At 48.4% G+C, this 228,683-nt stretch carries 210 protein-coding genes, 4 tRNA genes, 1 pseudogene and 1 riboswitch (2 of these 216 cut by a window edge); of the genes and pseudogenes, 122 read left to right on the top strand and 93 right to left on the bottom strand.

Features of this window, described 5'->3' with window-relative positions; all coding sequences use genetic code 11:
- On the bottom strand, positions 1-690 hold the 5' portion of the coding sequence (locus EHO60_RS16085) for a hypothetical protein (RefSeq protein ID WP_135769223.1). Its footprint begins 99 nt before the window's first position; the window shows 690 of its 789 coding nt (coding positions 1-690); it begins with the start codon at positions 688-690; its stop codon lies beyond the left edge, outside the window.
- 46 nt (positions 691-736) lie between these two features.
- On the opposite strand from EHO60_RS16085, the gene EHO60_RS16080 reads away from it, so the two are divergent.
- Both EHO60_RS16080 and EHO60_RS16075 read left to right on the top strand, forming a co-directional pair.
- A complete protein-coding gene (locus EHO60_RS16080; protein WP_135769222.1) occupies positions 737-1,528 on the top strand; it encodes a sterol desaturase family protein in 792 nt (263 codons plus the stop codon).
- A 267-nt stretch (positions 1,529-1,795) separates the two neighbouring features.
- Positions 1,796-2,098 (top strand): RNA recognition motif domain-containing protein, encoded by a 303-nt coding sequence (locus EHO60_RS16075; protein ID WP_135769221.1) that lies wholly within the window; start codon positions 1,796-1,798, stop codon positions 2,096-2,098.
- 726 nt (positions 2,099-2,824) lie between these two features.
- Here the strand turns inward: EHO60_RS16075 and EHO60_RS16070 are convergent.
- Positions 2,825-4,342 (bottom strand): glycosyltransferase family 39 protein, encoded by a 1,518-nt coding sequence (locus tag EHO60_RS16070; protein ID WP_135769220.1) that lies wholly within the window; start codon positions 4,340-4,342, stop codon positions 2,825-2,827.
- 116 nt (positions 4,343-4,458) lie between these two features.
- Between EHO60_RS16070 and EHO60_RS16065 the strand changes: the two genes are divergently transcribed.
- Positions 4,459-4,866 carry a GFA family protein gene (locus tag EHO60_RS16065; RefSeq protein ID WP_135769219.1) on the top strand — a complete coding sequence of 136 codons (408 nt, stop codon included), beginning with the start codon at positions 4,459-4,461 and terminating at the stop codon, positions 4,864-4,866.
- 197 nt (positions 4,867-5,063) lie between these two features.
- Positions 5,064-6,365 (top strand): PP2C family protein-serine/threonine phosphatase, encoded by a 1,302-nt coding sequence (locus tag EHO60_RS16060; RefSeq protein WP_246028354.1) that lies wholly within the window; start codon positions 5,064-5,066, stop codon positions 6,363-6,365.
- Between the two features lie 29 nt (positions 6,366-6,394).
- On the opposite strand, the gene EHO60_RS16055 is transcribed toward EHO60_RS16060, so the two are convergent.
- Together EHO60_RS16055 and EHO60_RS16050 are read right to left on the bottom strand one after the other, a co-directional pair.
- Positions 6,395-6,853 (bottom strand): DMT family transporter, encoded by a 459-nt coding sequence (locus EHO60_RS16055; protein WP_135769217.1) that lies wholly within the window; start codon positions 6,851-6,853, stop codon positions 6,395-6,397.
- Between the two features lie 82 nt (positions 6,854-6,935).
- Positions 6,936-8,861: a sensor histidine kinase gene (locus EHO60_RS16050; protein ID WP_246028353.1), complete on the bottom strand. Its 1,926-nt coding sequence runs from the start codon at positions 8,859-8,861 to the stop codon at positions 6,936-6,938.
- A 350-nt stretch (positions 8,862-9,211) separates the two neighbouring features.
- Here EHO60_RS16050 and EHO60_RS16045 point away from each other — a divergent pair, with 350 nt between their 5' ends.
- From EHO60_RS16045 to EHO60_RS16030, 4 genes are read left to right on the top strand one after another with little or no spacing between them, the layout of a single operon-like run.
- Positions 9,212-9,562: a hypothetical protein gene (locus tag EHO60_RS16045; protein ID WP_135769215.1), complete on the top strand. Its 351-nt coding sequence runs from the start codon at positions 9,212-9,214 to the stop codon at positions 9,560-9,562.
- Between the two features lie 51 nt (positions 9,563-9,613).
- Positions 9,614-10,927, top strand: a complete 1,314-nt coding sequence (locus tag EHO60_RS16040) for a TolC family protein (protein WP_135769214.1) — start codon at positions 9,614-9,616, stop codon at positions 10,925-10,927.
- Positions 10,924-12,084: an efflux RND transporter periplasmic adaptor subunit gene (locus EHO60_RS16035; protein ID WP_135769213.1), complete on the top strand. Its 1,161-nt coding sequence runs from the start codon at positions 10,924-10,926 to the stop codon at positions 12,082-12,084. Before EHO60_RS16040 ends, EHO60_RS16035 begins: the two co-directional genes overlap by 4 nt.
- On the top strand, positions 12,084-15,227 hold the full coding sequence (locus tag EHO60_RS16030) for an efflux RND transporter permease subunit (RefSeq protein WP_135769212.1): 3,144 nt from the start codon (positions 12,084-12,086) through the stop codon (positions 15,225-15,227). The genes EHO60_RS16035 and EHO60_RS16030 overlap by 1 nt, the downstream gene beginning before the upstream one ends.
- Positions 15,228-15,312: 85 nt before the next feature.
- Here the strand turns inward: EHO60_RS16030 and EHO60_RS16025 are convergent, their stop codons facing one another.
- Complete coding sequence (locus EHO60_RS16025) at positions 15,313-15,777, bottom strand: LA_3150 family lipoprotein (RefSeq protein WP_246028352.1); 465 nt, start codon at positions 15,775-15,777, stop codon at positions 15,313-15,315.
- A 22-nt stretch (positions 15,778-15,799) separates the two neighbouring features.
- Positions 15,800-17,587 (bottom strand): hypothetical protein, encoded by a 1,788-nt coding sequence (locus tag EHO60_RS16020; RefSeq protein ID WP_135769211.1) that lies wholly within the window; start codon positions 17,585-17,587, stop codon positions 15,800-15,802.
- 1,058 nt (positions 17,588-18,645) lie between these two features.
- On the opposite strand from EHO60_RS16020, the gene EHO60_RS16015 reads away from it, so the two are divergent.
- Positions 18,646-20,091, top strand: a complete 1,446-nt coding sequence (locus EHO60_RS16015; RefSeq protein ID WP_246028351.1) for an AraC family transcriptional regulator — start codon at positions 18,646-18,648, stop codon at positions 20,089-20,091.
- A 22-nt stretch (positions 20,092-20,113) separates the two neighbouring features.
- Here the strand turns inward: EHO60_RS16015 and EHO60_RS16010 are convergent, their stop codons facing one another.
- Positions 20,114-20,575 (bottom strand): TfoX/Sxy family protein, encoded by a 462-nt coding sequence (locus EHO60_RS16010; protein WP_135769209.1) that lies wholly within the window; start codon positions 20,573-20,575, stop codon positions 20,114-20,116.
- An 89-nt stretch (positions 20,576-20,664) separates the two neighbouring features.
- Positions 20,665-22,941 (bottom strand): NAD(P)-binding domain-containing protein, encoded by a 2,277-nt coding sequence (locus EHO60_RS16005; RefSeq protein ID WP_135769208.1) that lies wholly within the window; start codon positions 22,939-22,941, stop codon positions 20,665-20,667.
- A 118-nt stretch (positions 22,942-23,059) separates the two neighbouring features.
- On the opposite strand from EHO60_RS16005, the gene EHO60_RS16000 reads away from it, so the two are divergent.
- A complete protein-coding gene (locus EHO60_RS16000) occupies positions 23,060-24,718 on the top strand; it encodes a hypothetical protein (protein WP_135769207.1) in 1,659 nt (552 codons plus the stop codon).
- A 42-nt stretch (positions 24,719-24,760) separates the two neighbouring features.
- On the opposite strand, the gene EHO60_RS15995 is transcribed toward EHO60_RS16000, so the two are convergent.
- Positions 24,761-26,023 (bottom strand): PQQ-dependent sugar dehydrogenase, encoded by a 1,263-nt coding sequence (locus tag EHO60_RS15995; protein WP_135769206.1) that lies wholly within the window; start codon positions 26,021-26,023, stop codon positions 24,761-24,763.
- Between EHO60_RS15995 and EHO60_RS15990 the strand changes: the two genes are divergently transcribed.
- A complete protein-coding gene (locus EHO60_RS15990; RefSeq protein WP_135769205.1) occupies positions 26,022-27,797 on the top strand; it encodes a hypothetical protein in 1,776 nt (591 codons plus the stop codon). The two genes, EHO60_RS15995 and EHO60_RS15990, sit on opposite strands and share 2 nt — an antisense overlap.
- A 24-nt stretch (positions 27,798-27,821) precedes the next feature.
- Here EHO60_RS15990 and EHO60_RS15985 read toward each other — a convergent pair.
- The 4 genes from EHO60_RS15985 to EHO60_RS15970 form a co-directional block, all read right to left on the bottom strand.
- Positions 27,822-27,894: transfer RNA gene (locus EHO60_RS15985), tRNA-Ala, on the bottom strand.
- A 136-nt stretch (positions 27,895-28,030) separates the two neighbouring features.
- Positions 28,031-28,104: transfer RNA gene (locus EHO60_RS15980), tRNA-Ile, on the bottom strand.
- A 66-nt stretch (positions 28,105-28,170) separates the two neighbouring features.
- Positions 28,171-29,373: an acyltransferase family protein gene (locus EHO60_RS15975; protein ID WP_135769204.1), complete on the bottom strand. Its 1,203-nt coding sequence runs from the start codon at positions 29,371-29,373 to the stop codon at positions 28,171-28,173.
- 3 nt (positions 29,374-29,376) lie between these two features.
- Complete coding sequence (locus EHO60_RS15970) at positions 29,377-30,009, bottom strand: Crp/Fnr family transcriptional regulator (RefSeq protein ID WP_135769249.1); 633 nt, start codon at positions 30,007-30,009, stop codon at positions 29,377-29,379.
- 161 nt (positions 30,010-30,170) lie between these two features.
- Between EHO60_RS15970 and EHO60_RS15965 the strand changes: the two genes are divergently transcribed.
- The 5 genes from EHO60_RS15965 to EHO60_RS15945 are packed head-to-tail and all read left to right on the top strand — an operon-like array spanning position 30,171 to position 34,655.
- Complete coding sequence (locus EHO60_RS15965; protein WP_246028350.1) at positions 30,171-31,256, top strand: SMP-30/gluconolactonase/LRE family protein; 1,086 nt, start codon at positions 30,171-30,173, stop codon at positions 31,254-31,256.
- 25 nt (positions 31,257-31,281) lie between these two features.
- Positions 31,282-32,457: an acyl-CoA dehydrogenase family protein gene (locus tag EHO60_RS15960; protein WP_135769202.1), complete on the top strand. Its 1,176-nt coding sequence runs from the start codon at positions 31,282-31,284 to the stop codon at positions 32,455-32,457.
- Positions 32,458-32,459: 2 nt separating this feature from the next.
- On the top strand, positions 32,460-33,503 hold the full coding sequence (locus EHO60_RS15955) for a phosphotransferase family protein (protein WP_135769201.1): 1,044 nt from the start codon (positions 32,460-32,462) through the stop codon (positions 33,501-33,503).
- Positions 33,504-33,512: 9 nt separating this feature from the next.
- Complete coding sequence (locus EHO60_RS15950) at positions 33,513-33,911, top strand: DUF6285 domain-containing protein (protein WP_135769200.1); 399 nt, start codon at positions 33,513-33,515, stop codon at positions 33,909-33,911.
- Between the two features lie 6 nt (positions 33,912-33,917).
- Positions 33,918-34,655, top strand: a complete 738-nt coding sequence (locus EHO60_RS15945; protein WP_135769199.1) for a histidine phosphatase family protein — start codon at positions 33,918-33,920, stop codon at positions 34,653-34,655.
- A 24-nt stretch (positions 34,656-34,679) separates the two neighbouring features.
- On the opposite strand, the gene EHO60_RS15940 is transcribed toward EHO60_RS15945, so the two are convergent.
- Positions 34,680-35,849 carry a PilZ domain-containing protein gene (locus EHO60_RS15940; protein WP_135769198.1) on the bottom strand — a complete coding sequence of 390 codons (1,170 nt, stop codon included), beginning with the start codon at positions 35,847-35,849 and terminating at the stop codon, positions 34,680-34,682.
- 185 nt (positions 35,850-36,034) lie between these two features.
- Positions 36,035-37,258 (bottom strand): alpha/beta hydrolase, encoded by a 1,224-nt coding sequence (locus tag EHO60_RS15935; RefSeq protein WP_246028349.1) that lies wholly within the window; start codon positions 37,256-37,258, stop codon positions 36,035-36,037.
- An 83-nt stretch (positions 37,259-37,341) separates the two neighbouring features.
- Here EHO60_RS15935 and EHO60_RS15930 point away from each other — a divergent pair, with 83 nt between their 5' ends.
- Both EHO60_RS15930 and EHO60_RS15925 read left to right on the top strand, forming a co-directional pair.
- Complete coding sequence (locus tag EHO60_RS15930) at positions 37,342-39,234, top strand: PAS domain-containing sensor histidine kinase (RefSeq protein ID WP_135769197.1); 1,893 nt, start codon at positions 37,342-37,344, stop codon at positions 39,232-39,234.
- 63 nt (positions 39,235-39,297) lie between these two features.
- Positions 39,298-39,684, top strand: a complete 387-nt coding sequence (locus EHO60_RS15925) for a hypothetical protein (RefSeq protein ID WP_135769196.1) — start codon at positions 39,298-39,300, stop codon at positions 39,682-39,684.
- Between the two features lie 52 nt (positions 39,685-39,736).
- Here EHO60_RS15925 and EHO60_RS15920 read toward each other — a convergent pair whose 3' ends face one another.
- Both EHO60_RS15920 and EHO60_RS15915 read right to left on the bottom strand, forming a co-directional pair.
- Positions 39,737-40,354, bottom strand: a complete 618-nt coding sequence (locus EHO60_RS15920) for a glutathione S-transferase family protein (protein ID WP_135769195.1) — start codon at positions 40,352-40,354, stop codon at positions 39,737-39,739.
- A 56-nt stretch (positions 40,355-40,410) separates the two neighbouring features.
- Entirely contained in the window at positions 40,411-40,995 is a 585-nt protein-coding gene (locus tag EHO60_RS15915; protein ID WP_135769194.1) for a PaaI family thioesterase, read from the bottom strand.
- A 267-nt stretch (positions 40,996-41,262) separates the two neighbouring features.
- Here EHO60_RS15915 and EHO60_RS15910 point away from each other — a divergent pair, with 267 nt between their 5' ends.
- The gene (locus tag EHO60_RS15910) at positions 41,263-42,294 is read left to right on the top strand and encodes a zinc-binding dehydrogenase (protein ID WP_135769193.1); all 1,032 of its coding nucleotides are present in this window, start codon (positions 41,263-41,265) and stop codon (positions 42,292-42,294) included.
- 168 nt (positions 42,295-42,462) lie between these two features.
- Positions 42,463-43,203, top strand: coding sequence for a hypothetical protein (locus EHO60_RS15905; protein WP_135769192.1), 741 nt, complete (start codon positions 42,463-42,465; stop codon positions 43,201-43,203).
- Positions 43,204-43,228: 25 nt separating this feature from the next.
- Here the strand turns inward: EHO60_RS15905 and EHO60_RS15900 are convergent, their stop codons facing one another.
- On the bottom strand, positions 43,229-44,944 hold the full coding sequence (locus tag EHO60_RS15900; protein ID WP_135769191.1) for a methyl-accepting chemotaxis protein: 1,716 nt from the start codon (positions 44,942-44,944) through the stop codon (positions 43,229-43,231).
- 439 nt (positions 44,945-45,383) lie between these two features.
- Between EHO60_RS15900 and EHO60_RS15895 the strand changes: the two genes are divergently transcribed.
- Positions 45,384-46,868 carry a hypothetical protein gene (locus EHO60_RS15895; protein WP_246028348.1) on the top strand — a complete coding sequence of 495 codons (1,485 nt, stop codon included), beginning with the start codon at positions 45,384-45,386 and terminating at the stop codon, positions 46,866-46,868.
- Between the two features lie 222 nt (positions 46,869-47,090).
- Here EHO60_RS15895 and EHO60_RS15890 read toward each other — a convergent pair whose 3' ends face one another.
- Together EHO60_RS15890 and EHO60_RS15885 are read right to left on the bottom strand one after the other, a co-directional pair.
- Entirely contained in the window at positions 47,091-47,612 is a 522-nt protein-coding gene (locus EHO60_RS15890; protein WP_135769190.1) for a hypothetical protein, read from the bottom strand.
- A gap of 3 nt (positions 47,613-47,615) precedes the next feature.
- Positions 47,616-48,074 carry a RidA family protein gene (locus EHO60_RS15885; RefSeq protein ID WP_135769189.1) on the bottom strand — a complete coding sequence of 153 codons (459 nt, stop codon included), beginning with the start codon at positions 48,072-48,074 and terminating at the stop codon, positions 47,616-47,618.
- 168 nt (positions 48,075-48,242) lie between these two features.
- Between EHO60_RS15885 and EHO60_RS15880 the strand changes: the two genes are divergently transcribed.
- From EHO60_RS15880 to EHO60_RS15860, 5 genes are all read left to right on the top strand, one after another.
- The gene (locus EHO60_RS15880) at positions 48,243-49,043 is read left to right on the top strand and encodes a class I SAM-dependent methyltransferase (RefSeq protein ID WP_135769188.1); all 801 of its coding nucleotides are present in this window, start codon (positions 48,243-48,245) and stop codon (positions 49,041-49,043) included.
- Positions 49,040-50,680: a DEAD/DEAH box helicase gene (locus tag EHO60_RS15875; protein WP_135769187.1), complete on the top strand. Its 1,641-nt coding sequence runs from the start codon at positions 49,040-49,042 to the stop codon at positions 50,678-50,680. Before EHO60_RS15880 ends, EHO60_RS15875 begins: the two co-directional genes overlap by 4 nt.
- The gene (locus EHO60_RS15870) at positions 50,647-51,741 is read left to right on the top strand and encodes an N-acetylmuramoyl-L-alanine amidase family protein (RefSeq protein WP_135769186.1); all 1,095 of its coding nucleotides are present in this window, start codon (positions 50,647-50,649) and stop codon (positions 51,739-51,741) included. The genes EHO60_RS15875 and EHO60_RS15870 overlap by 34 nt, the downstream gene beginning before the upstream one ends.
- Positions 51,722-52,486 carry an LIC_10740 family protein gene (locus tag EHO60_RS15865; protein WP_135769185.1) on the top strand — a complete coding sequence of 255 codons (765 nt, stop codon included), beginning with the start codon at positions 51,722-51,724 and terminating at the stop codon, positions 52,484-52,486. Before EHO60_RS15870 ends, EHO60_RS15865 begins: the two co-directional genes overlap by 20 nt.
- A gap of 74 nt (positions 52,487-52,560) precedes the next feature.
- Positions 52,561-53,877 (top strand): hypothetical protein, encoded by a 1,317-nt coding sequence (locus EHO60_RS15860; RefSeq protein WP_135769184.1) that lies wholly within the window; start codon positions 52,561-52,563, stop codon positions 53,875-53,877.
- Positions 53,878-53,903: 26 nt separating this feature from the next.
- Here the strand turns inward: EHO60_RS15860 and EHO60_RS15855 are convergent, their stop codons facing one another.
- Positions 53,904-54,752 (bottom strand): tetratricopeptide repeat protein, encoded by an 849-nt coding sequence (locus EHO60_RS15855; protein WP_135769183.1) that lies wholly within the window; start codon positions 54,750-54,752, stop codon positions 53,904-53,906.
- A 130-nt stretch (positions 54,753-54,882) separates the two neighbouring features.
- On the opposite strand from EHO60_RS15855, the gene EHO60_RS15850 reads away from it, so the two are divergent.
- Positions 54,883-55,062 carry a hypothetical protein gene (locus EHO60_RS15850; protein ID WP_135769182.1) on the top strand — a complete coding sequence of 60 codons (180 nt, stop codon included), beginning with the start codon at positions 54,883-54,885 and terminating at the stop codon, positions 55,060-55,062.
- A gap of 10 nt (positions 55,063-55,072) precedes the next feature.
- Here the strand turns inward: EHO60_RS15850 and EHO60_RS15845 are convergent, their stop codons facing one another.
- The 6 genes from EHO60_RS15845 to EHO60_RS15820 form a co-directional block, all read right to left on the bottom strand.
- Positions 55,073-55,897, bottom strand: a complete 825-nt coding sequence (locus EHO60_RS15845; RefSeq protein WP_135769181.1) for a crotonase/enoyl-CoA hydratase family protein — start codon at positions 55,895-55,897, stop codon at positions 55,073-55,075.
- 90 nt (positions 55,898-55,987) lie between these two features.
- Positions 55,988-57,355, bottom strand: a complete 1,368-nt coding sequence (locus tag EHO60_RS15840; protein ID WP_135769180.1) for a histidine kinase dimerization/phosphoacceptor domain -containing protein — start codon at positions 57,353-57,355, stop codon at positions 55,988-55,990.
- 294 nt (positions 57,356-57,649) lie between these two features.
- The gene (locus EHO60_RS15835; protein WP_135769179.1) at positions 57,650-58,771 is read right to left on the bottom strand and encodes a peptidoglycan DD-metalloendopeptidase family protein; all 1,122 of its coding nucleotides are present in this window, start codon (positions 58,769-58,771) and stop codon (positions 57,650-57,652) included.
- A gap of 90 nt (positions 58,772-58,861) precedes the next feature.
- On the bottom strand, positions 58,862-59,272 hold the full coding sequence (locus EHO60_RS15830; protein WP_135769178.1) for a bactofilin family protein: 411 nt from the start codon (positions 59,270-59,272) through the stop codon (positions 58,862-58,864).
- Positions 59,273-59,375: 103 nt separating this feature from the next.
- Positions 59,376-61,841, bottom strand: coding sequence for a penicillin-binding protein 1A (locus EHO60_RS15825; RefSeq protein WP_135769177.1), 2,466 nt, complete (start codon positions 61,839-61,841; stop codon positions 59,376-59,378).
- A 19-nt stretch (positions 61,842-61,860) separates the two neighbouring features.
- Positions 61,861-62,931: a zinc dependent phospholipase C family protein gene (locus EHO60_RS15820; protein WP_135769176.1), complete on the bottom strand. Its 1,071-nt coding sequence runs from the start codon at positions 62,929-62,931 to the stop codon at positions 61,861-61,863.
- 78 nt (positions 62,932-63,009) lie between these two features.
- On the opposite strand from EHO60_RS15820, the gene EHO60_RS15815 reads away from it, so the two are divergent.
- The 5 genes and pseudogenes from EHO60_RS15815 to EHO60_RS15800 form a co-directional block, all read left to right on the top strand.
- Complete coding sequence (locus tag EHO60_RS15815) at positions 63,010-64,278, top strand: diaminopimelate decarboxylase (RefSeq protein ID WP_135769175.1); 1,269 nt, start codon at positions 63,010-63,012, stop codon at positions 64,276-64,278.
- Positions 64,256-64,960: an IspD/TarI family cytidylyltransferase gene (locus tag EHO60_RS15810; RefSeq protein WP_135769174.1), complete on the top strand. Its 705-nt coding sequence runs from the start codon at positions 64,256-64,258 to the stop codon at positions 64,958-64,960. The genes EHO60_RS15815 and EHO60_RS15810 overlap by 23 nt, the downstream gene beginning before the upstream one ends.
- 70 nt (positions 64,961-65,030) lie before the next feature.
- Positions 65,031-65,112, top strand: a tRNA-Leu gene (locus tag EHO60_RS15805).
- 21 nt (positions 65,113-65,133) lie between these two features.
- A complete protein-coding gene (locus tag EHO60_RS17170) occupies positions 65,134-65,274 on the top strand; it encodes a hypothetical protein (RefSeq protein ID WP_167880244.1) in 141 nt (46 codons plus the stop codon).
- A gap of 50 nt (positions 65,275-65,324) precedes the next feature.
- Positions 65,325-65,414 (top strand): annotated as a pseudogene (locus EHO60_RS15800) (prevent-host-death protein); the annotation flags it as partial.
- A gap of 91 nt (positions 65,415-65,505) precedes the next feature.
- Here EHO60_RS15800 and EHO60_RS15795 read toward each other — a convergent pair.
- The 7 genes from EHO60_RS15795 to coaE form a co-directional block, all read right to left on the bottom strand.
- Positions 65,506-65,922, bottom strand: coding sequence for an SRPBCC family protein (locus EHO60_RS15795; RefSeq protein WP_135769173.1), 417 nt, complete (start codon positions 65,920-65,922; stop codon positions 65,506-65,508).
- Positions 65,923-65,974: 52 nt separating this feature from the next.
- Entirely contained in the window at positions 65,975-66,817 is an 843-nt protein-coding gene (locus tag EHO60_RS15790) for a CPBP family intramembrane glutamic endopeptidase (RefSeq protein ID WP_135769172.1), read from the bottom strand.
- Positions 66,818-66,852: 35 nt separating this feature from the next.
- Positions 66,853-67,281, bottom strand: coding sequence for a VOC family protein (locus EHO60_RS15785; protein ID WP_135769171.1), 429 nt, complete (start codon positions 67,279-67,281; stop codon positions 66,853-66,855).
- A 13-nt stretch (positions 67,282-67,294) separates the two neighbouring features.
- The gene (locus tag EHO60_RS15780) at positions 67,295-67,987 is read right to left on the bottom strand and encodes a hypothetical protein (protein WP_135769170.1); all 693 of its coding nucleotides are present in this window, start codon (positions 67,985-67,987) and stop codon (positions 67,295-67,297) included.
- Between the two features lie 124 nt (positions 67,988-68,111).
- Entirely contained in the window at positions 68,112-68,765 is a 654-nt protein-coding gene (locus tag EHO60_RS15775) for an FFLEELY motif protein (RefSeq protein WP_135769247.1), read from the bottom strand.
- An 81-nt stretch (positions 68,766-68,846) separates the two neighbouring features.
- Positions 68,847-69,515, bottom strand: a complete 669-nt coding sequence (locus EHO60_RS15770) for an SPOR domain-containing protein (RefSeq protein WP_135769169.1) — start codon at positions 69,513-69,515, stop codon at positions 68,847-68,849.
- Positions 69,512-70,138, bottom strand: a complete 627-nt coding sequence (gene coaE / locus EHO60_RS15765; protein WP_135769168.1) for a dephospho-CoA kinase — start codon at positions 70,136-70,138, stop codon at positions 69,512-69,514. The genes EHO60_RS15770 and coaE overlap by 4 nt, the downstream gene beginning before the upstream one ends.
- Positions 70,139-70,354: 216 nt before the next feature.
- On the opposite strand from coaE, the gene EHO60_RS15760 reads away from it, so the two are divergent.
- A complete protein-coding gene (locus EHO60_RS15760; protein WP_135769167.1) occupies positions 70,355-70,600 on the top strand; it encodes a hypothetical protein in 246 nt (81 codons plus the stop codon).
- A gap of 4 nt (positions 70,601-70,604) precedes the next feature.
- On the opposite strand, the gene EHO60_RS15755 is transcribed toward EHO60_RS15760, so the two are convergent.
- Positions 70,605-70,677 (bottom strand) — tRNA-Phe (locus EHO60_RS15755).
- 108 nt (positions 70,678-70,785) lie between these two features.
- On the opposite strand from EHO60_RS15755, the gene EHO60_RS15750 reads away from it, so the two are divergent.
- Entirely contained in the window at positions 70,786-71,430 is a 645-nt protein-coding gene (locus EHO60_RS15750; RefSeq protein WP_342776004.1) for a protein-L-isoaspartate O-methyltransferase family protein, read from the top strand.
- A gap of 47 nt (positions 71,431-71,477) precedes the next feature.
- On the opposite strand, the gene EHO60_RS15745 is transcribed toward EHO60_RS15750, so the two are convergent.
- Complete coding sequence (locus EHO60_RS15745) at positions 71,478-72,371, bottom strand: porin OmpL1 (RefSeq protein WP_135769165.1); 894 nt, start codon at positions 72,369-72,371, stop codon at positions 71,478-71,480.
- Between the two features lie 373 nt (positions 72,372-72,744).
- Positions 72,745-72,841: riboswitch (TPP riboswitch) on the top strand.
- 125 nt (positions 72,842-72,966) lie between these two features.
- Here EHO60_RS15745 and thiC point away from each other — a divergent pair.
- A complete protein-coding gene (gene thiC, locus EHO60_RS15740) occupies positions 72,967-74,547 on the top strand; it encodes a phosphomethylpyrimidine synthase ThiC (protein WP_135769246.1) in 1,581 nt (526 codons plus the stop codon).
- Between the two features lie 34 nt (positions 74,548-74,581).
- Here the strand turns inward: thiC and EHO60_RS15735 are convergent, their stop codons facing one another.
- Both EHO60_RS15735 and EHO60_RS15730 read right to left on the bottom strand, forming a co-directional pair.
- On the bottom strand, positions 74,582-75,436 hold the full coding sequence (locus EHO60_RS15735; protein WP_135769164.1) for an LA_0991 family prenyltransferase-like protein: 855 nt from the start codon (positions 75,434-75,436) through the stop codon (positions 74,582-74,584).
- 37 nt (positions 75,437-75,473) lie between these two features.
- A complete protein-coding gene (locus EHO60_RS15730; RefSeq protein WP_135769163.1) occupies positions 75,474-76,508 on the bottom strand; it encodes a mechanosensitive ion channel family protein in 1,035 nt (344 codons plus the stop codon).
- A 211-nt stretch (positions 76,509-76,719) separates the two neighbouring features.
- Between EHO60_RS15730 and EHO60_RS15725 the strand changes: the two genes are divergently transcribed.
- The 4 genes from EHO60_RS15725 to EHO60_RS15710 all read left to right on the top strand — a co-directional run bounded on the left by EHO60_RS15725 (position 76,720) and on the right by EHO60_RS15710 (position 82,048).
- Positions 76,720-79,041, top strand: coding sequence for an adenylate/guanylate cyclase domain-containing protein (locus EHO60_RS15725; protein ID WP_135769162.1), 2,322 nt, complete (start codon positions 76,720-76,722; stop codon positions 79,039-79,041).
- 4 nt (positions 79,042-79,045) lie between these two features.
- A complete protein-coding gene (locus tag EHO60_RS15720; RefSeq protein WP_246028347.1) occupies positions 79,046-80,560 on the top strand; it encodes a FecR family protein in 1,515 nt (504 codons plus the stop codon).
- Positions 80,561-80,704: 144 nt separating this feature from the next.
- Entirely contained in the window at positions 80,705-81,403 is a 699-nt protein-coding gene (locus tag EHO60_RS15715; protein ID WP_246028346.1) for a fibronectin type III domain-containing protein, read from the top strand.
- Positions 81,404-81,439: 36 nt separating this feature from the next.
- A complete protein-coding gene (locus EHO60_RS15710; protein WP_246028345.1) occupies positions 81,440-82,048 on the top strand; it encodes a DUF1554 domain-containing protein in 609 nt (202 codons plus the stop codon).
- On the opposite strand, the gene EHO60_RS15705 is transcribed toward EHO60_RS15710, so the two are convergent.
- The 4 genes from EHO60_RS15705 to EHO60_RS15690 form a co-directional block, all read right to left on the bottom strand.
- Complete coding sequence (locus EHO60_RS15705) at positions 82,045-82,719, bottom strand: response regulator (protein ID WP_135769159.1); 675 nt, start codon at positions 82,717-82,719, stop codon at positions 82,045-82,047. The genes EHO60_RS15710 and EHO60_RS15705 overlap by 4 nt on opposite strands.
- The gene (locus EHO60_RS15700; RefSeq protein WP_135769244.1) at positions 82,716-83,765 is read right to left on the bottom strand and encodes a sensor histidine kinase; all 1,050 of its coding nucleotides are present in this window, start codon (positions 83,763-83,765) and stop codon (positions 82,716-82,718) included. The genes EHO60_RS15705 and EHO60_RS15700 overlap by 4 nt, the downstream gene beginning before the upstream one ends.
- 111 nt (positions 83,766-83,876) lie before the next feature.
- Entirely contained in the window at positions 83,877-85,178 is a 1,302-nt protein-coding gene (locus EHO60_RS15695; RefSeq protein WP_135769158.1) for an LruC domain-containing protein, read from the bottom strand.
- 191 nt (positions 85,179-85,369) lie between these two features.
- Positions 85,370-86,893, bottom strand: a complete 1,524-nt coding sequence (locus tag EHO60_RS15690; RefSeq protein WP_135769157.1) for an HDOD domain-containing protein — start codon at positions 86,891-86,893, stop codon at positions 85,370-85,372.
- A gap of 387 nt (positions 86,894-87,280) precedes the next feature.
- On the opposite strand from EHO60_RS15690, the gene EHO60_RS15685 reads away from it, so the two are divergent.
- The gene (locus EHO60_RS15685; RefSeq protein WP_135769156.1) at positions 87,281-88,762 is read left to right on the top strand and encodes an aldehyde dehydrogenase family protein; all 1,482 of its coding nucleotides are present in this window, start codon (positions 87,281-87,283) and stop codon (positions 88,760-88,762) included.
- 86 nt (positions 88,763-88,848) lie between these two features.
- Here the strand turns inward: EHO60_RS15685 and tpx are convergent, their stop codons facing one another.
- Complete coding sequence (gene tpx, locus EHO60_RS15680) at positions 88,849-89,364, bottom strand: thiol peroxidase (protein ID WP_135769155.1); 516 nt, start codon at positions 89,362-89,364, stop codon at positions 88,849-88,851.
- Positions 89,365-89,714: 350 nt separating this feature from the next.
- Between tpx and ilvB the strand changes: the two genes are divergently transcribed.
- The 3 genes from ilvB to EHO60_RS15665 all read left to right on the top strand — a co-directional run bounded on the left by ilvB (position 89,715) and on the right by EHO60_RS15665 (position 93,635).
- Positions 89,715-91,448, top strand: a complete 1,734-nt coding sequence (gene ilvB, locus EHO60_RS15675) for a biosynthetic-type acetolactate synthase large subunit (protein ID WP_135769154.1) — start codon at positions 89,715-89,717, stop codon at positions 91,446-91,448.
- A 166-nt stretch (positions 91,449-91,614) separates the two neighbouring features.
- On the top strand, positions 91,615-93,042 hold the full coding sequence (locus tag EHO60_RS15670) for an anthranilate synthase component I family protein (protein WP_135769153.1): 1,428 nt from the start codon (positions 91,615-91,617) through the stop codon (positions 93,040-93,042).
- Positions 93,039-93,635 (top strand): anthranilate synthase component II, encoded by a 597-nt coding sequence (locus tag EHO60_RS15665; protein ID WP_135769152.1) that lies wholly within the window; start codon positions 93,039-93,041, stop codon positions 93,633-93,635. Before EHO60_RS15670 ends, EHO60_RS15665 begins: the two co-directional genes overlap by 4 nt.
- Positions 93,636-93,662: 27 nt before the next feature.
- Here EHO60_RS15665 and EHO60_RS15660 read toward each other — a convergent pair whose 3' ends face one another.
- Complete coding sequence (locus EHO60_RS15660) at positions 93,663-95,372, bottom strand: GAF domain-containing hybrid sensor histidine kinase/response regulator (protein ID WP_135769151.1); 1,710 nt, start codon at positions 95,370-95,372, stop codon at positions 93,663-93,665.
- Between the two features lie 137 nt (positions 95,373-95,509).
- Here EHO60_RS15660 and EHO60_RS15655 point away from each other — a divergent pair, with 137 nt between their 5' ends.
- Both EHO60_RS15655 and EHO60_RS15650 read left to right on the top strand, forming a co-directional pair.
- Positions 95,510-96,379 carry a pirin family protein gene (locus EHO60_RS15655; protein ID WP_135769150.1) on the top strand — a complete coding sequence of 290 codons (870 nt, stop codon included), beginning with the start codon at positions 95,510-95,512 and terminating at the stop codon, positions 96,377-96,379.
- Between the two features lie 44 nt (positions 96,380-96,423).
- Complete coding sequence (locus EHO60_RS15650) at positions 96,424-97,674, top strand: BaiN/RdsA family NAD(P)/FAD-dependent oxidoreductase (RefSeq protein ID WP_135769149.1); 1,251 nt, start codon at positions 96,424-96,426, stop codon at positions 97,672-97,674.
- Here EHO60_RS15650 and EHO60_RS15645 read toward each other — a convergent pair.
- The 5 genes from EHO60_RS15645 to EHO60_RS15625 form a co-directional block, all read right to left on the bottom strand.
- The gene (locus tag EHO60_RS15645; RefSeq protein ID WP_135769148.1) at positions 97,671-98,036 is read right to left on the bottom strand and encodes a VOC family protein; all 366 of its coding nucleotides are present in this window, start codon (positions 98,034-98,036) and stop codon (positions 97,671-97,673) included. The two genes, EHO60_RS15650 and EHO60_RS15645, sit on opposite strands and share 4 nt — an antisense overlap.
- Positions 98,033-98,317 carry a GNAT family N-acetyltransferase gene (locus EHO60_RS15640; protein WP_135769147.1) on the bottom strand — a complete coding sequence of 95 codons (285 nt, stop codon included), beginning with the start codon at positions 98,315-98,317 and terminating at the stop codon, positions 98,033-98,035. The genes EHO60_RS15645 and EHO60_RS15640 overlap by 4 nt, the downstream gene beginning before the upstream one ends.
- Positions 98,318-98,399: 82 nt before the next feature.
- Complete coding sequence (locus tag EHO60_RS15635) at positions 98,400-99,785, bottom strand: sensor histidine kinase (protein ID WP_246028343.1); 1,386 nt, start codon at positions 99,783-99,785, stop codon at positions 98,400-98,402.
- A 161-nt stretch (positions 99,786-99,946) separates the two neighbouring features.
- Positions 99,947-100,396 (bottom strand): MarR family winged helix-turn-helix transcriptional regulator, encoded by a 450-nt coding sequence (locus tag EHO60_RS15630; RefSeq protein ID WP_135769146.1) that lies wholly within the window; start codon positions 100,394-100,396, stop codon positions 99,947-99,949.
- Positions 100,397-100,486: 90 nt separating this feature from the next.
- Positions 100,487-101,308 carry an aldo/keto reductase gene (locus EHO60_RS15625; RefSeq protein WP_135769145.1) on the bottom strand — a complete coding sequence of 274 codons (822 nt, stop codon included), beginning with the start codon at positions 101,306-101,308 and terminating at the stop codon, positions 100,487-100,489.
- A 69-nt stretch (positions 101,309-101,377) separates the two neighbouring features.
- On the opposite strand from EHO60_RS15625, the gene EHO60_RS15620 reads away from it, so the two are divergent.
- A complete protein-coding gene (locus EHO60_RS15620; RefSeq protein ID WP_135769144.1) occupies positions 101,378-101,959 on the top strand; it encodes a DUF6962 family protein in 582 nt (193 codons plus the stop codon).
- 10 nt (positions 101,960-101,969) lie between these two features.
- On the opposite strand, the gene EHO60_RS15615 is transcribed toward EHO60_RS15620, so the two are convergent.
- Positions 101,970-102,857, bottom strand: a complete 888-nt coding sequence (locus tag EHO60_RS15615) for an LIC_13029 family protein (protein ID WP_135769143.1) — start codon at positions 102,855-102,857, stop codon at positions 101,970-101,972.
- A 133-nt stretch (positions 102,858-102,990) separates the two neighbouring features.
- Between EHO60_RS15615 and EHO60_RS15610 the strand changes: the two genes are divergently transcribed.
- Positions 102,991-104,013 carry a DUF2804 domain-containing protein gene (locus tag EHO60_RS15610; RefSeq protein WP_135769142.1) on the top strand — a complete coding sequence of 341 codons (1,023 nt, stop codon included), beginning with the start codon at positions 102,991-102,993 and terminating at the stop codon, positions 104,011-104,013.
- A gap of 40 nt (positions 104,014-104,053) precedes the next feature.
- On the top strand, positions 104,054-105,175 hold the full coding sequence (locus EHO60_RS15605; protein ID WP_167880243.1) for an acyltransferase family protein: 1,122 nt from the start codon (positions 104,054-104,056) through the stop codon (positions 105,173-105,175).
- On the opposite strand, the gene EHO60_RS15600 is transcribed toward EHO60_RS15605, so the two are convergent.
- The 6 genes from EHO60_RS15600 to EHO60_RS15575 all read right to left on the bottom strand — a co-directional run bounded on the left by EHO60_RS15600 (position 105,172) and on the right by EHO60_RS15575 (position 113,569).
- Complete coding sequence (locus EHO60_RS15600) at positions 105,172-108,336, bottom strand: efflux RND transporter permease subunit (protein ID WP_135769140.1); 3,165 nt, start codon at positions 108,334-108,336, stop codon at positions 105,172-105,174. The two genes, EHO60_RS15605 and EHO60_RS15600, sit on opposite strands and share 4 nt — an antisense overlap.
- Position 108,337: 1 nt before the next feature.
- On the bottom strand, positions 108,338-109,360 hold the full coding sequence (locus tag EHO60_RS15595) for an efflux RND transporter periplasmic adaptor subunit (RefSeq protein WP_135769139.1): 1,023 nt from the start codon (positions 109,358-109,360) through the stop codon (positions 108,338-108,340).
- Complete coding sequence (locus tag EHO60_RS15590; RefSeq protein WP_135769138.1) at positions 109,357-110,691, bottom strand: TolC family protein; 1,335 nt, start codon at positions 110,689-110,691, stop codon at positions 109,357-109,359. Before EHO60_RS15590 ends, EHO60_RS15595 begins: the two co-directional genes overlap by 4 nt.
- A gap of 88 nt (positions 110,692-110,779) precedes the next feature.
- Positions 110,780-111,151: a hypothetical protein gene (locus EHO60_RS15585; protein ID WP_135769137.1), complete on the bottom strand. Its 372-nt coding sequence runs from the start codon at positions 111,149-111,151 to the stop codon at positions 110,780-110,782.
- 82 nt (positions 111,152-111,233) lie between these two features.
- Complete coding sequence (locus tag EHO60_RS15580; protein WP_135769136.1) at positions 111,234-112,445, bottom strand: acetyl-CoA C-acetyltransferase; 1,212 nt, start codon at positions 112,443-112,445, stop codon at positions 111,234-111,236.
- A gap of 152 nt (positions 112,446-112,597) precedes the next feature.
- Positions 112,598-113,569, bottom strand: coding sequence for a YheT family hydrolase (locus EHO60_RS15575; protein WP_135769135.1), 972 nt, complete (start codon positions 113,567-113,569; stop codon positions 112,598-112,600).
- Between the two features lie 392 nt (positions 113,570-113,961).
- Between EHO60_RS15575 and EHO60_RS17165 the strand changes: the two genes are divergently transcribed.
- The 3 genes from EHO60_RS17165 to EHO60_RS15565 all read left to right on the top strand — a co-directional run bounded on the left by EHO60_RS17165 (position 113,962) and on the right by EHO60_RS15565 (position 118,097).
- Positions 113,962-114,135, top strand: a complete 174-nt coding sequence (locus EHO60_RS17165) for a hypothetical protein (protein WP_167880242.1) — start codon at positions 113,962-113,964, stop codon at positions 114,133-114,135.
- Positions 114,136-114,139: 4 nt separating this feature from the next.
- Positions 114,140-117,406 carry an efflux RND transporter permease subunit gene (locus EHO60_RS15570; protein WP_135769134.1) on the top strand — a complete coding sequence of 1,089 codons (3,267 nt, stop codon included), beginning with the start codon at positions 114,140-114,142 and terminating at the stop codon, positions 117,404-117,406.
- 76 nt (positions 117,407-117,482) lie between these two features.
- On the top strand, positions 117,483-118,097 hold the full coding sequence (locus EHO60_RS15565; RefSeq protein ID WP_135769133.1) for a TetR/AcrR family transcriptional regulator: 615 nt from the start codon (positions 117,483-117,485) through the stop codon (positions 118,095-118,097).
- 73 nt (positions 118,098-118,170) lie between these two features.
- Here the strand turns inward: EHO60_RS15565 and leuA2 are convergent, their stop codons facing one another.
- The 4 genes from leuA2 to EHO60_RS15545 form a co-directional block, all read right to left on the bottom strand.
- Complete coding sequence (leuA2, locus tag EHO60_RS15560) at positions 118,171-119,445, bottom strand: 2-isopropylmalate synthase LeuA2 (RefSeq protein WP_135769132.1); 1,275 nt, start codon at positions 119,443-119,445, stop codon at positions 118,171-118,173.
- Positions 119,446-119,662: 217 nt separating this feature from the next.
- Entirely contained in the window at positions 119,663-120,286 is a 624-nt protein-coding gene (locus tag EHO60_RS15555) for a tetratricopeptide repeat protein (protein WP_210409381.1), read from the bottom strand.
- Positions 120,287-120,333: 47 nt separating this feature from the next.
- Positions 120,334-120,993 (bottom strand): hypothetical protein, encoded by a 660-nt coding sequence (locus EHO60_RS15550; protein WP_246028342.1) that lies wholly within the window; start codon positions 120,991-120,993, stop codon positions 120,334-120,336.
- A gap of 227 nt (positions 120,994-121,220) precedes the next feature.
- On the bottom strand, positions 121,221-122,015 hold the full coding sequence (locus tag EHO60_RS15545) for a crotonase/enoyl-CoA hydratase family protein (RefSeq protein WP_135769131.1): 795 nt from the start codon (positions 122,013-122,015) through the stop codon (positions 121,221-121,223).
- 164 nt (positions 122,016-122,179) lie between these two features.
- On the opposite strand from EHO60_RS15545, the gene EHO60_RS15540 reads away from it, so the two are divergent.
- The 3 genes from EHO60_RS15540 to EHO60_RS15530 are packed head-to-tail and all read left to right on the top strand — an operon-like array spanning position 122,180 to position 123,370.
- Positions 122,180-122,779 (top strand): hypothetical protein, encoded by a 600-nt coding sequence (locus tag EHO60_RS15540; RefSeq protein ID WP_135769130.1) that lies wholly within the window; start codon positions 122,180-122,182, stop codon positions 122,777-122,779.
- A 7-nt stretch (positions 122,780-122,786) separates the two neighbouring features.
- The gene (locus tag EHO60_RS15535) at positions 122,787-122,975 is read left to right on the top strand and encodes a hypothetical protein (RefSeq protein WP_135769129.1); all 189 of its coding nucleotides are present in this window, start codon (positions 122,787-122,789) and stop codon (positions 122,973-122,975) included.
- A gap of 8 nt (positions 122,976-122,983) precedes the next feature.
- Positions 122,984-123,370 carry a phage holin family protein gene (locus tag EHO60_RS15530; protein WP_135769128.1) on the top strand — a complete coding sequence of 129 codons (387 nt, stop codon included), beginning with the start codon at positions 122,984-122,986 and terminating at the stop codon, positions 123,368-123,370.
- An 8-nt stretch (positions 123,371-123,378) separates the two neighbouring features.
- Here the strand turns inward: EHO60_RS15530 and EHO60_RS15525 are convergent, their stop codons facing one another.
- Positions 123,379-123,963, bottom strand: a complete 585-nt coding sequence (locus EHO60_RS15525) for a TetR/AcrR family transcriptional regulator (protein ID WP_135769127.1) — start codon at positions 123,961-123,963, stop codon at positions 123,379-123,381.
- Between the two features lie 87 nt (positions 123,964-124,050).
- Between EHO60_RS15525 and EHO60_RS15520 the strand changes: the two genes are divergently transcribed.
- From EHO60_RS15520 to EHO60_RS15510, 3 genes are all read left to right on the top strand, one after another.
- Positions 124,051-125,073, top strand: coding sequence for a zinc-dependent alcohol dehydrogenase (locus EHO60_RS15520; RefSeq protein WP_135769126.1), 1,023 nt, complete (start codon positions 124,051-124,053; stop codon positions 125,071-125,073).
- A 69-nt stretch (positions 125,074-125,142) separates the two neighbouring features.
- On the top strand, positions 125,143-125,517 hold the full coding sequence (locus EHO60_RS15515; RefSeq protein ID WP_135769125.1) for a hypothetical protein: 375 nt from the start codon (positions 125,143-125,145) through the stop codon (positions 125,515-125,517).
- Positions 125,518-126,402, top strand: coding sequence for a hypothetical protein (locus EHO60_RS15510; protein ID WP_135769124.1), 885 nt, complete (start codon positions 125,518-125,520; stop codon positions 126,400-126,402).
- Between the two features lie 13 nt (positions 126,403-126,415).
- Here EHO60_RS15510 and EHO60_RS15505 read toward each other — a convergent pair whose 3' ends face one another.
- Positions 126,416-127,078, bottom strand: a complete 663-nt coding sequence (locus EHO60_RS15505; RefSeq protein ID WP_135769123.1) for a DsbA family protein — start codon at positions 127,076-127,078, stop codon at positions 126,416-126,418.
- 139 nt (positions 127,079-127,217) lie between these two features.
- Positions 127,218-127,502 carry an LIC10816 family protein gene (locus tag EHO60_RS15500; RefSeq protein WP_010414189.1) on the bottom strand — a complete coding sequence of 95 codons (285 nt, stop codon included), beginning with the start codon at positions 127,500-127,502 and terminating at the stop codon, positions 127,218-127,220.
- 372 nt (positions 127,503-127,874) lie between these two features.
- On the opposite strand from EHO60_RS15500, the gene EHO60_RS15495 reads away from it, so the two are divergent.
- Positions 127,875-129,020: a M14 family metallopeptidase gene (locus EHO60_RS15495; RefSeq protein ID WP_135769122.1), complete on the top strand. Its 1,146-nt coding sequence runs from the start codon at positions 127,875-127,877 to the stop codon at positions 129,018-129,020.
- Here EHO60_RS15495 and EHO60_RS15490 read toward each other — a convergent pair.
- The gene (locus EHO60_RS15490) at positions 129,017-130,780 is read right to left on the bottom strand and encodes a GAF domain-containing SpoIIE family protein phosphatase (RefSeq protein WP_135769121.1); all 1,764 of its coding nucleotides are present in this window, start codon (positions 130,778-130,780) and stop codon (positions 129,017-129,019) included. The two genes, EHO60_RS15495 and EHO60_RS15490, sit on opposite strands and share 4 nt — an antisense overlap.
- Before the next feature lie 148 nt (positions 130,781-130,928).
- Between EHO60_RS15490 and EHO60_RS15485 the strand changes: the two genes are divergently transcribed.
- From EHO60_RS15485 to EHO60_RS15465, 5 genes are all read left to right on the top strand, one after another.
- Positions 130,929-132,143, top strand: a complete 1,215-nt coding sequence (locus tag EHO60_RS15485) for a metallophosphoesterase (protein ID WP_135769120.1) — start codon at positions 130,929-130,931, stop codon at positions 132,141-132,143.
- 64 nt (positions 132,144-132,207) lie between these two features.
- Positions 132,208-132,852 carry an MORN repeat-containing protein gene (locus EHO60_RS15480; RefSeq protein ID WP_135769119.1) on the top strand — a complete coding sequence of 215 codons (645 nt, stop codon included), beginning with the start codon at positions 132,208-132,210 and terminating at the stop codon, positions 132,850-132,852.
- Positions 132,853-132,976: 124 nt separating this feature from the next.
- Entirely contained in the window at positions 132,977-133,405 is a 429-nt protein-coding gene (locus EHO60_RS15475; protein ID WP_135769118.1) for a DoxX family protein, read from the top strand.
- A 166-nt stretch (positions 133,406-133,571) separates the two neighbouring features.
- Positions 133,572-133,997, top strand: a complete 426-nt coding sequence (locus EHO60_RS15470; protein WP_135769117.1) for a host attachment protein — start codon at positions 133,572-133,574, stop codon at positions 133,995-133,997.
- A 177-nt stretch (positions 133,998-134,174) separates the two neighbouring features.
- Positions 134,175-135,725: a glycerol kinase 5 gene (locus EHO60_RS15465; RefSeq protein ID WP_135769116.1), complete on the top strand. Its 1,551-nt coding sequence runs from the start codon at positions 134,175-134,177 to the stop codon at positions 135,723-135,725.
- On the opposite strand, the gene EHO60_RS15460 is transcribed toward EHO60_RS15465, so the two are convergent.
- Positions 135,726-136,157 (bottom strand): hypothetical protein, encoded by a 432-nt coding sequence (locus EHO60_RS15460; protein WP_135769115.1) that lies wholly within the window; start codon positions 136,155-136,157, stop codon positions 135,726-135,728.
- Positions 136,158-136,263: 106 nt separating this feature from the next.
- On the opposite strand from EHO60_RS15460, the gene EHO60_RS15455 reads away from it, so the two are divergent.
- From EHO60_RS15455 to EHO60_RS15440, 4 genes are all read left to right on the top strand, one after another.
- Complete coding sequence (locus EHO60_RS15455) at positions 136,264-137,499, top strand: alpha/beta fold hydrolase (protein ID WP_135769114.1); 1,236 nt, start codon at positions 136,264-136,266, stop codon at positions 137,497-137,499.
- A 216-nt stretch (positions 137,500-137,715) separates the two neighbouring features.
- Positions 137,716-139,563 (top strand): SpoIIE family protein phosphatase, encoded by a 1,848-nt coding sequence (locus EHO60_RS15450; RefSeq protein WP_135769113.1) that lies wholly within the window; start codon positions 137,716-137,718, stop codon positions 139,561-139,563.
- Positions 139,564-139,615: 52 nt separating this feature from the next.
- The gene (locus tag EHO60_RS15445; RefSeq protein WP_135769112.1) at positions 139,616-140,983 is read left to right on the top strand and encodes an ammonium transporter; all 1,368 of its coding nucleotides are present in this window, start codon (positions 139,616-139,618) and stop codon (positions 140,981-140,983) included.
- Positions 140,984-141,070: 87 nt separating this feature from the next.
- Positions 141,071-141,739, top strand: a complete 669-nt coding sequence (locus EHO60_RS15440; RefSeq protein WP_135769111.1) for an LIC11874 family lipoprotein — start codon at positions 141,071-141,073, stop codon at positions 141,737-141,739.
- Between the two features lie 2 nt (positions 141,740-141,741).
- Here EHO60_RS15440 and EHO60_RS15435 read toward each other — a convergent pair whose 3' ends face one another.
- From EHO60_RS15435 to EHO60_RS15415, 5 genes are read right to left on the bottom strand one after another with little or no spacing between them, the layout of a single operon-like run.
- Positions 141,742-142,149: a zinc ribbon domain-containing protein gene (locus tag EHO60_RS15435; protein ID WP_135769110.1), complete on the bottom strand. Its 408-nt coding sequence runs from the start codon at positions 142,147-142,149 to the stop codon at positions 141,742-141,744.
- The gene (locus EHO60_RS15430; protein WP_135769109.1) at positions 142,150-142,701 is read right to left on the bottom strand and encodes a cytochrome c-type biogenesis protein CcmH; all 552 of its coding nucleotides are present in this window, start codon (positions 142,699-142,701) and stop codon (positions 142,150-142,152) included.
- Positions 142,698-144,881: a heme lyase CcmF/NrfE family subunit gene (locus EHO60_RS15425; RefSeq protein WP_135769108.1), complete on the bottom strand. Its 2,184-nt coding sequence runs from the start codon at positions 144,879-144,881 to the stop codon at positions 142,698-142,700. Before EHO60_RS15425 ends, EHO60_RS15430 begins: the two co-directional genes overlap by 4 nt.
- Entirely contained in the window at positions 144,878-145,306 is a 429-nt protein-coding gene (locus EHO60_RS15420; protein ID WP_135769107.1) for a cytochrome c maturation protein CcmE domain-containing protein, read from the bottom strand. The genes EHO60_RS15425 and EHO60_RS15420 overlap by 4 nt, the downstream gene beginning before the upstream one ends.
- Before the next feature lie 12 nt (positions 145,307-145,318).
- The gene (locus EHO60_RS15415) at positions 145,319-146,137 is read right to left on the bottom strand and encodes a YdcF family protein (RefSeq protein WP_135769106.1); all 819 of its coding nucleotides are present in this window, start codon (positions 146,135-146,137) and stop codon (positions 145,319-145,321) included.
- 127 nt (positions 146,138-146,264) lie between these two features.
- On the opposite strand from EHO60_RS15415, the gene EHO60_RS15410 reads away from it, so the two are divergent.
- The gene (locus tag EHO60_RS15410; RefSeq protein ID WP_135769105.1) at positions 146,265-146,801 is read left to right on the top strand and encodes an Mpo1 family 2-hydroxy fatty acid dioxygenase; all 537 of its coding nucleotides are present in this window, start codon (positions 146,265-146,267) and stop codon (positions 146,799-146,801) included.
- Between the two features lie 37 nt (positions 146,802-146,838).
- Here the strand turns inward: EHO60_RS15410 and EHO60_RS15405 are convergent, their stop codons facing one another.
- The gene (locus EHO60_RS15405) at positions 146,839-147,621 is read right to left on the bottom strand and encodes a helix-turn-helix domain-containing protein (protein WP_135769104.1); all 783 of its coding nucleotides are present in this window, start codon (positions 147,619-147,621) and stop codon (positions 146,839-146,841) included.
- On the bottom strand, positions 147,618-148,457 hold the full coding sequence (locus EHO60_RS15400) for an alpha/beta fold hydrolase (RefSeq protein WP_135769103.1): 840 nt from the start codon (positions 148,455-148,457) through the stop codon (positions 147,618-147,620). Before EHO60_RS15400 ends, EHO60_RS15405 begins: the two co-directional genes overlap by 4 nt.
- A gap of 147 nt (positions 148,458-148,604) precedes the next feature.
- Between EHO60_RS15400 and EHO60_RS15395 the strand changes: the two genes are divergently transcribed.
- From EHO60_RS15395 to pssA, 26 genes are all read left to right on the top strand, one after another.
- Positions 148,605-148,982, top strand: coding sequence for a DMT family transporter (locus EHO60_RS15395; protein ID WP_135769102.1), 378 nt, complete (start codon positions 148,605-148,607; stop codon positions 148,980-148,982).
- 27 nt (positions 148,983-149,009) lie between these two features.
- On the top strand, positions 149,010-149,888 hold the full coding sequence (locus EHO60_RS15390) for a polysaccharide deacetylase family protein (protein WP_135769101.1): 879 nt from the start codon (positions 149,010-149,012) through the stop codon (positions 149,886-149,888).
- A gap of 78 nt (positions 149,889-149,966) precedes the next feature.
- Complete coding sequence (locus EHO60_RS15385) at positions 149,967-151,139, top strand: CaiB/BaiF CoA transferase family protein (protein ID WP_135769100.1); 1,173 nt, start codon at positions 149,967-149,969, stop codon at positions 151,137-151,139.
- Between the two features lie 717 nt (positions 151,140-151,856).
- Positions 151,857-152,414, top strand: coding sequence for an AfsA-related hotdog domain-containing protein (locus tag EHO60_RS15380; RefSeq protein ID WP_135769099.1), 558 nt, complete (start codon positions 151,857-151,859; stop codon positions 152,412-152,414).
- A 31-nt stretch (positions 152,415-152,445) separates the two neighbouring features.
- Complete coding sequence (locus EHO60_RS15375) at positions 152,446-153,243, top strand: fatty acid desaturase family protein (RefSeq protein ID WP_135769098.1); 798 nt, start codon at positions 152,446-152,448, stop codon at positions 153,241-153,243.
- A 5-nt stretch (positions 153,244-153,248) separates the two neighbouring features.
- Positions 153,249-154,601 (top strand): protoporphyrinogen/coproporphyrinogen oxidase, encoded by a 1,353-nt coding sequence (locus tag EHO60_RS15370; protein ID WP_135769097.1) that lies wholly within the window; start codon positions 153,249-153,251, stop codon positions 154,599-154,601.
- Positions 154,602-154,608: 7 nt separating this feature from the next.
- Positions 154,609-155,523 (top strand): alpha/beta fold hydrolase, encoded by a 915-nt coding sequence (locus EHO60_RS15365; RefSeq protein WP_135769096.1) that lies wholly within the window; start codon positions 154,609-154,611, stop codon positions 155,521-155,523.
- Positions 155,507-156,961 carry a 4-hydroxyphenylacetate 3-hydroxylase family protein gene (locus tag EHO60_RS15360; protein ID WP_135769095.1) on the top strand — a complete coding sequence of 485 codons (1,455 nt, stop codon included), beginning with the start codon at positions 155,507-155,509 and terminating at the stop codon, positions 156,959-156,961. Before EHO60_RS15365 ends, EHO60_RS15360 begins: the two co-directional genes overlap by 17 nt.
- A 28-nt stretch (positions 156,962-156,989) precedes the next feature.
- Complete coding sequence (speB, locus tag EHO60_RS15355) at positions 156,990-158,009, top strand: agmatinase (protein ID WP_135769094.1); 1,020 nt, start codon at positions 156,990-156,992, stop codon at positions 158,007-158,009.
- Positions 158,010-158,013: 4 nt separating this feature from the next.
- On the top strand, positions 158,014-159,348 hold the full coding sequence (locus EHO60_RS15350; protein ID WP_135769093.1) for a type III PLP-dependent enzyme domain-containing protein: 1,335 nt from the start codon (positions 158,014-158,016) through the stop codon (positions 159,346-159,348).
- Complete coding sequence (locus EHO60_RS15345; RefSeq protein WP_135769092.1) at positions 159,348-160,844, top strand: class I adenylate-forming enzyme family protein; 1,497 nt, start codon at positions 159,348-159,350, stop codon at positions 160,842-160,844. Before EHO60_RS15350 ends, EHO60_RS15345 begins: the two co-directional genes overlap by 1 nt.
- Positions 160,841-161,149 (top strand): phosphopantetheine-binding protein, encoded by a 309-nt coding sequence (locus EHO60_RS15340; protein ID WP_135769091.1) that lies wholly within the window; start codon positions 160,841-160,843, stop codon positions 161,147-161,149. The genes EHO60_RS15345 and EHO60_RS15340 overlap by 4 nt, the downstream gene beginning before the upstream one ends.
- A 78-nt stretch (positions 161,150-161,227) precedes the next feature.
- Positions 161,228-163,345: a guanitoxin biosynthesis L-enduracididine beta-hydroxylase GntD gene (gntD, locus tag EHO60_RS15335; protein ID WP_135769090.1), complete on the top strand. Its 2,118-nt coding sequence runs from the start codon at positions 161,228-161,230 to the stop codon at positions 163,343-163,345.
- Positions 163,342-164,820, top strand: a complete 1,479-nt coding sequence (locus EHO60_RS15330) for an acyl-CoA reductase (RefSeq protein WP_135769089.1) — start codon at positions 163,342-163,344, stop codon at positions 164,818-164,820. The genes gntD and EHO60_RS15330 overlap by 4 nt, the downstream gene beginning before the upstream one ends.
- 29 nt (positions 164,821-164,849) lie before the next feature.
- Positions 164,850-165,908: an LLM class flavin-dependent oxidoreductase gene (locus EHO60_RS15325; protein WP_135769088.1), complete on the top strand. Its 1,059-nt coding sequence runs from the start codon at positions 164,850-164,852 to the stop codon at positions 165,906-165,908.
- Positions 165,909-165,916: 8 nt separating this feature from the next.
- Complete coding sequence (locus EHO60_RS15320; RefSeq protein WP_135769087.1) at positions 165,917-167,113, top strand: LuxE/PaaK family acyltransferase; 1,197 nt, start codon at positions 165,917-165,919, stop codon at positions 167,111-167,113.
- 15 nt (positions 167,114-167,128) lie between these two features.
- Positions 167,129-168,052 carry an alpha/beta hydrolase family protein gene (locus tag EHO60_RS15315; protein WP_135769086.1) on the top strand — a complete coding sequence of 308 codons (924 nt, stop codon included), beginning with the start codon at positions 167,129-167,131 and terminating at the stop codon, positions 168,050-168,052.
- A complete protein-coding gene (locus tag EHO60_RS15310) occupies positions 168,052-169,008 on the top strand; it encodes a threonine ammonia-lyase (protein ID WP_135769085.1) in 957 nt (318 codons plus the stop codon). Before EHO60_RS15315 ends, EHO60_RS15310 begins: the two co-directional genes overlap by 1 nt.
- Before the next feature lie 28 nt (positions 169,009-169,036).
- The gene (locus EHO60_RS15305) at positions 169,037-170,170 is read left to right on the top strand and encodes an ATP-grasp domain-containing protein (RefSeq protein ID WP_135769084.1); all 1,134 of its coding nucleotides are present in this window, start codon (positions 169,037-169,039) and stop codon (positions 170,168-170,170) included.
- A complete protein-coding gene (locus EHO60_RS15300) occupies positions 170,160-171,590 on the top strand; it encodes a condensation domain-containing protein (RefSeq protein WP_167880241.1) in 1,431 nt (476 codons plus the stop codon). The genes EHO60_RS15305 and EHO60_RS15300 overlap by 11 nt, the downstream gene beginning before the upstream one ends.
- Positions 171,580-172,518, top strand: a complete 939-nt coding sequence (locus EHO60_RS15295; RefSeq protein ID WP_135769082.1) for an NAD(P)-dependent oxidoreductase — start codon at positions 171,580-171,582, stop codon at positions 172,516-172,518. Before EHO60_RS15300 ends, EHO60_RS15295 begins: the two co-directional genes overlap by 11 nt.
- 57 nt (positions 172,519-172,575) lie before the next feature.
- Entirely contained in the window at positions 172,576-173,184 is a 609-nt protein-coding gene (gene lexA, locus EHO60_RS15290) for a transcriptional repressor LexA (RefSeq protein ID WP_135769240.1), read from the top strand.
- A gap of 56 nt (positions 173,185-173,240) precedes the next feature.
- Entirely contained in the window at positions 173,241-173,534 is a 294-nt protein-coding gene (locus tag EHO60_RS15285; RefSeq protein WP_135769081.1) for an LA_1448 family UV-C exposure upregulated protein, read from the top strand.
- Positions 173,531-174,901 (top strand): S41 family peptidase, encoded by a 1,371-nt coding sequence (locus tag EHO60_RS15280; RefSeq protein WP_135769080.1) that lies wholly within the window; start codon positions 173,531-173,533, stop codon positions 174,899-174,901. Before EHO60_RS15285 ends, EHO60_RS15280 begins: the two co-directional genes overlap by 4 nt.
- 10 nt (positions 174,902-174,911) lie before the next feature.
- On the top strand, positions 174,912-175,928 hold the full coding sequence (tsaD, locus tag EHO60_RS15275) for a tRNA (adenosine(37)-N6)-threonylcarbamoyltransferase complex transferase subunit TsaD (RefSeq protein ID WP_135769079.1): 1,017 nt from the start codon (positions 174,912-174,914) through the stop codon (positions 175,926-175,928).
- Complete coding sequence (pssA, locus tag EHO60_RS15270; protein WP_135769078.1) at positions 175,925-176,680, top strand: CDP-diacylglycerol--serine O-phosphatidyltransferase; 756 nt, start codon at positions 175,925-175,927, stop codon at positions 176,678-176,680. Before tsaD ends, pssA begins: the two co-directional genes overlap by 4 nt.
- On the opposite strand, the gene EHO60_RS15265 is transcribed toward pssA, so the two are convergent.
- Together EHO60_RS15265 and EHO60_RS15260 are read right to left on the bottom strand one after the other, a co-directional pair.
- Positions 176,661-177,800, bottom strand: a complete 1,140-nt coding sequence (locus EHO60_RS15265; protein ID WP_246028341.1) for a hypothetical protein — start codon at positions 177,798-177,800, stop codon at positions 176,661-176,663. The two genes, pssA and EHO60_RS15265, sit on opposite strands and share 20 nt — an antisense overlap.
- A gap of 221 nt (positions 177,801-178,021) precedes the next feature.
- The gene (locus tag EHO60_RS15260) at positions 178,022-178,891 is read right to left on the bottom strand and encodes a hypothetical protein (RefSeq protein WP_135769077.1); all 870 of its coding nucleotides are present in this window, start codon (positions 178,889-178,891) and stop codon (positions 178,022-178,024) included.
- A gap of 276 nt (positions 178,892-179,167) precedes the next feature.
- On the opposite strand from EHO60_RS15260, the gene EHO60_RS15255 reads away from it, so the two are divergent.
- The 5 genes from EHO60_RS15255 to EHO60_RS15235 are packed head-to-tail and all read left to right on the top strand — an operon-like array spanning position 179,168 to position 183,418.
- Positions 179,168-179,392, top strand: coding sequence for an LIC12298 family protein (locus EHO60_RS15255; RefSeq protein ID WP_135769076.1), 225 nt, complete (start codon positions 179,168-179,170; stop codon positions 179,390-179,392).
- Positions 179,392-180,066, top strand: coding sequence for a JAB domain-containing protein (locus EHO60_RS15250; RefSeq protein WP_210409382.1), 675 nt, complete (start codon positions 179,392-179,394; stop codon positions 180,064-180,066). The genes EHO60_RS15255 and EHO60_RS15250 overlap by 1 nt, the downstream gene beginning before the upstream one ends.
- A 37-nt stretch (positions 180,067-180,103) precedes the next feature.
- Complete coding sequence (locus EHO60_RS15245) at positions 180,104-180,874, top strand: ABC transporter permease (protein ID WP_135769075.1); 771 nt, start codon at positions 180,104-180,106, stop codon at positions 180,872-180,874.
- The gene (locus EHO60_RS15240) at positions 180,871-182,070 is read left to right on the top strand and encodes an ABC transporter ATP-binding protein (protein WP_135769074.1); all 1,200 of its coding nucleotides are present in this window, start codon (positions 180,871-180,873) and stop codon (positions 182,068-182,070) included. The genes EHO60_RS15245 and EHO60_RS15240 overlap by 4 nt, the downstream gene beginning before the upstream one ends.
- A gap of 46 nt (positions 182,071-182,116) precedes the next feature.
- Positions 182,117-183,418: a UDP-glucose dehydrogenase family protein gene (locus EHO60_RS15235; RefSeq protein WP_135769073.1), complete on the top strand. Its 1,302-nt coding sequence runs from the start codon at positions 182,117-182,119 to the stop codon at positions 183,416-183,418.
- Positions 183,419-183,677: 259 nt separating this feature from the next.
- On the opposite strand, the gene EHO60_RS15230 is transcribed toward EHO60_RS15235, so the two are convergent.
- Positions 183,678-184,523, bottom strand: coding sequence for a thioredoxin family protein (locus tag EHO60_RS15230; protein WP_135769072.1), 846 nt, complete (start codon positions 184,521-184,523; stop codon positions 183,678-183,680).
- Positions 184,524-184,647: 124 nt separating this feature from the next.
- On the opposite strand from EHO60_RS15230, the gene hisE reads away from it, so the two are divergent.
- Positions 184,648-184,926: a phosphoribosyl-ATP diphosphatase gene (hisE, locus tag EHO60_RS15225; protein ID WP_135769071.1), complete on the top strand. Its 279-nt coding sequence runs from the start codon at positions 184,648-184,650 to the stop codon at positions 184,924-184,926.
- A 55-nt stretch (positions 184,927-184,981) separates the two neighbouring features.
- On the opposite strand, the gene EHO60_RS15220 is transcribed toward hisE, so the two are convergent.
- Positions 184,982-185,731, bottom strand: coding sequence for a menaquinone biosynthetic enzyme MqnA/MqnD family protein (locus tag EHO60_RS15220; RefSeq protein WP_135769070.1), 750 nt, complete (start codon positions 185,729-185,731; stop codon positions 184,982-184,984).
- A 152-nt stretch (positions 185,732-185,883) separates the two neighbouring features.
- Here EHO60_RS15220 and EHO60_RS15215 point away from each other — a divergent pair, with 152 nt between their 5' ends.
- Positions 185,884-186,171 (top strand): STAS domain-containing protein, encoded by a 288-nt coding sequence (locus EHO60_RS15215; RefSeq protein ID WP_135769069.1) that lies wholly within the window; start codon positions 185,884-185,886, stop codon positions 186,169-186,171.
- A gap of 3 nt (positions 186,172-186,174) precedes the next feature.
- A complete protein-coding gene (locus tag EHO60_RS15210; protein ID WP_135769068.1) occupies positions 186,175-187,050 on the top strand; it encodes a CheR family methyltransferase in 876 nt (291 codons plus the stop codon).
- A 49-nt stretch (positions 187,051-187,099) separates the two neighbouring features.
- On the opposite strand, the gene EHO60_RS15205 is transcribed toward EHO60_RS15210, so the two are convergent.
- Complete coding sequence (locus tag EHO60_RS15205; protein ID WP_135769067.1) at positions 187,100-189,094, bottom strand: methyl-accepting chemotaxis protein; 1,995 nt, start codon at positions 189,092-189,094, stop codon at positions 187,100-187,102.
- 111 nt (positions 189,095-189,205) lie between these two features.
- Positions 189,206-191,197: a methyl-accepting chemotaxis protein gene (locus EHO60_RS15200; RefSeq protein WP_135769066.1), complete on the bottom strand. Its 1,992-nt coding sequence runs from the start codon at positions 191,195-191,197 to the stop codon at positions 189,206-189,208.
- Between the two features lie 195 nt (positions 191,198-191,392).
- Between EHO60_RS15200 and rsmH the strand changes: the two genes are divergently transcribed.
- Genes rsmH through murC form a run of 7 tightly spaced genes read left to right on the top strand, consistent with a single transcriptional unit; the run spans position 191,393 to position 198,982 of the window.
- Positions 191,393-192,343: a 16S rRNA (cytosine(1402)-N(4))-methyltransferase RsmH gene (gene rsmH / locus EHO60_RS15195; RefSeq protein ID WP_425460309.1), complete on the top strand. Its 951-nt coding sequence runs from the start codon at positions 191,393-191,395 to the stop codon at positions 192,341-192,343.
- Positions 192,340-192,699 carry a hypothetical protein gene (locus EHO60_RS15190; protein ID WP_135769064.1) on the top strand — a complete coding sequence of 120 codons (360 nt, stop codon included), beginning with the start codon at positions 192,340-192,342 and terminating at the stop codon, positions 192,697-192,699. Before rsmH ends, EHO60_RS15190 begins: the two co-directional genes overlap by 4 nt.
- A complete protein-coding gene (locus EHO60_RS15185) occupies positions 192,677-194,182 on the top strand; it encodes a UDP-N-acetylmuramoyl-L-alanyl-D-glutamate--2,6-diaminopimelate ligase (protein ID WP_135769063.1) in 1,506 nt (501 codons plus the stop codon). The genes EHO60_RS15190 and EHO60_RS15185 overlap by 23 nt, the downstream gene beginning before the upstream one ends.
- A gap of 33 nt (positions 194,183-194,215) precedes the next feature.
- Positions 194,216-195,328: a phospho-N-acetylmuramoyl-pentapeptide-transferase gene (gene mraY, locus EHO60_RS15180; protein WP_135769062.1), complete on the top strand. Its 1,113-nt coding sequence runs from the start codon at positions 194,216-194,218 to the stop codon at positions 195,326-195,328.
- On the top strand, positions 195,325-196,476 hold the full coding sequence (locus EHO60_RS15175) for an FtsW/RodA/SpoVE family cell cycle protein (protein WP_135769061.1): 1,152 nt from the start codon (positions 195,325-195,327) through the stop codon (positions 196,474-196,476). The genes mraY and EHO60_RS15175 overlap by 4 nt, the downstream gene beginning before the upstream one ends.
- Entirely contained in the window at positions 196,473-197,546 is a 1,074-nt protein-coding gene (locus EHO60_RS15170) for a UDP-N-acetylglucosamine--N-acetylmuramyl-(pentapeptide) pyrophosphoryl-undecaprenol N-acetylglucosamine transferase (protein WP_135769060.1), read from the top strand. The genes EHO60_RS15175 and EHO60_RS15170 overlap by 4 nt, the downstream gene beginning before the upstream one ends.
- A complete protein-coding gene (gene murC / locus EHO60_RS15165) occupies positions 197,546-198,982 on the top strand; it encodes a UDP-N-acetylmuramate--L-alanine ligase (RefSeq protein WP_135769059.1) in 1,437 nt (478 codons plus the stop codon). Before EHO60_RS15170 ends, murC begins: the two co-directional genes overlap by 1 nt.
- On the opposite strand, the gene EHO60_RS15160 is transcribed toward murC, so the two are convergent.
- Genes EHO60_RS15160 through EHO60_RS15150 form a run of 3 tightly spaced genes read right to left on the bottom strand, consistent with a single transcriptional unit; the run spans position 198,946 to position 202,004 of the window.
- Positions 198,946-200,067, bottom strand: a complete 1,122-nt coding sequence (locus tag EHO60_RS15160; RefSeq protein WP_135769058.1) for a 5-(carboxyamino)imidazole ribonucleotide synthase — start codon at positions 200,065-200,067, stop codon at positions 198,946-198,948. The two genes, murC and EHO60_RS15160, sit on opposite strands and share 37 nt — an antisense overlap.
- Positions 200,064-200,552, bottom strand: a complete 489-nt coding sequence (gene purE, locus EHO60_RS15155) for a 5-(carboxyamino)imidazole ribonucleotide mutase (protein ID WP_135769057.1) — start codon at positions 200,550-200,552, stop codon at positions 200,064-200,066. Before purE ends, EHO60_RS15160 begins: the two co-directional genes overlap by 4 nt.
- Before the next feature lie 48 nt (positions 200,553-200,600).
- Entirely contained in the window at positions 200,601-202,004 is a 1,404-nt protein-coding gene (locus EHO60_RS15150; protein ID WP_135769056.1) for a UDP-N-acetylmuramoyl-tripeptide--D-alanyl-D-alanine ligase, read from the bottom strand.
- Between the two features lie 95 nt (positions 202,005-202,099).
- Between EHO60_RS15150 and EHO60_RS15145 the strand changes: the two genes are divergently transcribed.
- From EHO60_RS15145 to EHO60_RS15125, 5 genes are read left to right on the top strand one after another with little or no spacing between them, the layout of a single operon-like run.
- Positions 202,100-203,155: a Gfo/Idh/MocA family protein gene (locus EHO60_RS15145; protein ID WP_135769055.1), complete on the top strand. Its 1,056-nt coding sequence runs from the start codon at positions 202,100-202,102 to the stop codon at positions 203,153-203,155.
- 5 nt (positions 203,156-203,160) lie between these two features.
- On the top strand, positions 203,161-204,864 hold the full coding sequence (locus EHO60_RS15140; RefSeq protein WP_135769054.1) for an ABC1 kinase family protein: 1,704 nt from the start codon (positions 203,161-203,163) through the stop codon (positions 204,862-204,864).
- Entirely contained in the window at positions 204,861-205,418 is a 558-nt protein-coding gene (locus tag EHO60_RS15135) for a lipoprotein signal peptidase (RefSeq protein WP_135769053.1), read from the top strand. Before EHO60_RS15140 ends, EHO60_RS15135 begins: the two co-directional genes overlap by 4 nt.
- Positions 205,419-205,420: 2 nt before the next feature.
- A complete protein-coding gene (locus tag EHO60_RS15130; protein WP_135769052.1) occupies positions 205,421-205,948 on the top strand; it encodes a cyclic nucleotide-binding domain-containing protein in 528 nt (175 codons plus the stop codon).
- A complete protein-coding gene (locus EHO60_RS15125; protein ID WP_135769051.1) occupies positions 205,941-207,038 on the top strand; it encodes an AI-2E family transporter in 1,098 nt (365 codons plus the stop codon). Before EHO60_RS15130 ends, EHO60_RS15125 begins: the two co-directional genes overlap by 8 nt.
- 16 nt (positions 207,039-207,054) lie before the next feature.
- Here the strand turns inward: EHO60_RS15125 and EHO60_RS15120 are convergent, their stop codons facing one another.
- From EHO60_RS15120 to EHO60_RS15100, 5 genes are all read right to left on the bottom strand, one after another.
- On the bottom strand, positions 207,055-208,593 hold the full coding sequence (locus EHO60_RS15120) for a sodium:solute symporter family transporter (protein WP_135769237.1): 1,539 nt from the start codon (positions 208,591-208,593) through the stop codon (positions 207,055-207,057).
- Positions 208,593-208,907: a DUF485 domain-containing protein gene (locus EHO60_RS15115; protein WP_135769050.1), complete on the bottom strand. Its 315-nt coding sequence runs from the start codon at positions 208,905-208,907 to the stop codon at positions 208,593-208,595. The genes EHO60_RS15120 and EHO60_RS15115 overlap by 1 nt, the downstream gene beginning before the upstream one ends.
- Before the next feature lie 106 nt (positions 208,908-209,013).
- The gene (locus EHO60_RS15110; RefSeq protein WP_135769049.1) at positions 209,014-210,303 is read right to left on the bottom strand and encodes a hypothetical protein; all 1,290 of its coding nucleotides are present in this window, start codon (positions 210,301-210,303) and stop codon (positions 209,014-209,016) included.
- A gap of 68 nt (positions 210,304-210,371) precedes the next feature.
- Entirely contained in the window at positions 210,372-211,088 is a 717-nt protein-coding gene (locus EHO60_RS15105) for an amidohydrolase (RefSeq protein ID WP_135769048.1), read from the bottom strand.
- Between the two features lie 20 nt (positions 211,089-211,108).
- Positions 211,109-212,929, bottom strand: coding sequence for a hypothetical protein (locus tag EHO60_RS15100; RefSeq protein ID WP_135769047.1), 1,821 nt, complete (start codon positions 212,927-212,929; stop codon positions 211,109-211,111).
- A 114-nt stretch (positions 212,930-213,043) separates the two neighbouring features.
- On the opposite strand from EHO60_RS15100, the gene EHO60_RS15095 reads away from it, so the two are divergent.
- Complete coding sequence (locus EHO60_RS15095) at positions 213,044-213,406, top strand: STAS domain-containing protein (RefSeq protein ID WP_135769046.1); 363 nt, start codon at positions 213,044-213,046, stop codon at positions 213,404-213,406.
- A gap of 34 nt (positions 213,407-213,440) precedes the next feature.
- The gene (locus tag EHO60_RS15090; protein ID WP_135769045.1) at positions 213,441-214,196 is read left to right on the top strand and encodes an LA_1326/LA_4305 family lipoprotein; all 756 of its coding nucleotides are present in this window, start codon (positions 213,441-213,443) and stop codon (positions 214,194-214,196) included.
- Positions 214,197-214,258: 62 nt separating this feature from the next.
- On the opposite strand, the gene ileS is transcribed toward EHO60_RS15090, so the two are convergent.
- Genes ileS through purL form a run of 3 tightly spaced genes read right to left on the bottom strand, consistent with a single transcriptional unit; the run spans position 214,259 to position 219,885 of the window.
- Positions 214,259-217,003 (bottom strand): isoleucine--tRNA ligase, encoded by a 2,745-nt coding sequence (gene ileS / locus EHO60_RS15085; protein WP_135769044.1) that lies wholly within the window; start codon positions 217,001-217,003, stop codon positions 214,259-214,261.
- 6 nt (positions 217,004-217,009) lie between these two features.
- Positions 217,010-217,654: a leucine-rich repeat domain-containing protein gene (locus tag EHO60_RS15080; protein WP_135769043.1), complete on the bottom strand. Its 645-nt coding sequence runs from the start codon at positions 217,652-217,654 to the stop codon at positions 217,010-217,012.
- Positions 217,651-219,885: a phosphoribosylformylglycinamidine synthase subunit PurL gene (purL, locus tag EHO60_RS15075; RefSeq protein ID WP_135769042.1), complete on the bottom strand. Its 2,235-nt coding sequence runs from the start codon at positions 219,883-219,885 to the stop codon at positions 217,651-217,653. Before purL ends, EHO60_RS15080 begins: the two co-directional genes overlap by 4 nt.
- A gap of 289 nt (positions 219,886-220,174) precedes the next feature.
- Between purL and EHO60_RS15070 the strand changes: the two genes are divergently transcribed.
- Positions 220,175-220,957 carry an LIC_13076 family protein gene (locus tag EHO60_RS15070; protein WP_425460308.1) on the top strand — a complete coding sequence of 261 codons (783 nt, stop codon included), beginning with the start codon at positions 220,175-220,177 and terminating at the stop codon, positions 220,955-220,957.
- Positions 220,958-220,967: 10 nt separating this feature from the next.
- On the opposite strand, the gene EHO60_RS15065 is transcribed toward EHO60_RS15070, so the two are convergent.
- Together EHO60_RS15065 and EHO60_RS15060 are read right to left on the bottom strand one after the other, a co-directional pair.
- Positions 220,968-221,453, bottom strand: a complete 486-nt coding sequence (locus tag EHO60_RS15065; protein ID WP_135769040.1) for a flavin reductase family protein — start codon at positions 221,451-221,453, stop codon at positions 220,968-220,970.
- Between the two features lie 76 nt (positions 221,454-221,529).
- On the bottom strand, positions 221,530-223,020 hold the full coding sequence (locus tag EHO60_RS15060) for an amidase (protein ID WP_135769236.1): 1,491 nt from the start codon (positions 223,018-223,020) through the stop codon (positions 221,530-221,532).
- 195 nt (positions 223,021-223,215) lie between these two features.
- On the opposite strand from EHO60_RS15060, the gene EHO60_RS15055 reads away from it, so the two are divergent.
- Both EHO60_RS15055 and EHO60_RS15050 read left to right on the top strand, forming a co-directional pair.
- Positions 223,216-224,181 carry an ankyrin repeat domain-containing protein gene (locus EHO60_RS15055; protein ID WP_135769039.1) on the top strand — a complete coding sequence of 322 codons (966 nt, stop codon included), beginning with the start codon at positions 223,216-223,218 and terminating at the stop codon, positions 224,179-224,181.
- 158 nt (positions 224,182-224,339) lie between these two features.
- Positions 224,340-226,043, top strand: a complete 1,704-nt coding sequence (locus EHO60_RS15050) for an HsdM family class I SAM-dependent methyltransferase (protein ID WP_135769038.1) — start codon at positions 224,340-224,342, stop codon at positions 226,041-226,043.
- Positions 226,044-226,048: 5 nt separating this feature from the next.
- On the opposite strand, the gene EHO60_RS15045 is transcribed toward EHO60_RS15050, so the two are convergent.
- Together EHO60_RS15045 and EHO60_RS15040 are read right to left on the bottom strand one after the other, a co-directional pair.
- Positions 226,049-226,474: a MarR family winged helix-turn-helix transcriptional regulator gene (locus EHO60_RS15045; RefSeq protein ID WP_135769037.1), complete on the bottom strand. Its 426-nt coding sequence runs from the start codon at positions 226,472-226,474 to the stop codon at positions 226,049-226,051.
- A 26-nt stretch (positions 226,475-226,500) separates the two neighbouring features.
- A complete protein-coding gene (locus EHO60_RS15040) occupies positions 226,501-226,965 on the bottom strand; it encodes a MaoC family dehydratase (protein ID WP_135769036.1) in 465 nt (154 codons plus the stop codon).
- Positions 226,966-227,464: 499 nt separating this feature from the next.
- On the opposite strand from EHO60_RS15040, the gene EHO60_RS15035 reads away from it, so the two are divergent.
- The 3 genes in view from EHO60_RS15035 to EHO60_RS15025 are tightly spaced (each overlapping or abutting the next) and all read left to right on the top strand, a layout consistent with a single transcriptional unit that may run on beyond the window.
- Positions 227,465-227,842: an NADH-quinone oxidoreductase subunit A gene (locus EHO60_RS15035; RefSeq protein ID WP_135769035.1), complete on the top strand. Its 378-nt coding sequence runs from the start codon at positions 227,465-227,467 to the stop codon at positions 227,840-227,842.
- Entirely contained in the window at positions 227,833-228,393 is a 561-nt protein-coding gene (locus EHO60_RS15030) for an NADH-quinone oxidoreductase subunit B (RefSeq protein ID WP_135769034.1), read from the top strand. The genes EHO60_RS15035 and EHO60_RS15030 overlap by 10 nt, the downstream gene beginning before the upstream one ends.
- On the top strand, positions 228,390-228,683 hold the 5' portion of the coding sequence (locus EHO60_RS15025) for an NADH-quinone oxidoreductase subunit C (RefSeq protein WP_135769033.1). The gene runs 231 nt beyond the window's last position; 294 of the gene's 525 nt are visible here — the first part of the coding sequence; it begins with the start codon at positions 228,390-228,392; its stop codon lies beyond the right edge, outside the window. The genes EHO60_RS15030 and EHO60_RS15025 overlap by 4 nt, the downstream gene beginning before the upstream one ends.

Here is a 228,683-nt window from a genome sequence, read left to right as displayed (position 1 = left end):
AAGATCCTTAAAATTTCCGTTATCTTCGGCAATTCGATAGATTGTATCGAAATCCAGTTCGGACTTGGGATTTGATTGGAATAAGGTCTCGCTTTCTTCAGGTTTGGATGGATCTAACCCCAAGATCCCGATCCCAAAGGTTTTGCTAATCTTTGCTAATTCATTCATCAAGTCTGGGTCTTTCTGGAAATTTACCGCAGCTAAGTAACCTTCGTTTGCCCAAGAAAAATTGGATATGGCTTGAAAGAATACTTCTCTTAGATTTCCGAAATGTAAATTTATCTTTAATTCAAATGAAAAGAGATAACCAATCGGCGATTGCCGTGAGTTTCTGGAAAGTAACTGTTTCCTCCTTGTATTCTTTGAAATTTCATGATAAATCGTTTTTACATTGACTCTGAAATAAGGGGGAATGCATAAATTTAGAGAGGACGGGATGCACTTTCGTTCTTTTATTGGAGTATTTTCTTCTTCTTGTACATATGAATTGAATTCGGGAATGATCCTTTGGGCAGCTTCGCCCCACTGAGAAAGCATAAAACGGACAGGTCTTTTGCCGATTTGTCGAAAAAGTGTATGTGGGTTATTTTTTATACTCGCATAAATTTGATTAGCGAACGTCGCCCAGGGGCCTTTCTCCGGCTGAGTTCGTTTCCCGTCTACTTTCCAGAATAGACTCTTGTTTCGCATTTACCGTGAACGATGCAAGGTGGGGTTTCTTTAATTTTATCGGCTTATGAATGAATTTGGAAAGGAAGCAATTCTATTCCTACAGGAGGTTCCCTACTCTTGGGCTGCCTTACTCTTTTTGATGGAAAATCTTCTGATCTTTTCCGGTTCAGTATATATTGGCCATCTGCTAACGAAGTATTACCGGGATCGCCGCGTTGTTCCGAATCCTCCTCAAATCGAATCTAAAGAGATCTTGTTTGCGGTTTCCACTCTTCTGCTTAATACCTTGGTTACTCTTTCTGGACTTTGGCTTTGGCGGATCGGGCTGATTCGCTTCCGGACAGATTGGGGGCTTTACGCCTTCTTGGATGTCGTCTTTCTTTTTTTCGTAATGGATGCATTGATGTATGCTCTGCATAGGATCGCCCACATTTCTTGGGTTTATCCGCTTGTGCATAAAACCCATCATAACTATGAGAATCCTCGCCCTCTAACCTTATTCGTTCTGAATCCGTTCGAGGCTTTGGGGTTTGGTGCTCTTTGGCTTCTCGTACTTTGTCTATATGATTCTTCTTGGATCGGAATGAGTGTTTATTTGGTCTTGAACGTTGTATTTGGCACTTTAGGGCATCTCGGAGTAGAGCCCTTTCCGAAGTCTTGGCTTAAGATTCCGATTCTCCGTTTTTTTACCACGAGTTCCTTTCATGCGCAACACCATATTTGGGTATCGTACAATTTCGGGTTTTACACGCTGGTTTGGGACTGTATCTTTCGAACCTTATCCCCTGATTATGAGGAATCCTTCGGAAAGGTCCCGACCAGAGGAGAGGGAAAAGAAATACCTCCTAAGGAATAGTAGAAATAATAATTGTGAATCATCAATCGCGTTCTGATTGAATTGGGTCAATCTGAAGTATAGCGGAATGAGAGGTTAGGCCTGATCTCATCCATCCCCTATAACTTTTTACCTTCGCGAGAAAATGTTCTTGCAATGTAACCCTTTGAATTTTTTGGTATACTTAAGTTCTTTACTCGTTCTGTTTTAACCGCATGGCCCGTAATGATCTAAATTAAAATCCTACGGATGATCGATTCAAATCTGTGTGGAACGAGGATAAAATTCATGTCATCAAAATTATTTGTCGGCGGCCTCAGTTGGTCGACTACTGATCAAACCCTACGCCAAGTATTTGAAGTTCATGGCGCAGTCCAAGAAGCGAATGTGGTAATTGACCGCGAAACTGGTAGATCTAGAGGATTCGGTTTTGTTACCTTTTCCGATCTGGATTCTGCCCAAGCTGCGCTAGCGGAACTCAATGGAAAAGATGTCGATGGACGTAATATTGTTGTCTCGGTTGCGGAGGATCGATCCAAATCCGATCGCAACAGAGGGAATAATAAAAAATTCAACCGGAATCGCTGGTAGACACGCAGCAGTTTACAGCCCTTTTCAACCACCAGGACCCTATATGTTACTTGGGAACGGGTGGTTCCTGACAATACTCGCTAACAAGTTATCCATATCTTCTTTTATGAGGTTAAAAGCGATAGCTAGCTAGCTTCATTCGTTTTTCTTTAAATCACGCTGTATCAAAAGCGATAATCGAGTTTTTAGTAAATAGGAATTTTATATGGCGAAAAAGGGAGATTTGTCTTTTATGAAAAGGCAACGGGAAATAAAGAAAAAGGAAATTAGACAGGAAAAGATAGAGAGACGAAAAATACGGAACGAAGAAAAAAAGAACGTTAACCCGGAAGAAGAGTCTCCTTCTACGAAAGAGGAAGAATCCTTTTAATATTTATAAATGATTTCACCTGCGATTCTTCCAGTAAATTTAGAATCTCTACGAATATAACTCTTATTTATATAAGTCTCTTGTCGCATTCGTCCTTCGTATAACTGTCTGTTCCGACATGATAAGTTCCAACATAGAGCGTCGATTTTCCTTCCAGCCGCATTTCTCCATTTCTCGTTTTCTGGGAGGGTTCCCAGTACTGGTTTGAAGGCTGAGGTAATCACAATTCCGAAAGAACATTGAGTTTTACTTGAAAATAATGTAATTTTATGATATAGGTTCGCCGACCTTCTCCCACGGGCCCTCCACCACCACCCAAAGATTAGGGTGGGGGCCCCCAAACTCCGCAGGAACTCCTACACGAAAAACCGAATCTTCTTCCAAAAATCTTCGATTCCGATCTCGAACCCTTGGCACAGATAAATCGGAACGTCCTTCTCGTTGGTAAAGCGCCTCGAGTATTTTCCGACCTCTTTGACGTCCCTGAAAACGGTTTCGAGCTCCTCTCGCTGAAAACCGACAGCAAGGATCGCCTTGTCTTTTCCTTTTCCGTTTCCCCACAAATAGTAACTATTATGACCGCTAATTACCGGAATCGAACCTCGACCGAAATGCTCGATCGCACCGGCATGGCCATAGTATCTTCCTAGAACGACCGTCTCCTTACGCAGATCGGGAGGAAGCGCATCGTATGAATTCTGAACAGACTCGTATAGTTTTTCCCAATCGAAACGGTCTCCGAACCATTGGGGAAGAGCTGCCGCTTTCCCTTTTTCGATCTGAGGAATCACGCCGATGGCCGAGGCATAATCGGAAAGGATTCCGGGAGGAAGCACGGGAAGACCCGCGGGAAGAAATGCGATTCCCGTAACAACCACTGTAGTCAGAGCGGCAGGCATGATCCAGCGTCCTTTAAGTTTCTCAAGCAAACACGCCCCTCCTGCGAATAACACCGGATAGGCGGCGGCGATTCTGTCCGGCCTACTGGACTTCGCCAGGATCAGAAAGCCGAGTAAGATCACAAAGATCCAACCGAAGATTCGGAGCCCGGTTTCCTTCGGTTGTCTGAAAAAGAAAAAAATTCCCGCTAACCAGAGAAAAACCGATCCTGGATTTTCGGAAAGAATTTGATCGACGATCACTCGAACGGGAGACGCCGGTAAATTTTTCAGTACGGTTGCATTCCGATAAAATTCCAACGAAACCCAATCGTGACGGATCTCCCAGAATAAGTTCGGGGTTAGAATCGCAAAAGCGATCAAACCTCCGAGCCAAAGATAAGGACTCAGAAATTGACGGAATTGTAAGGTGAGAAGAATTGCGGCAAGGAGAACGATGACAAAAACCGCAAACGTGTGTTTGTTCTCCATTCCGATTCCGGCCAAAACGCCTACCAGGATCCATAGCTTCGGCTTTCTGTCCTGAAGGAGAATGATCACTGTAAGAACGATTCCATTCCAAAGCAGTACTTCCAAGCTGTTCATGGAATAAAACCCGAAGAGAACGAGAAGTACGGGCGATCCTATGACTGCAAAGATGGAGAGAAGGACCGCAAAGTTTCCTCCTCCGAATCTTCGCGCGATGGCGCCCGTAAGGAACACCGTTCCCGCTCCTGCAGCAGCAGGAAGGAGGCGGATCGCGGCGAGAGAATCTCCGAACAGTTCGATGATCAGTTTCAACAATAGGATCGAAAAAGGCGGATGATCTATGTATCCTGTATCCGGTCGAGAGGCACAGGAGAGATAATAAAGTTCGTCGACGAAATAGCCGTAACCGTGAAACGCATTCGCCCCATACTGGATAGCGAAGTAAAGAAAGGATAAAATTCCGGGAAGGAAAAGCTCGTGTTTTGAAAAGGAAAGCGATCGCACCATGACTTCTTTTACGAAGAATCGGAGCGCTCGGAAAGCGAAATTCGACTAAATATGACATTTCTTGTCATCTATTCTTCATTACAATGGATAAATATCCATTTGGAGGAAGGAAACTCATGTCTCTCAAAACTTATACGGGAAGTTGTCATTGCGGCGAGGTTCAATATGAGGCCGATATCGACTTAAGCAAAGGAACCGGCAGATGCAATTGTTCTTTTTGTAGAAAGACCCGGAACTGGTCTATTCTTCTGCAACCCGAGGCGCTTCGGTTGTTAAAAGGGGAGGAATCCTTGGGGGACTACGTTTTTAACACGAAGAGCAACCACCACCATTTCTGCAAGAACTGCGGCGTGAGGACGTTTACTAAGGGATTTGTTCCGGAGATCGGCGGCCATTATGTTGCCGTCTGGCTTTCCACTCTGGACAATATCGATCCTCTGGAGTTGGCGGAGGCGCCTCTTCACTATTCCGACGGTTTGCACAATAATTGGCGCAATCCTCCGGCCGAAATCCGCCATCTCTAAAAGAAAGAATGGAATTATTTTCAGCCTCGCGCAGGTAAATCGCCTTTTTGAATTGGTCCGGGATTTTTAGGTCTATTTTTTTCGATTGACCCGGTCGGTGATAGGGTAACAATTTAGACCCTTTTTTTCGCCGGTTTTCCTTTGTCTAGAATATGCCTACATTTTTAGACCAATTCAAAAAGACACTCCGGAGCGAGATGACCGTTTCCCTGTTTCAGGGCGCCTTCGGTGTTCTTTTTTTCTGGTCGATTCTCAGGTTCTTCGTGCCCTCCGCGGAAATCCCTCACCCTCTTCTTGTAGGATTCAATTTTCTTTATACGATTTCTGTCGCACTTTACTCCAACTATAAAATGGTGACTGGTCGCTGGACGGCCACCCTTTGGGCCAACCGTGCGCTTCTGCTTTCTCTTCCTCTTCCCATATTTTACGGTTATTTTACATTCCTTTCCCCCGATTATCTTCCGGTCCTGATCGTTTTCGTAGTAGGTGTGGAGTTGCCGGTATTAGGTCTGGCTAAAAGCAGGTATCTGACCCTTTGGTATGCGACCTATTTCTCCTCTTTTCTGTTGCCTTCGTACGTTTGGAGAAGGTGGTATTTGGAAGAACATTCCGTTTTTCTTACGGTCTTTCTCACAACCTGTTTCTTTCTTCATTTCTGGCTTATTCGTGCTTCCGATAGCGTGAAAAAGATGGGGGCTCAACTGACCAGAAGTCTCGTGCAAACCAAACAGAATAAAAGAGCATTAAAACGTCTGCACACCATTCAGGCCATCGATTCGACTTTAGCGCGCAGGCTGCAAAGAGACACCCTTCCGGATCTGAGAAAATTCGAATCCGGCAATCTCTCTCTTTCCGCAAGATACGTTTCCTTGGATACGGTCGGCGGGGATTTTTACGACGTGGTGGATTTGGGAGAAGGAAAAACCGGGCTCTTTATCGCGGATGTCTCCGGCCACGGGATTTCTGCAGCCCTAGTCACCATGATGACGAAGGCGGCTTTCCGGAACCATTACCGGGAACAATCCGATCCTTCTCAACTTCTGAAGATCGTCAATCGATCGTTATCCGGGATGCTGGAGAACCAAGGGATGTTCGTAACCGCATTTTATTGTATCATTCATCCGAAAGGGGAACTCCTGTTTTCCAGCGCAGGACATCCTCCCGCACTTTTTCTGAACAAAAGAGAGAATCGGATCCGGGAACTGTTTACGGAGAACACTTTTTTTCTAGGAATCGAGCCGACTTGGAGTTACAAAACGGATTCGATCGTCATGGACCGGGGAGATCGTCTCCTGATCTATACCGACGGTCTTGTAGAGGCCAAAAACAAGATCGGACAGCAGTATGGGGAAGGGAGATTGTCCGAACTTCTATTAAAAAAAGCGAATCTTTCCCCGGAGGAATTTTCGGAAATTCTAATGAAAGACTTAGGAGAATTCCAGGCCGGGCGTCTTTCGGAAGACGATATCGCGCTTGTTTGCTGCGATTTTCGCGGTTAGAGGAATCGTGCGGGGAACGCTCGAACGTTCTAACCTTCCTTTTTAACCAACCAAACTCCGAGAACCAAAAGACACAAGCCGACGATCTTCAGGAGTGAGATCGGTTTTTCCGGAAATCCCAGGATCCCGTATTTTTCCAGAATGAGAGCCGTGCTTACTTGGCCGACCAGAAAGAGCGCCAGCCATCCGGTCGCGCCTAGTTTGGGTGCGAATACGATAGCGGAGGTTACGATGAGCGCTCCCAAAAGTCCTCCGACCCAGATCCACCAAGGATTACTCATCGCCGTCTTGTATAGAAAACCGGCGGACCTTCCTTCCCCCAAAAACAATACGAAAAGAAATAAGGCAAGGGTACCTATGAGAAATGAAAGCGCGGACGCTAACCAAGAGCTTTCCAGGCTTTTCCCCAATAGGGAGTTGATTCCAGGCTGCATGGACATGGCGATTCCGGAAAGTAGGGCGAATACGATCGGCAAAAGTAAGTTCATAAGAACAGAATACGATTTCCTGATTTCCGATCGAGTCTTTCCTCGAAGATCCGATCATTTCTTTTCAGTTGGGCTCGATCTCTTAAACCGTAATTTCCTTTTTTTGCGGAATCGAAAACGTGAAGGTGGTTCCCTTTTGCAGATCGGATCGTACGGAAATCTTTCCGTGATAGGCCTGGATGATACTGTACACCAGCGGCAGTCCAAGCCCGGTCCCGACTTCGTTTTTGGTTCCGTATCTTGTGGATTTTACGTCCGTGGAAAACAAGTGAGGAATCATTTCCTCTGGGATCCCTACGCCTGAGTCCTTTACGGAAAATTCCGCGTTGTCCGACTTTCTGTCGAAGTCGATCTCCACTGTATCGCCTTCCCGACAGAATTTGATCGAGTTGGAGACTAGGTTCGTAAAGATCGCGGCAAGCAAGCTGCGATCCATCTCTATTGTCGCTTCTTTCGGGATCCTGTTCAGGATCGAAACGTTCTTGAATTTGGCCTGGCTCCAGAACCGACTCAACACGTCTTCGACTTCGAAATGCAGATGGAAGACCGTGTTATCCATGCGAAAGGATCCGGAACGCAGACGGTTCAGATCCAGAAGAGTGGAGATCATTTCCAAGGATTGCGTGGAAGTGCGTTCCAGTCTTTCGATCCATTCCAAAATGGAGGAATCGTCCAGACTGTCATAATCGCTTCGGATCAGCTGTAGAACTCCGATGATGTTCGCCAAAGGCGCTCTTAGATCGTGACTTACCAAAGAAATGAACGTATCCTTGAGCGCGTTGGCTTCTTCCGCTATCCGTTTGGCACTTTTCAATTCCTGGGTGCGCTCTGCGACCTTTGTTTCCAGCGATTTTTGCAGCTCCTCCAACCGGACGAATGCATTGGAAAAACGGATGGAAAGCATGGTGGTCTGAGAAAATAGGAAGGCGAGTAGGCCCCAATTGGCAAGATATCCCGTTTTGATCCATAAGGCTTGGTTCAGGATATCGTTCAATGTGGCCAAGAAGAGGACGCTTCCCCCTGCCAAAAAGAGAAGGGAACCTTCCCGTTTGCGGACCAAGGTAAGGACCATGACGAAAAGTAGGTACATCATGAATAGTCCCACGAAGCCTTGGAAAAATTGGATCCACCACATGTATTTCGAAGCGGGAAGAACGCATACGATCCCCGAAAAGAAAGCGGAAATTCCTAGGATGCCTCTTAACGCATAAACGTGAAACTCCTTGGGAAAGACGCTATTTAAGAATAAGGAAAACAAAGGAACGGAGATGACGAACGTCAGAATATCCGCTTTGTGGATATAAATCCAATATTCGTCGGGGAGGACCTCGTAGATCCAGACCGAACCTGTAAAGAAAGTCCGGACGCTTACATCCACACAAAACCATCCGAACCAAAGAGCCGATCGATCGATCCTTCGCATTACGTATAGGATCAGGTGGTACAAGCCCATTAAAAACGTAGCTCCGAAGACGAGCCACCCTAGGGAGGATTCGGTTTCCTTGGCTTCGAATATCGAAATCGCAGGACCGAATTGGATCGATTTTCTCAATCCTCCCGTTATATGATAGAAATTTGATATTTCTATTTCTAATTTCAGCTCCGATTTTGCTTCCGGCAATAATACGATCGGATGCTTGTAGGACGGAATCATCTTGTCCTTTTCGGAAGCCACCTTTCCGTTTTCCCGGAGCAATGTTCCACTCTCGTAGAGTCGAAACGCGGTGGAAACGTCGTTGATCCTGAGAGCGAAGTCTCCTCTGGGCCGGTCGAGTAGAATCTTTAAGCGGTACGTCCCGGTGCCTTCTCCCCCGTGTTCCGTCCCTGCGGAGGTCCGAAATCGGTTCCAAGCGCCAGGTACCTTAAGGTAGGCGGGTTCGGTCTGGAGAAGACCGGAAGAGGAAAGTCCGTCGAAAAATTCCCAATCTCCTTCCAAGGAAACGATCGGATTCTTGTCCGCATCCCAGCCTCTTAAGTCCAGGACCCCATATTCTACTTTGGGAGGCATGTCGACGCCGTAACATCCGTTGCACAGGAAAACTACCAGAAATATGAGAAAAACGGACCTCATCGGTTTTACGGCCAATATAAAACGAGACGGGATCTTTGGAAGAAAAACCCGGCGGAGAGCAGATTGTCAGGTTTACGGGTTGGAATCTAACCCCTGTTCTCCCGGATGAAGTTTCCGATGGATTTTCCGTTCTGCATAGAAAATTTTTCCCGGTCGAAGAACTTTTGAGATCGGATTTCAGCGGGAATCTCAATCAGATTCTCCTAAAGAAAGAAATCCATCCGGAATTTGGTTGAATTCTTGCTCCTCTACGATCTAAGAATCATAGTGACGAAAAGAAGCACCTCATGCTGGATCGTTGGTTCTTAAAGCTCTTCTTAAAGGCGTTTGTCATCCTGTTCATCGCCAATTTCGGCTATCAGAAGATCGTCGATAATGAAGCCGTATGCGGAGCTTTAGGGATAGCGGAGGAGCATTGTCCTTACGCGACTCATATTCCCGGTCATTCCGAGGATTCCGATCACGTCTGCATCGACTGCCCCTGTAATCTGACCCTTTTCGTTTCCTGGGATCTATACGTCGCCCGGGTCTATAGCAGGCTTTCCGTACTATTCTATACTTCGCCTATGCCGGTCGTTCTCGCATACGAATTGCCCATACGACTCTTTCGCCCCCCTCGAAACTCCTCCTTCGCTTAATACCCGCGAACCGAGGGAGATGGAAGAATCCTCCCTCTAGGAGGTCAACCTATGCGCATATTTTCAATATGGCTTCTTTACGTAGTCACGGGAGGGGTCGTCTATTCTCAATCCTTGGATGGATCACAGACTCCTTCCTGTTCGGGGCCTTTGGATTTAAAACGCATCACAGTATGCGTTTTGGAAGCAAGTCCGGAATACAGAACGGAACAGCTAAAACTAAAGGAGATTTCGGGGAAAAAACAGGTCGCTTCCTACCTCTTCCCTTCCAACCCGGTGGCGAGCGCCTACCTCGCGCATCGGAAAGGAACCGTCTCCGAAGGAGGGCCTTTGGGAACCGGTCCCGCCCCCGTGGCCATGAACCATCAGATCCTAGTCACCCAGGAAGTTTATGTGGGGGGCAAGAGGGAAAAGGCCAGAGAAGTGGCCGAAGAGGAATACAAAGTCCAAGCGGGAAGATTGGAAGCTGTGCGTCGGAATATGCTTTCCCGCACGATTTCCGGAGTCTTGAAATATGCAGGGTTCAAGAGAGAGTATGAAAGCACTCTGCAGCTGTATGAGCTCGCAAAGGAATTGAAGGAACTCTCCCACGCTCGGGCCCAGGAAGGAGTTGCGCCTGCAATGGACGTGGATGTGGCCAGGGCGGAAGAATTACGGCTTTGGAAAATTCTCAAGCAAGCGGAACGGAAACTGGAATCCGCAAAGGGGGAACTGCTCATCCAATTGAACCGGCAGCCCGATTCTTCCTTGGAACTGGAAGTTTCCGGAGTTTCGCTTAAGGAATTGCCCAAGGATGTGGTCACTCTCGTTAAGATCGCGCTCGCGAATCGTCCGGAAATTGGTATGACCGAAAACGAGATCGTGCTCGCAGCGCGAAAACTCGAGCAGATTAAATTGCAGAGGGTCCCGAACGTTACTCTGGGCGGGTTCGTTCAAAACGACGGATTCAATGAAAAAGTGGTAGGGGCTCAGGTAAGCCTTCCCTTGACTCTTTGGAGAACGTACGAAGGTGAGATTCGCAGCGCAGCGTCCGTAAGAGAGCAGGCTTTTGAGAACGCGAGATTGCAGGAAAGAAACATCCGATTGGAGATCGTAAACGCGGTTTCCGGTTACCTCGCCCTACATACGGAGATGGAACAGTACGACCCGACGTATTTGCGGGACTTGGACAAGGATTTGCTGCTACTAAAGGATGCATTGCGTACGGGACGAATTAAAGTCGTGGACGCGTTGAATTCCCAGAGGATTCTCACGGGAGCAAAATTGAATTTTATTCTTTCCCGGACCGAATACTCTCTCGCACAGGTGGAGTTGGTTCGCGCCATCGGATTGTCTTTCGAGGAATTTCTCGAGGAAGTAAAATGATGAAAAAAATCGTATTCTATACGTTGGTCTTTCTGACCGTCAGCCTTACGGCTCTTTTTGCATATAAGAGATTTATAAATCATAAAAGCGGAATGAAATTGTCCTCTTCCCAAGGATCCGAGGAATCGGATTCCGTTTCCCTAGATAAGGAACAATCCGAATTGTTTCATATTGCGGTGAAAAGGGTGGAAAAAAGCCGCTTTAGAAGGACGATTTCCCTAATCGGCGAGGTCGCCGCGGTGCCCGATCGGATTATCGAGGTCCCGGCGAGAGTGCCTGGCCGGATCACTACGGTAAAATTCGTGGAAGGCTCGCAGGTTTCCAAGGGGCAACTTCTGGCGATTTTGGATTCCCCGGATCTTGCGAAACTAAGATCCGCCTACAATTCCGCGAGAACGAGATATTCCGCTGCCTCCCAAAATACCGAGCGCGTCCGCAATTTGGTTTCGATGAAATTGGCCGCCAAGCAGGAGGAGATCGATTCGGAAGCGAATTTGAAAGTGATCGCCGCGGAATTAAAGGCGTCCGAGGAAAATCTAAGGGCCAATGGACTGGAGCCGAGCGATGAAACCAGCGGAAAATATCATATCTATTCTCCGATTTCCGGAATCGTACTGAATCGGAACGCCTTGCCGGGCGCGCTCGTTCCGGCTACGCAGAATCTCGCCACTGTGGGGAACATTTCCGAGCTATGGTTTATGGCCAAGATTTTCGAAGCGGATCTTGGAAAGGTCAGCGAAGGCGATAAGGCCGACATTATCCTGAATTCCTATCCGGATCTGGTTTTTGACGGGAATCTGGAACATATCGGCGAACAGGTGGATCTGGCATCCCGCACCGTCCACGCTCGTCTGGTATTCCGGAATAAGGGTCGTAAGGCCAAGATTGGTCTGTTCGGGACTGCCAAGGTCGTAACGGAAACGGGGATGGGGATACTCGTTCCGGAGTCTAGTATATTCAAAAAAAATGATGAGGATATGGTATTTGTCCGGACGGACATCAGGATGTTCTCCGCCAGACGAGTAAGGGTTGCCGGATCTGAGGACGGAAACGTCGAGATTTTGGAGGGGTTAGATGCGGGAGACGAGGTCGTTACTCAAGGCGTTTTCGAGCTCAAATCCTTGCTGCTCAAATCCTCGTTCGGGGAGGAGGGCTGATGGAATTTTTGACAGCCATCGTCCGTTGGAGTCTTCACAATCGATTGAGCGTCCTGGTTTTTTCTGCGCTCCTCATACTGGCGGGATTGGACTCCGCGAGAAAACTGAAGATAGACGCGGTACCGGACATCACGAATGTCCAAGTCCAAGTGATTACGTCGGCTCCTGCTTTGTCTACGTTGGAAATCGAGCAATATGTGACGTATCCGATCGAGAGGGCAGTTTCCGGAATACCGAAGTTGCAGGAAGTCCGTTCCGTTTCCAGATACGGATTCTCGATCATTACGATCGTATTCGAGGAAGGTGCCGACCTGTATTTGAGCCGACAATTGGTCAGCGAAAAATTGGTAGAGGTCTCCAACCAAATTCCTCGCAACTACGGTTCTCCTCAGATCGGTCCGATCTCCACAGGATTGGGAGAAGTGTACCAATTCGTACTCAAGAGTAAAACCCATTCTCTAACGGAACTCACTACCTATCTAAACTGGTTCGTGAATCCGGTCTTGAAGACAGTCCACGGAGTAGTGGAGGTGAATACCTTCGGCGGAAAGGTAAAGCAGTACAGGGTGGTCGTGGACATATCCAAAGTTGCGGCGCTCGGCTTAGGAATTCGGGACGTAGCCGAAGCGGTCTTGGCCAATAATACCGCGACCGGGGGCGGGTATGTGGAGAGGAACAAGGAGCACCTCGTCATCGGTACGGAAGGTCTGTTGAAAAAGCCGGAGGACTTCTATAAAATTTCCATAGGTAAAACCCCCGACGGATTCCCGATCTATTTGTCCGCCGTTGCAAAAGTGGAGGAAGGGTTCCGTCTCCGTAAAGGAGGGGCTACGTCGGACGGCCAAGGAGAAGTGGTGGGGGCCATGACCCTCATGCTGGTGAACGAGAATTCTCTACAGGTTACGGATGCGGTAAAGAAAAAGATAGAAGAGATCAAAACGACCCTTCCCGCCGGGATGGAAATCGAACCGTTTTACGACCGTTCGGTCATGGTAAAGAATACGATCAGTACCGTCCTTTGGAATTTGGGGGAAGGCGCCGTTCTCGTCATCCTCGTTCTATTTCTCATGATAGGAGACATTCGGTCCGGACTTGTGATCGCGGTCACGATTCCTTTAGCCATGCTTTTCGCGATCACGGTCATGCGTTTCCGGGATCTTCCCGCGAACTTGATGTCCATGGGAGCCATCGATTTCGGGCTCATCGTGGACGGGGCAGTGATTCTGGTCGAAAATTCCTTCCGCCGACTTCTGGAACTGGCCAGGGAAAAGGGTCGTCGCTTAACGTTCGAGGAGAGAAGGGAAACCATTTTGAGCGCCACGGTAGAAGTCCGCAAAGCGACGATCTTCGGGGAAATCATTATCGGAGTGGTCTATCTTCCCATCCTTACGTTATCCGGAACCGAAGGAAAGATGTTCGTTCCTATGGCCCTTACGGTGTTGTTCGCGCTTTTGGGCGCCTTCTTTCTCACCTTGACGATCATTCCTGTGTTAGCCTCTTACTTTCTGGATCCTAAGGTGGATCAGGAGGAAGAGACCGCCTTCTTCAAGAAGATCAATCGGGAATATAAGCCTTTTTTGGACAAGGCGATGTCCCGGTCCAGACGCGTGGTATGGATGGCGCTCGCGGGATTCGGGCTCGCGATCGTAGGCTTTGCCTTTATGGGCGCGGAATTTATTCCCACGATGGACGAAGGTTCCGTTCTTTTGGAGATCACTCGGTTGCCTTCCAGTTCGCTGCAACAGTCTTTGGACACTTCCACGAAGATCGAAAAGGCGTTGATGGCCAAATTTCCTGAGATCGTAAGCATCGTTTCCAAAACGGGATCTCCGGAACTCGCCAACGAACCCATGGGTTTGGACAAAACAGACGTATTTTTGGAACTGAAACCTCGGAAGGAATGGCGCTTTACCAAGGCGGAATTCGAGGAAGAGATTTCCAAGATTGTCTCGGATGCGGTTCCGGAGGTGGCCTTCGGAATTTCCCAACCGATACAGATGAGAACGAACGAGATGATCGCCGGGATCCGAGCCGACGTCGGAATCAAGATCTTCGGAGAAGACCTCGCTACCTTAAAAGGTTTGGCCGAAAAGATCGCTTCCTTAGCGAAAGGTGTGGAAGGAGTCGCGGACCTCAGGATCGAGCAACTGTCAGGTTTGGAATACCTTCGGGTTAGGCCTAGGAGGGAAGCGATGGCGCGTTACGGATATTCGATCAACGACGTGAATCAAATCGCGGAGTCCCTTTCCGCCGGACACCAAGTGGGAGTTCTCTTCGAAGGACAAAAGAGATTCGAGATCGCGGTGGTTTCGGAATGGAAATTGGAAAACGATTTGGGTAGCTTGAAGGCGCTTCCGGTCGGTACGAAGGGAAAGATCGTCCCGTTCGGAGAACTCGCCGATGTTTCCCTGGAAGACGGTCCCGTCCAGATCAACCACGAAAACCAGTACAGACTCGCGATCGTTCAATTCAACATTCGCGGGAGCGACATGGTGAGCACCGTCCAGAGAGTGGACGAAAGGATACGTTCGAAGATCGTTTTTCCTCCCGGGTATAGATACGAGATGGGCGGGGAATTCAAGAAATACAATTCCGCGAGGTCCACTCTGATGGTGGTGGTTCCGATAACGCTGATCGTTATTTTCTTGTTTTTGTATCTAGCTTTCCGGGAATTTTCTCCGGCTCTTTTGATATTCTTAAACGTGCCTTTTGCGGTTACGGGAGGCGTATTTTCTCTTCTTCTCCGCGGCATGCCTTTCAGCATTCCGGCGGGAATCGGGTTTATCGCGCTTTTCGGAATCGCGATCCTGAACGGATTGGTTCTGGTAACGTTTGCTCGGGAAGAGGAGACGAAAGGTGTGGATGCCGGAGAAGCGATCCGAAGAGCAGCGGAGCATAGAATCCGGCCCGTGATCACTACCGCGCTTTTGGCCTCGATCGGATTTTTGCCGATGGCTTTGTCCACTTCTCCCGGCGCGGAAGTCCAGCGTCCCTTAGCTACCGTTGTAATCGGCGGTCTCATCAGTGCGAGTCTCCTCACTCTGATCGTGATTCCGGTCGTATACGCGAGATTCATTCCGATCGGAAGGAAACCGGAAAAGGTGCTCGGGGGAATAGGCCCGAATCGGACCCGGATGAAATAAGAAAGTCCGGCCTCGCCTTGAGCGAGGACCGGACAAAAAAAAGCGGAGTTTCCTCCGCCGCAGTGGTAACTCTAAAAATGGCTTTTTAGAAACCGGCCGCTTGGATGGCGGCGAAAGTACATACACCCACGTCAGGGTTGCATTCGTACAGTTTGTAGTTGAAGTTGTTTCCGGTTCCGCGTTGCAGAACCCCGCCGGAGAATCCCAGCGAACTGCAAGTGGATTTGGAAACTGCTTCTCTTACCAATGGAGGAGCACTTTGCAACGCACCTAGGGTCGCGTTGTAAAAGTCCGTTCCGGAAACTGGAACGCTCCCGGCGTTGCCACTGTTCAGTAAGCTGAACGTATCGTAGCAGATCCCGCTCCAAGAAGTCGCGTCCACTTGCGTGATTTTCAGGACGGATTTCGTGTTGTCTCCGGAAGGAGCCGCCAAAATCGCCGCCAAGATCCCGCTGTTATCGGTCTCGTTCGTTTTTCCGTGCTTAGCGCAGGCGGATAATCCGATGGCAAGAGCGAGGATTAAGGTTTTTAAAAAAATCGATTTCATCATTTTTTCCTGATTCGCTCAGATCTTAGTTAGATCTGTAGCTTCCCTCCTGAGCTGCGTAATACTTTTCGTTGGTCATTACGCCGGTTTGAAAGCTGAACTGGGCCTGGAGAATGATCGACTGGTTGTCCAGCGGTCTTGCTCCTCCGGTGGCCGGGTTAACTCCCAGCATAGTATGAAAGTTGTTATAAAACAACTGAACTTTCATCAAGTGTTTGTCCAGGAACAGATTCACACCCGCCCAATAGGAACGATATACGTCGCTCGGATCGAGGTGGTGATCCCTGTTGAAGTCCCCTTGTAGGTAGTCGTAACGGACAACCGGCATGATGTAGTACTTGGAAAGGACAGGAATGTTATAACCGACGGTTACGTGGTATCCCATTGCATTGTTGGAAGCCGGACCGCTCATTTTGGTATAAGCTCCGTTCAGGTAGAATCCTTTCGAGTAGAAGGTGGTATCGTAGGTGTGAGCTACGAGTCCCCATCTAGGAGTGCTCGGGGTGGTGGTATTGTTCTGAATCAAATTCGCACTGTTTGATCCCGCATATCCGTAGGGAACACCGTATCCGTACCCGTTACTCATAGTTGCCGTATTTCCGAAATCCGGTGCGTTTTGCGGAGACACGATGTTCACAGCAGCGGCGCCTTTCGGGAATGCGTCCACTAAGTTTCCGATCGTGGAAATCGCAAGTGGGTTAAAGTTCTGAGTTTGGAAACCGGACATCCCGATGGACCATTTCGTGCTGGATTGGAAGATTTCTTCCCCTTCGTGCCAGCCTACTTCTTTACCGACTTGGTTAACTAGACCGCCCAGAGGGTTGAATACTACCCGCCAGATGTAAGTCGGAGTAGTAGTGATCGCCGCAACGTTTCCGTTTCTGGTGTTGTATAGGTCGGTTTTTCTACCTGTTCCGTAGTCACCACCTGCACCGCGTCCATTACCTACGAAACCGGTTACGGAAAGCACTTGAGTGTATTTGTCTCCGAGAATCGCTTTCAAAGGATGCGTATTGATCATCGCTCCCATATCGAACTGAGGAAGCGCGATGGTGATCATCGAACGTTCCACGTTGATCAAGTTTTGGGAAGAAGCGATATATTCCCTGTTGAAGGGAACGTTGATTTGTCCGAAGGTCAAACGGCTGTTTGCGAATTTCGTTTGCAGATAACCGACCGCTTCTTGGATGGCTCCCCTGTTATTTGCGAGAGAACCTTGCTTGGAAACGACGGTTGTCGTTCCTGCGCTACCGGTACAAGCTGCAGTGGTACAAACAGTGGTTGTCGTAGCGGGTTGTAGTTCCGGTCTGGCGAGTAAGTTTTCCAAACGGATGTTCACCACGCCTCCCCACCAATCGGAACCTTCATACATGGCTCCGAGTCGCAGACGTCGAACGTTCCAGTCGACTGCTTGGAAGTTGTCGTGACCGTTGTTAAAGTTCGTGTCTTCGGATCCGGAAATTCCGCGGAATTGCAGACGTCCGTAGATCGTCAGTTTTTCCTTTTGTGGATCCTTGGGACGGTGAGCGGATTGGTTTGGTATATCCGTAAAGCCGTAACCTTTCAGAAAGTTTTCCTCTTGGCTCTGACCACTATCCCGTTTGTCTCCGGTATTCGCTTTTTCTCCAGTAGCAGCAGCACCATTGCCGTTCTCGCCTTGGGGCGCATCGTCTTGGAGTTTTACGCGATTCGGACCAGGATTGACATAAACCTGTCCAGTGGCCTTATCCACGTATAAATCTTTCGAATACAATGCTCCAGCCATTGAGAGAAGGATGGCGGTTATCAATATCCTTCCGATGAATCTATTCATCTAATTTTCCGACCTTGCTTATTTCGCAACGAAAAACGAATCAAATGCACGCATTGAGATTTCGTTCCGATAGGTCTTTTATGGTATATTGTTGTTACGAGTTGATTACGTCGTATTTACGATTTATATATTATAAAAAAGTAAATAATGAATAATTAAAGCAATAGAAAGGCGGAGTGGAAAATTTTCGGTTTTCTACCCGTGGGGAAAATTCGCTCGCAAGAATTTGCATCTTGGTGATGTTTGCGTTGACTCGTGTATTTTTTGGAGAGGCTATTTTGTGGCCTTCTTGCGTCCATCGCAAATATATTTCGGTTCCCTTCGAGTGTTGAAAAAGTATTCCAAAATTCGGAAATAGGAATATTTGTGTATTAGGTGTAGCTAATGAATTTCTTTCGAAGTTTTCCGTACTTTTGATTCCGTTGAAATCGATCTAAATTCTGAAAAATGGAATTCCTAAAAATGGAATTTGGAATATATTTTCGGAATTGTTTTCTTTTTGCGAGATCGAATGCGCTTTCGATTCGAGGTGTGAGGTTCGGTTTTCGGGAGGCGTCGATCGGATCGAAAGGACAAAGATGTTCCGAATTCCGAAAATTGGACTTTCGAGAGAAACATTCGATTTGCGCTGGATCGTCCAAAGTTCCAAATTCTGGACAGATTCCCGTTTTTATGGGAATTTCGTTCTTGGACGCAAAACCTTTCGAGAGGCTGAACTTTTGTTTTGTTCCGAATTTTATTTTCTGCTAACCGAAATGAATTCGTTTAATTTTATTGATCCCGGTGAAAAACTAGATGGAAAACGATAAAGCGGTGATCATAGTTCGTTTAGAAGTAATTTTTTAAGTATCATGCAGAAGCGGCGTTTACCAATCGGATCGTATAGGAATATTCTCGGAATCCTCTGTCTCTTTTTCTCGGTTTCCCCTCTCCGGGCGCAGACTGATTCTACGGTTCATATCAACGAATCGACCCAAAATCGGAACGTCAGCTCTCAAGTCGAGTATCGTCATCGGGATCGTAAGTTTACGTCCTGTAGTCCGGAAAATCTGAAAGGAATGGAAGGACTGGAATGGTATCTCAATCCGATCCAGGACGTTCTTAGGGTCCGCAGGACCTCCAACGGAGTCTGGTTGCGACTTACGGTCCGGAACGATTCCGGCATTTCCTTGGATAGAAGACTGGTATTTTCTTCCATCAATGTTCCTAAAGCGGAGCTCTGTTACGTTTCCGAGGAAGGATTTCATAGTCTGGAGATTACGGATCACTCGGGATTGTTGTACAACGAGATCGTGGCCCCGCGACCGAATTTCCGGGTACGCTTCCCGGCAAAATCACGAACGGTTTTTTACATTCATTTGGATGCGTACGAGGAACTTACGTACGTCAATTTCCCCCTGTCACTTTTGGACGAGCAAACTTTTATAGAATGGATTCTTATGAAGCGGGCCCTCTTCCTGGGAGGCCTTCTGGTAACCCTGCTCGCACTGGGATTGAATATCCATTATTGGAATAAATTTCGCACCGGGGTCTTTCTCTCATTCGCCGGGAACATCGTCATACTCTTCTTCGGATTCTATTTCCTGCATGTGAGGTCCATACATTCCTGGCTCGGATGGGAAAATAAGATCGGCTTCTATTCCTATTATCTGTTTTTGACCCTGTTCCTGGTGACCGCCTTCCTCTATCTTTTCTATCTCGCGAGATTGTTCGAAGTTCCGGTTCGGTCTGTCCGAATTTTCGTTTTCGGCTGGTTGTTCAGTTGTCTTTTCCTTTTGATCCCGCTTTTCCAAGATCTAGCGGAAGAGAGATTCTTCCTTTTGGCCGGCGGCTTCGGTATCCTTTCCTTCTATTTTTATAAAGTACACGCGGAGTTGGTCAAAAAACCGAATCGCTATGTAAGACTTTATTTTCTTTCTTGGGTCGTATTCATCCTGTCGTTTTTTGTGAAGGCGAGTTACCATTTCGATTACAGTCATTACCGCTGGTTCATCGTCTTTTCCTTCATCTTTCTGTATCCTGTACATATCTTGGTGACGACCTATTCCTTATTCAGGATCGTCTCCGAAAAGCTCTGGCTTCCCGCAACGGGTAAATCTCTGATTCGGAAAAGCAAGATCGGTTCGATCGATATCAATCAGACTGTGGCCAAATTGAAGGAACTTCTAGAAGCGGAAAAAATCTACCTTAAGCATTCATTGAAGGAAGAACATTTGGCCAAGGAATTAGGGATAGGAAGTCACCAATTGTCCGAGATCGTTCGCCTGGAATTCAAGACCACGTTTCCGAATTTGATCAATTCGTACAGGATCCAGGAAGCGAAGCGGTTGTTGGTGGAGGACCCTAGAATGTCGACGAATGAGGTTCGAATCAAGGCAGGTTACAGTTCCAAATCGGCTTTTCATTTGGAATTCAAAAAAGCTACGAATACGAATCCGAACGCTTTCCGTAAGGAAGCGATCATCGGCAGGGAAAAATCCAGAAATCGGGAAATCCCCGCCTGACGATGGTAAGAGCGAGTCTTTCTTAACGCTTCTTAGCGGCTTTCTTTTTAGGTGCTGCCTTTTTCTTCGCGACGGTTTTCTTTTTAGGCGCCGCCTTACGGGAAACCTTTTTCTTGGGAGCGGCTTTTTTGGCGGAAGCCGAAGGTTTTTTTCCTTGCTGGGAACCTACTTGGACGGATTCTCTTAACGCTCTTTGGAACCAGAAACGTAGATCTTCGTCGTCCTCTATGACCTCTTCGGGGACTTGCCAGTAGGACATACTAACCTTTTTACCGTTCTTTCCTTCGTAACTGAACGGAGCCATTCCGGCCGCCTCGTATTCGGCTTGGTTGCCCGGGCCTACTTTGAAATACAAAAGATCGTTGATGACCATTCCGAAAATTCGATTTCCGGAATAGATCGCGGTTCCTCCGAACATATTTTTGTATGTGACCGGTCCGCAGACTTTCAGGCGATCTTGGGCGTATTCTAAAAACGAACTCATGGAAATGAATTTATGAGATCGGTCTATCCGCTGGCGACAAGAAAACGTTTTCGCATTAGGAAAACCGGATTTTCGGAAAGTCCGAAACTTTAGAGAGTCGCCTTTAGAGTTTCTCGAACCTCTGTTCCGTTTCGAATTTCTCCGAAGGACAAAACTCCCGTCGGACAGTGGGTCACACAGGCGGAGCAGCGCACGCATTGCACGCTATCCATCGGTCTTCCTCGGTTTGCATAATTCATCACGTCGATTCCTTGGTGGCAAACTTTCGTACATACATTGCAGGAGATGCATTTCTTTTTCTCCGCGAAGATCCGGAATCGACTAAATCTCGCGTATACGTGCATGAGAGCCGCCAAAGGGCAGAACATCCTGCACCAAACCCGACCGGAAAGAAAGAAATACGCTCCTAAACCCAATACTCCCGCCAAACCTATATCGACGAAAACGTCGTAGAGTCTTTTGATTGGATCCGCGGTTTGGGCTAAAAATTGGAAGTAGAGCGAATAGCTTCCCAGGAGTTTGGCTGCGGTGAGAATCCCGGCTGCAAGCAGGATCCATTGACCGGAATGTTCCAAACGATAAGCCCAAAAACCGTGGGACATCTTCGTTCTGGATTCGTCCCCTAACGTCTCCGCCAAACCGCCGCAGGAACAGATCCAACCGCAGTAGGCTCCTTTGCCGAAGCGGAAAACGAGATACGGGATTAATACGAACGTGAGAGCAATTCCATAAACGAGCCAAAAAGCGGTGATCCCTCCGTCGTACAGAACTCCCATATTCAGAGGCCAGGCCAATACCAAACCGTAAGCTTTCCAATAAGCCCCGCCTGGAAATACTTGTGTGAGAAGGAACCCGTCGGGTGCTCCCAAAAGCCCCCAGCTTCCCAAGAGCGGGAGAATGATTTCGGGGAGTAGGAAAAGGGGAAACACTTGGACCAAAATCAACGTCCAGGTTTGTCGTCGAATGTACTTCGTAGGGCGAACCTTCATTCTCCGAATTCCGAAAACGACGATCGTTAAGGAATAAAGGAAAGTATAATGAAATCCCGGAGCTTTTCCTATCAGGAGCGTACCGAAATACTTGGCTAAAACGTATGTGGAACAGAAGTAAATCGCCGCTGCGGACAAATAGAAAGTTCGGAACAAAGACCAACCCCGAACGATAGGCGACCGGTCTCGCATCGTGTACCACACGATGCCGAAAGCTCCGAAACCGATCAAACCCGCCGCTGCCACCCAGGAATACCAATCGATCCCGTAAAATGCGGACTTTCCGAAGTAAACGGCAGCCGCAAAGGAAAGAGAGGTAAGGAAACCCATCCAGGCTCGTTTCGATTTGAAATTTTGGAGGGCAACGCCTATTCTTTTCAAAAACGAGGCGGGCGGTTCCGATCCGATCAGTACTAAAGTAGAATCTACAGGAATCCTTTTTTCTTGAGCCTCCGATCGAAGAACAACGTTTCCCGTCCCGATTTCGAACACGGAAGTTTCGGGAAAAAACCGGATCCTTCCTTTCGACGTTCGATCTAAAAATCTGCGTTTGTTCTCTTCCTTCGGACGTGAGAGTTCTGCGGATCGATAGGAGAGAGTGACGGATTCCGCGCTTTCTTCCAACGCCAGCGACGCTTCTATCGCGGAATCTCCTCCGCCTACTACGAGTACCTTTTGTCCTTGGAAATCCGCGGGATCGATCAGGCGATGAAACACGTTCGGGAGGTCCTCTCCTTTTACTTTTAATCTCCTGCTGTCCCCCGATTTTCCGATCGCTAGGATGAGGTGCAGGCATTCGAACGTTTCTCCCTCTTGTGTTCTGACCGCGAACCTAGATTTAGGAAAAGAGGAAGGAAGAATTTCCGATACGAGAACATTCTCCCGTAGGGGTAGGTTTTCTTCCGTTAAACGAATTCTGAGATCCTCAAGGAGGGATTCCTTGGTTCCGTTCCGGATCTGTAAAGGAGAGGAAATTTGCAGGTCCGAAGGCTCTGCAAAGATGGGTTTCCCTTTGGGATAACTGGAGACAGTATGAAAGGCCTGGTTCCCTTCCAAGATGAGGAATTTCATCCCTCTCTTTTTGGCTTCTATTCCCGCGGAAACGCCCGCCGGGCCTGCCCCTACGATGATCAGATCGTAAATTTCCCCGTCGGTTTTTTCCGCCACGCTTCGGGGAAGCAGGGATACGCATTTTGTTCCGCTGTCCACCGCATATTTTAATAGAGGAAGTCCGGTCAAATCTCCGATGACGTATATTCCTCGGACGGAACTTTCGTAGTTCTCTCCGATTTCAGGATAGGTTTCTACGCCTCCTTCGGGCGCTTCGTTGCGTAACCAGCGAAAATACTCCGGCGTAAACGGAAGAATGAGTTTCATAGGAATTCCCGGTCGGATAGCAATTCATAAAAGGACTCGACAACTTCGGTCCAGTCTTTTTCAATCTCGCCTTGGTTTCTAGTAGAGGAATTGTTCCTTTTATAAGCGGGGTTTTTCTTTGTTCTGGTCGGTGTTTTTACGAAGGTTCTCGATTCCTAAGTTTTTAACGGTCGTTTCCGCCGCTATCTTCTGTACGGCTTTGGTAAGCGTAGGCGGAACTCCTTCTTTAGCGGACGATTTTTATAATTCCGACTCTTTGTTCTTTCCCATTCTCTATTCGGAACTTTTTTTGAAAGGAGGTTCGCTCGGATTTTACCCGATCGGAGATTGGTGCTGGACCCCGTCTCCGTATTTTTTTCCGGACCTTGCCGCCTATTTTGCGTTGCGAACTTTATTTTTGCCGTTTCCTGGTGCCGCTTGGGAAGCGACTCATCTCTCTTACGCGTTCCTCCAATGGACGTTTCTGTTGGCGGGAATTCCGGTTTTATTTCGCGTTTTGCGGAAGGAACCGAACCGGAACGGATTCGAATTCGTGTTTTTATCCTTCGGATATTTGCTAGGGGCGTCTTTTCTATTCTTAGGAGAAAAGCTGTTCCTGTTCCTTCCCGGCTATCACGGAGGAACGTGGGCTTCCCTTTCCTGGGTCTGGGCCTGTCATTTTTCCTGGAAAAAGACGGGAGAAAGAACGTATTTTTACGGAACGATTCTCGCCGTCTTTCTGCTTTCTTTGAGCGACCTTTTTTTCGTACCCGTATTCGTGATCCCTTTGACGATCACCGAAACATACGAATTTCTATTCAAAAACCGCGGATTACAAAGACTTAGGAAATTTTGGTTCTCCTTTCTGCCGACGGCGACAGGTTTGATCCTCGCTAAAATCTTACTAAATATATTAGATAAAAATAAAATAATTCTATTCCCGGGATCGTATGCTTCCGGTAAGGTGGGATGGTCCGTTCTATTCGGGAATCCGAAAGTCTGGTGGAACGATTTTACGGTCGCATCGGGCGGTCTGTTCGGATCGAACCGTACGGAGATCTCGATTGTCGCCTTCGTTTTTGTCGTTTCTCTTTTTCGGAATCGCATCCGATTTCCGACAGGAGTCCCGGAAAAAACTTCCCGTGTTCCGGTACTCCTTTTTGCCTCTCTCGGTTTTTTGTCCCCTCTCTTCCTTGTGCTTCTTGCCGCCATCAACGGTCACGTAATGGAGAACGGAAATCCCATCGATCGCTATTTCGGACAGATAACTGTCGCGGTACTCGGCTGCGGTTTTTGGCTGCTCGGTTCGATGGAATTCGAACGCAAGTTCCGCCTCGGACTCTTTGCGTTTCTCTGTTTCGGAACCGCCTTACTCGTTACGGTCGCATTTTCCAAGAATAGCAATCCGGTTTATTATCCGGAACGAATGCAATGTATAGATCGTCTCATCACGGAGAAGGGGTACCGGCGCGGAATTTCTAATTTTTGGATCAGCCGCCCGATGCGTGTTTTTTCCCGGTCGGAAGCGGTCATCGATGATTATCTGCCGGATCTCAATCTCTTTTATTGGCAGAATACGTTTGCGTGGTTTCTATCCGACGTACCATACACGTTTGCAGTTATGGAAGGAATCGATGAAACCGCGTTGAAGTCCGTTTTCCGTGACGCTAAGCCGGTCGCCGACTGCGGGAGTTGGAAGATTTACGATCTTTCCGATCCCGATGGGGAAAAATCCAAAGCATTGATCTCTTCGAATCGGAATAAGATCGGGATCTGGAAAGGATCCCGTTCCAAGTGAAAGTTCTCCGAGTCTGATCGGCTTCGAGGGACGAGGCCAAGGTTATTTTTCCGGGTCTATCCTTAAGATCTTTCCGGATCCGAAATCAGCAAGATAGAGGGAGCCTCTCGCGTCCCGACCGAACGTTGATATGAGCACAGGCCATTTTCCCAAAGAATATGCCTCTTTCACTCTTTCCCCGTTTTTTGGAAGGGGGATCGCCCAGATCCTTCCGGAGACAAAATCTCCGAAAACGTACAGCCCGTGAAGATCACCGATCCGATCGTTCGTGACTACGAAACCTCCCGTGATAGAACTGCCGTCTTCCCTACCGTATTCGTAGATCGGATCGGTCAATCCGTTCCGATCGCAATTCTCTTTCGGTTCGAAACAATGCGAGGCTTCCGTTTTATTCCACCCGTAATTTTTTCCGGCTTCTATGATATCCACTTCCTCATAGAGATCCTGGCCGACATCGGCTAGGACCAATCGATCGGAAGGATCGAAGGAATACCTCCATGGATTTCTTAAGCCGTATGCGAAGGTTTCCGGTCGGTAATTTTCGTTTCCAACGAAAGGATTATCCTTCGGCACCGAATACTCTTTACCCGGATCCTTGGAATCGACATCAATCCTCAGCATGGACCCTAAGAAGGTTTTGGGATTTTGTCCGTTCCCCTTCGGATCCGCCATCCAGCCTCCGTCTCCCCAGCCTATGTACAATTTCCCGTCCCGGCCGAACGCGAGTTGTCCTGCGTTGTGGTTTCCGTAAGGCTGTTCGACTTCCAAAATGGTCCGTTCTTCCTTTAGTTTCGATTTTTTAGGATCCTTGGGAAAATCCATGGTCCATTCGGAAACTCTACTGGTATCTTTTCCATTTTTCTTAATTACATAATTTAAATATACTTTCGGTTTTTCCGGAAAAGCGGGATGTAACGCGATCCCGAGCAGCCCTTCCTCGGAATCCGTAAGTACGTTCGGGATTTTAGCGATCAATCCGGAACTTCCGTCTTTGGGATCCAACCATTTGATCGAACCGGTCTTTTCTAACACGATGAAGATTTCGGGGTTCGAGATTGCGAGTAAATCCGTCGGCTGATCGAAACCTTCTCCCACGGTCGTTAAGGAAATTCCGATCTTTTTGCGATGTTCGTCCTTTTGGGTAAAGACCGGTTTAAATCCGGATTCCTTTCCTTCGGCGGAATATTTTGAGGAGTCTCCGATTTTTGCCACGAGAATCCGGCGAACTTCGTCGCAGGACGTAAAGAGGGAAAATGAAGCGAAGAGGAGAAGCAACCCGGAAATTCCAAAACGAGAATATTTCATGCGACGAATCATCCTTACGGGAAAAGGAAGATCCACCTTTTTTTACAAACGAAGATTCGAGTTGCGTTCGGGAATCGGTGAGAGAACCTTCCTTTTTGTGAAGGATCTCTCTCAAAACGTTCGGGAAAGAAGTGTTTCCGTAGTCCGATTCCTTCTTTCTCTGCTTTCCTTTTTATTCCTTCTCGGGACGGTAGGCGGTCGCTCCGAAACGGCCGAGGTTTTTTATAACTCGGATTCCCTTTTTTTTTCGAGCGTTTATTCTGAACTCGAGAGCCGAGGATTTTGGTCCGGTTTGCAGGATTGGACTTGGACTCCGGCTCCTTATCTTTTTCCGGATCTGGTTCTATATCTATTCTTGAGGACGCTTTCCTCTTGGGCTGGGTTTTTTCCCGTGCAATCCGCCCAATTGGCTTACGCTGTCTGCCAATGGGCCTTTCTTCTTTTCGGTTGGCGTTTGCTTTTTTCCGTACTGTCGATCGGAGGTTCGCCTCGTTCTACGGAAAAAATCCTGTCTTTCGGTTTCTTATTCGCGGCATTTCTGCTTTTGTCCGGTAGAGAGTTGTTTTTTTTCCTACCTGCCTTTCATGGAGGGATCTGGTCCTTTCTTCCTTGGGCCTGGGGAATTTTCTTTTGGAACCGGAATTCTCCTAGCTTGGCAAGGTCCTTTTCGGTTTTACTCTCCTGTTTTTCGGGAGCGGTCTCGGATCCGTTGTTCGTTCCGACGTATTTTCTTCCGTTGATCGCGGAAAATCTATATTTTATATACGGGATACCGAGAGACAAAAACGATTCCTTTCCGGGAAAAGCGGCGCGAGCGATCGTATCCCAGATTCCGGTCGGTGTCGGTTTGGCTCTTTCTTGGTTTACGTTAAAAGCATTAGAAAAAAATAAATCGATTTTCTTTCCTTTCCATTATTTCTCCGGAAAGGCGCAGGCTCGACTTCTGCAAGATCCTGTCGGGCTCGTTCGCGGCATAGTGGACACCTTTCTCGTTTTGTTCGAACGGGAGCTTCCGTTTTTCGTTTTGATATTTGCGGGTTTGGCTTTCGCCTCGGTTTTGCGGAGAAAAAAAGGAATCGCCGTCGGTACCCGCGATCCTGAAATTTCCGTTTCCGTACTCCTCCTCGGTTCCTGTATCTTGGTTCCCCTTTGTCTGATCGTTTGGGGTTGTGCTCAAGGGTTGATCCAGCCGGGAGAACCCGTGGATCGATATTTCGGCGGAATCTCTTCCTCCTGTCTTGCGGTGTCACTCCTAGGGATTCTCTCTCTTCGAAAAATTTCCTCGGCAATCTTTTCTCTGATCGTCCTCTCCTCGTTTTGTTTTTGCACGAATATCGTATTCAGTAGAGGGATTTCATTCGAATATCGCCCGGAATGGTTGGTATGCCTGGACGAGATCTCGGCACAAGAAGGATGGAAGAGGGGAATCGCGGGATTTTGGAGGTCGGCCCAGATTCGGAACTTAAGTCGCGAGAAACTCGTCTCGGATCCGTACGAATCGGATCTGACCGTGACGGTTTGGCAAAGTACGTTTCGTTGGTATGAGACGGGAATTCCGTACTCGTTTGTGCTTCTCGACGGAATCGGCGAGGATTCCGTAAGGGATCATTTCGGAAAACCGGAGAGGATATTCGAATGCGGGAAACATCGTATTTTCGGTATCGATAAAAACGCCGGATCCGCAAGTCAAAAGTTTTTGAAAAGGAAACAATCCGAGATTCTCCTTTGGAAAGAATTCACAGGGAGAGCGAACGAATCCTCTAAGCGGAACTAGAAATTTGGGTTCTAAGGGGAGGATTGGAGCGTATCGGGATCGAACCGATGACCTTCTGAATGCAAATCAGATGCTCTCCCAGCTGAGCTAACGCCCCTTGTATACCAAGGTTTTGTGGATAGTTTCAAAGGAACCGAATCGGAGAATTCTCTTCCAACCGGATTCCTCGGCTCTGCGGGGTTAAGGATCTTCGGAGGGAAGGACTCCAACCGCTATCCACTGGTCTTAACCCCTGGGCCTGATGTGACTTGAACACATGACCCCACGCTTATCAAGCGTGTGCTCTAACCAACTGAGCTACAGGCCCGGTAAAGGACATGATTTTGTTTTAGGATCGGATGGCAAGGGATTTTTGGCGAGAGGAACTCGTTTTTTAGGATTCTGCAGGAGCGGGTTTGGCTTTTGCGTTTCCGAGGATGGCGTTCAAAAAAAAAGAATTACGAATCAGCAGATGATAAATCCCGAACGTAAGAAGATACGTGAGCAAAAGATGAAGAGGGAACTTTGCCCAGATCGGCCAAGTTTCTTGGACGATGCCGAATCCGATTCCGAGGGAAATCGGATGATGAATGAGATATACTGGCAGGCTGGAATTGCGAAGGTATTCAGAGACTTCGGTTCGATCGCTGATGAAAAACTGGAAGAACCGTATAAAGAAAGCGATCCATGCCCATCCACCCAGACATTTCAGAAAAATGTGAAGAACTCTTCTCCAATCTCCCGTGTAGCCGAAGTAGGACCAAAATGGATCTATGCTTTTGATCCAGTAGAAGCACCAGAATAATGCTAAGGCTAAAATCCCTAAAATTCCCAATTCGATCTTGCTCGAAACTCCGTCTATGATCGTGGATTCTTTACCGATAAAGAAACTTCCTGCGGCAAAGAAGCTGATATCGTACACGAATTGCACCGGTTCAATCGTGAAAAACGTCTGGTCCTTTAGGAAAAAGTAATTTATTAGACAGGTCCAAAATGTGCTCCAAAATCCCAGAAATAATAGGATTTCCGCTCGTTTTACCTGTATGGAACCTGTCGAAAAGTTTCCGTAGCGACTTTCCGGTAAGAAGAAGTTGCCCAATCGATTCAATACCGGACGGATGGCCACATACAGGAACGTGTAAAGGACCAGATATTGTAGGAACCATAGGTGGGACGGCTTCGGCGATTTTAGAAGGAATTCGTTCCAGAAAAAGACGAAATAATTGTGCTCGTAACCGTTCGATACTGCGGCCACGTAATATTGTGCGGGAGCGAATAGGATGATTCCGCTGACTAACGGAATTAAGATCCGAAATCCTCTGAGTCGTACGAAATTCGCCATTCCCTTGGACCGGAAAGTTCTTTCGCTGAAATATCCCGAGAGAAAAAAGAACAGAGGCATCCGAAATAGATGTACCCATTCTCCGAATACGTCGAACGTCCAGGAACGGTCTACGTTTCTCAAAGGGTATTTTATATCCGCTGCATAAACGATTGCGACGTGAAACGCTAATCCGAGTAAAAGAGCGAACGATCTAAGATTATCTAAATAATCCAATCTTTTAGCGCTACGGGGTTTTGCCACCGATAACGCCAAGGATTAAACGTCCACCGTGTACTTAAACAGACCTTCCCGGATGATCAGAGAACTTGGATCGTTTTTAGGTTGTTCCACCAATTTGTCCTTTACTAGAAGGTTTATGGATGAAACCAGATCTTGGTGTTCCAGGCCGACTCTAAGAATGGCCCACTTGATGAAGGCGCCGAGATGAATCTTGTAGATTCCGCCGTCCTGTTCTCCTCTTGTTTGACTAAAGGCGATCAAAGCGGAAGTGACCAAGTTTTTACGGTCCGCCTTCAGAAGACTAGCGATGGTCTGATTCGTTTCCCGCAGGCGGGAAGAAAGCATTTTGACCATCTTAAGCGAGAAGGAAGGATTCGTCTGAATCATATTATAAAAAACAGATTCCGTAATCGCAAAGAGCAGAACGTCGGTTTTTGCGATCGCACGGGCGCTCCGTGGCTTCTTGTCGACTAAAGCCATCTCGCCGAACATATCACCTTCTTTGAGTTCGATTAATAACTTGAATGCTTCCTTTACCTTCTTGTGAATCCCGACCTTACCCGTTAGGATCAGATACATTTGATCGGCGGGTTCGTTCTCATCGAAGATAATAGAGGATTCCTTAAATCGGACTCCGTGTTTATTGACCATTTCTTCCGAAATCTTCATCTTATCGAAAGGCATAACTCTTATGCCTTGTGTAGCGTATCTAAAATTGGTTGGGAGCCGCAATCAATAATTGTAAAGCTCGCGCAATGATATCGGAAATTTCCGTTGACTGGACTTCCTTTCAAGTTAGTTTCTCCCTCGTTTCCCTTAAGGAGGGAATCGTGAACGCGAAAAAAATCCTCCTACTCCTCGCGACAGTACTGATCATTTTAACGGCGGGGATTCTGATCAAACCCTCTCGGATTGAACCTGTGGCCTATTATCCTCCTCCCGAGCCGGAAATGAGCGGGGTATATTCCGAGAATAGACTCTTAAGATCCGCCGAATTGATCGCTTTGGGCAGGATTCACGGTCCTGAAGATATAGAACCTGACGATTTCGGCAATCTCTACTCAGCCAGCGAAGACGGAAAAGTATATTTCATATCGAAAGAAGGAGATATGAAAGCGTATGCAGCTACGGGCGGAAGACCTTTGGGGATGAAACTAATTTCCGACGGGACGCTTTACGTGGCCGATGCAATGAAGGGCCTTTTAAAAATCGGTCCTAAAGGAGACGTGCAAGTCCTCTCCACCGAAGCGGAAGGAGTTCCTTTTAAATTCACCGACGATCTGGATGTGGCAAAAGACGGGACCGTGTATTTTTCCGACGCGAGTTATAAATATACCGCCCCCGAATATCTTTACGATCTGATGGAAGGTGTTCCTAGGGGAAGATTGCTAAAATACGATCCTCGTACCAAAAAGACTACGGTACTGATGAAGGATATTTTCTTTGCGAACGGAGTCGCGCTGTCGAAAAACGAAGACTTCGTCGTTCTGAACGAGACGTACAAATATAGAATTCATCGATATTGGTTAAAGGGTCCTAAGGCTGGGACTAGCGACGTGTGGGTCGAAAATCTTCCCGGGTTTCCGGACAATATCTCTTCCGACGGCAACGGGACTTTCTACCTGGCTATGTTTACGGTACGAAATCCGACCATGGATCATCTTCTTCACCCCAGGCCTTGGGCGAAAATTCTGGTGGCAAAACTTCCGAAATTTTTATGGCCGAAACCCAAACCTTACGGTCTCGCGGTGCTTCTGGACGAGGAGGGCCGTGCCTTAGCCAGCTTTCAGGATCCTACCGGAGAACACTTGAAGGAGATCACTTCGGTGAAGCGCAAGGGAAATTACGTATATTTGGGAAGTCTTCATAACGACCGGATCGGAAAATTCGAACTCCCTCCGGAATTCAGAAAATAAAGAAAGTAGGAAAATTTAAATTACTATGGATTTAACCGTCTCTAAAGAAGTCGAAGAGATAAAGGCTAAGGCCAGGGCCTTCGTGGAAGAAGTGGCCATTCCCGCCGAGGATCATTACGATTACAATCGAGGGAGAATGCCCGAAGCGTTGACGGAAACGTTGAGGCTGGAAGCCAAGAAACGGGGGCTTTGGACGGCCCACCTTCCCAAATCGGAAGGCGGATTGGGATTGGATCTTGTCGGCACCGCTCTCATATTTAGCGAATTAGGTCGTTCTCCGATCGCTCCGTATTTATGCAACTGCGACGCCCCGGACGAAGGAAATATGCATCTTCTTCACCTGGCCGCCAACGAGGAACAGAAAAAGAAATATTATTATCCTCTTGTGGAAGGTAAGATCCGTTCGGGATTCGCGATGACGGAACCCCCTCCCGGCGCCGGCTCGGATCCTACTACTCTCGCTACGAATGCGGTTAAGGAAGGCGAACATTACGTGATCAACGGTAGAAAATGGTATTGTACCGGTGCGAACGGAGCCTCCTTCCTGATCGTCATGGCTAAGGTTAACGATAGTTTTCGTCGAACCACGATGTTTCTGGTCCCGACGGACGCTCCCGGATACACGATGGTTCAGGAAATCGAAATGCTCGGTTCCCACGGACCCGGAGGACATTGCGAACTGAATTTCGAAAACGTTAAAGTACACGAATCCCAGGTTCTAGGAAAGGTAGCGGAAGGTTTCCGTCTTTCCCAAGAGCGCCTTGGTCCCGCCCGTCTAACGCATTGTATGCGATGGATCGGACTTTCCCGTCGATCCCTCGAAATCGCGAGAGAATACGCGATAAAACGGGAATTATTCGGCGGAAAGCTCTCCGAGCAACAGGGGATCCAATGGATGTTCGCGGAGGCCGCTCTCGAAATCGAATCCGGCTTTCTGCTTACTTTAAAGGCCGCGGATATTCTCAGAAAGGGAGGGGACGCCAGACAAGCGATTTCCCTCGCTAAATGGCAAGTGAGTGAGACTCTGAACAAATGCGTAGACAGAGCGATTCAGATCTGCGGTTCCCACGGGTTCAGCCGCTATCTGAAGCTGGAGCTTTTTTACAGAGACGCACGCGCAGCGAGAATCGCCGACGGACCTACGGAGACGCATAAGATGGTGATCGGACGGAACCTAATGTCGGGAAAGGAAAAATTTTAAACGTGAAGGATTCGGAATTAAAGGAGAGGTTAGAGACCTATCTCGGAGGAAGGCTGAAGGGAAAAGTAGAGATTTCTAATATGATCTCGCTTTCGGGAGGGGCTTGCCAGGAGAACTTTTCCGCGGACATCATAGTTGCGGAAGGAAAGGAAAAAGGAACTTACCAGACAGTCTATAGAACGGATAAGGGTGCGTCGCTTCTGGCCTCCCTATCTAGGATAGACGAATTTAAAGTTTGTAGAATGGCGTTCGAAGCGGGCGTAAAAACTCCGGAACCTTTTTGGCTGGAAACGGATCCCGGTGTCACCGGCAATCCCTTCTACTTCATGAGAAGGATCTCCGGTAGGGCAACAGGTAGATTCGTTGTCAAAGATCCTAGTCTGAATAAAATCCGGAAACAACTTACGAACGAGCTCGCGGAAAACCTCGCCAAGATTCATTCGGTCACTCCGGAAACATGCAAAGACGAGCCTTTGCGAAAGACCCTCTCTCTGGGACAGGATCTGAACGATATGGTCGTCGCTTCCGGATCGGTCCAAAATTTAAGGAGTCAATTGGAAGGAATGAAAGAGCCTTATCCGGCCATGGAGATGATCCTGAATTGGTTGGAAAAGAACGCTGTTCCGAGCGACAGGATCGTTCTCGTCCACGGGGATTTCAGGACCGGGAACTTCATGGTCACTCCGGAAGGACTCCAAGGGATCGTGGATTGGGAATTTGCCCATTGGGGGGATCGTCACGAGGATCTCACTTGGCTTTGTATGAGGGATTGGCGTTTCGGAAAGCTGAATAAGGAAGCGGGAGGGTTTGCGGACCGTTCCGAATTTTACGAGGCGTACGAAAAATCGGCCGGAGTGACTTTGGATCCCAAAAAAGTGACCTATTGGGAAGTGATGGGGAATCTGAGATGGGCCATAGGTTGTATCGGTCAGTCCGAACGTCACTTATCGGGAAAGGATAAGGGAATCGAGCTCGCCGCGATCGGAAGAAGGGCCGGCGAGATGGAATACGAGGCGATGCGTCTGATCGAGGAATCGTTATCCTAAGAGGGGAGTATGCAGGATAAACCTACTAGTACGGAATTATTGGAAGCGATTCAGGATTTTTTAATGAAGGAGGTTCTTCCCGAATTCAGGGATAAGGATCTGCTTTCCTATAAAACCCTGGTCAGTTGGAATATGTTGGGGGTTATTTCCCGGGAAATTCGATCCGGGGAAGAGCTTTTGGATAAGGAAATCGTCCGTCTTGCAAAGCTGCTCGAAAAGGATATACGGACGCCGTTAAATACGTTAAATGAGAAGAAGGTTCTTGCCGCTTCTTGGAATATGGAGTTGCGGGATCGGATCCGAAAAGAGAAGAGATCGGTGGATGACCGGGATTTCTGGGAACATGTAAAGGAAAGCGTGAAGGAGAAGGTAGAGATCACCAATCCGCGTTTCACTACAGAAGACTAGGGACCCATGTCCGTAGTTCATCTAATCCGACACGGCCAAGCGAATTCTCGGGGAGAAGATTACGATCTTCTAACGGACCACGGAAAGAAACAATCCTTTCTCCTGGGCAAATACATGGGAGAAAACGGAGATCTTCCGGATCGGATCGTCACTGGGAGCTTGCGAAGGCATAAGGAAACTGCAGAATCTTTTTTGGACGGACTGCGGTCAGTGAATCCGAGGCTTTTGACGGATAGAGAGGAGGAATCCTTGGTTCTTCGGGATTCCGGTTGGAACGAATTCAGCCCTGAATTGTGGAGTTCCTATGCGAAAATATTGTCCGAAAAAAATCCGGACTTTCATCGGAGTCTTTCCCAATTCGCGAAAGTGAAACTCCAGGGAGGAATTCGCTCTGCGGCGCTCTTTTTCAAGTTAACGGAAGAGATCTTGGTCTCCTGGAGAGGAGGAGAGGAAACTCCTCACGGAATCGAATCTTATTCCGATTTCGAATGCCGTGTGATGGAGTCCTGTGATAGATGGTTTTCCCCATCGGATAAGGAGAGAACCTTCGTCTTCACTTCGGGGACTCCCATCTCGCTAGTACTAAAAAAGATTCTCAGACAGGATACGGGAAGTTTCGACTGGATGCCATGGATTTGGAACACTTCCTTAAGTACGTTCCGTTGGGTCAGGGGAAGATATCTACCCGTCTCGGTGAATAACGTTCCTCACTTGCCGGAAAAACCGGACAGAACCCTGTTCTGAATGTAGGTCGCATATCGACGTCTTTTAAGAGACACGTTTGCTGATGATTTTTTTGAACTGCTGCGTCAGAATATCCGTATTCTTTTCCAGTCTTTTCGTCTCTAACGCCTTTTCCGGGTTTTTGTGGAATTCTAAGCCGAGAATCAACGCTCCCTTTTCGTCTTTTTTCCACCAACGTATTTCTCCGGAAATAGGAAGAGGTCGCTGCTTTCTGAAAAGGATATCCAATTCTATCGTTTTGAATTTCGGAAGCAAATCGGCCAACTTCTTGTCCTGAATCCGAACGCACATTCCTTTCTTGGAGATATCCAGGATCTTATACGAGGTCGTAGTCCGGAATGTATTCCAGGTTTTGATGACGTCGGTTATTTCGTTCGCAACGGAGGCTAGCTCCCGCATTTCCTCTTCGAGGATATTCTTTTCGGAACTATGAAGAGAAATTACGCCTAACGGGAAAGGTTCACAATGGCCGTCGCTATAAACGATGGGTATGATGACTTCCGACTTTATGTTCTCGTTCTTATAAGTTTGTATAGCCAAGGGGATGTCGGAAACGATTTCCTTGGCGAAGTCGACGAAGGACGGATCTTTAGAACGAAAATTTTCCGGATCGGCGGAATTGCGAATGTAAAGGATCTTTTGCGTCTTCCGCACCACTTCCAATTTGCGGTTCGAAACGAATCCGAACTTATCGATGTGTAAATCGGGAAAATTGCCTTCTCTCAATTTCTCCTGGTATTTGGAAAAGAGTTCCGTCACTATGTTCGGGATTTTTTCTTTTTTGTCTCCCGGAAAGAATTTATAGGTCACTAAATTGCTGGCAAAGGCCACTTCCGACGGTACGGGAATTCTATCTTCTTCCCGAGCCGTTTCGGTGATCCCTATGTTCACAAGACGGAAAAGATAGTTGTACTCTTCGTATTCCTTCTCGAAAACGCAATCGAGCTGGAGGTACTTCGCAAAAGTCTTAAAAAAAGAGATCGATTCCCCTTTTACGAGTTTGATTCCGGTAGGAATATGGATCAATAGCAGATTTTCTTTTTCGAAACTTTCGACGACGATTGCCTCGAAAAAATAAGGGGGCTTTTTGATGGAAACGGTATGATTCAATAAGTAGGCTTTGACGAGCTGAAACCTTTGTGCCGGATCGGCGATCCAGTTTATCTCCCTTGAATTCTGTTCTTTTAAATCCATGATGTACGAACGGCCTATGAAAAATCGAAAGTGCGGGATCTTTCTCCCTAATAAGATAGACGTGAAAGATTCCCGGATTCAAACATTCGGTTCTTTGATCGGAGGGCCGGTAGGCGCGGGTTTTTATCGAAAAAAGAGTTCCGGCTCGTCGAAATTCTCGGCGGACCTGCGGATCGGAAACTCCCTCATTTGGTCCGACTGAAATCGAGAATCCTGTCCTGCACTTTGGTATCGCTCAAAAGTTTGGAATGTTCCGCTTCCGATTCGAAGAGTTCGTATTCGATTCCTGGGGGAGGTAGAGCGCTTTCGGCAGTCACCCTTCCGTCACCGTTCGTCCTTTTGGCTTTCTCGAAATCCCATTTCCATCCTTCGGTCGTTTTTTCGCCGGTAAGTACGCGAAGAGTCGGTCGATTTACGGCCCGAACGACCAATACGGAGGGTCGATTTTTTCCCGTTGTGGCTGTCAGAGAGTCTCGAAACGTTTTGGCCCGGTCCAAGCGTTGTTGGAATTCTTTTTCCTCCGGTAGGTTCGAGCAAGAGGCGGTCTTACTGAACGGACCCAGTCCGTGTTCCTTCCAAAAGGAGGCTCGGAAAAATCGATTCTCTACGAATTTTCCCTTCGCATCACTCAAAACTTCTCGGGTGTCAAAACTTTCTTCCCGTGGAAAGAACGTGTACACGCTTGCAAACGTGGAAACGACGCATGGATCGGCGATTTTTCCGTTCAATCCCGTCGATTGCGGAAGCATCAAATCTTCCAAGAATCCGATTCCCGAATGAAAAGGAGCTCCTACAAAAATCGCTTTCGAGATCAGATCCGGCCTTCGGTTGAGGACACTCAATGTGAGGGTTCCCCCGTTGCTATGTCCCACCACGACGGGAGCCGTTCCGCCCGACTCTTTTTTGACCCGCTCCAAAAACGTCTCGAGTAAAAGAGAAGTATTTCCGTTATCCTTTCTCCAATCGTAAGGAAATACATAGGAGGCAAGGCCCGCCTCCGATTCTAGGCGCTTTAACCAAGGAGAATATACTTTAACGTCTAGGATTCCTGGAATTGCGGTAACGGAAGAGAGGATATCCCCGGCCATGATTCCGTCACCATCCCTAAGAGACAAATCCGGTGTCGAAAAAGCGAATGCCTGGGAAGGACCGAGCCACAATCGTTTTCCGGATGAAGAGATCAATTCCGAACCCTTATAACCGGGAACGAAAACGACGACTCCGGAGCCTGTTCTGTCGGCTTTCAATATTCTAGGTCCGAAATTGTCGGTTTTACCGGAACAGCGGAGAAGAAAGATCCAGAATAAGAAAAAAGAAAGAGTCCGCTCGTTCGGCATGGGACGAAGAATAAAACCCGTATTCTTCTCTGTCGAACGGAATTTATGCCTCATCTCTCCACTACCAGGCATGGTAGGATCCGAAAATATACTGGATTGTCATAGAATAAAAAATATAGTACGGTATAAAGCCGCGTCATCTCTTAGGATTTTTCATGGACCGTTCGCAGGATAAAGTATATCGCACGATTTTCGAACAATCTCCTATCGGTTTAATTATTTTCAATCGTAGAGGGGAAGTCGTGGACGCGAACGTAGCTGCTTTGAGAATTCTAGGAATGCGGGGCGAAGATCTGATCGGATCCTCGTTCAGCGATTTTCGGGATGAAAACCTGGTCAACATGCTGACTCATGCGTATTCCGGAGAGACCTATGAATACGAAGGACCTTATTTCACCTCGCTATCCGAATCGTCTTTTCAAATACACGCAAAGGTCGCTCCTATATTGGACGAGCATGAGTCTGTGGACGGACTCGTCTTAACTTTCGAAGATATTACCGAAAAGAAACGTACGGAACGCAGATTGGCCGAGACTTTGGTGAAGCGAGCCGAGATACAAAAGGCGCTCCGAGAAAATGAACGTAAGTTCAGAACCTTGTTTGAGGCGGCAGGGGACGCGATCTTCATCTTCGACGGCCGGATTTTCTTAGACTGTAATCCCAGGACGGAGGAGATATTCGGCTGTACGAAGGAGGAGATGATCGGACATTCACCGGTGGATTTTTCCCCGGAGTTCCAGCCGGACGGATCCAATTCCGCGGAGGCCGCCATCCACAAAATCGGGCTGGCGATGTCCGGTCAACCCCAGACCTTTGAATGGACTCATTGCAGAAAGGATAGAACGAATTTTTCCGCGGAAGTGACTCTGAATTCGGTCAGATTCGGCGATGCGGACGTGATCCAGGCCATCGTTCGGGATGTTTCGGAAAGGAAAAGATCCGAGGAACAGATAAAAAGACTGAACGAGGAATTGGAAATTAAGGTTTCCCTCCGCACGGAACAGCTAAATGCGAGCAATAGTCATCTAGAAAGTACGATTCGAAATTTGAAGAATGCTTTGATCGAATTAAAATCTACCCAAGGGCAGCTTGTACAATCCGAGAAGATGGCCGTTCTCGGACAATTGATCGCCGGGATCGCTCACGAAGTGAATACTCCGTTAGGAGCCATTATCTCTTCGAACGAAGGGATTCAGTCCGTTTTTAGGGACGCGTGGGAAACGTTATTGAAGGAATTCTCCTTATTTAACGATGAGGAGAAAAACTTCTGGAAAATGTTGTTTTTCAAAGGAAGTGTATTGCCGGAATTCTATGATTCCGCGGAGGAAAGAAAAAAGCGGAAACATATCAGGGACCAATTGAAGCAGGAAGGTTTCGTCAAGGCGAATTCTCTCGCGGACAATTTGGCCGAGCTGGGAATCGAGGGGAAGGATCTGTCCGAAATGATCGCCAGTGCCGATAAGGAAAGATTTCCCGTGATCGTGGCAAATGCTGTTCATCTTTCCGGAATATTCCGACATAGTAATGTGATTCGGGAGGCTGCGAACAAGGCTTCCCATGTTATACGGGCGTTAAAGACGTATATCTATCAGGACCATTCCGGAGCAACCGAAGTGGATGTAAGGGAACAGTTGGAGCTGGTTCTTACCTTATATTACGGTAAAGTAAAGCAGGGTGTGGAGATCGTCCGAAAATTCCACGATCCTTCGATCGCTTTCGGACAAGCGGACCAATTGACGCAGGTCTGGGCCAATCTTATCAATAATGCGTTTCAGGCCATCTCGTACAAGGGACGTTTGGAATTGGAGACGCGTCCTCAGGGCGGATTTTTGGACGTATTTATAACGGATAACGGACCGGGAATTCCCACGGAGATTCGGGAAAGAATTTTCGAGCCTTTCTTTACCACAAAACCTCAGGGGGAAGGGAGCGGCCTCGGCTTGGATATTTGCCGTAAGATCCTGGAACGGAACAACGGTACGATTCATGTGGAGTCCAAATCCGGAAGGACCACTTTTAAAGTCCGGCTTCCTACCGCTCCAAATTGACGATTTTGGATGGACACCCGGCTCTTTTCCGTTGAACTGAACTGCGTTTCGGAGGTTCATTTCGTGAAAAACAATACAGTCCGGATTCTTTTATTCGGTTTTTTGGTATGGTTGATTCCGTTCCTAGCGGCTTTCGGGTTTTACACTCCGGAAGGAAAACTGAGGGGAGATATTTTTCTATTTAAGACGGTAATGCTCCTGGTGGGAGGAGCGTCCGGATGCTTTTTTTTATTCCTTATGGCAAAGCGGGTTGCTCTTCCCGCGTTCCAAACGTTTGCGGCAATCGGTTTGATCTGGTTGGTGGAAAATCTAGGCTTGGATCTGTTGATTTTGGTGCCTATGTCCAAAATGACTCTGGGCGATTATTTCGTTCAGATCGGACTGAGATACTTTATGATCCTATTCGTTTCCGTTACGGTGGGAGCCTCCATAGACGCAGCTAGGAAATGAACGGACGATAAGCAAAGGACGCCGGGAAGTTTTCCCGACGTTCTGATCTTTTTTAGGCTTTGACCGGGACTTCTTTTCCTTTCTGAAAGGCCGGACGAACTCCAAGTCTATCCTGCCATTCTTTGAGCTTCGGAAAATCGTCTAGAGAAACTTCCGAATAGGTATGTCCGTAAACCCAGGGCCAAGTCGCTATGTCCGCTATGGAAAGTTCCGAACCGGCCAAATACTCCGAGTTGTGAAGACGCTTTTCCAAAACGGAATAGAGTCGCTTGGTTTCATTCTGGTATCTTTGAATAGCGAAGGGAATTTTCTCGGTCGCATACCTCAGGAAAAAATTCGCCTGTCCTTGCATGGGACCTACACCGCCCATTTGAAACATCAACCACTGTAAAGTTACGGACCTTTGCTTCGGATCCTTGGAAAGCAATTTACCTGTCTTTTCCGCAAGATAGATCAGTATGGCCCCGGATTCGAATACTGCAAAGTCTCCGTTGTCCTTATCCACGATCGCAGGGATTCGTCCGTTCGGATTGATTCTTAAGAACCAATCCTCTTTTTGCTCCAGTTTACCCAGGTCCAAGGCTCGGACGGAATAGGGAAGTCCGATTTCTTCCAGCATGATGGAAACCTTTTTTCCATTCGGCGTTCCTGCAGTATATAGTTCGATCAATCGCTCTCTCCTTCTTGGATGATTTATTAGACCGGTCTTCGAATCCGGGAATTCGATTATTTTCCTTCCTGCCTTGCCCTTTCTTTTTTAAGTCGTTTCCGGATCTCTTTTCCGCGCTTTTGATTCTCTTCCAGAACCTGCGCGATCATCTTTATCGGAAAGGATGTGCCCTGGAACATTCTTGCAAAGACTTTTTCAGGCATGTCGTACCAACGAGCCTTCGAGGAAAGCAATAGCTCCCCGGTCTTCTTGAGATGGACCGTTCCCTTGGTATACAATCTTCTCCTGCGAACCATCGTGACCCAACAGCGGACTTCTATTTCCGCTCCGAGCGGACATGCTTTGAGATACCTCATGTAGAGTTGGTCCGTCATAACGAAATGCCCGAGGTGAAAGCAAAGGACCCCTTGGGCCTCGTCCATTAATGTGGCCAAGGCGCCTCCGTGGGTGAAACCCGGTGCGCCTTCAAAACCTTTTTCCATTACGAAACTGAACCTGACTTCTCCCGAAGCTTCGTGAAAGGGAAAGCTTGCATGCAGTCCTTTTGGATTGTCCGGTCCACAGCCGAAGCAGTTCGTGTGATGCCAATCCTGCCCGTTTTGGCTGGCTTTGATTTGTCGATAGATCTGTTCTTCTACCATAGGGTATTTCCTTTAATAATACGAAAGGATGACTTACAGTACCATGGAAAACCTTTTTGAAAACGGGACAAGGAGGAAATCGGTACCTCGTTTCGGAAGGATCCGACCGAACATCGCTAAGTCTCGAACGATCGAGCCCGTCCGAAAATTCTCACCGATGGTTTTCTCTTCAAACGATCACGGCTTGCCTGGGAATTCCAAGCGCGAGAATCCCTTGACCGGAGTTTCCCGGATTCTATTCTACGTAGCGTTTGGATTGGAGTTTTTATGAAAGCCGCAGTATTGGAATCCGGTAAAAGAACTTTAGAAATTCGGGAAGTCGAAGTCCCTCGTTTGGGACCCACTTCGGTTAAGGTCAGGATAAAGGCGTGCGGAATCTGCGGGTCCGACGTTCATCTTGTTTTACACGGAACTCTGAAATGTAGCCATTATCCCCAGATTCCCGGGCACGAAGCTTCGGGAATCGTGGAAGATACTGGAGAGTCGGTAAGTAAATTCAAAAAAGGTGATAGAGTAGTGATTGCGGCGGGAACAAGTTGCGGCGAGTGCGCACATTGTCTTAACGGGCGCGAAAATCTATGCAAGAATTTGGGAGTCTTCGGGTTCGATCGAGAAGGGAGTTTTGCCGAATATAACGTGGTAGAGGAGAGATACCTTTATTCGTTACCGGACAAGATTCCGTTCGAGCAGGGGGCTATATTGGCGGATGCCGTTTCGACTCCTTATAATGCGATCAAGTTTCGGGGAAGGATTCAGGACGGCGAGAGCGTTGCTGTCTTCGGGTGCGGAGGATTGGGGATTCACGGAGTCGCGATTGCGAGGGCTTTGACGAGCGGTAAGGTGATCGCTTTGGATGTGGATCGAGGAGCTTTGCAGAACGCGTTGGCATACGGCGCCGATGAAGCGATCAATCTAAAGGAAGTAAAAAATGCGGGAAAAACGTTGAAGGAAATCTCCAAAGGGATAGACGTTTTGGCCGATTTTTCCGGAAGGACTTCGAATATTCAAGAATCTTTAAGAGCGATGAATCCCGGGGGAAGAATGGTCATGGTAGGGATCGGCAGGGATCCGCTTACGTTCGCGATTCCGTTTTCGATCATCGAGAAGCAGATTACGATCGCAGGCTCCTACGGTTCTGACAGGAGGGCTATCCCCGAACTGATCGATTTGTACGTTGCGGGTAAGTTGAATCTTTCCAAATCCATTACAGGAATCCTAGGTCTGCAGGAGATCAATTCCGGATTGAGGGATCTGGAAGATCGGAAAGGAAATCCTATCCGTATCATCGTATCTCCCTGATTTGCAAAACGGACGGAAAGATCTCGAGACGATCGTGTCCGACTTGATTCCGGCGGCGATGTTTCTATTTTCGGTATAGGCGGGCGTTAAAAGTCTGAAGAGTTAACGCGATTTTTTGGCCGGACGATGCGGGAGAAAAGACGAATCCTGATCGGGATATTTTGAGAGATGCTTAAACAATACCTTCAATTCATTTCAACTCTTAGGAAAGTCCGTAACATTATCACGATAAGATCCCTTCTCCTGATCGGATTCATGTATGTGCAGCCCGCTTTGCAGGGAGGGGCCGGCCTTTCCCTACTTTTAGGTATCGCTCTCTTTTTTGGAGTGGTCGGTACTTATGCCGCGAATGGCTACGAAATACGATCGAATTTGACGCCCGAAAAGCCGGTACAATGGGGCTCATATCTCCGGTTTTTCGTTTCGATGATCCTCTTCAGCTTTGCGGTGGTATTACTGATCGATTTTGTCGTCAGTCCTTTCGTGAGTCCGAAGTTAAAGCCGTATCTTGAAAGCTATGTTAAGGATCCGAAAACCCCTTTGCCGCCCGAGTTAGAGAGGCTCTATATTCTTCTTCCTTTTGCGATCGGTCTGATCTTATTTACTCTGGTACCTATTTTGATCGCTAGACTAAGCGTAGTGCAAGGCTTGGCCTCGTTGGGAAGATATCTGAGAAGATCCGACTATCTCCAGGTCGCGTGGACTTCTTTTCTGGTATTTTTTGTTCCCTTCTTCGTTCTGTACATATTCTCTTCGTTTCCGAATTTCATTTCCTCTTTTTTCGGTTTGGCTTTGATTATAGCGGTGATTTTTCTTTCGCTTACCTGGGATTTGATCCTGCATTTTCCCGTATTTTATATATTACGAAAGATAGATGCACTTCCGTCCCCGGACAAGACGGAACAATAGACGGAAGACGGGTGCCGAGAGCGGTTTAGGTCTTCAGGAAGCTCATAGTTTCCCGAAGATTTTTCGCTATATTCAAAAGTCCTGAAGCGCTTGCCGCGATCTCTTCCGAATTGGCAGCGCTGCTCTGAACGGTAACCGAAATATTGGCGACGGCATTTGCAGTTTCGACGATCGCCACTTTCTGTTCCTTGACGGAGGTTCGTATTTCCGCGGATTTCGAATCCACCAACTGTACCGCTCCGCGGATGGTTTCCTTCTTTTCCTGCTGCAATTGCATGATCTGAACGATATTGTCGGAGGATTCTTTTATCGACCGAAGGCCGTCCAGAATTCCCGCATAAACCTTGACGGAGTTTTCCACGAATCCTTTTCCCGATTCGATCTCGGCATTACTGGTTTTTATCAATTCCTCTATGGTTTTGGCGCTTTCATCGGTCTGCTCGGCCAATCTTGTGATTTCGGATGCGACGACGGCAAAACCGCGTCCGTGCTCTCCTGCTCTGGCGGCTTCGATCGCGGCGTTCAAAGCGAGAAGATTCACTTTTTCGGAAATTTCCTTGATGATGGCGGTGATGGATCTCATTTCCACGGAACTGTTTTCGATCTTACCCATGCTTCCGGAAAGATTGCCCATGGTATTCTTTCCGCCTTCCACTTTTTGAACCATTTCGGAAACGCTTTGTAGGGAACCTTGGACAGCATCTCCGACTCTGTTGATCAACGTGTCCAACGTTTTCATTTCTCCGGAAAAGGACGCAATGGAGGAATATTGCTCCTCGGCGTTTCGGGTCACCTGTTCCATTCCTGCGCTGATTTCCTCGACGGATGCGGATATCTGTTCCGCGGAGGCCGATTCAGTCTGGGCGTTCGAAGAAAGGTGATCGCTGGATTTGGAAAGTTCTTCGGAAGCGGATAATATGGATTCGGAAAAGGAAAAGATCGTACTTAACATATTCTTTACTTTTTCCTGGAATTCCTGGAAGGCGATGAGCAACAGATAAAGTTCGTCCTTATTCCTGTCGTCATGCTGCACATCGACGATCTTACTGAAATCCGCATTTTTTATGGAAGAAGTCACCGTCGTAAGTCCTTTTACTAGGCGCAATGAAAAGGAGATGGAGGCGATGAGAATGTAGGCGATCGTAGCAATGGAAGTAACGGTAAATATTCCGATGCTGTATTCGTACTCTAGTTCCGCTTTCGTATAGATTCTTTCGGTTATCTTCAATTGAACCTGAATCAGCCTCTCTATCTTTTCCGTGACCGGATCGATATTCGGATAAAGTATTTTCTCGGCGAATTCTACCAGCTGTTGTTGGTCTTCGGATTCCATCGTTTTTTTGCCTTCTTCCACCGCCTTGTCCGCCGCGGCAAACAACGGTTTCAACTCTTCGATGATCTGCGTCTCCTCGGCAACCAATTGAGTGGAAAGATACGCCGTCCATTCTTTCTTTATTCCGGCTTGTGCCTGAACGATGTTTTCTCTGCCTTGAGAGAACGAGACCGCGCCGCTACGCACTTTATGCACGCAATCGACGATAGAAATCGCATAGTAGTCCGATATGGACTTTAATTGTTTTAGCGGTATGAGCCTATCGTTGTGAATGGTTTCTATATCTCGAATTCGGGAGGAGGAGTTTAAAAGGGAAAGTCCGAGAATCATCAAAATGGGCAATAGCAGAGATGAAAACAGGAGAGTAAGTTTTATTTTGAGACCTAAACGAGAATACCAAGATTTCATCTATCTATTCCTTAATTTCTTGATCATCCAAGATTTTAATTCGGCCGCATCGTTTATGAATTAAGCTTGGATTTTAAGATTTTCAATAAGACGAAACTTTGCCAAAAAATAAAGACTTTTATCCAAAATTCGCTTAGAAGTCGTATAAGCGAAGTCGCTCTCCGATTGTATCAAAGATACTTACACCAAAGAGTATAGAGTTGAAGATTCGTTAGTTGTTCGGACGTATTCGACTTTAAATTGCAATTAACGTCTTAAAGTAAGTATATAGATTCTCCGACGGAAAAAATCGTAAGAAAACGGACTCGACGGTTTTTAGGGTCTAAGGCCATTGTAGCGATCGCTATACACTTGACAGACTCTTCTCTCGGAATAAATTGAGAGAGTTACGACTGAATTTATATAAAACAATTGTTTGATAAAAGAGAAAGAGGATAGAATGTTAGGGATTAAGAAAAAATCGAATATTCGAATTCGAAGTAAACAAGCCGTTTCTCTCGGTTTTGTTCTGCTTCTCGTTGCCGGCTCCGCCTCCACGGCCCTTTCCTTGAAAGAGATTCCGGATCATATCGGACCTGATGGACGCAATATTTCTCGCCAGTTCTTCCAGTTCTTAAAGATCGCAGCGATCAAAAATAAATACGATGGTCGCGCGTTGGAGTTCCACAAATATCTGGATCGCTCCTTGGAGAGGTTCGAATTAAAAAATCTGTTCAACTCCGAATTCATGCAAAAGGAAGATGGGGGACATTTTGTCACCTATAAGGGGAAATTCGCTCCGGACGGCTACCGTGTGAGTTTAGAGAATATCCGGATGAAAGAAGTACCGATCCAGAGCTTCGGTGATTTTTCCGCGGAATTTTCCCTAAGACACAATCCAAAACCTACGTACGGCGGAAACTCTTACTCGGGCAATTTGGATGTTTCCACCAATTTAGGTCCGTTTACCCACAAACATGGAGTAAACGCGATGGATTCAGGGCTGAAGTTTTTAGATCCGAAAAACGTCTCCGCAATTCAGGCGCCTTCCACTCAGATTTTCAAAAAAATCAAGGACCATGAAGCGAGACATGTCCTGAACGATTTCGATTCTTCTTTTCCTGGACTTGCAAAATTTTTGAATTATTATTTCGGACTGAGCTCTTTGCTTAGCGTTTCTAAGGAAGGGAAAGCACAGGGGATTACCGAATTCAATTTCGAAGGAACGGTAGAACAATCCTTAGCGACGGATTTTACGGATCTCGGCGATTATTTGGATGATATCAAATATCTGGGTTGGATTAAGGCGAGAATCACGAATCTGCAAGGAAAAACATTGCTCCAATTCGGCTTGGTCTCCAAGACTGCCGAGTTGAAGTTTCGCTTTTATACAAAAGACGGTAAGATCGTTCCTTTCGATTCAAAAGGAAATCTCTATCCGGAAGAAGCATTTTCCTTCTCGTCTCTGACGGAATTGCCTTTTTTAGTGAAGGCTTCTCTCGAAGCGAATCTCTACGGATTACTATTGGAAAACGAGGATATCCAATTGTTCGGCAGATTTTCCAATTCGCCTTCTTCCGGCGTTTTAAATTTGAAACTGACCAAGGTGGAGAAATTCGAAGTAAGCGGAGCTTTCGCGTATTTGGCTCCAAGTTGGGCGATTAATTTGTTCATTCCGGGAAATCTCCAATCCATTATCCACGAATTTACGGAGACTTTAGTGAAAGCGAACGGTGGAAAAGGTTCCTATTTCGTGCTGAGATGGGATCGAGAAGGGGCTCGGACATTGATGCGCACGCATATAGAATCCGAATTTTTGGATAATTTCTTCATTCGCTTCGGTCTGAAAATCTGGAATCATAAGGTTCTTCCCGATGAAGATGCGAGAGATGATATCCGGAAAGTTTTTTCTAAAATTATGGACTTAGTCTTGCAAGGGATATAAGGGAGTTTTTTGAAAGAGCGGCGGCGGGGTCGTGGGCCAATTGTCGCCCGTTTCTCCACTATAAAAACGCCCTTTTCGCAACGACTTTTTTCAACCTTTTCTTGTAGGAGCTCCTACAAGAATTTGCAAAAAACTTTCTTGCCTAAATAACAAAATTCTGATAGTTGATCGATGCTGGCGCGGGGTACCACCGCACCGGCCCCCACCCAGAGTCGGGTGGGGCTACCTTTTCAACCCCTCTTTCGAACCATTGGAAGCCGAAACAAGAAGAGTGGTCAGGAGCCAGACCCCTGCAAACGTATAAAATTTCCAATTGAACTCATAGTCGGATTCGCTACTGAAACTGACGAAGAAGATATCCGGCATAAAGAAGCCCAGACCGAGAAGAAGTCCTAAAAATATCTGAAGGACGAATAAAACTTTATAAAGCCAGTCGCTTCTCCAAAACCCTCCGAAGAAAAAAACCAGAAAGGAAGGAAGGATGAAGAATATATTCGTGGCGACCCGTATGTTTTCCTGTTCTTCGGATCCAAGATTGATCTTATAGCCGACCCAGCTCGAAAGACTGAAAAGAAGTTGGGCAAAACTGAAAACGAAAATGAATTTCTCGCTTCCGGATTTTTCGAAGAAGAATTCCTTAAATCTACCGTACAATTCCGAAAAGAAACGTTGCCATCCGTGCAGTACGACAGGAATGGCCGGAAAGGCGAGGCCGAGGTCCTTCAAAAAGGAAGAAAAAAGCATGGATTATTCTATTTCTGCCGTAATTTCCACTTCAACAGGAGCGCCGAGCGGAAGAGCTACGCAACCGACAGCAAAACGAGCGTGTCTGCCGGACTCGCCGAACAATTCCAAGAGAAGATTCGACGCGTAATTCGCCACGAGATGTTGTTCGAAAAAAGTGGAAGAAGAAGCTACGAAAACGCCCACTTTGACGATGGATTTGATTTTGTCCAATCCGCCGATCAGAGCGGAGATTGCTGCCAACCCGTTCAAGGTCGCCTGCTCGGTGGCTTCCTTGACGTCGCTTACCAAAAGATCGAAGCCCAACGCACCGGAAACGACCAGTTTTCCGTCTTTCATCGGAAGTTGTCCGGAGGTGAATACGAGTCGATCGGAACGGTTTGCCGGTATATAGGAGGCGATCGCTTTCGGAGCCGGAGGAAACTCTAGTCCCAAAGATTTGATTTTTTCAAGAACGTTCAAGGAAGTGCCCCTCCGGAAAGCGATTCCTTCTATAACAGACTCGGCACCCTTTTTTTCAAGCAGTTTAGAAACGGATTTTCGTTTGTCGGCCCTTTCGGGAGGAAACGGAAAACGGATTTTTCTTTACCCTAGAGTACGCCGGCAAATCCTGAGAACAAAAGTAGAGGAATGGATTCGATCTTCGATTTAAAACCGCATCCGAAATATCCGGAGGAGTATCTCGTATGTTCCCGTACGGGAGTCCATTTCTACCGAAAGGCGAGAGAAAGAGAATACGAGGATTCCTATTTCCAAGAGGAATACAAGAACCAATATAAAAAAACGTATTACGAAGATGAGCCCCAATTAAGAGAGCTCGCTCGACGAAGATTGGCCTCTCTTGCCCGATTCCAAAATCCGAACGGGAAAACCCTGTTCGAAGTCGGATGCGCTGCCGGTTTTTTTTTAGATGAGGCTAAAAAAGCGGGATATTCCGTAACAGGGATGGAGCTTTCCGAAACCGAAGCTTCCTTCGCCCGGAAAACCTTGGGTTTAAACGTGATCTCCGGATCTTTTTTGTCGGATGAACTTCTTCCGAAGGAAAAATTCGACGCGGTCTGCGCGTTTTTCGTCGTGGAACACTTTTCGGATGCGGAGGCAGTGTTTCGAAAACTGACTGATTTGGTTCGATCTGGCGGATTGCTCTTTTTAGGGTTGCCTTCCTTATTCGGCCCGACGTTCCGGACGAACCCGACAGAATGGTTTGCCGGGCATCCTAAGGATCATTTTTGGGATTATTCGCCGGATTCCCTGAAAAAAATGTTGAAATTGTACGGTTGGCGCACGGTATATAAGAAACCTATGTCCTACCACCCGACTAGAGATAAGGGTTGGAGAGGAAAAGTTCTACCTCATCCTCTATTTGTCCGCTATGCGAACCTCGCCTGCTACGCGGATACATTCCATTTAATCGCGATTAAAATAGTATGAAATTCGAAGAATTAAACCTCGAACCAAACCTGCAAAAAGCTATCGAAAAAGCCGGTTTCGTCGAGCTCACACCAATCCAGGAAAAGGCCATTCCCCACGGAATCGAGGGGAAGGACATCACCGGATTAGCCCAGACCGGAACAGGCAAGACAGTGGCCTTTCTCGTTCCGATCATTCACAATGTCCTGACCAAAGGAATCAAGGGAGTCAGCACGCTGATCCTCGCACCAACTCGGGAACTAGTCATTCAGATTTCCGAAGAGGCGGAGAAGCTCCTAAAGTACACCGATACCAGGGTGGTCCCGATCATCGGCGGTACGGATTATAAATCCCAGAACCGGGATTTAGAAGGTCTAAACGGACTCATCGTCGCTACACCCGGACGTTTGATAGATTTGGCCAGAGGCGGCACTGCCGACCTGGAGCAAGTCCAATTTTTTGTCCTAGATGAAGCGGACCGGATGCTCGATATGGGATTCATTAACGATATCCGTTGGTTGCTCCATAAATGCAAGAATCGTAAACAGACTCTGCTGTTTTCGGCCACTTTATCCGTGGAAGTCATGCGTCTGGCGTATCGCTTTATGAACGAGCCGGTCGAGATCCAGATCAATCCGGACAAACTCATCACCGAGAGGATCGACCAAAAATTGGTCCACTTGGGGCGGGAAGAAAAACTTCCTTATATGGTGAATACGATTCTGGATTCCGAAGTGGACGGCCAGGGAATCATATTCACGAATTTTAAAGCGAATATCCCTCGTATCGTTCATACTCTTCGCAAATACGGAATTCCGGTCACCGGAATCTCTTCCGATCTGGATCAGAAAAAGAGACTGCGTCTGATGAGGGATTTCAAGTCAGGACGTTTCAAATACATGGTTGCTACGGACGTTGCGAGCCGCGGGATCGACGTGGAAAATATCGGTCTAGTTTTCAACTTCGACCTCCCTCAGGATACCGAAAATTACGTTCACCGGATCGGCCGTACTGCGAGAGCAGGGCGTTTGGGAAAATCGGTCAGCTTTTGCTCGGAGACCGATTATAACGAACTGGAAAAGATAGAACGTTATCTTAGACAAAAGATAGAAGTTACCCCTGTCGAGGAAGAGCTTTTGGATTTTCCGAAAGGCGAGTTCGAGCCGTTCGTAGCGGGAGACGCGTACGACCAGGGTCCGAAGGAAAGACACCAAAGGAACGGAAAGCAACCGCAATCCAGGGATGGAAGAGGAAATCGGAAACAGGGAGATCGCAACGGGTCTTTCCAAACCGAGAACCGGGATCGGGGACCTCGGGAAGGCAAGGATAGAAACCGGGATCGCGGAAAAGCACGTTTCGAGCGTAAAAAACCGGAATCCGCCATTCGGGAAGCGGAACAATTTCTGCAAAAAGCGGATACAGTTTTGGGGACCGTCGCGGAAAAAAGGGACAAGAATCCCAAGAATAAGAAAAAAGGAAAGAACCGCCAACCGAAAGAGGGCGGCGTCAACAAATCCTTCCAGTCCGAAGAACGTTCTCGAAACCAAACGTACGATAAGAAAAAGAGAAACCTTTTCGACATCAACGAATCGAAACAAAATCAAAGTAAGAAGAAGGAATCCGTTTGGCGAAAAATCAAATCCTTCTTCGGGGACTGATCCTACTTTTTCTATCGGGAGGCTCCCCGCTATTTTCCGAAGTTCGCATAACGACGATCGGAAAGAATCGTTATGTGCGCTTCGAGGAAATCGGAAAACGGATCCCGAGTTTACAAACCAAATTCGAGTCGGCCATTCTGGTCGGCTCCGTCTCTCATCCGTCGGGGGAGATTCGTTTTCGAATCGGTTCCCCTTTTTATTCCTTCAACGGTAGCCTCGAAAAGACGAACCTTCCCGTTCTATATCGCGACAAGGATTTTCTACTCCCTCCGGAAGTAGTGGAGGCGATCTTTGTCCGCCTTCTTTCGGAAGACGTAAAATACGAATTCTCCGATTCGGAACTGACTTTCGAGATCCTGCCGAAAGCCGAAAGGCTGCATCTTGCCTCGATCATCGTGGACGCGGGACACGGGGGGAAGGATCCGGGGACTTCCTCAGGAAAAGGCATCCAGGAAAAAACCGTCTCTTTGCAAGTCGCTCGAATCCTGAAAAAATTTCTAAATAAGGTGTACCCCGAAGTCAGAGTCGTTTTGACTCGCTCGGAAGATCATTTCGTGGAACTAGAGAGGAGGTCCGATGTCGCAAATAAGGAAACTCAGAAAGGGGGTTCCGTTCTTTTCTTAAGTCTACATTGCAACGCTTCGATTTCCGAAGACGTAAACGGCTTCGAGGTCTATTACCTTTCCCAGACGCCCTCCACCGAATCCGCCAGAGAAACCTCGATCTTGGAAAATAAAATCGTCGGTCGTCGAGGAGGAACGGATATTCGGAAAATCCAAGCGGGGATGCTTTCTTCCCTGATCCAAAGGAGGAGTCGGGCTTTGGCTCACAGCGTCGAATCGGAGATGAAAAAAAAGCTCGCTCCCAAGATATTGTCCCGAGGGGTAAAAAAGGCGGATTTTTCCGTTCTTCGGGGAAGCCTAATGCCCGCGATTCTCGTGGAGATGGGCTATCTGACCAGCGGGAAAGAGTCCGAACAGCTTGCGAACCAGGCGCAACAAGTCCGGATCGCAAAAAGTATCCTGGAAGGAATACGAGCCTATGAATTGGCAAAAGATTAAAGAAGTTTTCGAAAAATTTCTGGAACGATGGGAACGGTTCTATTCCTGGATTTTCGGCTTAGCCACTCTTCCTTCGAACAACGCGCAAGCCAAGAGACTGTTGTTTTTATCCTATTCCTGGATCGCGGTCCTTCTCTTCTTGACCGGCTTTATCCTTGCCGGCAAGAATCCTCTCAAACTTCTTCTTCCTTTTTCCATTTATGATCTGCCGAACTTGGATCCGCGCAAAGACGTGGTGATCTACGGTTCGGATGGGGAAGGAGAAACCTTTCCCATCCATCGAAAAGTGCTTTTGGACGGGAAAGATTTCCGACATGACGTTCTCACTCTCGTGGGGGAAGTGGGGGAATCCAGCTACTTCGATCCTTCCGTTCCGAACGACGCGGTTCATTTTAGAAATCTGAAAAAACTTCCGAACCTCCAGGACTCGGTCATCGCGATCTGGAAACGAGGAGACCTTCTGATTTTGGATATGAGAAAGTCCACTCTTGAGGAATTACTCGGGGAGATGAAATTCCGGATCGATTACACGTACGCCAGCCAAATGACGGAAGAGGAAAAATCGAAGGAAATTACCCGTAGAAAATTATCCCTGCTTTCTTCTTCTTTCAAGGCGGTCGAACGTACCATATTCGAGAATGACCCCGATCTGAACCGCATCGAATTCAGATTAGGCGGAGAAGCGGAAGAGATCCGAGGTTTGGTTTACTCACTCACGGAAATCCATATCAGAAACCCGAAATAGGCCGGGTTTTCGCGCTCTTCCTTTCCCGTTTCGCCTTTTTTCCGAGCCAGTTACGGCCGATATTCATAGCAGCCATGTTTCCTTTCCGACGTTCCTCAGATCGTATTTTATCGGGTCTTTTTCTCGTGCCGCTTGCGTTTGCACTTGGAGGACTTTTCGCCGCGGCGGATCTTCAGATCGCTCCGGAGGTGGGAAATATTTCCGACTTTCGGACGGATCGTATCGCTTTTCATTATGTCCAACTTGTGGACAAGGACGGAAACGCGATCCCGGACCGAAATTCCGGAAAGGACAATTCGGAAGCCACGTTAGTCATTATCGACCGAGGACAATTGACCCTACTAAAGGACGGATATGATGATCCGTCCCAAGTTCGCGACCGGGAACGGGAATACTTGGCAAAAATTTACCATTATACCCGTTTGAGAGAGTTGGAACAGGAATATAAAAAACTTCCGGAAGCGGAAAAGAGAACTCTTCGAACCGCTACCGAAGCGGATGCATCGGATCCTAAAGTCGGCGATTCCGGCAAGGAAGCCAAGGCGGTTTCCTCCGCCGAGAATAAGTCCGCGACAAATTCCGTTCTTCCCGAGCCGGAACCCAGATCCAAAGGCTTAGATCTACTGTTGAAGTTCGACGACGAACTTTTGAAACACTATGGAGCCGCAAAAGCCGCCTATGCGGAATACGTTCGCTCCGAAAAAATTTACGGAAAGGATTCTCCTCGGACTAGCTCTTTGCGAAACAAATACTCCGAAGCTATGGAAAGGGTTTCGGCAAGGAAACGAGTCCTCTCTAATTTTCTCCGGAATCCCGGTCCGGAAACGAATCCGTATCCTGGAGATCGTAAGGACCAAAACGTTTTTACCAATCATATGAACGGAGTGCCGGACTATTACCTGCATTCCACTAGTCCCAGGGAAGTGGACGGAATGATCAGAGGTGAAGAGGAAGTCGGAAAGAAATACGGGGAATTGTATCGCAAGGCCCGGGATCGATTGGTGGACGCCGAGATAGAGAAGTTGTACTATTATTTTTGGAACCGGGATATGACCAATACCAGAATCAAAGTGGAGAAATACCTCAAAGGGAAGAAGGTCGTAGTGGTCACCGGAGATTCCACAGTCTACACGATGATCGACAAGGAAGATGACGGAATTACGGAATCGTTTTTCGTGGATTCTCCCGGACTTCGTTTCTCCTGGGGACGGGATATTCCGAATATACTCTCCATCTCAAATTGTACCGACGAGGCGATCCTTTCTAAGATCAAGTCTCTCGCGGACGAGGTCGCCTCGGGAAGGATCCAGAAAAAGGTGGAAAAACTGGACATCACCGTTCCCGAAGAGCAGATTCTGGAAGAGCTAAAACCTTTATTAAAGAACCTTTAAGTATTCGAAAACGGATCTTCCGATCGTCAGGCTTCGTCTATCTCCACATTTTCGAGAGTATCGAAAAACCCGGTTTGTAAAAGAGGGCCGAAGTCGACCATATCCTCCGCGGAGAGTTTCAATCCGTTTTCCATGGAATAGGCCTGGAGTAGGGAAGCGCAGGCTAAGTGGCTTTCACCCAACTGGGAGTGGGCTCTGGCCTTGACGACTAGGATATCCGCATCGGATTCCCCGAAGTATTTGATATAAAGATCGATGAATTTCAACGCGTTCTTGTGGTCGCCGACCTTCAGATAACATTGGGCGATCATATCATAATGGAGAAACGTTTCCTCTTCGTCCATTCTCATGGCGGTCTTGAGAGAAGCCAGTCCTGAGTTGTAATCTCCTCTCTGGAAATACAGATACCCGAGTTCCGCCCAAATATCCTTACGTTTGATCCCCCTGCCTCGCGAGAGCTTTTCCTGAGAAAGGGCCTGTTTCAGGACGGCAATCGCCTCGTTTGACCGATCGGTATCCTTCAACAGACTTGCAAGAGTCAGATAGAGTTCCAATTGATCGGGAAAAGACTCTATCGCCTTGCTTAATATCTTTTTCGCGGACTTATAGTTGTGAACCTTGATCAGATAGTTCGCGTAATGTAGATGGCTCTCCGGATGTCCGACGAACTTATCCAGCAATTCCTGGAACAAATTTAAAGTTTCCCGGGTATTCCCGATGTGATACTGGCACCAGGCTTGCCGATTCTTTACTTTCAGTACCGTTTTAGGGTTCTGGGTGAAATTCAGGGATTCCTTGTACAAATTAAACGCTTTGGTAAATTCCCGTTGCCTTTCCCTTTGGATGGCGTTGCGTATCAATTCCCTGAATCCCACGACTGGGACAGATTAAAAAAAAAGCTAAAATAATCAAGTTTTCCTCGGATTGACCGATGATTGAAATGGGGGGATAGAAAGAGATTTTCCCCCGATTTCGACGGATTTTCGTCGGAGAGGAAAAACGATTATGGAGATTAGCAACCAAGCCAGCCAATCCATGATGCTCGAACGCATCGCAAATTTGCCCCGCGAAATTTTTCAGGCCCAAGCCGATCTGAATTCCAAGCTGCTACGAGTAGGCGTGGAATCCAAATTGCAGGCTCAGGACATCGAAGGGAAAGCTAGACTGCTCGATATTTACGCTTAAGCGAAATCGATCAGTTCTTATTGTATTCCGGGCGTTTTCGGTCCCGAAAGGAAGCCAAGACTTCCCGAAAATCCTTGGAATCTAAAAAGCTGGAATTCCAGACTGCGACGTAATTCAATCCTGCGTTTAAGGGTTTTCCTTCGCAGAAATTCATCACTTCCTTTACTCCTTGGACGACGATTCTGGGGTTGGCTGCGATTTCCGCGGCCGTCGCCAAGGCGGCTTCCAATAATTTTTCCTGCGTATCGAATAATTTGGAAACCAAGCCGATCCTCCGGGCTTCTTCTGCGTCTATATCTTTTCCGGTAAGCGCCAACTCTCTAGTATGGCCTTGCCCGATGATTGCAGGCAATCGGTTCAACGATCCCATGTCGGCTACGATTGCGACCTTGGCTTCCCGGAGGGAAATCGAAGCGTCGTGAGTCGCATAACGGATATCGCAAGCCGAAATCAGATCCAGGCCGCCTCCGATACAATGTTTATGAACGGCTGCGATCGACGGTTTCGGGGAATCGTAGACCGCGTTGATTCCTTTTTGCATCCTTAGAATCAGATCGTAGAATTTGAAACGGTCGTCTCCGTAAGTACCCTGCACCGTTTCTCCGAATTCCTTAAAAAACGAATCCAGATCCAATCCGGTCGAAAAGGATTTTCCCCTTCCGGCGATCACGAAGGAGCGGATCGAAGAAGCCGAATTGATTTCTTCGATCGCATCGGGTAGATCGCGCCAAAAACTCCAATCCATCGCATTGCGTTTGTCGGGACGATTCAGATATAAAATTGCCGTTCCGTCATGCTTCGGAACGATCTCGAAAAATTCGAAGGAGGTTTTCATTCCGATCAGAATAATCCTGCCGGAAGGGACAGGGCTACCATTTTTTAAAGGAGCTAAAGCTACATACCCCTGGCCGGGGAGAACGGTTCGTTATTTTCGGACGGGAAATGTGAGTTTTGCGGAGCAACCGGAAGAATTCTCCCACTCCATCTTGCCTTGTAACAGTTTGACGAAGGAATCCACCAGAGAAAGTCCCAGAGAATGGGCGCTCCTATTCCGTATCGCATCTGCGGGAAACCCCACGCCGTTATCCTTGACTTCCAACACGTAATCCGAACCGTTCTTGTGAAAGTTCACCCGAATTTCCCCATCCTCTCTGTTTACGAATCCGTGTTTAAAGGAGTTGGTCAAAAGTTCGTTGATGATCAAAGCGCAGTTCATTCCCGTTTCGCTAGGAATCCTACATTCCTTTACGTTCAGGATGAGCTTGAATTTTTCCCGATTCACTTTATAAACTTCGAATAGAAGATCCGTCAATTTACGGACGTATAAATCGAAACTAATGGAAGAAAGATCGTGGTTTTCGTACAGCACCTCGTGGAGCAGGGCTACTGCGTGTATCCTGTGTTGGCTCTCCTTAAAGATGTCCATACTTTCCTGGTCCTTGAGATGAGAAGCGTTCATGCTCAGGATCGAAGAAATGATTGTCAGGTTGTTTTTGATTCTATGATGGATTTCCTTAAGATAGGATTGTCCCGGATCGTCGGAATTTTCGGTTCCAAAGACGATCATCGTTCCGGTCGCAACGCCTTCCGTATTTAGAATAGGCGAGGAGCTGACGGAGACATTTTTTTTTCGTCCTAAGCTATCTACGATCGTACGGTTTTCCGAATCGATTCCGGCTCCTTTCTCCAGAACGTCGGAAAGCGGAATTCCTTGTGCGTCCCCTTCGAAATTTTCCAGCTTAAGAATCCGAGAGAGAGGTTGACCGATGCATTCCGAAAACGGAATTCCTGTCATTTCCTCCGCCGCAGGATTGCAGAAGATCACGATTCCGTTTTCGTCGGTGGTGATGATTCCCGATTCGATTTTGTTTAAAGTGGATTTAAGCGATTCTTCCTGTTTACGACTTTTGAATTCCACTTCGTTTTTATACAAGGCGACTTCGATGGAAGAACGGAGTTGGTCGGACTCGAAAGGTTTTACGATATAGCCTAGGGGCTGGGTTCTTTTAGCGCGATTGAGAGTGTTTTCGTCCGCGTAAGCGGTTAGATAAATGACGGGGGTTTGAAATCGATTTCTCAGCACTTCGGCGGTTTGGATTCCGTCCAGATTCCCTTCTATATTTATATCCATCAAAACCAGATCCGGATGATTTTCCTCCGCCTTTTGGATCGCTTCTTCCCCCGACGAAGTGATTCCGACGAGGTCGTATCCTAACTTCTTGAGTTTCTGGCCAAGATTCACGGCCACGATGATCTCATCCTCAACTACAAGAATTTTAGGCTTCGTAAGCATACTTCTAATCTACGAGTAAAACGTTTCGTTTCAATCACATTTATTAGAAATCGTTTATGAAAATATTGGCGAAAAGGTTTCGAAAATGAACTGTACGTCACACGCAATCAATAATCGGAACAGGGGAAAATTTTTACTCACATCGATAAATGAAGTCCGGATTTCGTTCGGAATAGGGATCCGGAACAGCATCGTTTTCTCTTTCGAACATATGTTCAAAAATTTCTTCTGTCTCTTATAGAAGAAATTAATCCTTAGTACCTAGTTTTTTACGGGTAAACGGATTAATTTCTTCTAGTGATTGGGTTTTCCGCCTCTTTTGAAAGCGAGGCCTTTTAGATATTTGCTCGGATTTACGGATTTGCCTTTATGAATGACTTCGAAATGCAAATGGGGGCCGAAGCAATATCCGGTGCATCCGGAAGTGGCGATTTTTTTTCCGGCTACGACATAGTCTCCGCGTTTTACGTTCAGGCGCGAATTGTGAGCGTATAAGGTTTTAAATTCGTCGTTATGCTCGAGCACGACTGCGTTTCCGTATCCGCCCATCCAACCCGCAAAGACGACTTTCCCGTTCCTAGCTGCCATTACGATTTCATAATTCGCTTTCAGGTCCAATGCTTCGTGGAATTTATGCTGAGGGAAGGTTCTCCAGCCATAGTTGGACGTAACGATCCGCGAGGTGACTGGAATCACCCATTTCGGAGCCGGATCTGGAATCACCGCGCCAGGCAGAAAAACTTTTTGTCCGGGGCGAAGGACGTCCAGATCATCCAGTTTGTTTTCCTCCATGATCTCGTCCAGGTTCACTTTGTACAGGGATGCTACCCTGGCGATCGTGTCTCCCGCCTTGACCTTATAGAGAAGTCCTTGCTTGTTCGGAATCTGTAGGATCTGACCGGGATAAAGAGTGTCATCCATGTTGATATTGGAGGAACCGGCGATGGATTCCATGGATACCTTAAACCGCGTCGCTATCTCCGAAAGGGATTCGTTTCGTTTCACCTTATAAGTGGTTACTTTGAGCTGTTTTTTCTTGTCGGCCGGATTACGGATTTCGTTGGCCATCAGGATCGTGAGCTTGGCCTTTTCGGATTCCTCTAGAAATTTCTCGTCCCCTTTTTTGGCCTTTAAATCTTCCGAATCATTTTCGGAAATTTCCTCCGGCTTGGGATCCATGGATGCGTTGGAAGGACTCATCCAGATCCCGAAAAAAAGAAGAATGAAAAGGACGGATGCGAAGGCGGGGATCATCCGGAATTTTCTTCTCCGGAAATCCACACTCCCGTGGTGGAGGTTGCCTCGAAAATAAAAGGAATAATGGAAATGAAAGGAGCCGAGATAGATCAGCGTAAAATTATCCGTCCGGAGAAGTTCTTTTCCCGCGGAGAGCTGTCTGGGCTTCTTGAAGATCATACGTTCTAATTATCGGTCGGGCAGCTTCGGCTCTGCCCGAGTTTTTCCCCAGGGATGGGTTTTAGAAAGGAAAAAGGGGATCCCTCCGGTTTATTCTTCCTTTCCGTTGTCCAAGGTGCGCGTGCCTCCGAAGGACTCTTCCACTATTTTTTTCACGTCTTTCTTTTGGCCTCCGGTCACGGTAATGTTTCCTTTGGCAACGACTCCTTTGGCCAAGGTCAGAGCGGGAGCAATGATGTCTCCTAAGAGACGGCCTGTCTCCTCCAACCGGACTTCGGCTTCGGCCTTGATATTCCCGATCAAGGTCCCGGCCACTATGACCTCGCGAGCCGCGATATTGGTCCGGACTTTTCCGGTTTCTCCGATGAAAAGGGCGTCGTCGGTTTTGATTTCTCCCTCGAACTTTCCGTCGATACGCAGAGAGCCAGCGATATAAAATTTACCCTCGAAGATAGAACCGGGGCCGATTACGCTGTTATTATTATCTTTACCGATGGCCATCTGTCACTCCTGAATGATTTAAAAATACCTGGGAATAAAATCTATTTGGCAACGGCTCCGGAAAACGACAACTCTTTTTAGAGTTGGAACCGAGGCGTTAGAGTTAACGAATTACGTCCTCGTCCCCTTCGAAGAGATTCGGTTTTTTCTTTTTAGGGGAAGTCGGCTTGGGTTGAGGGAGAGGAGCAGGCTCGGTCAACCCTCTATGATCGTCGCAGACTTCGGTGGGGACGGTTTCCTTATCGAATACTTCCTCTTCCGTTTGGTGGCAATGGCTACCCGGCAATTTACCCGATATGGAACAGATGGTGCGCCTGACGATTTTCGGATCTCCAAAAGCGAAGGGTTTGGACTTTTCCTTGGAAAGAGCGTTGGCCATGAATCTTCCCCAAATGGGAGCGGCAACGACGGCGCCCGACATTCCTTTTCCCAAGGAAAGGGTTCCGATGTCGTAACCGACCCAGACCACTCCGACCAATTCGGGAGTATACCCCGCAAACCACGCGTCCCGGAAATTGTTCGTCGTGCCCGTTTTGCCCGCCGCCGGTCGCGTCAGTCCGTAGGACCTAGCACCGGTTCCGGTTCCCTTTTTGATCACGTCCTCCATCATGGAAGTGATGACATAACTGACTTCGGGAGAGACGAGCTGTTTCCTTTCCTTTTTCTCGTTATCTTTGCGGAAATCCTTTAACAGATTTCCCTTATCGTCCTCCACGTACAGAACGCTTAAAGGGAATACCCGTTTTCCGCCGGAGGCGAATACCGCATACGCCCTTGCGAGTTCGTAGGGAGATACTTCAAAACTTCCTAATGCAATGGAGAAGTCCCTCGGAAGGTTTCGGTTCTCCACCTGAAGCAATCTTTCTAGATTCGGAAGAAGATTGTTGAGTCCAGTATGTTCCAGTAACCGTACGGCTACGCTGTTTCTGGATAATTCCAGGGCCTGGCGCAAGCGTATGAATCCGGAATATTCTCCGGAATAATTCGTAGGATTCCATTCGTCGCCGTCCTCCAAGACGTATTGCAACGGAGAATCGTCGAAGAGGGAAGCCGCCGTGACGTTCTTTTTCGGATCCGGATTTTCGTGATAATATTCCATCGCGGAAGCGTAAACTAACGGTTTGAAGGCGGAACCCGGTTGTCTATACGCCTGGAACGCCCGGATCTGTTGGTTGTCGGATCGGAAGCCGGATCCTCCTACCATCGCGGTAATATAACCGGTTTCCGGTCGGAGGGAAATCAAGGCTCCTTCCACAGGCAGCAAGTGATCTTCGGTGGCCTGGGTTTTATAACTCCAATCCACGACTTCGCCCAGACCTTCCGTTCCGGAAATCAGATTTAAGACGGAAAGCTCGTCCCTAAGATCCTCCTGCCAGGCACGGTTGAAGGTCCGGAAGGATCTGGAGATCTTGAACTTGAATTCGGGAATATCGTGCAATCCTGCGAGAATTTCATAAATGTCTCCGTACGCGTCCTCGAACGCGTCGATTTTCGTAAAGGCCCGTTGGTTGGACAATAAGGTTTGCTGCTTGAGCCCTGCCGCCAAAGCTTTTTCCGCCTGGGTTTGGTGCTGTATGTTCAGCGTCGTATAGATTTTGAGTCCGCCCTCGTAGAGCTGGGTCTTGGGAATGATCCGGGCAAGATTTTTGCGGACATATTCCGTAAAGTAAGGAAAACGGTTCAACCTATCGGAAAAAGCGGAATCATTGGGGGATCGGTTTAGGGTAATGTAATATTCCGAAAATGCGTCGAATTCTTTTTCCGCGGTTTTTACGTCCAAAATTCCGTTTTCCACCAGCTTTTTGAAGACGACCCGAACCTTTCCTTCGGAGGTAATCGGGTTGGCCAAGGGCGAAAATTCCTTAGGACGAGTGGTCAAGCTGGCCAAAAGAGCCGCTTCTCCCCAACTGAGGTCCTTGATGTCCTTGCGGAAATAGAAACGTGCCGCTGCTCCTGCTCCGATCGTCCCGTGTCCGAGCGGAATTTCGTTCAGATAGATCTGCATCAGAGTCTTCTTGTCGAAGGTCGCTTCTAATAACATGGCAAGCCAGGCTTCTCTCGCTTTCCGGAGAAAAGAGCGTTCCGTATTCAAAAATTTTAATCTTGCCACCTGCTGGGTGATGGTGGAAGCGCCTTCCTTTACCCTGCCTGCGATCAGGTTGACCATGGTGGCTCGCAGGATTCCTCTTATGTCCAAACCTCGGTGGGAACGGAAATTATTGTCTTCCGTAGATTCGAAGCAGCGGATCACCTTATTGTCCCATCCTCCGGGAAGGTCCGCGTCGGTTAATACGATTCGTGAAAAACGATAGAATTCAGCGATGGGTTCGTAATTACCGTCGGAATTGACTCCGTAAAGAAGAGAGGGTTTTTCGTATCGATCCGCGGTAGGTACCCTCCAGATATCCTTTACGGAAAATACGAATAAAAATCCGTTCAGCAGGAGGAGCCCCGAGCAAAGATAGACCAACTTTCTGACGGGGTGATCGGAATCCAGAACGGTCCGGATTCTTTCCCGAAAGATCGTCACGAAATAACGGGACAAAAAATCTACGGGTTCTTTTTTCATATTTCGTGCGTGGCCCGGCTCATGACAAGGGAGAGAATTGTTTCATCGTGTCGATTCCATGATAACGCAAACCGGTATCCAAATTGTACCCCTGGTATTCCTTCAAAATCGCAGCACGGGACGTTTTGTCATGCAGATAATTCCAGGCCGCACTGACCGCGTCTTTGGCCGCATCGCAGGACCGATTGAGCAATTCGATAAAGGAATCGTTCCGGATCAGGGACGGATCGGCGGGATAGGACCATTCCTTTTTTTCTTCGTTCATGATCCTCTTATCTATATGTTCCTTCAGAGGAAGCATGAGCACGGAGGATTTTACTTTGTGAAAGGAGATTTTATCTAAAAAACTTAAGGCCGCCCGAACGAAGGAATTGCGCGAATCCAGATATCTGTGGAATTGCACGTATCCCAAAAACGATTCGTTTAGAATATCGCCCGGGATGATTTTGTCTTCCGATCCGAGATAATTGGATCTGAATTTCTCGGGGAAAGTTTCCTTTAATCCGTTCAGCCAGAAATGCCAAAGCATAGGATCCATTTTTCTTTTTCCGTCCTTGGCTTTATGGATCACATCCACATGATGTACGAAATCATAAGCTTTCGGGGTCATTCCCCAGCGGAAATCCAGCAACCAGGAATCCAGAGCGAATTCCACCCTCATATGGTTGTATTGGGCGACGCTGCCTATCTCCTTGTCCGCACTATAAAAATCTCCGGAAATAAAGAAAATGTAAGGGTGAGTTATGATATCCACCGCGCAATGAATGATATAGCCCAGGGTGAACGCGATGAATCTGTCCCTGTACAAACCTTCTTCGGTGGAAAGGATCCGATCCAAAAAACTTAGGACCAGCTCGAATACTTTTTCGTGATGGCTGAGGTCTCCCCATCCCGTGGCTTTCTTCGTCCGCCGCGGAGAGAGAATATGATAAAAATAAAAAATATCCGGCGCGATCGCCCCGATATTCGCGTACTTGCGCGTGCTTTCTTCCCGGAGCAACTTTGCGATTTTTCGTTGCTCTTGCGTCCCGTGATCCAAGTGTTTACAAACTTGAGAGAGGGCTTCCAGATGGGTGATTTTGCCTGCCATAATCGGAATTTTGCCTTTGAAAAAACCCGGACCGATCGGAAAGATGGCCTATAACTATCTAGAAAAGCCTCCATACGTATGCAATCAATAGAAAATCTAAAATTTTTGACAAGATCGGAAGTTCGAAAAGTAGCGGAAACGTTCGGCACTCCCGTCTTCGTTTATACAAGAGCGGGAATCGAATCCAGTTGCGACGCCGCTCTTGCGTTTCCGAACGCCTTCGGGTTGACGGTTCGCTTTGCTATGAAAGCGAATCCGAATCGAACCATTCTGGAAATTCTGAAAAGAAAAGGAATCCGGATCGACGCCTCCTCCGAACACGAAGTGAAGCGGGCCTTGGCCGCCGGTTTTCTTCCTGCCGATATTTTACTTACGTCCCAGCAACTTGCCGCTTCCTTAAAGGATCTGGTCGCGCAAGGCGTGCAATTCAACGCCTGTTCTTTGCACCAATTGGAGGAATTCGGAAAAATCTTTCCGGGCAAGGAAGTCAGCGTGCGTTTTAATCCGGGTCTAGGCTCGGGAGCGACGAAAAAGACGGATGTGGGAGGACGGACTTCTTCTTTCGGAATCTGGCACGAAGAGTTGGAAAAGGTCCAGTCTCTGGTTTCCCGATACGACCTGAAGTTATATCGTGTTCATACCCATATCGGTTCCGGTTCGGATCCGGAGGTATGGAAGGCGGTAGCGCAGCATACTCTGGACATCGCTTCCAAATTCCCCACTTGTCGGATCGTGAATCTAGGCGGGGGTTTTAAGGTGGGAAGAATGAGAGAGGAAAAAACGACGGATCCTCAGGTCATCGGCGTCCCCGTAAAGCAATTGTTCGAGACCTTTGCTGCCGAAAAAGGAATTAAGCTCCGTATGGAAATAGAACCTGGCTCTTTCCTGATGGTGAATCACGGAGCCATTCTTTCCAAAGTGGACGACGTCGTGGACACGGGCAAAGGCGGATTTACGTTCGTGAAGTTGGACATGGGGATGGACGTAAATACGAGACCTGCACTTTATGCTGCGAAGCACCCCCTGGTCGTGGTCCCGGTTCGTGAAGAAGAGGAAAGAAGGGCCGGCGACTTCGTTTACGTAGGGCATTGTTGCGAGAGCGGGGATTTGCTGACCCAGGAAGAAGGCGGAGGACCTCAATCCAGAACCACTCAGGAGCCTAGGATCGGGGATCTCGTCGTGATGGAGGGAACGGGCGCTTATTGTTCCTCCATGTCGGTCAAGAACTACAATTCCTATCCGGAGACTCCGGAGGTGTTGCTGGATACGAACGGCGAATTCAAATTGATCCGCAAAAAACAGAATCCGGAACAAATCGTTCAAAATGAAATCCTGGTTCCCCTCTGAGAATCTGTACATTCTACTGCTTTCGGGAGGGACAGGAACTCGGATGGGTTCCTCCGTTCCGAAGCAATTCCTGGAACTCGAAGGGGAATCTTTGCTCTTACATAGCCTGAGATCCTTTCTAGACTGGGGAAAGTCCAGGAGCATCATTCTCGTTTCTCATCCTGAATATATGGAGCGTACGGAAAGGCTTTGTTCTCCGTACCTGCGGGAAAGGGATAGGATTGTGGAAGGAAGAATCACAAGGCACGGTTCCACCTTGGCCGGTCTGGACTGCCTTCGGATTTCCGATGCGGATTTGGTTTTAGTCCACGACGCCGCTCGTCCTTTCGTGTCTGCCGCGGACCTGGACAGACTTTCCGTTGCGGCGGAGAGTTACGGGGTTTCCACATTAGCGGATCGAAATTATGAAACCGTTTTGGAAGAGGAACCGAAGGGAATTCGGTTTTTGGATCGGGACAAAATCTGGTTCATGAAAACTCCCCAAGCGATTCGCGGAGATCTTTTGAAGAGTTTGCCGAGGGAATCGCAAGAAGGGGAGCCCACCGATTTGTGCACGTGGGCGCAAAAATCGGGAATTCCGGTGAAATTAACGGAATCCCATCCGTACAATATCAAAGTGACCCGTCCGGAAGATTTGGAACTTGCCGCGGCTCTTTACCCGCTGTTTCGAAAAGTGAAATAATTTCCTCCGAAAATCCGTTTCTTGAATCGCTTGACGTCACGTATTCTCGAAGGATCCTGGCTTTGTCCTCGCGAGTGTGGTGAAATTGGTAGACACGCCAGATTTAGGTTCTGGTGCAGTAATGTGTGGGGGTTCGAGTCCCTCCACTCGCAATGCTTCCGTCGGAAGTATCTATGGCCGCGGCTTTGCAGCCCGGGCTGCTTCGGGTTCGCGGAGTCCCGCTCATCCAACACGATCCTTTTTTCCTTCCTGAAATCCCGTCTCTAAGTCGCGCGTTGGACAAGCCCTGCGCATCCCTCGCGGGGAGAAAGTAGACTGCATTTTGTATCTTGACAAGTTGTCAACTTAAGCCAAAGCTCAGGGTATGAAATCCTTTCCCGTCGGCGAACTCAAATCTCGCTTTTCCGAGATTTTGGAATCTGTTAAAAATGGAGAAAAAGTGGGAATTCTTTTTAAAAACGATCTGGTAAGGCTTGTGCAGCCGTCGCTTTTAACGCGATGCATCGAGCTTGCTTTTGCAGCCCTCGGAGGTTTCGCAGGTCGGTTCAATTGGCCTCGGTGTATTTTCTGAAATTATCGAGTATGGCCTGCCAACCGCCTTTCTGCATTTCAACAGGATTCTCCGTTTCTGGATCGAAACTGACCGTCACAAGGGTTTTGTGATCTTTGTTTTCAAAGTTTACGATCGCCTTTCTACCGTCCGCCATCGTGTAACTGAAATTCTTCTGGGGAGTGATCGCATCGTAGGTAGCCTCGAACTCGAAGCCGAAACTTCCGTCTTTGGCTTCCATTCTCGCGCTATATTTGCCGCCCGGCCTCATGTCGTTTTTGGCCCAAGGGCATTGCCAGTCGTCGGAAGCGAAGTTCCATTTGGTGATGTGTTTAGGATCGGTATAGTAATCCCAGACTTTTTGAATCTCCGCTGCAATCGCGGATTGAACGATGATTTGTTTCGAGTTCATTCTGGGAAATCTACCGGATTTCATTCCCGGTAGGAAATCATTTTCCACAGAATCAAAGATAGTTTGTCGAAAAATGAGAAGCCTGCCTTTCCCTTTTTCGAAACAAAAATATGGAAATTGCGATCCCGACGACAGTGATCGTAACTCCCATGCAATCCAGCCAAAGCGGTTGTAGGAGTCCGTTCTGCATCGATTCCCCGGTATATCCGTTGATTTGTATTCCTAAACCGAATTTTACGAAAATCGGAAACCCGTTAAAGACCATATGAGCTAAAATCGGTTGGGCCAAGGATCCGGTATTCTCCAAGAGCCAGGCAAAATAAAATCCTACAATCCCTGCGCCGATGAATTGCCAAGGATTCAGATGCAGGATTCCGAATAGTAGGGAAGTCCAAAGTGCGGCTTTTATAAAAGAATAATTCCCCCGAAGGCCGTTCCAGATCAGTCCCCGAAACAGAAACTCTTCGGTAAACGGCGCGACTACCATAAGGGCGATGGAAGTTCCCAAAAGGTCCTCGTCCGAAAAAAGGCGATTCAGCATTTCCAGGATGAAATCTGGCTTGGGCAGAGCCAGGGAAAAAAGATTGTCGATTTCCGAAATCGTAATGGTCCATCCGATACAAGTCAACAAGACCGCCAGAGACTCCGGAATGTTCGCTTTCCGAATGGAAAACACCTCCCGAAAAGATCGTCCGGTAAAATACCAGCCTGTGAGCGCCACCGCTCCGATCGAAAGAGTATTCGTAATTCCTAATAAACTTGTTTCGGTTAAGCGGAGGCCTAAAATCGGTCCGACTCTATGCAATAAAAAACCGACCAAGAACGTAACGACGATCGTTGCGAGTACGATTAAAATTGCTCCTGGAAGCGCCGGGAAAATCCACTTTTTTGTCATGAGGTATGCTCTTATGTTTCAGTTGTTCTGGCTCTTCAAACCGGTAATTCTATACTTCCGTCTTTTCTCAGGGGAAAGTGAGGATTCCAAGCGACTTCCCAGAGGAAATCGTCCGGATCCGCAAAGTAACCCGAGCGACCTCCCCAGAAAGCGTCGTGAGCGGGTTTTAGAATCTTGCCGCCCGCTTTTCGGACGAATTCCAAGGTTTCATCCACCTCCGCTTTCTCTCTGACGTTATGGGCCAAGGTGAATCCATGAAAACCGTTTCCTTTAGAAGAGACTTCCGCATCCTTTGCCAATTCCTCTTTCGGAAATAAGGCCAGGACGATTCCTCCGGTACGGAAAAAGGCGATGGCCGCCTCGCTCGCACTAGACAAAGGCCATTTGAGACCGTCCTGATAAAACCGAACGGATCTTTCCAGGTCGGAGACTCCGAGAGTTACGATACTGATTCGAGGTTCCATAGATTCAATTTTCCTAAACTTTCTTTTTAGCGATGCGTTTTGTGTCCAACCATCCGCCTAAGGTCGCGATCAAGAGATACCCGAAAAGCGCCTCGAACGAAAATTCGGGTATGCTTTGAGGCGGAGGTAAAAACGGCGTAAGAACCGCCAAAACGATAAGGAAAACCGCGAAGATCTGCATTCCGTATTTTCCGGCAAAATCCTTTCCTGGAGAAGTGGCGCGAAAATACAGAACCAACCCTAGGATCGTAAGCGCCGACTCAAAGAAAATGGAGAGCCATTTATAATGCCAAAGTCCCAAACCGACCTTGGGTCCGGAGTCCAGAAAGATCGGAAGGTCGGGCGTATGCATCGCAAGGTCCGCAAAGTAATGGGAAAAAACGGAAAGTCCGATGCCCAACGAAATCCGGTTTTTCGTTTTTTCTTCGTACGGCTTATTTCGAAGAATCACATACTTAAACGCAAAGAAAACGAATATACTCCAACCGATCGTAGCCGCTAGGCTGTGGGTGTACGGCATAAAATAGAGTTCGTATGGATTCGTTTCGGTGAGTCCTGGGACGAACCGCACTTTCTCCCAGCCGAAGAGGATGAAAGTCATGAATAATATGTCGACGAACTGAACCCCAACCAAGGTGGTCCAGAGAGGCGTTTCGGGTTCCGCTTTTTTTAAGGCAAAAGAAACGCTGTAATGACCGATGAACATTCTCTCTTCTCCTACTCTGAAATCGTCTCTGTAGCAGAGCAAAGATTTATCTGCCGAGGCAAAGTTGGCAACAGCGATTCTTTTTGGATTCCCGAGGGGGGAGGGTTTTCGGAGCGGAAGGGAGTTAAATCCCGTCCGTAGAGGAATATTTTTGTCCGTCTTCCAGTTTTGAGATCAGTCTGTTTTCCCGGTCCTGGAAGGCTTCTATAAAGGGGTTTAAGTCTTTGATCTTGCTCGAAAGGTTGTAACCGGCTTCCATCGTATCTACCAGAGAAGTGGCTCCGACCATGGAGGCGGCCACTTTGATCGGAGCCATGATCAGCTTTACCATGGGAAGCTTGGAAAGGGAAAAAAAGAAACGAAGCGTTTCCCCCACCATTCGGATTTGTTCCCGTCTATCGTCGTATCTTCCGACTTCGCCCATCGCCGCGTACAGACATTCCTGTCGGATGTTTCCGTCTTCCAACAAATGATTGTCCAGTACGATTCGTGCCGTATCGAAATCCAAGGAATCCGTGATTTTATTTAGAAGAATGATTTGATGTATGTTGTCGGTCATGGCCTTGCCTGCGACCGTCTTTAATTTTTCATAAAGATTCTCCAGAGCGTTATCCCGCTCTTCCTTATTAGCGGGCGCATAGAGATTGTTTTCGAAAAAATGAGGGATTCCGTCGTAGCCTTTGATCGTCGTGAGAAGATCGGAATAGGTACCGCGCAAACGGACAATCGTGGATCTGACTACAGCGAGACGAACTGGTTCGAGTTCCTTCAGATCCATTTCTGTTAGCAACACTTGGGCCCCCGTAGCACGCGGGTCAATAGAAAAAAGACCCGAGAAAGATTCTTCCGAACCTTTCTTTTACTCCTTTGTGATTAGAGCGTTTCCTCTTAAGTTAGACGGAAGTTTTTTCATCGAACCGTCAGCATCTTCGCGGGAAGAAAAGTTTCCCATTCGAACCGTATAATAACCGTTCTTCGTTTTTTTTACGTAAGACTTTCCGCCCAAGGAGGATTTTAATTCGTCCGCTTTTTCTTTTCCTTTGAAGGCTGCGACTTGGACGTAAAATCCTCCTTCGTGTTTGCGGGAAGATTTCTGTGCGACGGAAGAAGTTCCGCCTTTTTTGGAATCCTTTTCTCTTTTGACGATTTTTTTCTCTTTGTGCGGTTCGGCAGGAGCTTCCGGAGCTAGTTTCGCAGGATCTTCTTTTTTGGACGCGGTCTCCGCGCGCAGATCTACGACTTCCGTTCCGGGAGGAAGGTTTCGGAATTTGATCTCTTCTTCCTTAAGCGGATTTCCCGAGGCAAGAGAGTTGGACGCGACCGGCGCAGGTTGTACCGAGGTCGGAACGGAGGAAGAAGAAGATTCGAATCCCTGGTTCAGGGAAAGATCTTCTTGCACATGTCCTTTTTTTCTTCCGATAGAAACGCCTAAGAAGAAAAAAGAAAAGAGAAGTGCGATTAAGAACATGGATAAGAGCGCGATTCTCTTGTTGTCCAGATTGATTACGTAGAATACCTTTTCCTTCATTTCATCCTGCCTTTTAATTCCGCGAATAATTTAACGCATTCCTGTCGTAGATCCTCGAGGTTCCCTAGATTCCTAATGATAGAATCGGCCCGTTTCGCTTTTTCCTCGAGAGTCAGTTGGTTTTTTGCGCGCATTTCGGCCTCTTCCAGGGAGATTCCGTCTCGTGCAGCCGCCCGGAGCAGAGAGGTATTTGGGTCGGAAACCACACAAACGGTCGAGTCGCAGAGAAGATAAGAATCGGTTTCGAACAAAAGAGGTACTTCCCAAGCCACCATTCTTCCTCCCGCCTTTTCTTTCAGAATTTTACGGAACTCTTCCCGGATCCGAGGATGCACTAACCGGTTTAGCTCTTCTAGTTTTTCCCGATTTCCGAATACAAGGTTCGCGATTTTTTTTCTGTCCGGTTTGCCCGATTCCCCTAAAATTTCCGTTCCCAGCACTTCCACAAGACGGTCGGCAATGGGACTGTCCGGATCCGTGTATTTTCGTGCGATTTCGTCCGCGCTGATCCGAAAGGCTCCCAATTCCTCTAGGATTTTCGCCGCAGTGGACTTTCCCCCTCCGATCATCCCCGTGATTCCGACCAGAAAAGCGTGGTCTTCTCTTGCCGGAATTTGCGACATAGAAGACCTTATTCATAGGAAGCGAAGGAGTACAAGCAAAAAAGAGGGCGAAATTATAAGGTCCAAAGGCGAGGAATATTGTAGAATGCAGAGTTACGTTCGGTATTCTTGTTAGCGAAACCGGAAAACAGGCTGCGACTCAGATCTTGCGGCGGAGTTCCCGAGTTTCCTCCCGAAGTCGGAGCGACCGACAGAAGAAACGATTCGAGGACAAAGATGAAATATTTGGAAACTTCCCAGATCATCCCTTCCAAAGGGATGTCGTACACGATGTACGAAATAGAAGGAAACGATCAGATCCAGAGGATGTTAACGTACATTCCGGATACAGACGAAGTGCACGTCTATCCCAAGCCTCCCGTAAAGAAGCTTTATAAACCCGAGCTTTGCAAGTCGGTAGAGGAAGTCGTATTTTCGGAATTATGGAAATTGGGAGAGGAACGGAAAAAGGAACAGCATTAGGTTTTGGCTCCGGGCAGAATCGAACTGCCGACACAAGGATTTTCAGTCCTCTGCTCTACCGACTGAGCTACAGAGCCGAACCCACTGCCAAGGTAAGAAATAGAGGCTAGCTGTCAATGGAAAATCCAAGTTTCGGACCACCGCCTCTTTTCGAGTCCCCCTCTACCGTCGCTGCAAGGGAAGAAATGGTTCGGAGCCAAATTCTTTCTAGAGGAATCTCGGATGTAGAGGTACTTCGAGCGATGCGATCCGTTCCTCGTCATCTTTTTTTGCCTGCTGAAAAAAGGGATCTCTCTTATCTGGACAAAGCAGTTCCGATCGGCTTCGGTCAGACCATCTCGCAACCTTATATCGTCGCGTATATTCTGGAACAGCTTTCCCTATCTCGTGGAGATCGTGTGCTGGAAGTGGGCACCGGTTCGGGGTATCTTACGGCTCTCTTGCTGGAGTTGGGAGCGGATCTCGTCTCCGTCGAGATCGTACCCGAATTGTATCGTCGCGCGAGGGAAACCTTAGCGATCTGGAAATCGAATCGAGTGAAAAATCGGATTCTTTTTTGCGGCGATGCATTCGAATTTGCGGGAAGGAAAAACCGCTATGTTCGTCTTGTATCCTCTGCCTGTTTGCCGGAGGTTCCGGGAAGAGAGCATCCTTTCTTTCTTTGTTTAGAGGAAGAAGGGATTGCTGTGCTTCCGATCCTGCAAAAAAAGGGGATCCAATTCCTGATTACATTAAAAAAACGGAATGATTCCTGGAAGGAATCCGATCGAATTCCCGTACAGTTCGTGCCTTTGACCGGAAAAGGAAAAGGATTCGACGATAAGGAATAAAAAAGGCTCCCTGAGGAGCCTTTTCAAAAACGATCGAAGCTAGGAGATTACAGCTCGACTTTGTATCCGAAGCGGTATTGGGTTCCTCCCAATACGATCGGATAAGCCGGAGTAGGAGCTAAGCTGATGATACCGCCCAAGGAGCGAGTATGTCCGACACCGTATTGGAACGAGTAAAGGGTTTCAGCTTCCATAAAGAAGTGTCCTTTGTCCGTAAGTCTCGCTTGCGCTCCGATCAACCAGTTCGGAGCAAATCCTGCCACGCTGAAACGAGTGTTTTCCCAGTTCGCTTGCGGGCTGGTTCCGTCGGCGACTAAATTCGTAATCGTGTTCGTCGGACCGAGAGTTGCCGCTAAGTATTGGTGTACATCTTCCGCGTGGTTACTACCTGCAAGGCTCCAGCCGCCTTTGAAATAGTGGATCCCTGCTCCGATGTAGATGGAAGCGTCTTCCGAAACGGAAAGTTTGATACCGACGTTCACGGGAATTTGAACTGCATTATAATCCCAGTGAATGTTATAGTATTCATATCCTGCAAACTTCGCAGTCGTATCTCCACCCATGATCTTTCTGGTATAGTTACCTGAAACTCTCCAGAAAAAGGCTTTTCCAAAGTCTTTTTCATATCCGAAAGAGATCACTCCACCGGTCATGGCTCCTCCGGTTTTCGCACTGATGAGTCCGTTCGTCGTGTGTTGCAGAGTAATCAAGCGGTTCTCAGGGATAATTGCCCGGCGAGGAGCAACCCCAGTCGTTCCAGTTGAAGACTGAACGTCATAATAACTAGATGCATCCAGACCGTCTTTTGTGATTGTGCCTCCGAGTTGGCCTAGGTCGAACTGAGTACCAAGGCTTCCGAAGACATATGATTTTGCGCTTACGCTAGCTGCCGAAAAAAGTACGGCAAAGACAAGCATAGCTTTGCTAATGTTACGAACCATTTATATAGCTCCTTAAACTTTTCGTATCGTGAAGTGTCGTAAAGTCCGAGCATTTTATGTCTATTGTTTGCCCAGACATAGGACAGGACTCTAAGGGCGCTAGACTGGCTGTCAAACAGATAATCCGAAGGAAATAAAAAAGTCCTATTTTCATTTTCTTTATTTCGAACATAGGTTAGGTAATCTTGCTGCTCTGCTTTTGGGCAACGCAACAAGGCTTGATTCGGTAAACATGATTCCGGAAAGATTTCTTCTACTCTGTACTGAATGATCGTTCGCTTAAGATCAAAACAAGTTCTGTCTTTTACCGGAGGTTTGGTTCTATTTTCGAAGGAAAAAGCCTTGCCTGAGGGCGAAAAAATCGCATCATGGAGGGTACCGTTGGGGGTGGGACGCTATTAGCGGCTCTGAGAGAGTCCCCGGAACCTGATCAGGATAATGCCTGCGAAGGAAAACGGACGGCAGCAAACAAGTTTTCGTCGATAAGGTATATTCCATTTTTCTGTTTCGATCGGGTTCAACCCGGGAAACTCTTGCCGCCTTCTCCGATTTTCCTCCTGGAATCCACGTTTCCCCATCGGTCGGAGAGACAATGATGGACCCGATCCAAAACGAATTCGCATCTAAATACGAAATCCCCCGTAAGGAAATCCGGTTAACGGATGGAACAAAATACGAGGCATACACGACGGAAGGACCTTGGGGAAACCCGAGAGATCCCAAAGAATTTCATACGGGCATTCCGAAATTACGAGAAGCCTGGATTCGAAATCGAGAAAAAGACTCAAACCATTCCCAGATGTACTACGCGAAAAGAGGAATCATTACGGAAGAAATGAGATATGTAGGTCTTCGGGAAGGATTCGATCCCGAATTCGTGCGTTCCGAAATCGCAAGAGGGAGGGCGATTCTCCCTTCCAATAAAAAACACCCTGAGTTGGAACCCATGATTATAGGCCGGAATTTTCTGGTCAAAATCAACGCAAACATCGGAAATTCCGCATTGTCTTCCTCCATCGAAGAGGAGGTGGAAAAGTTGAGATGGGCAGTCCGTTGGGGAGCGGATACCGTCATGGATCTGTCCACGGGAAAAAACATCCATGAAACCAGAGAATGGATCCTTCGCAATTCACCCGTTCCTATAGGAACCGTGCCGATTTACCAGGCTCTGGAAAAGGTAAAGGGGAAAGCGGAGAATCTCAACATCGGAGTCTTTCTGGAAACCTTGGAGGAACAGGCCGAGCAAGGAGTGGATTATTTTACGATTCATTCCGGAGTCCTGTTGAGATACATTCCTCTGACCGCAAAAAGAACGACGGGAATCGTTTCTAGGGGAGGATCTATCATCGCTAAATGGTGTCTGTCTCATCATAAGGAAAATTTCCTGTACGAAAGATTCGACGAGATCTGCAAGGTCATGAAAAAATACGGGGTTTCCTTTTCTCTAGGCGACGGGCTGCGTCCCGGTAGTATCGCCGATGCCAACGACGAGGCTCAATTCGGAGAATTGAGAACGTTAGGCGAATTGACCCAAAAGGCTTGGGAAGAGGATATCCAGGTAATGATAGAAGGGCCGGGCCACGTACCGATGCATCTCATCAAGGAAAATGTGGACCTTCAGATGGAGATCTGCAAAGAAGCTCCTTTCTACACCTTAGGCCCTCTAGTGACGGACATTGCTCCGGGATACGATCATATCACTTCCGCTATCGGCGCCGCCATCATAGGCTGGCACGGGACGGCTATGCTCTGTTATGTGACTCCGAAAGAGCACCTCGGCCTCCCCGATAAGGAGGACGTAAAACAAGGAGTGATCGCGTACAAAATCGCCGCTCACGCAGCCGATCTCGCCAAGGGACATCCTGGTGCAAAACAAAGAGACGATCTGTTGAGTAAGGCGCGCTTTGAATTCCGCTGGGAGGACCAGTTCGCGCTTTCCTTGGACCCGGAGACGGCGCAGTCATTCCACGACGAAACCCTGCCTCAGGATCGGATGAAGACGGCACATTTCTGTTCCATGTGCGGTCCCCATTTCTGCTCCATGCATCTGACTCAGGAACTCAGAAAATACGCCGAGGAAAAAGGAATTTCCGAAGAAGCCGCGATTACCGCGGGCATGAAGGAAAAATCGGAGGAGTTTCTGGAAAAAGGTGCGAGCGTTTATATCGCTCCTTGAAGCGAAAAGGTGATCCTTCGCCGTGAGCGGAGGATCACCAATGGACCAGCCAAGGAAGGAATCCCAAAACATAGATTCCTTCTCCCAATAATCTGTATCTCTGAGAGCCCGAAAAAAATTCGGAGAACCGTAGGATGATTCCGGGCACTGCGCAGAGTGCCGCCGCAAATAAACACGCGACTGCGGATTCTTTCGGTTCGAATCTCTTGGTCCATCCTGCGAGCAGAACGGAAGACAGTGTTCCGAGCAGGGAAAATCTGAGAACCCAATCTCTGACTTTTTCCCGGGAAAAGATACGCAATAGATAGGATTGGCCTTCTTTTTCGTCGAGTTCCGCTTCCATCAATGAATTCATAATCAGATTCAGGACCGTTCCCCCGAAAAAAAGCGAAAGCAGAAGAACGACCGTCCAGGAGCGGAATCCTACCACCGCAATCGGGCCGAACCAAACTCCTAAGGTATAGATAAAGGCCACCGAAAATTCCTTGCCCATGCGTATCCCGCCCCAGGCCGCAAGAAGAAGATGTCCTAATGCCGCGAAAGCCAGAACTAAGCCGCCTATAAAAACGATCTCTCTCAGAAAAAGAAAGGAAACCGCCCCGCAAACGACGATCCCCGATCCTGCGAAGAACATTAAAATTTTTGCATGTTTATGATGAAAGGAATGTCTGGGATTTACCGAATCGGTTCCTATTCTCCAGCCGTCGAGCAGATGATCTACCGTGTAGACCACCCAGACGCTTAAAGGTAGTAAAAGCCACCAGGCCCATTTCATCTTTGCGCCGGTCACTGTCGCGGCGTAAGCGCCCGAGCCCGATACTCCCAGGCAAATATCCAAGCTGAGCACATGGATATAAAACCATAGGTCTTTTTTGTTCGATGGAAACATGTTTTCGTTTTTCTCTCCCGTTCCCTCGAACAAAGTCCTACTTAGGTTTGTTTTGGGATGCCGTCGGAAATTCGATTCCTTCCGATTTGAATTTTGCGTGCAAGGATTTTATGAATTCCGATTTCAATAAGTATTGATCGGTGATTTCTTTCAATTCGAAGGTCACCGCCAAATCGATATTAGATGAACCCAGAGATTGGAATCGAACGGTCGGTTTCGTTTTCGACACGCTTCCGTAGACGGCTTGAAGGACGGATTCTGCGGTTTCTATGCAAATTTGTTCCACCTTCGGTAGGTCGTTGGAATAGGAGATGGAAACCGGAACATTCACGTAAACGACGGAGGACGGAAGTTTATAATTGGTAAACGTGGTTTTGGACATCTTAGAATTCGGAACGATGACAGTGCTTCCGTTCAATTTGCGGAGAGAGGTGCTTCTCCAATTGATGTCCTCTATATATCCTTCCTCGCCCGTTTCGAGAGAGATGAAATCTCCGACTTTCACTTTCTTTCCTAAAAGTATCTCCAATCCCGCAAAGAGATTCGATAGGGTTTCCTGCAATCCTAAAGCCACAGCTAATCCTCCTACGCCTAATGCGGTTAAGGCGGGGGCCACGGAAATTCCGAACGCCTGTAAGATCGCCAAACACCCGAGTAACAGAATGGCCGCGCGAAGGATATTGCTCAGAATGGAGGCGGAGGAGAGTAGTCCACCGTTTCTGGAGGAGAAGAGTTCGAAGAACCCGGCGGCCACCTCCGCTAAGGAAAAGCTGAGAACCACGATCGCGAAGACTTTCATGTACAGAAATGCGTGCTGTTTGAATTGGGGAGGAACGGAAAGCGCGTGTAAGGCGATATATAGCCCGATAAAAAAGAAAGAATAACGAATCAATGAACGCAAGGCCAGATACAAAGGATGTTTTTTGTCCAGCTTGACTTCGGTCAGAGCTTGCAGGAGTTTCGGTACGAGAAAGCTGCCGAAAATATACCCGAAAAGGATTCCTGTGATCGCGACGGATAATCCGATCATCCAGTGAGACTCTAGGAAGATACGCCATTCAATTTCTTTCATAAACGAATTCTGCAGCCGATCGGAATATCGGAAAGGGTTTTATTGGAGCTTGAACTCGCCGAACGCTATTATGTGGCATAGCCACGGCATTTTTGGCAGGACGAGAAGGATGCAAACCTTCTTCGCTTCTCCCAAAAACAGGATTTTGGAATGACAAACGGAATCCGTATGGGAAACTCACCACCCCAAGGATGGGGAGGCAGAAAAGAAAGTGCTCGAATATGCTTTGGATTCTGGACTTTCCCTTTACGCCCAAAGGTTTACTCCCGAATCGGAAGAGATAGAACCTTGGTTAGAGGAAGTGCATTCCTACGGGATCCGGGAAGTCATTCTCTGGGGAAGCCCCAACGAGGCTGCCTCTTGGAAAAAAAACGCAGTTTTTCGTAAGCTGATCCAGACGTTAAGATCGGAAGGGATTTCTTTGACGACTTTGGACGGATCCAAATTCAAATCCGGTGTCGCTTCCGAAGAAAAGCTGGAACATTACCTAAGAGGTTTGGGAAAGAAGAATTCGGTTCTCGTCTGGTATTCCCTGGACGAGGCGGAAAAAATCCTGGGAGTTCTTAAAGACCGTTTCCAACCGAAGGAGCATCGCCGCACGCAGCCGTTTTCTCCGGTCACGAAGAAGCCGCGGGTCGGAAAACCGAGTTCTGGAGGCGGCTACGGAAAATCCGGAAAGGATGCTTCGGAGAAGGAGACCTTCCGTCCTTCCAGGATCACGATCCGAGTCAAACTTCTCTCCATCGTATCCGTCATCGTCGTATTCAGCATGGGGCTGATGATCTATTTGGCGACCTCCCTTTTTCGGAATTATACGGTTTCTCTGATCCAGGAGTATAACCTGAGTTTGGCCAGATTGACGGGACTACAGGTGGGCTTAAGGATCCGGGAACTCTCGGGCAAAGCGGCGGAATTCTACGAAAGAATTCCGATTTCGCATCAGGCTCCCGGACCGGTAAAAAATTCCTTAGGACCGGGCTTCTTGGAGACCTATTTCAACTCTTCGCCTAGGATTCTCGCATGGGGAAGGATGTCGGGAGAGGATATTCGGCTATTTCTGAATCCGAGATTCCTGAAGGAATTCAGGTTGGACGAGGCAATCATTTTAGAAAAATGGAATTCTCTTAGCAAGGAGGAGAGGACCAGGTTGGTCTTGTCCGAATCCGGGATTCTGCAAGTCTCGAACCTGAGTCCGAAATTCGGATTCCCCCTCGCTCTATTTTCGGAAGGCAAAAAAGGAGGTAAGGAAGCCAGTTTTTTCCTGCTTTCTCCCAACGACCTATGGGAATCTGCCAGGTCCGCTTTGCAGACGGATCTTTTCAATATTTGGGTTGTCGATTCGCAGGGAAAATTGGTGGCACATACCGACGAGACCGAAGCGATGTCTTCCAGGGATTATTCCAAAAATCCTCTCGTGCAATTTCTTTTACGCAATCCCACGGATAACGGTTCTCGAACCGTTAATTTCGACGGTAAAGAGATTCTAGGTTCTTTCCAACAGTTGGAGGATGGAAACCTAGCGGTGGTTTCCTCGATCGAGGCGGAGAAAGCATTCGAAGCCGTGTACAAGATTCGGAGGCAAAACCTCTACATTCTGTTATGCGTCCTATCGCTGGCGTTCCTGGTCGTATTTCTTTTTTCCAGAACCCTCACCGTTCCTATTATAAATCTATTAAGCGCTACTAGACAGATCGAGAGAGGGAATTATCGGGTTGCGATCCGCCCGGTTACCAGAGACGAAGTAGGAGTATTGACGAATTCCTTCCTAAGAATGGCCCGTGGATTGGAGGAACGGGAAAAAATCAAGGATACCTTCGGTAAGTTCGTAAACGAAGCGATCGCGGAACGGGCTCTCGCGGGAGAAGTCTCCTTGGGAGGAGAAACCAAGGAAGTTGCGGTCTTCTTTTCGGACCTTCGCAATTTTACCGGCATGTCCGAAAAAATGAAGCCGAGCGAGGTGGTGGAATTTCTGAATGCGTACTTCACCGAAATGGTGGAATGCATCTATCTTACGGAAGGAATCGTGGATAAGTTCATCGGGGACGCGATCATGGCGCATTGGGGAGCCCTGTATTCGGACGGCCACGACACCCGAAACGCCGTGAACACCGGCCTGCTGATGCGCAATGCGCTTCTGGAATTCAACAAAGTCGGAGAAAAAATAGGACGTCCCAAGGCAAGATTCGGTTGCGGAATCAACACCGGGCCTGTGGTCGTCGGTCAGATCGGTTCCGAAAAGAAATTCGAATTTACCGTCATCGGCGACGCCGTGAATCTCGCTTCAAGGATCGAGTACCTGACTAAGGATTTCGGTACGGACATACTGATCTCCGCGTCCTCGTACGAACAGGTAAAAGATCACTATCATTTCGAGACTCTTCCTCCTGTATGGATTCGGGGAAAAGAGGAACCTCAGAACCTGTATGCGGTTCTCGGTTGGAAAGAGGACCCGGATTGTCCTAAGAGTTTGGAAGAGGTCCGCAGGATCTGCGGGATTCCCGCGCCGCAGGGACCATCCAAGGCTTTGGCGTAATCCGATGATTTCTTGGAGATCCTATGTCCGTGAAATCCAGGTCGGTATCCTTTGCACCTTCGTTTTTACCGGTTCGTTGTTCTTATTGTACCGCGAATCCAAGATTCGGAGCGGTTCGCAAAAGGAAGCGCTGGGGAACGTATCGTTTCGATACAGGACGGCACAACGGAAATTTTCGGATCGAATGCTATGGGAGGATCTGGACCAAGGAATGTCCGTATTCGATAGGGATTCCGTCCGAACGGATGAGGCTTCCGAAGCCGTAGTGTTTCTGAATTCGGGTACTCAGATCGAACTGGATCCCCAATCGATGGTGGTACTGCAGTTAAAGGAAAATCGGGAGATACTCGAATTGGGGGAAGGTACGTTGTTCGTACAAAGTAGAAAAATTCTTTCCGTCGTTTCCGGAAAAGAGGATTTCGAAGCCAAAGCAGATTCCGAATTTCAGATCAGTAAATCGCCCGACGGATTCTCCCTGAACGTGAGGAAAGGGGAAGTCGCTTGGAGAGAAGGTGGAGTTTCCAAAGCCACCGTTTCCGAGGGAGAAGAGGCGTGGAACGGATCCAAGACGAATAAGAATTGGATTCTCTCATTGCCGGAGGAATCCTACCGTTTCTTTCCGCAGGAAAACGAGCAGTCCGTGGAATTCCGTTGGGAGGGAGGAAACGACGGTGTATGGGAGCTTTCTTCTACCAGGGATTTTCACAAAACGCTGGAATCGGTTCCCGTTTCCGATAGGATCCATCGTCGGAAGTTCCAAGAAGGGATTTATTTTTGGAGGGTTCGTTCTAACGATCGGCAGCGAACTTCCGAAGTTCGCAAGTTCCGAGTCGTTCCCAATCCTCCGCCCGAACTTTCTTATCCGAAGAAGGATGGTATGCAGGAGGATCGGACGGTATCCTTTACTTGGGTGAAACAGAAAATCGCAAGCGCTTACAAACTCCAAATTTCCAAGGAATCGAATTTTTCGGATGCGATGGAATCCCAGGTGTTTCGGACGAATTTCTCCCTGACTCTAGATCCCGGCACATATTATTGGAGAGTGGTTTCGTACACGAATCTTCCCGGTACGGATGCGTTTTCGGAAGTACGTAGATTTTCCGTGGTCGGACCCGTGGAACCCAAGTCCGCGAAGCCGGTCGAGATTTCCGAGGTCCGGTCGAAAGCACAGGAAACGGATTCCGTCTCCCTCGAATTTCCTAAAAAGGGTTCCGTAGTGGACATGACCGGGAGAGAAAGTCTTCTTTTCCGATGGAAGAGTAAGGATTCGGCAAAACATCCGGAATGGAAATTTCGTCTATATGTACGCAAGTCCGGAAAAGACGAATTGGTTTATGAGCGGAGCGTAAAGGGGGATCGCTTTTCCTTCCGCGATCTTGAAAAATTGGATATCGGGACCTTTTTCTGGTCCGTGCGATCCGAAAACGATCCTACCTTCGGGTCGGAAGCGGAATTTAAGATACAACTCCGTGAAAATTTGGAAGCGCCGGAAACCAAAGCAAGCGGCGCCCGTCCTTAAAGAGAACGAATGCAAGGCTCAGTCGTCAAATCTGTCCATCGAAATCGTCTGATTGTATTTCAGTATATTCTAATATTTTTTCTTCCTTTTTGGGGGGTTTTTGCGGAAGGTCGGAGTTTTATTTACTATATAGAATGGAAAGAAGTGAAGGGAAGTCGGGGATACATCGTGGAAGTCCGGGGTGCTGCGCCTCCCCAAACGACGATCCTCGAAAAGAAAGTCCAGGAAAACGAGATCGAGTTCAGATTGGAATCCGGATCCTACGAGTATAGGATCGCCGCTCTGAATCGTTTCGGAAAACCTTCCGCTTTCACACCCTGGACGGGATTTAAAGTGGAGCAGGATAGACCGAAGGAGATCGCTTTGGCGGAAAAAGAAGCGGCTTCCAAACCCAAGGTCTCTTCTCGGGTCTTTGTACCTGGATGGGGTTTCTATCGGAACGGGGAGAAGTTAAAAGCGATGTCCGTTTGGGGAGGGTTAGCCGCACTTGCGGTCCTAGGAAATGCGGAAAGAGAAGCCGGAAATCGTCTGGCTTCCGATTCGAAAAACGATCCGAAGGTCATCGGCATACTGGGAATGCAAACCTCTCCGTTAGTCGCGGCGTACCTTTGGGAGGAAAGGTCGCATCACAAATCCCAATACGACATGCACCAGAGAAATCAATTCGTTTTAGGTGGATTGGCTCTCCTGACGGTGACCTTTTCCCTTTGGTTCGAGAATCGCCTTCCCCCGGATCAGACGGTAACCCTAAAGGTCCGACCAGATACTCCTTTTGCGTTAACCTCCATCGTAAGAGAAGGAATTGCAACCAAATGGGAGTTAGATTATACTTGGAGGTTCTAGAGTAATTCCATGAACGGAACCGGAAAATCTTTCGCAATGCTTCGTCTTTTCGTTTTATCCTGCTCGATCACAAGTGCATTCGCATTTTGCTCCAAACCATTTCCGGAAGGGGAATCTTATTTGCTTTTAAGTTTATTGCAGAGCGGTTCCTCGAATCCCCAACTCTCCTACAAATACGTGTTCGTGACCTCGTCCACGTCGCTCGGGAATTTGGGAGGAGTGAGCGGAGCGGATTCGATTTGCTCTACGGCCAAAAGTACAAGTGCCGCGAGTCTACCGGGTTTAGGTTCGGAATACAATGCTCTCTTGGTGGGAACGGGGAGGGTCGCCGGAGGAGCAGGATGGCCCTTAAAGGCTTCCACGACCTATTATCTAAATTATCCAAGTCCCAGCCCCGTTTTTACTACGACTGCCGGCGCTCTTCCGAGCATTCCGTTGGCTCAAGCATTGCCCGGATCCACCGCATATTGGACGGGGCTTTCCGCCACGTGGACTACGGGGAGCACTTGTCTGAACTGGACGGACGGAACGTTTGCGAACACAGGCGATTACGGAAGCCCGGGGGTAACGAGTATGAATGCGTTTAACAATACGTTCGCAAACAACTGCAACACTGCCCAGGCTTTGCTCTGCGTGAGGCTTTAACTCTCCACGATTCCGGCCCGAATGGCGTAAACCACGAGGTCCGCGACTTTGTGCAGGTCCAATTTTTTCATGATGTTTGCCCGGTGAACTTTGACTGTGGCTGGGGAGATATGCAGTAACTTGCCGATTTTTTCGTTGGAGTTCCCTTCAGAAATCAGCTTTAGGATTTGGCGTTCTCGGTCGGAAAGCACGGAAAATATAGAAGGTCCTTCTTCCGATTGTTCTCCACTTTTCTTTTTGTTCAGTCCGGAGATCACTCTAGTCGCGATCCTCGGACTGAGATAGGTTTCTTTGCGTCTCACCGCGTCGATGGCCCTTAGAAGGTCCTCGCCCGCGTCGTCTTTTAGGACGTATCCGTTGATGCCTAGATCGACCAATTTTTGGATGTATTCCTCGTTATCATGTCTGGATAGAATGATGACTTGAATTTTCGGATAATAGCGCTTGATGCCTTTTACCAGATCTATCCCGCTGACTCCGGGCATGGAAATGTCAGTGATCACGATATCGGGTTCGAGTTTACCGATCTCATCTAACGCCTGTTCTGCGCTTCCGTTTTCGCCGACGATCTCCAAATCAGCCTGTCCGGAAACGATCAGGCGGAGCCCTTCCCGGAGTATTGCGTGATCGTCCACGAGATAAAGTCTGCAAGTGGATGGTTGAGAGTTCATATTTTCTCCTTTGAACGTTGCTTTAGAGGAATTCGAAGCACATAAGTCGTACCTATACCAGGCGCCGACTCCAGAAACAAGGTGCCGTTCAGATCTTCTACCCGGCGTCGGATATTCTCCAGCCCGAACCCTGTCTGTTTGATGCGGGCTTCTTTTTCTCGGAAACCTTTTCCATTGTCCTTCGTCGTAACCACTAGAGTATTTTTATCGGATACGATACGGAGTTCCACCTTATCAGCCTGGGCATGTTTTAAAATATTCGCACAGATTTCCTGCAATATCCTGAATACCTGGTTTTGAACGATCTGAGGAATCTTTTCCGGTACTTTGAATTCGGTTTTTATCTTAATTTTCTGAAGAGGAAAGATTCCGGTGGTCAAGGAAGTCAAAGCGGCCTCCAAGCCCAATTCTTTTAACGCGGATGGTTGTAGGTTGGTATAAATTTCCCGTAATTCCTGGCTTGCTCTGTCGATCAGCCCCAAACCGGATTTGAAGGAATCCGCGTGATCCTTTGCGGATTTTTGGAATGCCTGAAAATGAAGTTTGGCCGCGAGAATCAGTTGCCCGACTCCGTCGTGAAGCTCCCTGGCCAATCGGGATCTTTCCTCTTCCTGCGAGGCAAGGACCTTCGTGTGCAGATTCGCGACTTTCTTTTGCAGCTTCTTATTCTGACTGATGTCTTTTAGGATCATTCCTATGCTGTTGCCGAACGGAAACGCCGTATAACCGTAGAATTTATTTCCCTTTCGAAACTCTTGGTTCTGCAATTTGGTATGTCTGGATTTGTTCAGGTTTTCCTTCAGATTCTCCTCTTCCTTGGAATCCAGCCTCAGAATGGAAAATAAATCCGCGCCGATCATCGTGGGTCGGCTACGGAATTCTTTCTGGAACGACGCGGTCGCAAAACGTATAGTGTTATGTTTATCCAAGGCGACGATAGGCGAGATTTCTTCCACTAGAGAAAGAAAATATACTAAGGCCTGCTCTGTGTCCGGATCGATCGAGAGACGCTTTAGATCTTTGGGTTTGAGGAGTCCCGTCGCCACGTAGATCACGTTAAAGCTACTCCGATCCGCGGGAAAGGAAAAAAAAATCCCTCCCCTCGGCCGAAATGAGGGAAGGGGCGAAGGATGCTTAATACTCTTTTAGGAGTCCGTTTATTGGGGAACCGGATACACTTCCGAAGTGTTCGGAGTTCTGTACCAGTCCGTATCGGCGGTGCCCAAAGATTGGTACCAGGGTTGGAATTGAGGATAGGAAATCCTGATATTTACGGTTTCGTAAGGCCATTTGAAATTGCCCGGAACGAGAAGAAACCATGGGAATCCTGTCCCATCCCGGTACAAATCGGTTCCATTTGCGTCGAAATATTTTCCCGCCGCGTGAATTTCCTTGTTTGTATTGATTACGTGCAGGTAGGTATCGAAAGGTGGTGCCCCTAAGTCCGTAGTGGAAATCGGAGAAGCCAAAATCACTTCCAAATTGGCGGTCTTTCCGATTTGGAACGTGTCGGTCTTTCTGGAATTCCAGGAGGGTATCGTGGTGGAACTATTTCCCAATAGCTGCAGATTCGTCAGAGTCGGTCCGGTTCCGGTCAACGTCTGTTCCACCGTTGTGCCGTCGTAGCCGAGTTGAGTCAAGGTATAGGAGCCTACGTTTGCCGCAGTAGGCAGGCCGAAATGAAGCGTATGGCTATAGCTCGCACCTTTGGCTACATGGGTAAAATACCCGCGCACTCTGGCGACCCCGCCGTGGGCATTCAGGTCCTCTTCAAAATGTGCCCGGACCACATAATCGTTGAAATCCGAATCCCCTTCTTTCGGATACAAATCCTCGAAAGCGATGGAATAGTAGTTTTCGGCCGGGATTCGCACGATAAAGGCACGGGTCGGATCGGTGGGATAAGCGTCGTTCACGTCGGGTACGCCGTCACCGTCGGTATCCACTAATAAAGTTTCCACTGCGGTAAAGGAAATGGAAATCCTGCGATCGATGACGGAAACCTGGGCGATATTGATATCCACATCATAGAATTTTCCGTAGGCCTGCACCTGCATGTGAACCGTTTTCGTGTCTCCATCCACGGTAAAACTACCCGTAACTTGTCCGCTGGTGTTCGTGTAAGCGGTAAACACGGATCGATAATTCGCCGCACCGGGAGTAGCGGAAGGAACGGTGAGCTGTACCAGACTTCCGTTGACCGGTGCTACCGGGTCAATGACTTGAACGTTAACGTTCAATGTTCGAGTCGTATCGAACGCGAAGTCCACGGGAGCGGAGGCATCCTGGACCGACACATTGAAATCGGTAGTACCAGTGGGTGCCGGGGCGGGAGTTCCACCCTGCGCTAGACTCGCAAGCCAAGCGTAATTCGGATCCTGGGAAGAAGTGCATCCCGTGAGGGATAGAATCCCGGAAAGCAACCAGACAAGGGCAGATGTATTTTTGAAGTCGGCCATACAATGAAATTCCAAAACGACCTCATTATCGTTTTTGGAACGCCGACTGACAATATGCCAGAAGGTATAATTTTCAGATTCTTTCGGACCAAGATGGATCCGAATTTCCTTTCACATAAGTGCCGACATAATGGCACCTATTGGAAATATTTTATAGATTAGAATTTCTCTAAGAGATTCCGTCGTACGATTTATGACGCCGCTTCAAAACTTTCCAAGGACTTGGTCCGGAAGGAATGGAAGTCCCCCGAAGTAAAGAATTTACAGAACTTAAGAACTTCTTCCGGGATTTCGGAATATTTTGCCTCTTCGTTATTGATCTTGATCATCGTGTCCGCGAGGTAAATCGGAAATATAATTTCTTTATACTGTTCATCCACCAGCAAGGGACGGTGGTGGTACTCCATGGTCTTCGAATACAGTTCGGGGAAATTCCATTTTTCCGCAATCAACGCGCCGATTTTCGTATGAGTGATTCCGAAGGCGGCCTCCTCCAGAGAAATCGCGGAAGCGATCTCCTTAGATGCGGAATAGTTTTGGATTTTATTCATTTTTCCGGATTCGAGGGAAAGTAGAATGATCTCTCCGATATCGTGAAGCAATGCGGCCGACATCAGGTTACTGACTGTGTCTTTCTGCATGCCCATTCGTTGTGCGATTAATTTGCAGTAATAAGCGCATTGGTTGGATTTTTCCCAGATAGCGAGGAAGGCGGGGAATTTTTCCTCTAGAATCTGTTTCGTTCCCAAGGAATACAGAAGAGCCTGCAATTCCTTCAGACCGATCAATTGGATGGCCCTGTCCAAAGACTCCACCTTTCCCCCTCTACGGAAGGCAGCGGAGTTTGCAAGCTTGAGTATGTTTGCGGAGAGCGCGACGTCCCGCTTAATCATTTCCGCAATCTGACCGATGCTGGAATTCGGCTTGTCGATCGTGGTCTGAATATCCTGGATCGCCTTCGGAAACGTCGGAAGTTGGTCCACCTGTCCGATGATTTCATCCGTTTTTTGGAGCTGGATATTTTCCTTTTGGATCCGGATGGGAATATCTATGATTACGGAAGTGTTGTTCCCCTGACTTTCCACCCGATAGGAGCTGGCACCTAATCCGTCGTTCTTCAACATCATCAGGGTCATGATCAGACCCAATCCGGCTCCCTCCGTTTCGTCTCCCTTTTCCATAAAAGCTTCCGCGAGATCGTTATAAGACTTCGCCTTTTCTATCCTTTGGTTGATCCTATCAACTTCCTCGGGACTCAATTTCACGTTGTTCATGACACGGATACGGATCGCATCCTTATTATGGATGAAGGAGACCAACACCACGTAGTTGTTTTTGAAGAGTAGGTCCTCGTACTTTTCCTTGTTGTCCAGATAGGATTTTTTAAATCCTGTGATTTTATTTTTATAAACCAGCGGGTTTTGGATGTCCGCTTGCAGTTCGCGGAAGTAGATTCTTTTGACGTTCGCTTTGATGGTATTTGTAACGGTTTCCTTTAGGGCCGCCAACACGGAATCGCGGACGTAAATGATGTCTAGGTGCAATAAGTATCGGTCCAAGGTGCGGGAAAGAACGTTATTTACGTTTTCCGTCAAATTATGGAACTTAAAGTGAAACGGAAGATTTTCCTCGATCGGCTGATTCAAATCCTTGAGATTGCTGAAGATGCCATAATCGGTATGATGAAATAATTCTAGGGTTTTTCCCTGGCTCATATCTTATAACTCTGGAAAACGGTTTCGTTCTTTGTCAAGATTTAGCATCACGGATTATGTTAAAAGTAATTCGTTGCTAAGCGAATTATACGAAGAAAATACTCCGATTCCACGGGATTTGAGACAAATTATTGGTGCCTTGCACAAAAATTTCCGATCTCTCGTTTTCTTGGGAATTTCGGAAATGCTTTGATCGGACTTTCGGACATTTTTTCCGGAAGTTCAATTGAATGCTGTTCGGTATGGAGAAGTTTCTGATTTTTCCTTACGGAATGATCATTCAATAAAAAGGTTGCTTCTTCTTCCCGAATTTGGTTCTATAATACCCTGGTCCCTCGACTCGGACCCAAAATAGATGGGACCACCCTGACCCAAGGAGCGCTTTTCATGTCGACCACAGCAACCCGTCCAGCCACTGCACAGCCGGTAACCGGCGCAGCATCATTTCCCTCTTCCGATCCGAAGGAAATGGAAAGAATTTTCCAACTCCAAAAGAATCATTTTCACCAGGTTCTGAAGCTGACTCAACCGAAGGACAGAATCCAAAGGCTGAAAAAGTTGAAGGCTTCCGTGGAAAGATTGACTCCGGAAATCAAAGAAGCTTTGCAGAAGGATTTCCGTAAAGCTCCGCATGAGACGGACCTTACGGAAATCATGCCCACGATCGGTGAGTTGAACGATGCGATCCGAAACGTAAAAACTTGGATGAGACCGATTCACGTAAAAACCCCCGTGTCTCTTTTCGGAGCCACTAGCAAGGTGATCTATGAGCCGAAAGGGGTGACCTTAATCATTTCTCCTTGGAATTATCCTTTTTATTTGGCTCTCGCTCCACTGATAGCGGCAATAGCGGCCGGAAACACGGCGATTCTAAAACCGTCCGAATTCACTCCGGAAACCTCTAAGCTGCTAGTAAGGCTTGTAAAGGAAACCTTTCCCGAATCTGAAGCGGCGGTTTTCGAAGGAGACCACACCGTTTCTACAGCCCTAATGGATCTTCCTTTCGATCATATCTTCTTTACGGGCAGTACTCACGTTGGCAAAATCGTGATGGCTGCGGCGGCAAAACATCTTTCCACGGTTACCTTGGAACTCGGGGGCAAATCGCCGGCGATCATAGTGCCGGGAGCGGATTTAAAGAAGGCCGCCAAGAAACTCATGTGGGGAAAGATCATGAACGCCGGGCAGACTTGCGTTGCTCCGGATTATCTTCTTCTTCCCGAAGGTAAGACGGACGAATTCGTAAGGTATGCAAAGGAGATCGTCTCGGATTTTTACGGCAAGAGCGAAGATTCGATCAAACAGAACCAGGACTATTGTCGCCTAGTGAACCAACGGAATTTCCAAAGGGTATCCGGATACATTCACGAAGCGGTGGAAAAGGGGGCGAAATTGGCCATGGGGGGAGAAACGGATTCCGCTCAGAATTATATTTCTCCGACCTTGCTCACGAACGTTCCCGAGAGCTCTCGTATCATGGAGGACGAAATTTTCGGCCCGGTCATGCCCATCCTCACCTACAAGACTTTGGATGAAGCGATCGGAAAAGTGATTTCCCGACCGAAGCCATTGGCTCTCTATGTATTCGGAAAAAATAATAAAGCGATTTCCAAAGTACTAAAGGAGACTTCTTCCGGGGGAGCGGCGATCAACGAGGTAATCGTTCACCTCGCCAATCCGCATCTTCCTTTCGGCGGGATCAACCATTCGGGACACGGAAGTTACCACGGATGGTGGGGATTTAAGACGTTCTCTCACGAGAAGTCCGTATTCAAACAGGCGCCTCTCGCTTCCATAGAGATGCTCTATCCGCCGTATACCGGTTTTGTGGATAGAATGATCCAGCTCACTAAAAAATTCTTCGTTTAAACGGAAACGATCATCGAAGAAACGGCCCCCCTTCCGGAATCGGAAGGCGGGCCTTTTTATTTTCCGTACACTAGACGATGGAAAATTTATAGCAGTTTCTTGGCTTCCGCTATCGCCGCCTCGTAATTCGGTTCGCTGGCTATTTCGGGAACCAGTTCTGCATAGCGGACGGTGTCGTTCTGATCCACTACGAAAACGGCCCGCGCCGAGAGGCCTTTCAGACCACCGTCGGCAATATGCGTTCCGTAGGCTTTCGAAAAGGAAAAGTCACGGAATTGGGAAAGAGTGACCAGATTCGGGGATTCGATTCCTTCCGTAGTGCAGAATCGATTCATCGCAAAAGGAAGATCTCCCGAAACGACGACAGTGACGATTCCGTCCATTTTTGCGGCCCTTTCGTGGAATTTTTTCGTTTCTAAGGCGCAGACGGAAGTATCCAGACTCGGAACACCTACCAGGATTTTCACTTTATTGCCGAAATCCTTCAGGCTTTTCGGACTTAAGTCCTTTCCGATTCCGACGAAATCCGGAGCCTTGTCTCCTACCTTTGCCAAAGATCCTTCCAGCGGGACCGGGTTTCCTTTCAATGTGACGTTTGCCATAAGTTTTTTCCTTAGCTGATTAGACACCGATACCCAGAAAGAAGTGCCGGTGTCTAAGGACATATTTTAAATAGAGAGGTTCTCGCCGCAAAAAGTTCTTGCATTTTTAGAATCAATTGATTCGAATAGGTCCAGGTCGAACTGACGACCATATCAACGAAAGATGATGAACTTCGGACAACAGTCTAGCCTAACCCTTTGGGTGGTCCTCTGGACGGTGGTAGTGGAAATGCTACCAGGGCAGGGCTTTACGCCGTAGGGATCATTCGCAAGCTGTAATCTTCGAAAAAGCCCCCCTCGGCTAAAGCCAAGGGGGGCTTTTTTATTTTATTCCAGGATTTGAGGAAACAATGAAAACAAGGACGACCGAAACGAAACGAGAAGAATTCAGAACCTCCGACCGACCTGCGAACGGTGCAGAACTGCTCGTCCGCTTTCTATTACACAAAAACGTAAAACGTGTGGTGGGGATTCCGGGAGGGGCCAACCTTCCGATTTACGACGCGCTGTACGCGAGCGGAATCGAACACGTATTGGCTAGGCACGAACAAGGAGCCGGTTTTATCGCGTTAGGAACCGCCAGAATCACAGGAAAGGCCGCGGTATGCATCGCTTCTTCCGGACCTGGGGTCACGAATTTATTGACTGCGGTGGCGGATGCCAAGTGCGATTCGGTTCCTTTGGTCGCGATCACTGGGCAGGTCCCTCAGTCTTTGATCGGAACCGACGCCTTTCAGGAAATAGATACGTATTCCTTGTCAAAGCCGATCACCAAAAAGACCTATTTGGTGCGTTCCACAAGCGAACTCGCACTAGTTTTGAACGAGGCGTTTCGCATCGCGGAAGTGGGGAGACCTGGTCCCGTTTGGATCGATATTCCCAAAGACGTCCAACTTTCCCCGTTCGACGGGGACTGGAAGGAAATAGAGGAGCTCTGGAATTCCCGCCCGGAACCCGAGAGTCCAAGGCTTTCATCCGATTCGGAGGAGAAATTCGAATCCTTTTGTCGCTTATTAGAGAATGCAAGACGACCTATTTTGTATGCCGGGGGAGGCGTAAGACTTTCGGGAGCAGAAGACCTCTTAGTCGAATTCGCGGAAAAGCAGGACATTCCTGTCGCGACCACGCTCATGGGTATGGACTGCTTTCCCAGAAAACATCCTCTTTCTTTAGGGATGTTGGGTATGCACGGCGCTCCATATACGAACATCGCTCTCGAAGAGTCGGATCTGCTTTTGGCTTTCGGGGTGAGATTCGACGATCGTGCCACCGGAAAGTTGGAGACCTTCTGCCCGAATGCGAAGGTGGTACATGTAGACATCGATCCTAGAGAGATCGGGAAATTAAGAGAGCCGGATCTGTTCTTTTTGGAAGACCTCCGGAATTTCCTGATATCAGCGGTGGAGTTACCGGAACGGAAGAGGGATTCATGGAATCGTTTGGTTGCCTCTTGGAAGAGACTCTTTCCTCTTCCTTTGTTCTCAAAGGGGAACGGCTATATGCCCGATGTCGTACTGAAAACTTGCGCAGAGGCCTTGGGACCCGCGACCATATTAACGACCGACGTGGGGCAGCACCAAATGTGGGCCGCCCAATTTTATCCTTTCGAAGAGCCCAAGACTTGGATCACTTCCGGCGGATTGGGTACTATGGGATTCGGTTTACCTGCGGCCATCGGCGTAGCCTTGGAGTCTCCGGAGCGAGACGTACTTTGCATTTCCGGAGACGGATCTTTTTGGATGAACGTCCAGGAGTTGGATACTCTTGCCGAGACAGACCTGAATGTCAAGATTCTCGTTTTCGACAATCGACATTTGGGGCTTGTCCGGCAGCAGCAGGAACTTTTTTTCCACGGAAGGTTTTACGGGAGTTCCTATCCGGGACCGTCGAAATCCGCGAAAGTCGCCGAAGCGTTGGGAATTCCCAGCTTGGATTTGGGGGAAGAGGGCCGTACCCTCTCCGATTTGGTCCGGTTCTTAAAGGAGCCGGGTCCTGGACTCGTCGTCGTTACGATAGATCCGAAATTACACGTTCTGCCGATAGTTCCGGCAGGAAAAGGAAATCTGGAAATGGTGTTAGAATGAAAAATTTAGAATATCCTAAAATTGAAATGTATATCTTGAAGTTTGCGGAAGCCCCCTCTTTTCTCCCCTTTTATTGGCCCCTTTAGGGGCCTGATCTTTCTTTTTCACCCTTCGAAGCAGGATCGGGTCTTTTAAGCGACCCGAAATAAAAATCAAGGAGTATTTTATGCGTTTAGATCTGAGCAATTTAAGAAGCGAGGTGGAATCCTTATCTCCTCGTCCGTTCTTAAAACCATTTCCGTTAACCGAACATGAGACGATTCCGTTTTTCAGGAATCTGCTTTCGGAATCTTCCTGTGCCGTACTCTTGGAGAGTTTAGGACCGGAATCGGATAATTCCCGTTATACGTTCCTTTCCGCTTTTCCGAAGCGTGTCTTTACCGCGCGCGGGAATAGGTTGGAAATGGACGGTACGGTTTTAGCGGAAGGAAATCCGTACCGGACTTTGTCGGAAATCCTCTCCCCGAGACGGAATTCCGAGGACAAAGGCGGATCTTTTTACAGATCCTTTATGGAATGTACGGAGGCGGGCGGCGGCGGACTCTACGGGACCCTGTCTTATGAAAGCGTGAACGATATGGAACCGGGGATCCGATTGAAGGAACATCCTCGATTTCCTAAGTTTCAGTTCGCTTGGATGGAAGACGGGATCTTGATCGATCGTAGAACGGGAAGGTCTAACTATTTTCATTATGGTACGGATCGTTACTCTCTCTTTGAATCGATCTTCAAAAAACGGAGTTTGACGGGATCCGCCATATCTCTGAAAGATTTGGGAGATTCCAGGACTCGGGAAGAGCACCGTAAGATGGTCTCGGAAGCCATGTCGGAAATCCGCGCGGGGAATACGTTCCAGTGTCAGATCGGATTCAAGCGTTCTTACGAGATCCAAGGGGAGGACCTTCGCTTATACGAGGCCTTACGGACTTTGAATCCTTCTCCTTACATGTTTTATCTCTCCTTCGGCGATCGGTCGCTTCTGGGAGCGAGTCCGGAGTTATTGTTCCGATTGAAGGACGGTGTCGTGGAATCCTTTCCTCTCGCGGGAACGACTCGGAGGGGCAAGGACGTGGAGGAGGATAGGATTCTGGCGGAACACCTGCTTTCGGATCCGAAAGAAATCGCGGAGCACAATATGCTGGTGGACCTGCATCGAAACGATCTAGGTAGAATCGCGAAGTTCGGTACCGTAAAAGTAAGGAATTCCTTCTCCTTGAAACGGTTCAGCCACGTACAGCATCTGTCTACGGAGATTTCCGGGATTCTCCGGCCGGGGAGAGACGCTTTCGACGGCTTGGCTTCTTCGTTTCCCACGGGAACGTTAAGCGGTGCGCCAAAAGTGGAATCCATGCGGATCATAGATAGGATAGAAAACGATCCCCGGGGTCCTTACGGTGGCGCGGTGGGACGATTCGGATTCGACGGAAACTGCTCTTTCTGCATTCCGATCCGCAGCTTCTTCCGTACCGAAAACGAAGGATTCCTACGGGCTTCCGGCGGTGTAGTATTCGATTCCGAAGCGGACGACGAATACGAGGAAATCAAACATAAAATGGGATCGGTTTTAAGCGCGATCCGGGAGGTGAGCCTATGAAGGTTTTGTTGATCGATCATTACGATTCTTTTACATACAATCTCTTTCAATTTTTGGGAGAGATTCTTGAGGAGGAATACGCTTCCAGATTCAGGCTAGACGTGTTCCGCCACGACGAAATCGGATTCTCCAAAATAGAATCCGCTAAGTACGACAGGATCGTTCTTTCCCCCGGACCCGGGACTCCGGAAAATCACGAATATTTCGGGGTTTCTTCCCTCATCCTTCGGGAATTGAGCGGGAGAGTTCCGATTTTAGGGGTTTGTCTGGGCATGCAGGGCATGGCCTTTTTAGCGGGCGCTAAGATCGTTCCGGCCAGGCTTCCGATGCACGGAAAATTATCGGAGATCTCGCACGACGGCAAGGGGGTGTTCCAAGGATTACCGGACGGATTGAACGTTATGCGTTATCATTCCCTCATAGTGGACCCGGAAGGGCTTTCGGAGGAATGGACCAGGACCTCTTTTGCCGGAGACGAATTGATGGGCATACGTCATAAGACGAAACCTTCGGAAGGAATACAATTCCATCCGGAATCTTTCGCGACGGAAGGAGGGAAGCGGATGATTTCGAATTTTCTTTTTAGGGATTGATTCCTTCCGCATGAACGAACGTCACGATTACTTGGGAAGCGATAACCCCGCTTTGCGTAGATATTCGCGGATTTTCTCCGCGAGTTCTTCGATGCGAAACGGTTTTCCCAAGTAATCGTCTATTCCGGCCTGAGCACATTCCGCTCTGTCCTCCGGGCTATCGTGCGCCGTAACTGCGATGATCCAGGGAATTTTGCGGGAAGAAGGTTTCATTTTGAGGATTCTCGCAGTGTCTATTCCGCTGAGTTCCGGCATCTGGATGTCCAGTAGAAGCAGATCGATTTCCCATTTCTCCCAAAAAGCGAGCACTTCCAAACCGTTTGAAACGATCTCGCAGCTTAAACCCATTTGTTCCAACATCCTGCGGATCAATTTCTGGTTCACCGGATTGTCTTCCGCGACTAGAATGCTGGTCGTGGAATAGCCGGAAAAATCCGTTATTTTCGATATGGATCGTTCCGCTTGGTTTCCGGAACGCAGGGGGAATGTCGCTTTCGGAAGGTCGATTTCGAGGATGAATTCGCTTCCTTGCCATAAAACGCTTTTCGCTCCGATCTTCCAACCCAGGGTATCGCAGATTTTTTTGCACAAGGCCAAACCCAATCCGGTCCCGCCGTACTTCCTGGAAATGGATGCGTCGATTTGGGAAAAGGCTTCGAACAGTCCTAGGATTCTTTTCTCCGCGATTCCGATTCCCGTATCAATGACCCCGATCCTTCCTTGTACGTTCTTTTCGGAAACCGACACTTCCTTGAAATAGAATTCTATTCTGCCCTGTTCCGTGAACTTCAACGCGTTGGAAAGAAGATTGGAGAATACCTGTTGGATTCTGCGAGGATCCGATTTGACGATCAATTCTGAAATCCCCTGCGGAAGATTTAAAACGAACTTCAATCCGTTCTGCTTCGCCTCTTTTTCCGCCGAGGTTGCGATCTCCCGGATTAAAGAAATCAGATCGAATTCGAGCGAACTTAAAACCAAGGTCCCGGATTCCGCTTTGCTAAAATCGATCGCGTCGTTTATCAAATGAATGAGATGCTCTCCGCTTTCCTGGACGGAATCCAGATATTCCGATTGCATACGATCGATCTCCGTTTGTCGGATCAGATCCACCATTCCCAGAATTCCATGTACGGGGGTCCGAAACTCGTGATTCATATTCACGAAAAACTGTTCTCTCGCCTTTTGCAGATCCAGGCTGACGGCTTGGGCTCGGATCAGTTCTCTCGAATTCGCTTCCAATTCCATGTACGCGATCACGGAATCGGCTAACGCGCGTAATGCCTCTAGTTGTCTAGGATCCAAGTTTTTAGGTACGGTATCTATCACGCAGAGAGTTCCGATCACCGAGCCGGAAGGTGTCATCAAAGGAGCTCCCGCATAGAATCGAACGTAAGGCGGGCCGAGTACGGACGGATTTTTTTCGAATTTGGGATCCTGGGCTGCGTCGTTTACGATATAAATATCCGAACCGAGTAACGCGAATTGACAGAAAGATGCTTCTCTCTGGGTTTCCTCCGTGTCCAATCCTACTCTGGACTTGAACCATTGCCTCTTTTCATCGATTAAGGAAATCAAGGCGATGGGAGTTCCGCAGATCAAGGAGGCGGCCTTCGTGATTCCGTCGTATTTCTTTTCCGGCGGAGTATCTAGAATATCGTATTTTTTTAATTCCCGAAGGCGAGAGAGTTCGTTTGCAGGTAACGGTGCGACGGAATAAGGACGAGGGGAATCCATAAAAAGGTTAGGAATCGGAGAATATCCACAGATTCTGGGAAGGGCTGAGAAAAAAACAAGGGTTTTGCCCGGCCTTCCAAGTTTTTAAGACGGAAGTTTTTCCGGAAATAGTCCAATCAATGTAGGTTCGGGGGTCAATGGGATTTAGAAGAATTATCGGTACGAGAATTGCGGAGAAAATGTTGGAAGGAGGAGGGTTTCCGGTCCGGCGACCCTTCCCGGTGCAGGGCTTTTCCTATTGGGATCCGTTTTTACTTTTGGATGAAATGGGTCCGGTGATTTATTCTCCGGGAGAAGCGATCGGGGCTCCCGATCATCCGCATAGAGGATTTGAAACGGTAACCTACCTTCTCTCCGGAGAAATGGAACATAAGGATTCGTGGGGGCATTCCGGAAAATTAAGGTCGGGAGGAATCCAATGGATGACTGCAGGCTCCGGTTTGGTACATTCCGAGATGCCTTCCCGAGAGTTTCAAAATTCGGGAGGGCGGATGCACGGATTTCAGATCTGGGTCAACCTTCCCCAGGATAAAAAGCTCATTTCTCCCGGATACCAGGAGGTTGACTCCTCTCAGCTTCCCGTCGTAGAAAAGGACGGAGCTTGGGTAAAAGTCGTGGCGGGAGAATGTTGGGGAACTTCCGCAATTATTCAGACCCAAACTCCCATCGTGTTTTTTCATGTGAAATTATCTCCCGGATCTTGGGCGGAGATTCCGGTTCCGAAAGAATGTACGGCACTCGCCTATCCTTTTGTAGGCGGGGGAACCGCCGTGGATGCAGAGGGAGAAATCGAAGTGGAAGAGGGCGAAACGCTCTACTTCGGAGCGGAGGAAGGTTCGATCACCTTACGAGCTCCCGAGGATTTCGAATGGGAACTTTTAATTTTAGGAGGAGTCCCTCTGAAGGAACCCGTAGCAAGATATGGTCCTTTCGTCATGAACACTCCCCAGGAAATCCAGCAAGCCTTCGAAGATTATTCCGCCGGAAAAATGGGTGAGATTCTTTAACCGCTCGGAAAGATGGGTGGAGAAAAGTCCGCAAGGTGGATCGATTGCCCAAAGAGGAAAAAGAAAAAAGCATTGCAGTGATCGGAGGAGGGGCGGCCGGTTTTTTCGGAGCCATCCAGACTCGTAGGCTTTCCCTCGGAACCTACAACGTGGTGCTTTTGGAAAAATCGCCTAACGTTCTTTCCAGGGTCCGCATTTCCGGAGGAGGAAGGTGCAACGTCACCCACGCCTGTTTTGATCCGGAGGAATTATCCAAGCGTTATCCTAGGGGAGGACGCGAACTGAAGTATGCATTCGAAAGTTTCCAGCCCAAGGACACGATCCGGTGGTTCGAAGAACACGGAGTTCGTTTAAAGACGGAAGCAGACGGTAGAATGTTCCCGGTAACGGACGATTCGAATACGATCGTGGAATGTCTTTTGCGGGAAGCCAAAGAATCTGGCGTTTCGATCCGCACCAAGGTTCCCGTTCTGGGTATTTTTCCTAGAAATACGGAGGAAGAAGGCGGGTTTACTGTGAAATGGGAAGGAGGCCAGCAGGATTTTCATCGAGTGCTCTTGGCCTCCGGATCTTCCAGGAAGGTCTGGGATTGGGCAAAAAATATGGGACACAGCATAGAGACTCCGGCTCCTTCCTTGTTTACATTCGAGATTTCGGATCCGTTTATCGAAGGCCTTCAGGGCCTAAGCGTACCGGAAGCGGAGGTGTCTCTTCCCGACTTTAAATTGCAACAGTCCGGTCCGGTTTTGGTTACTCATTGGGGACTCAGCGGACCCGGCGTACTGAAATTATCAGCTTGGGGGGCTCGAGAACTCGCGTCCTGCGAATATAAAACTTCCCTACATCTGGATTGGATTCCGGGCGTAACTAGAGAAGAAGTCCGCGAGACGTTTCGTTTGGCAAGGGAAAGGATTCCTTCCAAAAGACCTTCTGCGGCACCCGAGTTCCGTTTACCTGCCAGACTCTGGGAACGAATCTGGGATCGATCGGGAGAAAAACGCTGGTCAGAACTTTCCTCGAAACAACTCCGTGAAGCGGAAGATGCATTGAAGAGAACCGTATTTCAGATTCGAGGAAAAGGGGTCTTTAAGGAGGAATTCGTTACCTGCGGCGGAATCAAGCGAAAGGAAGTGGATTTCAAAACCATGGAAAGTCGCATTGTTCCCGGGTTGCATTTTGCCGGTGAAATTTTGGACATAGACGGAATCACCGGAGGTTTCAATTTCCAAAATGCGTGGACCACTTCTTTTCTCGCCGCGAAGGGAATCACACGGGACGTTCCCTCCTCGACTTAAACGTTTTCGGAATTTCTCCCTTCCTTCCAGGAACTCGGATAGGAGCTATAACCCAAACGATTTCCGTCGGGGTCGCGGAAATATACCGTAAATTCGGTACGGTCTTCGATTTTCGATTCCAAGAGTGATTCCACTCTTTTACGTATCTCCGGAGTTTCCGCGGAAAAAACCAAGGCATGAGGTCCGAGTTTCTTTTTTTCCCGTTCGATCATCAATCTTGTCTGACCTGCCAGAAACCAACTGGATCTCAATTTTCCGTCCGGGGTAAAATGGTCCTTTTCGAATCTCAGGTTCGGAAGTCGCTCGTAAAAATTTTTTAACAGAGCAGGGTCTTCCGTGGCGATCGCGATATGGTGGATCACGGGTGGGCGACCAAATCGGAATATTCTTTTCCTTTCCGTTTTAGGAAACTTTCCACATAGGAGCAGGAAGGAACGATTTTTTTCCCTTCGGCTTTGGCGGTTTCTAGGGCGGCTCGAGTCAACACTTCCGCCAAACCTTTTCCCCGCAAACGAGCCGGAACGAAGGTATGAGTGAGATTCCAGATTTCCGAACCTATTTCGGAATAGGATAAGGACGCTTCCTGGTCCTCTTCTATCAAAAAGAATTTTCGGGAATTCGTGTCGTGGGTCACTCTATTCATTGTCAGGACATTGTATCTAAGACGGATTCAGGAAACGAATTCATTTTTTCGATTCCTTTTCTTTTTCGGATGCACATTCCGTTCAGAATTTGGAAAAGACCAAGCGGACCGCGGTGCCTGCGCAAGGTTCCAAAATCAATTTCGCCTTCAACTGACCGGCCAAAGATCGGATGATCATCAAACCTAAAGAATCGTACTGTTCCCCGTCCTTGTTCGGCATTTTTCCCGTACTTAAAAAATGGAAGGCCGGCGAATCTTTCGGCAGTCCGATTCCGTCGTCCTTTACGCAAAGAGTCAATCCGTCTTCGGTCTCTTCAAGGCGGACGAAGATCTTTCCCTTTCTTCCGTTCGGAAACGCGTGCTTTAACGCGTTGGAAATGAGTTCCGTCACGATCAATCCGCAAGGAATCGCTTTTTCCATCGGAATGGGAATATGATTCCACTCTGTTTCGAATTCGATCCTGTTTCCGGGAGGCGCTTGCGAAAGAATCAGGTGATTTAGAAGGGATTCCAGATACTGGTTCATCGCTACCGTGGAAAAATTTCCCTGTTGGTAAAGATGGTCATGAATCAAGGCCATGGCCCGGATTCTATCCTGTGCTTTTTCCAGTGCTTCCGCAGTCACGCCGTCCTGGGCGTACATGTTCTGCAGGTTGAGCATCCCGGAAACGATCTGAAGATTGTTTTTGACGCGATGGTGGATCTCCTGAAGAAGAACCTCTTTTTCCTTCAGATTTTCCTCCAGCCTCGTTTCCATTTCCGCACGTCTTAAAATCTCGGACTCCAGATTTCGTTTGGAGCGGGAAATTTGGAACCGACGTCTCTTCAGATATTCCAAAAAATGATTCTTTCTCTCTATATTTTTCTGCAGTCCCAACATCAACACTGTTAAGGAAACGCATACGATCGCATCGGCGACGACGAAATTGAAACCTACGACATACAGTACTTCCACGGGCATGCTCCATGCGAGTTGAAATCGACTCAACGCAATAGAGGCGATCACGATGGAAAAGAAATTTCCAAGCAAAGCCCAAAGGCAGGGAACGATCCCGAATAGGATTCCGGTAAAAACCGGAAAGGGAAAGAGCCAGATCATTCCTCCTCCCGCCGGACCTAAAATGACAAGTAAGGAAGTTCCCAAAAAGTAATTCAGTACAAGTACTCCCGAGGAGCGTAGGGAAAAGGGCAGTTTTTTCCCGAAGAACAATATGAATACCAGAACCAAGGCTAGAGTATCGATTAGTACGACGGAAAAGATCTTTTCTCGGAGGGCCAAGAGTACGCTCGGAAGGTAGGCCAAGGAACCGAGTACGGTCATCGCTAGGATCAGGGAAGAAAGCACCAATTCCCGCCAAAACGGAAGTCCTTGGGAGATCGATCTATCCGGAAGAACGTAATCCGAAACTGCGTAACGAATTCTTCGGAAAAATCCTGATCTCGAGCCCGGTACCATGTCCTGAATCATAGACTATCTCTAGGTTTTAAAATAATCCTTTTTACGCTTCTCATTTCCGTTTTTATGCGGAATTGACCGTTCGTATTTGTGAAAAAAGTCTGGCGTTTGTAAGAAAATAAAAAAAGAGGCCTTTCGGCCCCTTGAATAGGTAGTAGTTATGCGTGCGTTTTTTACGCTTCTCGAATACCGACAGTTTTGCAGATATTCCCCAGTTGTTTTAAATCCTCGTCCGAAAGAGGGGACATCCTATCTTTAAGGTGTTCCAAATAGGTCGGAAAGACTTTGCAGATGAGTTCCTTTCCCGATTCCGTCAGGTTGACGATGAAGTACCTTCTATCTTCCTCGCTACGAACCCTTTGCACCAATCCTCTTTTTTCGAGATTGTCTACGATCTGAGTAATGTTCCCTTCACAAGAAAAGATCTTCTGGCCGATCTCTTTTTGGCACATGGGACCCAAATGGTGCAACGTTTCCAGGCAACCGAATTGTCCGCTCGTAAGACCGAATTGGTTTAGAATCTTGTCTTCCATCGATCGGATCGAATCCGTGCAACGGCCCAATTTGATGTACGCATCCAGGATCTTTATTTCTCTCGGTTTTCCTTTGAAGTGGCTTCCCATATAGTTTAAGAATGAACTATTAATAGTTAGACAGGAACTTTCAGCCTAAGTCAATCTTTTTTCCTAGGTTGGGCTTCGGTCCGTGTGAATTTAGGCCCCGGTAGGATCCCAGCAGGTACGAAAGTTTTCGTTCCAAGTTTCCATTTCGGCGAGATCTTCCGAAGAAAGGGCAAAATCGAACACTTCCGAATTCTCGCGAATCCTTTCCTTACGCACCGATTTTGGAATCACGACGAATCCCTTATCGATCGCCCAACGGATCAGGATCTGAGCGGGAGTCTTACGGTATTTTTCCGCAAGCCGAAGCAACTTCGGGTCGGAAATTCTTTTTCCGTGAGCGAGAGGACTGTAGGCTTCCAAAACGATTCCATGCTCCGAGCATTTTCGGGACAATTCCGTTTGGTTCAGAAACGGATGGAACTCGACCTGGTTGATCGCCGGAACGATCTCCGCGTGGGAAAGGATTTCCTCCAAGTGAGGGACCGTATAATTGCTGACACCTATGGATTTTGCAAGTCCGTCTTTGTACGCTTTCTCCAATTCCTTCCAGGCTTGTTTCCGTGTGCCGGCGATCGGAAAATGGATGAGATACAAATCCACGTAATCCATTCCTAAATTTCGTAACGAGAGCTCCAGGTGTTTGCGGGCTTCCTTTTGATCGCCGTTCCAAAGTTTCGTGGTGATAAAAAGTTCTTTTCTAGGGATGCCGCTTTCTCGGACTGCTTCCCCCACATCCTCTTCGTTTCCGTAGATCCTCGCAGTATCCACATGACGGATTCCGGCTTCGAAAGCCCAACGGAGTGCGTCTTTGCATTCCTTTCCCGATTTAGTTTTCCAAACACCTATACCGAGCACTGGCATCGGAACGCCGTTATTCAGTCGGATCGATTGCGTTAATGGAGAAGCATTCATACGTAAGCATTAGACTCCGCCTCCGGATTCCGGCTTGCATTTTTCGTCGCATTCCTTCCAATACCGTACATGCAAATCACCACAGTCGTATCCGATTTCGTACTGGCAGTCTTCGCCGCTTGGTCGGGTTTTCGTTTACACGCGAACTGGAACCAGCGAAGCGGAGCCTGGGGATTTTACTCCATCGCATTAGGCGCCGCAATGGGCAGTCTGTTCTTTGCAGGGGCAGGATGGATAGAACCGGTTTATAGAATCGTGATCCGGTTTGCGGCAGAGGTGGGCGTTCCTTGGATCGGTCTCGCATTTTGGAGCGGAGCGTTTGGCGGCTTTTCCCGCAGAGGTTGGGTGACGATCTCCATCGTGTTGCTGCTCTTCTGCGCTTTAGATACGGTCTTGCGTATGGGTTTTTATTCCACCGGGATCGGAGCACTTGCCATACTTTCCATTTTGGCTTCTTGTATGAGAAAGTATCGAGGAGCCCACAAACCCGCCGCACTGTACGGAATTCTGGGAGGACTCCTCTTTATTTTTGCGGGTTTGGGGGTCGGAACCTCGGGTGCGGTGGCCGGAATCCTAAAAGTGGATATCTACCATTTCGTTTTGGCCGGCGCTTGTTATTGTCTCGGCTATTCGCTAAAGCGGATCGGTTAAACGTCGTAGACTACGCCGGGATTTGCTCGGAGACCTGGGTTACCCAAGAGGAATAATAGTTGGAAAGCGTTCTTAGAAACATCAAATCCATTTCGTTTTCCGGTTTGATCGCTCTAAGAGCATTGGCGTATTGGGTGCGGAAGTCCGTCAACGTAGCGGAGTCGGAGATATAACGCCTCATGGATTGGGCCTGATCGGGTCCGAAACCGTATTCCGTCGACCACTTGTCGATCAAGGTTCCGCAGTTGTACTTTCTGGAAAGAAGGATCTGCGCCAGAATATTCCGAAACATATTCTCGATCGCGACGACGGTGATTTCCCGATGAGTGATGGAAATATCCGTGATAATCTCGTCCTTTTTATCCATGACCGCTTTGGAAGTCCCCATCTTGTTGAAGACTTTGGAAAGGTCGTTGTAAGCGCGAAAGTGTTTTAGGATGATCTCCCGATCCTTTACGTCTACGGTCCTTTGTTCTTCCGGATGATTCATCTCCTGGAGGATGGATTCGATCACCTGGAACATGATATCGAACGTGAACTGAGTGGTTTTTCCCAGGAAATAGCGGATTTCGTTCTGAAAGGCGGCGTGGATCGCCACGAAAAAAGTCTCCAATTTTTCCGCGGGAAGCACTGTGGAGGCCTTGAAATAAGAGATCATGTCTCGGACGAACTTGGTTCTGTCCAAAATAGGGAATTGCTCCGGGTGATTGGAGTAGGTTCGGAGAAATGTTTCCTTTACGATCTTAATGGCTCCGCTCCGAGCTTCTTCGGAACGGAAAAGGACCCGATACAAAAGAAGCGAAATTTCGCGGGAGGTCTTTTTTTCTTTGAGGGTTTTAAGATCGGAAGGCTCGAGCAGATCGCTTTTCCCCGGGTGCTTGCTCTGGACTTCTCCCATAAGTCGGTTTTGCTTTTTCCTAACGCTTGGTATGTCTATACTCCGAAGAAAAAACGAAAAGTAAAGCAGATTTGCCGAACACTCAGGAAATCCATTGATTTTTCCACCTCGGAGAAAAGAATCGATCGGACGTATGAACAAGATCATTGGATCGGACAACCAAGTCAGGTACGGAGTGTGGGATTCTCCGATCGATTTTAATCATAAAGACTTTCGGCTTTTGGATTTCTTCGGAAACGAGATCAAGGGTCTTAGAAAGAGATTCTCTTTTCACACGTTCAACTATCTCGGCTTACTGATGGAGGATTCCATCCTCGGAATTGCGACCGTCAGTTTAGGGTACGCTTACAATGTTTTCGCGTATTTGTATAAATTCGATGAAGGAAAGGTATACGAATTCGATACGAAGGGACCGGATCTCGGGCGCGCTTTGAAATTTCCTGCGAATCCGGACGAGTACGAGATTCGATTCAAAAAAGGGGGATCTTTTTTAGAGATCCGAAAATCCCATTCCGACGGAACTCTCGTTTTGGATGGGGACTTCGCGGGAAAACTCCGGGTTTTCGGAGAGTTTCCGTACTCGATGGAGACTCACCGTCCTCTGCGAGTGTTGAATCCGTCCGAGCCTACCCGTTGGACCTTTACCGAAAAATGTTCTCCTCTGATTCCGCAAAGACTTTCCGTTCGGTATGAAGGCCGGGAATTGGTTCGCGACCCGAACAAAGTCACCATGGTGTACGATTGGTCCGGCGGATATTTGAGAAGGGAGACGAACTGGTATTGGGCGGCCTTTTCCTCCGTTCTTCCGAATAAGACCAGAATCGGAGCTAATTTTGCCGCGCTCGTAAACGAAAGTTTCTTTTCGGAAAACGCTTTTTGGATCAATTCCAAAAGGCAGAGAGTGGATCGTTGCATCTTCGATTTTTCCCAAGAGGATCCTTACAAGGCTTGGCGTCTTTGGGATGAAGCAGGCAGGCTTCGTTTGGAATTCCGACCGGAAGGAGAAAGGAAGGAAAAATCGAATCTCTTCCTTGCGAAACTGTATTTCAGACAGTTCGTGGGAAAATTTTCGGGGACGTTTCGACCGGACCAGGGTAAGGAAGTCTCTTTTAAAAATGTCTGGGGATTTACCGAATTCCACCGGTCCCTTTGGTAGAATTTCCCGAAGAAATTCGGCTCGTTCAATAGGATCCGATTTGGAAAATTCAATTCGCAAAAGACTCCTTTCTCTAGACGCGCTGCGAGGGTTCACCGTTGCGGGAATGATTCTCGTCAACAATCCGGGCTCTTGGTCGGCGATGTACTCTCCCCTGCGCCATACGAAGTGGAACGGCTGCACTCCTACCGACTTGGTTTTTCCTTTTTTTCTTTTTTCCGTGGGAGTTTCCGTTTCTCTTTCCTTCGCTCCGGAGGGAAGGAACGTTCTGAAAATCTGGAAGCGTTCCTTGACGCTCTTCGGGATCGGATTGTTTTTACATTGGTTTGGAGAATGGGATCTTTCCGGATTGAGGATCCCGGGAGTATTACAGAGAATCTCGTTCGTGTATTTTTTTACCGCGCTCCTGTATCCGTTGGATAGAAAGTTTCGGGTTTCGATTCTTGGGATTTTACTCTTCGGTTATTGGATCTTGTTAAGTTTCATCACTCCTCCTGGCTCTATGGTTCCGAATTTGGAACCGAATTCGAATTGGGGAGCGTGGCTGGATAGGTCGATTTTCGGAGAAGCCCATTTGTGGAAGTCCTCACGAACTTGGGATCCGGAAGGCTTGCTCGGTTCTGTCAGTGCGGTTTCCACTGCCTTACTCGGCACAATGTTCGGAGATGCGGTTCGCTTCGGAGAGAGAAAGAAAATTCCGATTTCTCAAACCGCATTTTATTGCGGGGTCGCGGGCCTCTTACTCTTGGTTTTAGGGGGATTATGGGATCGGATTTTTCCGATCAATAAGAGCCTTTGGACTTCCAGCTATGTCGTCTGGACGGCCGGCTGGGCGGCCTTGCTATTCGGATTTTTTTTGTTTCTGGAAGCCCGAACAGAGACGATACGGAACGCGATTTTCTTTCCTTGGTTGCCTTTCGGCAGGAACGCCATATTGGTTTTTTTCGGTTCGGGAATTCTGGCTAGATCCTTGAATTTGATTACGATACCTGGGGGAACCGGCAAACCGGCTTCCTTGAAACATTTTCTCTTTCAGGTAGGGTTTGCCGGCTGGGCGCCGACTCAGGAATTCGCATCCTTTTCTTATGCGTTAGCGAATCTACTTTTTTGGTTCGCGATCCTGTATTGGCTCGATCGGAAAAAATTATACTGGAAGATCTAAGATTTAACCGCTGGTACTTTCTTTTTCGATCCTTCCGAATCGATGAGATAAAAGAGGCAAGGAAGAAAAACTAGGGAAAGCAATTCCGTCGCCATGCCTCCTACGATCACGGTCGCCAACGGTCTTTGAACGTCGGATCCGATTCCGGTAGCTAGAGCCGCCGGTAATAGACCGAACATAGCGAGAAGGATAGTCATCAATCTCGGAGAAAACTGTAGGTTCGCCGCGGCTAAAACGGAAGTTTTGAGATCCGGCTCTTCCGATCCTTTTTGGAAGTGAAGGATTCTGGATACGAAGAGTACGCAGGTCATCGTGGAGATTCCGAAGAGTGAAACGAATCCTACTCCGGCGGAGACGGAAAAATTCGTTCCGGTCAGAACCAAAGCGAGGATTCCGCCGGCAACGGAAAGAGGGACCCCGGAAAGGGAAAGAAGAGCGTAACGTACTTTTCCGTAAATTCCCAAAAGGAATAGATAGATTCCGAAAAGGGTGGCGGGGATGACGATGCTCAGCCTTTCTCCCGCGCGGGTCAGATTTTCGAATTGGCCTCCCCAACGGAGTGAGACTTTTTCCGGAATGGAACCTTTTTCGACGACTCTCTTCCGGGCTTCCTGTACGAATCCTCCTTGGTCCCTACCTCGGATATTGGTCCGTACCGAAATCTGACGTTTCCCCTCCTGTCTCTGGATGATTGTCGGCCCGTCTTTCAACTCTAGGGAGGCGACCTCGTGCAATGGAATCCTTCCTCCCGTCGGACTGAAAACGGTCAGGTTCCTCAGAGACTCGAAGGAGGAACGGTACTCGATCGGATATCGGACCACGATACCGAACCTTTTGGACCCCTCGTACAGAATTCCGGCTTCGGTGCCTCCGACCGCGGCTTCTACCGTATTTAAAATATCCGCCGCATTGATTCCGTAACGTGCCGAGTTCCTTCGATCCACAGTAACGATCAGTTGGGCTTGGTTTCCTTCCTGTTCGATTCCGGATTCCGTCGCCCCGGGGATCTCTTTGATCACTGAAAGGATTTGTTTCGCAACGGATCTTAAGGTCGTCAAATCTTCACCGTCGATCAATATCGCGAGGTCGGAGACGCTTCCGGTCATCGCTTCGGTTACGTTGTCCAAAATAGGCTGGGAAAAGACGAAAAGCGTGCCGGGAAGATTTTCCTGTAGATCTTCCTTGATTCTTTGCACCAATTCCTTTTTCGTAATCCTCTCCTTCCATAGAGAATAATCTTTGAGACCTACCAGGATCTCCAATCGATTCGGACCGTAAGGATCCGTTCCTTCGTCGTTTCTTCCTAGTTGATTCAGAACGGAGACCACCGGATCGTACTTAAGTAGAGTATTCCGTACGACGGAAAGTTGTTTTTCCGAGCTTCTTAAACCGATTCCGGTAGGTAGAAAGCACCGTATCGTGATGGAACCTTCGTCCAGTTCCGGAAGAAAATCCGTTCCTAATTTATAATATCCTATAGTACTAATGATTCCCATGGAAATAGCTATGGAATATACCGTCTTTTTCGGATCCGATAGCGCTTTTTTTACCAGGAACTCGTAGTAGGATTTCATTTTTTCCAAAACGGGATTTTTCCAATGCATCTCGGAAAAGGATCCGTCCTCCATTCTGGAACGGAAAAGAAGGCACATGAGCACGGGGATCAGAGTGATCGTAAGCAGCACGCTTCCGAATAGGGAAAAGGAAAGAGTGAAAGCCATGGGTGAAAAAAGCTTACCTTCTATACGTTGGAACGTGAAAATGGGAAGGTATGCGAAGATGATGATCGTGATCGCAAAAAAGATCTCGTTCCCGACTTCTTTGGCCGCCGTTCGAGTGGTCCGGAGCAATTCGGAAAAAGGGACGAGTCCCTGTTCTTTTTTAACGGAAGAATACTTTCGGTAGATGTTTTCCGCCATCACCACGCCTCCGTCCACGATGATTCCGAAATCTATCGCCCCGAGAGAGAGCAAGTTTGCCGGAATACCGGTGAGCTTCATCATGCCGAATCCGAAGAGTAAGGAAATCGGAATCGTACAGGCGACTACGACGGCCGTCCGCACGTTCCCTAGGAAAAATACCAGCACAAGGATTACGATGCTCACACCTTCGAAAAGAGTCGTTCGAACGGTACGGACGGTATAATTCACCAACTCGCTACGATCGTAAGTTACGGTCAGCTTTACGCCGTCGGGAAGTATGTCCGTATTGACCTGGCGAATTTTTTCCTTCAATCTTTCTATGACTTCGGACGGATTTTCTCCGCGTCGGATCGCGACCAATCCCTGAATCCCCGAATCTTTGGATTTGATCTCTCCCGTAACGGAGTCACGGAGAGCGTAATGGAAAATTCCGTCAGGCCTCCTCGGATACTCTTCCACGGATGCGAGGTTTCCGATGTATACCGGCGTTCCGGAAATCGCGGTGACTACGATGTTTCGGATGTCATCCTTATTCCGGATCGCCCCTAATCCTCGTACAGGGAATGCTTGGTCGCCGCGGGTGAATACGTTGCCGCCGGTATTTCGGTTATTGGACTTGAGTGCATCGATTACGTCGGATAACGTCAGTTGATATCTGTTTAAACGGTTCGATGAAGTGATTACATGGTATTGCTTTTCCAAGCCTCCGAAATTGACTACATCCACTACTCCGGGAACCTGGAGTAGGGAAGGGATGATCACCCAATCCTGTAGGGTCCTGAGTTCCATGGGGCTCCAATCCTCGGACGCCTCGATGACGTATCTATAGATTTCCGAAACCGGACTCGTCATCGGTCCCAAAGAAACATGAGCTTCTTCCGGCAGGTCTATGCCGTTGAGCCTTTCCATTACGAGCTGTCTCGCGGTCAGGTCGCCGATCCTTTCCTCGAAGACGTATTGTAAAACGGAAAGTCCGAAGATGGTTTTGGATCGACGGGTCAGAACGTAAGGCACGGAATTCAATCCTCTCTCCAACGGTAATGTGATTTTTTCCTCCACTTCCGAGGCCGCTTTTCCGGGAAACTCCGCAATGACGACAACCTGAGTATCTCCCACGTCCGGATATGCCTCTTTTTTCAGATTCGACCAGGACCAGATTCCGAAGCCGATGACGGCACACACGACGCTTAGAGTAGGAATCCGATTCGATAGGGAAAAGTCTATGATCCTTGCAATCATATCAAAACCCGAAACTCAAACTTTTCAGAAGAATCGCGCCTTCCATTACGATTTCCTCCCGCTCGGAAAGTCCGTTCGTGACGATCGTTTTCGAATCTCCGGAAGTCCCGAGTTCGACTCTGCGCCTTCGAAAAACTCCCGGAGATTCCTTTATAAATACGTAATTCTTTTCGTCCACAGTGACGATGGAGAGGTTCGGAACGACGATTACGGAAGTTCTAGGATCCCCGAAATCCACTCTTGCATACATTCCCGGGAGTATCTTCTCTTTGGGATTTCGAAGGCTCACCCGAACTTTTACGGTTCTAAGCGCCGGATCCACCACGTCCCCGATCGCTTCCGCTCTACCTTTGAAGTCCTTTCCGGGAAAAGAGGAAAACCGGATCAGAACTTCTTCTCCCTTTTGCACGTCGTTCAGTTGGGATTCGGGAACGTCGCAGATCAACCAAAGAGAAGGTCCTTTTACCGCGTCCAATTCCTTGGGATTGAAACCGATGGTCCTTAATTTGGATTCCGTTTCCGCACTTTCCGCTTTGGCCACCGCCAGATTGGATTCCGCCTCCGCCACGTCCCTTCCTGTGGCAGCTTGGTTTGCGTACATGTCCCGGATTCTTTGCAAGTCTTTGAAGGCTTTTAGAGCCACGGCTCTACTTCTCCTGTATTCCGCATAAGTCTGAGTCGTGTCTGCCGAATCGAAGAGAATGATTTTTTCGCCCGAATGCACTGAAGTCTTGATGCTCGCGATCACTTTTGCCGGAGCAAACACCGCAAAGTCCGCATCTCCTACGCCTACCGTCCAATACGAGAAACGGGAAAGTCCTCCGGAACCGGAGGGAAAAGAAACGAGATTCCCTTGCCCGAAGACTTCAGGATTCCGGAAAGATTCCGATTTTTGAATCGGCGATGTTTTCGTTCCTATGATAAGATAGATAAGAATGGACAATGCGAGAAAGGAAAATGCCAAAATCGCTTTTGCGCCCCTGCCGGAAATTCTTTCCTTGATTTTTTCGAATGAAGAATTCATCTTCCGATCTCCGCGACGGTTTTTCCGATCGCATAATTGAGAGTTTCCATGGTTTCCACTCGTTCCGATTGGAGCCGGATCATTTTGAGCATGCTGTCGTTATAGGCCTCGAAAAAATCGGAAAATTCTAATATTGTCATATATCTCTTTTTGTAATTCTCCACCATCAAGCTCGCCAATTTGCGGTAGTCCTCGGTAAACGGAGTGCCGTACTTTCGGGCGAGCTCCTCCTTATCCTTTGCCGTTCCCAGCGCGGCTCGCACTTCTGCGGATATCCTCAGAATCTGCTCTTCATAGGAGGCTTTCTTCGCACTCAGACTCATTTCCGAAGATCTGATATTTCCTTGGTTCCGATCGAATACCGGAAGAGAAACGGAGACTGTAACACCGTAGTAATCCTGAATATAGTTCCCCGCCCGATCGTAACTTCCGCCTAGAGCCACATCCGGAATTCTCATCGCTTTTTGGAGGGAAAGGTTTGTTTGTTCCGCCTTGATCGCCAATTCCAAGCTTCTTAGATCCGGTCTAGATTCTAGGGCTAATTTCAGAAGATCCTCCGTCTCCAAAACGGATACGGACCGGTCGGATTCTTCGTTTGCCAGAAATTCCGGAAGGATTTCCCGTTCTCCAATCGAAGGTTCGTTTAACAGAACTTTTAGGACGGCTTCCTTTTCGCGTACGATTTTCGCCACTTCCAAACGGTCCGTTTCCAGCCGGAATAGGATGGATTTCAATCGGAGTAATTCGGAGAGAAGGATGTTCCGATTCGAGTGAACGATCTCCGCGGAGGAAACGGTTTTTTTGAGAGAAGAAACGCTTTCGTCGAAAAAGTCCAAGGATTTCCGCGCGTAATACAATTGGAAAAAGGATGTTCTCAGTTCCAATTTCAGTCCGCGTAAAGTGTCGTAAAACGTCTGTTCTGCGATTTCCCGGTTCCATTGGGCCAAACGAATTCTCTTGTCCCGTTTTCCGGCCAGAACAAAGAGCTGTTGCAATTGAAAGGAGGTTTCCCCGTTCTTTGTGGTATCAAAATATTTTTTCGTGATCTTGTTGTATACGTTCTGGTCCAAAGAAAGAGTAGGATTGTCCCAAAGACCGGCTTGGAGGATTTCTCCTTTTTTGGATTCGATTTCGAATTTCGAGGACAAAAGAGCCAGGTTATTCTTTAAAAACATCTCCTCCGCCTCCCGAAGATGCAAATTTCGTTTCGGCGTCGTGATCTTTTCGACGCTTGTGTATGTGAGTCTCGCGTCTGCGAACCCGCCCGAGATCGGAAGCGTTAAGCAAACGGTAAAAGAAAAGATAAGAAGGCCAGTACGAGCGCGCGTCATGAAGACGCATTCGGATAAATGCAATTTTCACTCCTTTTTCGTCCGCTCTTGCTTTTTAGGCAGCGGACGGATCATCGTCTAAAGCAAGTTAGGTGGAAATGGGAGGAGGTAGATTGAGCAGGAGGGGGGATAAAAGATAGGAAGTTCCGATTTCTTCGGAATCCAATTCGGTTTGGGAAAGGAGAATTCTAAAAAGGGAAAGGGAAACCCGATCTTCCGGATCGTATTCCGTACTATCAGGCGCCCAAACGGAATCGATTCCGTCGTCTTCTTCCTCTTGGTAAGGTCGAATGCCTCTTTTTAAGGGCGCAGTCTTTTTGGATGCGGATTTGTATTGTCCGTTGGGATGGAATTGGTAAGAGGCGACCCTAAACTGTAGGAAGATCGGAAGAGAAAACTGAAGCGCTAAAACCGGTACGAACCAAAGCAAGGTCCCGCGGATTTTTCGGTTTCCTTCCATAAAAACGAATCTCTGTCGGCTACTTCGCGTTAAAAGAAAAAAAGCGTCGATCCGGACGGAAATCGACGCTTTTTCCGGGAACTTAAATGCGTTCTATAACGGTTGCGATTCCCATGCCTCCGCCGATGCAAAGAGTAATCAGAGCGTAACGTTGTTGGCGTCTCTCTAATTCGTCCAGTGCGGTGCCCAGTAGGATAGCTCCAGTGGCGCCTAACGGGTGTCCCAGAGAGATGGAACCGCCGTTAACGTTGATTTTTTCCAGGGGGATTCCCAAGGTCCTTTGGGTATAAAGGACTACGGAAGCGAAAGCTTCGTTGATTTCCCAAAGATCGATGTCTTCGACCTTTAATCCCGCGAGCTGGAGAGCTTTTCTGGAAGCGGAAACCGGTCCGGTCAACATGATCGTAGGGTCTTCTCCGGTAGAAGCCATCGCTAGGATTTTTGCCCTAGGCTTCAGTCCGAATTTCTTGATCCCGTCGTCGTTTGCGATCAGTACGGAAGCGGCACCGTCTACGATTCCGGAGGAATTTCCCAAGGTGTGGATATGATTGATTTTTTGGATTTCCGGATAAGAGCGCAAAGCGATTGCGTCCAGCTCCTTTTCTCCGATGGTTTTAAAAACGGCGCCCAATCCGGAAAGGAAAGCGTAGTCGGATTCGATGCGAGGGTTTTCGTCCGTATCTACGATCGTTCCGTCCTCCAATTTCACCGGCACGATGGATTTTTTGAAGACTCCGTCCTTGACGGCTTTGTCCGCTTTGATTTGAGAAGACTCCGCAAAACGATCCGCATCTTCCCGAGAAATATTGAATTTCGTCGCGATTAAATCGGCCGAGATTCCTTGCGGAACTAGATTATAATGTTTCGCTATATTCGGATTTCCCACGTTGAAATCCCGGTCGCCCATATCCGCGCCCATTTTGACCCGGCTCATGGATTCGATTCCACCGCCCAAGGCCACATCCATGCTGCCCGCTTGAACGTGGTTGGCGACGTTATTAACCGCTTGCAGACCGGAGCCGCAAAAACGGTTCACGGTATATCCCGGAACGGAATTCGGCCATTCTGCAGCCATGACTGCATAACGTGCGATGCACGCAGCTTGGTCTTCCACTTGGGAAACGCAACCTAGTACGACTTCCTCTACGATTTCCGGCTTTAAGCCGTTTCTTTCCTGGATCGCTTTCAAAGTGGAAGCGGATAATTCCTGCGGGTGGACGGAAGCCAGGCTCCCTCTTTTCTTTCCTTTTCCGCGAGGGGTGCGCACGGCATCGATGACATATGCGTTTGGCATGGAAGTATCTCCTATAACGAAAGGCGTTCGTCTTATTTTGAACTATCGTTCAAGAACGAGAAGCATTCTGGTTCCAATTTACGACGAAGGAGGGAAAAGCAAGTTCTTTTGGGAGAATTCTTTCCAAGTGATTTGTTGCCGCCGATTCGGATTCAGACCCCGATCGCCGTTTCCAATACTTTGAAGTACCAACAATCCCCTTTCAGGTTTTCGTAAAACCCGTTGTGTCCGCCGTATTTTTGGATGAGAATGTTCAATTTCGAATGCGGAGGAATTCCTTTGAATTCGTCCGGTCGGATGATGGGATCGTCTTCCGAGGTCACGATGGAAACCTGCACCTTCAGTCCTTTAAAATCTTTGGATCCTAAAGTATAGGAAAGGAAATATTCCTTTGAGTCTTTGAATTGGCTCGTGCTCGCGACGATTCTGTCCGTCATTTCCATCACGGATTTACCTTTGATGATCTCCGGATAAGGATGGAGCTCCGGATAATGCACGTTTTTTTTATGTAAGGATTCCCTCCACTTTTCCCGGAAATATTTTCCGATGATCCACTTGGAATCCATCATCTCCGTGGCGCTTTGGGGATGCATGGCGGGGCTAACGGCGACGCAATGTTTGAGATTCGGGATTTTGGCTTTTCCTTTGGAATGTTCTCTCGCGATCCGAAGGGTAAAATTTCCCCCTAAGGAGAATCCCGCTAGGTAGACCGGAACCTTTTTGCCGAATTCCGTGGCCGCCTTTCGGACCGCTTCGTATGTTTCCCTCAGTAGACTTCCGTTGAAGGGTTCCGGATTGAGATGGTGGGTCTCTCCGTGATCCCTTAAGTTTAACCGAAAAATGGAGACTCCTTTCTCGAAAAACCTTCTTCCGGTTCTTTGGATGTAATTGGAATTGATGCTTCCTTCCCAGCCATGGATTAGAATGAGCAATGCCTTGTTTTCGGGAGATCGCGAATAATGACCGACGAGTTTGACTCCTTTGCCCGCATTCAAGACGGCCGGTTTCGAGTTCATATCCATAGGATGGTCCGGTCTGTTTTGTCTGAGCAAGGAAGCGAGGATGGTCTGTACGAAAGGATGGCGCAAATGAATCGGCGGCTTGAAGGAAGTGATCTTCTCCATATTTCCAGCATAACCGCTTTGCCCTGCACCCGCAAGCAATCCTCTTTCGGTTCTTTCCGAAATGGAATACTAGGAAGGGAGAAGGTTTGGTCGCCGAACGACCACAGGACCGAGGCTTAATCGGAGTTCTTTCTTTCGGCTTGCAATGCAGAATCTTTCTTTTCTTGCACTCTAGCTTCTCCCCGGATTTCCATAGATGCTGCGGAAAATTCCGGGTTCGATCCTGCATTTCGGCAAAATTTTAAAAATTCTTGGCTGGGGAAGGGGATTCCTCGGATGCTCATTGTCGTATTTTATGATAATGAGACCTAAAATCAAATAAAAAATCTCCTTTTTTCTTTTTTGCTTGCATTGGAAACAAAAAACTCAAATTTTGTTTCTTGGTGGTTTATATGAAAGAATATCGAAACACAAGCAAACGGTTCGTTCTGGGTTTGGCATCTCTAGGAATTCTTTTTTGGGGATTTTCCCTTTTTCCGGAATCTTTGGAAGATCGAAAATCGAGCAAGAATCCTTCTTCTTCGATTTCGGGTTCCTTAAATCGGACTGCACCGAACGGAGAATAAGAGCATGAATTTCGCGGAACTTTCGATCAAGCGTCCTATTTTCATCACTTGCACCGTTTTGATCATTCTGGTCACGGGCTATCTTTCCCTGAACAAACTAGGGGTGGATTTATTTCCGAACGTGACCATTCCGGTCGTGACCGTGACGGTTCCCTATCCGGGTGCTGCGCCGAACGAGATCGAGACCTTGATCGCAAAGCCCGTGGAAGACGAATTATCCACGATTTCGGGCGTTAAGAGAATCAAATCCGCCTGTAGCGAAGGTTCCGGAACGGTGGTGGTGGAATTCACTTTGGAAACGGATGTGAAATACGCCGAGCAGCAAGTCCGGGACAAGGTTTCCGCAGTGAAGCCGAAGTTGCCGAGCGACGCAAAGGAACCGATCATCCGTAGGATCGATCCGGCGGACCAGCCCATCCTCATCCTCGCCCTCCAAGCGGAGCTTTCCGAAGCGGTACTCTTCGATATCGCCAGTGAAGAGATCAAACAAAGTCTGCTTACCGCAAAGGATGTGGGAAACATCACGATCTACGGAGGAAGAAAGAGAGAAATCCATGTGGAATTGGACCGCCAAAAATTAAAGGCGCACATGATTCCTGCCTCCGTGGTTTCCAATCGATTGGCTTCCGGTGGGACGAATATTCCGGCCGGAAAGGTGAGTAAGTCCGACAAGGAATTGGTGTATCGTACGATCAACGAATTCCAATCCCCTCAGGAAATCCGGGACACCCCGATTTCCCTCTTCGGAAACGAGATTCCTGTTAAGATCGGGCAATTGGGAGAAGTCAAGGATACCCTGGAAGACGAGACTTCTCGCGCTTACTTTAACGGTCAAAAGGCGATCTTTCTCCTAGTATACAAACAATCCGGAGCAAATACGGTCGCGGTCGCGCAAGAGGTCAAAAGGCGCGTAGGGGAATTGAACAAGGAACTCGCGAAACGGGAAGGCAGTCCCAAGCTGTCCACGGCGAACGACAATTCGATCATGATCGACGACAATATCTACGACGTCAAGGAGACCATCCTGATCGGGATTGCTCTGACCATCGTGGTTGTGCTTTTGTTTTTAGGAAGTGTGAGATCTACCATCATTACCGGATTGGCCTTGCCGAACTCCCTCTTAGGCGCCTTTATTTTGATGGCAGTGGCCGGCTTCACCGTAAACGTAATGACCCTTTTGGCCTTAAGTTTGGCGGTCGGGTTATTGATCGACGATGCGATCGTGGTAAGGGAAAACATCTTCCGGCATAGGGAAATGGGTAAGACCGCCCGTGTCGCCTCTATAGAAGGAACCAAGGAAGTTACGTTAGCCGTCGTTGCAACTACCATGACGGTGATCGCCGTATTTTTACCGATCGCGTTCGTGAGCGGAGTAGTGGGGCAGTTTCTCCGGGAATTCGGACTGACCGTATGTTTCGCTTTGTTGATTTCCTTATATGACGCTCTTACCATCGCGCCTATGCTTTCCAGTTATTTCGGAGGAAAGATCGCGAATCATGGCCATGGAGCTTCCGCACATTCTTCCGCCGTTCCGGAATTTACGACCCATTCCGAAACGACCAAGAAGAAGAAAGGAAAGTCGGACCACACTCCGCTGGAAGAATTGGCTCTTTCCAAAATCCGTCCGGAGCCCTCGAACAAAGGGCCCATCCGAAAAATACTAGGTTGGATCGGAGGATTTTTCGGAGCCTTGGAAAAAGGCTTGGATGGAGTTCTTTCCTGGTTCAACGTATTCCAATCCTGGTTGGAAGATCGTTACGCTTCCGCGCTGAGGTTTACTCTAAAACGGCCGAATCTTATACTCGTAGGCGCAGTTCTCATCTTCATCGCCAGTTTGGGACTGACCAAATACATTCCTAAAACCTTCCTTCCTGCGCAGGACAACGGAAAGTTTCAGGTCACTTTGGATATGCCTCCTGGTACTTCCGTGGAAAAGATGGCCGCCGTGGCCCAACAAGTATATCGAAAGATGGCGGAGCATAGGGAAATACTCCTGGTCGCCATGTTCAACACGAATCGAACCACCACTATGTTCGTGGAGATGATTCCGTCCAAACAGAGAAAAATGAACACTTCCGAATTCAAGGACCTGTTGAGAAAGGAACTGGAATCCTTCTCCTACGCGAATCCGATCGTAAAGGACATCGATAACGTCGGAGGGGGCCAAAGACCTTTTACCCTCGTAGTCAGCGGACAAAACGGTCAGCTCGTGGAAAATTACGCAGGCAAATTATTCCAACGTCTCCGGGAATCCAAAGCTCTTTTGGACGTGGATACCAGCTATCGCTCGGGAGCGCCGGAGTTCCGCGTCGTCCCGGACCGGGATAAGGAAGTCCTTTTAGGAATTCCGGGAACGGTGATCGGAAGCGAATTGAGAACGTTGGTGGAAGGAACTACTCCCGCAGTGTACCGGGAAAACGGTGTGGAATACGATATCCGTGTGAGGTTAAAGGAAGGGCAGAGGGACTTGAAGGACAACTTCTACAATTCCTTTGTGCCGAATTTCAATAATCGGATGATCCCGATTCAGAATGTGGCTCGGGCCGAGGAAACTACAGGATTGGCCACGATCAATCGTATGAACAGGAATAAATCCGTGGAGATTTACGGAGACGTCAACCCGGAAGGACCGGGAATGGGAGGAGCCATGCAGGAAGTCGCCGTTATCACCCAAAGCGAACTGCCTCTTCCTCCGGGAGTCCGGATCGGATATACGGGCCAGGCGGAAAATTTCAAGGAAATGGGAACTTCCATGGGAATCGCAATGGGCTTAGGTGTTCTATTCATATATATGGTTCTTGCTTCCTTGTATGAAAGTTTCATCACTCCGATCGCGATCATGTTGGTGCTTCCTTTAGCGCTTTGCGGCGCGTTCATCGCGCTCTTTCTTACGCAGAAGTCCTTGGATATCTTCTCCATGATCGGTCTCATCATGCTGATCGGAGTCGCTACGAAAAACTCCATCCTTTTGGTGGATTTTACGAACCAGCTCATCCATCAGGGAATGGAAATGAAGGCCGCGATCGTGGAAGCGGGCAGGGAAAGGCTCAGACCGATTCTGATGACTTCCTTCGCGTTGATCGCGGGAATGCTTCCCATCGCGATCGGTTTGAACGAAGCGTCCAGACAAAGGACAAGTATGGGGGTCGCCATTATCGGCGGTCTGATTTCTTCTACGATTCTGACCTTGGTCGTGGTTCCCGCTGCGTTCTCTTATATAGAAAAGTTAAACGAATTAGTTAGGAGAAACGCTCCTAATCCGGACGCCTGAGAGTAAAGGAAAGTGATTGTTCCCATTCGGAAATGCCGTAAAAAAGCGTTTCCTCGGGAGCAGGGGGTGGGTTAGAATGCAAACCGTCGTGGAACAGCAAATCGTTACGGAACCGGACGAAGTCAAGCTTCGGATTTTCGATAAGGCATTCGAATTATTTCTTCGTTACGGATTCGCTAAAACCCGAATGGAAGAGATCGCGAGGACGCTTAGGATCAGCCGAAAGACTCTGTATAAGTACTTTGCAAACAAACACGACCTTTTGATGGAGCTGATGACCCACAAACATCTTCGCATCCACGGAAAAATAGAAAAGATACACGCTGATCCGGACAAAAACATCAAGGAAAAACTGCAGGCTATGCAGGAATGTCTCAGCGGTGAAATTCCTCAAGGAATGAACGAGTTTCTCAGGGATATCCGAAATCAGGTTCCGGATCTCTGGAAAATCTTCGCGGAGCAGAAGGAAAAGAACGTCAACAGAACGATGCGCAAAATGATCGAAACCGGGATCAAAAACGGAGACATTCGTCCCGACGTAAATCCGGATATCGTTCTGTTGATCCACGCGGCATCGACGGAGGCTATGTTCGATCCGGGCTTTCTCGCCCACACTCCCTACACGATCCGGGATTTGGTCAGAGAACTGGACAATATCATATTTTATGGAATCGTAAAGCGGGAGAATTAAGTCCGCGGCATCGCTTCTTTTTTTCAAAAGGAATTACGGTCCGCGGAACGAGTTCTTGATCCGATAGCGGTTTTTACGATTCTATACTTCTCAACCTCTGTAGTTCTTCCACCATTTGTTCCAAAGAAAGTTCCCCTCCTCCTTCTTTTTCTGACCGGGATTTCAGCGCAGGCTGCAAACGGAAAGCTTCCTCCTTAGAAACCCGTACCCCGGCCGTATTCAGAATTTCGAATATGGCAGACTTTCCCGATTGGCTTGTAAAAGCGATTCTATCCCCTTCCGGACGCCCGATCAGGTCCGCTTCGAAAGCGCGGTAGGCTCCTTTTTTCAAATTCTGGGTTTTGGAAACACCGTCTTGGTGGATCCCGCTGCGATGGGCGACCACGTCCTCTCCGATCAAGGGGGCTTTTTCCGGGACAGGAACTCCGGACATACGCGCTACGATTCTGGACGTTTCGTAGATCGCTTGTAGGTTCAGATCCATTTTGACTCCGCAATTGTGCAAGGCCACTGCGACTTCGTACGTATTCGTGTTTCCCGCTCTTTCTCCCAATCCGTTCAAAGCCGTTTCCAACTGAGTGGCTCCCGCAAAGAAACTTTCCACTGTCGTGGCCGTTGCCATACCTAAGTCGTTATGCGTATGGACGGAAATTCGGGAACCTTGCGGCAGGGATTCCACTACTTTACGTATCATCGCGACGAACAGAAAGGGTCTATATCGTTCCACCGTATTCGGCAGGTTGATCACGTCGGCCCCTGCGTCCAAAGCGGATCGGAAAGCCTCGATCGTAAATTCAATATTTTCTAATGCGTCTCCGAAATGTTCTCCGGAAAATTGGACTTCCCCTCTACTACCCGCGAGTTTTCTCGCGTAAGAGACCGATCGCATTATATTTTCCTTTACCTGTTCCTCCGAAATTCTCAATACGTTTCGGATCGTAAAATCGCTCACAGGATATACGATATGGATTCTGGGACGAGCGGCCTTATGAATCGCTTTCCAAGAAAGTTCGATTTCCTCTTCTACCGCTCTGGATAGACTCGAAATCACCACTCGGTCCGGCGCCAGTTGCGATAAATGGGAACAGGCCTCGAAGTCCTGACCGCCGGCGGATGCGAAGCCGACTTCGATTCCTTGCACGTTCAATTTTAGCAATTGTTGAAATATGATTTCCTTTTCCCGCAGATTCCAAGGTTTACGCAGGGCTTGATTTCCGTCCCTGAGGGTCACATCCATGAAAAAAGGGGTAGAGTGCGGAATCGCCAGAACGGAATTCGTCTGGAAGATTTCCTGAAAAGAGGGAAAGGTCGGTCGGTAGTCCGTTTCCGGGGTTGCATTTGTTTCCATAGTCCTTCTCCGTTTTTCCCTTCGGGGAGGCCCTTTCTGGTTCCGGAGTCTTCGGAAACAAAAAAACCCGCCCAAGAGGGACGGGTTTTTTGCACGCGCAGCGATCCTTGCCCCTCTTAGTCTCCGAGTAGGAGAAGGAGGAGTCCGAGCAAATTTGCTTGGAAGGAAGGCTGTGCCATACGTTTCTACCTAAGAGGTAAATCCGTTCTATTGCGCGTCAAGGAAAATTTCCCGTTTCCCCGTCGTTCTTTAAAAAACTCCAGATTCCCCCCTGTTCGAAACGCTTTTCTTCCAGAAGTTGTTTCAACTGAACGTATTCTTTTTTGACGGAATCGGGTACTCCTACGGACTCCAACTTTCGAAACGTTTCTTCCGCTTGGGCAAATCGATTCGTACGGACATAGCAAATGGCAAGAGCGTATAAGGTGGGGGAATCGTTCAGCTCGAGTTCGTTGAATCCTTTCAGCAGATCCAAGGCTTGTTCGAATTTAGAAGCTCCAGTATACACCGCGGCGAGGTTTTTCCTCGCATACAAGTCCGAATCGTCCAACTCTAAAGCTTTCGAAAGATGGAATTCCGCTTTGGGCTTGTCCTTCTTCTTCGCATACAGTACGCCGAGTCCGACCCAGGCCTGGACATGACCCGGATCTAATTTTAAACATTCTTGAAGTTGAAATTCCGCCGAAGACAATTCTCCGAGCTGGGAAAGGCACATGCCGTAATGGAATTTTGCCGCCGCGTTTTCGGGCTGTTCCTTAGTCCAAGCCGAAAGGATTTCTTTGGCTCCCGCCTCGTCCCCGGACTTCAGACGTTCCAATGCGTTTTTTAATCTCGGATCCATACCTTATAGTCGGGCTGAAAGCATATGAATTGCCATTCATTTTTCCTTTATTTCTTGGCCGGTTTTTCGGAAATAGAACCGCTTCGTTCGGGTTTATATTTTTCTTCCGATGGGAGGAGTCCTCTGTTACAATGATACGCCGAGGATTTCAATTCGAATTCCGCGCTCTTTTTCAGTAAATCCTTCTCCAATAGGTATTTTTCTCGGAGAGAATCCAAGAGACGTATGTCCGCTTCGTCTTCCGAATTCACGAAATGATTCGTTTCTTCTTGAAACGAGTTCTCCCATCTGGAAACGAATCGGATCAAATGATCGTCACGGAATTTCTTTAGATTTCCTTCCGTTTTTTGGCATTCAGCGATCAGATCCTCTACGTGTTTTTTTCTAAGCACGTCCTCAGGTTTTTCCGTGATCTTCTTATAGGTCACGTAAATCAGGCCGACGGTTAAGGTCGTCTCGAAAGCCCCCGGAACCGGAACAACCAAGGCGATCGCTAGTGCGGCTCCTAATCTTCGGACAATGGAAGTGCTATCCTTCTTGAGTTCGGTGGTGTCTCTGTCGATGTCGCGCAACCGAAGATCGAAACGCCTTTCCAGGGGTTTTATAATTTCCTCGTGGAATTTTCTGAGGTCGGAGATCGCATCCGAATATCTGGATTGTACGCTTAGATCGGTGATGAATAATTTTCCTTCGTCGTTCTGGTACAAAAGGAAGTATCTATTGTCCTTCGAAATCCTCGATCTTTGGGAGCGGGGAAAGGAGGAGCAGGCCGTCTGAGAGAAGGAAAAGACTAGAATCAAACACGTTAAGCGAATTTTAACGATTCCTTCTATTCGGAATTTTTCCTTTCCCACAAGTTGGAATCGTTTTAGAAATGCAGATATTTGTAAATTAGAAACTTACTTCCGGCACTTTCGAGATACGTCAGCTAGATTTACTTTCCTTGAAAATTCGCTTTCCGTTTTTCCAAAAAGGATTGTACCCCTTCCGCTCCATCTTGGGTTTCCATCAGGTTGAGAGTGATCGGTAAGAGATCTTTTGCCGCCTCCTTTTCCCCTTCCAAGACCGCTTTTCTGGCCGAAGAAATGGCGGCTTGCACTGCCAACGGAGCCTGCTCTCCGATTCTCTCCGCTAAGGAGATCGCGTGTTCTAATAACGCTTTTTTCGGAACGATCTGCTGGACCAATCCCATCCGGTAGGCTTCCGCCGCGTCGAAATCGTCCCCAGTCAATATATAACGCATCGCGTTCCCCCAGCCTGCACTCTGTACGAAGCGGAAAGTGGCGCCCCCGAAAGGCATAATTCCTCGCTGGACTTCCAATTGTGCGAACCTTGTCTTCTCCGCTGCGATGCGTACGTCCGATGCCAAGAGTAATTCTATTCCCAAGGTGAAACAAAAACCGTGAACGGCGCACACTACCGGTTTGCTTCTTTTTCTTTTCGTCGCTCCGTTTTCCCAGGGATCGATCTGGTTTTCCGAATACGTATAAGTCCTTCTTTTTTTGAGAGTATCGGCAACGTCGTTCAGTTCCAATCCTAGGGTAAAATGCATTCCGTTTGCGTAAACTACGGCGCACCTTGCGTTCGGATCGTCCTCGAATTCCGTATACGCTTCGCTTAAGCGATTCAGCATCTCCGTGTTCATGGCGTTTCTGTGATCGGGTCTGTTTAAGCAGATCAGAAAAACGTGATTTCTTTTTTCGGTCAAAATAGAGTCGCTTTTATTCATAACCATTCCTTTGGGAACAAAACAAAGACAGTGAGGTCCCGATTCAGTCACAATGTTTTCCGTTAAAAAAGTCAAATTCGTTTCTGGGGCTCTCCGCTAAAAACGATGCTAGGCTTTTGGCTGGACAAAAGTCGATTTGCATGGAAAATTGATCGAAATCCTCGATGAAGATCGTTTCTAAAAGATATTCCGGTTCTTTTCTTGTACTTTTGGTTTCGCTTGTAGGTTGTTCCGCAGTACAGAAAAAATCCATGACCTTGCCGGTCTTGGAACCTGCGAGAGAATCCGTACCGGTTCTGATCCAGTTCGATGACGCCGATAAATACGACCCGGCCAGCATCAGGGCCACGTATTATACGGGAACCGAAGGAAAGGATAGAAGAACGGACAGGGAATACGCCAAATTTCCGATCCTGGTCGGAACGGGAGCGCGCTCGAAGGAACTAGAATTGGAAGGTTCCTTGTTCAGAAGGAGTTCCTTTCTGGTTTCGGAAAGAATAGATTTTTATCTGTATCTGGACGGCAATAACCTTTCCCACAATTGCAATCTAGGAGTGGAAGACGTCACTGCGAACCATCCGAATACCAGCAAGAGGTCTTTTCGCTCGATAAAACTCTACTTTCGAGGAACCGGAATCGTGGATGAAAGGCGGACGTACGCCTCCTTCGCAGTCGGTTTGATCACGTATTTTTTATATAATATATTGGGTACGGGTTTTCGAACGGAAAAGATGGATTGCGGATTGATCCTCGAGGGGAGTTGAGGAATTTATGCCTTACATGGCTGTCGGTTCTCGTCAGATTCTTTTTTCGGACTCGATTGCACCGGCCTCCGTCGGGGACCAGCCTCGGGAAATTTCTACCGTTTCGGATAATCGTGTGGTACAACCGCAGACCGTCGTGATTCCTCCCGAAGGGCTTCCTCCGCATTTGGGACAATTTTTGGATTCTACCGTTTAGGAAGGTTTATGGCCAAATTACTTCTTTCGATCGTTCTCCAGTCTCTCGTAGTAATCTACGTGTTTCCGCTTATCGATCCGTTGTTCCGGGTTTCCGGAGGCTGGTGGGATGTTCTTGTTCTCGTCCTATTTTTTGGATTTCTGAATTTCGTTCTTCGTTGGCTGCTCGTGATTCTGACTTTAGGTTTGGGGTATCTCGTTTATATTCTAACTTTAGGCTTAGCAGGGCTCGTGGTCAACGCGATCGTATTGCTTATGATAGGGGATATTTTTCCGGGCAAAATATTCGTGCCCGGTTTTTTCTCCGCTTTTCTCGGCGGCGCGGTGCTTGCTCTCGCGAACTATGTGGCCAAGCGGGAGGCGGATGACGAAGATTCCAGGAAGAATCGGGATTAGTTCGGATTTTACAGTTCGGAAATCATCTCTTCTCTTAGTTCCCGGAAGAATTTCGGATCTCCCGTCATCATATAGAATTGGGAATTTCCTTGGAAAAGTTTCATAAAGCGCTCCGCTTTTTTCCGGGAAGAAAAATCCTCCGAAAGTATCCCTTTCGTTTTACAATTCTCGAAATAGAGTTCCAGACAATGGATCCAACTTTCCAATACCGCACTAGCTTGTTTGGACCATTCGGGATTTTGTCCTTCCACGCTTCCCATGAATCTGGCCAAAGGACAGCCGAAATATTTTTTGGCTCGGACCTGTTTTCCGAGTAAAGCCATCCAGCGTTCCACGAACTCTGTCGGACCGGAAGAACGATCCATCAATCTTTCCCAACCGTTTTGAAATTCCGTCGCCTGAACCTCCAGATATTTCTTTCCCAAATCCTCTTTTGTCTGGAAATACCTGTAAAAGCTGGCCTTATGCGACTCGGATTCGTCTATCACCTGATTGACCGAGGTTGTCGCATATCCTTGTGTATAGATTAAACGAATCGCAGTTTGCACCAAGCGATCGTAGGGTCCGATAGCGGCATTTCCGGATTTTTTCATAAGCCTACGATAAAATGATAGACTATTTAGTCTATTCGGATTCAGAGTGTGGTTATGGATAGACTAAATAGTCTATCGGGAGGCTTCATGCAACGATTAACGTTCGTAAAGAAAAATACCTTGCAATGGATGGAGACGGAGGATCCTAAAATCACCGGTCCAAACCAAGCTTTGGTGCGCCCCCTTGCGGTTTCCCGGTGCGATTTGGATCTACCGATTCTGCGGGGAGAGACCTTATTCCGTGCGCCTTTTCCCGTCGGGCATGAATTCGTGGGAGAGATCCGGGAAGTGAGTCCAGACCTAGAGAAGGTTTTTCCTCTCGGTACCAGAGTCGCCGTTCCTTTCCAAATTTCCTGCGGTCACTGTCATAATTGCGAAACAGGGCAGTCCAGAAGTTGCAGTACCGTTCCTCATACCAGCGCCTACGGAATGGGGAAGGGAGGAAAGGAATACGGAGGTGCACTTGCGGATTCGGTTCTCGTTCCGTACGCGAAAGAGATGCTCGTTCCCTTTTCCGTAAATACGGATCCGGCTGCAATCGCGAGCATTAACGACAATCTTGTGGAAGCATGGAAGCTAGCTGGATTGTTTTTGCAGGAAAGAAAAGATCAAAAAGTTCTAATCCTCGGAGGATGGGCGGCCAGCATCGGTCTCTATACTGCAGCCTTGTCCAAGCATATGGGCGCCGCCGAAGTCGTCTATCTTGATACGGATCAGAAGCGTCTGGACTTGGCGGATTCTTTCGGTGTAAAGGTCGAAAAAATCTCGGAATATCCGAAAAGTTTCGGAAAGTTCGATATCGTGGCCGATGCCAGCGGTAGCGCGGAAGGCTGGGAATGCGGACTTCGCTCCCTAGGTGTGGACGGAACTTTCGGTTCCGCATCCATTTTTTGGACCAATACGTTGCCGATTCCTTATTTAGAACTTTATAATACTGGAGCAAATTTGAGAATCGGGAGAGTCCGGTCCCGAGAATGGATTCCGGAAATGTTGAGGTTGGTCGAGGAAGAAGGGTTTGATCCTTCTAAAGTAACGACTCGAAAAGCGAAATGGTCCGAAGCTGCGGAAGCCTTTCTGGAGGAGGAAACCAAGCTTGTGATCGTCAGATAGGCGGACGGAATATTGGAAAAAATTTGTGGACAAAGGGCTTTTGCGCGATCATGATAAAAGCCCTTTGTCATGAAACGGATGATTATCGCCTTCTTGCTGGTTCTTTTCGCGTTTTCCTTCTTGGAGAATTGCGCGATATTCCAGAGGAAGAATAGGATCCTCACGAGTTATCTGGATGAAAAGGTGCGCCCCGAAAGTACCGCTGCCCAGATTGCTCTTTCGCCCGTCGCGATTCCCGTGGGAGTCGTTTCTCTCTTTTTAGACGGCCTGGTTCTGCATCCGATCAGTGTCATCCCTGATGCATTGGAGGATACGTACAAAGTCATCTGGATGGATCCGACAGGAGGGGTGATTTTTCAAACCATAGTTTTCTTTCCTAAATTGGTTGTGACTCCGGTCTTCTTTTTGGTCGATTTTCTGGGACGAAGCGGAATCGCTTTTTAAATGATCGGGAAAAGCGAAATGACTTTAAAATTCCGGCGTAGAAATTTCTTCACGATTCTTATCTTTCTCTGCATCTCCTGCTGGAACTGTGCCATCTTCAACCGGAACAACACTCCTCTGATCGTACGGGTGGAAAAACATCTGGTTCCGGAAGAGACGGTTCCGAAAGTCCTCGCGGCTCCCTTTTATCTTCCGGTAGGATTGGCTGCCGGCGTATTAGATCTATTTATCGTCCATCCGATTCTACGGATTCCCGACGCGTACCGGGATACCATAAGCGCCCTTTGGACTCCTCAACCGGAAAACGGATACATGACTCGGATGGCCTTCCTCCCTTTTTCCGTTTTGCTTACGCCCGTATTTTTCATCGGAGATCTTTTCTTTCGCAGCGCTTTCGATGTGAACGGTAATGTGGATCGTGCTCGTATCGAAGAAGTTCCCGAAAAAAAGGTCAAACCTCTGCAGCAGGCTTTGTCGGAAGGCGATCGCGCGACGATCCTCAAATGCTTGAGCTCTTACACCTACTATGAACCGAATACTCTTTATGCGGTGTTGGAAGCATATCCGTCCGACGAGGAGATTCGGCAGTTGGCTTTCGTAAAACTCGTTTCCGCTTTGAACGCTCGGACCTTTCCGGAATTCGAGGATTTTCTTTTAAGCCAATTGAATCGGGATGCACGGACCGACAGATTGCTGCTCGGAGCTTTCCGTCGACTTTCCTCCAAAAAAGCGAGCGCGGAAATATTACGACTTTTGCGGACCGGTTCCGTTCCGGAGGCTCTTGCAAAGGATTATATGATCGCGGTCATATATATAGGCAATGAAAAAGAACTCCAATACATCCTGGACCGTATCCGGTCGGACAAGATAAAAGACGGACGTTGATTCGGAGCAGGCTTTAAAACCGTCCGATGGAGCGAAAGTAGTCGGCCAAAATGGAATCCACTTCCTCGAAGGGAAGATATCCTTTGGTCAAAATCCCTCTTTCGAACCCGTCGGAAAAGACGAGAGTCGGAAAATTAGTTACGCCTAGTTGAAAGCCGTAGTTGAAGTCCGTCTCCGTTTCCAACACGGTTTCCTTTGCAGAATACAGTTCGCGAAACTTGGATTCCTTCATTCCGAAATCTTTTGCGATTCCGACAAAGATTTCCGGATCGGTCGGGTCTTTTCCTAAGGCGTGGAATCCATACGAAAGAGCATCCATAAACTCGAAGGCCGTTCCAGGAGCGAGCCTTTGGGCGACGATCACCGCTCTACAAGAAGGTTCCGAATCCAAGACCAGATCCCTACGTTTCAGGATTTCGGTATCGAACTTTCTTTTAGAGACTCGTTCCGCTTCTTTCCACACGTACCTCAAACGATCCGTGTTTTCCTGCGTGAACGGCTCCGCATCCGATCCGAAGCGGTATCCCCCCATCACGAGAGAAAATTCGATTTTGTCCGAATATTTTTCCCTCAATGCGGCAATAGAGGGTCCGAAGGCGTAAGACCAGGTGCACAAAGGGTCCGCTACGTATAGAAGTGAATGTTTCCCTTGGGTCTGAAAAGGTTCCGCTTCCATTCTGAATCCATAGATAGAATAGGTTTCGTTTTAGGACCATTCTTTTCTTTCAAGGAAGGGGAGGAAGGAGTCGTGTCGGAAAATAAAAAAGGCGGGACAAAAGTCCCGCCTCCATCTCTTTTTCGTTTCGGAGGATTTTCTAAATTTCGTTCGGGTGTTTGACGTAGTATAGTGATAGCCACACTACCCCGAAAAGTACCCCCGCGTACGCTAGGATCGCGGTCGCGATGTCGATCATCGGAAGAACGGTTGCTATAGGGGTTACCTTAACAGCCGTAATCTTCGTAGCTTCACCAAGAATCAGGAATAGACCTCCCAATCCTATCAGGTGATAACGATTCATCGCGTCCTTTGATACTCGGGCGAACCGGGCAAACACAGGAACAGCCAAAAGCGCTAATGCGAAAATGGTGACTGCATCCATGGTTCATACCTCCTTAAGGTACTAAGTTAGACACCTGATAGCTCGAGGTTCTTACCGAAAAAATGGAAAAATATTTTATAAAAATTGAATGTAATATAACGACCGATCGATTAAGATCCTTTTTGTAAATCGTTAGGATTAATACCGTTTCCGGTCCGGATTAATCCGGAACCCCGTTCCGATTAAAATATTCAACAAGGGATAATTTCTAGAAGTGGAAAAAAACGAAAAAAATCCGTTTTGATCCGGACTTTCCTCCCGGAAAAATTCGGACTCCACTCCATTCTAAGGAAAAAACCTTAATCAAATCGTAATCATTTCGGTACAAATTCTTTTCGACCCCTATCGTCGGTTCTGAAGAATTTCCTTAACGTGGATCTTCTTTCGTTCTACCTGGAGACGTACGACGCTTGTCGTAGAGCCTTTCTTTCCTATCGCAGAAGTTTGAAAAAGAACTTCCTCCGTTTTCATCATGAAGTCTTGGAGATTCCGAAAGGCGGGGGGGAAATCGACACGTACTTGATCGGAAACAAAAAAAAGGCTCCGAAAAAGATCGTGATTATGAGTTCCGGCATACACGGTGTGGAAGGATTCGCAGGATCGGCCTTTCAGCGCAGATGGATCGAGGAATATCTTTTGAACGACCATCCTTCCTATAGCCTTCCTAAGAACGTGGATTTTCTTTTTTTGCACGGGATCAACGTGGACGGCTTCAAGAGTATGAGAAGGGTAAACGAAAGAAACGTGGATCTGAACCGGAACTTCGCCTTAAAGCGGGAGAAACTCCACAAGAAGGCCAAAAACAAAGGTTATCGTAAAATCCAATCCTTTTTGAATCCTCCCAAAAAGTTCAGCTACATCGCCTGGGAATATTTTCTTTTCGTACTCCGGTTTTTCGGGATCGTCACCCGCTTCGGTGCCAAATACGTTATGGACGCTGCGGTCAACGGTCAGTACGAATTTCCGGGAGGAATCTACTACGGCGGGAGAAAACCCGAGCCTGTCGTACGGCAATTGCGCAAATTCTTCCGCAAGACCTTGAAGAAGTACGAACAAATCCTGATCCTGGACTATCACACCGGTTACGGAGCTAGGAACGCTCTAAGCCTCATGCAGAACGCGCCTCCGGGGTCAAGGGAGGATCGAAACCTGAAAAAGGTGTTCGGAGATTTCGGGCTTTTGTTAAACGAAGGTGAGGAGGACTTTTATAGGACTTCGGGCGATTTTACGGACTTTTTCGGAAAACTATTCGGAAAGGACAAGGATCTCTTTCCGATCACCGTAGAGATGGGAACTTTCGGAAACCTGAATCTTCGCGGAGCTCTGCGGGGAAGTTTCCTGATGATCAGCGAAAATCGGATTCATTTTTTCGGATCCAAGTCCGAAACCGCGGCAGAAAGAGTTCGAGAGGATTTTCGGGAAATGTTTTTTCCGACCAGAGAGGACTGGAGACTTGCTGCTATGGATCAGGTTTTCGGCGTAGTTCCCGAAGCCATCGTCCGGTTTTCGAAAATCTAGACGCGGTCCACTATGAGCAAGGTCACATCGTCCTCGAAATCCGATCGTCTACAGTAATTGCGACATTCTTTGATGAGTCCGAGCGAAGTTTCGCCGGCCTGATTTTGGGAAAAGGAACGAATCGCAAGAGAAAGTAAATCGTCGCTGTACCTTCTGCTTCTGTCCTCGTTGGAATGTTCCGTGATTCCGTCGGTGTACAATACGAGACGGTCCATCGGCTGGAAGGAAGTCACGAATTCTTCGAAGAAGAGATCCGGAATGACCCCGACCAATTTCCCCTTGGTTTCCAATGGCAACGAAGTCCCTTCCGCTCTACGGAACAGGATCGGAGGATTGTGACCCGCATTGGAATACACCAGAGTGTTGGTCCCGGTATGCACTACTCCGTAAAAGGACGTAAGGAAATTCCCGGCTAGCTTATTATAGAGAGCGTGGTTCAGTGCGGTAAAAAATTTGGAAGGACTCGATAAAGTTTCCTCTTCGAACGTCTCCATAACGGTATGAATCACCGCGGCGACCACCGAAGCCGAAAGCCCGTGACCCGAGACGTCCGCGATCAAAACCGCGGTTCTGTGCTCGTCCAACTTGATTACGTTATAAAAGTCCCCGCCCACGTTATCGAAGGGAATGTGCTGCACGCCGAAATCCAATCCGGGAACGTACGGAAGTACGGAAGGAAGAATGCGAGTCATGACTTCTCTGGCCCGCCGAAGCTCCCTTTCCGAATCCATCACTTTGTGGAAGAGATTCGCGTTCTGGATCGTGACACTGAGCCGGTTCGCGATCGCTCCGAGCATCTCCAAGTCCGCATGAGTGAACGCGTAACCCGAATACTTATTGTTTACGCTGATCACTCCCAAAAGATTTCCTCTATAGAGCAACGGAGCGGAAATCAAAGAGCTGGCTTCGAATTTGTATTTCGCGTTTTTGTCGTAGCGTGGGTCTTCGTCCAGATTTTGGATGAGAAGGCTTTGTTTTTCTTTGGCGACCCATCCGGATACGCCTTCTCCGTAAGGAACCTGGATCGCATGGATGGCCTCCTCCGGAATTCCCCTTGCGGCCAAGATCCTTAGGACTTCCAGAGTGGGATCCGCCAGGTAAATCGTTCCTGCCTTCGCTTCCAAAAATTCCAAGACCTTATCGATCAGCCAATTTCCTAATTCCTGGATGCTTTTTTCGGCTACAGTAAGTTTTTCGAATTCGTATAATAGGGATAATTCTAGGACCCGCTTCTTCAACGCCTCGTGAGTCTTTGCGTTCTTGATTGCGATCGCCGCTATTTCGGAAAGGGAGGCAAGGACCTCCAGGTCCGACGGATCGAAACTGCGGTTTCCGGATTTGTTCAGGATTTCGAGGGTACCGATGACCTGGTCCTGTACGAAAAGCGGAACGCATGCCAAGGAGCGAGTCCGGAATCCGGTTTTTTGATCCAAGGCTGGATTGAACCTTTTGTCGGTGTAAGCGTCTTCGAGAAGGATGGCTTTTTTTTCCCGAGCCACCCAGCCGGCGATTCCTTGGCCGGGTTCGAGCCGAGCGTATTTTTGTATGATTTCCCCTTTTTCCCCCAGGGCGACTTCGCAGTACAAAAAGCCGTCTTTCTCGTCCAATAGAAACAGGGAACTTGCCTCCGCTTCCAAAAGATCTTTCGAATATAGCATGATCAGAGGAAGAAGCTGATACAGGTCTAGGTTGGCATTCAGAATCGTGCTCGTGTTGAGTAAGCTACGATATTTGCGAGACACTGAATCGACTGGAGTCATAGATGCGCCCAGACTGGCACGGATCCGATGCAAAGTCAACGATTGTCGTTTTTCCGGACTCTAAAAACGGCGGAAAGGCGCTAGTTTCCCTTGCATCCGGGGTTTTTCCCGAACAGAAAACCGAATCCTCCGGTCGGATATCGTAGGCATGGAGTTTGAATTGCAGAGATTTTTTATTTTCCTCGGAATCTTTACGGCGATTTTATCGCTGGCGTACGGTTATTCGCTGTTTCGTTTGAGCGAGCCCTTTCGGTTGAATTCCTGGCAACAGGTGATTCTTTGGGGTTCGGTCGTATTCTTCGTTCTTCTTACGCCGACGGCGTACTTTTTCAGTCTCTTCTACCGGGAAACCCAATGGCAAAAACTTTGGGCTTACGCGGCGTTTACTAGTTTGGGATTTTTCACTCTTCTCTTTTCCTTCGTGGTCTTTCACGATTTAAGCAAGTTAGTTTGGAAAGGATGGGTCTACGCATCCGGGTATTTTTCTCCAGGTCCGAGCGAATTCGCGCAGGAAAATTCCTCCGAGATAAGTCGTACCGATTTTTTGGCACAGTTGGCTTCCTTGGCGGTTCTGGGATTTACCGGAGGATTGACCGCTTTCGGCTTTTACCAGGCGCATAAAAAGCCTTCCATCAAGGAAGTCAAAATTAAGGTGCAGGGATTGCCGGACGGATTGGAAGGCTTCCGAATCGCACAACTCTCGGACATCCACATCGGTCCGACGATTAAAGGCGGATTTTTGCAGGACGTGGTGGAAAGAACGAACGCTCTGAACGCGCATTTGGTCGCGATCACCGGAGATTTGGTGGACGGACCCGTGAGTCTGCTCAAGGAACATACTCTTCCACTCCGGTACCTTCTTTCCAAATACGGAACCTATTTCGTTACGGGAAACCACGAATACTACTCCGGCGCTCTCGCGTGGATCAGAGAATTAGAATCCATGGGGATACAGGTTCTCTTGAATCAGAACAAATTGATTTCCCACAACGGATCCAGAATCGCAGTCGCGGGGGTGACGGACTACAAGGCTCATTCCGTCCTTCCGAACCACAAAACCGATCCCCAAAAGGCGGCGTCCGGTACGGAACACGCCGATTTTAAACTCTTGCTGGCGCACCAACCCAATTCGGTTTTCGAAGCGGCCAAGGCCGGATTCCATTTGCAATTGTCCGGCCATACCCACGGAGGTCAGTACTTTCCCGGAAACCTTTTGATTCATATCTTCCAGAAATTCGTCGCAGGTCTTTCCCGTTGGGAGGATACGCAACTTTACGTCAGCCGTGGCACCGGATACTGGGGACCTCCTTTGCGGATCGGTGCCCCTTCGGAAATCACGTTGTTGGTTCTGGAAAAAGCCTGAACGATTTGCGTTTGACAATCTCCTCTGCTTCGTATTCCTTTCGAGGAAATCCAAAGGAGAGGAGATGCAGGAGCAAGGATCCCTCGTCGCAGTGCGTAAAAATCGAGCCTCGAAGCCCGGAAACCGTTCTTGGAAGGAGCGCTTTCTTTTAACGTTACTTTGTTTTTTTACCCTGGTATTTTTCTCGTTTTCTCTCCTGTCGGGCTGCGGAAAGCCGAAACCGAAAACCAACTCAGAACTGGAACGGCTCAAACCGAAAAAGAAAAAAGACGATCGGGAAATGGATCCCGACCTTTCCGCCAGGGAATATTTCGACGAGGACGCCCAGGGCAAACCTCTGGAAAGGAAAATACCTTCCGCAGATCGGGACACGGAGTTGAGACGTTACGCCAAAAAAGGGCTGGGTTGCAAAAAGGGAAATTGCAAAAACGGGGAAGGGATCTACGTCTACGAAACCCGGGACGTATACCTCGGAAATTTTTCGAACGAGAAACGCCAGGGAAAAGGAATATTAGTATATTCTGATGGAGATAAATACGAAGGGAACTGGTCTGCGGACGAGAAATCAGGACCCGGATCGTATTTCTTTCGGGATGGCTCGGTTTTTCGCGGGGAGTTTTCCGGGGCGGGAGCCGGTAAGGGAAAATTCAATAAAAACGGAAAATCCTACCAATGCAGATTAGAAAGTCGTAAGATACTCTGCAAATAGCCCTCTTTTGGCGTTTGGAAACCCTTGAGTTAATCGATCGTTCGTTATAGAATCCATTTTTTTCCCTCCCTTCTTGCTTTTCTTCCGTTCGGGAATACAATTTCCCCGTTCAGAGGAGGTTCTTATGGATAGAGTCAATCACTGGTTGGACGAACATCGGGATTGGTGGATCGATATCATTCGAATGTATCTGGGAGGAGTCCTGCTTTATAAAGGATTGGAATTCCTATCGGATACGGACGCGCTGATTCGTTTAATGGAAATGCATAATGCGCCTTTTGCTTCCGCGCTGATGGCCCATTATATAGTCATCGCACACATTTGCGGAGGAGTTTTGCTCTTCGCGGGATTATTGACGCGATTCTCCGCCGTTTTACAGCTCCCTGTTTTGGTCGGCGCCGTCCTTTTTATTCACTCCAGGGAAGGGTTCATGTCGGCGGGTTCGAATCTACCGTATGCAAGTATGATCCTGTTGCTATTATTGCATTTTTCCCTGTACGGATCGGGAAGAATCTCTGCCGATTTCTATATCGATACCCACCGAAGCGTATAGATTTCGAATCTCAGGACTTTTCGCATCGGTCGCATAAAAACCGATTCGAATTCTAGGGAGAGCGGGAAAAATCATTGAACGAAGACTTTCCTTCGTATAAAACTATGGGACCGTTTCGGTCCTTCTCCGGAAGGCGAATCGGTTCGTAGACAGGAGGATAGCTTGTATGAAAAAAAAGTGGGTGGTGGTTGCGAATCGAAGCGAGGCTAAAATTTTCGAATACCAAGGACCGGCGCAGGGGCTTAAACTCGTTCAATCCATGGAAAATCCGGACGGTAGATTACGTAATTCTGAATTGGTTACCGGATCCGGCCACGGTTCCCGTTCGGATTTCGATTTTTCTTCGGAACACGAACCGAAAAAGAAAGTGGCGGAAGCGTTTGCGGGAAAACTTTCCGATTTCGTAAATTTAGAAAGAAAAAAGGATTCCTTTTCGAATTTCATCCTAGTATCGGAGCCCGGTTTCATGGGAATGATCCTAGGCAAGCTGGACGAGAAATCTAGGGAGAAAATTTACCACAAAATGCCCAAGGACATCGTTCATATCAAGGAGTCCGGCCTGCTCGGACATTTAAGGGAGGTACTCGTATAAAGTCTTAGGACTTTTCTTGCCGAAACGTTCGGACTGTCGTCGTAAGGATTTTCTAAATTCGCGGATGCAATCCGAGCGCTTAGGCTCTTCATTTTCCTGGTGAAGAAACAAAACCTTCATTGACGAGATGCCGTTCTTCTAAATTCTTCCTGCAGAAAGAAAAGGAAGATTTCGATTATGGCATCCGTTAAGGAAACGTTCATACTCTCTATAGACAGCGGCGGTAGCGGAATCCGTGCCATCCTTTACGATAAAAAAGGCAGGATTGCGGAACGCCAGTATGAAAAAACTCCCCCAATACTTAAGGAGCCGGGCCAACTCGAGCACGACCCGGAAGTTCTATGGAAGGCACTACTATCCGTAGTGGGAAAAGCGTTACGCAAAAAAAAGATCTCCGCCTCCAATATCGCCGCGATCGGAATCTGCAACCAAAGGGGATCGTTTCTTCTTTGGGACAAACAGAGTGGAAAGCCGCTAACTAGATTGATCAGTTGGGCCGACGTACGGGCAGGGCGCACGGCGGAAGAAATGAACGCGAACGGAATTTGGAAAACGATACAATTCGTTTCCAGAATCGCGAGTTGGTTGACTCGTCAGCCGATGTTGATCGCAACATACATGTTGAAATTCACGACGGACCATGCCTCCGTACGTTTGAAATGGGTTTTCGATAAACAGCCCGAACTGAGAGAAAGAGCGAAGCGGGGAGAGATCCTCTTCGGCACGTTAGATACTTGGTTCGTATACAGATTGACGAAAGGAAAAGAGCACGTCACGGACCCGTCGAACGCTACCGTGACGGGCATGTTCAATCCGTTTCAACTGCAATGGAACGCTCCTCTATGCTCGATCTTCGGAATTCCCGTACGGATCTTTCCGACCGTAAAGGATACCGGTGCGGATTTCGGATCCACGGATCCTTCCTTGTTCGGAGGGATCTCCGTCCCGATTCGCGCCGTGGTGGGGGACCAGATGGCGGCCCTGTTCGGTCATTGTTGCTTCGAAAAAGGGGGAGTAAAGATCTCCCAGGGTTCGGGAGCCTTCGTCGACATGAACATGGGAGATTCCCCCAAACTTTCCAAAAGAGGACTCTTTCCGATGGTGGCTTGGAGACTTTCCGGAAAACCTAAATACATGTTGGAAGGATATATAGGAACCGCCGGGACTCTGATTGATTGGTTGGGAAAGGGCATCGGCCTTTCCGACACTCCTAAAGTGTTAAACGAACTTGCGGCCCAAACCCAGGATACCGAAGGAGTCGTATTCGTTCCTACGCCTTCCGGGATCCGCTTTCCGTATTTCAATCCTAGAGCTAAGGCTTCCGTTTTCGGATTATCGTTGGCCACTCACAGGCGTCATGTCGCGAGAGCAGTCTTGGAAGGAATTTCCCTTTCCTTATACGAAATCCTGGAAGGGATCAAGGACGATACCAAGGTTCCGGTAAAAGAGATCATGGTGGACGGAGGGGTTTCTCAATCCGATATTTTGCTGCAGTGTTTGGCCGATTTTTGCCGTGTGGAGGTAAAAAGGGCGCCTGAACCGGATATGACGGCGACCGGCGCCGCTTACCTCGCCGGATTGGCCTGCGGTTTCTGGAAAGACGAAGCGGAATTAAAAACTTTACAAAAAGGTTATAAAGTCTTTAGGCCGAAAATGGAGGAGTCCGTCCGGAAAGCGAAATTGGAAAGATGGAAGAAGGCTGTCGCCTCCACCTTGGAGATCGAATAATTATAGGATGCGGATGGAGCTGACGACTGAGGTCAGGTCCTCCGCCAACTCCTCGGTAGGAGCCTCGTCTCCGTTATAGGTGACCAGGATCATCTTTTTTCTGGAAGCGACCAGATAGACCATCCAATGCCTTCCGTCCTCCTTTAAAAATTCGCAGGCTATGATTTTCCCCCCTTCGTTGTTTTCGAAAAAAGCGGCCTTGTCCGACTCGTAGACGATTCCGTGGGTCGCCAGATAGCGTTCCATTTCCTCCTCTCCGTCAAAACTTCCTTCCTTGTTTTCGAACGCGTACACCTGCATTGCCCCGGAGCCGTTCTCTTCGAAGAAGGCAGGAATTCCTTCGATCACGATGTATTGCCAATGAGCGGGAACGACCATCGTGTACCAACCGGAAGGGGAGCGATAAATTCTGTAATCAACCTTGCGATTCATAATTCGGAAAATAGGTTCCGATGCCATTCTAATCCGGAGAAAATTCAGGGCAAGCACGTTCGGGAAGACTTGACACCGTCTTTTCGACCACGGATGATTTCGGATCGTGATCGCAATCCTTAAGAACCGTAGAGGCCCTTTTTATCTCATCACCACTTTTTTGGCGATCGTAGCGTTCGCAATTTTCGCTTCCTCGCTCGCAATCCTGTTTTCCGTTTTTTTGATCGCGATTCTACTTTCTTATCCGATACTGTTGGACTGGATTTCCAGATTGTATGGACAGGAGGATATTGCGGACGAAGTTCATTTTGCCCGTACCAAAGATGGTTGGAATATCGCGTTGCACAGGCATATTCCTCCCCAACCGAATCCCGAATTGGCTCCGGTAATCGTCGTACACGGCATCGCGACGAATAAATTCGTGATCGATCTGGACAAAAGACATTCCCTCCCTTTTTTTCTGAAGCTAAGAGGGTACGAAGTCTATTCCGTTTCCCTGCGAGGAGCCGGATCATCCTATCACGAAAGCGGAAGCGGTTATGAGGATTTTACTTTCGATGATATGGCTAAATACGACGTTCCCGCGATTATCCAGAAAGTGACCAAACTCACAGGAAGTCCCAGAGTGAGCTGGATCGGGCACTCCATGGGAGCGATGATTTTGTACGCCTTTTTCGGGATCTGTGATAAAACGGAAAAGGAGAAGGTGGCCGCCTTCGTTTCCCTGGGAGGTCCCGGAAACCTGAACCACCTCGGACTCAGTTTGATCGGTCTGCTTTCTAGATTTCCGAGGGCTCGGAAGGTTCTGGATCTGAAGTTCGGTGCGTCCATGCTCGCCCCTATTGCAGGCGAAATCTTTACTCCGGTGGACGAAATACTCTACAATCCGAAAGCTACGAAAGCCAAGACGGTGAAGAAGGTCATGAAAAACGCCATCGAGAACATCAGCGAAGGTGTGATCGAGCAGCTCATGTCCTGGATAGAGACCAAGAAAATGATCTCTCTCAACGGCTTTTACGATTACATCGATCTGCAAAAGGAAATCACGGTTCCGAGCCTATTCGTTGCCGGCGCTAAGGACGCAATCGCCACACCGGATTCCGTCAAATTCGTCTATGATCGTGCCCGCGCCAAGACCAAGGATTTCTTGGTTCTTTCCAAGGAAAACGGGGCTTCGGAGGATTACGGACACGGCTGCTTGCTTCTTGCAGAAAAGGCCGAGGACGAACTTTTTCCGAAAATCGAAATCTTTTTGAGGCAGAATGGAACTCGAAAAAAAATCGGCTGGATGGGAAAAATTCGCAGAAACCTCCAGACCAAATGGAAAAAACTGAGTCGATAATTCTTAGTTTCTTCCTTAAATATATACATCCTATCTCTTTAATAACCATTTCTATTTCTTTTTCTGAACAGATATTGCTTATTTTATGGGCAATATCTGTTTAAATAGCCTTTTTATGAGCAATATTTGGGTGATTGGTCTCTTGGTACGCTAATTGCATATCGTTAAAAAAGAACCAAGCGAATCTTCAAAATACCGATTCGTAGGGATTCCGATATGATAGAACTCAAATTTGGGCAAAGAAAGGTCGTCACGTTTCGCGGTGCGAGAAAGGTCGTCGGAGGATTAACGGAAAAGAATAAGATCGATATCCTTTTGTACATCAGCAAGGAATTCGCGAACGCGGATAAGGAAGAGGACCTTTACGATATCGTAATCAGTTTATGCAAAGATATCTTCGAGTGCGACAATACGACGCTCCGGATGTGGAAGGAAAGGTTTCTGGACCCGGTCCGATTTTTCAAGGAAACGGAACCGCCTAGGAGGAAGCTCAGCCAGGACGAAGGGTATTCCGGCTTCACGTTTAAGACTAGGATGCCTTTGCTCATCCAGGACTTAAGCCACCATCCCGAATACATCGACGAAGGCGAAAGTACTCGTGCGATCATGTGCGTTCCGATCATGTACAAAGAGGAATGTCTTGGCACCATCGCGGTGGAGTCCGATACCGAATTTTTTTATAGGGAAGACGATCTGGAGATCCTGGAAGCTTTAGGATCACAACTCGCCTTGGCCATCACGAGTGTGCGTCTGATCCAAGGTTTGGTCCTGGCAAACGAAAGGGAGGCCCAAATCCTAAAACAACTCGAATGGGACATGCGTATGGGACGCAACGTCCAGAGCCAAATCGTGGAAACTCGCATTCTCGCTTGGAACGGTCTTCATTTCGGGACTCACTACGAGCCCATGACGGAAGTGTCGGGCGATTATTTTAACGTTGTCCGTCAAGGGAACTCTATCACCGCGATCATCGTGGACGTTTCCGGACATGGAATCCCGGCCGCCTTGGTGACCATGTCGATTCACTACCAGTTCCAAAGATGTACTTCCTTGGGTATGGGTCTCGGCGAAATGCTGGCGGAACTCGGAGAATCGATCCGCCCCCAACTTCCGGACGGAACCTATTTTACCGCCTTCGTGTTGAAGGTTTACAGCGATTACACGTACTCTTATGTGAACGCCGCCCATCAAAAGATGCTCCACTTCCATTCCTCGACGGGCAGGGTGGAAGAGCTGGATACTGCCGGGGTTCCGCTCGGTATATTCGAGGTCGAACGCAATAATTTCGAGGAAAAACACGGAAGGATTCTTCCCGGAGATATCCTGTTTCTTCCCACCGACGGGATCGTGGAACAGAAGAACGAAGCCCGCCAGGAACTCGGAAACCAGAGATTCATAGAATGGATCCGCCAGGAAAAAGCGACCATAGAGGAACAGAGGGATAAGATTTTCATCGAGGACTTAGTAGGTTCCTTAATCGGCAGGTTTAAACGATTTAAAGGGGACATGAGAACGGGAGACGACGTTTCCCTCTTGGCGTTGCAATGCAATCCGGAATTGGGAAAGGCAAGATCCGTGCTTTCTCTGGCGAAAGCGGCCGCAAAGAGTAAGAAAGATCAGATGGCGTACGAAAAGGCTCTCGAAGTCTTTTCCATGGACGAGTCCCTGAAGGACAGCCTTCTCCTCCTCGGCAAAATGTATTACAGGGATCGTAACTTCGAAAAAGGGGTTCAGTTTATGGAGAAATACGTTCGGACGAGTGGAGAAGAATCCGAACACATCCAATATCTGCTGGGTCGCGCATATTACGAATTGGGCAATATTTCGGAAGCCAAGAAGGCGCTCAAAAGATCTTTGGCGATCGACCATACCTACGCCAAGTCCAGCCTACGCTTAGCTAGATGTTACTTAAAGGAAAACGAAACTGCTAAAGCCATCAAAGTCCTTCAACAGGGAGTGAAAAGCGCTCCGACGAACGAGTATCTTAAGATCTCCTTGAAGAAGTTGGAGGAATTGGTCCGCAAGAAGGGAGCGGAAGATGCGGCGGAGAGAGCCGCAGTGTAAAAACGGAACCGTCAGGAATGATTTTTAGATAGAAAAGGAGACTTAAAACAATATGCGCATATTGGCAATACTAATGCTCGCGCTTGCCGCGAGCGGACTTTGGGCGGACGGATCCACGCCGGCGGCGGCTCCGACGCCGGATAACGCGACGCTCAACATCATGATCACAACGCTCAGGAGCGAAACGAACTGGTTATGGACCGCGATTGCGGCTTTTCTAGTGTATTTCATGCAAGCGGGTTTCGCGCTGGTGGAAGCGGGATTTACTCGTGCAAAAAACACGGTAAACATCCTGATGAAGAACTTCATGGACTTCGCCATCGGTTCGCTCGCATATTGGCTCATCGGATTCTCCATCATGTTCGGCCCGCAATTGCTTTCCGGTTTCGGCATCGGAGTTCCGGGACTAGCGGACGGTTTGATCGTAAAGGGCGGTAAGCCGGACGCAGGCGGATTCACGTTTTTTATCTTCCAGCTCGTGTTCGCCGGAACGGCCGCTACGATCGTTTCCGGAGCCATGGCGGAACGTACGAAATTCATCGCCTACGTGATTTTCTCCATCGTGATTTCCGCCTTGATTTATCCTGTCTTCGGTTCCACCGCATGGGCGGGCTTGTTCGGTCTCAATAAGGGTTTTCTGGAAACGAAAGGGTTTATCGATTTTGCAGGCTCCACCGTGGTTCACTCCGTGGGTGGTTGGGCAGGTTTGGCCGGAGCCTTGGTTCTCGGGCCAAGAATCGGAAAATACCAGGACGGGAAAGTCGTTCCGATTCTCGGTCACAACATGACGATCGCTGCGCTTGGAGTGTTCATACTTTGGTTGGGTTGGTTCGGATTCAATCCGGGTTCCACCACTTCGGTTACCGGTGGTCTTTTTGCGATCATCGCAGTCACTACGAACTTTGCCGCAGCCGCGGGTGCGGTTGCAGCGATGATAACGACCTGGATTCTATTCAAAAAACCGGATATAGGTCTGACTCTGAACGGAGCTTTGGCGGGATTGGTAGCGATCACTTCTCCTTGCGCGAACGTAAGCATTTCTTCCGCAGTCGTGATCGGCTTGGTGGCTGGGGTTCTCGTGGTATTCAGCGTACTCTTTTTCGATAGGATCCGATTGGATGATCCGGTGGGAGCGGTTTCCGTACACGGAGTCTGCGGCGCCTGGGGAACTCTTGCCGCAGGTCTGTTTGCGGAAGAAGCTTACGGCGGAATCAACGGCTTCTTTTTCGGAGGAGGTTTCGGTCCCGTGGTGACTCAGATGACCGGAATCCTTTTGGCCTTCGTATGGTCGTTCGGAGCTTCCACACTTCTGTTTCTCGCGCTAAAATATACGATCGGTTTGAGAGTTTCCGAAGACGAGGAAATCCAAGGATTGGATATTCTAGAACACGGAAACGAAGCTTACCCAGTTTCCAAATAATTCTAAAAATAAGAGACCCCCGCATTTGCCCTGCGGGGGTCGTCTTTTCCCATTGACGAATTCCGCCCCGTCCCCCCGAATGAAGGTATGGCCTTGGGGAGACTTTCCTGTAGAATTTCCTTTTTGACGTTTTTCTTTTTGCTGCTCGGCTGCTTCGATTACGAAGAAGTGCTGACCATCAATCCGGACCTTTCCGGCGTGCTTGAGGTGACTTACGTCGTTCCCACAAAGAAAAAGTCCGACGAATCCCTGATCAAATTTCTGCCGACACGAAGGGACGAGATCCTGAGCCGATTAAACAAGGGTTTTTTTTCCAAAAGCGTGGTTTTGAAGGATTATAGTTTTCAAAAGCTGGAAAGTCCCGAAGCGGAACCAGGAGCGTTTCGGGAGAAGGCAAAGGTGAATTATAAGGTGGAATTCGCGGATATCACCCAGATAGAAGGGATTCTGATCGGCAGCGTGCAGATCAAAAAGGAGAAGGCGAGGACGATCTATATCAAGAGGGAATTTCCTTCCGCCACGCGAGCCGCGGATTCCATGCAGATGGACGGAGAAAAAAAGGTCTTCGGTGAAACCTTACGTTTGATCCGGACGAATTCCATGAATTTTCGCGTGAACTTCCCGATCACTTCGATCTGCACGTCCAATCGCGGAGAAGTCAATCTGGGTCGACTGAGTTATCGATTGCCCTTATCGGATACGATAGAAAAGGCCGGAAATAAATCCTGGGACTATCGGATCACCATGGTATATTGATTTCAGGATAGAAGTTTGGTGCCGCATTCGGGACAGAATTTGGCGCCTACTAATTCGATCTTGAAGCCGCATTGGTGGCAATATTTTTGTCTCGGAACTGGATTCTTTTCCTCCGAGAATTGTTGCGGACTCTTTTCCGACCAGGTTTTGATTTTCCGATCCTGCTCCTCCAACTCCCGTACGATTCCCGCCGAGATGGCTTTGAATTCCGGATCCGTCAGTTTTCCGGTGTCGAACTCGATTTTTAGATCTTTCAGATTTTCTAATAAAACTTCCCTTCGATTGACCAATTCCTTTTTTTCCGTCTCTAGTTCCGATCCGTTCTCTCTCTTTACGAATCTCACGTACGCGAAAGGAGTTACGACCAGTGAGGCGAGCAGAAGGTAGAAGAATATCAAAAGAAAGTCCATTTATTTCTGCTTCTCCTCTATTTCGGAAAGATATTTTCGAAAGGCCTCGTTTTCCTGGCTCGGATTCGCACTCGAGGCTTTTGCGGTCGTGCGTTTTTTCAGATAGAGAAACATCAGCAGAATTCCCAGCGCCCCCGCCATAAATAGGCTCGCGTCTATCCAAGTGGAATCGGGTTTTGCGAGAATGTCCGGCCCGAATCCGTAGACCACGCTCTCTGCCATACCGGTGTTTCCGGATTCTATGAATTTCGCGATCACCGGATCCTTGACGGCGTCGGGCCCGAATCCTTTCACCATTTTTTCCACGATCGTATCCGCCGACTCTCCGGATCGGATCCGGTTCTCGATAAACACTTTCAGTTTGGCCGAAACAGTACAGTTGTTAAACGAACAACTTTTGATGGCGATGGAGGGAATGCAGATGCATCGTATTCTTCCGGTCACATCGTGAAACGCCCGGATCTCCTGCGGATCGGTCAAGTTCGTGAAGGTGGACTCCGCGGAAAGCGAAGAGACGAACAAGAGAACCGCTGCGATTGAAGAGAATTTCACGGTCTATTCTCTCCGATCGGAAGTAGGATCAATAAGCCGGAAAGAAAAAAGAGAAGCGAGCCCGCCCAAATGAATTTGACCATGGGGTTGATCCAAACCTCCAGATTCGCGACGATTTGTCTAGGAAAGTGCAGATACTGTTCCGACTTGAGATCGGGATCCCGGGTAAAGAAATAGCTCATGAACAATCTGGGAAGATCCGGATTTTCGTCGGATAGGTCCGCGTGTTCGATCGCTCCCAATTGGACGTACAGATCTTCCTTGGGAGTGGAAGCAATTGCCGGTTCGCTCGTAGGGATATGAGTCTCGAAATCTCCGCTCAAATGGGAAATCTGGGGATAAAACCTTCTCTCGGTGACCATGGTCACGAAATCCTTCAATTGGCGTTTTACCTCGAAGGTCGCCTCGTGAGTGACGATCACATTGCGGTGATTGACGCCTTCGTTAGGATCTCCGTTGACGATGGGTTTGATCTTTAAGCTGCTCGCGGCGATCACATAATCCCCGAGTACTGCGGTATCCTGGCTGGTATAGACGACTTCGTTCGCCCTCGGGAGTTCCAAAAAGTAGAAAAATTTGACAGACGTGTTCTGTTTGAAAGCGTTTCCCGCCAGGCCGACGAATAAGATCACCATGGACAGATGGACTAGATATCCGCCGTATCTTCGTTTATTCTTCAATAACATCCGAATTCCGGCGGTGAAATATCCTTCCTTCGGATAAGAGATTCTGCGAGCTGCGATTCCGCGATGGTATTCCTGAGCGATGCCGGCTAGAGTAAAGATCCCCAGACCCACCGTCAGGACGCTGTAGACTTCTCCCAATACGTCGCCCAAACTGTAATCACTGATGGAATAATTGCGGGAATAATAGAATATATAAGCCGCCGCTCCGAGAACTCCGGCGATCAGAGGTTTGAAAAGTGTGGCGAAGAAAATCTTATCAGCGCCTTTTCTCCAAGCTAAGAGAGGCGCGGAACCCATCAAAAGGAGCAACAGAATTCCGGAAGGAACTCCCCAAGAATTGAACCACGGCGCCTTGAACTCTCGGCCGTACAGCAGCGGCGAAAACACTCCTAATAATATGGATAGGGTGGCGATCACTAAGAGGAAATTGTTCAGCAGGAAACTTCCTTCTTTGGAGGTCATCGCCTCCAGATTTCTTTCCGGGGAAAGTTCCTTTCTTCTATAGATTAAAAAACCGCAATATACGAAAAAGCTGATCCCTATGTATATGATAAAGGGGGTTCCTATCGTGGATTTGGAAAAGGAGTGGGGTCCTTCCAGAACTCCGCTTCGTGTGATCCAGGTTCCGAGCAGACAAAAATGGAATGCCAGAATGATCAGAAGCATATTCCAGAATTTCAGCATTCCTCTTCTTTCCTGAATGATCATGGAATGCAGGAAAGCGGTGGATAAAAGCCAAGGCATGAGACTCGCGTTCTCCACCGGATCCCAGGCCCAATATCCTCCCCAACCGAGTTCTTCGTAGGCCCATTTGGATCCCAATAGGATCCCCGTTCCCAAAAAGAACCAGGAAAAGATGCTCCACCTACGAACGAACCGGAACCAGTTTTCGGAGAGTTGCCCGGTGATCAGAGCGGAAGTGGCGATCGAAAACGGAATCGCAAAGCTGACGTAACCTACGTACAGGATGGGCGGGTGAATGATCATAGCCCAGTGCTGTAGGAGAGGATTCAGTCCTCTTCCGGCTGCTGCCGCGGGTTGGAATTCCCGGAAAGGCTGGGCGTCCGGAAAGAAAATGGCCAGGAACGAGAAAAAGCAGGCAAGCACCGCAAGGCTCAGGTTCATTACGGGAACCCGGTCGTTGACCAGTTGCCTGGTCTGCCACAGAACCAAAAACGTAAAGAAGGAGAGGAGAAGATTCCAGAAGAGAAGGGATCCCGAAGAGCCGGACCATACGGAAGTCATTTTATAGAATAGAGGAAGGTGCTCGCTCGAATGCATGGCCACATAGTAATTGCTGAGATCCGTGCGGACCAATTGGACCACCAAAACGGCGAAGGCGAGCAAGACCACTCCGAAGTTGGTCATCAGTGTGTATCGTCCCAATTCGATTCCTTGCGGATCGTTTCGGAAAATTCCGTAAGAGGTCTGAACGATGGAAAAGAGAAGAAGGGAAAAAGAAGTGATGAGGCAGAGCGCTCCGAAATCGTTCATCGGGACCCGCTTTCATATTCTTCTGCAGAGGCTTCCTGATCGGAATAACCCGCTTCGTATTTGGAAGCGCATTTTGCCTCTACTCTATCCGCGACGAGAGTTCCGTTTTTCCAGACTCCGTCCACTCTGGCGCGAGTGCCTTCCTTGAACGCATCCGGGAGAAGTGTCGCTCCCGTGAAATACACGGGGACTTCCCGATCGTTCAGTTGCAGAACGAATTTGGCGGTTTTTCCCTCGCGGACAACGGTCCCTAGTTTTACGAATCCTCGCACTCGGAGCAATTCATCCCCGTCGTACTTTGCGGGGTGAGCGGCGAGTTCCGAAGCATCCAAAAGGATATAAGAGGTTTCTTTGGAGGAAAAGAAGGCGATGGCTCCCAAGGAGAGAGCGATGGTACCGGCGAGGATTGCGAATTTAACGTTCATCGTTTTTACTGGCTAGTCCTTAGACCAAGGAAACCGGAGCCTAAGGGGAAGAAAAGTGGAAATACGCTCTCGGGCCTCGTAAACCAAGAGTCCGATCCTCTCCTTCCAGACGGTGCTGGTGAGCGCGAGGGTGTGGGCCGAAGGAACGAAGGAATCCAAGGTTAGGACCTTGATCTGGGAATTGTAATCCGTAGGCCAAGGATGAATTTTCAGCCCGGTCTTATGAAATACTCTCAAGGACCTTTCCATGTGAAAGGCGGAAGTGATTAAAATCAGGGATTTCCAGCCCTTTTTGCGGAAGATCTCGGCGGTATATTCCGCGTTTTCCTTGGTATTCCGGCTTTGGCTTTCCAAAAAAATCGCGGTTTTCGGGATCCCGAAAGAAAGGAAAAACATCTCCGCGAACTCTGCTTCTTTTTTGGTTTGGAAGAGTAGGTTTCCGGAGCCTCCGGTAAAAACGATGCGAGGCGCCTTTCCTTCTTTGTATAACAAAATCGCATCCGTCATCCGTTCTGCGGAAGGACCCAATTGAGGTCTCTCGGAATAGAGATTCATATTGTCCACGGCTCCTCCCAATACGACGATCGCGTCCGCCTTGGGAAGTTCTTTGGAGGAAACCGGCGGATATTTCTCTTCTAAACCCTGAACTAACCATTGGGAAAACGAATCCGTAGAACAGACCCAGAGCAGAAGCAGAGGGAGACAAACCGCGATTCTTTGCTTCTTTTTCGGAAGCTTGAGTCCGGCCCAGAAAGCCAAAATCAAACAGATCGGCAAGGGAAATAGAAAGATTCCGGCAATCTTGGAAAGTACGAAAAAAACAGTCTCCATTCGTTACTCTCTTTTATTTCGAACAAGTATTCTGCAATGGATTTTTTTGCGAAAAAGGCAGATTCGTTCAAGCGAAATCGAGCCGAATGGATTTATACTGGAGACATCTTCGTTAGGGAGTGCAACCATGAAATTTGCAAAAGAGATGGTCTTTTACTCGGCGTATCACCAGGAAAAAAGAAACATCTGGATCCACGTTTTGGGGGTTCCCACCATCACGTTCACTTTATTCCTCGTATTGAGTCGGTTCGCTTTGTTTTCGGTAGCAGGTTTCGAAATCACTGCGGCAACGGTCTTTGCGGCAGTCGTGTTGGGCTACTATTTCAGCTTGGACTTTATTTTCGCCTTGGCCACGGCTCTCGTTTTCGGCTCTCTTTTGTCTCTTGCCCATTATCTGACGGCCTCTCTCGAAGCCTACATGGCTTGGACGGTTTTCGGAGTGGCTCAGTTGGTAGGATGGGGAGCGCAGTTTTATGGGCACTTTATCTTCGAAAAAAGCAGACCTGCGGTTTTCGATAACCTTTTTCAGGCGATCGTATCCGCGCCTATCTTCGTAGTGGCGGACGTATTTTTCGAATTGGGTCTTAGGAAAGACGTTCAGGAAGCGGTCCGAAAGGAACTCGCTGCCCAAGGAAAATTGAAAGATTTCCGACCGGCGCATTGAGAGAAGAAAGGGCTCCGTCGATCTCCCGTTCGGAGCCCTAGGGGCAGAATACGACCCGGACGGAACTGTTCGGGCCTAAAAAACGGGAGGGTTGCACTCCGAACATTTTCTTGAATGTTCTACTGAGATGTGCCTGGTCCGCGAATCCGGCGGCATAAGCCGCGTCCGTAAGATTTCCTCCGTCTTTTAACAAGGTGGCAGCCTCCTGCAATCGGAGCCAAAGTTGGTACTGACGAACGGGCAACCCGAGTTGTTCCTTGAACAAATGCATGAACCTCGTTTCTGAAAAACCGGATTCTTGTGCCAGCTCCGGTACGGAAACGGATTTCGGAAGGGAACGTTTCATTCTTTCCGTGGCCGCCTGGATTCTCGGATCCAGAATCCCTTTGGCGGGCGTTTCCGCACCGATCGCCGAGAGTATGCTTTCGAATAACAGTTTAGCGGATCCGCATTCCAACTTTCCTTCCAAAAGATCCCTGCAATCCTTGCGGATCGGCTCCAGGTCGTTGGCCGGAATTTCGTGGATTCCCGTGCGACCGTATTTTGCCGCAATGGAGGAATAATCGCTGCTATGCGGATCGAATTGGAGTACGACGATTTCGGATTCTTCCGCCAAGAGTGAATGATGGAAATTCGGAGAAAGGATTACGGCTTGGTACGAGGTCCTAACGCCCTCTTCCGTTTCGATTTGAAACGGAGAAGAAATCGAAATGAGAATCGAGGCAGCATAATGGGAATGCGCTTCCGTTACCAATCCGCGATTTGCGAATAGGATCCTTCCTTCGAAATAAAAAAGGGCTCCCGTTTTGGACTCCTTCATTTCTCCATTCCTAAGACGTTCCGGATCCGATTCCAAGTGCGTTCCGGTTCCTCGAAAGGGAAAAAATGAGTGGCATTCGGCCAGATTTCCAGAGTGGAGTTTCGATTTCCTTGCACGATTTCTCCTGCGGCCTTCGGGGAACAGACTTCGTATTTTTCCGGTATGGTGATATGCGCTTCTACTTTGATTTTGGGATATTGGAATAGACTGAGTAGATTCGCGGAGTTGAATATTTTTGCCTCCAGTTCCGGCGGGCAACAAAGCACGATCTTGCCTTTCTCTTTTCGGAAACAGCTTTTCAGGTAATCTTCGAAGATTCCGTCGTCCCAGTTCGCGAAGGCGCTTCGTTTTCGATAAGCCCTCCGGATCAAATTCAGATCGGAAAATTCGCGACGGCGGGAAAGCGCTCCCTTTGCCATAGAGGTTCGAAAGAAATACGCGTACAAGACGGACTTGATGTCGAGAACGACCGGATCCAGAGCGATGATTTTTCGGAATTTCTCCGGACGCAAATAGGAGGAAAGGAGAAGGCTCGCTCCTCCCATGGAGTGACCGATTCCGATACAGTTTTCCAGATGTTCCGATTCGATGAGAGCTAAAATCTGATCCCGAAAGAAAGACCAATTTTTCCATTCCAAACTGGGTTGCGATTCCCCGTGACCGCAGAAGTCCAGGGCAAGAACACGAAACTTCTTGGAAAGTTTTTCCGTATAATACCGATAGCAGCCGGCGCTATAACCGTTGGCATGTGCGATCAAAACGGGAGGAGCTTTTTTTCGTCCGGCGTCGATGTAGGAAAGGCTAAGTCCTCGGAACTGGAATGTTTTTCTCTGCATCGGAGATTTGCCCTTGATCTTTCCCGTAATTTTCTTTCGATGGACGAATAAAAGTCGGAAGTCCGACTTCTCTTCCGGGAAGATTCTTCAAACTTTCTCCCGGTGAGTTCTAAGGAAAGAAAAATTGGACTCGGAGGGTCGATTAGAATGAAAGCGACTGTAGTGGCAGTATTCGTAGTGGCATTATTCTTCAACGCTTTAGCGAACATTCTGATCAAAGCAAGCTCCCTAGGAGATAAGACGGATGCGGCGCCCGGAATCGAAGGTCTGGTCCGGAGTTTTCTTCACCCTGTGTTCTTTGCAGGAATCGCTTCGTTCGGGATCGCCTTGCTCGGATACAGATGGGTGTTGGGAAAAGGTTTGAAGCTTTCCTTGGCATATCCCGTTTTTACCTCGGCCGGTTTCATTATCGTTTTACTTGCCTCTACGTTTCTATTTAAAGAAAAATTAAATTGGTCCCAGTGGGCCGGAATCCTTTTGATCGTGGCCGGAGTTTGGTTGACAGCCGGCGAAATGTTCGACTGAGTTCTCTTCTTTTACCTGAACCGTTTCATGCCTTTTTTCGCGCTTATCTTATTCTGCGCCTTCGTCTTCTCTTGCGCTAAATCTCCGGATCGTAGGGATCCTACGGGCAGTTCCGCGAGGTACGGGGCCGTCGGATTTTACGACGGGGACCCTGTCCCGGACAGGGTGGCATATTTGACCTTCGATGACGGACCTTCCGACTGGACCTCCGAAATTCTCGACGTTCTGAAATCCGAGCGAATTCCTGCGACGTTTTTCATCTGCGGGATTTGGGCTCCGAACGTGAATCGTACGAACAATAGTTTCCGAAAATTCCGGGATGTGTTGGTCCGGATGAAAAGAGAGGGCCATGCCGTGGGAAATCATACGATCGGCCACAGGAATCTCATGCCCTTGTCCGAGGAAAAAATCCGGAACCAGTTCCGGGAAAACCAGGAAATGTACGATCGCGAACTCGGAAAAGAATCCTCTCGGATGACTCTTTTACGTCCTCCTTTCGGTTCCCCGTTCAATCGTTCCGTTTCCGAAGAATCCAAGAGAAGAGTGGGGCTGGCATTGAGACGGGAAGGAATCGTGGCAATGTGGTCCAAACATTTCGACTCCTCGGATTCCAAAGATTGGGTACGGGGAGAATGGTACGAAAAAGGCCCCCGCGTGAATCTGGACGACGAAAGATTCAAGGCGAAAATGGAGAGGATCTATTCTAGACTCGTGAGCGGCGCTAACGGAAAGGGGATCGTGGTTCTCTTTCACGATACCCATCCTACGACCAAGGAAATCCTGACCTCGGTGATTCGGAAATTACGGGCAGAAGGATATAGCTTTGCTACGATGGAAGAATATTCCCTCTGGCGTTGGGGGAAGTCCAGCTCCGAGCTTTTGGTTACCGAACGGAATTCGGAATAAGTTCTCCTTCGAAAAAGTCTTTCCACATCTCTACTTAGCGCAATACCTGCCTGAATCCAATCAGGGAGCCGCAAGAAAATGAACAAAGGTCCACTTTCCGGCGTAAAGGTCGTCGATCTCAGCCTTTTGTTGCCGGGACCTCTTTGCTCCATGTACCTCGGGGACATGGGAGCGGAAGTGATTAAAATCGAGAATCCGAGGGCGATGGATGCCACGAGAGTGATGTTCAAAAACGAAAAAGGAGCTCCTTCTCTGTTTCTGATGTTGAATCGGAACAAAAAAGCGATCACTCTGAATTTGAAACGGGAGGCGTCCAAAGAAATCCTATTTAAATTATTGGAGGACGCGGATATCCTGCTGGAAGGATTCCGACCCGACGGCTTGGCAAAAATGGGGCTCGGATACCAGGATTTGAAAGACCGATTTCCTCGCTTGATTTACTGCGGGATTTACGGTTACGGAGATTCGGGGGCGTACCGGGATTTTGCCGGGCATGACCTGAATTATTTGTCCTTATCCGGAGTTCTGGCCCAAACAGGCAAGAATCCGCAGGCGCCCGGTTTTCAGTTGGCAGACATAGGTGGAGGAACCTTGACCGCTCTTTCCTCCATTTTAGCCGCGTTGTATTATCGGGAAAAAACCGGTAAGGGGCAGAAGATCGCGGTTTCCATGATGGAAGCTTCTCTCCAATTCATTTCTCTTTACGCAGGAATCTATTCCGCGACAGGAACGAATCCGGAAGGGGGGAACGAACTTCTATCCGGAAAGCTCCCGAATTACAATACGTACAAAACCAAGGAAGGGAGATGGGTCGCGCTCGGAGCCTTGGAGGAAATGTTCTTCAAAACCTTTCTGCGCCAGGCCGGTTTGGACATCCATTTGGAATCGACTCCCTTGGACGAAGGTCACTTCGACGCTTGGAAAAAGATCCTAACGGAATATTTTTCCTCGAAGACTTTAGTGGAGTTGCAGCCGATCTTCGAAAACCCGGATTCTTGCCTGACCCCCGTAAAAACCATGGACGAGGTCGCTGCGGATCCGGTTTTGCGGGAAAAAGGAATGATTCTAGACCGGAAGCATCCCAAATTCGGGGATTATATCCAGTTCGGTTCTCCGTTTCCGTTTTCCGAGACAAAAGTCTCCTATCGGTCCGATCCTCCGGAACACGGAGAGCATACGACGGAAATCCTGAAATCCCTAGGATATGAGGATGCCGACATCGAAGAATTTCGGAAAGAGAAGGTCATCTGACAGATGAAGTGCTGAATCCAGCCGGAATTAAAAAGCAAGTAAAAACTCTGCCGGACGTCTTCCGGTAGAGTGATCTCCGCTTTCGATCGAATTCTCTCCCCGCTTTTTTTCTCTAATTGTCATCATCTCTACGCCACATTGCGGCATTCTTTCCATTTTTTGGTGAAATAAATTCGAGTTCGTTTGTATTCTCTAGTTCTCCTTGCGCGCATTCGAATAGGTATATTAATAAAAAATAAAGATGTAATTCGTTTAACTACAGGTATGTTTTTATTTTCGTTATTCTAAAAAGGAAAATCGGAATTCGAATGTAGCTTTGTCCCCTTTTTAAGTTATTCGCTCCTTTGTGTCTTTGTTTTTCTAAATCTTACATTTCATTTTTAATTCTCTTTCCATGGAAAGGTTATTCTTCCTTTGCCGATTCTGTTGCGTGTACAACGAATAATCGACGTTATTCGGATTCTGAATTTTATATTACATTCGTTGTGATATAAAATTCAAGAACGATTTTGCTTATAATCTGTACGATCGGATGTAACAAACAAAGTAACATTCATTATAAAATATTAAAGTTACGATTTCGTTTAGTTTTTTGTTCCGTACAAAAATTTATTTACAAAGTGGAAGGCGATCGAGAAAAGTTGGCAAAAAATAAAGACGAAAAGTGTCTCAGTAGGAAAAGGCATTTCGCCTAACAAATGAAAAAGGATGTAAAAAATGTCTCTGATAGAAGAAAAACCGCAAATCGTTAAGGAACATTCCGGAATGGAATTAGTGGAAAGTTTCGATAGAAAACTCGTTCACAAATACAACGAAGAGAATGTTCTTTTGTCCGGCCTCGATAAATTGAAAAGCGACGGAGAACACGAGAAGTATCTGATCACCGTAAGGGTGAAGATGGATCATTCTTTCTTCTTCGAGCACCCGAGGAACCATGTGCCGGGCATGTACATCATCGAAGCCGGACGTCAGGCGGGACTTGCGATCGCCCACAAGTTTTATTCAGTTTCATTCGAGAGCGAATTCGTACTGAATCAATTGACCGCCGAGTTCTTCAGTTTCGCGAATATCTGGCAACCTTTACAGATCTTGATCGAAGCGAAGGACGTGACTTGGAGAAAAGGACAACTCGTCAGTTACAATTTAAAGGGAACCTTCCTGCAAAACTCGAAGGAGATCGCGGTGATCTGCGGGATCTTGACCGTAATGGGTAAGAACATTATGGAAAAGCTCGAGCGATCGTTTTCCAAATTGGAACCGGAGTCGAAAGCCTAAAAAGCGAAAGACGAAAAGGGAAAATATAGAAATGGAAACTAAGAAAAAACAATTGGGTATTATCAGGCATAGAGCCGATCTACGGCCCTTTTTTTGGGTGTTAGGGGTCGGTTCTCTGCAGTTTTGTGCGTTTTATTTTTGCGATTCTGTCGAATCGGCGATTTATTCCGCACTTGCTCTATTCATCCCGCAGGCGTTAGTAGGTCCGATCAGTCATAACCACGCCCACTATTCCATGTTGAAACCGAAATGGATGAACAAGGTCTTGGAAGTGCTCATGTATTTGGAGTCGGGTCAGATGGCGAGTAAGTTCCGTCTGCATCACAACTTCGGTCACCACCTGCACTACACGGATCCCAAAAAGGACACTTCCACTTGGGTTCGTTCGAACGGATCTTCCATGAATCGCCTGGAATACATCTTTATGTATTTCGTGACCTACACGTATAGAACCGTTCAGGTGGGAAAATCGCATCCGGCTCTTTTGCGCCAATTCTACTGGCAGCAATTCTTTGCGACCGTTGTGATCGGTACTCTGGTTTATCTGAATCCACTGAATGCGTTGATCCTGTATCTGATTCCGATGCTTCTCTCCTGGTTGGTGTTCATCAATTTCACGTACGACAACCATATCGACCTACACTCTAAGGACGATTACGAGGCTTCGATGACCAATAAGAATCCGCTTGTTAATTTTCTGATATTCAATAACGGATACCACTTGGCTCATCATATCAAGCAAGGCCTCCATTGGTCGGAGCTTCCCGAGTTTCACAAGTCTATCGAATATAGAATTCCGGAACATTTACGTCCCGTGATCGTAAGGTGATCGATATGAAGCAGAAATCGGTAGCAGTCATAGGCGGCGGGATCTCCGGGATCGCCGTCGCCCATTATCTTAGAGAAAAAGGGATTCGCGTTCAGATCATCGAGGCCGAGGACAGACTCGGAGGAAGGATGGCAACCGCGTCTCTTCGCGGCCGAGGTATAGCCTTGGGAGGAAAAAACATCGGAGTGAAGTATTCCCTATTTCGGGAATTTACCAAGTCCATGGGCGATCATCCTTTCGAATACTTTGGTTTGAACTCTTCTCGGATCCGGAACGGAAAAATCGTCACGTTCGACGAGAAAAGAAGATGGAGAGGAATGTTGGAGTTCGCCAAGTCCTTTTCTCTTCGCGACCTCGTTCGGATGATTCCTATGATCCGTGCGATTAAGGCGGATCGGAGCAAGGACGGTTATCTCGGAAGCCCTTTCTTTCAAAGTTGGCAAAGGAAAACCAAGGACCCTAAGCTTGCCTCCATATTCCACAAAAATCTTGTGGAGCAGTTCATCCGCCCGATGACGGTACGGATGAACGGAGCCGAACCGGCAGAGGCCAGCGTAGGAAATTTCGGCAGCAATCTGAGTGTGGCTTTCGATACATACGAACAATTATCGAACGGATTGGATCCCTTATTCGAGCGTTTCTCTTCTTTGGTTCCCGTGAGGCTGAACACAAGCTTGGAATCTCTGATCGTCCGCGACGGAAGAGTCGTGGGAATCAAAGTGCTCCAGGAAAAGAGACTGGAAGATCTGTATTTCGATCATGTGATATTGACGACCCCGGCTTCCGTCTCGGCTTCTCTCTTGCGGAGCAATTTTCCCGAATTGAGCGGAACTCTCGAACAGGTCCGGTATTTTCCCGTTGCTGTCGTCGTTGCGGAATACGCCAAACCGGTGTTTAACGAAAAAGTGCGGGCTCTAGTTTTCCCACCGGACAAACCTTTGAGCAATGCCGGCGTTTACGGTGTGAATGACAGGCATATCGTAAGATATACGTTCAGCGGAAAGTCCGCCAGGGAAATTCTTTCGAGCCGGCCTTCCTTGGAGGATCTGGTCGCACTCGGAGAAAGGACTTTGTCGGAGTTCATCCCATTTGGAGAGAACCCTCGGATTTCCTTTACCGGAAAAGTCATGAAACTCGGGTTGTGTGCGTACGCGTTCGATTACGAGAGATTCAGAAGGGACTTCGACTTTCAATCTTCCGCAATCCAAGGGCTGGAACTGACCGGAGATTATCTTCGAGGCGCTTCCATAGAAGCCTGTTTTAGAGCCGCAAAAGAGTGCGTGGACGGACTGAAGATTTCGGATACGCGAATTCAAAGCGGCAAAGAGGAAGAAACAGCCTTGGCGGCGAGTTACTAGAAATCCTATGCGAAAAAGACAAAGCGAAATTCTTTCCCCCGAATTCTTTCGATTTCGGAAAATCAAACTAGCCTATTATTCGGTTCCTTCCGTATCGAAGGCCAAGAAGGAACCGATCCTATTCTTCCATGCGAACGGGTTTTCCGCATTAACCTACTCTCCCATATACGAGGATCTGAGTAAGGCAGGATATCCCGTTTACGCCTTGGATTTTATGGGACATGGATTGTCCGAAGCCACGGACGAATTTCACGATTGGTATTTCTTTCGCGACCAGGTGCTGGCTTTTTTGGATCACCTGGGCCTAGAATCCGTTTTCGGGGTCGGCCATTCGTTGGGAGGAGCGTCCGTTCTTTTGGCGGCTTCCAACGATTCAAAGAAACGTTTTCGTAAACTTGCGGTTCTGGATCCTACCGTGTTGACTCCTTTCACTTCCAAACTTTTATACTTCGTCCCGAACCCTTTGGCGAAACTCGCTGATAAACGTAGGGCCATATTCAAAAATCTGCAAGTAGTGGAAAGAAGCTATCGGATGATGCCCATGTACAAACGTTGGCAGCCGAAAAGTTTCCAAGCGTATTTAAAAAGCGCGTTCCGGATTCGTCCGGACGGGCAGTTCGAACTATGTTTGCCGCCGAAAATAGAAGCCCAAATCTTCAGGGGATTGAGACCTGGGCATTGGAAAAATTACGAAATCCTGCGACAACAAATCCTCGTTTTATCCGCTACACGGTCCGATGTCACTCCTCCTTCCGCTTGTAGAAAGCTTACGAAAAACAATCTGGAATCCGCATATTTTCGCCATTCCGACGGATCCCATTTCTTCCCCATGGAAGATCCGAGTTGGGTCTCGAATCATATCGCCCGATTCCTTTCCGGAAAAGAGAATCAAGGAAAGATGAAATATGAAACGATTTCGTAAAGGTTCGGAATACCTGGAAGATCTACGCGATGGGCGTAACGTTTTGTTCGAAGGAACTCGTGTAGATAACGTGGCGGAGCATTCCGCGTTCCGAGGAGGTGCCGGCACGATCGCCTCTCTGATCGATTTACACCACCGGGAGGACTTGGAAGATAGGATGCTTTCCTATTGCGAAGAGGACGGAAGGGAATTTTCTACTTCCTACCTGATCCCGAAGAGCCTGGAGGAGTTGCGGAAAAAGGGGAGTTGCTTTCGCGAAATCGCAAAAGTGACCGGTGGTATGATGGCTCGAACTCCGGATTTTCTTGCGACCTTGTTGGCGAGTTGGAATGCAGCGAGCGAGGTATTCGGACGTAAACGCGGAGAATATGCAGAAAATATAAAGCGATATTATTCGCATTCCATGGAAAGGAATCTGGTTCACTCTCACGCCATTAGCGATCCTCCTATGGATCGATTTTTCGACCTGCCTGGCGACAGGAAATTGACCTTGAGAAAAGTGGGAGAAACGAAGGACGGGATCCTCGTCAGCGGTATCAAGATGCTTGCTACGTTGGCGCCCATTTCCGACGAACTCATCATCTATCCGTTCCGGCCTCTGAAAGCCTCCGATGGAAGCGAAGCCCTCGCATTCGCGATTCCGATCGGAACCGAAGGTTTGAAACTCCTTTGTAGGAGCGGAATCGCTACGGGAGACAGGGAATTCGATCGTCCTCTTTCCGAAAAATTCGACGAAATGGATTCTCTTTGCATATTCGAGGATGTCCTAGTCCCGCATGAGAGAGTCTTTATAGACGGCGACGTACAATTCGCGAACGAATTGCGTTCGGAGACGGGCATGGTCTCCTACGTTTCCCACCAGACTTGTTCCCGGACTGCGGTCAAAGGGGAATTCATGTTGGGTCTCGCTAGCCTTTTGGCTCGCTTTAGCGGCAGAGGGCAACAGAGTGCGATCCAACAGATATTGGGAGAGATGGCGGCTAACGCGGAAATTCTAAGATCCCTTCTGGTGGCCGCGGAATCCGAAGGAGAAACGGATCGGTTCGGTAATTTCGTTCCGTGCCAAACCGCTTTGGGAGCCTCGAATGCTGTCGCCTCCCAATTCTACACCCGTTCCGTCGAGATCCTAAGATGTATCGGTGCGAGCGGACTTATCATGCATCCTACCGAATACGATCTTTCGGAAAAAATGGATCAGGAAATTCTAAAATACTTCGGGATGTCCGGCGAAGACGCCTTTACGCATATCAAGGTATTGAAGATCGCCAGCGATTTGGTCGTCAACTCCTTCGGAGGAAGACAAATCCTGTACGAACAATTCTACCTTGGAGCTCCTCAGGCGGTTCAGACCCGTTTTTTCCAGAGCTATCCTAGGTTGAAGGATGCGGAGTTGCTGGTGGAAAAAATATTCGTCCCGCCTCGAGTTCCCAGTTTTTAAGAAGGCCTTTGCGATTAGGTGAAAATGAATGAGCGAAAAAGAAAAAAAACACTATCTTCCTCTAAACTCGATGAAAGCCCCCCGCTTTACCGGGGTTCGTACTTTTATGCGGCTTCCGAATCTTGCCGTTTTGGAGGACGTGGATGTCGCGGTGGTGGGAGTTCCTATGGATTCCGCCGTCTCTTACCGCTCCGGCGCTAGATTCGGACCGGAGGCGATCCGAAGCGCGTCCGTTCTGCTTCGGGATTACAATCCCGTATTGAAAGTAAACGTTCCGGAAGTTCTCTCAATGGTGGACTACGGCGACGCGCCGGTGGTCCCAGGTTATCACGAGGAAAGTCTGTACAGAGTGCAGAATTTTTTGGAACCGATTTACGAGGCCGGAGTCGTTCCCCTGATTCTCGGTGGAGACCATTCTCTTACGATGGCCGAATTGCGCGCTTTGGCGGCCGTCCGAGGACCCGTTTCCGTTGTTCACATCGACGCCCACGGAGATGTTTTAGATAATTATTATGGAGTCCGACATTTTCACGGTACCGTTTTTAGAAGAGCGGTAGAAGAAGGGCTCGTGGATCCCTCCAGATCGGTGCAGATTGGAATGAGAGGAACTTTGCATCCGAACGATCTAGGCTCCGGCGAAGGCTTGGGCTACCGCGTGATTTCCTGGGAGGAGCTGAACCTTTTGTCTCCTACCGAGCTGGGAAACATGGTAAAGGAAAGGGTGGGCGATCACCCTGTGGCTCTTTCCTTCGATATAGATTTCCTGGATCCTGCATTCGCACCCGGGACAGGAACTCCGGAACCCGGGGGACCCAGCACATACCAGGCATTCCAGTTTTTGCGAGCTCTCGGGCCTCTGAATTACTGTAGCTTCGACTGCGTGGAAGTGTCTCCTCCTTATGATCCTACCGGAATCACGGCAATCAACGCCTCGGCGGTATGCTTCGAACTGCTTTCCCTTTTGGCCTTAAGACGCGCCGGCTCGGAGATTCGGGAACTCCGACAAGGTGAAAGAACTTCGGAATTAAAGTCTCCGCATTTTCGGTAATACCATGATTTTAGAAAATTCGAAAGTAGAGATTCATAAAAACTTAATCCGTCAAATAGGATCCGTTTGGGGAGAAGGGCTGAAAATAGGAAAGTATTCGGCGGAAGATCTCGCGAATCGATTCGGCACTCCTTTGTACGCTTTTAACGCGGAAGCTGCCCGTGAAAATCTCGCGAGAGTCTCCCGATCGTTCGGGGAAAGGGTGGGGATTCTATACGCTTTAAAAGCGAATCCGAACGTATCGATCGGAAGAATCTTCCGCTCTCTAAACGTCGGAGTGGAAGTGGCTTCGGCAGGCGAGATTTTAATCGCGCTAAAAGCGGGCTTTTCCAGGCCTTCGATCCGCTTTAGCGGCCCGGGGAAAAGAAACGAAGATTTAATATTCGCTCTGGAAAATCGAATCGGAGCGATCAATATCGAGTCGGAACGGGAATACGAGAAAATTTGCGAACTCGCCCGTTTTTCGGATTATAAACCGGTCCTTACGCTTCGCGTAAATCCTAAGGGCGGAGCTTCCGGTTCTAGAATGTCCATGGCCGGAAAGTCCAAAAAATTCGGAATCGATCAGGATCGAATTCTGGATTTGGCGAGAAGAATTTCGACCGAGAATGCTTGCGAGTTGGAAGGGCTGCATATTTATGCGGGTACCCAATGTTTCGATCATTTTGCTTGGTTGGAAAATGCAAAAGACCTCCTGAATCTCGCGGACGAGCTGGAGAAATTCGTTCCGATCCGAACCTTAAATTTCGGCGGAGGATTCGGTGTCGCTTTGTTCGACGGTGATCCTGAGTTCGATTTGGATTCCGCCGGAAAAGGCCTCCGAGCGATGATCTCAAAGGACGGCAGGCCGGAGAGAAAATACTTTATCGAACTCGGTAGATATCTGGTCGCGAATTCGGGAGTGTATCTTTCTAGGATTCTGTATAAGAAAAAATCCTTCGATCGGAATCATCTCATTTTGGACGGAGGAATGCACCACCATTCCGCCGCAGCGGGAATCGGAGCGATTCTTAGGAGACCGTTCCCGATCGTATCCGCCAAAGCATGTAATTCCCTCGTATCCGAGGAAGTGACGTTAGGCGGAGTATTGTGCACGCCGGCCGACGAATTCGCTTCCGGTCTGTCCCTTCCTGAATGTGAGGAAGGGGATGTGATCGGAATTTTGGGCTCTGGGGCCTATGGATTAACATTCAGTAATATATTATTCTTGAGCCATCCTTCTCCGGCCGAAGTTTTGGTGGATGGAGAGGACCTAAGGCTGATCCGAGAGCGTGGCAAAATCGAGGATGCCTTACGAGGGCAAGTATTTTCGGTTTTAGGACAGGAGGGCATTTCCTGATGCTTTCCAGATTCGAACAGATTCTCGAACGGTATCCGGACAAAATCGCGGTCAGCAACGAATTCGGAGCCATGACGTTTTCGAGATTAAACGAAGAGGCGGACCGTTTGGTTCCCTTCCTTTCCTCAGTGAATCGTCCCGTGGTCATGCCCGCTTTACCGGGGGGTCCGGAATTGACGCTTCTCCAGCTTGCCGTGTGGAAAGCGGGCGGAGTTCTCGCTCCGATCCCGGAAAAATGCACGGAACGGGAAGCGAGAATCTTCTCCGAACAGATCAGACCGGATTTAGTGGCGGTTCATTCCTTGTCCGAGCAGAAGGAAGTCCTCAAAGGTACGGGATCCGAGACTCCGATCCTGTCGTTTCGAATCCAGGAAGAGAGTTCTTCAGACCGTCTCGTATTGTCCGCGTCTAAAATAGAATATTCAAAATATTTAAATAAATTGTCCGTTTCCCTTCCGGAGGAAGTAAGGCTGATCCAATTCTCTTCGGGGTCTACCGGCCGGCCTAAGGCTATCCTTCTTTCCGAGAGGAATTTACTCTCTAATCTGGATGCGAACCTCGAGCATTTATCGCAATTTGCCGGAAAGGACGCCTTTTGTTCCGTACCTCAATACCATGCGATGGGGGCCGCCGTTTTACAGGAACTTTTATGGGTCGGGTGCGGGGTTCATTTCTCCAACCGGTTCATGCCGGGAGAACATCTGGCCAGGATGCGGAAATTCGGCTGTACCTCCATTGCGACGACCCCCAACTATATGAAACTTTTATTGGATATAGGCGGGCTGAATCGGGAACGATTTCTTCCTTTGGAATCGTTTACGATAGGAACGGCCGCTCTAGATGGAAAATTGATGAGGCGGATCCTGGAAGTTTATCCCGAGTCAAAGATCTATTGCAGATACGGGTTAAGCGAATCCGTCGGCGCATTGACCCGTTTGGAAGTGCATTCTGGGGACACGTATGTTCCGGGTTCGGTAGGAGTTCCTGTCTCAGGCGTGGAATTCTCCTCCGATCTGAGAGGACAAAAAGAGACGGAAATTGTTGTCCGGTCCGGCTGCGTCGCAATGGGGCAACTCTCGGATTCGGGAGAATGTTTCGCCATTACGGACGACCGAGGATTTTTGCATACAGGCGACACCGGATTTCTAGATGCGAACGGAAATCTGAGGATTCTCGGTAGAAAGAATTCCTTTTTGAAAGTTAACGGCTATCGGGTCAGTTCCTTGGAGATCGAGTTGATCCTGAAATCCATTCCCGGAGTTCAAGAAGCGGTCGTAGTAGGAGTCGAGGACGATCAGAGCGGTCAATCGATCGTGGCCTGTATCGAACCGATTCCTGGGAGCCTATTGCCCGATTCCGCCGAGTTCGATCGTTTGTGTAGGTCGGAGATGTCTTCATACAAAATTCCGAAGAAATTCGTAATGTACGAAAATCTTCCCAGAACGAGCGCGGGAAAACCGGACCGCGAAAGAATCTATCTAGAGGTGAATGGATGAACGAAACGAGCTTAATGGATTTAAGGCAGGAGATAGGAGAACTTGTAAGTCGGGTAATCCGAGAGGGAAACGGAAGAGAGGTTTTGGTGCCGCAGGATGTTCGTCTGGTCCAACAGGGATATTTGGATTCGATATCTTTCGTGAATTTAATTCTGATTATACAAGAGAAATATAATATTTATATAGATATATCGGACTTGCGGGAGGATAATTTCGGATCCGTGTCGGAAATTTCGAACTTCGTCCTAATGTCCAAAAGATCGCAGGAAGATCCGACAGGCAAAGGCCGGTTCGGAGATAATTAATAGAAGGTTTTTTAGAGATTTAAAATCCGGACCGACTTCGAAAAGACGCGGTCCTTGAAATGAGTTTGAGGATGATTTATGGACAATACGTTAGAAAAGGAATCGATGAATTTCATCGAAATCACTCCCCGGCATAATTCGATTTCCTACGCCCCCGAATTGGGGGACTCGGAAGTGGAACAAGCCGTGGCTTTGATCGAAAAAGTGGCGAAAAAGTATCCGAACGCCCAATCCCTGGAATTTCTGAAAGCGGCGCCTTTGCTCGCTCAGGAGTTGCCGCATTCGCTTCGCAATTACGTTCACGAAGTTCGACTGAGGGAGAAACCGGCGGCGTTCGTGATCCGTGCCCTCAAAATTATCGGAAAAACATCCGTACCGACTCCGCGGGATTGGAAGGACGTTACTCATCCTTCCTCGACCCACAAGGCGGAGATCTTCCTGGCCTTGGTCGCTTCCTTGCTGGGAGACGTTTTCGGTTGGACTACTCAGCAGGATGGTAGATTCGTCCATGACGTCCTTCCGATGAAAGGCCTGGAAAACGAGCAGGTAGGTTGGAGCAGTTTGACCCAACTGAGCTGGCATACGGAAGACGCGTTTCACGAGGAAAGAGCGGACTATCTTGCACTGCTTTGCCTTAGGAATGTGGACAAAGTCGCCACCATGCTCTGTTCAGTAACTGATCTGGATCTGCCGCCCGAGATCGAAAAGATCTTATGGCAGGAAAGGTTCGTGATCCGACCCGACCAATCCCATACGGCCAAACACAATTCTCTTGAGGCCGGGGCTTTCAAAAAAATAGAAGAGATGTCCAGGAATCCGAAACCCGTCTCGCTTCTTTTCGGAAATCCGAAGAAACCGTATCTCCGGATCGATCCGGATTATATGGAAGCCATGCCCGGAGACGATGAAGCGGCTCATGCATTGGCTACGGTTATCGAAAACATCAATTCGCATATCTCCGATTTGGTTCTACACGAGGGAGATCTTTGCATCATCGATAATCTTCAAGTCGTTCACGGGAGAAGGTCCTTTGTCCCGAGATTCGACGGCCAGGATAGATGGCTAAAAAGAGTGAACGTAAAACGGGATCTCCGGCAATCCGCCGAGTCCTTGGATGTGGGGCTGAGATTGATGCAAACGCTTCCGCAAAAGATAGAAAAGAAAAACGCCGTTGCTAGAGAAATCGATCTGATCGAAGCCGTCCAACCGATACGCGGATTGGCCCTGGCGGCGTGCTTGCAGCATTTCTTTTTCTGCGGGATTTTCGATCTGCTGGCAAATTCCCCCGAAAAGAAATTCGATCTGGACGCACTCGCTTCCGAACTCGGTTTCGAACGGGATCGACTGGAAGGCTTGCTTCGATTCCTGAGGAACGAAGGTTTTATCGAGGGTTTGGAAGCAAAAATCAGGCTCACTCCCAAGGCACATAAGTGGTCCATGTTTCGTTCCTGGTACGAGATGATGGTCGGGGGATACGCGCAGACTTTCCTTTCCATCGACGATGCGCTTCCTAAAGGAAGCCCTCCCGCTCCGCGTAACGCCGAATTGGTGGGAATCGGGAGCTGCGGGATCAGTATGCACGATTCCATTCCGATCGTAATGCGACTTTTGGCGACCCTGAAAAAGAAGCCCGAGCTCGTCATAGATCTGGGATGCGGAAGCGGTTCTTATCTCACGGAGATTTGCAAGAAGTATCCGGATGCCAAGGCGATCGGGATAGAGCCGGACCTGGGCGGGTGCATAGCGGCGGAAAAGCACGTCTCCGAATCCGGCATGGCCGAAAAGATCCAGATCGTGCAGGCGGACGCGATCGAGTATATCAAGAAAATGGAAACTCCTCCGGACGTGATCCTTCTCTGTTTCGTAATCCATGAAGTCCTAGGACAATCGGGAGAGGAACGCGTGATGGAAATGCTCCAATCCGCGATGAACGGAGGACCGGACCAAAGGCTGATCATCATCGATATCGATTATCGCATCGACGAGCCTTCCACCATGAACCACAAACTGGCAGAGGGATATTATAACGCGTACTTTCTGGTGCACCCTTTTACCAGCCAGAAACTGGAAAGCGAAACGTATTGGGATCGCCTCTTCGAGAAGTGTGGATTCGAAATCGAAGCGAAGCTAACGACGGATCAGTCCATAGATTCCACAAATATAGAGCTCGGATGGCTCTTAAAACGGAAAGTATGAGTTCCCAAGTGATAGAAGAAATCTCCTCGGAAAAGGCGATTACAGGAAAGAAACTTTCCCTTCCCTTTATCCTGAACGGGAAAGCGGTCAAGCCGACGGAAGACTCCGAACTTCGCGTCGAAGTGCCTGGTGGAACGGTCGTATTTCCGAGCAGGATGCAGTTCGAAACAAATTTCGACTCCTCCAAGGGGGAGCTGGAAAGAACTCCGACTCAGGAGATCATCGGTTTTTTGCATCGGGTGGGCCGGATGTGGGAAAACGACGAGTACGTCCGTAGAAGGATCTTCATCCGCCAGATCCGTGAGTTCTCGGGCTATTCGGAACAGATGGCGGTGGCGGAGGCGGATTTGATCGCCGCGACTTTGCGAGGTAGTGCCCGTCTTTGGGACACGCTTCAGATCGAATTGGGGGATCGGTTCGTACTCGATTCCTGGATCCGAAAAGAAGACTGCGAAGTGAGAGCTTTTCCGAAAGGATTGGTCGTTCACATTCTTGCGGGGAACGCTCCAATTGCGGGAGTTCTTTCGATTTTGAGATCGATCCTAACGAAAAATCGAACTCTCGCAAAGACCGCCTCCGGAGATCCGATTACTGCCACCCAGCTCGGATTGAGTTTTCTGGATTTGGATCCGAACCATCCTGTGAGTAAGTCCTTTCAAACCGTCTATTGGCCTTCTAACTCTCCCTTCGGCGCTTCGATCCTTCAAAAAGCGGATACGGTCTGCGTTTGGGGCGGAAGGGAAGCGTTGGCTTGGGCGCATAACAATACCCCTCCGGGTATAGAGGTCGTTTCTTTCGGTCCCAAGCAGAGCTTTTGCGTTGTGAAAACGGACGGTATCGATTTAGGAACCGCCGCCCGCTTGGTCGCCCACGACATATCGATGTACGACCAGCAAGCCTGCTTTTCCACGCAGAACATTTTCGTGCTCGGTGACCATCTCTCGTTCGCTAATGCCTTGTCGAAGGAGTTGGAACGTTACGACCGGGTTCTTTCCCCTCCGGAGAGAAGCATAGATCAGAGAGCGGGGGCCGTTCTCGCAAGAGTTCACCATGAATTTCTAGGGGCGACGGTTTCATTCGGAAATTCCGACTCTTGGCAGGTGATCGTTTCCGAGCCTCGGAATAACCTTCGTCACCCCGGCTGTAGAACCGCCTTCGTCTATAAGATCGCTTCTCCGGATCAATTGCTTCCTATGATCGATTCCTCCATACAGACGATCGCCGTTTATCCTTCGGGAATTTTGGATAACGAAAGGGACGAGATCGGAAGGTACGGAATATCGAGGATCGTGGAAGCCGGTTCGAGCGGAATTTATCGGTTAGGAGCTTCCCACGACGGGATGTATCCCATGACGAGATTCGTAAGGTTCGTAAGCACGGAGTATCCGTCTTCCTTTCATCCGAAAGGGATGACGATCCCGTTGGATATGTCCAAGATCATCGAGCATCGTCAGTTCAGGGATTTGTTCGTTTAGAAATCGTAGATTTATTAGGAGATTATAAAATGAAATGGGGAGTCGCTTTAACGACGTATAAACCGCCGCACTGGGACCAGTCGACGGTTTTCAAGAATTCCCGGGATTTCGCCACGGAGGCGGAAGAGCTAGGCTTCGACGATCTTTGGGTGCTGGAACATCATTTCACCGAGTACGGCCTATGTCCGGACGCGATGATGATGGCCGGTTTTCTTTTGGGTATGACGCAGAGAATAAAAGTCGGGACTGCAATCATAGTGGCTCCGTTGAATCATCCCGTGCGCCTTTTGGAACAGGTTTCTCTGTTGGACCAATTGAGTGACGGGAGGTTCATCGCGGGTTTCGGAAGAGGCTTTTTTCCGGCGGACTTCGAGGTATTCGGCATCAACCCTTCCCAAAACCACCGGATGCTGCAGGAATGGATAGATATTATGTTTTCTGCATGGAAGAATAAGGGAAAGGTCTCCTGGGACACCGACCTAATCCGATTCCCGGAGATTGCGGTTTATCCTAGCTGTTCCACGGTTCCGCATCCTCCCGTCTATGTGGTCGGAGAATCTCCCTCCACGATAGAATGGGCGGCGACTCTGGGCATTCCACTGATCATGAACGTTCCACAATCCACCGAACAGGTAAGAGCGAAACTGGATCTGTACGGCGAGATTGCGGAAACGAACGATCACGATCCTAGTAAGATCGATCACGTGATATCCGCGGTCGTTCATGTGGCCGATAGTAGGGAGGAAGCTTACAACGATATCGTCCATAACATAGAGGAATGGCACGAAGACGCGATGAGAGTGGCTTTTTCGAGCGACCAGTTGAGGAATCTGCCGAACTACAGATTCCATTGGTCGCAATTGCAGGATGCGATTCTGAAAGGGGAATCCGATGCAAGCGTCGTGGTAAGAAAAGCCCTGGAGATCAGCCCGGTAGGCACTCCGGAAGACTGTGCTGAGGCGTTCCATTACCTGAAAGAAAAAACGGGAGTCAGCCATTTTATCTGCGGATTCGAAGGAACTCTCGATCGTAAGAAAATTCTATCGAGTATGCGGCGTTTCGCAGAAGAAGTGATGCCTAAATTCTAGGAGAGAGCATGGGTCCTACATATTCAGATATCATTATGGAAAAACCGAGCCTCCGGTCCGTGGGGATTTCGAGAGCCGAAGGGTTGACTGCTTTGGATTCCGTGATATTCAATCGGGAAGACTGGGATAGGATGGATGCCGAAGAGGCTTCCGAACTTAGGAGGGAGGCGATCGGAGAAGCGGTCCGTTTCCATTCGAAAAACTGCCGGGAATACGGAGCCTATTGCGAAAGGAGGAACTTCGATCCCGAAGTTCCTCTGACCAAGGAAAATTTTTCTTCGGTTCCGCAAATTCCCACTTCCGTCTTTAAAACTCGGGAACTCTTGAGCGTACCCAAAGACGAAATCGTACGATGCTTCGAGAGCAGCGGGACTATGGGGATAAAAAGCAGGATTTTTCGCGACGAAATCACTCTAGCCAGATTGTCCGGTTCTTTGCGGAGTTCCGCCAATGTCTGGTCCGATTTGGTCGGGGATGTGGATATCGAAGAAGAAGTCTTTGTGATCCATCTTGGACCTTCCAGGAGAGAAGCGGGATCCGTATGGTTCGGATACGTAATGAGTCTGATCGAGCTGGAAGCGGATACGAAACATCTGATGAAGGACGGAAAGGTAGACATTCGGGAAGCGATTGAAATGGCGTCTGACGCGTTGACGGAAGGAAAAAGGATTCTCGTCGTGGGGGCTCCCTTTTTGATACGGGAATTCTGCGCGCAGGTCCCGGATCGATCCGTGCGCTTCGGCTCGAATCTTTATTTGATTACGGGTGGCGGATGGAAAAAGCAAGGGGGAAGGGCGATTTCTCAGATCGAATTGGCCGAGTTCGCGCGTACTACTTTGGGCTTGGATTCGACAAGGCAGGTTCGGGACGTATTCAATCAGGTAGAGTTGAACAGCGCCTTTATCCAATGCGGCGAAGGAAGATTGCACGCACCTCCTTGGGTGGAGGTCATTGTAAGAGACCCTTTCACATTGGAGCCCTCCGCTTCCGGAACGCCGGGAATATTGACTTATCTGGATCCGACAGCAAGGAGTTATCCAGCATTCATCATCGGAGAGGATTTGGGAATCAAAGAGGAAGGCCCCTGTCTTTGCGGTCGCCATTCTTCGAGCATACGCGTGGATCGGAGGCTGAAGGTTTCCGAACACCAAGGATGCGCGCTCCAGTTGGAGAGGCAATTTGCGTCGGTGAATCTTTCACTTTAAAGGAATCGAAAAAGAATGAATGCGATGGATTTTTTGATCAAAAATAGGGAAGGGCGGAAGCTAATCGCCTGGCAGGATTCCCTCCCCGAGCCGACAAACCCTCCGGTCCTCATTTGCGGCGGGTTTTCCAGAAGGATGAGTACTCTCAGCGCCTTGGCCTGCTATCTCCTGAAAAACGGAGCGAACGTATATAGATTCGATTATCTGGATCATGTGGGTTTGAGCGAAGGGGAGATTCTGGATTTTACCATTGCGAGTATGGAAAAAAGTTTGGAAAGTGTTCTCCCTTGGGTCTCTGCGCTGGAAGGGGAAACGAAAATCAATCTCCTTGCGATCAGTTTAGGCGCCGTGCCTGCCGTTTTTCAGGCGGTCAAAAATCCGAATATCGCGGCTTTGGGCTGTCTTGTCGGAGTCGTCCATGCAAGAAGTACTTTTGAGAGAGTCTTCGGGACCGATTATTATTCCTGGGAATTCGATCGATTGCCTGATACGATCGTCTTCGAAGGACACAAATTAAATCCACGCGGACTCTGGCAGGAAAATCTAAAGACCGGAGTGGCCGATTTTCCCGCCATGAAAGACGCGTTGTCTAAACTCTCCGTTCCCGTAATGAATCTGGTAGCTTCGGAAGACCAATGGCTTACGTTGGAAGAAGTGAACGAGGCCTTCTCCGTTCCGGGAGGAGGGGGAAGGGAAATCGTGGATCTTCCGTACGGCGGACACGAACTGGCCCGAAATCCTTTAGCACTTCGCTTAGCAATGAAGCATATGATCGCCGGATTTTTTTACGACGGGGATATCAGCCGCGTTTCGGATCCTAGTTTCGAAGAAATCGCCGACTTTCGGGTCGCGGACAGGAATCGTTCTCGCGGAAAGGAACTCCACCTTTTCGATCTGAGCCGGAACGAAAAGGAATCCTTTGCCTTCGGTAAGAGCTGATGGGAAGACGCACTTTGGATCTTCCGAAAGTCGCCGACATTTCGGACACTTTTTTGCGTGTGGAGAAATTCGTTCCTTCCTCGCCTCTTTTAACTTCTCCGTTTGTCGGAAAGGATTGTTGGCTCAAGATGGAGTCCTTTCAGCGTACGGGTTCCTTTAAAATCAGAGGTGCAATCGCGGCTTTGACAAAGATTCGACAGGAGGAAAGCATTGTGACTTGTTCCGCCGGGAATCACGGGTTAGCCGTCGCCGTGATCGCGAAAGAGTTGGGAATCAAGGCCACGATCGTAGTCTCCGAAAAGGCTTCGCCAAAAAAGATAGAACTATTGCGTAAAGAGACCGAGGATCTGATCGTTCACGGTGCGGACTACGACGAAGCTGAGGATTTTGCCAGGGAACTGGCGGAAAGTAGGAACGTCAGATATCTTTCTCCCTACAATGATCCCGACGTGATCCTTGGTCAAGCGAGCATAGGAGTGGAATTACTTTCCTCCTTTTCCGGGCCGATCACGGTCGTATGTCCGATCGGAGGCGGAGGACTCGCCGCGGGGATCGGCATGGCTCTTTCTTCCAGACCGGGAAGCAGACTGATCGGAGTGGAAGCGGCCAACTCTGCGCCGATGAGGCTGGCCTTAAATCGGGGAGAAACCGTTCCGATCGACATATTCCCGACCATCGCCGAAGGCTTAGCGGGAAATCTGGAAAGAGGAAGTATCACTGTGGACTTACTATCCAGGTACGCTGAATCCACGCTCTCCGTTACCGAATCCCAGATCAGGGACGGGATGAGTTATTTGGCTTTGCATCACGGGATTGTAGCGGAAGGCGCAGGTTCGGTCGCGATGGCCGCAATCTTGGCGGGAGAGTTTCCGCTCCCGAAGGGACAGCCGTTGATCGCCATCGTATCGGGGAGGAATATAGATCTGGATACCTGGAAGAAATTCCTGGAATCATAAATTCGAATATTCTAAAGCGTTAACGTAAATGTCCCATAAGAAAATTTTAATTTTACACGATTACCAGAAGATCGGAAAGGGGATGATTTCGGCGTTTCCGAAGGATCGATACGAAGTTTCCGTCCTTACTTCCGGGTCTCCCGCAGGAGTATTCCGCTCGGATTTGCCTTCCGACGTGGCCAGAGTCCGCAAGGTCAAGACAGACTGGGGAAAGGATTTTTTTCCGGAGGAGGATCTGCTCAGGGAAACGGAAATCGTCACGAATGACGAAGCTTGCTTATTCGCTTGTTCCCGGCTTAGGCGGTTTTTCGGGTTGCCGGTAAGATCCCCTTCCAACCAGATCGCGTATTCCAACAAGATCGTTATGAAATCCTACCTCTCGAAAGCCGGGATTTCGGTTCCTTCTTTCAAAAGAATCGACTGGGATCTTTACGACTTTCATACTCTTCCGACGGAAGTGGCAAAGGAATTCTCCTTTCCTCTCGTGGTGAAACCGGAGGAAGGAGGTTATAACGAAGGGGTAGAGATATTAAAGGATAAGGATGAATTGAGTCGTTGGGCGGAATTGCATTCGGGAGAGGCGGGGTGGCAATTGGAAACTTTCGTTTCCGGAAGTCTATTTCACGCGAATTCCATCATTCTGGACGGAAAGATCTTTCCCGTCCAAGTCGGAGCATATACGAGTCCGCCTCTAGGAGCCAACTTCGGACGCGGGTTCGGGAGCGTAACGCTTCCGAAAGAACACGGAATTCATGCGATTGGCACGGAACTGAACGTGAAGATCGCGGAAGTTCTAGGAAAGGAAGGTCGTTTTATTCTGCATACCGAATTCTTTATGGATCGGGATCGAAACGCCACGGTGATCGATGTTGCAGCGAGAGCTCCCGGGGCTCTCGTTTCGGACATGGCGGAAATTCATTCGAAGGTGAATTTGGAGGCGGCCAACTTTAGAATGCAGATCGGAGAGGAACCTTGTCTTCCCGACGAGACCGGGATTTTTGCCGGCTGGTTCTGGTCCTGCCCGAAAAAAGACGGATCCGTAACCAGCCTAACCTTATGGGGAGATCACTTCGGAGATTTACTCCGGGACTTAAATGGGATCGCACTCGGAATCGGAAATCTTCAGAGTCTTCCTTGGTTGGAGGAACTTTATGAAAACTAGAATCTTTCCCGCATCGCCGAACCAGATCCGTCATTGGAGGCACGCGTGCAGGTTTCCAGAATCTCCCGCCTTAAATATGACGGTGGGTCTCCGCATGGAAGGTTTCCTCGATCTGGATACCCTTCGACTCGCAGTGGTAAGGACCTTGGAAAGACACGATTCCCTATTCGCGAAACCGTTTTGGGCGGACGGGGAATTGTATTGGGAAAGCGCCGCTTTGAAGGATCCGGATTCCATTCTCGAAATCGTAAGATGCGAAGATAAAAGAACGGTCCTGGAAGAGATTCGGAACGAGGCCAAAAGGCCCTTCCGATTGGAGGAAGAATATCCGGTAAGAGCGAGGATTTTTCCGATCTCGGAATTCGAGAACATCATAATATTAAATGTTCATCATATATCTTTGGACGGTTGGTCCGTCGAACTTCTGATCCGGGAGATCGCGACTCGCTACAACAATCTGTTCTTAGGAGATCCGGATACGAACCCGAAAAAAACGACTTCCTTCGAAGGATTTTCGAAATACCAATCCGAATTCGAACTTACCTCTCACGGAATTTCCGACTCGTCGTATTGGAAAAAGGAATTGGAGAACGCCAAAACCGGAGTCGGATTTCCGCCGGACATTCGCGAGTCGGGCTTTTCTTCCTGGCCTCTCGGTCGTATGTCCTGGAGTTTCTTGACCGCGGAACTTTCGGATCTTACGAAAGAGGCGGCTAAAGTCGCAGGGGTCACTCCGTTCATATTTCTAGTCGGAGCTTTTGCAAGGTTACTCGGCCTGGAAAGCGCCGAAGATGACGTTCTTGTGGGTGTCCCTTTCGTGAATCGTCTCAGGCCGGAAGACGCGAATTTGGTGGGGTTCGTAGTGAATACCTTGCCTTTACGTTTCAAACTTTCCGAACGAAACGATTCGGAGTATATTCGGAATGTTTCACGTACTTGCGGAGCCGCGTTCCTTCATCAAAGATTGCCTTACGTGAATATCCTGCGCGATTTAGGACCGGAGTATGAGACTTCCGCCAAACCGGTTTTTCGGACCATGTTCATTTTACAAGGAAGTCAAACGGCTCGGAATCAGTTCCTAGGTCTGAATTGCAACCAATCCTGGATCTCCACGGGAGGAGCGAAATACGAACAAACCTGGACCATCGAGGAAAGGAACGGCGCTTATACTTTGGATGTGGAATGGAATCCTGAATTATTTTCGGATGAGAAGATCGCTTGCCTGATGGAAAGTTACGGAGAAATTCTGAGAAACCTCGCGAATCATTTTGTCTCCGGCAAGGACGGAAAAGAAGGAGCCGGAGCTGGAAAAAATCTTTCTTGGCCGGAGCTAAAGGATCTTGCGGATTTTTTTTCCGGTCCGATCGTACTGGAATCGGATTCGAATCTGGACCTGAAGATCCGGAGACATGGAGGATAAGTTCCCGTTTATGGAGGAACCTGTCCGATCGATTCACCTTCTCTTTCCTGAAGCGGATCGAATTGCGATTTCGGCCCGCTTGCGATTCGTTCTGGATCCTAGGATTCGGATTACTTCGGGAGAAGAGACTCCGGAGGCGGACTCCTGTCTGTTTTTGGCCCCCCATGAATTCGATCTTTCTACGCAAGTTCGTCATCTGAGAAGTGCTTCTTGGAAATGGGTGCATTTGAGCACTGCGGGATACGATTTTTTTCCATTGGAGGAAGTTCCGGTCGGAACCTGGGTCACCCGGAGTTGGAAAGCGTACGCGGAACCTTTGGCGGAATACGTACTTCGGGCGGTGCTTCGTCATGCGCATTCGAACCTCGGAACCGGAATCCGAGGGCAAAGGATCGGAGTCGTCGGCTATGGAGAAGTCGGTCGACTGGTGACGGAATTACTTCACAAACTGGGAGCAAAGGTTACGGTGTTGAGAAAAAGCGGCGGACCTGTGGAGTTCGGAGAAGTGACTCCTTCCAAATGGGATCTGTTGGATATGACTCAATTGGTTCTGACTCTTCCTCTGAACCGCGAGTCCGAAAACATCCTGGGACGAGAGTTTTTGGCGAGCTGTTCCTCGGAGATGCACTTAGTCAACGTATCGAGAGGGGAGTTGATCGACCAAGAGGCATTGTTGGAGTTCGCACGGTCGAAAGGATTATGGGCCACTTTGGACGTGACCGTGCCCGAACCGTTGCCGCCGAGGCATCCTCTTCGTTTCGAGGAAAGAATCCTGATCTCGGAACATGTGGCTTGGAGCAGCGGTTCGGATCCTTACGGAGCAATCTTGGAAGATTTCACCCAAATCTGGGAGTGTTTGAAGGCGGAAATGGATCCTCCTGGATGTCTTCGGAAAGGCGAGTTCCGGCACCAAGTATCGGGAGCTTAGTACCGATCCACCTAAAAAATACTTGCAAAACATCTATTCACTAATAACTTGTTAAGCATGAAGGATCTGACGGAAAAGCAGCTCGCAGTGCTCCATTTTATTACGAATGTCATTAAAGAACGAGGGTTTCCTCCTACGATCCGAGAAATCGGGGACGAATTCGGAATCACTGCCAAGGGAGCGTACGATCACCTCAAAGCGATCGAAAAAAAAGGATATCTCAAGACTTCTAAGAACCAATCTAGAGCGATCGAGCTCACCCGGCAAAGTCCGTTCGAAGCCCTTCCCGTCCCGACTCCGAGTATTCCTTTGCTCGGTCGTGTCGCAGCCGGACTTCCGATTCTTGCGGAAGAGAATATCGAATCGTACATTCCCGTTCCTGAAGAACTTGCTTCGAAGGGGATGACTTTCGCGTTGAAAGTGCAAGGTGATTCTATGGAAGAAGCCGGGATCAACGATGGAGACATCGCCATCATCCAGAAACGGGACATCGCACGGAACGGCGAAATCGTAGTGGCCCTCATCGGGGACGAAGCGACTTTAAAAGTATATTATAAGGAACCGGATCACATCAGACTCGAGGCTCGAAATCCCAAATACAAACCGATTAAAACGAAAAAGGCAGTCATCATCGGTAAGCTGGTCGGACTGTATCGAGTCTACTAGGCGGGACCGAATTCCGAGTTGACACTTTCTTCCGACGGGAAAAAAATTCTGAAAGAGTGAAATTCCCTTCAACGTACCGTAAATTCGCGGCTTTTCTCCTGTTTTTCTTCGTCGTTTGTGCTTCTCCCAAAAAGGAGATCGGGGACGCGGAATTGAAATTAGTGTTGGATTATCTTGCGGAGGTTAGGTTCGGGGAAAGACTTTCCGCCGTTTCCGAAAAACCGATCCAAACGGACAAACAGATCTTCTTAGCCGCTTGTGAACGTTATAGTTTGGATTCCTCCGCTCTATTCAAGGCTTTGGAAGAGAAGCATCCTTCGATCTATTCCCGCTTGGTAAAAGAAGAATGAAAAATAAGGAAAGGTTGTTTTGGGTCGGAGCCGTTCTGGTTCTGAGTGTTGCTCTCGTATTTCGCCCTTCTCCTGTTCGTGCGATTTCCGAAACATCGGAGAAATACCTGCAATTGTTCCATGAAGTTTTGGGATTGGTCCAAAACGGTTACGTGGAACCGGTCAACGAGGAAAAGGCGTTTGTCGGAGCGATCAAAGGACTGATCGCCTCTTTGGGAGATCCTCATTCCAATTTTTTGGACGAGGAAGAATACCGGCAGATGAAGGAGGAAACCCGCGGGAGCTTCGGCGGATTGGGAATGGAAGTCGCTTTTTCGGACGGAGCCATCGTGGTCGTTTCTCCGATCGAAGATACTCCGGCTATGCGTGCCGGGATCCTACCTCAGGATCGAATCGTGGAAATCGACGGTAAGAGCACGGCAAACCTAGGATATTCCGAAGGGATCAAATTGATGCGCGGAAAACCCGGGTCTTCGGTGACGATCAAGATAGAAAGAAAGAACCAAAAAGAGCCGGTCCAGCTTACCTTGGTCCGTGAAAATATCCAGATCCGTTACGTAAGATCGAATTATTTCAATAAGGAAAAAGTCGGTTATATTCGCTTAAACCAATTCATGGGCGAAAATACCCTGGAAGAATTTAAAAAGCAACTCAAGTCATTGTCTGAGAAGAAAGCGGAAGGATTGATCGTAGACCTACGGATGAATCCGGGAGGACTCTTGCCCTTGGCATCCGCTCTTTCCGATCTTTTTTTAGCTCCAGGGTTAGATATCGTCTCGGTAAGAGGTAGGGGAGGAGAACTCGCGGACACTTCCAAGTCCTCGAATTCCCCCGATAAATTCACCAAAATCCCGATGATCGTGTTGATCAATGAGGGGTCCGCCTCCGCCTCCGAGATTTTTGCCGGGGCCATGCAGGATCACGGTCGGGCAAAAATCTTAGGCACGACTTCTTACGGAAAAGGTTCTGTGCAATTCGTATATTCTCTCTCGCACGGCATGGCGGTGAAACTAACGGTACAGAAATACTATACGCCTTCCGGTCGTTCTCTGCACGGGAAAGGAATCCAGCCGGACGTAGTGGTAAAAGCCATAGAGCCGACGGAAGACGATCGTTTCTATCTCAGGAAGATCGGGGAAAAAAAACTTTTGGATCCTCTGATCGCGAAATATCCCGACTATAGCGAATCGAATTTTCAGCATTTTGAAAAGGCGCTGAAGGAGCAGGGAATCAAACTTTCCTCCGACGTAGCTAGGATCTTGTATAAAAATAGGACCCAAACGGAAAAGGAAAGGACGTTAACCGACGTGGATTTGGATCCTCAACTACGTAAGGCCCTCGAAATCCTGTCGGAAAGAAAATCCTAGTCTACTCCCAATGATCGGGCTCGGTATAGAAAGCAGTTGCGACGAAACAAGCGTGGGTATCGTCAAAGACGGGAGGGAGATCTTGTCCCTCAAGATTTTCAGCCAGATCGATCTTCACAAACCTTTTCGCGGAGTTGTACCGGAAATCGCGTCCCGCTCCCATCTGGAAAAAATCAATGTAGTGCTCTCCGAGTCGATGGAGGAAGCGGGCATAGAATTTGAGGATCTGGATTACGTGGCGGTCACTCGCTCTCCCGGACTAACCGGTTCTTTGATGATCGGGGCGCAGCTAGCCAGATGCATCCATGCGGTTTTTCGGACTCCGATCGTTCCGGTTTGTCATTTGCAATCACACTTCGCGGTTTTACAGTTGGAAGGAGTGGAACCGATTTTTCCTGCCCTCGGCCTATTATTGTCCGGGGGAAATTCCGCAATCTACCGGATTCCCGAGTTCGGAAGGATGGAAACCGTAGGGGATACCATGGATGATGCCTTAGGAGAAGCCTTCGATAAGGTGGCCGGATTGCTGGAATTGCCATATCCGGGCGGACCCGCAATCGAAGAAGAAGCATCCAAATACGTTCCTGAGAAGGGTGAAAAGGATTTACTTCCCCCCTTGTTACGGAATCTGGAACAGGATCGCGTAGCCTTTTCCTTTTCCGGGTTAAAGACCGCCGTGGCTCATTTGATTGCGAAACGCCCCGAACTTTCCGTTCCGAAGGTTTGCTATCATTTTCAGAATACAGCCTTCGAGCTGGTGGAAAGAAATCTGAAAAGAGCCGTTTCCGTGACCGGATGCAGGAGAATCATCGCTGCGGGAGGAGTTTTGGCGAATTCCACTCTAAAAAACAGACTTCGGAAGTTCGCGGAAAAAAATTCTCTGGAATTATTTGCCCCCGCTAAAAAGATCCTTTGCACGGACAACGGAGCTATGGTTGCAACTCTGGGTTATTATTTATTTCGGAAAGGATATTCCACAGGTTTGGAATTTACGGTCAGTCCAGTGAGACAGGAGACGTATGTATGAATCGTAAACTGAATTGGATCCCCAATACGATCACGTTAGGAAATCTTACTATGGGATTCGTTTCCATACTGATCGCGTCCGAGACCGCCGGGAGCGGATCCCAAGGCTATATATTAAGCGGTTTCTTTATACTTCTGGCCGCGATCTGCGACGGGCTGGACGGCATGGTCGCAAGGGCGTTGGATGCCACGAGCGAACTGGGCGCGGATTTGGATAGTCTGGCCGATTTGACGGCTTTCGGTATCGCACCGGGTTTCCTTTTTTATAATATAGTATTGAGCGAATATAAGATCGATGTGTTCGGAAAAGAGAATCTCTTTCCGATCGGAATGCTTATGGCTGCCGTTTTTCCGATCTGCGCCGCCTATCGTTTGGCGCGGTTCAACGTGGCTCACGAGCCGGGTTCGTTTACCGGTCTTCCGTCTCCGGTGGCCGGGGTTACGATCGGATTTCTTCCTATCTTTCTTAACAGGGACACGATTCCGCATTGGGTGACGATTCCTCTTTTTCTTCTCGTCGCGATTCTGATGGTTTCCAACGTGCGTTACGGGAAACCGCAAGTTGCGATTCGATCCAAACTGACACCGGGAAAAGCGGTATTGATGTTGGCTTCCGCAACCGTGCTTCTCTTTTTCGTCGGGTTCCATCGCTGGCCTTGGCTGATTTACGGTCTGATCTTTCTTTATATTTTCTCCGGACTGATTACGTTTATCATTCATGTTCTCCAGGACTTTAGGGTAAAGCTGGACTGATCCGATTCTCCTGAACCGAGTCGACGGAATCTTCCGACAAAGGAAGGAAGAATTGGAATCTAGCGCTGAGCGAGTCCCCTTTGGAGTCTAATCCTCTTGTATGCCGTAGCGTAAGAGCGAAATAAGGGTGATAAATCCGAGCGAATATGTACACGGGTTTGTCCGTTAACCTCAATCCGGTTTCCTCCGGAGTCAGAGATTCCTCAACGAAAGCGGGTTCGCGATTTTTCTCCTTTGCGGCAAGGACCGAAAGTTGTAGCTTCCAATGTTCCGGAAAGTGGAGGCGGGCCGTCGCTTCCGTGAGTTTGTCCCCGTTTTCCCTCCATTCCTGTCCGATTTCCCAGCTCCAAAGCCTTTTCTGAAATCCATAATAGAGTCCTTTCCCGACGGTCCAATCCGTCCTGTCGTAGAATCGATAGGTTCGAATTTGAGCGGAGACCGCGCCCCAAGCCGTGATGAAAAGTCCCAATTTCCCGAAGATCCCTTTTGCAATTCGTTTGTCCGATCCGACCGGATCCGAGGCGGAGCGTTCGAGTTGCACCGCCTCCAATTTCCGGTAATATCCCGGCTCCCATACCAGCCTTAGGAATTTTCCTTTTTCCCCCGGATCGGAGGGGGAAGAGAGGGTAAAGAGTCGGGAAGAAATTCCTTGATATCCGGAGATAAAGAATCTCCGGGCCCGGACGGGATCCTGCCAGTACGCGGATAAGATTCCGTTCGGATCCTGTTTCGTGCCGAACGCCTCCAGCCGGAAACCAAAGGAAGATTCCGGACTTTTCTTCCGAAAAGAATTCGGAATTTCTAATAGAATAAATCCTTCTTTCGTTTCGGGAGAATAAGCGAATTCGGACGTTTCGCCGAAGGGTTTCAGAAAAAAGCCGGGACGTTTGGAGGCTCCTTTTTCCGCGTAATAGAGGCTTCCCATGCTTTGTCCCAGGAACCCGCCCAAAAACGCCGAGCGGATCGTCGGTTGTTCCAGATAAGGAAAGGAGGAAAACTCGAAGTTCTCCCTCAGGAAAAAGAAGTGCCTAGACGGTTTAAATCTGTTTCCGTAGGAAAGATACATTCGGTTCGTTTCTACGGAACCGGAGGCAAGCGGACGTTCATTTCTTTTCTCCAAAAAAAGTTTGGAAGGAACGCAGGGAATTTTTTCCTCTTTCTCGGAGCTCCCACCTTTGCTCGTGCAAAATTCCGTTCTCAACCAGACCGTATCTTTTGTGTCCGAAAAAAATCTGGAATCGTATGTGGAAAACGATCCGCCTATCGCGAGCGGAGAAACGGTTTCCTTGCCCGTAGCGGAACTTACGAAACAGAATAGAAGCGAAAGAAAAGCGAAAATTCTCAGGATGTCGTCCTCGCTTTTTGGATCAGAAGATACAGGATCCTCTTCCGTTTCGAGATTTCCAGAGTTTCCAATTTTTTTCGGAAAGATCCTTCTCCCGAACGGGACCAATCGGAAATCATTGCGGCCTCCGGTAGCGGGAAGCCTAACTTTAATAATTCGTCTACCGTCAGACCGGAAAAAGGGACCTCCGGCGGTTTGGAGGAAGGGCTTTTCGTCGAAGAGCTGATCGTCGGACGATTTTCAGAAAAAGATCCGGTGGAAAGTCCGATGGAGGAAAAGCCGACAAGACCCGGCGTTTCTTTCCGGGCCAGGAGTTCTCCCGAGATTTGATTCTCCGTCCATGTGAACCCGATGGTGAATTTCGTTTCCACGAATCCGGATCCGTCGACGGATCTTTCTCCGCTCAAGCTCAATCCGAGATTTCCATACGGATCCGCTCGGACTAGAACACCTATCCTTTTGGTCTCGATCCGATTCTCCAAGAGGAAGCTGAGCTCTGTTTTTCGGTGAAGGAAGCCTAGAGACGCGTGCTGGGATTCCGGGGAAAGTCCGATTCGAAGTACGGTTCGAATTCCGTACATTTCCTGGGAAAGGAAGCTGATTCCTAAGGAATGGTTCGGTCGAGGATAACCTTTCGGGTCCAACCAAATCCATCTCAATTTGAGTTTTCCGTCCTCGAGGTTGGAAAGAGGAATTTGAACGGAGGCCCCGACCCTCGGTTTGGTCTCCGCTTCCCATCTGCCTAGAATGGAAAATTCCGCCTCTTGTCGCCAGGGAGAAGCCAGCCATTCCAAGGGAAACGTAGGGGAAGCGAAACAGGGAGAAAAAGGAAAAAGCAGAAATCCCCGGAAGATCGTTCGGATCACGGGGGGACAGGTTTCTGTTCCGTCGGATCCCGCGGGAAATTCCTCTGGAAAGCTCCTTTTTTCGAATTTTTCTCCCCGGTTCGACAGATTTGTCCGGAGGGGAAGATACAATGAAAAAAGCGGAAAACAAACCGCCGGAAGATTTCACTAAGAAAAAATTAGTAAACGCTTGACGGTAACTATATTTCGGTATAGTATATACCTATCCGTTTAGTAGATTATTCGTGAGTTTTTTCCAACTTTATGTCGTCTAAATAGACGAGGGAGAGAAAAAGTATGATGATTCGATCTCTGCAAGATACAGGAACGTATGAGAGAAGTCGGAAAGGCCTTACCGGGGCCGGGTTCGACTGGAGAGAGAGGGCAAGGTCAATCGAGCCGGACTCTAAGACGTTCGCAGATTATTTAGAAGAATCCTTCCATGGGGAAGTGGTTCAGGACGGAAATTGGTTTTCTGAAACCCTGTCCGAACTGAGCAAAAAGAATCTGAGAAAGATCTAATCCTGGGAAGGTTTGTCGGTCCCCTGCCGGATCCAAGAACCCGCATCGCCTATGAGGCGGATGCCTTGGATGACTGGGAATTGATTGCGGTCCTTTTGGGGAAGGGAGATCGAAATCGTTCTATCGAGGATCTCAGTCGGGAGATTCTCCGGATTACCAGAGGGTTGGGTGGGTTGCTCTCTATCGATATTGCCCGAAACCTACGTGTCCAAGGACTTGGAAGTGCAAAGGCTTCCGTTTTGATGGCCTCCGTAGAACTTGCGAGGCGTCTGAAATACAAATCTCTCCAAGGCGCCGCTTTTGACGCTACTGCCTTGGCAAGATATATGCGAACTCTCTTTCTACCCATGCGTAGGGAATGTTTCGTTCTTGCGACGGTTTCTCCCGCAGGGAATCTGCTTCGTGTCGAGATCGTTTCCAAAGGGAGCTTGGAGGAAGTAGGAGTTCATCCTAGAGATCTCGTTCGAATGGTATTAAACGACGAGGCTACGGAAGTCATCATCGCCCACAATCACCCCGGAATGACTTCGGAACCGAGCCCGGAAGATTGGGAAGTATACACTCGATTGGGTTCGATTTTATCCGAATTGGACGTATGCCTTTTGGATCATTGGATTTTTGGAATTGACGGGATCTTTTCCTGCAAACATTCTACTCGCCTAGACGAGGATTGAGCGTTTTTTTTCTTCCTTTTCCGAACTCCAGGTATTCGTGTTTCTTTCCAAATTTCTCCGAAAACTTAGAATCCTATCCGTTCTAGTCAGGCGGGATTATGCCCTCCAGTATGCCGGGTCCGCTTTGGGTTTGACCTGGATGTTTCTGCAGAATGCAAGCGTGATCCTGATTTACACGGTTGTTTTTTATTTTCTGGGCGTGCGTTCGGGAGGAGAAGATCCCAAGGAATATTTTTCGTACGTTTTGACCGGTTTGTTGTTCTGGATTCCACTCCAGGAATATCTGATCCGAGGAACTGGGATACTGACCGACAACCGCCATCTCATCAAACGATCCTCTCTCGGTCCGGAAATTTTTCTCTGGATTCCGTTTTCCCAGTACTTGTTGCATTGGGGGATCACGGCTTTGCCCGTTCTTTTTTGTTTGGTCTGGTTCGGCAGCGCGAATCTGACCGGATTCATTCCCGGCTTTTTGGTGGCATGCGGGACCGGTTTTTTCTTGGCCTGTTTGGTCGGCTATCTGGGTAGGATCAATATCATTCTGAGGGATATTTCTCCCTTGGTCCGACTCGTGTCGCAATTTCTTTTTTGGGGACTTCCCGTCCTCTACCATCCTTCGGGATTTTTGGGAAAGATGAACGTTTGGAATCCTTTCTTTTTTCCTCTTGAACTCTTTCGATCTTTCGTACTGAACGATTATAAACCGGAGGCTCACGTCGGACAATTTCTTCCGTTCTTAGGTTTATTTATTATGATTTTATTATTAAGTCGGAAGAAACTGAACCAAGTAGTGTTGGATCACCTTTGATACGCGTAGAAGGGATTCGTAAGATTTATTCAGGCTATAGCCGACCTTGGAACCGGCTATGGAACGCCTTGACGTTCGGATATTTCGGATCGGATATCAAATTTATCGCTTTGGACAATATCGGCTTTTCCGCCGACAAAGGCGAAATTCTGGGAATTATCGGTAGAAACGGCGCCGGAAAATCCACTCTTCTAAAACTACTAACGGGAGTTTCCCGCTCGGATTCCGGAAAAATGGAGAAGAGGGGATCGGTCCGTTCCATCCTGGAATTGGGAGTGGGATTTAATCCTGAATTGTCGGGAGAAGAGAACTTATATTACAACGGTTTGGTATGGGGTTTAGATCCGCAGGAACTTCTATCCTCCATGGACGAGATCTTTCGTTTTGCGGGACTTAGCGAATTTAAAAAGGTTCCGTTGAAGAATTATTCCTCCGGGATGACGATGCGACTCGGGTTCGCCTTGGCCACGGTGAAACGTCCGGACATATTGATCGTAGACGAAGCTCTGGCTGTGGGAGACGCGAGTTTTCAGCAGAAATGCCTGACTCGATTCCGAAAATTTTCCGAGGAAGGAACTTTGACTCTGATCGTAAGCCATGACCTGGAACTTCTGAAGTCCGTATGTACCCGGATTTTGATTTTGGAGAAGGGAAGGTTGGTGTACGACGGAGAGCCCGTTCGCGGATTCCGGGAATATATGCAGATCATCGCAGCTTCTTCCGCAGCGGAAGGAACCGTCTTGGAGCCGAGAGAAAGTATTCTGGATTCGGTGACGATTCGGCTTTCCCACGGAAATCGGACCAATCCTTCCCTTTTGCCCGTGGGAGCCGAAGTGGAATTATCCATCTCCGCGAAATTCAATCGTGGAGTGGATCGGCTGACTTTCGGGTTCCATATAGATGACCACAGGGGAATTCGATCCTTCGGCACGAATACGTTTCATCTCGGTCAGGAATTGCGAGGGATACGGGAAGGAGAGTGGGTCCACGCGAGTTTCCGCTTTCCACTGAATTTTTCATCCGGAAAATATTCTCTAGGAGTGGCCCTGCATTCCGGAGAGAGCCATGTGGAAGGTTCCTATTTGTGGAGGGACGGGGTCCTAGAATTCGAATTGGAGCGCCTCGATCTAAGCAAATTCGAAGGAGTCGCTTGGATTCCGGTCCGGTCCGCCACGAAAAAAGGCGACCCTGCCTAGATAAATTCCTTCCCACTTCCTCTTTGCTCCCTAATTTGGTCTTCGTATGAAAGTATGCGTGATCGGTAGCGGGTATGTCGGCTTAGTGGCGGGCGCCTGCTTTGCGGAATATGGAAACAACGTAATCTGCGTGGACAAGGATTCCAAAAAAATCGAAAATCTGAAGAACGGCATCATTCCCATTTACGAGCCAGGGCTCTCCGAATTGGTTTTGAACAATTGTAAGGAGAAGCGTTTGGAGTTCACGGTTTCCTTAAAGGAAGGCGTGGAAAAATCGGATCTTATTTTCGTCGCGGTAGGAACTCCTACATCTGCGGACGGATCCGCGGACTTGTCCGCCGTTTTCGCCGTGGCCGAAGAGATCGGAAAATCGATGAACGGTTATAAGGTGATCGTCGACAAATCGACTGTCCCCGTCGGTACTGCGGCGAAAGTAAAAGAAATCCTAAGCAAGAATACCAAGTATGAATTCGACGTGGTTTCCAATCCCGAATTTCTAAAAGAAGGAGCGGCCATAGACGATTTCATGAGACCGGAACGGGTCGTCATAGGGGCGGATAGCGATCGGGCCAGCGATCTAGTCGCAAAGCTCTATGCACCTTTCGTACTCAACGGAAATCCTATTCTGCGTATGGGGACCGTATCTGCGGAACTTACGAAATATGCATGTAATGCCTTCCTTGCTACGAAAATTTCTTTTGCCAACGAGATCGCGAACCTTTGCGAGTCGGTAGGCGCCGATTACGAGGATGTTCGGAAAGGAATGGGAACGGATTCTAGAATCGGCCGACAATTTTTGTACGCCGGTATCGGTTACGGCGGTTCCTGTTTTCCGAAAGACGTTCGCGCTCTCATCCGCACTTCGGAACAGTTCGGCAGATTGCTTCGGATTATCCAGGAAGTGGAAGCTGTCAACGAGGATCAAAAACTACGCCTGTTCGAAAAGATAGAATCGTTTTACGGAAAAGGCGGAATCAAAGGAAAAAAATTCGCAGTTTGGGGACTGGCCTTCAAGCCGGGAACGGATGATATGAGGGAGGCCCCCTCGATTCCTCTCCTTTTAAAATTACACGAAGAGGGAGCCGAAATTCGCGCATTCGATCCGGTCGCGAAGGAAACCTCCGAAATCTACTTTCAGGGTAAGGTCCAATACGGGGAAGACGCATATTCCGTATTGGAAGGCGCCGATGCACTTTTGCTTTTGACGGAGTGGAGGGAATTCCGCGAGCCGGATTTGCAGAGGATGAAAAGTCTTTTGAAGAATCATGTGATTTTTGACGGCAGAAACCAGTATCGTCCGGATTCGTTGAAGAAAGAAGGATTTGAATATTTTTCTATAGGGCGTTGAGAGTCCCCACCCTACTCTGGGCGGGGGCCGGTGCGGTGGTACCCCCGAAGCGGCATCGCAACGCGCATAGCATGGATTCTTTTTTAAGTCAACCGTTTCTGTAAAAAATTGTTTGTATGACCTCCTGCACGAAAATATTGCAAAAAAGGTTGGCGATATCATTTTTTTGTGATAGAGAAATTTTGGGATTGGCCCACGAGCCCACCGCCTCCACCCGAACCTGGGTGGGGGCCGCCGAATCCCTTACTATACCACACTCCTAGTCCAGCCCTCTGAGCAGAGTTTCGATGTCCTTTTTTTCGTCGGGATCGGAGGTAAGTTCGAGCGCTTTCGTGAGATCGGATTTGGCTTCGAGTTTCTTTCCGATTTCCTTGTAAGCCAAACCTCTGTAATAGAACGCAGACTGGGCGTAGCCCGTTCCTGGGGGATATTTGTCCAGATATAAGCTGAAAGTCTTGATCGTCTTTTCGTAATTTTCCATTTCCGCATATGTGATCCCCAGGTTGAACAAGGACCGGTGTCTGACTTCCGGTTCGGAATCTTTTCCGAGTTCGGAGGAAAAGGATTTATAAAAGAAATTCGCGGCTTTCTGATATTCTCTTCCTTCAAAATAGTATTCGCCGATCTTCAATAGAAGTTTCGGATCTTCAGGACTTTTTTTTAGCGACGCCAACAGATTCGATTCCTGGTCCCGTTTTTCGTAAGCCTTTTTCAAGGTTTTCACCACGGTTTTAGAATCGGGCATGCCTGTAATCTTTTCCGTGATGCTTCCGTTTCGATCCAGAAAGAGCAGGGTAGGGTATCCTGAAACGGAATATTTTCTTTTTAGATTCGGAAATCGGTCGCCGTCCAAAGAAAGCAGAACGAATCGGGATAGTTCGGCTTGGACTTCTTTGCGAGGATAAATCTCGTTTTTCAAAGTCTTACAATACCCGCACCAATCCGCGTAAACATCGATGAAGATCGGTCTTCCCTCCCGCTTTGCCTTGGCAAAGGCTTTCTCTACGGAAGTTTCCCAGGCGACGCCCGCGAATAACGGACCGAAAGACGACACGAATAAACAGAAGAGTAAGACTAAGTAGAAAAACGCTGCTTTTAGTTTCATAGGTACTGAACTCGAACGGTCTTTTTTTCCAATATAAGGAAAATGGGAATTCGGAAAAAGTCGGTTTTTTGGTTTACCCAAGGAGACGAATCCGGAAATTCGAAGTAAATCTCCAGGGGGAAAGATGGAATTTCTGCTTCAGCTCGAAGAAATCCTAAAAAGAAGGAAGACGGACCTCCCGGAAAAATCCTATACGGCAGACCTCTTTCGGGGAGGAGTCGATCGGATCCTAAAGAAGATTGGGGAAGAAGCTGGAGAAGTCATTATCGCCGCCAAAAACGCGGATCAGAAGGAGCTTACCCACGAGGCCGCGGACCTTTTATTTCATCTACAGGTGCTATTAGTGGAACGCGGACTTTCTCTTTCGGACATCGTTTCGGAATTACACAAGCGCCATTCCTGAGCTTTTTGCTTCCGACTTTCGAGCTCATCAGTTCTCGGAAAAACTCGGATCCGGATTAAAGGATCCCCAGGTCGGAGCAATATCGACTGAAACGTTCCAGACCTTCCTTGTCCGAATCCGTAATTTCATAATGTAGTTCTTGAGTAAGATACGTGCGGACCAAGTCGGAAGGTAGACGGCTTTCTTTGTTTATGATTTCCTCGATATGGCTTTGTCCGTACTGTAAGGAATCTAAAAAAAAGGAATCGGGAAGTTCCAGAGGTTTCTTGGAGGCCCATAGGGCAAAGATAAAGGAAGTCCCCGTGACTTCGTACCACCAACCGGCCAAATCCTTGACTTCGTAAATTTCCGGGTCCCATTCCGCGAAGAGCGCGTTATCGCCGAAGAGCATGTGGGATCCTCTTCCTAAAGTGATTTCTTCTCTGATAATTTTCGGATCGGTAGGGGCAACCTCGGGCAAATGACCGGATTCGATATGGACTAAAACACGAACCAGAGCCATGCTCGTTCTCGATCCGTTATCGGTGAGGATTCGGAACGGAGGATAAGGTTCCTTCTTATTTCTAAAGAACTTGATGGATCGGACCTTTTCCTTCGCACAGACGCCGACTTTCGTAGAAACGGAAAGCACTTCGGAATTCCTAAGGCATTCGATAGAAGAGATCAAGCCTACATCGACCAACCCGCGTAATAGGTAGTCTTTCAATAAGGAAGGGTTTTCCGGAACCACCGTGTGATCGGGATTATGTTCAAAACCCCAAGTCAAAGGTCTTGCATTTAGGTGTTTAACGATACCGATTTTCACTCTCGATTTTCCGGATTTTACCTTTGGGTGTCGTTAATAGCCAGAAAACCTGCCGCAAGAATCCTATCCAGAAAAATTAGCTTTTTCCTTTTCTTTTCAAACTCCATTCCCGACTGTATTCCAGGATGGGAAATGCCCGTCGGATACTAGTGATGAGCGGAAAAGAACGCGTCGTAATCTCCTTGAACTATGAGGTCCTAAACGGAGATCATGAGGATTTACGCGCATTTCTGAATTCTCATTTGGAAGGAAGCCCTTCACTAGTCGTCTTGGATCTCCAAGAAGTGCAGGTACTCACTTCCATTGCCTTGGGAGCTTTGGTAGCTTTTGCAAACCGCTTAAGAAGCCAGGGAACGAGATTGGAAACTGTCAACGTTTCTCCCAAACTTTTAGAAATTATAAAAATTGTTTCCTTAGACCAGACCTTAGGAATTCGCTAATTCATGGAAGATACTTTTTCGCATTTGGTCCAGATTTCGGACGAAGAATTTCGTTTTGTTAAAGAATTAATGCACAAAGAGACCGGGATTTTTCTGGCGGATCACAAAAAGATCATGGTCCAATCCAGGTTGAACTCCCGAGCCAGATTTCATAAAATGGGGAGCGTTTCGGATTATATCCGTGCTCTTCAGGCGGATCGGAAATTTTTCAATAGTGAATTAACGGAACTCATTAATCGAATCACTACGAACAAGACCGACTTTTTCCGGGAGAACCATCATTTCGAATTCCTTAAAAACGTTTTTTTTCCTTCGCTGGAAGAGAAAGCGGACAAAACCGGCAGGAAAACTCTACGTATTTGGTCGAGCGCCTCTTCCACCGGGGAGGAACCTTATTCGATTGCGATTACTTGCGCCGAATATTTTGCGTTCAAACCGGGATGGGATATAAAAATCTACGCATCCGACATCGATACGAACGTCGTCAAGACGGCTCAGGAAGGGATTTATAAACCTGAAAGATTGGAGCCGGTCAGTGAAGCTTTGAAAAAGAAATATTTTCTGCGGGTCAAGGACTTGTCGGGAAAAGACGAGGATTTGTACCACGCGAAGCCGGAATTAAAATCGATGTTGGAATTCCGAAAGATCAATCTTTTGGAAACGCCTTATCCCTTTGTCGAAAAGATGGATTGCGTGTTTTGTCGAAACGTGATTATTTATTTCGATAAACCCACTCAAAAGAAGATTTTTGAAAACTTCGAGCGAGTACTTAAGGACAGAGGGCTTCTGATTATCGGGCATTCCGAAACTCTATTCGGAATTTCGGAAGCGTACAAGTTTTTAGGACATACGATCTATCAAAAGAAACCGTCGATTTAACGGGACCCGATTTTCTTTTTGAGCGCAGATCCTGCCCGAAAAGATAATTCTAATTTAATTTGAATTTTTCCGCGATCTTCTTTAGGATTTCGGCGTTATCGGACAACCCTTTGGAGGAGGATGAAATATCCTCTGCACCCGTCGCCGTATTGATCGTGTGCTCGTTGATCTGGACGATCACGTCGGCTATTTCCTGAACCGCTCTCCTCTGTTCGGCAGTGGCGATCTTTACGGATTCGGATTCGGCCCCGACTCTTTCCGCTTTTTCATTGACGACCCGATTCACTTCTTCTTGCTTCGACATGATTTCATTGAGTTTGTCCATCGCTTCGGATACGCGATCCACGTCGCGTATGATCGAATGAATGATTTCCGTGGAGGACTGGATTCCTTTTGCTCCGGCATCTAATTCGGAATTGTTTTTAGCGATCATTGCCGATATCGATTTGATCGAGGATGCGGTCTTTTCCGAAAGTTTCGAAATTTCTTCCGCCACTACTGCGAATCCTTTTCCTGCCTCTCCTGCTCGGGCCGCTTCTATCGCCGCATTCAATGCAAGCAATTGGGTCTGGTCTGAAATGTCGTTGATGATTCCTACGATCGCTTTCATTTCTCCGGAGGATTTCAATATGTTCGAAATCATATTCGTCATCCCGGTCAGGGAATTTTCCCCTTTTTTCGCCTCCAAGGAGATTGATTTAGCGATTCCTAACGTATTCTGGATTTCTTCTCCGATCCTCCTGATGCTCTGCGAAAGTTCCGAAATCTTAATCCGGAATTCCGATATGTTTCTATGTTGGTTCTCCGTGGTCGTCGAAATAGCCTCCATACCTGCGGACATCTCTTCGATCGTCGCAGACATTTGCTCGGTGGACGCGGCAGTCGATTGCGCCGAATTGGAAAAATTCTCTGAGCTTGAGAAAAGTTTTTCGACGGAATTTGCGAGATCGAAGGAGATCCTCTGTATATCGTTAAGCGAAGATTTTAGGCCATCTAGGAAGGCGTTCGTATCTCTGCTTAGGTCTCCGATCTCGTCTTCGTGAACGATCTCCAATTGTTTGCTTAGATCCCCTTCCGACATCGATCTGAACAGGATTCTTGCGTCTTCGAGAGGCTTTAGACGAAGAGATAGTAATCTGTAAAGGAATACGACCGAAATGACCAGAAATAGCGCCGAGAAGACGAGAATTCTTATGAGCATGGAGTGGGCTACTTGACCGAGTTCGTCTTTGGAAACCACCGCAGCCACCGTGAGTTTGTATTCGTCGATGCGGTATACTGCCGCTATTTTTTCCTTCTTAAAGAAATACTCCATGTATTCGTCCGACTTCAGTTGCAACATGCTTTTGCCCCAGTCGGTTTTGGATAAATTCAATTTCATGATCAAAGATTTATCAGGATGTCCTACGACCGTTCCGTCGAAATCCGTGATCGCAATATATCCGTCGGATCCGATCTTGATATCTTTGACGACCGTCTCGGTCACCGTGTTCATGGACAGTGAGAACGCGAGGATCCCGACTACCTGCTTGTTTTCCATCACGGGAACCGTCAAAAGGACGACGGGTTCCTTGGTGATTGGAGAAATGGCGACTTTGCCGAGATGAGGTTTCCCTTTCAGAGAGGCTTCGATATTCTCGTCGAACCCGATGTTTCCCCAGCGAAAATTCAATCCTTTACCGGTCGCGTCCGCGAATACCATCGGGTTTTTTTCGGGAGTGGACAGAAAGACGTTCTCGTATATTCCGAATTTCGTATTTAATTCGGAAAGCATGGCGTTTAATGTCGCTTGATCCCGCGCCACAACCGCTTTTACGTAAACGGGCTGCGCCGAAATGAACTGGGCTTGTAAAAACTGGGTGTCGAAAAAACTCTTGATATGCTTGGCGCTGACTCGGCAGATTTTTTTCATTTCGTCTATATAGGTTTCTTCGATATAGTTTTTTGCCGTATAATAAGCGAAAGAGGAAAGGGCAGCCGTAAGTAGGATCACGGTTGCGGTGCTGGAGGCTAATAAGATGATCTTTAAACTGTTACGTCGCATTTCTTTCCGTGCAGGATTCTATATTTTTCCGACCTAGGGAGTTTGCTCTAAGCAATCGAAAGGAGTCGTCGAAATTTTCCTACTAATTCCCATTATCGGATGAAAGAGTAGCTATATTTTGAATTTCTCGGTGATACTTCTCAATGTTTCCGCCGTCCCGGCAAGATTTTGGGCGGAAGAGGACATCTGCTCCGAACCCGAAGCGGTGTTCAAGGTGTGTTCGTTAATCTGTACGATCACCTGGGAGATTTCGCTTACGGCCCGTTTTTGTTCTCCCGTCGCTAATTTGACGGATTCCGCTTCGCTGCCGATCTTATCCGCTTGCTCGTCAACGATTCGGTTGATTCCTTCCTGAGCGGAAGTAATTTCGAAAAGGTGATTCATGGCATTTGCGACGGAATCCACGTTTTGGATAATACCGTGAATGATTTCCACCGAGGATCGGATTCCCTTCGCGCCCACGTCCAATTCCGTGTTATTCTTATTGATCATCTCTCCTATCGATTTGATGGAAGAGGCGGTCTTTACGGACAATTTGGAGATTTCCTCCGCAACTACGGCAAAACCCTTTCCTGCTTCACCGGCTCTGGCGGCTTCTATCGCCGCATTTAGCGCGAGTAGTTGGGTTTGGTCCGAGATATCATTGATGATGCCGATAATCGCTCTCATTTCCCCGGAGGAAACTAGAATGTTCTCTATCATCCTGCTCATACCTTTCAAGGACTCTTCCCCTTTTTGGGCCTGATCGGAAATCGCCTTGGCGGTGCCCAGTGTTCCCTGGATTTCCACTCCGATCTTTCTTACTCCCGCGGAGAGTTCCTTTATTTTGGAATGGAACGCCAACACGTTTACATATTGGGTTTCCGTAATGGAAGATATGCTTTCCATGCCGGCAGTCATTTCCTCGATGGTCGCGGACATCTGTTCGGAGGATGCTGCAGTGGATTGCGCTCCGCCGGCGAAAGACTGTGAGGAAACGTTCATCTCTTCCGAGGCCGAAGCGAGTTCGAATGCGATTTTTTGTATGTCCCGGATAGAGTTCCTTAAGCTGGCGATGAAGGTATTCATTTCGCGATTCATAACGCCTATTTCGTCTTCATAGGTGGATTTAACATTCGACGTTAAATCCCCTTGGGCCATGCTTTGGAAGACTAGGCTCGCCTCGGTCAGAGGGTTTAGCCTTCGTTTCAACAATAGATTAAGCGTCCATAGCGCGAGAAATGCCGTAACCGAGGAGGCGGCTATAATCACCCAAAGCAGTTCCCGGAAGGAACTCCAAACTTCGGTTTTCGGCAGAATTGCTACCACGATGCTATTCCAGTCTTTCAGACGATAAATCGTGGAGTATCTACTCTGCCCTCTGAATTCGAACTCCATCATCTCTCCGGAAGGAAGAGTCAACATCGTGTTTCCGTAACTAGTTTCTTTCAGATTGATATTCATGATCATGTCTTTTTTGGGATGCGCATATATCGCTCCCGAAGTCGTCATCGCCGATAGATATCCTTGCTTTCCGATTTTGTAATTCTTGATCACTTTTTCCGAAAGCGATTCCAAGGAAAGGGCTAGGCCGATGATTCCGATCACTTTCCCGCCTTCCCGTACGGGAACGGTCAATAAGGAAACCGGCAGCTGAGTGATCGGAGAACGGAGCGGTTCCCCGAGAAAATGTTTCCCTTCCAAGGCGACCTTGATGTTCGGAATGTTCTGTTCCTTGCCGATTCTAAGTCCGGTTCCTTTGATCATCGCATCCGTGATCACTACAGGAGTCTCCTCCGCCGTGGTTACGAATATGTTTTCGTATGTTCCGAACCGTTTTTGAATCTCCTGGTAAAGCGGCTGTGCGATCGGTTTTCCCGTTCGGATCGTTTCTTTGGTTCTCTGGTCTTCGGCGAGAGTATGTGCGATCGCAAGGTGGGTATCGTAGAAGTTTCCTATTTCCTGAGCTGCCGCCTGGCTCGCCCCTCGCATCTGTTCAAAATAGATCTCTTCGATCCGGTCCTTTCCGGCCAGCAGCGCGATAGCGGATACGGTTCCCACCAAGATTACGATGATCAAAACACTATAAGAAAGTAGAATAAAAACTAAGCTCTGACGTTTCATTGGTACCTATTTTAAAAGACGACATGATTGTGAAAAATTTTCGAAATAGTCAAGATTTTGCTGTAAAGAATAATTCTGTATCTATAATCCTTACGGTATATTCCCGGATCTAGGTTTTACGCAAATTCCTTTTCCTACAACCGATTTGCTTTGCAGTTGCCGCTAAAAGGGTTTGGACGAATCTTGGAACATAAATTGGAATCCGTCCATTATTCTGTCCTATACAGGGAAATCCTTTTCTATTTTCAGGAGGCCTTTTCTCCCGAATCGGAGTTTCTTTTTTTGGACGGCACCGCCGGAGAAGGAGGACATAGCCTTCTCCTGTTACGCAACTTTCCGAATTCTAAACTTATTCTACTAGATCGCGACGCGACAATGCTGAAACGAGCCGAGTCTCGGTTGGCGGAATTCTCGGATAGAATCCTGTCCGTTGAGGCCAATTTTTCGGAAGTAGATTCGGATTTTTTAAGAAAAATAGGCGCAGATCGGAATCCGGACGGAATTTTACTCGATCTGGGTATTTCCACTTTCCACTTACTGCACGCGGGGAGGGGCTTCAGTTTTCGCGAAGACGAACCCTTGGATATGCGCCTTTCCTCGGGTGGAGGGATTTCCGCGGAAGACGTGATCAATACCTATCCTGAAAAGATTTTGAGTAAGATCTTTTACGAATACGGAGAGGAAAGGTGGACCAAGAAAATCGTGGAAGCGATCCTGGAGAGGAGAAGGCACGGCCGTATCGCATACACAGGAGAGCTCGCCCAGCTTGTTTCCAGAGTGATTCCGCGAAAATTCTGGCCCCCCGGCAGACATCCTGCTACGCGCGTATTTCAGGCATTGCGTATCGAGGTGAACCAGGAACTTATGCATATCGAGTTCGGGATCGGAAAACTTCTCGAGGTATTGGCGGAAGGGGGAAGGTTCCAAGTGATTTCCTTCCACTCCCTGGAAGATCGAATCGTAAAGAACCAATTCAGGGATTATGCCCGTTCTCATTCCGCCAAGTTGGTGACTAAAAAACCGATCCTTCCTACGGAAGAGGAAGTCCGGGAAAACGCGGCGTCCAGATCCGCAAAATTACGGGTAATCGATAAACTCTCCGCGTCCGATATTAGAAAAGAAGAGAACGGGGACGAAGAAGAATGAGTCGGCTGAAAGATTGGTACCATAGCCGGATCTGGGGTGATCTCGGATTTTTAGCCCTCGTCTTTTTGAAAATCGGTCTTCCGGTCTCCCTTCTATTCTTATTCGTATGGCAGAACGTCCAGGTCTCCAGACTCAACCGGGAGATTTCTCTGAGTTCCCAGGAAAAGAAACTTCTCCTGAAGAAAAACGACGACCTGAAAATAGGGATGGCCACTTATACGTCCGCTCGACGCATCGAGGCACTGTATCGGAAAACGTATCATTACTTGCCGATTACGGTGGGGGATCGTATCATTACCGTAACGCTCCCCCCCGAGCGGAACGAGTCCGATTTTGAAACTTTCCGTTCTCCTTAAAGCATTTCCCGAAATCAGAACATCTTCCCCGTTTTCTTCGGAAGAGGAAGTAGGTTATGTCCGTACGGACTCGCGTAGACTTTCCGAAAGGGATCTGTTTTGCGTACCGGATTCTTTAGGACCGAAAGGTCGGGAATATGCGGCTCTTTCTACCTGTAGGTTCGTTCTATTCTCCGATCGGGAAAATGCCTCTCGCGAATTACCGGGAAAGATTGTACTATACAGTCGGATCGACCCCGATCGATTGGCGGGCAGGATCGCATCTTTTCTTTTAGACTATCCTTCGGAAAAATTGAAGGTGGTCGGAGTTACGGGAACGAATGGAAAGACTTCTCTGACTCATATCTTAGCCTCTTTGGGGGAAGCCGCAGGCAAACGCACCGCTGTGATCGGAACCGTCGGAGTCAAGTTCCAAGGTAAAAAATTGGATACTGGATACACTACTCCCGATGCGTGCAGCCTCCAGGAAATTCTGAACGAAATGCAAATCGCGGGCGTGGAATACGTGTTTATGGAGGCAAGTTCCCACGGTTTAAAATTAGGGCGGACGTTAGGCACTGTCTTTCGCGCGGGCATCTTCACGAATCTGACCCAGGATCATCTCGACTTCCATCCGGACATGGAAGATTATCTAAAGAGCAAGAGCATCCTGTTCCGTTCTTTGGGGAAGGATCCTTCCGTTTTCGGAGTACTCGATCTTTCCGTTTCCGGAGGAAAAGAGATGCAGGAACTCCTTTCCGCAGATTGCCCGAATTTGAAATTGTACGCTTTGGGAGAAAAGGGAAAAGAGTTTGGAATCTCGAACGAGGAATTTTCCTTAACGGAGACGACTTACGACCTGAATTTGCCGATCGCTTGGGGAGGGCCCGTAAAAGTTCGGACCAATCTTCTCGGAGGTTTCAACGTCCGGAATACCGCCTTGGCCCTAACGGCGGGATTCGCATTCGGATGGGAGAAATCCCTCTTACTGGAAGCGCTGGGTCGTATTCCTCAAATTCCGGGGCGTTTTCAGATCTATTATAGTCCGGATCGATCTAGAATGGCAGTTGTGGATTATGCCCATACTCCGGATGCTTTGAAAAATATTTTGACCAGCGTCCGGGAATCCAATCCGAAGGAACTCATTTTATTATTCGGATGCGGCGGGGACAGGGATAGAACCAAACGTCCGCAAATGGCAGGCATCGCGGAATCCCTCGCGGATCGGGTCATCCTAACTTCCGACAATCCTAGGACGGAAGATCCTGAATCCATTTTGGACGAGATCCAGGCGGGATTTTCCCCGGGTTATCTCCCGGTCTTCCGAACTGCGGACCGGGCAGCAGCGATCCGAAAAGGGGTTTTACTATTGAAGGAAGGAGGATGCCTTTTGGTCGCGGGAAAAGGGCACGAGGATTATCAGATTATCGGAAAGGAAAAACGTCATTTCGACGACGGGGAAGAAATACAAAAAGCTTGGCTCTTTGCCGAATCCGGACGATAGGATCTAAGAACCCCCGATCGGTTTAAGAGGATTATGTTCTATTACGTATACGAATACTTTTTTAGGGAATGGGATTCCCTCCGTATCTTCAGCTATGTAACCTTCAGAGCTTTGATGGCCGGGCTGACCTCTATGTTTTTAACGTTTTGGTTCGGTGGAAAAGTGATCGATTTTCTATACGGATTGAAGTTCAGAGAAAGCGTGAGGGATGACGGTCCCAAATCTCACAGCGCCAAGTCCGGAACTCCCACGATGGGAGGATTGATGATCATCGGAGCTCTTCTCTTTTCCGTTCTTCTTTGGGGGAATCTTAAGAACCCGAACATCTTGCTGCTTCTGAGCGGTGCGATTTTATTTTCCGCTTTGGGATTCTGCGACGATTATATGAAGTCGGTGAAAAAGATCAAAGGTGGAATGAGGGCGAGAACCAAGTTCGTTCTTTCCGTTCTGTTGTCCGCCGGTTTTTGTATAGCGTACTTTTATTATACAGGCGAAGCTCCCGGCGGGACATCGGGAAGAATTCCGTTCCATCTGACCGATTTATTTTTGCCCTTCGTAAAAGGACCGGTTTTGGCCTTGGGAATTTTTGCGATTCCGTTTTCCATCCTAGTGATTTTAGGCGCTAGTCACGGAGTCAATCTCACCGACGGACTGGACGGTCTTGCCGGCGGAACGGCATGTATTTCCGTGACTACTCTCGCGATCATCTCTTACGTGTCGGGAACTCCGGTCGCGGCGAACTATTTAAATATTCCTTATTTACCCGGAGCCCACGAATATAGCGTGTTTCTTTCCGCTCTGGCAGGAGCGCTGATCGGTTTCCTTTGGTTCAATACGCATCCGGCCCAGGTATTCATGGGAGATACCGGTTCCCTCTTTCTCGGAGCTACCATCGGAATGACCTGCGTTATGTTGAAAAAGGAGATCCTGCTCGTTATTTTAGGAGGAATCTTCGTGGCGGAATCCCTTTCCGTTATCCTCCAAGTAGGTTCCTTTAAGCTGACTCAGAAAAGGATATTCAAGATGGCGCCCTTACACCACCATTTCGAGTTAGGGGGAATCTCGGAAACCAAGGTGGTCATTCGGTTCTGGATCGTCGCAGTCATCCTTGCGATCATCTCCCTTTCTAGTCTCAAAATCCAATGAAATCCCTGGTCGGAAAATGGAAGGACTTCTGGGAGTCTCCCGGGACTCCTTTCGATCTGCCGACGGTGGGCGCCGTTTTTCTACTTCTCTTATTCGGGATCTGCATCATGTATTCCAGCTCTTCCGTCACGGCTTGGAGAGACTTTCACGATTCGGAATATTTCCTGAAGAAGCAGCTTTTATGGGCCTGCATCGGACTTGCGGTTTTTTTCTTTTTCGCGAATTTTCCCTACCGTCGTTTGGAAAAGGTGGCCTTGGTCGGAATTCTACTAAGTATCTTACTCTTAGGTCTTGTGTTCATTCCCGGAGTCGGAAAATCCGTCGGAACTTATTACGGAAGGAATTTCCATCGATGGATCGGAATCGGTCCTTACCAACTTCAACCTTCCGAAATCGCGAAACTCGCAGTGGTCGTTTATCTTTCCTCCATGGTTTCCAAGTGGAGGGAAAAGGAAAATCGGGAACCCAAGAAATTTCTGGTACCGGGAGTTCTGCTTTTGACCGTACTGGTTCTAATCTTGGCAGAGCCGGCTTTCGGTACTACGATGGAGATCCTATTCGTGGTATTGGCCTTCGTCTTTCTGTTCGGTTTTCCGATCCGAAGCCTCCTGCTAGTGGGATTGGTTTCCCTTCCGTTGGCCTATCTTTTGGTGGATAGGGTCGGCTATAGAAAGAAAAGGATGGAGGTTTGGTTGGATCCTTATAAGTTCCGCTTCGACGAAGGACACCAGCTCGTCACCTCTTTTCGGGCGTTTCTGGATGGAGGATGGTTCGGAAGCAAGTTGGCTAGCGGCTATGCCCACAGATATCTTACCTATAGTCATACGGACTTCGTGCTGGCGACTTTCGTGGAGGATTTCGGGTTCGCCGGATTTCTCTTCTTTTTCGGGATCGTGCTGTTTTTGCTCTACAGGATTTACGTTCTATTGAAGAAGGTCGCGGATCCGTTCGGTTTTTATCTGGGTGCGGGGCTATTGTTCATTTTAGGAACCCAATTCGTGATTAACAGTTATGTGGTAACCGGCCTCTTCCCGATCACGGGTATCAGTCTTCCGTTTATGAGCTACGGCGGATCTTCTCTCCTCGTGGTTTTGGCGGCCTTCGGAATTCTTGTCAATATAACCAGACGGGAGAACTTAGGCGTATGAGATCCGTCCTGATCGCCGCCGGAGGTACCGGCGGACACATATCTCCAGGGGTCGCGCTTGCGGAAGTCCTGGTTTCCGCAAAAGAAACGTACGGTTTCGACAAGGTCTATATCCATTCCCTTTATCGCAATAAGGACAATCCGGACCTGAAGCAGGCGCCTTGCGAAGTTCTCTGGCACAATACTCCGAATCTTTCCGGGAATTTTCTGTTATTACCCTTCCGTTATGTGTTCCATTTGCTCAAATCCTGGTTTCAATTCTCCAGATTAGGTGTCGATGCGGTGATCGGAATGGGAGGATACTCCAGTTTTCCCGCGCTACTGTTCGGCTTGATCTTCCGAAAGCAGATCTTGTTATGCGAACAAAATTGTATACCGGGTAGCGTAAATCGGATCTTCTTCCGATTCGCCAAAAAAGCGGCTTTCAGTTTTCCTCCTAAGTCTGTACAACTTTCCTGCGAGTGGGAGATCTTGGGCAATCCGCTTCGAAAGAAGGCCGTTCCTAAGTTGACCCTGAAGTTCGGCGAAAAATGGGATCCGAAGAAAAAGAAACAATTTAACGTTTTAGTGATGGGCGGTTCTCAAGGAGCCAGACAAATCAATAATATCGTGGTGAATCTGATGAAGCACGACTTCATCCAAGAACGATTCCGTTTTAGAATGCTGACCGGAACCGCACTTTACGACGAGGTCTCCAAAAAAACCAAGATGGCGGATCTGATTTCGTACTCGGACAATATGGCCGAGCATTACGAATGGGCCAATCTGGTTGTCGCGCGTTCCGGTTCCGGCGTACTTTCGGAATGCGCCGCCTTTGCCCTTCCAATGATTCTGATTCCTTACCCGTTCGCAAAGGATGACCATCAGACCGCCAACGCGAAATACATGGAAGCGAACGGTGCCGCGGTCGTGATCGAACAGAAAGACGAGGACGAAAGCAGATTGTTCCAAGTGTTGAACGATTTTGCTGAGAATCCTCAGGTGTTGAACGATATCTCCGTCAAGTCCTTGGAATGTTCCCACGTGGACGCGGCAGAAGAAACGATTCGATTTTTCTTCGGAAAGGGTTGATGTCCGAAATCGAATTTTCCGGACTCGAGCTTCCTTTTTCCAAACCTTTTTTTCTGGGCATAGGCGGCTCCGGCATGTCCAGCCTCGCGCATATACTCATCGATCTAGGAATGCCCGTTGCCGGATACGACGGGAAGAAGAGTTCGACGACGGCGGAGTTGGAAAAGAAAGGCGCGAAGATTTACGGTCGACATGACGAAATTCCCGCATCCTTCGACGCCGCGATCTATTCCTCAGCGGTAAAGATCGGAGCCCATCCGGTGGCGAATATTTTCGAAAAACGGAATATTCCTTTCTACCATCGCTCTCGAGTCCTGCACGATTGCTTTTCGCATCGAATCGGAATCGCTGTGGCAGGCTCCCACGGAAAGACGACCACCGCGGCGATGACCTCCTTTCTCCTGGATGCCGTCGGAATGGATCCTTCCGTAATGGTCGGCGGAGAAGTCGCATTCCTGGGAGGAAAGGGCGGAAGATTCGGTTCCGGAGAATTTGCGGTATTTGAATCCGACGAATCTGACGGGACGTTTCTGAACCACGACGCACCCATACGTATTCTGACGAATATAGACGACGATCACCTGGATTACTTTAAGACTCGGGAAAATCTCCTGGCCGCCTTCGGAGAGTTCGTTCGGAAAGGGAGCCGCAGAGTGATCTTGAATTTGGACGATCCGGGGATCCGCGAGTGCTTGCATTCCGTTGATACGAGGGAAAGAATATTCGGTTTTACTGAAATTCTTCCCGACGGATGGAGCAAGTCCATGCAGAGTGCCGCCTCGGATTCCTCGGTTCCGTACAAGCTGGAAAGCGGAACACTTACGTTTCTATACCGGGCGGAAGAGATTTCTTTTCGGTCCAAATTTCCCGGAGCACATTATCTCCGGAACTCTCTTGCGGCAGTGATGGCGGGAATAGAAGCGGGGATTCCTGCAAAACGAGGAGCGGAGGTCGTTTCCGGTTATTCCGGAGTAAAGCGAAGGTTGGAATTCATGGGCTCCAAATCGGGAGTGGACGTGTATGACGATTACGGTCATCATCCCACGGAAGTTCGCGCGGTGCTTGCTTCTATGCGGGAAATGTCTGCGACCGGAGGAAAGACAATCGTTCTCTTCCAACCTCACCGCTATACCCGCACTGAAAACCTCTACAAGGAGTTTGCGGAAAGTTTGGACACGGGCGATCTGGTCTATCTGTTACCGATCTATTCCGCCGGAGAAGATCCCATTTCCGGTGTCGGTTCCGAGTTGATCGCAAAGTCCATGAAAAAGAAAGTTCAGATATTAAGCGAAGACGTTCAGGCCGGTTGCAAGGAATTGAGCCTTTGCTTGGAAAAAGGGGACAAGCTGCTGACATTGGGAGCGGGAAACGTCCGGGATTGGGGACTCCAGTTCCTTTCCTATTCGAAAGCGGATTCCGGCATTTCTCCAGTATAATTCCAGTGACCCATTTTTCGATCCTTTCTGGGATCGGATTTTCCGTACAGGTGCAACGTATATCTGGAATCGGAAAGATATTTCGTCCATTTTTCGGAAGTAGGTTCGTAATCCTGTCCAAGGATATTCTTCATCGAACTAGGAAGGGCTGGGTTCGAATCCGGCAGGGGAAGTCCGGCAAGAATACGTACCTGCAATTCGAACTGGGAAATCCCGGCTGCGTCCTGGGAAAAATGACCGGAATTATGGGGGCGGGGTGCGAATTCGTTTAATATGAATACGTTACCCTTTACGAAAAATTCCAGCCCGAAGACTCCCGCGTAATTTATCCCTTCCGCCAAACGGATTGCGGCTTCTTTCATTCCTTCTTTTACATTCTGGGAGAAACGTCCAGGATGGACGGTGAGGTCGAGAATATGGTTCTTATGAAAATTTTCGGAAGGCGGAAAACAGAAGATTTTTCCTTCAGTGTTTCTCGCTAGGATCACGGAGGCTTCCTTTTCAAAGTCGAAATATTCCTCCAAAATAAGATCCAAAGGTTCGCTGCCGATCGATTCCGCCCAGAATCGGAACTCTTCCCTATTCCTGTACTTTGTCTGGCCTTTTCCGTCGTAACCGAAGGAAGAGGTTTTTAAGATTGCCGGGAACTTGCAGGACTCGACGGCAGCTAAGGCTTCCGATCGATTCGTGATCGGATAAAAGGCGACAGTGGGCAAACCCAATTTGCGAAAGGTGGATTTTTCGCGGATCCTATGCTGGGCGATCCGAATGCATTCCGGAGACGGATAGACTCTGAGTCCGTTCTTCTCGGAAAATTTCTGAATCAGATTCAATTCGGCGTTCGGAATGTTTTCGAATTCGAAAGTCAGAGCGTCCAAACCCTGCAGGTATTTCAGTAACGCGTCTTCGTCTTCGTACGGGGCCACCGTTTCCTCGGCTCCCGCCAGAAATGCGGGACTGTTCCTCTCCGGAGAGTAAACGGAGGTTCTGTATCCCATCCGGATCGCTTCTTGCGCGAACATTCTTCCGAGCTGTCCGGAACCCATGAGTCCTAGACGTGAAGGAGGCAATAGGGTTTTATTCATGATAGAAGATCGTTTTTAGATAAGGCTTCTTCCCGAAGTTTCGTGCGATATTCTTCGAGCTTACGAGCCAAGCTTTCATCCCGCAGAGCAAGGATTCTGGCCGCTAACAGCCCGGCATTTTTCGCCCCGGCTGCCCCTATGGCGAGGGTCCCTACGGGAACTCCGCCGGGCATTTGCGCGATGGAGAGTAGGCTGTCCAGTCCGTTCAACTGGGAGGATTTTACCGGAACTCCTAATACCGGAAGATCCGTAAGAGAAGCGACCATTCCTGGAAGGTGGGCCGCGCCCCCTGCGCCCGCAATGATGATTTCGAATCCCTTAGACTTGGCCGTTTTTGCGAAATCGACCATCAATTCGGGAGAACGATGGGCGGAGACGATTTCCTTATGACAAGGAACTCCCAGCGCTTCGAGAACGAGGACCGATTCCTTCATCGTTTCCCAATCGGAATGGCTTCCCATAATGATCGCTACTTTCGGTTGCACGCTTGCAGGATCTTCCGGTGTCCTCGGTTTCGCAAGCCCGAAACCGATTCAAGAGGTCGAATTTAGCGCTTCTACCGCTCTTTCTAATTTCATTCCGCGAGAGGCTTTGACTAATAAATAAGATCCTTGCGGGACCTCCCGCCGGATCGTTTCCAAAAGCGCCTTGAGGCCTTCCTCGTCTCCCGGAAACGCAGCCGTCTTTTTCGAAGCGTCCGCTTTTTTCCGAAAACCTTCCGAGAGATATGCGGAGTCCTTCCCGTAAGTGAAGACTCCTTTGCAGTTGGAAAGACTCGCCGCAAATTTTCCGATTTCGGTGTGGAATTTTTTGGAGAAGGATCCTACTTCCTTCATATCCCCCAAAACGGCATAAAATCCTTCTCCGTTCGCCAATTGGGAGCAGGCGCTCAAAGAAGAAAGCATGGATTCCCGATTTGCGTTGTAAGTGTCGTTTAGAATCCGATAATTTCCTTCCTGCAAATCCAGTCTTTTGTCGCCCGCCTTGAAGTTTTTCAAACCGTCCAAGATCCATTCCGAAGGAACTTTCAATTCTTTTAATGCGGAAACGCAAAGGGAAAGGTTCTCCAGCAATTTGATTCCGGGCAAATTCCAGTCCACCGTCCTTCCCGAAATTTCCAATCTGAATCCTTCTCTTAATGTTTCCTGAATATTCAATTCTCGGAATCTGTCTACGAACCTGCATTTGACTCCGTATCTTGCCGCTTTCTTGCTTAAGGTCCTCTTATATTCTTCCGTTTTAGGATAATATAAAATTCCGGACTTGGGCATTCCTTCCAGGATCTCTGCTTTGGCCTTGGCGATTCCTTTTTGGGAACCTAGATATTCTATGTGGGCCGTTCCGATCGTAGTCACTACGGCCAACTCAGGTCTTGCCATCTTCGATAGCCTGGCGATTTCCCCCTTCGTATTCATTCCCATTTCGCATATTACGAACCTCGTCTTCGGTCCTATTCGGAATAAAGTGAACGGAACTCCGATTTCATTATTGTAATTTTTCTCGGTTACGACTAACGCTTCTCCTAGAGGGGACAGGCAGGAACTTAAAATTTCCTTCGTGGTCGTCTTTCCGCTGGATCCGGTAACGGCGATCAGCACGGGATTAAATCTGGAGCGATGATAAGCCGCGAGTTTTCCCAAAGCAACCAAGGGTTCCTTGACGAGGATCGCTTTTTGTCGGTCGGATTCCGCGAGTTTTTGCAGGATGGGGTGGTCTTGCTTGCACAAAAAGTAGGAGGCGCCGGAGTCCAGGGCATCGGCTATGAAGTCGTGTCCGTCTCGATTGCCGAGGAGAGGAACGAATAGGGATCCCTTCTCGCATGATCCGGACGCGGTGGTAATGGAAAGGATCTCCGGTTCTGGAACAAAGGAAAAAGAAGAAGGGGAAGAAAGAACCCTACGGACAGTCTCCGGGTCGTATCTGAAATCGGCTCGCATAGAGTACAGCTTTCCGAAATACCGCCGGGCTAGGTAGCGGATTTTGGGAAAAAAATCGGGTTGCGAAACCCGAAAAAACTCTTTCAGTATCCTCGATGCCGAAGGTGAAGACGGTTTTGATCGGACTGGGAAGGATCGCGAGTTCCCTCGAAACGGATCCTCTGAGGCAGAAGCCGTGCACTCATGCAGGCGTTCTTTTCAGTTCTTGGGGAAAGAAAAACTTCGAACTGATCGGCTGCGTCGACCCGAACGAGGAAAAAAGAAATTCCTTCCTGCGCCAATGGGAAGTACCTTCTCGCCTGGCGTTTTCCGATTGGGAGACCTTCTTTTCCCGAGGCAAGATTCCGGATCTGGTCGTCGTTGCGACTCCTACTGAATCCCATTTTTTCGATTCCGTCGTCTCGATTCGTTCGGGTGTAAAGAACCTTCTGGTGGAAAAGCCGGTCTGCGAAACGTTTTTACAGGCTAAGTCGTTGGACCGGCTGGCTCGAAAAAACGGGACGAGAATCTGGGTGAATCATGAACGAAGATACCATCCGAAATACGCCTGGACAAAAGAGGTTTTGGACTCCGAAAAATACGGCGCAGTCAGGACGATCCGAGCGTCTGTACTGACTTCCTCCGCAGCGCCGGGCCGGGCTTGGAAAGGGAGGACGGGACCGCTGTTCCATGACGGAACTCATGCGGTGGATTTGATTTACTGGTATCTGGGAAAACCGGATCGAGTTCGCTCCGGAATTCGCAGGAGAAAGGGGATCCCGGCGGAAGACAGAGCTGTCGCTCTTCTCGAATACGGATCGGGACCTGTGGTTTTTTTGGAGGCTGGCGGGAGCAGGAAGTACTTTCAGTTCGAAATGGATATTATGACGGAATCGGCCAGGATCATTCTCTCCAACGACGGGTTCCGGATGTTCGAATCCAAGCCTTCCTCGAAATACAAAGGATTTAATAGTTTGACGGAAGTCTCGTTTCCCGAAAAATCTTCCCTCGGATCGAATCCCTTCGAGAATCTCTATGCGGAAATCCGATCCGTTCTTTCGAATAAATCGGAACGCATTACTGGGAGCCTTCGGGAAAATCTGGGAATCATGGAACTCCTGGATCGGATCAAAACCAAGGCGGATGTTAGAACGATTTCCGAGCCCGAATAGGATTTATGTCTAAGTCTTCCTCCACTCAAAACGGTTCCAATCTTCCGAAATACTCCGCGAGCGGAAGGTATTATAGAGGAAGTTGGTTTTTATGGAAAAAGATCTTCTCCCTTTTTTGGTACTATCGCTTCGGACGTTTTTTATTTCCTTCCTATAGAACGGGAGAAAAGGAAACGGAATTTTTTCGGAACCTAGGAGAGGAGTGCCGTGAATTCTTCCTGAAAATGGGAGGAGTATATGTAAAGTTAGGGCAATATCTCGCTAGTCTTTCCCATCTTTTCCCGGAGAGTTTTACCGACCCCCTGCAGGATCTCCAGGATCGGGTTCCGCCCCATCCGTTCGCTGAAATTAAGGAACGATTCAGAAAGGAATTCGGAAAGGATATTGCTGAGGTTTTTCCGGATATTTCCGAAGCGCCTCTCGCCTCCGCTTCGATCGCCCAAGTACATTCGGCGAGCTATAAAGGGGAAAAGGTAGCCGTTAAGATCCTTTATCCGGGGATAGAGGAGATCATCACCAAGGATCTGAAGGCGATCCGAACGTTTTTAAAAAGAGTGAATCGCCTGTTGGTCTCCTTCGATTACAAAATCGTACATAAGGAAATCGCGAAATTAGTCGGACGGGAAACGGATTTGCGTTTGGAAGCCGAGTCCATGGAGAGAATGTCCCGTTATTTTTCGGAGGAACCGGATTACGTATTTCCCAAGATCCATAAGGAATGGAGCGGTAAGAGCGTTTTGACTGCGCAATTCATAGATGGGATCCGGATCACTCAAGTTGCTTCCTTGAAAAAAGGACAGGCCAAATCCAGGCCGGTGGACCTTTTGATACGAGCCTATATTCTTATGGTGTTCGAATTCCGTTTTTATCATGCGGATCCTCATCCGGGAAACATGATTTATACCTCGGATGAAAAACTATGCTTCATCGATTTCGGTGCGGTGGGAGAAATTCCTCCCAGCCAAGCGCTCGTGCTACGCAGAATTTTTCTTTGCGCCATGTCCAAGGATTATGGAGGAGTGGTGGAAGGGCTCGACGAATTGGGCCTTCTTTCTCGCAAAGCCGACAGGGATAAGGTGGAGGAAGTCGTCCGATATTCTTTGGAGAAATTATCCAAATTCCTTTCGGACACGGATTCTTTCCGGAACCTGAAGTTCGAGCAGATTCATACCCCCGAGGATTTGAAATTTCTAAAGGAGATCAATTCCAGTTTAAGGGGTCTGTTGAAGATGGTCCAGTTGCCCGTGACTTTGATTCCTTTGGAAAGGGTGTTGGGTCTTTTGGTCGGAATCACTGCCACTCTGGATCCGTACCGCACCGTTCTGGACTACGGAGAAAAACCTTTTAAGAATCTTGTCCTGCAAGGTGAGAACAATTGGCAGAAGGTTCTCGTTCAGGAAGGGGGCATTTGGGGACAGGCAGTTTCTCTTCCCGGCGAACTTCTACAAACCGTAAAGAATCTGAATCGGGGGAAGCAGGCCTATCGACTTCCTGACCTGGAAGCGCATAGCAAAAGAATGTATTCTCTGGGCCACCAAGCCATCGCCACCGCCGCGATCCTATTCGGAATCCATTATGGAACGGAGAGGATGGATCGAGGGGACGAGTTCTCCGCGATGATCGGTTACGGTAGCTCCGTTTTCTTCGGAATCCTCCTTGCCCTTTCGCTCCTGAAAAATAAATTCAGCTCAAAAAGGAACCGTCAGTGAAATTTTTCGAAAAGAAATTCTTGGAAGTATATCCGCCGATATTCATCGTCTCCGTTATTCTAGGAACAATCATAGACTTAGTCACTAAATACGTCGCCATTCTTTATCTTCGTCCTCATTCGCCCGTGGAAGTGCTCGGAAATTTCTTCCGTTTGACTTTGACCTTCAATACAGGTTTTGTGATGGGTTTTTTCCAAGGGTATCCCCGGACTTCCTTGGCGATGACTGCGATCGCCATACTAGTTCTCATCGCCTATCGATGGAAGAACCCGGACCTCGGTCACCCGGTAGGTTGGGCCTTGGTCATGTCCGGAGCCTTCGGAAATTTTATAGATAAATTTTTCGTAAAGATCATCGGAGTCGGAGCGGAATTCGGATTTATCGAGAATCAGTTCCTAGGAAGATTCATCGGAGTGGTGGACTTCCTCGATTTCGACTGGCCGAATTGGCTACTCTACGAACGCTGGCCCGCGTTTAATTTCGCGGATTCCTGCGTAAGCGTAGGGTTGGTGCTGCTCATTTTTACCATGAAGCTCGAGGAGGATAAGAAGTAATCGTGAATCCTCTCCAGCTCCCGATTTGGAAGAAATTACTAAAGAAGAAAGGGACCTCAAATCCCGAGATTATCCGATTTTTGAGAGAAACTTCCGTCTTCGGAAAGATGAAACGGAGAACCTTGACTGAAATCGCAAGGTTGGTGCACGTTAGGAAATACGTCGAAGGCGAGGAAATTTTCCGCCAAGGAGAAGCGGGAGCGGGATTTTATCTGATCTTTGACGGTAAGGTGACCATTCGCTCCGTGCGCGACGGAATCGAATTGGATCTGGCTCATTTGGACCAACATTCCTTTTTCGGGGAACTTTCGCTATTTTCCGAGGAAAGACGCACCGCTACGGCGATCGCTTCCGAGCCTTCCACATTGCTCGGTTTTTTTCAACCCGATCTAAAGGAAATCATCGAGACAAAGCCGAAATTGGGGATAGAGATTCTTTTAAGCCTGACGAGCGTCATTGTAGAAAGACTCCAAAAAACGAACCAACTTTTGGAAAAGGCCTACTACAAGGGAAAACAAAAAAATGTCTGAGACAAGACCCTTATCGACTTACGTTATCCGAACGATCTTCTTTTTGCTGGTCGGATCGGCGATCGTGTTTTTCGTATTGGGTCTCAAACTTCTGATCGTTCCGATCGCTCTTTCCCTCATCCTATTCTATATATTTAACGGATCTGTGAATTACTTGGAAAGTTTGGGGATTCCCAGATTGATCGGTGTCTCGGGACTGATGCTCGTGATCTGTATTCCTATCTATCTGATCGCAACCGAGGTCGCACCTCCCATCGTTTCCACCCTCGAACCCTTGGTCAAAAATTGGAAACAGGACCTGGACGACGCAAAGTTCAAGTATCTGGTGATCGGTTTCAAACTCCAATTCAACGATTTTCCTGCGGGATGGGAGGAAACGATCCGACCGGAAGAGTTGATCCAAGGCGCCACCGATTTCGTGCACAGGGAGGTATCCGGGCTCGCGTCCGCCATCCCTACGCTGATCGGTTATTTGGTGATCACTCCTCTCTTCGCTTTTCTTTTTCTTTTGAACGGAAACGGAGTCTACAAGAATCTAGTAAGCCTAGTTCCGAACCGCTATTTCGAAATGACCATTATGGTTGCGGCGAATATCAACGAACAGATCACGAATTATCTCAGAAGCCTGGTGATCCAGAGTGCCATCATTACCGTCGTTTCGATGATTGGCTTTTCGACGATCGGGTTGGGATACTTTTATATCTTCGCTCTTTTCGTAGGAGTCGCGAATTCGATTCCTTATCTAGGGCCGATCATCGGTGCGATTCCTCCTCTATTCATGACCATGGCTCACGGTTCTAGGGTTTTTTACGGCGAAAATTGGATTACCCACGGAATGGGAATGTACGAATTAATGGGGGCTATTCTGATCGTGATCCTCATCGCCCAAGCGGTGGACAATTTTTTCGTTCAACCGGTCATCATTTCCGACGCTGTATCCTTGCATCCGATCATCGTAGTCGGAGCAGTGACTGTCGGCGGAACCTTGCTCGGGATCGCCGGGATGCTAGTCGCAGTACCTTTGGCGGCGATCCTAAAGGTTACGATCGCCACCTTGTACAGATCCATGAAGGATCACAATTTACTCTAGTTTTGGGGCGGATTTTCTACTCCGCCCCGATTCCGAGATATACCCTTACTTTTTCCGATTCATAAGCGTTCTGGGCTTTCTTTTCGGGGAACCATTTGGAGAATACGAACGCCGCTAAAAAGGAAAGGGTCATGGAAAAGATCGCCGGGTTTTTATAAGGAAAGATCGGAGATGAGAATCCGAAAACTTCCACCCAAACAGTAGGACTGAGTATGATCAGTAGGCTCGCGGAAAGGGACCCGGAAAGGATGGAAGCCACTCCGCCTGCCGTGCTGAAGTTCCTCCAAAGGATGGATAGGAATAGGGCCGGGAAATTTCCGCTAGCGGCGATCGCGAAGGCCAAGCCCACCATGAAAGCCACGTTCTGATCCTTAAAGAGGATTCCTAAAAGGATCCCGAAAATCCCGAAGGCTACGGTAGCTCTACGCGCCACCCGAACCTGCTCCTCCTCCGTGGCTTTTCCTTCCCGGAACACGTTGAAATGCAGATCGTGGGAAATCGTGGAAGCAGCGGCTAGAGTTAGACCGGCCACTACCGCCAATATGGTCGCAAAAGCCACCGCAGCGATGAAGCCTAGGAAGGGAGTTCCCCCCAGAAGTTCCGCTAAAAGCGCCGCAGCCATATTTCCTCCTTTATCCACGGCGGCGATTTTGTCCTTACCTATTAGAACCGCCGCGGCAAATCCCACGATCGGAATGATGATGTAAAAGTAACCGATGAACGTGGTAGCGTATGCCACCGATTTTCGGGCTTCTTTCGCGTCGGGAACCGTATAAAAACGCATTAGAATATGCGGAAGTCCTAATAATCCGAACATAAGTGCCAATCCTAGCGAGATGGCGTCCAGAGGGTTCGAAACCAATCCTCCCGGTTCCAGGGCGGATCGACCGTAGGTAGTTTCCACCGCTCCGTACAGGTCCGAGACGCTGAATCCGAATTTAGCCAGAGCGAGCAACGCCAAAAGGGTCACTCCGAAAAGTAGCAATGCGGCTTTTACGATCTGTACCCAAGTAGTGGCGATCATTCCTCCGAACAGAACGTACAGTAGCATGACTCCGCCGACCAAAACCACCGCGGATTCATAGGAGATTCCGAACATCAGGTTGATGAGCTTTCCGGAACCTACGATTTGGGCGATGGAATAGGTGAGTGTGACCAGGATTCCTCCGATAGAGGCGGAGATTCGAATCGGCTTTTGTCCGAGCCGAAAAGCCAAAACGTCTGCGAATGTGTACTTACCTAGGTTCCGAAGCGGCTCCGCAATGAGAAACATCAGCGCCGGCCATCCTACCAGCCAACCTACAGCGTAAATGATGCCGTCATAACCTTTTAATGCGACCATACCCGAGATTCCCAAAAAGGAAGCCGCGGACATATAATCTCCGGACAATGCCAATCCGTTTTGGAATCCGGTGATGCTCCTCCCCGCCGCATAAAATTCACTGGAGGTTTTGGTTTTCCTCGCGGCCCAATACGTGATCCCTAAAGTCAAAAGAACGAAGACGAGAAAGAATGCGACCGATATAAAATTAGGTTGTCCTAATGTGGATTCCATCATTTTTCCCCTTCTTTTTCCAGAGTGTTCTTAAGGCTTTCTATCCTTTTGTCGTAAAAGGCATTCCCCCAATACACGTAGATTAAGGTCAGGAACCAGGAAATGACGATGACCAGAGCGCCGGCGAGAAGACCGAAATTCGCGGTCGTTCCGATCCGTTCCGTCAACCATGCCTTTTTAAAAGCGATGGCGAGTATAAAGCCGTAGTAATTTACGAAAAGGAACGCCAAAAGTATGAAGCTCACTGTCCATCTGGATCGTACCAGTTTTTTGAATTCCGGAGATTCGATCAGTTGATGAGGTTTTAATTTCATCCTTCCCCCTGTCAGAGCAATCGAGAATCCTAGAGATTCTTGCTTTCTCCGCAAGGAGAAAAAGAGGGAAGTCGGAAAATCCGGACAAAACGAGGAAGATTCGGAATCAGCTTCGGGGTTTTCGGAGCTTTTTGTATGTCCCGACGAACGACCTTTTGGCGCCTCCTATAGCGAGCAAAAAAGACAGATACCAGAAAGGTTCCAATTCGAACCTCATTCGGTTGGCTTCGAACGGGTCCACAAAGGAATACAGAAAAGTCAATGTTGCGATCTGCAAAAAAACGATCCGGAACCGGAAAGAGGCCCTGAAAAATCGGAATAAATTCAATATTAATAATAAAGGATAGACGAATCGATAAAAATTTCTGTCGAATCCTCCCGTCGGTCCAAAGGAAAACCAATCCAGTCCGGGATATTTTCGGACCGCTTCCGGTAATGCGTCTGATAAAGGCTTTATAAAAGGATAATTCGATGGACTACTTAGATATATTTTGAAGCCTAAACGGAGAGAATTCAGATTTTCTCCTAAGTCGAAGGTTTGCAGAAACCGATCCATGAATTTTTTGGAAATTTGGACAAATTCCGCATTGTGATAGTTTTGTCCGTTCAGACAAACCCTGTCGGAATACCGATCTAAAGTGGGATCCGGTTCGGATATCACTCCGTGATAAACGGAAAGAGGGAGCTGGAACGCCTCCACTCGCCTTCCTTCGGATGCTTCTATCTGGATCTGCCTGGATCTGGCCAAATTCATACCGAGCCAGGAGGAGGCGGAGAAGTTATCGAAGAGATACAGATTTTTCAGATAAAGAATTCCGGGTAGAGAGAGCGTAAAGAACGCTAAAAGTACCGTTTTACGGGAAACCTTCCTCCTGCAATGCCAAGCCAACCAACAGATCCAAAAGAAAGCCAAGCCTAGATGCCACGAAGGTCGGATCGCGGCAGCCAGGGAAATGATCGCGGAGGTGCTGAGGAGTCTAGGGTTTTCTTTTCGCATCCCCCAGAGGCAATACAATAGGATAATGGACAAGAAGAAGAGATACGTGGAGTAGAAGGGGTATCGGAAGAAAGCGAAAACCAGCGGATTCAAAAGAAAGATTCCGGTCCATACAGTCGCAAAAGGAATCCGAAGTCTGCGCAAAGTAATCCGGAAAAGAAAACAAGCGACGGAATGCAGTAGAGGAAGGGTCCAAGCGTATACCTGATAAGGATCACCTCCTCCGATATGGGCCGCAGAGGAATGCAGGAGCGGAAGTACGGGACTAGTCCCGTGCAGGTCTACGAGGGCTTGTAAAGGACGATCGTACCAACAATCTCTGGAAGGCATATGCCAATAGCCGTCTATGGTAAGTATCGGAAATCCGAAAAATCCCAATACTGCATGAATGCAAACCACGAACCCGGGAAGTAGATACTCGGAAATCTTGGAAAAAAAAGACCTTTGTCGGGTTCGGAACAATGCTTTTAAAACAGGCCGTTGATCCCGTTGATATTTACGGTTTTTATAATTTCCTTATCGTTTTCTGACTCGGCCACCTTCCATGCGACTCCGGTGGGAGTGGACAAAAGACTGCGACCGATCTTTTTCTTACCGAACGGGATCCCGTGGCCGGAAGATCTGAGTAGATACAATCCGTATGTGGAGGACAGGTCCGCATATCGCTTCAGATCTTCGGAATACGAAATTCCGTTTTCGGGAACCGCATCCAGATGGAAGGCTAAGTTGATGTTCTCGGATTGTAGGCGTTCGAATCTTTGGGCGTCGCCGATTTCCTTTCCGACGAAGACGCCGAAGCGGAACCCCCCTAAAATCAATACTTCTTCTCCGGCGCCGGGTAGCGCGGGAGAATCCTCTTCGCTTAATATTTTGACGTCATACCAATCGATCAGTACCACGTTCTGAACGATCGGCACGGAAAGTCTCAATTTCCCGGAATCGTCCTTTCGAAACATACATCCCCCTAGGATGGCTCCTTTATAGACCTCGGAAACGGCCAACAATTCGTCGCTGAAACTTTTGGAACGAGAGGAAAGGGATTCGGGAGAAGCGGTTCCTCCTCCCGGGAAGTACATCGGTAGAATCAGGAAATCCGATTTTTCCTTGGAAAGTTTGGAACGTTGGTCCGGAGAGATGGGTTGGGAAAGTTCTTTTTGAAATAGGGTGATCTTAACGGAAGCCACGAGTTACCTGTGATCCTAATTTAATCGGAGAGTATGGAGGGATCTACGCCGAAATTGTCGTCGGCTTCTTTCGAACCTGCGTTCGGATCCATCAATTCCGTCTCCGCCTGCTCGTTGTTTGCTTTGATGCCGAATTCTTTTTCCATCTCTTCCGCGTTCATTTCCGGAACCCCGCCGAAGAGATCCCCGTTTTCCAGACGCTCGGCTAAGGCCAGGGCATAGCAGTAAGCTTCCATAATGCACTGCTTGATGGGTTTTTTATTCAGACGTTTTTTGGCTTCCATGAGGTCGAAGGTCATCAAGTCGTCCATATTCGTGACGACTTCCTTTTTCCCCTTCATGTCGGCGATGAGTTTTCCCAGAAGATCGGAGCCTTTCTGCAGGAACTCCTTCACCGTCACACGAACATTCCGAGACTGCTGGCTTTTCTTCGTTTCTAAGGCGGAGGTTTTCTTGGAAGATTCGATGTAATTTCCGCCGGGATTTTTCAGGTGGGAATCCAGCTCTTTATGATACTGGTCGTAAATTCGGAACTGTTCCTGGATACCGCGGGTGGTTTCGTAGAGATCGATCAGTTTTTCACGAAAATCCATTTTGGCTCCGCCTACGATGGTGGGCTTCAAATCGATCTTCTTGGTGGTCATTACGAACGAATACTCCTCGTCGAATTCCCGGAAGAATAGCCAGGAAAGAAACGCCTTGTCTGCGGAAGCGATCCGATCGTAATCCCCGCGAGGATCGTGTTTTTTCCGCAACTGATCCAAGGTCAAGGATCTCATCAGCTTTAAACCGTATTTCAATTCCTTACTCAGAGAATCTTCCGGATCCGGGATCTCTTCTACAGGAGCTTCTTCCGGTTCTTCCTCTTCCTCATGGGCTCCGCCGGAGATTTCGTCCAATTCTTCTCCAGGCTGCCTTTGGCCTAATTTTTCTTCGGGCAAAATTCCGAGCACATCTTCCATGAAGGAGCTGATCAACGGGATATTCTTATTTTCGTTGCGAAGAACAGCCAAGTAGAGTTTATCGAAGAGAGTTCCGTAGAGGATATCGAATTCTTGAAGAGCTCGCTTCCGCTTCGTATTGTATACGGTGGAAGGTTTACCCTCCAATTTTTCGAGGGCTTGGTAACCCATCGTCACGGCCTTTACGTAAGAGCCTTGGAACGGATAGATATAATAGAGTTTTTTAAACAAAGAATACAGAGGTTGTTGCACTCGAGAAATCGGCAAGGGCATATCCGGAGCCGCGTTATGCGCGTCTAGAAGCTGGTTCAGTTCCACATTGTCGTAGACCTTGTGCATCCGACCTAAAAGTTCTATATAAAGCGGATTTTGGGAGTCCAATTCCTTGGCGATTTTCGGAGCATAGGCCGGGTTCCCCAAAAGATCGTTCCCGACGAAGTTCATTTCCAGAATCGCTTTTTTGCCCGCCATATTCAGTTCCGACAGAAATCCCGGGAGAAGTTCGCCGGAGGAAAAAGGAGTTACACGGGAAATCCAGCACTTGAACTTGACCGCCATTCGATTGAAGAAATTCCCCATTTCCGCTTCGATGGCTTTGCGGTCCCGGATCGGATTCTGTTTAGCGGTCGCTTTAGAGGCCGCGGACGGAGAAGGTCTGGATGCGGGTCCTCGCGAATCCCTCCCGCCGGCTTGGCTTCTTGCACCTTGTCTGACTTGAGGTTGCTCCCTCTGCTTTTTGGAGGCTTCTTCTCTTTTTTTGTCCTTTTCCGATACGACTTTTCCGCCGGCCGATTGGAATTTATCGAACATCTCCCTTCTGGCTTTGTCGTCCAGATTGTTTACACCGATGCTTTTTTTGGTTTTGTCGAATTCGGACATGATTTGGATTCCCGATGGACCGCTTTAATAGTATCCTGGCTGCCGTTAGGAAATAAATCAACTAAGATACTTATTTCTTGACATACTTGGATTTCCGATGCCTGTTATTTTTCCATGATTCTCAAAAGTCTAGTCCGGGACAATCACCTTGTCCTTTCGGTCCAGGAGGATATCCTTATGGATAATTCCCGGGACTTTTATGTGGAATTCGAGGAGAGCGTTCGGAACGGATACCCTGAGATCATTAGTTTTCATTTGGGATTAGTAAAATTCATCGACTCTTCCGGTATAGGGATTATCATCAAAGTCCGGAACCAGATCCGGGACAAAAACGGTGTCGTTAATATCTTCGGGTTAAATAAGTCGCTGCATTCCGTTTTTCGGCTTTCCGGACTGGATCGCATCGTAAATCTTTACACAATGGAAGAATTTCTGGAAAAATATCCGAACTTTTCGGATTTTCTCAAGACGAACTGAAACTCTTCCGATTCCACTTCTTTCCTATATACAGATGAAACAAAGACTTCCCGTAACTTTCCTGCAATATTCCCGGTCGAAGGTCCGGCTTCTTTCCCTTGTATTTTTGGCGGCTGCGATTGTCGGGATTTCGGGATGTTATCCGTATTCCAGTCGGGAAGTCGTGTTTCGCTCCGAAGGAATCGCCTTATTTAAAATTGAATCCAAGGAACTGAGCGACTTTTATAAGTTCACTAAGATCTCCTCCTTGGAACACCCTATTCTATTGGACCAGACCAAGGTGAAGGATTATTTCGGAAACCTGAGATACTCTAAGCGGACGGCCATCGGATATTTTTCCGATTTTGTTTTTTCCGACCATGAACTGGACCTTCTTTCCCGAGACCTTCCGTTCGCCCTGAAAGCGCTTCCCAAAGATAGACTGCTTGTGTTGGTTTCCAAATACGATGACACTCAATCCGTGATTTCTTACGACGAGCTGACCACTTGCATTCTATGGGCGGCGGATTCCAGACTCAACGTTCTTTTTGGCCGAATCAAACGGGAACTCGTGGACAAGGACCAGACTTTGGAATTCAATCGCTGGACTCGGATCGAAGAGATACAATTGTCTCAATCCACGGACGGAACGGAGATCGTGGAAGGGGAGAATTTCGATTTCGGTCTTGTCGGTGGGGTTCCGCAGCGCAAATGGGTGATGTTCGATCTGAAGAATCCGACCAAATACAAGTTCCAGCCCAGAAAACAATACGGCCCGGTCAAACTAACCGACGAAAACGACAGACCCTGATTTCGGATCCGCCTTTTTTACATTCGTAAAAGAGAAAATTCTCCTTTTCTCTTCGAAATGATTTAAGTGCGGATCGCCTCGGAGCAGCGGACACAAAGTCCGTCCTGCCGCGGTTCTGCCGGGCGTCTCCAGCAACGAGGACATTCGCCTTCCGTAGGTTTGACGATCCTGACTTGGAAGCCTGAGTTGTCGTGTTCCGCCAGAACTTCCCGATTCGTGGAATCGAAACGAACCTGGGAAACCGTAAAGATCAGTTCTAGATCCGCCGGGGAAAACCGATTTTTCAATTCTCCGATTTCGGATCCGGCAAGCTCTACCGCGCCTTCCAGAGATTTTCCTAATTTGCCCGCTTGGCGCGCCATCTCCAGAGCTTTGTGCACGCTCTCCCTCGCTTCCAAGGTTCGGGTAAACTTGGACTCCAATTCCGGATTTTTCCAGGCAGTAACATTCGGAAAATTCTCCAAAAAGACGGAATCAGTTTTTCCGTTTTCCTTCCATACTTCTTCGGAAGTGAAGCTCAAGATCGGTGCGGAGTAGATGCAAAGGGTCTCCAGAATCATCTGCAGAACGGTACAGGAGGATCGTCTGGAACGGGAATCCCGACGATCGCAATACATACGGTCCCGGATCATTTCGAAATAATCCTGGGAAAGGGAAACCGTACAGAACAAAAGAAGTTTTTGATATACTTGGTGGAATTGGTAGGACTCGTAATGGGATTTGAGTTCCTCGGCCAGGTCCGCCAATTTGGACAGGTAATATGCGTCCACTTCTTCCAGGTCCGAGATCGGAAGATTTTGTTCTCGGGTATGGCCCGCGAGATTTCCCAAAAGGTAACGGAAGGTATTTCTGATTTTTCGATAATTGTCCGCGATGGTTTTAAGGCCTTCTTTTCCTACCCGAACATCGTCCCTGAAATCCTGGGAACTCACCCAGAGTCTGAGTATGTCGGCGCCGTATACGTTTATGATATCCTTGGTCGGATCGATTCCGTTGCCCAGTGATTTGGACATGGCACGGCCCTGATCGTCCAAAACGTATCCGTGAGTAAGTACGGATTTGTAAGGAGGAATTCCTCTAAGGGCCATCGAAGGCCAAAGGCTGGACTGGAACCATCCTCGGTGTTGGTCGGATCCTTCCAAATACAGATCAGCGGGGGGCTCGGAGTCTCTTTCGCTTAATACTGCAAAGTTAGACACACCGGAATCGAACCAGACGTCCAAAATATCTCCTCCTTTTTTAAACGAGGAAGAACCGCATTTTTCGCATTTGCTTCCGGAAGGTAGGAGAGAGGCGGCGGGTTCCGTGTACCATATTTCTATCCCTCTTTTGCGTACTAAATCCGTAAAAAAGCGGACGGAATCCGGGGTCAAGTGCGTCTCTCCGCAGGATTCGCAGGTAAAGGCCGGAATAGGAACTCCCCAATTCCGTTGGCGGGATAGGCACCAATCCGGCCTGGTCTCCACCATGGAGCGGATTCGGCTGATTCCCCAGTTCGGAATCCACTGGACTTTGTCGATGGCATCGAGGGATTTTTCCCGAAGTTCTTTGGTATCTATTTTAAAAAACCATTGTGGAGTCGCGCGGAAGATGAGGGGCTTCTTACTCCTCCAGCTATGAGGATAGCTATGTTCGAATTCGGAATAATGTAGGAGATAGCCTTTCTCTTTCAGGAGCTCCACGATTTTCGGATTTGCATCCCAAACCTTGGTTCCTTTCATCATCGGAAATTCGTCCGTATATTTTCCGTAGTCGTCTACGGGCGAATAAGGTTCTAGTCCCGCGGCCAAACCGACTCTGTAGTCGTCCTGCCCGTGTCCGGGAGCAGTATGCACCGCTCCGGTTCCCGCGTCCAAGGTGACATGTTCGCCGAAGAGCGGAATGGATTCCCGGTCCAGGAAAGGGTGCTGGAATTTCATCGATTCCAGCTCCTGGAGACTGACAGGCTCGGACTTTTCCAGTTTTACGCCCGTGGCTTTTTCGACCGCTTCCTTTAATCCGTCCGCGATCAGCAAAGATTCTCCTTCTTGCGTTTTGTAGAATGAATATGAGAATCTGGGGTTAAAGCTGATGGCTAAATTCGCGGGAAGGGTCCAGGGTGTGGTGGTCCAGATTAAGGAGTAGGAGCCTTGTTTTCCCTGTACCGGAAATTTCACATAAATGGATGGAGAGACATGCGGATGATATTCGATCTCGGCTTCGGCGTGTGCAGTGGCGAGTTCGATACACCAGTAGACCGGTTTTTTTCCGCGGTATACATAGCCTTTTTCGAATAAGGAGCCGAAGACTTCCACGATCTTGGCTTCGAATTCGGGACTCATGGTTTTATAGATGCGGCCTTGTTCCCAAAAACATAAAAAGCGGGATAAATCCTGGCCTTGTTTGACTACGAATTCCTCCGCATATTGACGGCAAAGTTTTCTGAGTTCTTCCGGCCCGGTTTCTTTCGCCTTTTTCCCTAGATTTTTCAGAACCTGAACCTCTATGGGCAGACCGTGGCAGTCCCAGCCCGGTATCATGTCCGTGCAGAATCCCGACATAGCCTTGGACTTTACGATCATATCCTTTAGGATCTTGTTCAGAGCATGGCCCGTATGAAAATTTCCGTTCGCGTAAGGAGGACCGTCGTGTAGCACGAATTGCGGATCGTTCTTCCTTTTCTCCTTCATTCTGTGAAAGATTTTTCCTTCTTCCCATTTTTTGATCTGTTCCGGCTCGCGAGTGGAGAGTCCGGCTTTCATCGGAAAATCGGTTTGGGGAAGGATGACTGTATCGGAGTAGGGATTTTTCTTCTCTTCTTCTTTCATGGATTCTTAAAATTCGATTCGTATTTTCGGTAACGTTTTGCGGGCGATTTCGACGTCGGCGGTCCTAAGTCCCGTATCCTTCAGGATTAAAACCCTGAGCTTGGGATGATCCGCCAAAGCGCCGATGTTTTTCGGGAGGGAAACGATTTTTAGATTCTTGGAAATATCCAGGATTTCCAAGCGGTGCAAGCGACCGATGATCGCAACATCCTCTTCCCCCCATTTTAATTTATTTTGATCCAGGTACAGCGCCTCTAAAGGAAGATCCGTTAGTTCTTCCGGAATTCTTTCGAAGTCGTTGTTTCCCGCCAGAAAAATCCGGAGCGCGGAGAGGTTTCGGAAGGAGGGCGGCAGAAGATTCAGATCGTTCCCATATACGTTCAGATATTCCAGTTTGTTCCAATCTCCCGAATTATCGGGCAGGCTCTTAAGAAGGTTCAGTCGGAGGTCCAGCCATTTCAGATTCGGGAAGCGGAAGAGAACATCGGGAACGACTCCTAATTTTCCGAGCCCTAAATCCAGTTTTTCCACGGTTTCCGGATGTTTCGCTGCACTCACTAAAAGTTCTTCCGCGGATTTCTTACAAGCACCGGAGAGAAAAAACGAGAGCGCTAAGAAAGCATGGAAAAGGAGAAGTCCCGCTTTTTTCATCGGAAGACCTCCACTAGGCCGGATTCGTATTCGGAAGAAAGTTCCGACAGAGGAATTTCCAGATGAACGTCTTCGATCACAAGTTTCCCCTCCGAGACGGTTTCGCCGATTTTATGGAATTCGAGACCGCTAGCCGAAACTTCCCGGGAGATTTCCGTCTCCGAGCCGATTTCGTATCCGATCAGTACGGATGCGGCAGTTTCTCCGAAGAGAGTCAGGTCCGTTCTATTTTTCTTCAGGGCGCCTAAATTCGCCCGAATTCCCAATCCGGAGAAGATGGCGGTCTTGGCCAGGGCCACCGCGATTCCTCCGAGAGACAGGTCCCGAGCCGAAGTCACTCGGGAGTTTTTGGCGAACGAAACGAGAAGGGCGATCAGGGATTTTTCGTCGGAGAGATCCAATTCGGGCATCTTGCCTTCCACCTTTTTTAGGAAAACCTTTTGGAATTCGCTTCCTCCGAGAGAAGGGCGAAACCTTCCGACCAATGCCAGTCGGGTTCCGGATTTTACCGGATAATTCCGGATGCCTTTTCGTTTATCCTCCAGAATTCCCACCATACCGATCGTAGGAGTCGGAAAAATGGGACCTTCGGGGGATTCGTTATAAAAGGAAACATTTCCTCCGGTTACGGGAACTTCTAGAAAGCGACAAGCGTCCCCCATTCCGCGAATACATTCAGAAAACATATAGTAATTTTCCGGAATATAAGGGTTCGCGAAATTCAGATTGTTCGTAACTCCGAAGGGAGAAGCGCCCGTCACCGCTACGTTTCTTGCGGATTCGCAGACCGCGAACATGGCTCCCTTGTAAGGGTCGAGATACGTGTATCTGGAATTGCAATCCGTCGCGGTCGCAAGAGCGCGATTCGTATCGGAGATCGCGGAGAGCCCTCCGTCGAATCCGGGCCCGATCAGTTTGACTAATCCCACTTCCGTATCGTATTGCTCGATGATCGGTCGTCTAGAGGATAGATTCCAGCTTCCGATCAGCTTTTTCAACGCACCTGAAATTTCCGCTCCGGCTTTCAGATCCTGAGAGGATTCCGGAGCCCAAGTCGATACTTTGTCTAAATATTCCGGGCGTTTCGTTTCCCTAACGTAACGAGGAGCTCCTCCGCCCAGCACGAGTGATTCCGCTGGAATTTTGGCCTTCAGCTTTCCGTCCTTATAAACTTCGAGAAGACCGGAGTCGGTGACTTCTCCGATTTGAACGGCATTTAAATTCCATTTTTTGAATATAGAAATCAGCTCTTCTTCTTTCCCTTTGATCGGGATCACGAGCATCCTTTCCTGGCTTTCGGAGAGCATGGCTTCGTACGCGTTCATTCCGGTTTCTCGGAACGGGACAAGATCCAAGTTGATTCTCATCCCGGTCTTGCCTTTTGCGCTCATTTCGGAGGTAGCGCAGGAGATTCCCGCCGCTCCCATGTCTTGGATTCCTACGAGGAGTTTCTTTTGGATCGTTTCCAGAGATGCTTCCATCAACAGCTTTTCCATGAAAGGATCTCCGACTTGGACCGCGGATCTTTTGGATTCGGATTCCTTGGTCAGGTCCTTGGAGGCGAAGGAAGCTCCGTGGATCCCGTCCCGTCCGGTCGTGGAACCTACGATGAATACGGCATTGCCTACCTTTCCTCCGGTAGTGGCGCTCGCCATTTGGTCGTGACGGACGATTCCCACGGTCATGGCGTTTACGAGAGGATTTTTGGAAAAACATTCGTCTATGAAAAGCTCTCCACCCGAAACTGCAATGCCGAGAGAGTTTCCGTAATCGCCGATTCCTTTGACCGCACGGGAGAGAAGATATTTATTTCTGGGTTGGTCCGGGTTTCCGAATCGTAAAGAGTTCAAAGAGACGATGGGCCTGGCTCCCATCGTAAAGATGTCCCTCATGATCCCGCCTACTCCCGTGGCCGCACCTTGGTAAGGCTCTACTGCCGTGGGGTGGTTGTGGCTTTCTATCTTGAATACCACCGCTAATCCGTCCCCTATATCCATTGCGCCCGCGTTTTCCTCTCCCGCTTGGGCCAAGAGTTTGTCCGATTTGGTAGGTAGGGTTTTTAATTGCAGAATGGAATTTTTATACGAACAATGCTCGGACCACATGGCCGAGAAGATTCCCAGTTCTGTGGAATTGGGAACTCTTCCCAATATTTCTTGTATCTTGGCGAATTCATCCGCAGTGAGTCCGTGCTCTAGGGCATCTTCGAGGGAAACGGCTTCTTTTTCCATTACAGGGACCAGCTTTTCCCGCTCAACGTCCCAGGGAAACTAGAATTAGGAGTTTTGGCGGTTGTAACGGGGGTTGGCCGAACTGTCGTATCCATCGACGGATGGGAAGAGACGTTTGCGTAGGAGTACATGTTTCGTTTCCCTAGGAAGTCTCTCGATTTTTTCCGCTACGATATTCTGCTTTGGAACGATCTTGTTCTAACCCCTAATTTTACTTGTGCGGCCTTTGCAGTAAGAATACTTTCGACAAAAAAAGGGTTCCCGTTTGGTTCGGATCGGATCGAGAAAAATGAAGCAAAGCATCGTTAAGCGAAATAAATTCCTTTCATGTGCTTTTCTAGCAGTTCCGGTATTGCTGAACTTCTGTACGCTCGAAAAGCGAATCAGTACGAATCCTGAAAATCGTATGATTCTCGCCGCCGAATCTTCCGCTTCCTGTAAGATCGAATCCGTCCAATCCCGTTGGTCCTTTCTCGGAGGTCTCATTCCGGCATGGAAGTCTTCCGTCTTTTTCGGCTTGATTCCTCCTTTGAATTCTCCCTTACCGGAACCGCCGCCGGGAAAGACGATCCGTACGACCGAAACGGCAAAATGGCACGATTATACCGTCACGATTCTTTTAGGTTGGCTCTTCACGATCACCAAACGGACCTTTATCGTCGAGTTTTGTGAAGAGGGTATGTATGCGAATCACTGGGATCAACAAAGCGAAACGGTAGAGCAGCAATTGTACCGGATGGCCATGTCCGGAAAAGTCACCGTTCATTTGGTTTCCGGAGAAACGTTTTCGAGTAAGATCCTAGGCTTCGACGCGGAAAACATCACGATAGAAAGGCAGTTCTCCGACCCGGATGGCGGGACTGTGGACCGATTGCATTTAAAGGACGGCAGTACGGTGGAGGGTAAGGTCTTTGCCCAAAACGATCATGAAGTCGAAATAGAAACGAAATCCGACGGAGTCAAGTTTGTTGCAAAGGACAAACTCCAAAGGACGGAGTTCCGAGTTCCCCTTCTGATTACGGAACGTAAGTCCATTCGGAAAGCGGACCTCCAAAAACTTACATTCGAATAATAGAATCTACTTAATCGGCGAACTCTCTGTATCTCCTTCGATAATACAAAAGCGGACGCTTGGAGTCGTCGGAAGAAGCGAAAAGAACCCGCCCCACTACGATCGTATGATCCCCTCCATCGATCTCTTTTTCCAAATCACATTCGATTCTTGCAAGTGTTTCGGAAAGGAATGGGACCCCGTTGTGTCCTAGATCGCAGGCTAATTTTTGGATCAATTCGTGCTTATCGATTTTTCCGGACGCGAATTGGTTGGAGAGTTCTTCTTGTCCGGAAGCGAGGATGTTGATCGTGAATTTGCCGGAAGAGAGAAGAGGATCATGGCTGGAGATATTCTTCTGTAGGTTGAATAGTACCAAAGGAGGGTCCAAGGAAAGAGAACTAAAACTACTCACCGTCAATCCGCCCGTGCGGGTCATATCCGTGAACGTTACAATCGTCACTCCGGACGCGAAATGAGAAAGTGCGTTTTTGAATTCGTCGTGGCTTAAGGACATACGGATACCTAATGCGATCAATTTGGATTTGTAAAGTGGGAAGTGAAAGCGATCCTTTTTGCGTCCGGCTTTTTCGTTAACTTTTGGCCAGATCCGCCCAAGGCCGAGCTTTTTCCAGTTGAGAAGCCAAACGGATCAAAATATCCTCCCGCCCTCTCGCCGCCGTGAACATCAATCCGATCGGGAGTCCCAGTCGAGTTCGGGAAAGGGGAATCGAAACAGAAGGTTGGCCCGTCAGATTTGCCAATTGGGTAAAGGGAGTTCTGGAAAGGTTTTTCTCCACGAGTTGGTCCACGAGTCCGGTAGCGAGCAACAACTTGCCCAATCCCAGTCGACCCACGATCTGCATCGCGATTTCCTCATAGAATTTCGGAGCCAATTCTCCGATCTTTGCCGGGGGTTCCGCAGTGGTGGGCGTGAGATATAGATCGTAGTTCTTATGAAATTCTCCCATCCGATACGAAGCCTGGTCCCAATACTTCATCTGGGAAACGAACTCTCCTGCGGAAACCGAAAAGCCTAAGAGCCCTAAGATCCAAGTCGTAGACTCCACGTCTCTCATGGAGGCTTTTCTGCCTAAAAATGCCTTCGCGATCTGTAATTCGGAGGCGACTTCCCCGAAATACATCATGAGGAAGGAGGCGGCCAATTTTTTCCCGTCGATCTCCGGCTTCGCTTCCGTCACTTTATGACCTAAGGATTTCAGTAATTGTACCGTATCGAGGACCGCGCCGGAATGATCCTCGTTCACTCCGGTTCCGATCGGAGACTCGATCGAATAAGCGATTCTTAATTTACCGGGATGCTTTTTCGTTTCCGCCAAATACGGAGTTCTCGGTTTTTCCAACTCGAACGCTTCCGGATGAGACAAACCGGAAACCAAATCGAGCACTGCCGCGCTATCTCGTACGGACTTAGTGATCACATGGTCCGCGGAAGCTCCCTGCCAGATTCTGCCCAAAGGATAAACGGGAACACGGCCCCGAGAAGGTTTTAACCCGAACAATCCGCAATACGCCGCCGGAATCCGAATGGAACCGCCTCCGTCCGAGCCTGTCGCTAAAGATACCATCCCGGATGCGACGGCGGCTGCGGAACCTCCACTGGAACCTCCCGGAGTTCTTTCCGGATCCCAAGGGTTCCGTGTCGGACCATGCAACTTAGGTTCCGTAATTCCCATCAACGCGAATTCGGGCACGTTGGTCGTACCTAAAAAAACGAAACCGGCTTTTCTCAGACGGGACACGAATTCGGAATCATCCGGCGCCAGATACTTGTCGTATGCTTTGGAGCCGGAGGTCATCCGTTCCCCTTTTACACAATGGATCATGTCCTTGATCAGAATCGGCACTCCGAAAAAAGGACCCTTCGGAATTTTACCGGTCGAAAGTCTGCTTTTGGCCTGCTCGATGGTGAGCTGCACCACAGCGTTTAATTTCGGGTTTAGGGATTCGATCTTTTTCGTCGAATATTCCAGTAGTTCTTTCGGATGAGCCTTTTTCTTTCGAACCAGTTCCGAGAGTCCTAAGGCGTCATAACGATCGAAATCCAACTTTTCCTTTCCCATAACCAACCTTCTCATGCCCCGATCGTTCGCTTCGAAGTAAAAAACGCGAACTAAACGGGTAAAAGAGCTTTCTAAAGGGGAGAAGCATTCGGCAGAAGGGGAAGAGGTCAAGGCAATTCCCTGGATGAGAGGAATTTTCATTTTCCGAATCGAGGGTTTTTTCAATATAGGCCGAGGGACAAGAAAAGGGAATTTATGGTACGAAAAGCGCATCAAAAAACACCCTGGAAATGCTGGATCCTTGGGATTCTAGTCTTCTCCCTCCCTGTCTTAGCTTCTCCGGAGTTGGATTCGGAATTTCTATTAGCGGCCAAAGAGGGCGCTCTCAAAAAAGTGGAAAGTTTTCTGAGCCAAGGCGCTAAGATCGATGCAAAAGACGGGAACGGCCGCACCGCACTGATGCTAGCGAGCGGGGAAGAAGTGGTCGAATTTCTGATCAAAAACGGCGCAAATCTGAACGCGCAGGACCAGGAAGGGAATTCTGTCCTATTTTATAGACTCCAACCCCTGTTAAAAGTGAAGGTTCCGGACATGGACGATCTGGCCGAGGCAAAACGACTGATCGAATCGGGAGCACAGGTGGAATACGCAGCTCGAAAAGGGGAAGAACAACATCCGGTTTCTCTCCTGAACATCGCCATTCGAAATAAGAATTTGATCCTGACAAAGTTTTTGGTGGAGAACGGCGCCAATCCCAATCACGATCCCGGCGGTCCCGAGGAATACCCTCTTTTTCTGGCAGTAGGGGGAGCCTCTTCTCCTCCGGATCTTGCGATCACCGAATTTTTACTGAATAACGGAGCAAAGCCCGTCTTTACCAGTAGGTTGAAAGAAATTCGGACGGTCGAAGGAGTCAGACAAATCGGAGCTCGCAACGCATTCCATTATGCCACAGAAACTCTTGGCTCGGATCCGAAAATTTTCGACCTATTGTCGAAGGCGGGAACGAATATCAACCAACGGGACGCCCAAGGCAGTACTCCTTTGATGGAGGCAATTTCCAGAAAGAACGTCGGGGCTGCGGAAAAACTCCTAGGTTTAGGAGCGGATGTGGCCCTTACAGACATCCAAGGCAAAACTGCACTCGACTTGGCAAAAGAAGTGCAACTGGAATCCGTAGCGCGATTAATTGGTGAAAAACTTTCACCTAAGGTTCCGTAGACGTACTTTTTACAAATCTATTTGTATACTAAGCGTATACTAAAGAGTTTTCTTCGGAAATTTTCCCTTTTTTTTGTTTCTCCAATTTGGCTTGTGAGCATCTTCTAATACGGATCCGTCGTATTAACGCTAAATAGGCGGACGGTTTTCTGAGATAAATGTTCATTCAACCAACGGAAAATATTTCTTTACATACATTGATCTCCTCCTCAAAGGCATTGGGACAATTTTTTACTCCGCCCACCTTGGCCAAGATCATGGTTGAATGGGTCCGAGATTCGGAGACTGCGAGGAAAAAGGAGGCTCCGTTTCGGATCCTGGATCCTGCGGCTGGCAAAGGAATTTTCTTTTCCGTCTTTAACAGGACGAAGACGGAGCTTTATCTGCCCATCGAATTTCACGGTTGGGAAATAGATCCGGTCTTATTTCAGGAATGCGAAAGGAATCTGGAAGAAGAGGAAATTCCCCCGAGTGCGAGGTTTTTGAATCTAGGAGATTTTTTGAGCGCGGAAGTAAAGACTTCTTTCGACGCGATCCTATGCAATCCGCCCTACAAGAGACTGAGCCACTCCAAGTTAGGGAACGATCTTCTAAAATCCTTTAAAGAGAAGACCGGTGTAGCCATTCCGGGAACCGCGAATCTTTACGTGTTCTTTCTACTGAAAATCCTTTCGCTTCTAAAGGAGAAGGGCCGGGCCGCTGTGCTCCTTCCATACGAATTTCTGAATGCAGGATACGGAATCCCGGTCAAGAAGACGCTTTTGGAATCCGGAACTTTGAGGAGGATCCTTCTCTTGGATTCCCCTTGGCCTTTGTTTTCGGGAGCGGTCACCTCCTCTTGCATCTTATTTTTGGAAAACGGAAAACCGGAAGTTCCCGGTTTTTTATGGTCCAGGATTTCTTCTTCCCTTATCTCCGAAGGGATCGGCGGGGAAAATCTGCAATGGCGCAGCGCCAGTCTAAAGGCGGAGCACAAGTGGACTCACTCTTTTCGGGAAGGCAGGGAAACACTTTCCAGAATAAAAAGTGATGCGAAAATACCGTATAACAATAATTATGTGAGTATGTCCAAAGGAGGTCAATACGACTGGGTATCCATCCTGGAATTCGGGAAATTCCGTAGAGGGATCGCTACAGGAGACAACGGATTTTTCCTTTTGTCGGAAAAGGAAGCTTCGAGTCTGAAAATCCCTTCGGAGTTTTTGCGCAGTTCCATTCCTAAGGCGCAGTACGCCCTTTCTCCATTCTTTACCGGAGACGATTGGGATGTATTGCGTTCCGGCGGAGCCAAGGTATGGCTTTTGGACGCGAAAGAGATCCTAAATGTGGAGGACCACACCGGAATCCGTAGGTACCTGGAGGAAGGGATCCGCAGGGGAGTGCCGAACCGGTTTCTGCCTTCCAAAAGGAGACCTTGGCATTCCCAAGAAAGTAGGGAGCCTTCCAGAATTCTTGCCACTTCCTTTCATCGGCAGGATATCCGATTCGTTTTGAACTCCAGCCCCGCCGTCAATCTCACCTGTTTTCACGGATTCACCGCAAAGCCGGAATACGCCGGGATGGAAGAATTGCTCTTCGCCTATCTGATCACTCCTCACGCTCATAAGGAATTGGAGTCCAGGACTAGGGAATATGCCCAAGGTCTCAGAAAAGTGGAACCGGGGGATCTGAATTCCCTGATCGTGCCGGATCTGAGAAAAGTAAAGGAGATGGAAAAGGAAAAAATCAGCTCTCTTCTCGGTAAGTACAGAAATTTACTGAATCCGTGGACTCCGGGGCGCCGTAGAAAGCCGGAACAGATCGTAGGCCGGAATCCCGAGGAAAAACAGATCCTGGTGTCCATCCAGGAATTCTTTCTATAACCGAATTATTTCATGTTTTTATAAAGTTTATCGAGGAGGCGGACCAACTCCTTTTTTTCGGATTCCGAAAACCCTTTGTACAGACCCGAAAGTAGGGACCTGGAAATTCCGAGCATGATCGGTCGTATGGAATACGCCTTGCGGGTCAATTGCAGGTTCACTACCCTCTGGTCCTCGTCGTCCCGTACCCGTTCCACATACCCTAGATCCTCCAACTTATCCACCAAGGCTGTCAGGGTGGATTTGTCTCGATCGATCATTTTGGCGATTTCCTGCATCGGAACTTTTTTGGACATCGCGAGGGCGAACAGTATGTCCGCGTGGGTGGTGGAAAGCTGTCCGAGCCCTTTTTCCTTGAGCTCTCGGTTCAAGTGTCTATGGAATTCGTCCCGAATGCGGGAGATCAGATAAATAATCGTACGGGGATTCATGCGAACGCGTCAGTGTGGTTCCGGGATCAACCGAACTGGTAGAGGTAAATCACTTCGCCGACTGCCGCCGGTTTGGGAGCTCCTTCCACTTCGAAGCTGAGCTTGAGGGTCATCCTGGCCGTTCCGCGCAGGTCCTTCAATTCGATCAGTTCTGCGCGCAGTTTCAGCTTTGACCCGACCTTGACTGGATCCATAAATCGGAGTTTTTCCATCCCGTAATTGATCCCCATTTTGATGTTTTTCAGTTCCAGAATCTGGGCGAGAAGATAGGGGGCCATGGAAAGAGTCAGGTATCCGTGGGCGATCGTAGTGCCGAACGGAGATTCTTTGGCTGCGCGGGCCGGATCCGTATGGATCCATTGGTGGTCCAGAGTGGCCTCCGCAAATTTGTCGATCTGGGCTTGGGTGATCTCGTGGGGTTCGGACGTTCCCAGTTCTTTTCCTACGTATGCTTCGAGTTCCGCAAAACTAGATAAAACCAACTTAGCCATTTTGGCGCTTCCTCTTTTCGGAGAGTTTTCTTAAGAAATTACCGGAAGAGATAGTTTTGTCACCAACTTTTTAGAGTAAAAACAGAACGACCGTTATGCCGATTACTTTCCCGTTTTCGGTTTAGAGCGCTGTCCGGATTGTATTTTATGGATGAGATAAAAACAAACACAGATCATTCCCTCAGTTACAAGAATGTCCGGCCTAAAAATATATTCCATAGACTCTCTTCTCCATACCGAATCCTCGGTTTTTTCCGTTTCGATCCGATGAAGAATCGGAAACAAATTGGGAAAAAAATTATCTCCAGACCGACGGTCATTCTCCTTCGTACGGGACCCCGCAAAGAAAGAGAAGGCCATTTTTGGAGATTAAATCTCAACAAGAGAGAAACGCGCGTTAACGTCCGTTTGTCCGAATCTTGGAGGAGGTTTTTCCGGTTTATGTTTCAAAAGGATTGACAGTTGCCCCTGCGCGGGTTCCCATAGAAGAAGGATAGATATGGGAAGCTCGCCCGAACACCTAGGCCCCCTCCTGATACAATTCCTCCTCGGGATAGGATTCTCCTCCCTTATCCTAGCACTCGCATTCCTCCTGAATCCGAAGAAAAAGTCCAAGCCCCATGACACCTTCGAATGCGGGGTTCCATATTACGGGGACGCGAAGGGTTTGTTCAATATTAAGTTTTATTTAGTCGCTGTACTGTTCATTTTATTCGATATAGAAGCGGTGTTTCTCTTTCCGTATGCAGTAAATCTGAAGTCCTTTAAGGAAGCCGGGCTCGGGAACTTTCTCCTAGTGGAGATGCTTGTATTTATTCTGGTACTCGTTGTAGGTTTGATCTATATCCGTAAAAAGGGGGCACTCGAATGGGATTGAACGACCAACTCAGCCAGCCCGGTCAGATGTACGGAGATATGGTCCAAGTGGCCAGTGTGGACTCCGTCATCAATTGGGGAAGAAGTTACTCCCTTTGGCCTTATCCGTTCGCGACCGCTTGTTGCGGAATCGAGTATATGAGCGCTTCCTGTTCCGATTACGATATCGCTAGGTTCGGAGCGGAACGTCCTTCTTTTTCTCCCAGGCAAGCGGATATGATTTTGGTTTTGGGTACCATTACCTATAAAATGGCTCCCGTACTCAGGGAAATCTATGACCAGCTTTCCGAGCCGAAGTTCGTGATCAGTTACGGAGCCTGTGCGTCTTCCGGCGGGATGTTTCACGCTTATTCCGTTCTCCAAGGGATTGATCGAATTCTTCCCGTGGATCTGTATGTTCCCGGATGTCCGCCCCGTCCGGAGGCCCTTCTCGACGCAGTCATAAAACTCCAAGAAAAGGTCAAGACCCAGGGCCTGGAAGCGAGACGGCAGGAAGTGATGAGTAAAATTCGGGAGATCAATGAAAGAAATAAACCTTTGGTCGTCCGATGAAAGAAACCATAGATCGCTTCCTCAAAGACAAATTTCCGCAATACGTCTATAAGGAAGAAGAGGTGCTCTCCAACCTCCCCGTATTCTTCCTGAAAGCCGAAGGGCTACTGCAGGTATTCTCCGCCCTAAAAACTTCTCCGGGAATCGAATTGAATTATCTGAACGATCTCACCGCAGTGGATTGGCTGGGAAAAAAGAATCCTAGATTCGAAGTCTGCTATCTATTGCGTTCCGGAAATAAATCCACCACCAGGGTGCAATTCAAGGTTCCTGTGGAAGAAGGGGAAGCG

Origin of the sequence: Leptospira fletcheri (assembly GCF_004769195.1) — a bacterium.
GTDB classification, from domain to species: Bacteria; Spirochaetota; Leptospiria; order Leptospirales; family Leptospiraceae; genus Leptospira_B; species Leptospira_B fletcheri.
The sequence above is the reverse complement of the archived record's forward strand: the minus strand, read 5'-3'. Positions and strand labels throughout refer to the sequence as shown.

What these genes read in the sequence shown, in the direction of transcription:
- tpx (WP_135769155.1), bottom strand. Translation starts at nt 89,364, where the DNA reads ATGGCAAACGTCACATTGAAAGGAAACCCGGTCCCGCTGGAAGGATCT.
- EHO60_RS15170 (WP_135769060.1), top strand. Translation starts at nt 196,473, where the DNA reads ATGAGATCCGTCCTGATCGCCGCCGGAGGTACCGGCGGACACATATCT.
- EHO60_RS15750 (WP_342776004.1), top strand. Translation starts at nt 70,786, where the DNA reads ATGGTTCGGAGCCAAATTCTTTCTAGAGGAATCTCGGATGTAGAGGTA.
- EHO60_RS15530 (WP_135769128.1), top strand. Translation starts at nt 122,984, where the DNA reads ATGGCCAAATTACTTCTTTCGATCGTTCTCCAGTCTCTCGTAGTAATC.
- EHO60_RS15775 (WP_135769247.1), bottom strand. Translation starts at nt 68,765, where the DNA reads ATGGATCTGAAGGAACTCGAACCAGTTCGTCTCGCTGTAGTCAGATCC.
- EHO60_RS15945 (WP_135769199.1), top strand. Translation starts at nt 33,918, where the DNA reads ATGTCCGTAGTTCATCTAATCCGACACGGCCAAGCGAATTCTCGGGGA.
- EHO60_RS15720 (WP_246028347.1), top strand. Translation starts at nt 79,046, where the DNA reads ATGATTTCTTGGAGATCCTATGTCCGTGAAATCCAGGTCGGTATCCTT.
- EHO60_RS15845 (WP_135769181.1), bottom strand. Translation starts at nt 55,897, where the DNA reads ATGAAAACCTCCTTCGAATTTTTCGAGATCGTTCCGAAGCATGACGGA.
- leuA2 (WP_135769132.1), bottom strand. Translation starts at nt 119,445, where the DNA reads ATGGAAACAAATGCAACCCCGGAAACGGACTACCGACCGACCTTTCCC.
- EHO60_RS15685 (WP_135769156.1), top strand. Translation starts at nt 87,281, where the DNA reads ATGTCGACCACAGCAACCCGTCCAGCCACTGCACAGCCGGTAACCGGC.
- EHO60_RS15445 (WP_135769112.1), top strand. Translation starts at nt 139,616, where the DNA reads ATGCGCATATTGGCAATACTAATGCTCGCGCTTGCCGCGAGCGGACTT.
- lexA (WP_135769240.1), top strand. Translation starts at nt 172,576, where the DNA reads ATGAAGGATCTGACGGAAAAGCAGCTCGCAGTGCTCCATTTTATTACG.
- EHO60_RS15585 (WP_135769137.1), bottom strand. Translation starts at nt 111,151, where the DNA reads ATGGAAGGAAACCGAAAAATCCGCGGGACCTTGCTTTGGTTCGTACCG.
- EHO60_RS15035 (WP_135769035.1), top strand. Translation starts at nt 227,465, where the DNA reads ATGGGAAGCTCGCCCGAACACCTAGGCCCCCTCCTGATACAATTCCTC.
- EHO60_RS15205 (WP_135769067.1), bottom strand. Translation starts at nt 189,094, where the DNA reads ATGCGACGTAACAGTTTAAAGATCATCTTATTAGCCTCCAGCACCGCA.
- EHO60_RS15630 (WP_135769146.1), bottom strand. Translation starts at nt 100,396, where the DNA reads ATGGGAAGCCACTTCAAAGGAAAACCGAGAGAAATAAAGATCCTGGAT.
- EHO60_RS15415 (WP_135769106.1), bottom strand. Translation starts at nt 146,137, where the DNA reads ATGGAGACTGTTTTTTTCGTACTTTCCAAGATTGCCGGAATCTTTCTA.
- EHO60_RS15610 (WP_135769142.1), top strand. Translation starts at nt 102,991, where the DNA reads ATGAACAAGATCATTGGATCGGACAACCAAGTCAGGTACGGAGTGTGG.
- EHO60_RS15500 (WP_010414189.1), bottom strand. Translation starts at nt 127,502, where the DNA reads ATGGATGCAGTCACCATTTTCGCATTAGCGCTTTTGGCTGTTCCTGTG.
- EHO60_RS15940 (WP_135769198.1), bottom strand. Translation starts at nt 35,849, where the DNA reads ATGGATTTAAAAGAACAGAATTCAAGGGAGATAAACTGGATCGCCGAT.
- EHO60_RS15815 (WP_135769175.1), top strand. Translation starts at nt 63,010, where the DNA reads ATGCAATCAATAGAAAATCTAAAATTTTTGACAAGATCGGAAGTTCGA.
- EHO60_RS15930 (WP_135769197.1), top strand. Translation starts at nt 37,342, where the DNA reads ATGGACCGTTCGCAGGATAAAGTATATCGCACGATTTTCGAACAATCT.
- EHO60_RS15620 (WP_135769144.1), top strand. Translation starts at nt 101,378, where the DNA reads ATGCAAATCACCACAGTCGTATCCGATTTCGTACTGGCAGTCTTCGCC.
- EHO60_RS15905 (WP_135769192.1), top strand. Translation starts at nt 42,463, where the DNA reads ATGCTTAAACAATACCTTCAATTCATTTCAACTCTTAGGAAAGTCCGT.
- EHO60_RS15070 (WP_425460308.1), top strand. Translation starts at nt 220,175, where the DNA reads ATGAAGCAAAGCATCGTTAAGCGAAATAAATTCCTTTCATGTGCTTTT.
- EHO60_RS15475 (WP_135769118.1), top strand. Translation starts at nt 132,977, where the DNA reads ATGGATAGAGTCAATCACTGGTTGGACGAACATCGGGATTGGTGGATC.
- tsaD (WP_135769079.1), top strand. Translation starts at nt 174,912, where the DNA reads ATGATCGGGCTCGGTATAGAAAGCAGTTGCGACGAAACAAGCGTGGGT.
- EHO60_RS15340 (WP_135769091.1), top strand. Translation starts at nt 160,841, where the DNA reads ATGAACGAAACGAGCTTAATGGATTTAAGGCAGGAGATAGGAGAACTT.
- EHO60_RS15995 (WP_135769206.1), bottom strand. Translation starts at nt 26,023, where the DNA reads ATGAAATATTCTCGTTTTGGAATTTCCGGGTTGCTTCTCCTCTTCGCT.
- EHO60_RS15190 (WP_135769064.1), top strand. Translation starts at nt 192,340, where the DNA reads ATGAGTCGGCTGAAAGATTGGTACCATAGCCGGATCTGGGGTGATCTC.
- EHO60_RS15095 (WP_135769046.1), top strand. Translation starts at nt 213,044, where the DNA reads ATGATTCTCAAAAGTCTAGTCCGGGACAATCACCTTGTCCTTTCGGTC.
- thiC (WP_135769246.1), top strand. Translation starts at nt 72,967, where the DNA reads ATGGACCCGATCCAAAACGAATTCGCATCTAAATACGAAATCCCCCGT.
- EHO60_RS15315 (WP_135769086.1), top strand. Translation starts at nt 167,129, where the DNA reads ATGAATGCGATGGATTTTTTGATCAAAAATAGGGAAGGGCGGAAGCTA.
- EHO60_RS15545 (WP_135769131.1), bottom strand. Translation starts at nt 122,015, where the DNA reads ATGAATAAAAGCGACTCTATTTTGACCGAAAAAAGAAATCACGTTTTT.
- EHO60_RS15090 (WP_135769045.1), top strand. Translation starts at nt 213,441, where the DNA reads ATGAAACAAAGACTTCCCGTAACTTTCCTGCAATATTCCCGGTCGAAG.
- ileS (WP_135769044.1), bottom strand. Translation starts at nt 217,003, where the DNA reads ATGAAAGAAGAAGAGAAGAAAAATCCCTACTCCGATACAGTCATCCTT.
- EHO60_RS16060 (WP_246028354.1), top strand. Translation starts at nt 5,064, where the DNA reads ATGACCGTTTCCCTGTTTCAGGGCGCCTTCGGTGTTCTTTTTTTCTGG.
- EHO60_RS15835 (WP_135769179.1), bottom strand. Translation starts at nt 58,771, where the DNA reads ATGATCTTCAAGAAGCCCAGACAGCTCTCCGCGGGAAAAGAACTTCTC.
- EHO60_RS15910 (WP_135769193.1), top strand. Translation starts at nt 41,263, where the DNA reads ATGAAAGCCGCAGTATTGGAATCCGGTAAAAGAACTTTAGAAATTCGG.
- EHO60_RS15555 (WP_210409381.1), bottom strand. Translation starts at nt 120,286, where the DNA reads ATGGATCCGAGATTAAAAAACGCATTGGAACGTCTGAAGTCCGGGGAC.
- EHO60_RS15395 (WP_135769102.1), top strand. Translation starts at nt 148,605, where the DNA reads ATGAAAGCGACTGTAGTGGCAGTATTCGTAGTGGCATTATTCTTCAAC.
- EHO60_RS15065 (WP_135769040.1), bottom strand. Translation starts at nt 221,453, where the DNA reads ATGTCCTTAAGCCACGACGAATTCAAAAACGCACTTTCTCATTTCGCG.
- EHO60_RS15970 (WP_135769249.1), bottom strand. Translation starts at nt 30,009, where the DNA reads ATGAAGATTTCGGAAGAAATGGTCAATAAACACGGAGTCCGATTTAAG.
- EHO60_RS15030 (WP_135769034.1), top strand. Translation starts at nt 227,833, where the DNA reads ATGGGATTGAACGACCAACTCAGCCAGCCCGGTCAGATGTACGGAGAT.
- EHO60_RS15780 (WP_135769170.1), bottom strand. Translation starts at nt 67,987, where the DNA reads ATGTTCATCGGTCATTACAGCGTTTCTTTTGCCTTAAAAAAAGCGGAA.
- EHO60_RS15505 (WP_135769123.1), bottom strand. Translation starts at nt 127,078, where the DNA reads ATGGAAGCGGAACCTTTTCAGACCCAAGGGAAACATTCACTTCTATAC.
- EHO60_RS15830 (WP_135769178.1), bottom strand. Translation starts at nt 59,272, where the DNA reads ATGGCCATCGGTAAAGATAATAATAACAGCGTAATCGGCCCCGGTTCT.
- EHO60_RS15745 (WP_135769165.1), bottom strand. Translation starts at nt 72,371, where the DNA reads ATGGTTCGTAACATTAGCAAAGCTATGCTTGTCTTTGCCGTACTTTTT.
- hisE (WP_135769071.1), top strand. Translation starts at nt 184,648, where the DNA reads ATGGAATTTCTGCTTCAGCTCGAAGAAATCCTAAAAAGAAGGAAGACG.
- EHO60_RS15255 (WP_135769076.1), top strand. Translation starts at nt 179,168, where the DNA reads ATGATGATTCGATCTCTGCAAGATACAGGAACGTATGAGAGAAGTCGG.
- EHO60_RS15470 (WP_135769117.1), top strand. Translation starts at nt 133,572, where the DNA reads ATGAAAAAAAAGTGGGTGGTGGTTGCGAATCGAAGCGAGGCTAAAATT.
- EHO60_RS15295 (WP_135769082.1), top strand. Translation starts at nt 171,580, where the DNA reads ATGGAGGATAAGTTCCCGTTTATGGAGGAACCTGTCCGATCGATTCAC.
- EHO60_RS15570 (WP_135769134.1), top strand. Translation starts at nt 114,140, where the DNA reads ATGAATTTCGCGGAACTTTCGATCAAGCGTCCTATTTTCATCACTTGC.
- EHO60_RS16040 (WP_135769214.1), top strand. Translation starts at nt 9,614, where the DNA reads ATGCGCATATTTTCAATATGGCTTCTTTACGTAGTCACGGGAGGGGTC.
- EHO60_RS15900 (WP_135769191.1), bottom strand. Translation starts at nt 44,944, where the DNA reads ATGAAATCTTGGTATTCTCGTTTAGGTCTCAAAATAAAACTTACTCTC.
- EHO60_RS15820 (WP_135769176.1), bottom strand. Translation starts at nt 62,931, where the DNA reads ATGGCAGGCAAAATCACCCATCTGGAAGCCCTCTCTCAAGTTTGTAAA.
- EHO60_RS16005 (WP_135769208.1), bottom strand. Translation starts at nt 22,941, where the DNA reads ATGAAACTCATTCTTCCGTTTACGCCGGAGTATTTTCGCTGGTTACGC.
- EHO60_RS16025 (WP_246028352.1), bottom strand. Translation starts at nt 15,777, where the DNA reads ATGATGAAATCGATTTTTTTAAAAACCTTAATCCTCGCTCTTGCCATC.
- EHO60_RS16010 (WP_135769209.1), bottom strand. Translation starts at nt 20,575, where the DNA reads ATGAGTTCGTTTTTAGAATACGCCCAAGATCGCCTGAAAGTCTGCGGA.
- EHO60_RS15575 (WP_135769135.1), bottom strand. Translation starts at nt 113,569, where the DNA reads ATGGAGAAGATCACTTCCTTCAAGCCGCCGATTCATTTGCGCCATCCT.
- EHO60_RS15140 (WP_135769054.1), top strand. Translation starts at nt 203,161, where the DNA reads ATGTCTAAGTCTTCCTCCACTCAAAACGGTTCCAATCTTCCGAAATAC.
- EHO60_RS16075 (WP_135769221.1), top strand. Translation starts at nt 1,796, where the DNA reads ATGTCATCAAAATTATTTGTCGGCGGCCTCAGTTGGTCGACTACTGAT.
- EHO60_RS15200 (WP_135769066.1), bottom strand. Translation starts at nt 191,197, where the DNA reads ATGAAACGTCAGAGCTTAGTTTTTATTCTACTTTCTTATAGTGTTTTG.
- EHO60_RS15810 (WP_135769174.1), top strand. Translation starts at nt 64,256, where the DNA reads ATGAAATCCTGGTTCCCCTCTGAGAATCTGTACATTCTACTGCTTTCG.
- EHO60_RS15305 (WP_135769084.1), top strand. Translation starts at nt 169,037, where the DNA reads ATGTCCCATAAGAAAATTTTAATTTTACACGATTACCAGAAGATCGGA.
- EHO60_RS15760 (WP_135769167.1), top strand. Translation starts at nt 70,355, where the DNA reads ATGAAATATTTGGAAACTTCCCAGATCATCCCTTCCAAAGGGATGTCG.
- EHO60_RS15345 (WP_135769092.1), top strand. Translation starts at nt 159,348, where the DNA reads ATGCTTTCCAGATTCGAACAGATTCTCGAACGGTATCCGGACAAAATC.
- EHO60_RS15465 (WP_135769116.1), top strand. Translation starts at nt 134,175, where the DNA reads ATGGCATCCGTTAAGGAAACGTTCATACTCTCTATAGACAGCGGCGGT.
- EHO60_RS15525 (WP_135769127.1), bottom strand. Translation starts at nt 123,963, where the DNA reads ATGAAAAAATCCGGAAATGCCGCTATCGGACCCTACGATCGCTTGGTG.
- EHO60_RS15535 (WP_135769129.1), top strand. Translation starts at nt 122,787, where the DNA reads ATGCCTTACATGGCTGTCGGTTCTCGTCAGATTCTTTTTTCGGACTCG.
- EHO60_RS15450 (WP_135769113.1), top strand. Translation starts at nt 137,716, where the DNA reads ATGATAGAACTCAAATTTGGGCAAAGAAAGGTCGTCACGTTTCGCGGT.
- EHO60_RS16050 (WP_246028353.1), bottom strand. Translation starts at nt 8,861, where the DNA reads ATGCCTCCCAAAGTAGAATATGGGGTCCTGGACTTAAGAGGCTGGGAT.
- EHO60_RS15540 (WP_135769130.1), top strand. Translation starts at nt 122,180, where the DNA reads ATGAAGATCGTTTCTAAAAGATATTCCGGTTCTTTTCTTGTACTTTTG.
- EHO60_RS15320 (WP_135769087.1), top strand. Translation starts at nt 165,917, where the DNA reads ATGGGTCCTACATATTCAGATATCATTATGGAAAAACCGAGCCTCCGG.
- EHO60_RS15635 (WP_246028343.1), bottom strand. Translation starts at nt 99,785, where the DNA reads ATGATTCAGGACATGGTACCGGGCTCGAGATCAGGATTTTTCCGAAGA.
- pssA (WP_135769078.1), top strand. Translation starts at nt 175,925, where the DNA reads ATGAATCGTAAACTGAATTGGATCCCCAATACGATCACGTTAGGAAAT.
- EHO60_RS15875 (WP_135769187.1), top strand. Translation starts at nt 49,040, where the DNA reads ATGAAATTCGAAGAATTAAACCTCGAACCAAACCTGCAAAAAGCTATC.
- EHO60_RS15790 (WP_135769172.1), bottom strand. Translation starts at nt 66,817, where the DNA reads ATGACAAAAAAGTGGATTTTCCCGGCGCTTCCAGGAGCAATTTTAATC.
- EHO60_RS15175 (WP_135769061.1), top strand. Translation starts at nt 195,325, where the DNA reads ATGAAATCCCTGGTCGGAAAATGGAAGGACTTCTGGGAGTCTCCCGGG.
- EHO60_RS15375 (WP_135769098.1), top strand. Translation starts at nt 152,446, where the DNA reads ATGGAAACTAAGAAAAAACAATTGGGTATTATCAGGCATAGAGCCGAT.
- EHO60_RS15915 (WP_135769194.1), bottom strand. Translation starts at nt 40,995, where the DNA reads ATGGTAGAAGAACAGATCTATCGACAAATCAAAGCCAGCCAAAACGGG.
- EHO60_RS15615 (WP_135769143.1), bottom strand. Translation starts at nt 102,857, where the DNA reads ATGGGAGAAGTCCAGAGCAAGCACCCGGGGAAAAGCGATCTGCTCGAG.
- EHO60_RS15385 (WP_135769100.1), top strand. Translation starts at nt 149,967, where the DNA reads ATGAACAAAGGTCCACTTTCCGGCGTAAAGGTCGTCGATCTCAGCCTT.
- EHO60_RS15045 (WP_135769037.1), bottom strand. Translation starts at nt 226,474, where the DNA reads ATGAATCCCCGTACGATTATTTATCTGATCTCCCGCATTCGGGACGAA.
- EHO60_RS15705 (WP_135769159.1), bottom strand. Translation starts at nt 82,719, where the DNA reads ATGAACTCTCAACCATCCACTTGCAGACTTTATCTCGTGGACGATCAC.
- EHO60_RS15145 (WP_135769055.1), top strand. Translation starts at nt 202,100, where the DNA reads ATGCCGAAGGTGAAGACGGTTTTGATCGGACTGGGAAGGATCGCGAGT.
- EHO60_RS15935 (WP_246028349.1), bottom strand. Translation starts at nt 37,258, where the DNA reads ATGCCTGGTAGTGGAGAGATGAGGCATAAATTCCGTTCGACAGAGAAG.
- EHO60_RS15215 (WP_135769069.1), top strand. Translation starts at nt 185,884, where the DNA reads ATGAGCGGAAAAGAACGCGTCGTAATCTCCTTGAACTATGAGGTCCTA.
- EHO60_RS15100 (WP_135769047.1), bottom strand. Translation starts at nt 212,929, where the DNA reads ATGTCCGAATTCGACAAAACCAAAAAAAGCATCGGTGTAAACAATCTG.
- EHO60_RS15150 (WP_135769056.1), bottom strand. Translation starts at nt 202,004, where the DNA reads ATGCGAGCCGATTTCAGATACGACCCGGAGACTGTCCGTAGGGTTCTT.
- EHO60_RS16015 (WP_246028351.1), top strand. Translation starts at nt 18,646, where the DNA reads ATGGAAGGACTGGAATGGTATCTCAATCCGATCCAGGACGTTCTTAGG.
- EHO60_RS15235 (WP_135769073.1), top strand. Translation starts at nt 182,117, where the DNA reads ATGAAAGTATGCGTGATCGGTAGCGGGTATGTCGGCTTAGTGGCGGGC.
- EHO60_RS15425 (WP_135769108.1), bottom strand. Translation starts at nt 144,881, where the DNA reads ATGAACGATTTCGGAGCGCTCTGCCTCATCACTTCTTTTTCCCTTCTT.
- EHO60_RS15330 (WP_135769089.1), top strand. Translation starts at nt 163,342, where the DNA reads ATGAGTTCCCAAGTGATAGAAGAAATCTCCTCGGAAAAGGCGATTACA.
- EHO60_RS15665 (WP_135769152.1), top strand. Translation starts at nt 93,039, where the DNA reads ATGAAGGTTTTGTTGATCGATCATTACGATTCTTTTACATACAATCTC.
- EHO60_RS15515 (WP_135769125.1), top strand. Translation starts at nt 125,143, where the DNA reads ATGAAACGGATGATTATCGCCTTCTTGCTGGTTCTTTTCGCGTTTTCC.
- EHO60_RS15655 (WP_135769150.1), top strand. Translation starts at nt 95,510, where the DNA reads ATGGGATTTAGAAGAATTATCGGTACGAGAATTGCGGAGAAAATGTTG.
- EHO60_RS15040 (WP_135769036.1), bottom strand. Translation starts at nt 226,965, where the DNA reads ATGGCTAAGTTGGTTTTATCTAGTTTTGCGGAACTCGAAGCATACGTA.
- EHO60_RS15390 (WP_135769101.1), top strand. Translation starts at nt 149,010, where the DNA reads ATGCCTTTTTTCGCGCTTATCTTATTCTGCGCCTTCGTCTTCTCTTGC.
- EHO60_RS15480 (WP_135769119.1), top strand. Translation starts at nt 132,208, where the DNA reads ATGCAGGAGCAAGGATCCCTCGTCGCAGTGCGTAAAAATCGAGCCTCG.
- EHO60_RS15510 (WP_135769124.1), top strand. Translation starts at nt 125,518, where the DNA reads ATGATCGGGAAAAGCGAAATGACTTTAAAATTCCGGCGTAGAAATTTC.
- EHO60_RS15050 (WP_135769038.1), top strand. Translation starts at nt 224,340, where the DNA reads ATGTTCATTCAACCAACGGAAAATATTTCTTTACATACATTGATCTCC.
- EHO60_RS15640 (WP_135769147.1), bottom strand. Translation starts at nt 98,317, where the DNA reads ATGAATAGAGTGACCCACGACACGAATTCCCGAAAATTCTTTTTGATA.
- EHO60_RS17170 (WP_167880244.1), top strand. Translation starts at nt 65,134, where the DNA reads ATGGCCGCGGCTTTGCAGCCCGGGCTGCTTCGGGTTCGCGGAGTCCCG.
- EHO60_RS15360 (WP_135769095.1), top strand. Translation starts at nt 155,507, where the DNA reads ATGAAACGATTTCGTAAAGGTTCGGAATACCTGGAAGATCTACGCGAT.
- coaE (WP_135769168.1), bottom strand. Translation starts at nt 70,138, where the DNA reads ATGTCGCAAATTCCGGCAAGAGAAGACCACGCTTTTCTGGTCGGAATC.
- EHO60_RS15795 (WP_135769173.1), bottom strand. Translation starts at nt 65,922, where the DNA reads ATGAACTCGAAACAAATCATCGTTCAATCCGCGATTGCAGCGGAGATT.
- EHO60_RS15410 (WP_135769105.1), top strand. Translation starts at nt 146,265, where the DNA reads ATGAAATTTGCAAAAGAGATGGTCTTTTACTCGGCGTATCACCAGGAA.
- EHO60_RS15950 (WP_135769200.1), top strand. Translation starts at nt 33,513, where the DNA reads ATGCAGGATAAACCTACTAGTACGGAATTATTGGAAGCGATTCAGGAT.
- EHO60_RS15365 (WP_135769096.1), top strand. Translation starts at nt 154,609, where the DNA reads ATGCGAAAAAGACAAAGCGAAATTCTTTCCCCCGAATTCTTTCGATTT.
- EHO60_RS17165 (WP_167880242.1), top strand. Translation starts at nt 113,962, where the DNA reads ATGAAAGAATATCGAAACACAAGCAAACGGTTCGTTCTGGGTTTGGCA.
- EHO60_RS15860 (WP_135769184.1), top strand. Translation starts at nt 52,561, where the DNA reads ATGTTTCCTTTCCGACGTTCCTCAGATCGTATTTTATCGGGTCTTTTT.
- EHO60_RS15350 (WP_135769093.1), top strand. Translation starts at nt 158,014, where the DNA reads ATGATTTTAGAAAATTCGAAAGTAGAGATTCATAAAAACTTAATCCGT.
- ilvB (WP_135769154.1), top strand. Translation starts at nt 89,715, where the DNA reads ATGAAAACAAGGACGACCGAAACGAAACGAGAAGAATTCAGAACCTCC.
- EHO60_RS16055 (WP_135769217.1), bottom strand. Translation starts at nt 6,853, where the DNA reads ATGAACTTACTTTTGCCGATCGTATTCGCCCTACTTTCCGGAATCGCC.
- EHO60_RS15055 (WP_135769039.1), top strand. Translation starts at nt 223,216, where the DNA reads ATGGTACGAAAAGCGCATCAAAAAACACCCTGGAAATGCTGGATCCTT.
- EHO60_RS16035 (WP_135769213.1), top strand. Translation starts at nt 10,924, where the DNA reads ATGATGAAAAAAATCGTATTCTATACGTTGGTCTTTCTGACCGTCAGC.
- EHO60_RS15435 (WP_135769110.1), bottom strand. Translation starts at nt 142,149, where the DNA reads ATGGACTTTCTTTTGATATTCTTCTACCTTCTGCTCGCCTCACTGGTC.
- EHO60_RS16020 (WP_135769211.1), bottom strand. Translation starts at nt 17,587, where the DNA reads ATGAATAGATTCATCGGAAGGATATTGATAACCGCCATCCTTCTCTCA.
- EHO60_RS15840 (WP_135769180.1), bottom strand. Translation starts at nt 57,355, where the DNA reads ATGCTTACGAAGCCTAAAATTCTTGTAGTTGAGGATGAGATCATCGTG.
- EHO60_RS15580 (WP_135769136.1), bottom strand. Translation starts at nt 112,445, where the DNA reads ATGCCAAACGCATATGTCATCGATGCCGTGCGCACCCCTCGCGGAAAA.
- gntD (WP_135769090.1), top strand. Translation starts at nt 161,228, where the DNA reads ATGGACAATACGTTAGAAAAGGAATCGATGAATTTCATCGAAATCACT.
- EHO60_RS15590 (WP_135769138.1), bottom strand. Translation starts at nt 110,691, where the DNA reads ATGACGCGCGCTCGTACTGGCCTTCTTATCTTTTCTTTTACCGTTTGC.
- EHO60_RS16045 (WP_135769215.1), top strand. Translation starts at nt 9,212, where the DNA reads ATGCTGGATCGTTGGTTCTTAAAGCTCTTCTTAAAGGCGTTTGTCATC.
- EHO60_RS15600 (WP_135769140.1), bottom strand. Translation starts at nt 108,336, where the DNA reads ATGATTGCAAGGATCATAGACTTTTCCCTATCGAATCGGATTCCTACT.
- EHO60_RS15300 (WP_167880241.1), top strand. Translation starts at nt 170,160, where the DNA reads ATGAAAACTAGAATCTTTCCCGCATCGCCGAACCAGATCCGTCATTGG.
- EHO60_RS15865 (WP_135769185.1), top strand. Translation starts at nt 51,722, where the DNA reads ATGAATTGGCAAAAGATTAAAGAAGTTTTCGAAAAATTTCTGGAACGA.
- EHO60_RS15520 (WP_135769126.1), top strand. Translation starts at nt 124,051, where the DNA reads ATGCAACGATTAACGTTCGTAAAGAAAAATACCTTGCAATGGATGGAG.
- EHO60_RS15120 (WP_135769237.1), bottom strand. Translation starts at nt 208,593, where the DNA reads ATGGAATCCACATTAGGACAACCTAATTTTATATCGGTCGCATTCTTT.
- mraY (WP_135769062.1), top strand. Translation starts at nt 194,216, where the DNA reads ATGTTCTATTACGTATACGAATACTTTTTTAGGGAATGGGATTCCCTC.
- EHO60_RS15695 (WP_135769158.1), bottom strand. Translation starts at nt 85,178, where the DNA reads ATGGCCGACTTCAAAAATACATCTGCCCTTGTCTGGTTGCTTTCCGGG.
- EHO60_RS15460 (WP_135769115.1), bottom strand. Translation starts at nt 136,157, where the DNA reads ATGAATCGCAAGGTTGATTACAGAATTTATCGCTCCCCTTCCGGTTGG.
- EHO60_RS16080 (WP_135769222.1), top strand. Translation starts at nt 737, where the DNA reads ATGAATGAATTTGGAAAGGAAGCAATTCTATTCCTACAGGAGGTTCCC.
- EHO60_RS15125 (WP_135769051.1), top strand. Translation starts at nt 205,941, where the DNA reads ATGTCTGAGACAAGACCCTTATCGACTTACGTTATCCGAACGATCTTC.
- EHO60_RS15785 (WP_135769171.1), bottom strand. Translation starts at nt 67,281, where the DNA reads ATGGAACCTCGAATCAGTATCGTAACTCTCGGAGTCTCCGACCTGGAA.
- EHO60_RS15565 (WP_135769133.1), top strand. Translation starts at nt 117,483, where the DNA reads ATGCAAACCGTCGTGGAACAGCAAATCGTTACGGAACCGGACGAAGTC.
- EHO60_RS15080 (WP_135769043.1), bottom strand. Translation starts at nt 217,654, where the DNA reads ATGAAAAAAGCGGGACTTCTCCTTTTCCATGCTTTCTTAGCGCTCTCG.
- EHO60_RS15325 (WP_135769088.1), top strand. Translation starts at nt 164,850, where the DNA reads ATGAAATGGGGAGTCGCTTTAACGACGTATAAACCGCCGCACTGGGAC.
- EHO60_RS15660 (WP_135769151.1), bottom strand. Translation starts at nt 95,372, where the DNA reads ATGGATTCCCCTCGTCCTTATTCCGTCGCACCGTTACCTGCAAACGAA.
- EHO60_RS15310 (WP_135769085.1), top strand. Translation starts at nt 168,052, where the DNA reads ATGGGAAGACGCACTTTGGATCTTCCGAAAGTCGCCGACATTTCGGAC.
- EHO60_RS15770 (WP_135769169.1), bottom strand. Translation starts at nt 69,515, where the DNA reads ATGAAGGAAAAGGTATTCTACGTAATCAATCTGGACAACAAGAGAATC.
- EHO60_RS16065 (WP_135769219.1), top strand. Translation starts at nt 4,459, where the DNA reads ATGTCTCTCAAAACTTATACGGGAAGTTGTCATTGCGGCGAGGTTCAA.
- EHO60_RS15710 (WP_246028345.1), top strand. Translation starts at nt 81,440, where the DNA reads ATGCTTCGTCTTTTCGTTTTATCCTGCTCGATCACAAGTGCATTCGCA.
- EHO60_RS15880 (WP_135769188.1), top strand. Translation starts at nt 48,243, where the DNA reads ATGGATTCGATCTTCGATTTAAAACCGCATCCGAAATATCCGGAGGAG.
- EHO60_RS15595 (WP_135769139.1), bottom strand. Translation starts at nt 109,360, where the DNA reads ATGAATTCTTCATTCGAAAAAATCAAGGAAAGAATTTCCGGCAGGGGC.
- EHO60_RS15420 (WP_135769107.1), bottom strand. Translation starts at nt 145,306, where the DNA reads ATGAACGTTAAATTCGCAATCCTCGCCGGTACCATCGCTCTCTCCTTG.
- EHO60_RS15115 (WP_135769050.1), bottom strand. Translation starts at nt 208,907, where the DNA reads ATGAAATTAAAACCTCATCAACTGATCGAATCTCCGGAATTCAAAAAA.
- EHO60_RS15850 (WP_135769182.1), top strand. Translation starts at nt 54,883, where the DNA reads ATGGAGATTAGCAACCAAGCCAGCCAATCCATGATGCTCGAACGCATC.
- EHO60_RS15625 (WP_135769145.1), bottom strand. Translation starts at nt 101,308, where the DNA reads ATGAATGCTTCTCCATTAACGCAATCGATCCGACTGAATAACGGCGTT.
- EHO60_RS16070 (WP_135769220.1), bottom strand. Translation starts at nt 4,342, where the DNA reads ATGGTGCGATCGCTTTCCTTTTCAAAACACGAGCTTTTCCTTCCCGGA.
- EHO60_RS15485 (WP_135769120.1), top strand. Translation starts at nt 130,929, where the DNA reads ATGGAGTTTGAATTGCAGAGATTTTTTATTTTCCTCGGAATCTTTACG.
- EHO60_RS15400 (WP_135769103.1), bottom strand. Translation starts at nt 148,457, where the DNA reads ATGCAGAGAAAAACATTCCAGTTCCGAGGACTTAGCCTTTCCTACATC.
- EHO60_RS15160 (WP_135769058.1), bottom strand. Translation starts at nt 200,067, where the DNA reads ATGAATAAAACCCTATTGCCTCCTTCACGTCTAGGACTCATGGGTTCC.
- EHO60_RS15730 (WP_135769163.1), bottom strand. Translation starts at nt 76,508, where the DNA reads ATGAAAGAAATTGAATGGCGTATCTTCCTAGAGTCTCACTGGATGATC.
- speB (WP_135769094.1), top strand. Translation starts at nt 156,990, where the DNA reads ATGAGCGAAAAAGAAAAAAAACACTATCTTCCTCTAAACTCGATGAAA.
- EHO60_RS15230 (WP_135769072.1), bottom strand. Translation starts at nt 184,523, where the DNA reads ATGAAACTAAAAGCAGCGTTTTTCTACTTAGTCTTACTCTTCTGTTTA.
- EHO60_RS15370 (WP_135769097.1), top strand. Translation starts at nt 153,249, where the DNA reads ATGAAGCAGAAATCGGTAGCAGTCATAGGCGGCGGGATCTCCGGGATC.
- EHO60_RS15990 (WP_135769205.1), top strand. Translation starts at nt 26,022, where the DNA reads ATGCGACGAATCATCCTTACGGGAAAAGGAAGATCCACCTTTTTTTAC.
- EHO60_RS15825 (WP_135769177.1), bottom strand. Translation starts at nt 61,841, where the DNA reads ATGAAAAAAGAACCCGTAGATTTTTTGTCCCGTTATTTCGTGACGATC.
- EHO60_RS15960 (WP_135769202.1), top strand. Translation starts at nt 31,282, where the DNA reads ATGGATTTAACCGTCTCTAAAGAAGTCGAAGAGATAAAGGCTAAGGCC.
- EHO60_RS16030 (WP_135769212.1), top strand. Translation starts at nt 12,084, where the DNA reads ATGGAATTTTTGACAGCCATCGTCCGTTGGAGTCTTCACAATCGATTG.
- EHO60_RS15380 (WP_135769099.1), top strand. Translation starts at nt 151,857, where the DNA reads ATGTCTCTGATAGAAGAAAAACCGCAAATCGTTAAGGAACATTCCGGA.
- EHO60_RS15060 (WP_135769236.1), bottom strand. Translation starts at nt 223,020, where the DNA reads ATGGGAAAGGAAAAGTTGGATTTCGATCGTTATGACGCCTTAGGACTC.
- purL (WP_135769042.1), bottom strand. Translation starts at nt 219,885, where the DNA reads ATGGAAAAAGAAGCCGTTTCCCTCGAAGATGCCCTAGAGCACGGACTC.
- EHO60_RS15670 (WP_135769153.1), top strand. Translation starts at nt 91,615, where the DNA reads ATGCGTTTAGATCTGAGCAATTTAAGAAGCGAGGTGGAATCCTTATCT.
- EHO60_RS15735 (WP_135769164.1), bottom strand. Translation starts at nt 75,436, where the DNA reads ATGTTTCCATCGAACAAAAAAGACCTATGGTTTTATATCCATGTGCTC.
- EHO60_RS15210 (WP_135769068.1), top strand. Translation starts at nt 186,175, where the DNA reads ATGGAAGATACTTTTTCGCATTTGGTCCAGATTTCGGACGAAGAATTT.
- EHO60_RS15890 (WP_135769190.1), bottom strand. Translation starts at nt 47,612, where the DNA reads ATGCTTTTTTCTTCCTTTTTGAAGGACCTCGGCCTCGCCTTTCCGGCC.
- EHO60_RS15690 (WP_135769157.1), bottom strand. Translation starts at nt 86,893, where the DNA reads ATGAGCCAGGGAAAAACCCTAGAATTATTTCATCATACCGATTATGGC.
- EHO60_RS15405 (WP_135769104.1), bottom strand. Translation starts at nt 147,621, where the DNA reads ATGAAGGAGTCCAAAACGGGAGCCCTTTTTTATTTCGAAGGAAGGATC.
- EHO60_RS15490 (WP_135769121.1), bottom strand. Translation starts at nt 130,780, where the DNA reads ATGACTCCAGTCGATTCAGTGTCTCGCAAATATCGTAGCTTACTCAAC.
- EHO60_RS15280 (WP_135769080.1), top strand. Translation starts at nt 173,531, where the DNA reads ATGAAAAATAAGGAAAGGTTGTTTTGGGTCGGAGCCGTTCTGGTTCTG.
- murC (WP_135769059.1), top strand. Translation starts at nt 197,546, where the DNA reads ATGTCCGAAATCGAATTTTCCGGACTCGAGCTTCCTTTTTCCAAACCT.
- EHO60_RS15895 (WP_246028348.1), top strand. Translation starts at nt 45,384, where the DNA reads ATGTTAGGGATTAAGAAAAAATCGAATATTCGAATTCGAAGTAAACAA.
- EHO60_RS15440 (WP_135769111.1), top strand. Translation starts at nt 141,071, where the DNA reads ATGGCCTTGGGGAGACTTTCCTGTAGAATTTCCTTTTTGACGTTTTTC.